General features: G+C 61.2%; 176 protein-coding genes and 5 pseudogenes (1 of these 181 running past the window's edge). 97 read left to right on the top strand and 84 right to left on the bottom strand.

From position 1 onward, the window contains the following. Positions 1-482: 482 nt before the first annotated feature. From GGD57_RS13455 to GGD57_RS13445, 3 genes are all read left to right on the top strand, one after another. A complete protein-coding gene (locus tag GGD57_RS13455; protein ID WP_184470441.1) occupies positions 483-731 on the top strand; it encodes a CopG family ribbon-helix-helix protein in 249 nt (82 codons plus the stop codon). Next, complete coding sequence (locus GGD57_RS13450; protein ID WP_184470413.1) at positions 728-1,018, top strand: type II toxin-antitoxin system RelE/ParE family toxin; 291 nt, start codon at positions 728-730, stop codon at positions 1,016-1,018. The genes GGD57_RS13455 and GGD57_RS13450 overlap by 4 nt, the downstream gene beginning before the upstream one ends. 259 nt (positions 1,019-1,277) lie before the next feature. Beyond that, positions 1,278-2,300, top strand: coding sequence for a DUF808 domain-containing protein (locus GGD57_RS13445; RefSeq protein ID WP_184470411.1), 1,023 nt, complete (start codon positions 1,278-1,280; stop codon positions 2,298-2,300). 105 nt (positions 2,301-2,405) lie between these two features. On the opposite strand, the gene GGD57_RS13440 is transcribed toward GGD57_RS13445, so the two are convergent. Both GGD57_RS13440 and GGD57_RS13435 read right to left on the bottom strand, forming a co-directional pair. Further along, positions 2,406-3,404 (bottom strand): ABC transporter permease, encoded by a 999-nt coding sequence (locus tag GGD57_RS13440; RefSeq protein ID WP_184470409.1) that lies wholly within the window; start codon positions 3,402-3,404, stop codon positions 2,406-2,408. 40 nt (positions 3,405-3,444) lie between these two features. Continuing rightward, the gene (locus GGD57_RS13435; RefSeq protein WP_184470407.1) at positions 3,445-4,185 is read right to left on the bottom strand and encodes an ATP-binding cassette domain-containing protein; all 741 of its coding nucleotides are present in this window, start codon (positions 4,183-4,185) and stop codon (positions 3,445-3,447) included. A 252-nt stretch (positions 4,186-4,437) separates the two neighbouring features. Between GGD57_RS13435 and GGD57_RS13430 the strand changes: the two genes are divergently transcribed. The 3 genes from GGD57_RS13430 to GGD57_RS13420 all read left to right on the top strand — a co-directional run bounded on the left by GGD57_RS13430 (position 4,438) and on the right by GGD57_RS13420 (position 7,432). Then, positions 4,438-5,418 carry an NAD-dependent epimerase/dehydratase family protein gene (locus GGD57_RS13430; RefSeq protein ID WP_184470405.1) on the top strand — a complete coding sequence of 327 codons (981 nt, stop codon included), beginning with the start codon at positions 4,438-4,440 and terminating at the stop codon, positions 5,416-5,418. A gap of 48 nt (positions 5,419-5,466) precedes the next feature. After that, positions 5,467-6,453, top strand: a complete 987-nt coding sequence (locus GGD57_RS13425) for a substrate-binding domain-containing protein (RefSeq protein WP_184470404.1) — start codon at positions 5,467-5,469, stop codon at positions 6,451-6,453. Positions 6,454-6,649: 196 nt separating this feature from the next. Further along, on the top strand, positions 6,650-7,432 hold the full coding sequence (locus GGD57_RS13420; protein WP_184470402.1) for a FadR/GntR family transcriptional regulator: 783 nt from the start codon (positions 6,650-6,652) through the stop codon (positions 7,430-7,432). A 75-nt stretch (positions 7,433-7,507) separates the two neighbouring features. Here the strand turns inward: GGD57_RS13420 and GGD57_RS13415 are convergent, their stop codons facing one another. Both GGD57_RS13415 and GGD57_RS13410 read right to left on the bottom strand, forming a co-directional pair. Next, on the bottom strand, positions 7,508-9,307 hold the full coding sequence (locus GGD57_RS13415; RefSeq protein ID WP_184470400.1) for a tetratricopeptide repeat protein: 1,800 nt from the start codon (positions 9,305-9,307) through the stop codon (positions 7,508-7,510). A gap of 112 nt (positions 9,308-9,419) precedes the next feature. After that, entirely contained in the window at positions 9,420-11,738 is a 2,319-nt protein-coding gene (locus GGD57_RS13410; protein ID WP_184470398.1) for a membrane-bound PQQ-dependent dehydrogenase, glucose/quinate/shikimate family, read from the bottom strand. 255 nt (positions 11,739-11,993) lie between these two features. Between GGD57_RS13410 and GGD57_RS13405 the strand changes: the two genes are divergently transcribed. Together GGD57_RS13405 and GGD57_RS13400 are read left to right on the top strand one after the other, a co-directional pair. Then, positions 11,994-13,097 (top strand): acyltransferase family protein, encoded by a 1,104-nt coding sequence (locus GGD57_RS13405; protein WP_246713642.1) that lies wholly within the window; start codon positions 11,994-11,996, stop codon positions 13,095-13,097. 490 nt (positions 13,098-13,587) lie between these two features. Beyond that, a pseudogene (locus GGD57_RS13400) lies at positions 13,588-13,886 on the top strand (hypothetical protein). A gap of 65 nt (positions 13,887-13,951) precedes the next feature. Here GGD57_RS13400 and GGD57_RS13395 read toward each other — a convergent pair. Then, positions 13,952-14,578 (bottom strand): sugar transferase, encoded by a 627-nt coding sequence (locus GGD57_RS13395; RefSeq protein ID WP_184470394.1) that lies wholly within the window; start codon positions 14,576-14,578, stop codon positions 13,952-13,954. A gap of 452 nt (positions 14,579-15,030) precedes the next feature. Between GGD57_RS13395 and GGD57_RS13390 the strand changes: the two genes are divergently transcribed. Beyond that, on the top strand, positions 15,031-15,783 hold the full coding sequence (locus tag GGD57_RS13390; protein WP_184470391.1) for a Crp/Fnr family transcriptional regulator: 753 nt from the start codon (positions 15,031-15,033) through the stop codon (positions 15,781-15,783). A gap of 61 nt (positions 15,784-15,844) precedes the next feature. On the opposite strand, the gene GGD57_RS13385 is transcribed toward GGD57_RS13390, so the two are convergent. Together GGD57_RS13385 and GGD57_RS13380 are read right to left on the bottom strand one after the other, a co-directional pair. Continuing rightward, on the bottom strand, positions 15,845-16,867 hold the full coding sequence (locus GGD57_RS13385) for a glycosyltransferase family 2 protein (protein ID WP_184470389.1): 1,023 nt from the start codon (positions 16,865-16,867) through the stop codon (positions 15,845-15,847). Positions 16,868-16,997: 130 nt separating this feature from the next. Next, the gene (locus tag GGD57_RS13380) at positions 16,998-17,909 is read right to left on the bottom strand and encodes a glycosyltransferase family 8 protein (protein WP_184470387.1); all 912 of its coding nucleotides are present in this window, start codon (positions 17,907-17,909) and stop codon (positions 16,998-17,000) included. 303 nt (positions 17,910-18,212) lie between these two features. On the opposite strand from GGD57_RS13380, the gene GGD57_RS13375 reads away from it, so the two are divergent. Then, complete coding sequence (locus GGD57_RS13375) at positions 18,213-18,512, top strand: hypothetical protein (protein ID WP_210303859.1); 300 nt, start codon at positions 18,213-18,215, stop codon at positions 18,510-18,512. Positions 18,513-18,700: 188 nt separating this feature from the next. Here the strand turns inward: GGD57_RS13375 and GGD57_RS13370 are convergent, their stop codons facing one another. From GGD57_RS13370 to GGD57_RS13350, 5 genes are all read right to left on the bottom strand, one after another. Beyond that, on the bottom strand, positions 18,701-20,170 hold the full coding sequence (locus GGD57_RS13370) for a hypothetical protein (RefSeq protein WP_184470383.1): 1,470 nt from the start codon (positions 20,168-20,170) through the stop codon (positions 18,701-18,703). Between the two features lie 123 nt (positions 20,171-20,293). Next, positions 20,294-21,673, bottom strand: coding sequence for a polysaccharide biosynthesis/export family protein (locus GGD57_RS13365; RefSeq protein WP_184470381.1), 1,380 nt, complete (start codon positions 21,671-21,673; stop codon positions 20,294-20,296). 4 nt (positions 21,674-21,677) lie between these two features. After that, on the bottom strand, positions 21,678-22,700 hold the full coding sequence (locus GGD57_RS13360) for a glycosyltransferase family 2 protein (RefSeq protein ID WP_184470379.1): 1,023 nt from the start codon (positions 22,698-22,700) through the stop codon (positions 21,678-21,680). Beyond that, entirely contained in the window at positions 22,697-24,454 is a 1,758-nt protein-coding gene (locus GGD57_RS13355) for a GumC family protein (protein ID WP_184470377.1), read from the bottom strand. The genes GGD57_RS13360 and GGD57_RS13355 overlap by 4 nt, the downstream gene beginning before the upstream one ends. A 135-nt stretch (positions 24,455-24,589) precedes the next feature. Then, positions 24,590-25,291, bottom strand: a complete 702-nt coding sequence (locus GGD57_RS13350; protein WP_184470375.1) for a sugar transferase — start codon at positions 25,289-25,291, stop codon at positions 24,590-24,592. A gap of 468 nt (positions 25,292-25,759) precedes the next feature. Here GGD57_RS13350 and GGD57_RS13345 point away from each other — a divergent pair, with 468 nt between their 5' ends. The 5 genes from GGD57_RS13345 (at position 25,760) to GGD57_RS13325 (ending at position 31,552) form a co-directional block, all read left to right on the top strand. After that, on the top strand, positions 25,760-26,497 hold the full coding sequence (locus tag GGD57_RS13345; RefSeq protein WP_184470373.1) for a Crp/Fnr family transcriptional regulator: 738 nt from the start codon (positions 25,760-25,762) through the stop codon (positions 26,495-26,497). Further along, a complete protein-coding gene (locus tag GGD57_RS13340) occupies positions 26,497-27,843 on the top strand; it encodes a glycosyltransferase family 4 protein (protein ID WP_184470371.1) in 1,347 nt (448 codons plus the stop codon). The genes GGD57_RS13345 and GGD57_RS13340 overlap by 1 nt, the downstream gene beginning before the upstream one ends. After that, positions 27,840-29,084 carry a glycosyltransferase family 4 protein gene (locus tag GGD57_RS13335; RefSeq protein ID WP_184470369.1) on the top strand — a complete coding sequence of 415 codons (1,245 nt, stop codon included), beginning with the start codon at positions 27,840-27,842 and terminating at the stop codon, positions 29,082-29,084. Before GGD57_RS13340 ends, GGD57_RS13335 begins: the two co-directional genes overlap by 4 nt. A gap of 65 nt (positions 29,085-29,149) precedes the next feature. Continuing rightward, entirely contained in the window at positions 29,150-30,631 is a 1,482-nt protein-coding gene (locus GGD57_RS13330; RefSeq protein ID WP_184470367.1) for a lipopolysaccharide biosynthesis protein, read from the top strand. 51 nt (positions 30,632-30,682) lie between these two features. After that, a complete protein-coding gene (locus GGD57_RS13325) occupies positions 30,683-31,552 on the top strand; it encodes a glycoside hydrolase family 16 protein (protein ID WP_184470365.1) in 870 nt (289 codons plus the stop codon). Here GGD57_RS13325 and GGD57_RS13320 read toward each other — a convergent pair. The 6 genes from GGD57_RS13320 to GGD57_RS13295 all read right to left on the bottom strand — a co-directional run bounded on the left by GGD57_RS13320 (position 31,530) and on the right by GGD57_RS13295 (position 37,596). Then, on the bottom strand, positions 31,530-32,609 hold the full coding sequence (locus GGD57_RS13320; RefSeq protein WP_184470363.1) for an ABC transporter ATP-binding protein: 1,080 nt from the start codon (positions 32,607-32,609) through the stop codon (positions 31,530-31,532). The two genes, GGD57_RS13325 and GGD57_RS13320, sit on opposite strands and share 23 nt — an antisense overlap. Next, the gene (locus tag GGD57_RS13315) at positions 32,606-33,535 is read right to left on the bottom strand and encodes a PfkB family carbohydrate kinase (RefSeq protein WP_184470361.1); all 930 of its coding nucleotides are present in this window, start codon (positions 33,533-33,535) and stop codon (positions 32,606-32,608) included. Before GGD57_RS13315 ends, GGD57_RS13320 begins: the two co-directional genes overlap by 4 nt. Continuing rightward, entirely contained in the window at positions 33,536-34,558 is a 1,023-nt protein-coding gene (locus tag GGD57_RS13310; RefSeq protein WP_184470359.1) for an SIS domain-containing protein, read from the bottom strand. Continuing rightward, on the bottom strand, positions 34,555-35,400 hold the full coding sequence (locus tag GGD57_RS13305) for a carbohydrate ABC transporter permease (RefSeq protein ID WP_184470357.1): 846 nt from the start codon (positions 35,398-35,400) through the stop codon (positions 34,555-34,557). The genes GGD57_RS13310 and GGD57_RS13305 overlap by 4 nt, the downstream gene beginning before the upstream one ends. Continuing rightward, on the bottom strand, positions 35,400-36,284 hold the full coding sequence (locus tag GGD57_RS13300) for a carbohydrate ABC transporter permease (protein ID WP_184470355.1): 885 nt from the start codon (positions 36,282-36,284) through the stop codon (positions 35,400-35,402). The genes GGD57_RS13305 and GGD57_RS13300 overlap by 1 nt, the downstream gene beginning before the upstream one ends. 73 nt (positions 36,285-36,357) lie before the next feature. After that, the gene (locus GGD57_RS13295) at positions 36,358-37,596 is read right to left on the bottom strand and encodes an extracellular solute-binding protein (protein ID WP_184470353.1); all 1,239 of its coding nucleotides are present in this window, start codon (positions 37,594-37,596) and stop codon (positions 36,358-36,360) included. 223 nt (positions 37,597-37,819) lie between these two features. Between GGD57_RS13295 and GGD57_RS13290 the strand changes: the two genes are divergently transcribed. The 5 genes from GGD57_RS13290 (at position 37,820) to GGD57_RS13270 (ending at position 43,796) form a co-directional block, all read left to right on the top strand. Then, positions 37,820-39,025 (top strand): ROK family transcriptional regulator, encoded by a 1,206-nt coding sequence (locus GGD57_RS13290; protein ID WP_184470351.1) that lies wholly within the window; start codon positions 37,820-37,822, stop codon positions 39,023-39,025. Positions 39,026-39,389: 364 nt separating this feature from the next. After that, complete coding sequence (locus GGD57_RS13285; protein ID WP_184470349.1) at positions 39,390-40,745, top strand: extracellular solute-binding protein; 1,356 nt, start codon at positions 39,390-39,392, stop codon at positions 40,743-40,745. A 122-nt stretch (positions 40,746-40,867) separates the two neighbouring features. Further along, positions 40,868-41,752: a carbohydrate ABC transporter permease gene (locus GGD57_RS13280; RefSeq protein WP_064828319.1), complete on the top strand. Its 885-nt coding sequence runs from the start codon at positions 40,868-40,870 to the stop codon at positions 41,750-41,752. A gap of 10 nt (positions 41,753-41,762) precedes the next feature. Continuing rightward, positions 41,763-42,677: an ABC transporter permease subunit gene (locus GGD57_RS13275; RefSeq protein WP_184470347.1), complete on the top strand. Its 915-nt coding sequence runs from the start codon at positions 41,763-41,765 to the stop codon at positions 42,675-42,677. 12 nt (positions 42,678-42,689) lie between these two features. After that, positions 42,690-43,796 carry a sn-glycerol-3-phosphate ABC transporter ATP-binding protein UgpC gene (locus GGD57_RS13270; protein ID WP_184470345.1) on the top strand — a complete coding sequence of 369 codons (1,107 nt, stop codon included), beginning with the start codon at positions 42,690-42,692 and terminating at the stop codon, positions 43,794-43,796. Positions 43,797-43,802: 6 nt separating this feature from the next. Here the strand turns inward: GGD57_RS13270 and GGD57_RS13265 are convergent, their stop codons facing one another. Then, complete coding sequence (locus tag GGD57_RS13265) at positions 43,803-44,276, bottom strand: cupin domain-containing protein (protein ID WP_184470343.1); 474 nt, start codon at positions 44,274-44,276, stop codon at positions 43,803-43,805. A gap of 91 nt (positions 44,277-44,367) precedes the next feature. On the opposite strand from GGD57_RS13265, the gene GGD57_RS13260 reads away from it, so the two are divergent. After that, the gene (locus GGD57_RS13260) at positions 44,368-44,904 is read left to right on the top strand and encodes a hypothetical protein (protein ID WP_184470341.1); all 537 of its coding nucleotides are present in this window, start codon (positions 44,368-44,370) and stop codon (positions 44,902-44,904) included. Here GGD57_RS13260 and GGD57_RS13255 read toward each other — a convergent pair. Then, a complete protein-coding gene (locus tag GGD57_RS13255) occupies positions 44,901-45,671 on the bottom strand; it encodes a TIM barrel protein (RefSeq protein ID WP_184470339.1) in 771 nt (256 codons plus the stop codon). The two genes, GGD57_RS13260 and GGD57_RS13255, sit on opposite strands and share 4 nt — an antisense overlap. A 140-nt stretch (positions 45,672-45,811) precedes the next feature. Between GGD57_RS13255 and GGD57_RS13250 the strand changes: the two genes are divergently transcribed. Next, positions 45,812-46,600, top strand: coding sequence for an SDR family NAD(P)-dependent oxidoreductase (locus tag GGD57_RS13250; protein WP_184470337.1), 789 nt, complete (start codon positions 45,812-45,814; stop codon positions 46,598-46,600). A 175-nt stretch (positions 46,601-46,775) separates the two neighbouring features. After that, positions 46,776-47,240, top strand: coding sequence for an RrF2 family transcriptional regulator (locus tag GGD57_RS13245; protein WP_184470335.1), 465 nt, complete (start codon positions 46,776-46,778; stop codon positions 47,238-47,240). Between the two features lie 104 nt (positions 47,241-47,344). Here the strand turns inward: GGD57_RS13245 and GGD57_RS13240 are convergent, their stop codons facing one another. Continuing rightward, entirely contained in the window at positions 47,345-48,469 is a 1,125-nt protein-coding gene (locus tag GGD57_RS13240; RefSeq protein ID WP_184470333.1) for an acyl-CoA dehydrogenase family protein, read from the bottom strand. Between the two features lie 163 nt (positions 48,470-48,632). Here GGD57_RS13240 and GGD57_RS13235 point away from each other — a divergent pair, with 163 nt between their 5' ends. After that, positions 48,633-49,409, top strand: a complete 777-nt coding sequence (locus GGD57_RS13235) for a metallophosphoesterase (RefSeq protein WP_184470331.1) — start codon at positions 48,633-48,635, stop codon at positions 49,407-49,409. A 6-nt stretch (positions 49,410-49,415) separates the two neighbouring features. On the opposite strand, the gene GGD57_RS13230 is transcribed toward GGD57_RS13235, so the two are convergent. The 3 genes from GGD57_RS13230 to GGD57_RS13220 all read right to left on the bottom strand — a co-directional run bounded on the left by GGD57_RS13230 (position 49,416) and on the right by GGD57_RS13220 (position 55,579). After that, positions 49,416-52,601 (bottom strand): efflux RND transporter permease subunit, encoded by a 3,186-nt coding sequence (locus tag GGD57_RS13230; RefSeq protein WP_184470329.1) that lies wholly within the window; start codon positions 52,599-52,601, stop codon positions 49,416-49,418. Continuing rightward, positions 52,598-53,776 carry an efflux RND transporter periplasmic adaptor subunit gene (locus GGD57_RS13225; protein ID WP_184470327.1) on the bottom strand — a complete coding sequence of 393 codons (1,179 nt, stop codon included), beginning with the start codon at positions 53,774-53,776 and terminating at the stop codon, positions 52,598-52,600. The genes GGD57_RS13230 and GGD57_RS13225 overlap by 4 nt, the downstream gene beginning before the upstream one ends. A gap of 258 nt (positions 53,777-54,034) precedes the next feature. Beyond that, the gene (locus GGD57_RS13220) at positions 54,035-55,579 is read right to left on the bottom strand and encodes a cation:proton antiporter (RefSeq protein WP_184470325.1); all 1,545 of its coding nucleotides are present in this window, start codon (positions 55,577-55,579) and stop codon (positions 54,035-54,037) included. Between the two features lie 246 nt (positions 55,580-55,825). Between GGD57_RS13220 and GGD57_RS13215 the strand changes: the two genes are divergently transcribed. The 3 genes from GGD57_RS13215 to GGD57_RS13205 are packed head-to-tail and all read left to right on the top strand — an operon-like array spanning position 55,826 to position 59,040. After that, the gene (locus GGD57_RS13215) at positions 55,826-56,290 is read left to right on the top strand and encodes a MarR family winged helix-turn-helix transcriptional regulator (RefSeq protein WP_085738180.1); all 465 of its coding nucleotides are present in this window, start codon (positions 55,826-55,828) and stop codon (positions 56,288-56,290) included. Continuing rightward, positions 56,283-57,506 (top strand): HlyD family secretion protein, encoded by a 1,224-nt coding sequence (locus GGD57_RS13210; protein ID WP_184470323.1) that lies wholly within the window; start codon positions 56,283-56,285, stop codon positions 57,504-57,506. Before GGD57_RS13215 ends, GGD57_RS13210 begins: the two co-directional genes overlap by 8 nt. Continuing rightward, the gene (locus GGD57_RS13205; protein ID WP_184470321.1) at positions 57,499-59,040 is read left to right on the top strand and encodes a DHA2 family efflux MFS transporter permease subunit; all 1,542 of its coding nucleotides are present in this window, start codon (positions 57,499-57,501) and stop codon (positions 59,038-59,040) included. Before GGD57_RS13210 ends, GGD57_RS13205 begins: the two co-directional genes overlap by 8 nt. On the opposite strand, the gene GGD57_RS13200 is transcribed toward GGD57_RS13205, so the two are convergent. The 3 genes from GGD57_RS13200 to GGD57_RS13190 are packed head-to-tail and all read right to left on the bottom strand — an operon-like array spanning position 59,041 to position 60,954. Beyond that, entirely contained in the window at positions 59,041-59,658 is a 618-nt protein-coding gene (locus GGD57_RS13200) for a DNA-3-methyladenine glycosylase (RefSeq protein ID WP_432443356.1), read from the bottom strand. It abuts the gene before it with no gap. 49 nt (positions 59,659-59,707) lie between these two features. Continuing rightward, the gene (locus GGD57_RS13195) at positions 59,708-60,022 is read right to left on the bottom strand and encodes a hypothetical protein (RefSeq protein ID WP_184470319.1); all 315 of its coding nucleotides are present in this window, start codon (positions 60,020-60,022) and stop codon (positions 59,708-59,710) included. Positions 60,023-60,045: 23 nt separating this feature from the next. Further along, positions 60,046-60,954, bottom strand: coding sequence for a LysR family transcriptional regulator (locus tag GGD57_RS13190; protein ID WP_184470317.1), 909 nt, complete (start codon positions 60,952-60,954; stop codon positions 60,046-60,048). Between the two features lie 120 nt (positions 60,955-61,074). Between GGD57_RS13190 and GGD57_RS13185 the strand changes: the two genes are divergently transcribed. Further along, the gene (locus GGD57_RS13185; protein ID WP_184470315.1) at positions 61,075-61,818 is read left to right on the top strand and encodes an SDR family oxidoreductase; all 744 of its coding nucleotides are present in this window, start codon (positions 61,075-61,077) and stop codon (positions 61,816-61,818) included. 357 nt (positions 61,819-62,175) lie between these two features. Here GGD57_RS13185 and GGD57_RS13180 read toward each other — a convergent pair whose 3' ends face one another. Further along, positions 62,176-63,087 (bottom strand): LysR family transcriptional regulator, encoded by a 912-nt coding sequence (locus GGD57_RS13180; protein WP_184470313.1) that lies wholly within the window; start codon positions 63,085-63,087, stop codon positions 62,176-62,178. Between the two features lie 164 nt (positions 63,088-63,251). Here GGD57_RS13180 and GGD57_RS13175 point away from each other — a divergent pair, with 164 nt between their 5' ends. From GGD57_RS13175 to GGD57_RS13150, 6 genes and pseudogenes are all read left to right on the top strand, one after another. Next, a complete protein-coding gene (locus tag GGD57_RS13175) occupies positions 63,252-64,064 on the top strand; it encodes an alpha/beta hydrolase fold domain-containing protein (RefSeq protein WP_184470311.1) in 813 nt (270 codons plus the stop codon). Positions 64,065-64,112: 48 nt separating this feature from the next. Beyond that, entirely contained in the window at positions 64,113-65,303 is a 1,191-nt protein-coding gene (locus GGD57_RS13170) for an efflux RND transporter periplasmic adaptor subunit (protein ID WP_184470309.1), read from the top strand. A gap of 117 nt (positions 65,304-65,420) precedes the next feature. Continuing rightward, a complete protein-coding gene (locus tag GGD57_RS13165) occupies positions 65,421-68,621 on the top strand; it encodes an efflux RND transporter permease subunit (protein ID WP_126908581.1) in 3,201 nt (1,066 codons plus the stop codon). A 167-nt stretch (positions 68,622-68,788) separates the two neighbouring features. Then, positions 68,789-69,700, top strand: a complete 912-nt coding sequence (locus GGD57_RS13160) for an NAD(P)-dependent oxidoreductase (RefSeq protein ID WP_184470307.1) — start codon at positions 68,789-68,791, stop codon at positions 69,698-69,700. After that, positions 69,697-71,481, top strand: coding sequence for a dihydroxy-acid dehydratase (locus GGD57_RS13155; protein ID WP_184470305.1), 1,785 nt, complete (start codon positions 69,697-69,699; stop codon positions 71,479-71,481). The genes GGD57_RS13160 and GGD57_RS13155 overlap by 4 nt, the downstream gene beginning before the upstream one ends. A gap of 118 nt (positions 71,482-71,599) precedes the next feature. Then, positions 71,600-73,428, top strand: a pseudogene (locus GGD57_RS13150) (putative bifunctional diguanylate cyclase/phosphodiesterase). Between the two features lie 15 nt (positions 73,429-73,443). Here GGD57_RS13150 and GGD57_RS13145 read toward each other — a convergent pair. Then, positions 73,444-73,614: a hypothetical protein gene (locus GGD57_RS13145; protein ID WP_184470301.1), complete on the bottom strand. Its 171-nt coding sequence runs from the start codon at positions 73,612-73,614 to the stop codon at positions 73,444-73,446. Positions 73,615-73,723: 109 nt separating this feature from the next. Between GGD57_RS13145 and GGD57_RS13140 the strand changes: the two genes are divergently transcribed. Beyond that, on the top strand, positions 73,724-74,572 hold the full coding sequence (locus GGD57_RS13140) for a GNAT family N-acetyltransferase (RefSeq protein WP_184470299.1): 849 nt from the start codon (positions 73,724-73,726) through the stop codon (positions 74,570-74,572). Between the two features lie 51 nt (positions 74,573-74,623). Here GGD57_RS13140 and GGD57_RS13135 read toward each other — a convergent pair whose 3' ends face one another. Continuing rightward, positions 74,624-75,541, bottom strand: coding sequence for a DMT family transporter (locus GGD57_RS13135; protein ID WP_184470297.1), 918 nt, complete (start codon positions 75,539-75,541; stop codon positions 74,624-74,626). Positions 75,542-75,732: 191 nt separating this feature from the next. Here GGD57_RS13135 and GGD57_RS13130 point away from each other — a divergent pair, with 191 nt between their 5' ends. Both GGD57_RS13130 and GGD57_RS13125 read left to right on the top strand, forming a co-directional pair. Continuing rightward, a complete protein-coding gene (locus GGD57_RS13130; RefSeq protein WP_085738157.1) occupies positions 75,733-77,031 on the top strand; it encodes an adenylosuccinate synthase in 1,299 nt (432 codons plus the stop codon). A gap of 60 nt (positions 77,032-77,091) precedes the next feature. Beyond that, positions 77,092-79,599 carry a hypothetical protein gene (locus GGD57_RS13125; RefSeq protein WP_184470295.1) on the top strand — a complete coding sequence of 836 codons (2,508 nt, stop codon included), beginning with the start codon at positions 77,092-77,094 and terminating at the stop codon, positions 79,597-79,599. A 109-nt stretch (positions 79,600-79,708) separates the two neighbouring features. On the opposite strand, the gene rpoH is transcribed toward GGD57_RS13125, so the two are convergent. Then, complete coding sequence (gene rpoH, locus GGD57_RS13120; protein ID WP_003566040.1) at positions 79,709-80,617, bottom strand: RNA polymerase sigma factor RpoH; 909 nt, start codon at positions 80,615-80,617, stop codon at positions 79,709-79,711. Between the two features lie 180 nt (positions 80,618-80,797). Continuing rightward, positions 80,798-81,823 (bottom strand): RluA family pseudouridine synthase, encoded by a 1,026-nt coding sequence (locus GGD57_RS13115; RefSeq protein ID WP_184470293.1) that lies wholly within the window; start codon positions 81,821-81,823, stop codon positions 80,798-80,800. Positions 81,824-81,866: 43 nt separating this feature from the next. Here GGD57_RS13115 and GGD57_RS13110 point away from each other — a divergent pair, with 43 nt between their 5' ends. After that, entirely contained in the window at positions 81,867-82,253 is a 387-nt protein-coding gene (locus GGD57_RS13110) for a hypothetical protein (protein WP_184470291.1), read from the top strand. A gap of 7 nt (positions 82,254-82,260) precedes the next feature. Continuing rightward, positions 82,261-83,085 carry a TrmH family RNA methyltransferase gene (locus tag GGD57_RS13105; RefSeq protein WP_184470288.1) on the top strand — a complete coding sequence of 275 codons (825 nt, stop codon included), beginning with the start codon at positions 82,261-82,263 and terminating at the stop codon, positions 83,083-83,085. Positions 83,086-83,089: 4 nt separating this feature from the next. Here the strand turns inward: GGD57_RS13105 and GGD57_RS13100 are convergent, their stop codons facing one another. Together GGD57_RS13100 and GGD57_RS13095 are read right to left on the bottom strand one after the other, a co-directional pair. Then, a complete protein-coding gene (locus GGD57_RS13100; protein WP_184470286.1) occupies positions 83,090-84,250 on the bottom strand; it encodes a hypothetical protein in 1,161 nt (386 codons plus the stop codon). A 116-nt stretch (positions 84,251-84,366) separates the two neighbouring features. After that, positions 84,367-84,954 carry a DUF1134 domain-containing protein gene (locus GGD57_RS13095; RefSeq protein WP_184470284.1) on the bottom strand — a complete coding sequence of 196 codons (588 nt, stop codon included), beginning with the start codon at positions 84,952-84,954 and terminating at the stop codon, positions 84,367-84,369. A 195-nt stretch (positions 84,955-85,149) separates the two neighbouring features. Here GGD57_RS13095 and chpT point away from each other — a divergent pair, with 195 nt between their 5' ends. Beyond that, positions 85,150-85,797 carry a histidine phosphotransferase ChpT gene (chpT, locus tag GGD57_RS13090; protein ID WP_126908648.1) on the top strand — a complete coding sequence of 216 codons (648 nt, stop codon included), beginning with the start codon at positions 85,150-85,152 and terminating at the stop codon, positions 85,795-85,797. 121 nt (positions 85,798-85,918) lie between these two features. Continuing rightward, a complete protein-coding gene (locus tag GGD57_RS13085) occupies positions 85,919-86,281 on the top strand; it encodes a response regulator (RefSeq protein ID WP_010069020.1) in 363 nt (120 codons plus the stop codon). A gap of 206 nt (positions 86,282-86,487) precedes the next feature. Here GGD57_RS13085 and ctrA read toward each other — a convergent pair whose 3' ends face one another. Then, complete coding sequence (gene ctrA / locus GGD57_RS13080; protein WP_007533606.1) at positions 86,488-87,189, bottom strand: response regulator transcription factor CtrA; 702 nt, start codon at positions 87,187-87,189, stop codon at positions 86,488-86,490. Between the two features lie 436 nt (positions 87,190-87,625). Between ctrA and GGD57_RS13075 the strand changes: the two genes are divergently transcribed. Beyond that, positions 87,626-87,976 carry a flagellar export protein FliJ gene (locus tag GGD57_RS13075; RefSeq protein ID WP_085738151.1) on the top strand — a complete coding sequence of 117 codons (351 nt, stop codon included), beginning with the start codon at positions 87,626-87,628 and terminating at the stop codon, positions 87,974-87,976. Between the two features lie 152 nt (positions 87,977-88,128). On the opposite strand, the gene GGD57_RS13070 is transcribed toward GGD57_RS13075, so the two are convergent. Further along, positions 88,129-88,407: a GNAT family N-acetyltransferase gene (locus tag GGD57_RS13070; RefSeq protein WP_184470282.1), complete on the bottom strand. Its 279-nt coding sequence runs from the start codon at positions 88,405-88,407 to the stop codon at positions 88,129-88,131. Between the two features lie 135 nt (positions 88,408-88,542). Between GGD57_RS13070 and GGD57_RS13065 the strand changes: the two genes are divergently transcribed. Further along, on the top strand, positions 88,543-89,010 hold the full coding sequence (locus GGD57_RS13065; RefSeq protein WP_210303857.1) for a paraquat-inducible protein A: 468 nt from the start codon (positions 88,543-88,545) through the stop codon (positions 89,008-89,010). Between the two features lie 22 nt (positions 89,011-89,032). On the opposite strand, the gene GGD57_RS13060 is transcribed toward GGD57_RS13065, so the two are convergent. The 3 genes and pseudogenes from GGD57_RS13060 to cysQ form a co-directional block, all read right to left on the bottom strand. Further along, a complete protein-coding gene (locus tag GGD57_RS13060) occupies positions 89,033-89,308 on the bottom strand; it encodes a DUF1153 domain-containing protein (protein ID WP_007533628.1) in 276 nt (91 codons plus the stop codon). Positions 89,309-90,570: 1,262 nt separating this feature from the next. Next, positions 90,571-91,296 (bottom strand): sugar transferase, encoded by a 726-nt coding sequence (locus GGD57_RS13055; RefSeq protein WP_184470278.1) that lies wholly within the window; start codon positions 91,294-91,296, stop codon positions 90,571-90,573. A 620-nt stretch (positions 91,297-91,916) separates the two neighbouring features. After that, a pseudogene (gene cysQ / locus GGD57_RS13050) lies at positions 91,917-92,713 on the bottom strand (3'(2'),5'-bisphosphate nucleotidase CysQ). Positions 92,714-93,252: 539 nt separating this feature from the next. Here cysQ and GGD57_RS13045 point away from each other — a divergent pair. From GGD57_RS13045 to GGD57_RS13020, 6 genes are all read left to right on the top strand, one after another. Continuing rightward, a complete protein-coding gene (locus GGD57_RS13045) occupies positions 93,253-94,155 on the top strand; it encodes a branched-chain amino acid ABC transporter permease (protein ID WP_085738148.1) in 903 nt (300 codons plus the stop codon). A gap of 4 nt (positions 94,156-94,159) precedes the next feature. Beyond that, entirely contained in the window at positions 94,160-95,551 is a 1,392-nt protein-coding gene (gene livM, locus GGD57_RS13040; protein ID WP_184470274.1) for a high-affinity branched-chain amino acid ABC transporter permease LivM, read from the top strand. Beyond that, positions 95,551-96,426 carry an ABC transporter ATP-binding protein gene (locus GGD57_RS13035; protein ID WP_085738146.1) on the top strand — a complete coding sequence of 292 codons (876 nt, stop codon included), beginning with the start codon at positions 95,551-95,553 and terminating at the stop codon, positions 96,424-96,426. Before livM ends, GGD57_RS13035 begins: the two co-directional genes overlap by 1 nt. Further along, entirely contained in the window at positions 96,426-97,169 is a 744-nt protein-coding gene (locus GGD57_RS13030; RefSeq protein WP_184470272.1) for an ABC transporter ATP-binding protein, read from the top strand. The genes GGD57_RS13035 and GGD57_RS13030 overlap by 1 nt, the downstream gene beginning before the upstream one ends. Before the next feature lie 18 nt (positions 97,170-97,187). Next, complete coding sequence (locus GGD57_RS13025) at positions 97,188-97,541, top strand: DUF6867 family protein (protein ID WP_184470270.1); 354 nt, start codon at positions 97,188-97,190, stop codon at positions 97,539-97,541. 120 nt (positions 97,542-97,661) lie between these two features. Then, on the top strand, positions 97,662-98,786 hold the full coding sequence (locus GGD57_RS13020) for a branched-chain amino acid ABC transporter substrate-binding protein (RefSeq protein ID WP_184470268.1): 1,125 nt from the start codon (positions 97,662-97,664) through the stop codon (positions 98,784-98,786). Positions 98,787-98,971: 185 nt separating this feature from the next. Here GGD57_RS13020 and GGD57_RS13015 read toward each other — a convergent pair whose 3' ends face one another. Then, entirely contained in the window at positions 98,972-99,889 is a 918-nt protein-coding gene (locus GGD57_RS13015; RefSeq protein WP_085738143.1) for a response regulator transcription factor, read from the bottom strand. Then, on the bottom strand, positions 99,882-103,268 hold the full coding sequence (locus tag GGD57_RS13010) for a hybrid sensor histidine kinase/response regulator (RefSeq protein ID WP_184470266.1): 3,387 nt from the start codon (positions 103,266-103,268) through the stop codon (positions 99,882-99,884). The genes GGD57_RS13015 and GGD57_RS13010 overlap by 8 nt, the downstream gene beginning before the upstream one ends. Before the next feature lie 178 nt (positions 103,269-103,446). Here GGD57_RS13010 and GGD57_RS13005 point away from each other — a divergent pair, with 178 nt between their 5' ends. From GGD57_RS13005 to ureG, 18 genes are all read left to right on the top strand, one after another. After that, positions 103,447-105,351: an acid phosphatase gene (locus tag GGD57_RS13005; RefSeq protein ID WP_184470264.1), complete on the top strand. Its 1,905-nt coding sequence runs from the start codon at positions 103,447-103,449 to the stop codon at positions 105,349-105,351. A 191-nt stretch (positions 105,352-105,542) separates the two neighbouring features. After that, positions 105,543-106,835: an urea ABC transporter substrate-binding protein gene (urtA, locus tag GGD57_RS13000; RefSeq protein ID WP_126908559.1), complete on the top strand. Its 1,293-nt coding sequence runs from the start codon at positions 105,543-105,545 to the stop codon at positions 106,833-106,835. Between the two features lie 113 nt (positions 106,836-106,948). Continuing rightward, positions 106,949-108,586: an urea ABC transporter permease subunit UrtB gene (gene urtB, locus GGD57_RS12995; RefSeq protein ID WP_184470262.1), complete on the top strand. Its 1,638-nt coding sequence runs from the start codon at positions 106,949-106,951 to the stop codon at positions 108,584-108,586. Next, a complete protein-coding gene (urtC, locus tag GGD57_RS12990; protein ID WP_184470260.1) occupies positions 108,583-109,746 on the top strand; it encodes an urea ABC transporter permease subunit UrtC in 1,164 nt (387 codons plus the stop codon). Before urtB ends, urtC begins: the two co-directional genes overlap by 4 nt. 5 nt (positions 109,747-109,751) lie before the next feature. Then, positions 109,752-110,507, top strand: a complete 756-nt coding sequence (gene urtD / locus GGD57_RS12985) for an urea ABC transporter ATP-binding protein UrtD (RefSeq protein WP_184470437.1) — start codon at positions 109,752-109,754, stop codon at positions 110,505-110,507. Positions 110,508-110,731: 224 nt separating this feature from the next. Continuing rightward, on the top strand, positions 110,732-111,427 hold the full coding sequence (urtE, locus tag GGD57_RS12980; protein ID WP_184470258.1) for an urea ABC transporter ATP-binding subunit UrtE: 696 nt from the start codon (positions 110,732-110,734) through the stop codon (positions 111,425-111,427). Positions 111,428-111,579: 152 nt separating this feature from the next. Continuing rightward, the gene (locus GGD57_RS12975; protein WP_184470435.1) at positions 111,580-112,398 is read left to right on the top strand and encodes an urease accessory protein UreD; all 819 of its coding nucleotides are present in this window, start codon (positions 111,580-111,582) and stop codon (positions 112,396-112,398) included. 28 nt (positions 112,399-112,426) lie between these two features. Then, entirely contained in the window at positions 112,427-112,729 is a 303-nt protein-coding gene (locus tag GGD57_RS12970) for an urease subunit gamma (RefSeq protein ID WP_184470256.1), read from the top strand. A 9-nt stretch (positions 112,730-112,738) separates the two neighbouring features. Further along, positions 112,739-112,990, top strand: a complete 252-nt coding sequence (locus tag GGD57_RS12965; protein ID WP_184470254.1) for a DUF1272 domain-containing protein — start codon at positions 112,739-112,741, stop codon at positions 112,988-112,990. Between the two features lie 10 nt (positions 112,991-113,000). Next, positions 113,001-113,306 carry an urease subunit beta gene (locus GGD57_RS12960; RefSeq protein WP_003542314.1) on the top strand — a complete coding sequence of 102 codons (306 nt, stop codon included), beginning with the start codon at positions 113,001-113,003 and terminating at the stop codon, positions 113,304-113,306. A gap of 12 nt (positions 113,307-113,318) precedes the next feature. Then, the gene (locus tag GGD57_RS12955; RefSeq protein ID WP_184470253.1) at positions 113,319-113,726 is read left to right on the top strand and encodes a lysozyme inhibitor LprI family protein; all 408 of its coding nucleotides are present in this window, start codon (positions 113,319-113,321) and stop codon (positions 113,724-113,726) included. Position 113,727: 1 nt separating this feature from the next. Then, positions 113,728-114,366, top strand: coding sequence for a Urease operon accessory protein (locus GGD57_RS12950; RefSeq protein WP_184470251.1), 639 nt, complete (start codon positions 113,728-113,730; stop codon positions 114,364-114,366). Between the two features lie 3 nt (positions 114,367-114,369). Then, positions 114,370-116,082, top strand: coding sequence for an urease subunit alpha (gene ureC, locus GGD57_RS12945; RefSeq protein WP_184470249.1), 1,713 nt, complete (start codon positions 114,370-114,372; stop codon positions 116,080-116,082). A 31-nt stretch (positions 116,083-116,113) separates the two neighbouring features. After that, positions 116,114-116,785 carry a TIGR02117 family protein gene (locus GGD57_RS12940; RefSeq protein WP_184470246.1) on the top strand — a complete coding sequence of 224 codons (672 nt, stop codon included), beginning with the start codon at positions 116,114-116,116 and terminating at the stop codon, positions 116,783-116,785. A 329-nt stretch (positions 116,786-117,114) separates the two neighbouring features. Then, positions 117,115-117,978 carry a GGDEF domain-containing protein gene (locus GGD57_RS12935; protein ID WP_184470244.1) on the top strand — a complete coding sequence of 288 codons (864 nt, stop codon included), beginning with the start codon at positions 117,115-117,117 and terminating at the stop codon, positions 117,976-117,978. A gap of 87 nt (positions 117,979-118,065) precedes the next feature. Then, complete coding sequence (gene ureE / locus GGD57_RS12930) at positions 118,066-118,644, top strand: urease accessory protein UreE (protein ID WP_184470242.1); 579 nt, start codon at positions 118,066-118,068, stop codon at positions 118,642-118,644. A 6-nt stretch (positions 118,645-118,650) separates the two neighbouring features. Then, positions 118,651-119,322, top strand: a complete 672-nt coding sequence (locus GGD57_RS12925) for an urease accessory protein UreF (RefSeq protein ID WP_184470240.1) — start codon at positions 118,651-118,653, stop codon at positions 119,320-119,322. Between the two features lie 89 nt (positions 119,323-119,411). After that, positions 119,412-120,023 (top strand): urease accessory protein UreG, encoded by a 612-nt coding sequence (ureG, locus tag GGD57_RS12920; RefSeq protein WP_184470238.1) that lies wholly within the window; start codon positions 119,412-119,414, stop codon positions 120,021-120,023. Between the two features lie 317 nt (positions 120,024-120,340). On the opposite strand, the gene GGD57_RS12915 is transcribed toward ureG, so the two are convergent. After that, positions 120,341-121,048 (bottom strand): hemerythrin domain-containing protein, encoded by a 708-nt coding sequence (locus GGD57_RS12915; protein WP_184470236.1) that lies wholly within the window; start codon positions 121,046-121,048, stop codon positions 120,341-120,343. Between the two features lie 209 nt (positions 121,049-121,257). Between GGD57_RS12915 and GGD57_RS12910 the strand changes: the two genes are divergently transcribed. Together GGD57_RS12910 and GGD57_RS12905 are read left to right on the top strand one after the other, a co-directional pair. Next, positions 121,258-121,692, top strand: a complete 435-nt coding sequence (locus GGD57_RS12910; protein WP_246713640.1) for a hypothetical protein — start codon at positions 121,258-121,260, stop codon at positions 121,690-121,692. Continuing rightward, complete coding sequence (locus GGD57_RS12905; RefSeq protein WP_184470232.1) at positions 121,689-123,035, top strand: GAF domain-containing protein; 1,347 nt, start codon at positions 121,689-121,691, stop codon at positions 123,033-123,035. The genes GGD57_RS12910 and GGD57_RS12905 overlap by 4 nt, the downstream gene beginning before the upstream one ends. A 51-nt stretch (positions 123,036-123,086) precedes the next feature. Here GGD57_RS12905 and GGD57_RS29525 read toward each other — a convergent pair. The 7 genes and pseudogenes from GGD57_RS29525 to GGD57_RS12875 all read right to left on the bottom strand — a co-directional run. Beyond that, positions 123,087-123,173 (bottom strand): annotated as a pseudogene (locus tag GGD57_RS29525) (Crp/Fnr family transcriptional regulator); the annotation flags it as partial. Positions 123,174-123,293: 120 nt separating this feature from the next. After that, positions 123,294-126,614: an efflux RND transporter permease subunit gene (locus GGD57_RS12900; RefSeq protein WP_184470230.1), complete on the bottom strand. Its 3,321-nt coding sequence runs from the start codon at positions 126,612-126,614 to the stop codon at positions 123,294-123,296. Between the two features lie 12 nt (positions 126,615-126,626). After that, positions 126,627-127,817, bottom strand: coding sequence for an efflux RND transporter periplasmic adaptor subunit (locus GGD57_RS12895; RefSeq protein WP_184470228.1), 1,191 nt, complete (start codon positions 127,815-127,817; stop codon positions 126,627-126,629). A 390-nt stretch (positions 127,818-128,207) separates the two neighbouring features. Beyond that, positions 128,208-129,179 carry an ABC transporter substrate-binding protein gene (locus tag GGD57_RS12890; RefSeq protein ID WP_184470226.1) on the bottom strand — a complete coding sequence of 324 codons (972 nt, stop codon included), beginning with the start codon at positions 129,177-129,179 and terminating at the stop codon, positions 128,208-128,210. Positions 129,180-129,238: 59 nt separating this feature from the next. Beyond that, on the bottom strand, positions 129,239-130,366 hold the full coding sequence (locus GGD57_RS12885; RefSeq protein WP_184470223.1) for an ABC transporter permease: 1,128 nt from the start codon (positions 130,364-130,366) through the stop codon (positions 129,239-129,241). Next, a complete protein-coding gene (locus GGD57_RS12880) occupies positions 130,363-131,292 on the bottom strand; it encodes an ABC transporter permease (protein WP_184470221.1) in 930 nt (309 codons plus the stop codon). Before GGD57_RS12880 ends, GGD57_RS12885 begins: the two co-directional genes overlap by 4 nt. Before the next feature lie 60 nt (positions 131,293-131,352). Next, positions 131,353-132,138 carry an ABC transporter ATP-binding protein gene (locus GGD57_RS12875; protein ID WP_184470219.1) on the bottom strand — a complete coding sequence of 262 codons (786 nt, stop codon included), beginning with the start codon at positions 132,136-132,138 and terminating at the stop codon, positions 131,353-131,355. A gap of 94 nt (positions 132,139-132,232) precedes the next feature. Here GGD57_RS12875 and GGD57_RS12870 point away from each other — a divergent pair, with 94 nt between their 5' ends. After that, positions 132,233-132,646, top strand: a complete 414-nt coding sequence (locus tag GGD57_RS12870) for a cupin domain-containing protein (protein ID WP_097613715.1) — start codon at positions 132,233-132,235, stop codon at positions 132,644-132,646. 58 nt (positions 132,647-132,704) lie between these two features. Here GGD57_RS12870 and hydA read toward each other — a convergent pair whose 3' ends face one another. The 4 genes from hydA to GGD57_RS12850 all read right to left on the bottom strand — a co-directional run bounded on the left by hydA (position 132,705) and on the right by GGD57_RS12850 (position 136,161). Next, positions 132,705-134,162 carry a dihydropyrimidinase gene (gene hydA / locus GGD57_RS12865; protein WP_184470217.1) on the bottom strand — a complete coding sequence of 486 codons (1,458 nt, stop codon included), beginning with the start codon at positions 134,160-134,162 and terminating at the stop codon, positions 132,705-132,707. Between the two features lie 4 nt (positions 134,163-134,166). After that, positions 134,167-134,625: a hypothetical protein gene (locus tag GGD57_RS12860; RefSeq protein ID WP_184328482.1), complete on the bottom strand. Its 459-nt coding sequence runs from the start codon at positions 134,623-134,625 to the stop codon at positions 134,167-134,169. Beyond that, positions 134,622-135,878, bottom strand: a complete 1,257-nt coding sequence (locus tag GGD57_RS12855) for a Zn-dependent hydrolase (protein ID WP_184470215.1) — start codon at positions 135,876-135,878, stop codon at positions 134,622-134,624. Before GGD57_RS12855 ends, GGD57_RS12860 begins: the two co-directional genes overlap by 4 nt. Positions 135,879-135,954: 76 nt before the next feature. Further along, the gene (locus GGD57_RS12850; protein WP_184470213.1) at positions 135,955-136,161 is read right to left on the bottom strand and encodes a hypothetical protein; all 207 of its coding nucleotides are present in this window, start codon (positions 136,159-136,161) and stop codon (positions 135,955-135,957) included. On the opposite strand from GGD57_RS12850, the gene GGD57_RS12845 reads away from it, so the two are divergent. Further along, on the top strand, positions 136,151-136,828 hold the full coding sequence (locus GGD57_RS12845; RefSeq protein WP_085738118.1) for a TetR family transcriptional regulator C-terminal domain-containing protein: 678 nt from the start codon (positions 136,151-136,153) through the stop codon (positions 136,826-136,828). The genes GGD57_RS12850 and GGD57_RS12845 overlap by 11 nt on opposite strands. Before the next feature lie 3 nt (positions 136,829-136,831). Here GGD57_RS12845 and GGD57_RS12840 read toward each other — a convergent pair whose 3' ends face one another. The 3 genes from GGD57_RS12840 to GGD57_RS12830 all read right to left on the bottom strand — a co-directional run bounded on the left by GGD57_RS12840 (position 136,832) and on the right by GGD57_RS12830 (position 140,503). After that, positions 136,832-139,402, bottom strand: a complete 2,571-nt coding sequence (locus tag GGD57_RS12840) for an HWE histidine kinase domain-containing protein (protein WP_184470211.1) — start codon at positions 139,400-139,402, stop codon at positions 136,832-136,834. Then, positions 139,399-139,935, bottom strand: a complete 537-nt coding sequence (locus tag GGD57_RS12835; protein ID WP_184470209.1) for a biliverdin-producing heme oxygenase — start codon at positions 139,933-139,935, stop codon at positions 139,399-139,401. Before GGD57_RS12835 ends, GGD57_RS12840 begins: the two co-directional genes overlap by 4 nt. A 157-nt stretch (positions 139,936-140,092) precedes the next feature. After that, a complete protein-coding gene (locus GGD57_RS12830; protein WP_184470207.1) occupies positions 140,093-140,503 on the bottom strand; it encodes a rhodanese-like domain-containing protein in 411 nt (136 codons plus the stop codon). A 70-nt stretch (positions 140,504-140,573) separates the two neighbouring features. On the opposite strand from GGD57_RS12830, the gene ftrA reads away from it, so the two are divergent. The 3 genes from ftrA to prfH all read left to right on the top strand — a co-directional run bounded on the left by ftrA (position 140,574) and on the right by prfH (position 143,601). Next, positions 140,574-141,575 (top strand): transcriptional regulator FtrA, encoded by a 1,002-nt coding sequence (gene ftrA, locus GGD57_RS12825; protein WP_184470205.1) that lies wholly within the window; start codon positions 140,574-140,576, stop codon positions 141,573-141,575. 234 nt (positions 141,576-141,809) lie between these two features. After that, on the top strand, positions 141,810-143,000 hold the full coding sequence (locus GGD57_RS12820; protein ID WP_246713639.1) for an RNA ligase RtcB family protein: 1,191 nt from the start codon (positions 141,810-141,812) through the stop codon (positions 142,998-143,000). After that, on the top strand, positions 142,987-143,601 hold the full coding sequence (gene prfH / locus GGD57_RS12815) for a peptide chain release factor H (RefSeq protein WP_184470201.1): 615 nt from the start codon (positions 142,987-142,989) through the stop codon (positions 143,599-143,601). The genes GGD57_RS12820 and prfH overlap by 14 nt, the downstream gene beginning before the upstream one ends. Before the next feature lie 94 nt (positions 143,602-143,695). On the opposite strand, the gene GGD57_RS29185 is transcribed toward prfH, so the two are convergent. The 5 genes from GGD57_RS29185 to GGD57_RS12790 all read right to left on the bottom strand — a co-directional run bounded on the left by GGD57_RS29185 (position 143,696) and on the right by GGD57_RS12790 (position 149,092). Further along, positions 143,696-143,782 (bottom strand): SEC-C metal-binding domain-containing protein, encoded by an 87-nt coding sequence (locus GGD57_RS29185; protein ID WP_237351509.1) that lies wholly within the window; start codon positions 143,780-143,782, stop codon positions 143,696-143,698. Positions 143,783-144,014: 232 nt separating this feature from the next. Beyond that, entirely contained in the window at positions 144,015-145,328 is a 1,314-nt protein-coding gene (gene preA, locus GGD57_RS12805) for an NAD-dependent dihydropyrimidine dehydrogenase subunit PreA (protein ID WP_184470199.1), read from the bottom strand. Positions 145,329-145,343: 15 nt separating this feature from the next. Then, positions 145,344-146,705, bottom strand: coding sequence for an NAD(P)-dependent oxidoreductase (locus GGD57_RS12800; protein ID WP_184470197.1), 1,362 nt, complete (start codon positions 146,703-146,705; stop codon positions 145,344-145,346). Positions 146,706-147,108: 403 nt separating this feature from the next. Then, positions 147,109-148,104, bottom strand: a complete 996-nt coding sequence (locus GGD57_RS12795; RefSeq protein ID WP_184470433.1) for a sensor histidine kinase — start codon at positions 148,102-148,104, stop codon at positions 147,109-147,111. 193 nt (positions 148,105-148,297) lie between these two features. Further along, positions 148,298-149,092 carry a response regulator gene (locus GGD57_RS12790; protein ID WP_003581798.1) on the bottom strand — a complete coding sequence of 265 codons (795 nt, stop codon included), beginning with the start codon at positions 149,090-149,092 and terminating at the stop codon, positions 148,298-148,300. Positions 149,093-149,345: 253 nt separating this feature from the next. Between GGD57_RS12790 and GGD57_RS12785 the strand changes: the two genes are divergently transcribed. Together GGD57_RS12785 and GGD57_RS12780 are read left to right on the top strand one after the other, a co-directional pair. Continuing rightward, a complete protein-coding gene (locus GGD57_RS12785; protein WP_097613823.1) occupies positions 149,346-149,552 on the top strand; it encodes a NepR family anti-sigma factor in 207 nt (68 codons plus the stop codon). Positions 149,553-149,562: 10 nt separating this feature from the next. After that, a complete protein-coding gene (locus tag GGD57_RS12780; protein WP_184470195.1) occupies positions 149,563-150,120 on the top strand; it encodes an RNA polymerase sigma factor in 558 nt (185 codons plus the stop codon). Positions 150,121-150,364: 244 nt separating this feature from the next. Here the strand turns inward: GGD57_RS12780 and GGD57_RS12775 are convergent, their stop codons facing one another. The 7 genes from GGD57_RS12775 to hemP all read right to left on the bottom strand — a co-directional run bounded on the left by GGD57_RS12775 (position 150,365) and on the right by hemP (position 155,377). Beyond that, the gene (locus tag GGD57_RS12775; protein WP_184470193.1) at positions 150,365-150,763 is read right to left on the bottom strand and encodes a hypothetical protein; all 399 of its coding nucleotides are present in this window, start codon (positions 150,761-150,763) and stop codon (positions 150,365-150,367) included. Between the two features lie 9 nt (positions 150,764-150,772). Then, entirely contained in the window at positions 150,773-151,117 is a 345-nt protein-coding gene (locus tag GGD57_RS12770) for a DUF883 family protein (protein WP_184470191.1), read from the bottom strand. 148 nt (positions 151,118-151,265) lie between these two features. Next, positions 151,266-152,060: a heme ABC transporter ATP-binding protein gene (locus GGD57_RS12765; protein ID WP_184470431.1), complete on the bottom strand. Its 795-nt coding sequence runs from the start codon at positions 152,058-152,060 to the stop codon at positions 151,266-151,268. Positions 152,061-152,083: 23 nt separating this feature from the next. After that, positions 152,084-153,193: a FecCD family ABC transporter permease gene (locus GGD57_RS12760; RefSeq protein ID WP_184470189.1), complete on the bottom strand. Its 1,110-nt coding sequence runs from the start codon at positions 153,191-153,193 to the stop codon at positions 152,084-152,086. Positions 153,194-153,195: 2 nt separating this feature from the next. After that, positions 153,196-154,125: a heme/hemin ABC transporter substrate-binding protein gene (locus tag GGD57_RS12755; protein WP_184470187.1), complete on the bottom strand. Its 930-nt coding sequence runs from the start codon at positions 154,123-154,125 to the stop codon at positions 153,196-153,198. Between the two features lie 11 nt (positions 154,126-154,136). Continuing rightward, the gene (locus GGD57_RS12750; RefSeq protein WP_184470185.1) at positions 154,137-155,186 is read right to left on the bottom strand and encodes a hemin-degrading factor; all 1,050 of its coding nucleotides are present in this window, start codon (positions 155,184-155,186) and stop codon (positions 154,137-154,139) included. A gap of 8 nt (positions 155,187-155,194) precedes the next feature. Beyond that, on the bottom strand, positions 155,195-155,377 hold the full coding sequence (gene hemP / locus GGD57_RS12745; RefSeq protein WP_184470183.1) for a hemin uptake protein HemP: 183 nt from the start codon (positions 155,375-155,377) through the stop codon (positions 155,195-155,197). 178 nt (positions 155,378-155,555) lie between these two features. Here hemP and GGD57_RS12740 point away from each other — a divergent pair, with 178 nt between their 5' ends. The 6 genes from GGD57_RS12740 to GGD57_RS12715 all read left to right on the top strand — a co-directional run bounded on the left by GGD57_RS12740 (position 155,556) and on the right by GGD57_RS12715 (position 158,798). Beyond that, a complete protein-coding gene (locus GGD57_RS12740) occupies positions 155,556-155,978 on the top strand; it encodes a hypothetical protein (protein WP_184470181.1) in 423 nt (140 codons plus the stop codon). A 57-nt stretch (positions 155,979-156,035) separates the two neighbouring features. Next, positions 156,036-157,322 (top strand): energy transducer TonB family protein, encoded by a 1,287-nt coding sequence (locus GGD57_RS12735; RefSeq protein ID WP_184470179.1) that lies wholly within the window; start codon positions 156,036-156,038, stop codon positions 157,320-157,322. A gap of 107 nt (positions 157,323-157,429) precedes the next feature. Then, positions 157,430-157,837, top strand: coding sequence for a DUF2325 domain-containing protein (locus GGD57_RS12730; protein WP_184470177.1), 408 nt, complete (start codon positions 157,430-157,432; stop codon positions 157,835-157,837). Then, the gene (locus GGD57_RS12725) at positions 157,834-158,106 is read left to right on the top strand and encodes a hypothetical protein (RefSeq protein WP_184470175.1); all 273 of its coding nucleotides are present in this window, start codon (positions 157,834-157,836) and stop codon (positions 158,104-158,106) included. Before GGD57_RS12730 ends, GGD57_RS12725 begins: the two co-directional genes overlap by 4 nt. A 9-nt stretch (positions 158,107-158,115) precedes the next feature. After that, the gene (locus tag GGD57_RS12720; protein WP_184470173.1) at positions 158,116-158,430 is read left to right on the top strand and encodes an antibiotic biosynthesis monooxygenase family protein; all 315 of its coding nucleotides are present in this window, start codon (positions 158,116-158,118) and stop codon (positions 158,428-158,430) included. After that, positions 158,427-158,798, top strand: coding sequence for a bleomycin resistance protein (locus GGD57_RS12715; RefSeq protein WP_184470171.1), 372 nt, complete (start codon positions 158,427-158,429; stop codon positions 158,796-158,798). The genes GGD57_RS12720 and GGD57_RS12715 overlap by 4 nt, the downstream gene beginning before the upstream one ends. On the opposite strand, the gene GGD57_RS12710 is transcribed toward GGD57_RS12715, so the two are convergent. Together GGD57_RS12710 and GGD57_RS12705 are read right to left on the bottom strand one after the other, a co-directional pair. Beyond that, positions 158,795-159,166 carry a DUF423 domain-containing protein gene (locus GGD57_RS12710; protein ID WP_184470169.1) on the bottom strand — a complete coding sequence of 124 codons (372 nt, stop codon included), beginning with the start codon at positions 159,164-159,166 and terminating at the stop codon, positions 158,795-158,797. The two genes, GGD57_RS12715 and GGD57_RS12710, sit on opposite strands and share 4 nt — an antisense overlap. Before the next feature lie 2 nt (positions 159,167-159,168). Further along, positions 159,169-159,558 carry a group II truncated hemoglobin gene (locus GGD57_RS12705; RefSeq protein ID WP_184470167.1) on the bottom strand — a complete coding sequence of 130 codons (390 nt, stop codon included), beginning with the start codon at positions 159,556-159,558 and terminating at the stop codon, positions 159,169-159,171. 168 nt (positions 159,559-159,726) lie between these two features. Here GGD57_RS12705 and GGD57_RS12700 point away from each other — a divergent pair, with 168 nt between their 5' ends. The 5 genes from GGD57_RS12700 to GGD57_RS12680 all read left to right on the top strand — a co-directional run bounded on the left by GGD57_RS12700 (position 159,727) and on the right by GGD57_RS12680 (position 163,210). Continuing rightward, a complete protein-coding gene (locus GGD57_RS12700; protein ID WP_184470429.1) occupies positions 159,727-160,290 on the top strand; it encodes a TetR/AcrR family transcriptional regulator in 564 nt (187 codons plus the stop codon). A gap of 20 nt (positions 160,291-160,310) precedes the next feature. Continuing rightward, positions 160,311-160,652 carry a DMT family transporter gene (locus GGD57_RS12695; protein WP_085738099.1) on the top strand — a complete coding sequence of 114 codons (342 nt, stop codon included), beginning with the start codon at positions 160,311-160,313 and terminating at the stop codon, positions 160,650-160,652. Between the two features lie 200 nt (positions 160,653-160,852). Then, a complete protein-coding gene (locus tag GGD57_RS12690; RefSeq protein WP_184470165.1) occupies positions 160,853-161,638 on the top strand; it encodes a ThuA domain-containing protein in 786 nt (261 codons plus the stop codon). Positions 161,639-161,647: 9 nt separating this feature from the next. Beyond that, entirely contained in the window at positions 161,648-162,691 is a 1,044-nt protein-coding gene (locus GGD57_RS12685; protein WP_184470163.1) for a Gfo/Idh/MocA family protein, read from the top strand. Between the two features lie 81 nt (positions 162,692-162,772). Continuing rightward, positions 162,773-163,210, top strand: a complete 438-nt coding sequence (locus GGD57_RS12680; protein ID WP_184470161.1) for an EamA family transporter — start codon at positions 162,773-162,775, stop codon at positions 163,208-163,210. A gap of 72 nt (positions 163,211-163,282) precedes the next feature. On the opposite strand, the gene GGD57_RS12675 is transcribed toward GGD57_RS12680, so the two are convergent. The 6 genes from GGD57_RS12675 to GGD57_RS12650 form a co-directional block, all read right to left on the bottom strand. Beyond that, a complete protein-coding gene (locus GGD57_RS12675) occupies positions 163,283-163,678 on the bottom strand; it encodes a DUF1236 domain-containing protein (RefSeq protein ID WP_184470160.1) in 396 nt (131 codons plus the stop codon). Between the two features lie 132 nt (positions 163,679-163,810). After that, positions 163,811-164,923 (bottom strand): ABC transporter permease, encoded by a 1,113-nt coding sequence (locus GGD57_RS12670; RefSeq protein ID WP_184470158.1) that lies wholly within the window; start codon positions 164,921-164,923, stop codon positions 163,811-163,813. Position 164,924: 1 nt separating this feature from the next. Continuing rightward, positions 164,925-166,052 carry an ABC transporter permease gene (locus GGD57_RS12665; RefSeq protein WP_184470156.1) on the bottom strand — a complete coding sequence of 376 codons (1,128 nt, stop codon included), beginning with the start codon at positions 166,050-166,052 and terminating at the stop codon, positions 164,925-164,927. Beyond that, on the bottom strand, positions 166,049-167,806 hold the full coding sequence (locus GGD57_RS12660) for an ATP-binding cassette domain-containing protein (RefSeq protein WP_184470155.1): 1,758 nt from the start codon (positions 167,804-167,806) through the stop codon (positions 166,049-166,051). The genes GGD57_RS12665 and GGD57_RS12660 overlap by 4 nt, the downstream gene beginning before the upstream one ends. After that, on the bottom strand, positions 167,803-168,816 hold the full coding sequence (gene hlyD, locus GGD57_RS12655) for a secretion protein HlyD (protein ID WP_184470153.1): 1,014 nt from the start codon (positions 168,814-168,816) through the stop codon (positions 167,803-167,805). Before hlyD ends, GGD57_RS12660 begins: the two co-directional genes overlap by 4 nt. After that, a complete protein-coding gene (locus GGD57_RS12650) occupies positions 168,813-169,517 on the bottom strand; it encodes a CerR family C-terminal domain-containing protein (protein WP_184470151.1) in 705 nt (234 codons plus the stop codon). The genes hlyD and GGD57_RS12650 overlap by 4 nt, the downstream gene beginning before the upstream one ends. A gap of 274 nt (positions 169,518-169,791) precedes the next feature. Between GGD57_RS12650 and GGD57_RS12645 the strand changes: the two genes are divergently transcribed. Continuing rightward, the gene (locus GGD57_RS12645) at positions 169,792-170,049 is read left to right on the top strand and encodes a hypothetical protein (protein ID WP_184470443.1); all 258 of its coding nucleotides are present in this window, start codon (positions 169,792-169,794) and stop codon (positions 170,047-170,049) included. 267 nt (positions 170,050-170,316) lie between these two features. After that, positions 170,317-170,628 carry a hypothetical protein gene (locus tag GGD57_RS12640; protein ID WP_184470427.1) on the top strand — a complete coding sequence of 104 codons (312 nt, stop codon included), beginning with the start codon at positions 170,317-170,319 and terminating at the stop codon, positions 170,626-170,628. A 37-nt stretch (positions 170,629-170,665) separates the two neighbouring features. Here the strand turns inward: GGD57_RS12640 and GGD57_RS12635 are convergent, their stop codons facing one another. Continuing rightward, positions 170,666-171,682 carry an NAD-dependent epimerase/dehydratase family protein gene (locus tag GGD57_RS12635; protein ID WP_184470149.1) on the bottom strand — a complete coding sequence of 339 codons (1,017 nt, stop codon included), beginning with the start codon at positions 171,680-171,682 and terminating at the stop codon, positions 170,666-170,668. Positions 171,683-171,964: 282 nt separating this feature from the next. On the opposite strand from GGD57_RS12635, the gene GGD57_RS12630 reads away from it, so the two are divergent. Further along, the gene (locus GGD57_RS12630) at positions 171,965-172,921 is read left to right on the top strand and encodes an endonuclease/exonuclease/phosphatase family protein (protein ID WP_184470148.1); all 957 of its coding nucleotides are present in this window, start codon (positions 171,965-171,967) and stop codon (positions 172,919-172,921) included. Between the two features lie 31 nt (positions 172,922-172,952). Here GGD57_RS12630 and GGD57_RS12625 read toward each other — a convergent pair whose 3' ends face one another. From GGD57_RS12625 to GGD57_RS12615, 3 genes and pseudogenes are all read right to left on the bottom strand, one after another. Beyond that, positions 172,953-173,258 carry a hypothetical protein gene (locus GGD57_RS12625; protein WP_184470425.1) on the bottom strand — a complete coding sequence of 102 codons (306 nt, stop codon included), beginning with the start codon at positions 173,256-173,258 and terminating at the stop codon, positions 172,953-172,955. A gap of 135 nt (positions 173,259-173,393) precedes the next feature. After that, positions 173,394-174,821: a mannose-1-phosphate guanylyltransferase/mannose-6-phosphate isomerase gene (locus tag GGD57_RS12620; RefSeq protein ID WP_184470423.1), complete on the bottom strand. Its 1,428-nt coding sequence runs from the start codon at positions 174,819-174,821 to the stop codon at positions 173,394-173,396. 39 nt (positions 174,822-174,860) lie between these two features. Then, positions 174,861-176,282, bottom strand: a pseudogene (locus GGD57_RS12615) (phosphomannomutase); the annotation flags it as partial. Between the two features lie 231 nt (positions 176,283-176,513). Between GGD57_RS12615 and ung the strand changes: the two are divergent. The 3 genes from ung (at position 176,514) to GGD57_RS12600 (ending at position 178,899) form a co-directional block, all read left to right on the top strand. Next, on the top strand, positions 176,514-177,215 hold the full coding sequence (ung, locus tag GGD57_RS12610; protein ID WP_184470146.1) for a uracil-DNA glycosylase: 702 nt from the start codon (positions 176,514-176,516) through the stop codon (positions 177,213-177,215). 134 nt (positions 177,216-177,349) lie between these two features. Beyond that, positions 177,350-178,282, top strand: a complete 933-nt coding sequence (locus GGD57_RS12605) for a VOC family protein (protein WP_184470144.1) — start codon at positions 177,350-177,352, stop codon at positions 178,280-178,282. Positions 178,283-178,293: 11 nt separating this feature from the next. Beyond that, complete coding sequence (locus tag GGD57_RS12600; RefSeq protein WP_184470142.1) at positions 178,294-178,899, top strand: alpha/beta hydrolase; 606 nt, start codon at positions 178,294-178,296, stop codon at positions 178,897-178,899. 99 nt (positions 178,900-178,998) lie between these two features. Here the strand turns inward: GGD57_RS12600 and GGD57_RS12595 are convergent, their stop codons facing one another. Continuing rightward, positions 178,999-179,250, bottom strand: coding sequence for a KTSC domain-containing protein (locus tag GGD57_RS12595; protein WP_010067482.1), 252 nt, complete (start codon positions 179,248-179,250; stop codon positions 178,999-179,001). Positions 179,251-179,883: 633 nt separating this feature from the next. Here GGD57_RS12595 and GGD57_RS12590 point away from each other — a divergent pair. After that, positions 179,884-180,675: a metallophosphoesterase gene (locus GGD57_RS12590; RefSeq protein ID WP_184470140.1), complete on the top strand. Its 792-nt coding sequence runs from the start codon at positions 179,884-179,886 to the stop codon at positions 180,673-180,675. Between the two features lie 113 nt (positions 180,676-180,788). Here GGD57_RS12590 and GGD57_RS12585 read toward each other — a convergent pair whose 3' ends face one another. From GGD57_RS12585 to GGD57_RS29180, 3 genes are all read right to left on the bottom strand, one after another. After that, entirely contained in the window at positions 180,789-182,114 is a 1,326-nt protein-coding gene (locus tag GGD57_RS12585) for a UDP-glucose dehydrogenase family protein (RefSeq protein WP_184470138.1), read from the bottom strand. A 258-nt stretch (positions 182,115-182,372) separates the two neighbouring features. Further along, positions 182,373-182,972, bottom strand: a complete 600-nt coding sequence (locus GGD57_RS12580) for a transglutaminase-like cysteine peptidase (protein ID WP_010067361.1) — start codon at positions 182,970-182,972, stop codon at positions 182,373-182,375. A 233-nt stretch (positions 182,973-183,205) separates the two neighbouring features. Next, positions 183,206-183,463: a hypothetical protein gene (locus tag GGD57_RS29180; protein WP_246713648.1), complete on the bottom strand. Its 258-nt coding sequence runs from the start codon at positions 183,461-183,463 to the stop codon at positions 183,206-183,208. On the opposite strand from GGD57_RS29180, the gene GGD57_RS12575 reads away from it, so the two are divergent. The 3 genes from GGD57_RS12575 to GGD57_RS12565 all read left to right on the top strand — a co-directional run. Then, positions 183,344-184,705, top strand: a complete 1,362-nt coding sequence (locus GGD57_RS12575; RefSeq protein WP_246713646.1) for an O-antigen ligase family protein — start codon at positions 183,344-183,346, stop codon at positions 184,703-184,705. The two genes, GGD57_RS29180 and GGD57_RS12575, sit on opposite strands and share 120 nt — an antisense overlap. A 289-nt stretch (positions 184,706-184,994) precedes the next feature. Then, a complete protein-coding gene (locus GGD57_RS12570) occupies positions 184,995-186,206 on the top strand; it encodes a polysaccharide biosynthesis/export family protein (protein ID WP_097614325.1) in 1,212 nt (403 codons plus the stop codon). A 76-nt stretch (positions 186,207-186,282) separates the two neighbouring features. Then, positions 186,283-186,700, top strand: partial view of a sugar transporter gene (locus tag GGD57_RS12565; RefSeq protein ID WP_184470134.1) — the 5' portion only. It continues 287 nt past the right edge of the window; 418 of the gene's 705 nt are visible here — the first part of the coding sequence; its start codon is at positions 186,283-186,285; its stop codon lies off the right edge, out of view.

The following is a 186,700-nucleotide window of genomic DNA, read 5'->3' as shown; positions in this document are numbered from 1 at the left end:
TGAAGGGTGAGCGGTCGGTCGGGCAAAGCCCGATAAAACAGTCCAGTGGACTGGTTTAAGACCCGAACGGGGCAAATCCTGCCCCCGCAACCAAACAAATAGCCCGCCCCGTGCGGGCTTTTTGTTTGGTAACGGGTCGAGGAATTGGCGCCTAATCAGGGGCCCGCAAGAAGGCGGAGCCGACGCAGTGGGACAGAAAACCCCAAATCCTGCCCCCGAAACCAAACCTTCCACTTCACCATCGCCAAAAGCCCGCCCCGTGCGGGCTTTTGGCGTTTCGGCGCTCCAGGTCTCAGCCCGCCGCCGCGGTGGCGGTCTTTTCCTGGCGGTCCCGTGCGGCGATCATCGCGGCGGCGGCCCCGGTCTTCTCATCGCCGCCCACCTGCACATTCGCCAACTGAAGGTTCTTTCACATGAGTTGAACCTTGACGAACCGCTTTGGCTCACTAACAATCAAAGAGAACCAAAGAAAGTTAGAGGCCATGACCGCTGCATTTACCGTGCGTGTTTCGGATGAAACCGCGGACAAGCTTAGTCAGATCGCGGAAAAGCTGGACCGGTCCCGCGCGTACATGGCTGCCGAGGCTATTGAGGCTTTCGTTGAGCAGCAGGAATGGCAGCTTGCTGAGATTGAGGCCGGGCTGGCTGAGGCCGATCGCGGAGAATTTGCCAGCGATGAAGATGTGGCGAAGGTGATCGGGAAATACGTGAAGTCTGTCCGGCAGTCATGAGCAGCAAACGTATTCGCTGGACGTATCGGGCGTTGCGACGGCTCGATGAAATCGGCGCCTATATCGAAAAGGATAATCCTGACGCAGCGGCCCGCGTGGTGGCGCGGATCGTGACGGCGGTGGATACATTGGTGGAATTGCCCGCCAGCGGGCGGCCGGGCCGCATCAAGGGCACGCGTGAAGTGGTGCTGGCTGATATTCCCTATATCATCCCATACCGGGTCGGGCGGGATGTCGTGATTATTACCGTCATGCATGCACACCAGCGGTGGCCGCTGGAATTGTAGCCCTCATTGGACAAATTCAGACGATGGCGCTTCGCGCGATCGCCGCGATTTTTTAGGTATACACTCTGCCTGGAAATGCCTCAAAAACTCGGAGGGGAGGCCGCGGGCATAACCTCCGATGCCGGCGAATAACTGCATTGCCGTTGTGATCTGTGCGTGGCATCTTCCCGGCGGAGAATGCCACGTCTCGCCTCGAGGTCGTTGGAGGACGGTTTTCCGTTTTTCGTTATGTAAGTCTGTCTTCCCAACGGAGGCTCGAATGAGTGTTGGCCTGATCGCCCTTCTTGATGATATCGCCGCATTGGCCAAGGTGGCTGCGGCCTCGCTTGACGACATTGCCGGCCAAGCAGCCAAAGCCGGTGCGAAAGCGGCAGGGGTGGTCATCGATGATGCGGCAGTCACACCCCGCTATGTCACCGGATTTTCGGCATCACGCGAATTGCCGATCATCGGCAAGATCGCGCTGGGTTCGCTGAAAAACAAGCTTCTGATTCTGCTTCCCGCGGCGCTTATCCTGAACCTTGTCGCACCGCAAGCGATCACACCGCTGCTTATGATTGGCGGACTTTTTCTCTGCTACGAAGGCGTGGAAAAAGTCTATGGGCTGGTGCTGCCGCATGCTGCCCACGCCCATGAATCGGCACTCGAGACCACAAGCCTCGATGCGCAATCGCTCGAAGACCAGAAGGTCGCCGGTGCGATCAAGACGGATTTCATCCTCTCTGCCGAAATCATGGCGATTACGCTTGGCGCGCTCCCGTCAGGCAACATATTCACGCAGGCCTTCATCCTTGCCGTCGTGGGACTGGGGATAACGGTCATGGTCTATGGCGGCGTGGGGCTGATCGTGAAGGCCGATGATCTGGGGCTGATGATGGCGCGTTCTCGGACGGCGCCTCCAATAGGCCCCTTCTTGCGCGGGGTCGGACGAGGGCTTGTCACCGGCATGCCTTATTTTCTGAAAGTGCTCGGTGTCGTCGGAACGGCTGCCATGATCTGGGTCGGTGGCGGCATCATCGTTCATGGCCTCGAAGCCTATGGCGCGGGCGGGCTTGCGCATCTGATCCATGATGCCGGGGAGGCGGTCGCGCATGCCATTCCCGTTCTGACCTCCGTGCTGCGCTGGATCGTCGAAGCCGCAGGCGCCGGCATCGTCGGTATTGTCGTCGGCTTGATCACAATTCCCGTGGTCGGCTACGTTATTTCGCCGATGTGGCGGTACTTCAAATCGCTCCTGCCGCGCCGCCGGCGGAAAGAGGCGCTGGCGGACGGGAAGAAATGAAGGCTCCATCCAGGGAGGCTTTCGGCCTCACAAGCGATTGTTGGCTTGAATGCCGGTCGGTCGTTAAAACGCATGCGCCGGCGCATTTTCGGAGATCGAATTCGCCTATTCGCCCTGTCGCAAGTTGCGAAGTCGGTCAAACAGCACGGCGAGCACAATTGCTCCACCGATAAAGCATCCTTGCCAGAAGGCGTTGATGCCGAGCAGGCCGAGACTGTTGCGGATGACCTCGATGAGGGCGGCTCCGACCAAGGCTCCGAAGGCGGTGCCGACGCCGCCGGCGAGATTGGCGCCGCCGATAACCGCGGCGGCAATGACCTGAAGTTCCATTCCTGCGCCGATATTTGTGGTGACGGCACCGAGCCAGCCGGTCTGAATGATGCCGGCAATCCCCGCCGACAAGGCAGAAATCATATAGACGATAACCTTGATCCGCTGCACGGGAACGCCGGTCAGTGTCGCGGCGTGCTCATTGCCGCCGATAGCAAAAACATAACGGCCGAACTTGGTCCAGCGCAGCACGAAACCGGTGATGAGCGCCAGCACCAGCATATAAAGCACGGGATTGGCGATGCCGAAAACCCAAGCGCCGCCGCCCAGCGCCAGCAGCTTGTCGTGATCGGGACCGAACTGGAAAACGACGGTGTTGTTGGATGCAACCATCGCAAGGCTACGCGCAATCGACAGCATGCCGAGCGTGACGACAAAAGGCGGGAAACCGAGATAGGCAATCAATACGCCGTTGAACGCTCCGATCAGAAGAGCCGTGCCGATCGAGGCGGCGATGCCGACTTCAATACTGTATCCCGCGTGCATGGTGACCGCCAGCACCATGCTGCACAGACAAAGCACCGAGCCGACGGACAAATCGATACCGCCGGTGATAATGACCAGCGTCATGCCGAGTGCGATAATGGCCACGAAAGTGACGTTGCGGGTAATGTTATAGATATTCTTCGCGGTCGCAAAGGAATCGGTCGCCATCGACAGAAAGATGCAGGCGAGAATGACCGCGATCAGCACCCAGAACGTCTGGCCGCTGATGATCGTCGCAAGCCAGCCCCGCTGCCTCTGCCCGATCGTCTGGTCAAGTGTCATTGCCATCGTCGACCTTCTTCTTTCCTGTTGCAACGGAGAGCATCGATCACACCTGTTCGATGGCGCCCGTGATCAGTCCCGTCACTTCCTCCGGCGAACTTGCCGCAATCTGCTTGTCGGCCACTTTTCTGCCCCGCCGCATCACAATCACGCGGTCGGCGACCGAAAAGACGTCGGGCATACGATGGCTGATCAGGACAACGACAATGCCCCGGTCACGCAATTGGCGAATGAGATTGAGAACCTCAGCCACCTGGCGCACTGATATGGCTGCCGTCGGCTCGTCCATCAATACGATTTTCGCTTCCGACAGCATCGTGCGGCCGATCGCCACCGCTTGCCGCTGGCCACCCGACATCTGCTTGACGAGATCGCGGGGCCGCGTCTCGGATTTGAGCTCGCGGAATATCTCGCCGGCGCGCTTGTACATGGCCTTGTAGTCGAGGATGCGAAGAGGCCATATGCCGCGGCGCAATTCCCGCCCGAGGAAGACGTTGGCCGCCGCCGTCAGATTGTCGCAGAGCGCCAAATCCTGATGAACGATCTCGATGCCATGCTGGCGTGCTTCCTTCGGCCGATGAAGCACGAGATCGGCGCCGTCGAGCCGTATGGATCCGTGGCTGGGGCGAAAGTTGCCGGCGATCATCTTGACCAATGTGGACTTGCCGGCACCGTTGTCGCCCATCAGGCCGACAACCTGCCCCGCCTCGAGCGAAAACGAAACATCGTTGACGGCCTGGATGGCGCCGAAATGTTTGGAAATATTGGTGAGCTCAAGAACCGCCACCCGTCTCCCTGCCTCCCAATTTGCAGGCTATCCATCGCAGCCGACTTGCCTTCGGCGCGAGGTTCCAGCGAGTTCGCCTTTCCAATATCCTCCCAGGAAAAGCGATCATGAACATTTACGCAAAAGCCGGCGACAGCGTCAACTCATTGTCCGGGGTATTGGCCCTATTGTCGCAAAAATCTGTTTTGTCAGACAAATATCATTTGACGAGACCGGCGCACGGATATTAGCTATCAGCGGGGGAGATAGAGCATGCTGATCCTTGTGACCGGTGCGACGGGCAAGGTCGGGCGGCGCTTCATAGCTGGGCTGCTTGACGATCCGAGCTTTTCCAAAGCCCGCATCCGCGCGCTTTGTCATAACCGTGTGTGCGATGAGACCGACCGTGTCGAAGTCATCCGCGGCTCGATCGCCGATCGCAATGCCGTCGCAGCGGCTCTCAAAGACGTTACGCATGTCGTGCATCTCGCCACATGCAAAGAAACGCCGGAAGATATCATCGATGTCACGGTCAAAGGTCTCTTCTGGCTGCTCGAGGAGTTCCGTACGAGCGTTACGGCACGCCAGTTCATCCTGATCGGCGGCGATGCGGGCATCGGGCATTTCCACTATCGTCACGATGGCCCGATCACCGAGAAAGCGCCCCATTGTGCTTATCCTGGAAGCTATGCGCTCTCCAAGGTTCTGGAAGAGGTCGTGCTGGAGCAGTTCGGCATTCAATATGGCCTCAATGGCTGTTGCCTGCGTGCGCCCTGGATCATGGAAAAGGACGATTTCAAGTATTCGCTGTCTTTTGGAGACGACGTCTTCGGCGGCCCGGACTGGAAGACGCTCGTCCCGGAAGATGCGGCGCGGCGATATGCGGCCAGAGGGACCGTGCCGCTGCTGCTCGATGCCGACGGACGCCCGTTGAAACGCAATTTCGTGCATGTCGACGACCTCGTATCGGCAATATTGGCAGCGATCGACAATCCCCGGGCGGAGCGGCAGCTCTTCAATATCTGCATGGACCGGCCCGTCGACTATGCTGAAGTCGCCGCCTATCTCCAGCGCACGCGCAATCTCGATTCCGTCGACATACCAAGCCGCTTCCATTCCAATTGGATGGACAACAGCAAGGCGAAGTACCTGCTGGATTGGCGGCCAGCCTACGATCTCGAAGTGCTTATCGACTCGGCATGGCAATACGAGCGTTCGAAGGAGGAGCCTCGCATCGTCTGGTATCCGGGTTGATTTCGTGTGGCGGGCATGCCGTGCCCGTCTGTTTCAAGGGAGGAAACCATGAGGAAGGCATTACTACTGACAGCCGCAGTTCTCGCACTGACCGCCGGGCAGGCCCTGGCCAAGAAGCAACTCGTCATCGTCGTCAAAGGCCTCGACAATCCATTCTTCGAAGCAATCAATCAGGGTTGCCAGAAATGGAACAAGGAAAATCCCACAGCGGAATACGAGTGCTTCTACACCGGCCCGGCATCGACATCCGATGAAGCCGGCGAAGCGCAGATCGTTCAGGATATGCTGGGCAAGGCTGACACGGCCGCCATCGCAATTTCGCCGTCAAATGCAAAACTCATAGCCCAGACCCTGAAAACCGCCAATCCGACGGTTCCGGTGATGACGCTCGATGCCGATCTTGCAGCCGAGGATGCAGCGTTGCGCAAGACCTATCTTGGCACCGACAACTATCTGATGGGCGCCCGCATCGGCGAATATATCAAGAAGGCCAAGCCGAAGGGCGGTAAGATCTGCACGATCGAAGGCAATCCGGGAGCCGACAACATTCTACGCCGCGCACAAGGCATGCGCGACACGCTCACCGGCCAGAAAGGCCTTGCCGCGCTGAAAGGCGAGGGTGGTTGGACCGAGGTCGCCGGCTGCCCGGTGTTCACCAATGACGATGGCGCCAAGGGTGTTCAGGCAATGACCGATATCCTGGCGGCCAATCCCGACCTGGACGCATTCGGCATTATGGGTGGCTGGCCGTTGTTCGGCGCGCCGCAACCCTATCGCGACCTGTTCAAGCCGATGGCCGCCAAGATCGCCAGCAACGATTTCGTCATCGGCGCTGCCGACACGATCGGCGACGAGGTTGCTATCGCGAGCGAAGGCCTGGTGACGGCGCTCGTCGGCCAACGGCCGTTCGAAATGGGCTATAAGGCCCCTTCGGTGATGATGGATCTGATTGCCGGCAAACCGGTTGAAGATCCGGTATTCACCGGGCTCGACGAATGCACGAAGGATACGGTCAATACCTGCATTCAAAAGTAGGTTTGCGGTTCGGCGGCGCCCGGTTCACGGGTGCCGTCGACTGTCCCCTTGAGGCGGATCGGAAGATCCGCGGGGCTTGACGCGCTCTGAATTCCGCGCTCTTTGGCGGGGTCAATCGCAGGCGACTTCCTCGTTATTACGATTGTTTTGATAGTACGCGCAAACAGTCGAAAGAATGCTGAGGCAGTAGACGTAAATGCCTGACAAGAAATCGGGAAAGCCGGCGGCTCCGGTCGAGGTGGTGACGGTTGACCGCTCGGCCACCACAAGGCGCCCCAATTCTCCCCGCATGGCCGGGGCGAGCGTTCATGTGTCTCTGGCGGGCGAGATAGGGCTGCGAATTGTGCGCGGCGACTACCCGCCGGGCACAATCCTGCCGAATGAGGCAAAGTGGTCCGAGGTCTTTGAAGTCAGCCGATCGGCGGTGCGCGAAGCCATCAAGATGTTGATGGCCAAGGGCCTGCTTTCTTCCCGCCCGAAAATCGGCAGTTGGGTCGAACCCAAGGAACGTTGGAACCTGCTCGATCGAGATGTCCTCGGCTGGTATGCCGCATCTCCTGATCGGGAAGCGTTTCTGAGGGCCGTGCAGGAACTCCGTCATATGATCGAGCCGGAAGCGACGGCACTGGCTGCGGAGCGCCGGACCGAGGAGCAAATGCACGCGATCAGCCAGGCCCTGCATGATATGGATCAGGCGACGTCGCTTCAGCAGCGAACGGAATCCGATGCGCGATTCCACATCGCGATCTTGCGCGCCTCCGGCAATGATTTGCTCGTGCCGCTCGGTGTATTGATCGAATCGGCGCTGAACCACCTCTTCGCCCATGTCACGCGAGAGGAGGACAATTTGCGCTACGCGCTGAAACTTCATGAAAATATTGAGAAAAGCATCCGATTGCAGCGACCGGCCATGGCGCGCAACGCCGTCCGCAAGGCACTGGCAAATACCGATCAGCTCATAGCGCGGTGGTCGCGATAGAGGTTGGCAGCCTGTGCGGCCCGCGCGTCGGCCGCGAAGGCCTCCGCAAAACCGGAGTCGGGTGCCCCGGCTTTGTCAAAGAGCGCCAGTGGGATCCAATACCACCAGCCCCGCTTTGCGGAGCCCTTCAACGCGGCGGTCAAAATCTTCCGGGTTGCGGAATGGGAGGACGCGGCGGCGGCGCTCGACGGAGAAATTGGGATTGATCTCCAGCGCCTTCTCCCACGCCCGTCGGCTCTCCTCCGGCCGGCCCAGATGGCCGTAGCATGATGCGAGCAGGGCATAGGCCGTTTCCGATTGGGCGTTTTGCTGAAGCCGCTGCTCGATCGCGACGATCGCCTGCGCATATTCACCGAGAGAAAAGCGCGCATCGGCGAGAAATTGGAAAAGAATTTCCGGATGGTGCGGGTCAAGCCGCATCGATGCATCGAGTGTTTCCAGGGCGCCTTCGGGGTCGCCGGAGAATATCTGGATATGAGCCATCAGCATCAGCAGTGCTGCGGAGTTGGGAGACAGCGCCAGGCCCTGCCGCACTTCCGCCCGCGCCCGGTCCAGTTCGTGGTTCCACATGTAGGCCATGCCCAGTGCGAAGTGGCTGTTGGGCTGGTCCCCGGCCATTTCCACCGTCTGCTGCGCGAGATCCAGTCCGATCTGCAACGACGCTTCCGGATCATTGCTCCAGGCGTTGACGTAGTCGAGCACATGCGTGAAGGAAATGAGCGCCTGGGCCGCGGCATAGCCCGGATCGATGGCGATGGCGTCTGCCGCCAGGCTGCGGGCGGCCATATTTCCGGTTCGGGTATGGGCCGACGCCTGCTCACGGCCGCGCAACAACAACTCATATGCGCCGACGTCGACTGCGCGTCCCTGGGCCAGGCGGTTCTGATCGCCATGCGTGAGGTTCAGCTTGAGGGCTGTCACGATTTCCTGGGTCAGTTCGTCCTGAACCGCAAAAATATCGGTAAGGTCGCGGTCGAAGCGGCTGGCCCAGATATGTCCGCCATTGCTCGCGTCGATCAATTGCGCGGTGACACGCACCCGGTTGCCGGCCTTGCGCACGCTGCCTTCAAGCACATAGCGGACGCCGAGCGCCTTGGCCATCTCGGGCACCGAGGCTGTGACATTCTTGTAGACGAAGGATGAGTTGCGGGCGATCACGTGCAACTCGGACAGTTTCGAGAGATCGGTGATGATGTCCTCGCTGATCCCGTCGGAGAAATATTCCTGTTCGGCGTCGCCGCTCATGTTGTTGAACGCCAGGACGGCGATGGAGGGCTTGTCGGCAACGGCCGCAGCTGAAGGTGGCTTTGACGCGGGCGGCTTTCCCGGCTGCCGTCCCGGGACCGGCGGCGAGACGGTTCCGACCTGGAGTAAATAGGCCTGCATCGGCTCGGCGATATTCTTGAGCTGGATTTGGCCGAGATCGGTCACGGCGAGTTCGAGCCGCGCTCTCACCTGACGGTAGGCATCTTCGGAGAGACAGATGGCGCCGGGCTTGGAAATTCCCTCCAGCCGCGCGGCGATATTGACGCCGTCGCCCATCAAATCGCCGTCATCCTCTTCGACCACATCACCCAGATGGATCCCGACCCGGAACTCGATGCGATGCTCGGCGGGCACGCCGATATTGCGCTCGACCATGGCGGTCTGCACCTCGATGGCGCAGCGCACGGCGTCGACGACGCTGCGAAACTCGATGAGGCTTCCGTCTCCGGTGCGCTTGACGACACGGCCGTTGTGCACGGCAATGGTCGGATCGATCAGATCGCTGCGCAGCGTTCTCAGCCGCGCCAGGATGCGATCCTCATCCGCACCGGCGAGGCGGCTGTAGCCGACCACATCCGCGACCAGGATCGCCGCCAGTTTTCGCGTCACGCCCGTAACCTCAGTTCCTCGTCGGATCCAAAATAGCACAGAGTGGCCCTTGACGCCGCCAAATCCCTGTTGCCTTCGACCGGTTTCTTGAAGCTGAGAGGATGACCGGCAGCTAATCCCCGTTCTTCAGCGAAAACGCCAGGACGTAGTCGCCATCGTCCCTCGAATAGGGGGCTCCACCGACCGATATCAGGACGTATTGCTTGCCGGTTTTCGGCGAGACATAGGTCATGGGCGTGGCGCTCGAGCCGACCGGCAGGGGGTATTTCCAGAGTTCGGTCCCGGTCTCGGCGTCATAGGCTCTTAAATAATAGTCCTGAAAGCCGGCGAAGAAGACGATGCCGCCGGCGGTCGCCGAGGTGCCGGCGTAACTCGGCAGGCCCATCGGCATCGGCAGATTGGTTTTGACCTTGAACGGCCCAAGTTCTTCGGCGGTCCCGGCCGGTACCTGCCATGCGATCTTGCGCGTGGTCAGATCCACGGCGGTAACGGTGCCGAAGGGCGGTTGCGTGCAGGGAACCCGCAGTCTCGAAGTCCACATTTCGGTCGACATGCCGTAAGGCGTGCCGCGCTGCGGGGCGGAGGGGCCGTGTGCCGTGGTCGTGAGGGCAAAATCGACATAGTCCTGGCGCGGAATGAGCGCGAAGAGGCTGGGCACGCGAATATCGTTCATGAAGACGCGGTTGTTGGGCAAATCGACCGATACGCTGCCCCAGTTGAGGCCGCCGAGGTTCCCCGGCTGCTGGATCGCCTGCTGTGTGCCGATCGGGGTGAAATCGCCGTCATAACGCAGCTTCCGAAAGGCGATACGGCAGGCCAACTGATCGAACATCGTCAGGCCCCAGGCCGTCTCTTCTGTCACGCGGTCCGCGCCGATTGTCGGCATGCCGACGGAATAGGGCTGCGTCGGAGACAATTTCTCCTCCGGCGCGCCGCCTTGCTGCGGCACCGGCTTCTCCTGAACCTCGGCAAGCGGTGCGCCGGTCTGACGGTTGAGCAGGAAAAGCTGCCCGCGTTTGGTGGTCTGCAGGAGAGCAGGCACGGTGGCGCCGTTGCCATCAGGCAGATCGATCAGCGCCGGCTGAGCCGGGAGGTCATAGTCCCAGATGTCGTGATGCACGGTCTGGAATTTCCATTTCTCCCGTCCCGTCGTGACATCGAGGGCCACCAGCGTGGCATTGTATTGATCGGCGAAAGCAGGGCGATTGACGCCGTAATAGTCCGGGGTGGCATTGCCGAGCGGTGCATAGATCAGACCAAGCTTGTCGTCGAATGCGGCCGTCGTCCACATGTTGGGCGTGGCCCGCGTATAGGTCTGCCCCTCTGGCGGAAGTTTGGTAATCTCGGGATTGCCGAGATCCCATGCCCATTCGAGCTCGCCGGTGACGACATTGAACGCGCGGATGACGCCCGAGGGTTCGCCAACCTCCTGATTGTCCATGACCCAGCCTCCGACGACGATCAGATTGCGGGCGATCAGCGGCGCCGACGTCTGGAAATAATAGCCGGATTTGACTTCCCCCATCCCCTGGGAAAGCAGCACGGTGCCATCGTCTCCGAAGCCCTTGCAGGGCGTGCCGGTCTTGCTGTCGATCTCCAGGAGGCGGGCATCGATGGTTGTCTGCACCAGACGCTCGTTGCAAAGACCATCGGCGGATTGAGCCTCCTGCGGCAGCTTGTAATAACCGAGGCCGCGGCAACGCTGCCAATAGGGCGCCGACGCCTTGGGGTCGAAGGTCCAGCGGGGGTTACCGGTATCCGCATCCAGTGCTGCAATCACATCTGTCGGTGTGCAGGTGTAGACCGTATCGCCGATCTGCAGCGGCGTGTTCTGATCGGCGCCTTCGCTCTTCCCGGTGCGGTATGTCCAGGCGAGACCGAGTTTGGCAACATTGCTCCGGTTGATCTGATCGAAGGGAGAATAGCGATCTCCTGCCGTGCTGCGGCCATAGGATGTCCAGTCGGAGGGGGCGTTGTCGCCCTTGCCGGTCTTGTAGGCGGGGATATCGGGAGAGGGGCGAATGACGCCGTGGGGCGTGAAAGCCAGGCTAAAACCCGCAATGAACAGGATGGCGGCAAGCAGGGCGCCGCCATGGAAGAGCTTCCGGTTGGCGGTCGGAGAACGCAGTGGTGTAAAGAAAAGTGCAAAGCTCGCCAGTGCAATCGGAGACATCAGGCGGGCAAAGAGCGCCCAGAAATTGCCGCCCGACTCCCAGAGCGCCCAGGGAAGGGTCAAGACGGCGACAAACACGACGAGCAGGCCGCCAGACGTCTTGCGGCGCCACAGCAGTAGTGCGGCTGCCAGATAGGCAAGCCCGACGATCGCATAATAGGGCGAGCCGCCGAGGCTGAGCAGCCACGCGCCGCCTCCTATCAACGCCAATCCGATAAGGGCGAGAACAATACAGAACAGGGTGGCCAGAAATTTCATAGTTTGCTCATCCAATCCGCCGCCCGATCGCCTGGATTTTCACTCCGACCGTCGCATGGCACCTCGGGAAGCACAGGGCCATTGGCTTGATGGTCAGCTATCTCGTCTTCGGGAGAGGGGCTCTCCCCGTTCAATTTTTTCCTGATGTACCTGTGGTCACTGACATGCGGTGCCAATCCGGCAAGGGTATCGCAGCCGCTCCGTGGCCATGGAGCGCCATTCCAAACTGCGTCAATACTTCTGAAAGGGGCACAGATGTTTCTCGGCGAAAAGCTTGACCTAGCGAACGGGCGACCGACAGGATTCGATTACATGCGATTACTGTTAGCTTTTTCAGTGCTTTGGATCCATACGGCCCGCGTCACGTATGGCGATGACCTTTTTCTTTGGGAGTCGTCCTTCCGCCCTCTCATCAAGTCAGTGCTGCCCATGTTCTTTGTCTTGAGCGGCTTCCTGGTGGCCGGCAGTCTTGAACGGTCGAAGACATTGATCTCTTTTCTCGGCAACCGATTCATCCGGATCTACCCTGCTCTTGCGGTGGAGGTATTGCTGGCTGCCTTTATACTCGGAGCGATCTATACGGAGTATGACCTGCGTGACTACTTCACCGATCCTCAGTTCTTCACCTACCTGCTGAATGTCACCGGGCATATTCACTTCAATCTCCCCGGAGTGTTCCTGGATAACCCCGACGCGGCGATGGTGAATGGACAGCTCTGGACCGTGCCCTTCGAGCTCGAGTGCTATATGGTCATCGCCGCCCTCTTCGTGCTCGGCGTGGTCCGGCGGCGGGTGATTGCCCTTATCGTCACGCCGGCCTTGATCATCAGCTTCGGTATCGCAAGGTATTGGAAACACGAAAGCGACTGGGCAACGATGCCCACGACCGCGTCGGGCAATCTGCTCATTTGTGCTTTTCTCGTAGGGGTGACCTTTTACCTCTACAAGGACAAGGTGCTGTGGGATGTAAGAATTTTCCTCGCCTCGGTGGCCGTAATCCTGTGGGCCTATTGGTTCACCTCCTTCGGAGACTTCATTGCCATTCCGGCGATGGGATATGTCACGGTCTTCCTCGGTCTGACCTCGCCCCGCAAGCTTGGCATTCTGCGGGGAGCCGACTACTCCTACGGCGTCTTCCTCTACGGCTATCCCATCCAACAGGCGTTCGTGGCGCTCGGGCCGTGGGCGCATAACTGGTTGCTGAATGGCATCGTCTGCAGCATCGTTGCCACTTGCTTTGCTGCTTTCTCGTGGAGATTCGTCGAAAAGCCGGCACTGAAATTGAGGAAACAAGTCACCTGGCTTGAAAACCTCAGCCTTCAGCGCGGCGCGAAATTGGCCGGGGCGGCTTCGAAATAAGGTTCCGTTCGAGGCCGGCAATTCCCGGTACAGCTTAATCGGCCAGGGATCAGCAGGGTTCGCCATTGTCGCGAACCCTGTTTTTTATTGTGGCGATCGTTACGGGTCAGCAGCCGGCCGTTCGAGCGCAATGCACGCGTCCTAAACCTATGTGCAGCCCCATTTTTTCGCCCATGGACGAATGCTTCCGTTCGATTGGAGAATGCCGCGCCTGCACATCAATAGTTCCTGTATTAAGCTCCCCAATGCCTAAATCTTCTCCGCTGCAATGTCTGCGAATTTCTTGATTTTTTTGGCGTGGAGCGCCTTTGCTGGATGAATAGCCGAATATTCCACGGCATTGGCTCGTTCGACTTGTTGGGCGGTCTTAGCGATATTTTAACGGTAACAGATAAAATACTTTAATCGGACCTCGTTTCGACTTCACGTTTCGTCATGCATTCAGGGCTGACGGCGGCTTGAAGGAGGTGTGAAGAGAGGAGCAGGAATAATGCTGAAAAGCACCCTCATCGTGGTTGCAGTCTCCGTCGCTGCCGGAGCGACAATTCGCGCCTGGGCCTTTGCAATTTTCGCATTTCTGCTGGTCGCGGCCTGGGGCGCCATGATCCTGCTGAGAGGTTCTTCCTTTGCGGAAGCGAGCGTTTACTGCCTCCAGCTGCTTGCTCTGATGGAAATATGTTATCTGGCGGGGCTATTTGCCTTCGCATTATGGGCGCATATCCAAAAGCGCCGGAAGCGGGACTCCATCGCCGATCGACCGCATTGACCGGCAAGCGTCCTCACGGATAAAGCGGCGGCCGGCGCCGGGATAGGACGTCGGCGGTGACTATCTCGGTATGCCTCGTGTAAGAACGTCACAGCTCCTGCCTGGGCAGCAAGGCGTGCCGGGAAAGCAGGGCGAATACTGTTCTTGCCATGATCACGAAATCCCGCGCGAGCGACCATTCGGACAGATAGTCGACGTCGAGGGAAATTTGATAGCTGATGTCGCTGCGCCCACCGCTCTGCCAATGACCAGTCAGGCCTGGACGGACGGACATATAGGCATCGGCATGTTTGCCGTAACGCGGCAGCTCTTCTTTCATAATCGCGTGGGGGCCGACGAGGCTCATATGGCCAAGCAATACGTTGATCAATTGCGGAAGCTTCTCAAGGTTTGAGCGCTGCAATACATCGCCGATCACCGTTAGATGCACGGTCCGAAATTCCAGGCAACCAAACTCCTTTCCTTTATAACCGATCCGACGATGGGAATTGAAAACAGCCCCCCCGTCACTAAACGTGACGATCACGGCCACCGATAAAAGGAGCGGGGACAGAAGTAATAAGAGAGTTGCCGCAATGAGGATATCCAGTGCGCGCTTCAGAATTCTGCTGATCGTGCGGGATTGTGACGAGTTGGAGGGATGCCTGTTCTGTCGGGCTCCGGCGAAATCCCGCCAAGTTTGGGTTGCGTTGATGCTCTGATTTTTTCCCGCCATCCGCGTCCTCGTTAGAACGAATCCCCGAAATCACAGCCAAAGCTTGTTTTAATCCAGGCTCGATGTCTGTGACCAAGGTCATAATCGTGAATAAAATCTTTACACCTTAAAGAAATTCTTGTGAATGCTTAAAATAAGTATTCATTTCGAGCCGAGTGATTTGAGTATTAATTACATTTATTTTTTATTTGCAATTTTTATCCGGAATTTCTTTATTTATTCTTTCGTGTGCTGTTTCTGTCGATTGTATAAAAAATGTCACATGGCTTCTAATTTTTCCCTTGAATAGAATTTAATAGGAATTTTAAGATATTAAAATATGAGTATCAATCAGTTTTATGTATAGTTTTAACACGAAAATTTTATATTATTATTATTTGACTTTCTAATTTGAGACATTACGAATGTTTCCGGCGGCGGTAAATCAATTAGTCTGCGTGGAGTTGCTTGTAATGGACGGGATGATTAACATCCGAGGCGGCAGGACTGAGGAAAGCGCTCCGCGAACGGGTGAAGCGGTTACTTCAGGGCCTGCAGGTCATGAATACGGCCGCCGGGCGGATTTGGATCACGAGTTTCCGTTTTGCCGCACGAGTGTTCGAAAATTTCGCCGCGGTGAGGTTATTGCCGGTGCTGGTGTCCTCATCGATATGTTCGCTCGCGTCCATCGCGGAATGGTGAGGGCAAGCACCCCGCTTGCCGATGGGCGGGAGTTTATCGTGGAGATCATTCCGAAAGGCGGCTTGATCGGCGAGCTGGAGGTGCTGCGCAAGCAATCTCTCAATCTCGAATATCGGGCCTCGTCGGATTGTGAACTGCATTACTTCGACGGCCGTTTGCTGCGGGACCTATGTGCGAACGATCCGCAATTCCAGGTGAAGATCCTGTCGAAGGCGCTGGCGCGTGTTTCTGAACTCGAGCTGAGGATCATTTCCAACGCCGGATCGAATTTGAGGCAGAGATTGGCCTGGACGTTGCTGCGTCTTTCCTCCTTGTATCGAACGGATGCGCAGAACAGCGGCGATGAACTGATCATCTCCCAACATGACCTTGCCGCGACGCTGCCGGCATCGCGTGAAAAGGTCAACCAGTGCCTGCGGCGCTTGCGCGAGAGCAAAGTGGTCGACGGGACGCAAGGCAAAATCCGTATTCTCAATCGAAAAGCGCTTGAAGCTTATGCCGAGGGCGAGACATCCCTCGCCTGAGCTTCGTTCCGTGGAGGGAGCTGCGGAAAACTCCCGCGATCCGCCGCTGCGGCTGCGAGTCTCAGACCTCGCTCTCTGACGCATTCCTCCAGTATTTCCAACCTTCACCCTGGATGAGACCGTGATCGGAGAGGTCTTTCCAGCTTCTGTAGGTGCCCGTATCGTCACAGACGAAGTCGTCCATGTCTTTGCCCGCGGAATATACCTTATATTCCTCCGTGTGCTGTGATCGGTGCTCGGCGTCAGCAACCTTATGCACGAAGGTCGACAGGAACTTGAAATGCAGCAGCGCGCCGGATACGCCGAGCGCTCCGTGCATGTCGCCCAGATTCAGAGAGAGCGGCCAGACCTGGTGTGACGACTTGAGAAAAAGACGTTCCCCCGCCACATAGACGAGAGGTATCTTGTTGAGCGCGGGGCCGTCCCAGAGCCGGTCGTGGAAATAGACGCGCCCGCGAACGCCTCCTTTGATCCATATCGTCCAGTTGCGTTTGTCGAAATGCGCGACGTAGCCGGATCGGTCGAAGAGATTGCAGACCTCAAGCGGATTGCGGCCGGGTTCGCAGATGTTTTCGAGAACGGGATGCGAGCTATACATGTCGATCATCACAGAGCGCAGCGAATGGCCGCCGGTGGAATCGATATAGGCGGTCAATTGATCGATCGGCCGTGTATCGCAATGCGGATAGACCAGGAACTCGTCCGCATCGACATAGAGAACCCATTTCCCGCGGCAGTGCCTGTTGATGACTTCGTTGATCCAGTCGTTTCCGAATCTCGCTGCCTTGTAGGACCCGTGAGCCGAAAGAAGAGAGACATCGTCGAAGCTGGACAGCAGCTCCACCGTGCCGTCTGTCGAGCCGTTATCGATGCAGATGAAATGCTCGAAGCCGAGATCGCGATAATACTGGAGAAAAAATGCCAGCCGGTGCCCCTCGTCACGGATGACGCAGACGACGACGTGACGCGCCTGCTTGAGCCCGCTGCGCAGCAGGTCGTAGCGAAGCTGACGGGCCTTGAGCGACCGGCGCAGGCGGGCTTTGGCGTAATGCGAGATACTGGCGGCGGAAGCCCTATAGCTCATATTCTGTCCTGAACATTATCCATCCTGGAATGAATGGATGAATACTTGTGCTTGCGCCCGCAATCCAAGGCTCGACCGGCGCTGCTGAGATCAGCCACGCGATCTTCATCCCAAGCGAACCAATGATGCTTCATACGGCGTAATCGCCAACCAGCAGGCTTTGGACCCGCGGGTTGGGGCCGCTCCTTTGGATGGCGTGGTTGATCCGGGCTCGCACCGACCGGTACTTATACAGGAACTTACGATCGAAGTTTATTCCGCGATACAGCGCGTTATAAATCGGATGGGCTTTGCGCAAATCGACGTATACTTGGCTTTCTCTGTCGGTCCAGGGAAAGAACGTGCCATGCCACGGCTTCGGATGCGCCATGTAATGGACGATCGACAAGGAGGACATGTTCACCAGATGAAGGAACTGTTTGGGAAAGTTCCAGCGGTTCGAAACGAGGATGAGCGATGAACCGCAAACATAATTCAACGCACCCTGATCATGTTTGCCCTCGCAGGCCTCTGGATTTCTGGCGAAAAGCGCAAGCGCCTCCTGTCCGATCCAGCCGTTGCGATGGAATTTCAGGACCCCCGCATTGAAATAGTGGCTGCTCTTTCCCGTGTCGAGGAAGTCATGGATCGCCGTGTAGTCGCGCGCTGCGAAAAACCTGCCCTCGGGCACAGTGGCACTTTCGAGCTTCCCGAGATCGCTGACGATCTGCGTATCCCCATCGAGGTAGATGATCTGGGTATAGTTGGCAGGCAGGATCTCGCAAAGGACCAGCTTGGCCATGGTGCTGACGCTGATGCGTCCCTGGAAATGCGATCCGTCGAGCTTGCCGAGCGAGTCCTGCAGCGCTTCGGTCGCATCGATCAAGTCGACCCCGCTCGTTGCGAGCAGGGCTTTGAGTTCTTCGAAATTATCGAGATGTTCCGACATGAGCACGCAGACATCGGTTGCGGGGCTGGCGAATTTGCGAGCCTGAAGCGCCGAGAGAATAGTCGGAAATGAATACTCGACATCCGTGACGTAGACGACACATTGATTGTTCATGCCATCACCCTTCCGATTGTGCGCAATACGAATAAACCGGCATCGTCTTTCCGGTCGAGGGAGCGGTTGTGAATTGAGCCCATGGGTCTGTCATATGAAGGCCCCCTTCGGTATATATAGCCGCGACCAGTCTGGTGTGGCTGAAGCGGATCTGGTTGCCGGCGGCTTATGTGTGTTCATTGTTGAGATATTCACCATGAAGAGTGCCTTGCCTGTCAGCAGGCTGTGTTTCGACATCTTGTTTCGCGCTACGGTCGTCGGTGCCGGGATCCCTGTCGGAATGCAGAGGGAAGGGAGATCGCCATGCTGATCACCACAGGTGTGGCAGTCGTGATTTCGATCGCTGCCGGGGCGTCCATCCGTGCCTGGGCTTTCGCAATTTTTGCATTCCTCGTGGCAATCGGCTTCGGCGGCGTGGCTTTTGCCGATGGCTCTTCCGTGATCGCGGCGATCCTCTCCGGTGTCGCCATCCTCGCGTTCATGGAAACCGGCTATCTGGCAGGCGTGTTCGTGTCGGGGTTTTTGCGGCGCAGTGCCAGGGCGCGGGAAAATAATTCCGTCGCAGACAACGTCGCGACCACCCATGAGCGCCCGCAAGGCTGATGTTGACGTAGAGCCCTCAGCATGCCCGACTGCAGGACTGCGTTCGGCCGACGGGCGGCTTCCAGCGGCGATCCTTGAAAGACACGACGGGGAAAAATACGACACGGCCGGCCGGCTCCGACCGAGTGCGGATACGCCGCTGGTTTGATGAGACCAATCCGCGCCGGGGCGGAGTTCGAGCGCTGATATCATCGTGTTGAAAACATCGGCGCTCTCATCAGAGCTGTCGATGTCTCCAGCGAAGGCCGGTTGGTAAGCGATCGAATCGTGCGTCGCGGCGAGATATCGGTGACGGCAAGGCATCCGGTCGCCAGACCCGCCGTGGTGCTGAACAGCAGGCCGAGATCGGTGCCGCTTCCCGATATGGCCGCCGAGGCGACCTGGGCGATTGATGCCATAATTGCGGCGGTTCCGATCGCGTGCGTCTCACCATCGCCCGATATGCGCCGGCCGGACGCTCTTGCAAGGCTGTAGAGGAAGGTGGCGAAGAGAAGAGTGCCGGTCAATCCGACATTGGAAAGCAATGCCGCGATAAAACTCGAGGCTCGGACCGTGCCGAGCCCGGCGCCGAAGGTGGCGGTATCGACAAATGCGATCAATGCCAGCGTATTCCAGGCGGTGCGTTCTTCGCCGGATTGCGATTGGAGCTTGTCAGACAGGGTGGTCGTCGCGAGATCGGCGAGGGAATTCCAGGCATCGGGAACAAGGTTGAGGGCAGCGATGGCGCAAGGGATCAGGAACAGCGTGATCACCAGGAGTGTCACGTGGGGTGTCGTGGCCGGGCCGCCTATCAGCCGTTTCAGGCAGAACAGCACGAACATGGAGACAACGAAGATGCCCGCAATATAGGCGGTGGTCGAGGTGCAAAGGACGATCGTCGGGCCGATGAAAAGTGTTGCAAGTCCCGCCATGCGGCTTTGAACGCGCTCCAGCCAGAGCATCAGCGTGAAGGAAAAATAGGCCAGCGCGACGGCGCCATAAATGCTCGCTTCGGGAAAGCCGCCGACGATGCGTTTGAAGCCGCTGATCGTCTCGGCCGTATGCATGGTATAATTCGCATTCCTGATGACATCGAGCAGGTAGGACTGGCCGGTCAGGAAGGTTCCGATATCAAGCAGCGCCAGAACAAAACATGCGATCGACGCCACGATCAACTGTTGCGCGATGAAACGGGCATAGCCGAGCTGAGCAAGCCCGGCGATGACGGCAAAGCAGGCCAGGTCGCCGAGCAGGTAGACAGACTGGCTGAGATTGGACGAGCCCGGCGACAGCGGGGCGGCCACCGTCGACATCATGCCTGAGGCATCTCGTGCAGAGGAGTAGACGAGGGTCGCGCCTGCAAAGATGCGGGGCAGGAAGAAAGACGATGCCACGGAAAACAGGATGTAGGCGGCAAACCAGAAGCCGGGACCTGGATAGGCAATGCTGGCCAGCATGGCCTGCGTTTGAGCCGGACGCAGCAGCGCCGCCACAACGAGAAAGAGCACCAAAAGATGGCTTGGCTGGATGCTGCTGCCGCCGAGCGCGGGCAATTGTAGAGCCGCTGCGGCGCCCAGCAGCGTCGACAGGCAGAGGATCGTAATTGCAAATCGAGCGCCGTTGACCACGCAGAGCACCCCGAGCAGCAGAACGATGAAACCGATCGGTTCTATCGACATGCTTCAGATCCCGATCCGAAGGGGGAGCAGCCGAGGCCGCTTTTGCCGAAAGCCGGCATCCATCTTCCGGCGTGATGTGCGAGGCGAGATCCGCCCACTGTCGTCGATCATCACAGCCGCCTCCTAATTCGATCCTGTCGGCGATATCCAGCCGGGGGCCGGCCGATTATCTCCGGCCACATCGGACGAGATGGCTGCCGAGCTCTGTTTCTGCGGTGCGGTCTGCGGCGCCGGAGATGGCCCCTGAAGATTCGTGTCTAAACCGACCTCGACGAGATCGTGCGGCAGCAATGCGGTTTGCTCGTCCGCCGCGATGGTGCGGGAAGTTCCGTCGTCATTGCGACGCACGATCCTGTAGTTCTTCTGCGCTTTGCCGAGGCCCGGCGCGTCGGTATTGATCTGGGCCAGTTGAGTGTCGTAGCCGGCCTGTTCGCCCAGAAGCTGGGCCACCTGGATATCGATCGCCGCCCTGCCGATTGCGAGATTGACCTGGTTGAGCAGTTCCTGGTTTTCGCTGTTTTGCCTGTTGACGATGTTGATCTTCGAACGGTCGGCCTCGCTGAGGCCCTGACGGGCCGTGGTCAGTGCGACTTCGAGATCGATCAGCGTGCCCTGTGCATCCGCCACCCAGCGGTCGACCGAAACCTGACGGGAGTTGCTGACCAGGCCCTTGCTCATCAGGTTGTTGACGTTGTCCAGTTCCTTCTGGGCAAGGTCGATCTGCCGTTTTTGCGAACTGATCTTGGCTGTAAGCGACTCGACCTGCTGGCCATAGAGACGGGTGAGGTCGTTTGCCGCTTCGATCTGACTATCGACATCGACGCGCCGTAGCCGCATCAGGTTCAATTCCTGTGCTTTCAGCTTGTCGACATCGGCCGTTCCGGCGAGTTCGGCAGGGATCTCGAAACTCTGCTCGCCGGCGATCTCCGCGCGCAGCCGCGCCTGCCGCATCAAGAGATCGCGCCGGTTGAGAACGGCGGTTCGGTAGGCGCCGGCAGCCTGGATCCGGTCGCGCTCGAAATAGGTATTGTCCTCGCGCTCCCGCAAAAAGCCACCCGCGATGCTGACGGCCTTCATGACAGTCATGTTGGGTTCAAAAGGGTAGCGCCCGGGAGTTTGCACCGTTCCGGTCACGAAGATCGGGGCGTGCTCGGCAATTTCCAGGGCGATATATGGCTTGCCGGGAAGGTTGGCCTTTTCGGCCAGTGCGCCGGCGATGGCATCGGCGAGTTCTTCGGTCGTCTTTCCCGTTGCCTCTACGTGGCCGGCGATCGGAATCGACAGGTCGCCGGTATCGTCGATGGTATAGACGCCGTCCAGAGCTTCCCAGCTGGCATAGCGGGAATCCGATGAGCGCCATTCGACGACGCGCAGTCTTACCTTGTCCTCCGGCACGAGGGTGGTTGTTTGTGCATGGGCGACGCTCCAGCCGGTCAGGCAGGAGAATGCCAGCAAAGCGAGTGCCGCGGAGACAAAGCGATCGGACCAGGATGTAGGCTGCATTGATCTATCTCCGTTTCGTCGCAATCGACGGTGAAGGCATCTCGCGCGGCGACGGATGGCCGAGTTCGAGTATGCGGGACGGCGAGGCGTGGCCGACGAGAAGATCGGCCAGCGCCAGCACATTGCCGTTCAAACGTCCCCACCGGTCCACCAAGCGATCTTTGAACAAGAGGCCCGACGCGTTCGCCAGGATGTTGCGGCCGATCTGTGCGATTGCGCGGCCCTTCGACATCGTGCCCTTGCGGATCAGATAGACGGGATTGGCAACCTGCGAATAACCAAGCCTTCGGCCGGGCTGGCGCCCGGATCGGACGCCCAGATGCACGCCGCGGGCGCCCTCGACACGCACGGACCTGCCGTAACGGGCGAGGGACCGGCTGAAATCGACGTCCTCGAGCCAGCCATAGAGCGGCAGCTGCTCGTCAAAAGTCAGGTCGTGCTCGAGAACAGATGACAGACGAACCGCCATGTTGCATCCGTAAGCGTTGTAGACCTCTGTTACCTTTTCGGCGCCTTCGCCGGCGGCTTTAAGAACTTGCAACGCTTTCGACATGCTGAGGCCGCCGTCGAGGACGCCGTCGGCCAGGACTTCGCCGGTGGCAATCGCCACGTCGGGCTTTGTCGCAAAGACGGCGGCAATCCGCGACAGGAAGCTCGCGGCGGGAATGAAGTCGTCGTCCAGGAAGATCAGAAGATCCGTATCGGCTGCGGCGGCCGCGATGATGCTGTTGCGCTGGGTGGTCAGGCCACGGCTGCCGACGATGACTTCCACGTCGAGGCGGTCGGTGAGCCCGGCTGCGTCGTCGATCACCGGCACGCAGACGATCAGCCGCTCGGCCCGATCCGGCAGGCTCGTGAGATAATCGACCGTTTCCCGCAATATCGAGGGGCGGCCTGCCGAAGCGATCCCGACGGCAATGCGCAATGGGCGGCGCTCGCCCGCGCTCACGGCTTCAGGGCCGCAAGGAACGGACGCCCGCCTCAGCGAACCGTCCTGCCTGGTTGTTTCTGCCGAAGTCGAGGTCATGACTGCATTCTCTTCGGCGCATGGTTGATGATCACGCCGAGGATTTCGGCGCCGACATTGCGCAGCGTGTCGATGACGCGCAGGGTGTCGTCGATCGAGGTGCGTCCGTGCGAAGTGACGACGAGGACGCCGTCCAGCTCCGGCGCGATCGCGTTGGCATCGGGCGAAGCGGAGAATGCGGAAATATCGACGAATATGGCGTCGAACTCTTTTTTCAGGTTGGCGAAACTCAACTGCGTGCGGCGTGAACTCAAGCGAATGGCCGGTGTCACCGCTTCGACCTCGCCGAGGGGAAGGAATTTCAGCGTCGGGGTGAGGGGCAATGCCGCCGTCTGGATCAGTTCGCCATTGTCGAGGACATCGACGAGACCGGTGGAACTATGGGGTGCGATCGATTTGCTGAGCGAGGATTTCTGCGCGGCCGCATCGATCAGCAGCGTCTGAGCCCCTGATGTCGACGACAGCGCGGCAAGTTCACATGCTATGGTCGATGCTCCGCCGCCGGGATTGACGGCGACGATCCCGATGACGACCCGGCGCTTGCGCCGAAGACCGACGACGGTCGCGCTCAGTTCCGCCATGCCAGGAATAACCGGATAGGCGGCTGCGGTGCTGCTGCCTGTGCCGGCGGCGAGGAAAGGCGGGCGATGTCCATCCCGGGTGTTTTTCGATGTCTCGAGCATCGTGACCAAGGGCAGCTCACCGGCTTCCGCGATCTGATGGGGGCGGACGATCCGGCGATCGCCGGCATGCCTTATCATGGCAAGTGCCAGGCCGGCGCCAAGACCGACCGCCGCCGCAAAGGCGATGATGAGCGCGCTGCGTGGTCTGGCTTTGGAAAGAGGCAGCGTGGCCCGCGAGACGATCGTGGCGTCGGATACCGGGTAGGTGATGCGCTGCCTGGCTTCAGTCAGCTGGTTCAAGGTATTTTCATAGAGGGTGCGGCGAGCATCTGTCGCACTCTGCAACTCCGCAAGCTTGAACTGATCGCGCGGATTGCTGGTGAAGCTGGCCAGGGCGCTGGCAGCTTCGGCCAGTCCACGCTGCTGCTCGCTGACGAATTTTTCCAGCCATTCGCTATATTGCCGGGAGGCATCGGCCTTCATCGCGATATTCTTCTGGATATACTGCTTGGCGAGCGTGTCGGCGATGTCGACGGCCTTCTGGGGGGACGACGCCGCAGCCGAAATCTCGATAATCGTCGAACTGCCGATCCGGCGTATTCCCACCATGTTCGCCAGCGTGGCGATCGCCCGGTCGTAGATCCGCTCCTCCTCGGTCTGCGGTCGTCTTTCATTCGTTCCCGCGGCCGCCGTTTCTTGAGATAGATCCGGATCTGAAGAGATCCCCATCAACCAGCTCTTTGCCCTGTCCTGCAGCGAAGGCGTCTGATCGACGAAATCGGCGTCGGTATCGAGGTTAAGCGCCTTTACCGTTCCGCCGACGACATCGCTGGATCTGGCAATTTCCAGCTGCCCCTCTATGAATGCGTCTTCCGCGAAAGCCCTCTGTGCTTCGGAGCCGCTCACCTGGGGGAAAATCACGAGCTGCGTGCTGGCAACGAAACTCGGCTCGGCGGTCAGCAGGTAGCTCCCAGCCACTGCGAGGAAAGCGATCGTCGTTGCCACGATCCATAGCCAGCGCATCCTGAGAAAGAAAAGCATGTCCCGCAATGTCAGCGGCGAATTCCCGCCAGTGGGTGCGGCCGGCAGCGATATCGGAGAAACACCACTGAAGATCGTGCTTGAGGTCATGTTGGGCTCATCCAAAACGGCGATATCGCGGGGTCGTCAGGTACCGGGGGACCAGGTGGTTTCAGCTCGAAAGGGGCGGGGGGAGGAGCGTGCCTTCCGATTTCGGGCATGATCGGCAGCTCTCCGCTTTGATGCTCAGTACGAGCCACGCTGCGTAAACAGAGCGGGAATGGTCTTGGCGATGATGACGAAGTCGCGGCCGAGCGACCAGTTGTCGACGTAGTGAACGTCGAGGGAAACCCGGTGCTCGTAGCTGACATCGTTGCGACCGCTGGTCTGCCAGTGACCCGTGAGTCCAGGTCGAACGGCCATATAGGCCCAGATATGTTCGCCGTAGCGCGGCAATTCCTCGGCGGTAATCGGCCGGGGGCCGACCAGGCTCATTTCACCGCGTAGGACGTTGATCAGCTGGGGAAGCTCGTCGATGCTCGATCTCCTCAGGATCTCGCCGACGGCCGTGATCCTCGGGTCATCCTTCAGCTTGTGCGTCGCTTCCCATTCGCTTCGCGCAGCCGGGTTGTTTTGCAGCAATTCGGCAAGCTGAGCGCTCGCATCGGTCTTCATCGTGCGAAATTTGAGGCATCCGAATGGCGCCCCGCCGAAGCCGATGCGCGTATGGGAATAGAAGATCGGGCCGCGATCGGAGAACTTCACGATCATTGCGACGAGCAGCAGAAGCGGCGAAAGCAGGATCAGGGCGGCGACCGCCATCAGGAGATCGAGCGCGCGTTTGGACGATCTGCCTGCAGCATGAGGCCGGGACGCATGGATGTCGTCGCTTTTCGCAGACCGTCCGACACGCGACCATGACTCGAAACTATGTGCTTCCCATGCCATCGGGGTCTCCAAAACTTTCGGATTAAGAACGGTTAAATTTTGCTGCGCCGCACTCTGGTTGTCTGTTACCAAAGTCATAATCCTTAATAAATTCTTTATGCTACTAAATTTGCAGAATAGAATTTTGATCGTGCTCCTATCAAATTATTATCATTCTAAATCGCGATCTAATCTACATATAGGTGATTAATCATCCGAGATTTATCTGTATTTTTATATCGCTATTTCGGCAGTTGCCGCTTTTTAATGCGTTTGGCTTCTGGGTGGATGCATGAGTAAGCTATTCGAATATTATTTCGAAATTTCCGATTTATGCTTCGGAATACGATGTATTTCTGATTTGTAATTAAGGACAATATTTGAATTTGCGAATTTTATTTGTTTCATTATTTGACTTGCCTGTGAATGTAATATAATCGCTGCAGTGCAGCATTGACTATGATCATTCGAGTATTCGGAGTTATGCTCATGGATGGGGCGACACAGGCATCGGATCGCAGGGCCGGCATCGGCAAGGTGGCGATTTCGGCGAACGGCGGCATTCATCTCGACCGCCGCATCGTGCTCGATGACGAGTTTCTTTCCTGCCGGTCGAGCGTCCGACGCTTCCGGCGCGGCGAGGTCATCGCAGGCGCCGGCGTCCTGATCGATATGTTCGCTCGCGTGCATACGGGGGTGGTCAGCGCAAGTACGATGCTACCCGACGGCAGGGAATTCATCGTCGAGATCATCCCGAAATCAGGCCTGATCGGCGAGCTCGAGGTTCTGCGCAGGCAAACGTTGAGCCTCGAATACCGAGCCGCTTCCAACTGTGAGCTGCATTTCTTCGAAGGCCGGCTGCTGCGCGACATGTATGCCAGCGATCCCAGCTTTCGCGAAAAGGTCTTCTCCAGGGCGCTGGCGCGTATTTCGGAGCTTGAACTGCGGATCATTGCGAATGCTGCGTCGAGCCTGCAGTCGAGGCTGGCCAGCACGCTGCTGCGGCTCTCCGCTGTCTATGGAAAAGACGCGGCAAACAGCGGGGACGAGCTGATCATCTCGCAAAATGATCTGGCCGCAACGCTGCCGGCGTCCCGCGAGAAGGTCAATCAATGCCTGCGGCGCCTGCGCGAAGGCAAGATCATCGACGGGGGGCAGGGCAAGATCCGCATCCTCAACCGAAAGGCGCTGGAAGCCTGTGCCAATGGCGCGGTTTCGGTGAAGTGATGCGCCCGTCGCTTTCCGAGGCCGTCCGATCCGTCGCAAGCGTCGGCCGTTTTCCCGGCCCGGGCAAGACGAAGATCGATCGCGTGGTCATCATCGACGACTACTCGGTGGCCAGAGGCGGTGCGACCGGCCTGGCGGTGCTGTCTGCCAAGCTTTTCCGCGGGCTCGATATCCCGGTGACCTATATTTGCGGAGACGACGCTGCCAATGCGGAACTTGTCGCACTGGGGGTCTCGATGGTCGGGCTGAACAGCCGCGATCTGCTGAGCGCCGAGCGTGCGAAGGCGTTCGTCACCGGCATTCACAACGGCGCTGCTGTCCGCATGGTCGCGAACTGGATTGCTGCAAAGGATAGCGCCAACACCATCTATCATGTACATGGCTGGCACCAGATCCTGTCTCCCGCGATTTTCAGGGCGCTGATGCCGGTCGCCGGACGATGCGTGGTTCACGCGCATGATTTCTTCACGGCCTGCCCCAACGGCGCCTTCTTCGACTACCAGGCGCAGGAAATCTGCCTTCGACGCCCGCTTGGCGGAAGCTGCATTGCAACGGCTTGCGACAAGAGAAGTTATTCGCACAAATTGTGGCGGGTCGCCCGCGGCTCCAATATCCTCCGGCTCTTGAAGGATCAGGCCGATTTCGGCCGGATAATCCTGCTGCACGAGAAGATGGCGAGCTTTCTCGTCGGTGCCGGCTATCGGCCCGAACGGCTGACGACGATCCGCAATCCCGTCGCGCCACTTTCGATCAAACGCATCGAGGCGGAGGCCAATGACGAGTTCGTGTTCATCGGACGGCTGGACGAAGAGAAGGGCGTGGAGGACGCCATAACTGCCACGCGCATGGCCGGCGTCAGGCTCTGCGTGATCGGGGACGGGCCGTTGATGCCGTTGGTCAGAGCGTCAGGAGATCACGTCAGGGCCGTCGGCTGGCAATCGCATGCAGAGATCGGCCCGATCATCCGCAAGGCGCGTGCGCTGTTGATGCCCTCGCGCTATCCCGAGCCGTTCGGCCTCGTCGCGATCGAAGCGGCCAGGAGTGGTCTGCCCGTCATCATGTCGCGCAGCGCCTTTCTCGCCGAGGAAATGGAAAGAGCGGGCATGGCGGTTGCCTGCGATACGGCAGATCACGGCGCTTTTGCCGATACTTTGACGCGATTCAACCAAATGCCAGGGCAAGAGGTCCGCGCCATGAGCGAGCGGGCTTTCCTGATGTCGCCGGACCTCGCCTCGACACACGAGGAATGGCGCGACGCGCTTCTTGCCGAATACCGCAGCCTGATTTCGGCGAATGCGGTTTCCGAGTTGACGGACAGTGCGGCGATACAAGGAGTATTCAGTTGACCCTTAAAGCAACAACCTCTCTTCCCGATGCGAGGGCATTTCTTGGTGATGCGCCGGTCATGGCAAAAAGACGGGTCGCCGAGGCCGGAAGCTCCGGCGAAACCGGGAAACTTCGGGTCGCCATCGTGCATTACTGGCTCGTTTCGATGCGCGGTGGCGAGAAGGTCGTCGAAGAGCTTTGCCGCATGTTTCCGCAGGCAGACATCTTCACCCTCGTCTGCAACCGCGATCGCATCAGCGACTTCCTGAAGACGCGCAACATCCACACGTCCTTCCTGCAGAAGATCCCTGGCGCACAGCGGCATTACACCAAGATGCTGCCGCTGATGCCCTTCGCGCTCGAGCAGTTCGATCTGCAGGACTACGATCTGGTGCTGTCCAGCGAATCCGGGCCGGCCAAGGGCATCATCACCCGCGCCGACGCTCTGCATGTCTGTTACTGCCATTCGCCGATGCGCTATATCTGGGACCAGTTCCATGTCTACCGCCATGGCCTTCCCTGGGTGGGCCGCGCCCTGATGTCGATCACCGCGCCCATGCTGCGCGCGTGGGACGTGACGACGGCCTCGCGGGTGGATACGTTCGTCGCCAACTCCGACTATGTCGCCAGCCGCATCCGCCGCTTCTACGACCGGGATTCCGTCGTTATCCATCCGCCCGTTGCGACCGACGATTTTGCGGTGGGCAAGGGGAAAGGCGAATTCTATCTCTATGCCGGACAGCTGACGACCTACAAACGGCCTGACATCGCTGTGCGCGCTTGCACCGAAGCAGGCCGGAAACTGGTCGTGATCGGCGAGGGCGAACAATTATCCTATCTGAAGTCGATCGCCGGGCCGACGGTTGAATTTCTCGGCCACCAGCCCTTCAACGTGCTGCGCGATCACCTGTCGCGATGCCGCGCGCTGTTGTTTCCGGGCACGGAAGATTTCGGCATTCTGCCGGTGGAAGCCATGGCCTCGGGCCGTCCGGTTCTCGCTTTCGACGCTGGCGGCGCCAGGGAAACCGTGTCGTCGCCGCAGGTCGGCTTCCGTTTTGCCGAACAGACGACGGAAGCCCTGCTGGAGACGATGGCGGCATTCGAGGAGGTCGAGGACGATATCGATCAGCATGCGATCCGCACGCACGCACTGAAATTCTCTTCCGCCGTGTTCCGCGATCGCATGACCAATCTCATCGAGCAACGGCTTTCCAACCATGGCGGCCGATCCGCCGAGGTCTTCGGAAGACGGTCGGGCTGAGGGCAGGGGCCGGAGCTGCCACGACCGCAACCTTCTCAACTCGCCGACGAGGAATATAGCAGATCATGTCAAGCGTATCTCAGAGGACGGCGACGGCAAGCATCTGGACGATCAGTGGAAAATTCCTCGCGCGGCTGCTCGATTTCGTCAGCCTGCTCATTCTGGCGAGGCTTTTGAGCCCGGCGGATTTCGGCCTGGTCGCCATCGCAACCTCGGTTCTCGTCATTGTCGAGACGATTCTGGATCTGCCGCTGACGCAGGCTCTGATGCGTCAGCCATCGCCTTCCCAAGAGATGTTTGCCACCGCCTTCACCCTCAGCCTGCTTCGAGGGACGGCCATTAGCCTGCTGATGATCCTTATCTCCTGGCCGATGGCTGTGATTTACGGTGATCCTCGGCTTTTTTCCCTTGTAGCCGTTCTCTCGATCGCGCCTGCCATGCGCAGCATGATCAGTCCGCGCATGGTGCTCTTCATGCAGCGTTTCGATTTCAAACGCGAGTTCGCGCTCGATCTCATCACCAAGGGATCGACATTGCTGTTCGGCGTGGGTGTGGCGGTGACGACAGGCAGCTATTGGGGGCTGGCGGTCGGCGCCGTGGCAGGCCCGACCGCGGCGATGATCACCTCCTACGTCTTTGCGCCGATGCGGCCGGCGTTCAGCCTTTCGGAATGGAAACATTTCCGGGATATGATCAGCTGGAACACCGTGTCGCAGGTGCTGAATTCGATCAACTGGCAGTTGGACCGGCTGCTGCTGCCGCGTTTTACCGGCCTGTCGACGTTCGGCGCTTTCAGCGTCGCCGACAATATTGCCGGGATTCCCTACCAGACCTTCGTCGGGCCGTTGCTGCGCCCGCTGATGGCGGCATTCTCCACCGTCGAGGACCGCCGCAATCTCGTCGCTGCCTATCTGAAGGCGACGAATGCGATCACCTTCGTCGCCGCACCCGTTCTCATCGCGCTCGCCATGCTCGCTGAGCCGACCGTACGCGTCCTCGTCGGCGAGAAATGGGCATCCGCCGCGCCGATCCTGCAATGGCTGTGCCTCGTCAGCCTGCTCGGCCTTCCCACGAACATCATGCCGGCATTGGCGATGGTTCTCGACAACACCCGTTCGCTCGCTTTCAGGATGTTTGCCGAGTTTGCCGTCAGGGTGCCGGTCACCATCCTGGGTATCGCCTATTTCCAGGTGGAAGGCGCGCTCGGCGCTCGGATCATCGCTGTGCTCGTCGCCTATGCCGCGTCGCTCGTCATCACCCGGCGGCTGATCGGAGCGAGATTGGTCGCGCAGCTGAATTCCTTTTGCCGGCCGCTGGCCGCAAGCTTGCCGATGATCGCTTTCCTGCTCTGGGTGCAGCCGATGCTCGCCCCCATGCCTGTCGGCTTCAATCTGATCGCCAGCCTCGCGCTTTGCGGCGGGACGGCAGCCGCGATCTTCTGGGCCTTCGCGCTGCTGCTGTGGCAGATCCTGGGAAGGCCCGACGGCATCGAGACCATCATCGTTCAAAGGCTGATGCCGCGGCGAAACGGGGTTCTCGTCTCATGATCGAGACAGCTGCAACCCGGCGATTTGGTTTGGTGTTTTCGGAGAAACGGAATGCGTTACGGAATATCTTCTAAGGCTTTGGGCCTGCTCGTCGTTCTCGGTCTGGGGGCGTTGCCGGGCCGGCCGAGCGTCGCCCAGGAACCGCTCAATATCGATGCATACCAGCTGACATTCGAGGAGAATTTCGACAGTCTCGACGTTTCTGCCTGGGGAGAGAAAAGCTCCCGCTGGATCGCTCATACGCCGTGGAACGGCGATTTCGGCGATGCCCGTTTCACCGATCCGGCTCCTGGGTTTCCGTTTACCACCGACCAGGGAATTCTGAAGATCGAAGCGCGCAAGGGGGCCGACGGTACATGGCGTTCGGGCTTGCTGTCGTCGGTGAACCCGAAGGGTGAAGGTTTCTCGCAGCAGTTCGGCTATTTCGAAGCGCGGATGAAACTGCCGCCGGGCAAGGGCGTCTGGCCGGCCTTCTGGCTCATCGGCCTCGACCGGTCGAAATACACTGCCGAGATCGACGTGCTGGAATATTACGGCCGCGCGCCCTATGAATTCAGCATGGGTTTCCATATCTGGCGTCAGAGCCAGGGCGGGCAGAACTCCACCGGCGGCTATTGGAACAAGGTCCAGGATGGAATTTTGAACAGCGATTATCACACCTACGGTGTCGATATCCAACCCGACAAGACGAGCTTCTATTTTGATCGTCAATTCCTTTGGAGCTTCGACACGCCGAAGGAGTTCCACATGCCGTTTTATCCGCTGGTGAATCTGGCGCTCGGCTCGGGCTGGCCGATCGATGAAACGCCGAACCCTTCGATTTTGCTCGTCGACTATATCCATGTTTACAAGCGGAAGCCCGTCGACGCTGCGAATTGCGCAAAGGACGGGTCGTCACCTATCCCTGGCGAACGAGGCTGAGGCCGGTTTGCGGGTCGAAGAGATGCATTGCCTCCTCGTCGAAGAAGAGGGTCAGTTTTTCATTGTCGCGGATCGGCGTGCGCGGCGGCAGGCAAGCCATCAGCCGCTGGTTTCCGGCAAGGCTGGTGACGACGAGTTCCGGGCCAGTCAGCTCGGCGACCTCGAGGGTCGCCTCGATCGACGGGCCGGCGCCATCGGTGCGAAGCGCCTCGGGACGGATGCCGAGGACGACGTCCCTGATATCGCCGGCGGTATCGCGAAAACGGGCGGGCAAGGGCAGGCTGGCATCCGAGCCTGAAAGCGCCAGGCGGTCGTCACGCACCGTCGCCTGCAGCAGGTTCATCGGCGGCGCGCCGACGAAGGTGGCGACATAGAGCGTTGCCGGATGATTGTAGATCTGCTCCGGTGTGCCCAGCTGCTCGATGCGGCCGTCGCGCATGACGGCGATGCGGCTTGCCAACGTCATCGCCTCGATCTGGTCGTGGGTGACAAAGACCACGGTGGTTTTCAGCATCTGGTGCAGCCGCTTGATCTCGGTGCGCATCTCCATGCGCAGCTTGGCATCGAGATTGGAGAGCGGCTCGTCGAAGAGGAACACCTCCGGTTTGCGCACCAGTGCACGGCCGATCGCCACGCGCTGGCGCTGGCCGCCGGAAAGCTGGCTCGGCTTGCGATCGAGGAGGTTTTCGATCTGCAGCAGCTTTGCAGCATCGCGCACCGCTTTGTCGCGCTCGGGCGCCGGAACTTTACGCATTTCCAGGCCGAAGCCGATGTTCCGGTGCACCGTCAGATTGGGATAGAGCGCGTAGGATTGAAAGACCATGGCAATGTCGCGGTCCTTCGGATGAACGCCGAGCACTGAACGCCCTGCGATGCTGATATCGCCGCTGGTCGCCTCGGCGAGGCCGGCGATGATGTTGAGCAATGTGGACTTGCCGCAGCCCGACGAGCCGAGCAGCACGAGGAACTCGCCGCTTTCCAAGGAGATGTCGATGCCTTTCAGCGTCTCGACCTCGCCATAGGTCTTGCGGATGTTCTGGATATCGAGTGCGCTCATCGCACGGGCTCCTGAAGCGATGACGGGATGCTGTAGCTGCGGGGCAGGGTGGAGATGGCGCGCGATGCGACCTCGGTTCCTGACGTGAGGCAGGCGGGCAGAGGCTTGCCGTCCGCGAGCGCGGCGAGGAAGGCGGCGTTGAAGACATCGCCGGCGCCGATCGTGTCGACGACCTTGACGACGGGTGCGGCCACCGACACCGGCAGGCCGTCCGGCCCGATCGCGACGGCGCCGTCCGGGCCGCGCTTGACGACGACGATTGCGCCTTCCGGCATATGCGACCGGATTTCACAGGCGGCCTCAATCGGGTCGGCGACGCCGGCAAGGGTGGTCGTCTCTACCTCGTTCAGCAGTGCGATGCGGCTGCGCGAAAGCCAGGCACGTGTCGCCGCGCAATTTTCTTCCGTCCAGCCGTCGAGCGGCCAGCCGGTGTCGAGCGCGACGGTGATGCCATGGCTGTCGGCCCAGTCGAAGAAGGCGTCATATTCCTTCGCCAGATCGTCGGTCAGGAAGGCGCCGCAGAGAAGCGCATAGCCGCCCCGGAGCCTTTCGCCGTCGAGGACGGCGAAGACATCCGCGAGGCTGAAGCGCGGCAGGTGGCCGGTCGTAGTGAAGAAGGTGCGCTCGCCGTCCGGATGGGTGATGCCGACCGAGAGCGTCGTTCTCTCGGGGCGCACCGGCCATTTCTCGGAGCGGTGGCCGAAGGCTTCGGCGAGCCAGCGGCCGAACTGGTCGCTGCCGATATTGGCGGCGATCTCGAATTCGATGCCGAGCGCCTGCCAGGCGAGCGCGCTGTTGCCGGCGGATCCGCCGACCCTGAGCTCGTCGTGGTCGACGATGATCTCCGTCCCGGCCTTCGGCCAGGGGGCAGCCGGTCCGAGGATCAGGTCGACGTTGACGTTTCCGATGACTGCAAGCGGCCGCATTCATTCGCTCCGGGTAATCTTGGTTGAACGGACCGGTGTTCCGGCATTCTCGACGCGGGCATCGGCAAAGGCGATCATCAGCCGCTGGGCGACGGGCAGTATGGCGAAGATCGCGGCAAGGCCGGTTGCCGGGGCGAAACGGATCGTCACCGCGCCGGCGACCGGTTCCTGCCCGGACGCGTCGAACAGGACGACCGGGGCGCCGGTTTCGACGGCGGAATTCGCCATGACGGTGACGAGACCGGCCGTCTCGTCCAAGCCGCGAAACAGCACGACGCCGATTTCAGGCCCGAGCATCTCCATCGGACCGTGGCGCAACTGGCCGCCTTCGAGCGAAAAGCAGGGGCGGCGCGACAATTCCGTCAATCCGAGCGCCAATGCCTCGGCGACACCCTGCAGCCGGCGGCCCGAGGTGACGACGGTCTCGACGTTTTCGAGTGCGGCGAGCGCGGCTGCGATGTCATGCTCTTCCGGCGCCTTGAGGACGGCAAGTGCGGTCGTGGGATCTTCGCCGAGGGCGGCGAGAATTGCCAGATGCAGGGCGAAGGTCACCGTCAGGCTGCGGGTGGCGGCAAAGGCAAGTTCGGTGCCGCCGCTGCCGACCAGCGAGGGAGCGGTTCTTGCCAGGAAGGAGCTGCTTTCGAGCGTCAGGCCGAAGGTGTCCTCCGTGCCGCCGGTCTCGTCGAACCAGCGCAGAACTTCGGCGCTTTCGCCGGATTGCGAGGTGACGAAGATCGTCCTGCCGGCGATCGGCAGTGGCTGGCCGAGCTGTTCGGAGAGCGGCAGGGCGATGGCATCGATGCCGAGCGCGCGGTAGAGCGGTTCGACGGCGCGGTTGACCGCATGCGAGCCGCCCATGCCGATCAGGAGCAGGCGGCCGGTTTTCTCAAGCGAGGCGGCGGCTCTCGCCGCCATCGGCCCGGCCGTTTCGTAGGAGGCGATCGCATCGGCGTGCTGGCGGGCCATTTCGCTATCGATCGCAGCAAGCCCCGTGGGCCGGTTTCTTTCTGTTGGCATGTTCATCCCTTGACGCCGCCACTGGTAAGCCCCGAAATCAGGGCGCGTTGCATGACGAGACCGATCAGCACCGGGGGCAGGGCGGCGAGCACGCCTGCCGTGGCGATCAGTCCGTAATCGGAAACGCGGCCGCCGGCGAGATCGGCAATGGCGACGGTCAGCGTCTTGGCGCGTTGGTCCGAGGTGAAGAGCAGCGCATAGAAGAATTCGTCCCAGGCAAGCAGGAATGCGAAGAGGCTCGAGGTCGCAACCACCGGGGCGGCGAGCGGCAGCGTGATGATCCGGAGCGTCTGGAACAGTCCGGCGCCGTCGATCATTGCCGCGGATTCGATTTCGCGCGGGATGGAATCGAAGCCGGATTTCATCAGCCAGGTGGTGAAAGGCGCGAGGATCGTGAGATAAACGAGAGCGAGGCCGAAGACATTGTTCAGCATGCCGAGATGGGAGAGGCCCATATAGAGGGGTACTGCGAGCGCCACCGGCGGCAGCATGTAGGTGGCGATCACCATCGACAGCGACCAGCCGACGGAAGGCGTGCGCGACACGGCCCAGCCGGCCGGAATGGCGAGTGCGATGGCGGCGATCGTCGCCATGCCGGCCACCTCGATGCTGTTGCGCAGCGATGAGGTGAAGGCGGCGCCGGCGCTGTTTTCGAGCGTCGACAGCAGCATCTGGTATCGCGAGAAATCGACGGCCTGCGGCCACCAGCGCAGCGGCTTGGCGGCAAGGTCGGCGGCCGGCGAGATGCTCATGATGAAGAGCCACAGGATCGGCGCCAGGATGACGGCGGCAAGCAGCAGCGCCGAGAGGTGAATGAAGACTGAGAAGAGCAGGCTCCGGCGTTCCATCAGGCAGCACTCCCAGCGGTCTTGCGTACCAAAGCGGCGTAGCCGGCGGCAAGCAGCGTCACCAGCAGCGTGACGATCAGGGCGAGCGATGCGCCCGAGCCCGCGCGCTGGAAGGAGAAGGCTTCCTGGTAAACGAGGATAGACAGCGTGCGTGTGCTGTTCGCCGGCCCGCCACGGGTCATGACCCAGATGATGTCGAACACCTTGAAGGCTTCGATGGTGCGCAGCACCAGCGCCACCATCAGTGGGCCGGCGAGATAGGGCAGGATGACGAAGCGGAAGCGGGCGAAAGGACCGGCGCCGTCGACGAGCGAGGCGGCGGTGATGTCGCGCGGCACGGCCTGGAGTGCGGCGAGCGCGATCAGCGCCACCAGCGGGAAGTTCTTCCAGCAGTCGGCGACGATGAGGGCAGCGAGCGCCGTGCCGGGTTCGCCGAGCCAGGACCGATAGGCATCGAGCAGGCCGAACTGCGTCAATGCAGCGTTCAGCGCGCCGTATTCCGGATTGTAGATCAGCCGCCAGAGCGTGGCGTTGACGACGGTCGGCAGCGCCCAGGGCAGGATCATCAGGGCGCGCAGCGCGGTGCGGCCGCGAAATTGCTGGTTCAGCAGCAGGGCGGCGAGGACACCGATCACCATTTCAGCGGCGACCGAGACGATCGCGAACCAGGCGGTGGTGATCAGCGTACGCTGGAAATTCGAGCCGGAGAGCATCTTCACGTAATTGTCGATGCCGACGAAGCTGCCCGCGGTGCCGACGAGCTTGGCATCGGTGAAGGAGAGGCCGACGGTATCGACGAGAGGCCAGCCGATCACCGAGATCATGACCACGAGAAGCGGCAGCATCAGAAGCCACGCGCGGGTTGTCAGCCAAGTACCCGACATCGAGGCGACCCTTTTCATTCATAGGTTCTGGAGACCGGGCGGCGGCGGCCGCCGCCCGGGGTTCATGCCGGGCTCAGAGGCCGCTGTTTTCGGCGGCCGATTTCAGCGCATCCTCGGGAGAGGACTGGCCGAGTAGCGATTCCTGGATCGCCTGCTGCAGCGCGGTCGACAGCTCCTGATATTTCGGCGTCGTCGGGCGCGGATACATGGCGGCGAGGCCGACCTTGGCAGCGGAAATCAGCTCTTCCTGGCCCTTGGTGACAGTGGGGTCCTCATAGGAAGAGGCCCAGATCGGCAGGCTGAGCTTGGCATAGGCGTTTTGCGTTGCCTGCGAGGTCATGAAGCTAATGTATTTCCAGGCCTCGTCGGGATGCTGGCTGGCGGAGGTGATGCCGAGGCCCATCGAGCCGTTGACGGCGGAAGCCTGACTTTTACCGGCAACACCCGGTGCCGGCACGACGCCGACTTTGCCTGCCACCTTGCTGTCTTTCGGGTCGTTGGCCATGTTGTACATGTAGGTCCAGTTCAACGCGAAAGCGGCATCGCCGTTTTCGAAGACCTTGCGGACGTCCTCTTCGAGGAATTCCTTGGAATTCGGATTGGTCAGGCCTGAGGCATAGCTCCCGACCATGTATTTCAGCGCGTCGAGGCCGCCGCCGGTCTGGAAGGCCGGCTTGCCGTCCTTGAGGAAATCGCCGCCATAGGCGCTGACGAGTGTGGTGTAGTCGCAGATCGCGGCTTCCGCCTGCGACCAGCTCCAGGCGATCGGGGTGGCGAGCAGGCCCTTGTCCTTGATCGTCTTTGCCTGCTCGGTCAGTTCGTCCCAGGTCTTCGGTGGCGCCTTGATGCCGGCCTTTTCGAGGATTTCCTTGTTGTAGAACAGGTATTTGGTGTCGAGGATCCACGGCATGCCGTAATATTTGCCGTCGTACTGCACGGTGGTCCAGGCGCCCGGCAGCACGCCCTTCTTCATCTCGTCGGTGACGCGCGAGGAGACGTCGACCAGCACCTTATTGGTGGCGTATTCGGCCGGCCAGATGACGTCGAAGAGGACGACGTCGTAACCGCCGCCGGAACCTTGCGCCAGCACCGTCTTATCGTGCAGGCCTTCATAGGGAACGAATTCGAGATTGACCTTGATATCGGGGTTCGCCTTGGCGAAGGCGTCGGTCATGGCGCGCACATCGGCCTCGCTGTAAGCGGCCTGCGCCATGAAAAGCGCGTTCAGCGTCGTCTCGGCGAAAGCATGCGGCGCAAGCGATGCGCCGATCAAGGCCGCACCCAGAAGCGTCTTGGTAAGGGATTTCAGCATTGCAGCCTCCAGTTTTGTGACATTTACGCATTGCCGAGGGCGGCCCTCCCGCCATCGGTCTTCGAGAAGGCACGTAGGGGAACGTGCCGATTGTCGTCTCGGAGCGTCGTCGGGGCCTTATCCTGCCTCCTGCGTTCCCTGGAACTCTCCGGTCCCTTATTAAGTCAATTGTCTTGACTTATTACTTCTTCAACATTCTAGTGGAGTCAAGAGGCAATTGCACATGAACGACATCAGGCCGATCCGGGCCAAGAGCGGCACCAATCACGAAGGCACCAGCGCGCATAACCGGCGCGTGATGATTGATGCCTTGAGGATGAACGGTGCGCTTTCACGCGCGGATCTGGCGCGGGCGACATGGCTGACCAAGCAGACGGTGTCGAATATCATCGAAGAACTCGAGCGCGACGGTCTCGTCCGTTCGCAGGCAGCGGTGCGCAAGGGCCGCGGCCAGCCCTCTACGCCCTATGGGCTCGTTCCCGAGGGCGCCTTCGCGATCGGCCTGCAGATCGACCGGCATGTGACGCGGGCCGTCGCGGTCGATCTCGTCGGCAGTGTTCTCGTGCGTGATGAGGCGGGCCTGCCCGCAGGAGGCCCGTCGGAAGGGGCGAAGGTCATCCTCGATCTCGTTGCCGGCGTGCGTGCAAAACTTGCCGGAATCGTCCAGCAGTCGGAAAAGCGGCTGGTCGGCCTCGGCATCGCGATGCCCGGCCCCTTCGGCGTCGCCGGCAGCGGTGACGACCCCTGGATGATGGAGGCCTGGCAGAAGTTTCCGCTGTTGGAAACGCTGACCGCCGGCACCGGGCTCGATGTCGGCCTGCAGAACGATGCGGCTGCGGCGGCGACCGCCGAGCGCATGGTGGGAGCCGCCCATGGCCTCGACCATGCCGTCTGTCTCTTCGTCGGTTACGGCATCGGTGCCGGCCTCATTCTGAATGGCGAACTCTACCGCGGCGCCAACGGCAATGCCGGCGAGATCGGCATGGCGCTGTTGTTTGCCGACGGTAAATCGACGCCGCTCGAACATCGTGCCTCGCTCGCCTCGCTCTACCAGTACCTGTCGATCGATCCGGCCGATGCCGATCTGCACGCGCAGATCAGCAACCTTGTCTCCAGGGGCGACCAAAGCATTGAGAGCTGGATCGCAGCGGCGGCGGCGGACCTGCGCTGGAGCATCCATCTCATCGAAACGATCTTCGATCCGCAGACAGTGATCCTCTGCGGCAGCGCCCCGGAGGCCCTGGTGAACCGGTTGATCGCGGCCATCGGCCCTTTGCTGCCCTCGATCGCCGAACGGCGTGGCCGGACGCTGCCGCGCCTGCAGCCCGGCATGGCCGATCCCTGGTCGGTGGCGCTTGGGGCTGCCGCCGGACCGATCAGTCGCGCATTCGATCCGCATTTTGCTGCAATTTTGAAGGATTCCCTCTGATTCAGGGGCTGAAACCGAGCGTTGCACAGCAGTGCAAGAGCTGAAAAATGGCGCTTCTTCGTAAGTGTCAAGCAACGATATCGGCGAATAACGACAGGCTGTCGCAATATAGGCAAATATTGAAAACCCTTGAAAATTATATTTATTCGAATATAAATATGAATGTTCGGCAGTGCGCTGGGGGTGGCTGGTGAGACTTCTCCAAATATAGTCTCGGCCGTGGCAAATAATATCCAAATGAAGGTTTTGTGACGGCACGGTTTCGATCGTTGCATGTCATGTAATATTCATTGGCCGCGGCAATTTGAACCAGTTAATAGGGCGTGCGCTGAAAGTGCGCGTCCTTTTTACGTTCGAGGTTCTCATGCAAGCCAAGCTTCTCGGCGCCGTCGGCGCCCTTCTCGCTACAGCGTTTCTTGCCGGTCCCGCTGCCGCCGCCGATAAGACCAAGATTGACTTCTGGTTCGGCAATTCCGGTGACATCGCAAAGCGTGTCCAGGAACAGTGCGATCGCTTCAATCAGTCGCAGGCCGATTACGAAGTCGTCTGCACCAGCCAGGGCAGCTATGACGCTTCCCTGCAGAACACCATTGCCGCTTTCCGCGCCGGCAAGCAGCCGACCATCGCCCAGGTCTCCGACGCCGGCACGCTCGACATCATGCTTTCCGGCGCCTTCTATCCGGCAAACAAGCTGATGGCCGACATGGGCTACACGGTCGACTGGAAAGATTACTTCTCCGGCATCGCAAACTATTATGCGACGTCCAAGGGCGAGATGTATTCCTTCCCCTTCAACTCGTCGACCGCTCTGCTCTATTGGAACAAGGACGCCTTCGCCAAGATCGGCAAGGACCATGCTCCGGCCACCTGGCAGGAAGCCGGCGAAGACTTCAAGGCTTTGAAGGACGCCGGCTACGCTTGCCCGCTCGCCTTCGACATCTCCAACAACGAAGTCTGGCAGTACATCGAGCAGTTCGAAGCCGTCAACGGCGAAGCGATTGCGACGAAGAAGAACGGCTTTGAAGGCCTCGACGCCGAACTGACGTTCAACAAGAACCCGCTTCTCGTCAGCTACATCAAGGACCTCAAGTCCTGGTACGACAACAAGCTTGCCTTCATCAAGAACAAGGCCGTCGGCCAGACCTTCGTCGAAGCCTTCGCCGCCGGCGATTGCCAGGTCATCCTGACCTCGGTCGGCGACCACGGCAACATCGGCCGCACCGCCAAGCAGGGCATGAACTGGGGCGTTGCGATGCTCCCGACCTATGGCAATGCAACACGTCACAGCTCCTATGTCGGCGGTGCCTCGCTCTGGGTTCTGCAGGGCCACAGCGAAGCCGAATACAAGGCTGCCGCCGCCTTCTTCAACTTCATCGCCAAGCCGGAAGAAGCGCTGACCTGGTCGACCGTGACCGGCTATATCCCGGTTCGTAACTCCGGCTTCGAATATCTGAAGAAGCAGGGCTTCTATGACAAGGCCCCCTATGCCGGCCGTGAACTCGCCATTCAGAGCCTGACCGCATCGCCTGCCGACGATACGGCTCCGCACGGCGTCCGCCTCGGCGGCCTGCTGCAGGTCCGCACCGAAATCGCCAACGGCCTGCAGGCGATCTTCGTCAACAATGCCGATGTCCAGGCTTCGCTCGACGGCGCCGCCGAACGCGGCAACCAGCTGCTGCGCCGCTTCCAGCAGACCTACAAGAACGTTCAGCTTCCCTGATCGGCTGATATGAACCGCACCCGGCCGCCTTGCGCGCGCCGGGTGCGGCTTGTCCACTCATACGGCCGCGGAGGCGAATTCGCCGCCCGCGCCTAACAAAACCAGGCCGAAAACGACCACCCATGGAAAAGCGCGTCACTTTCTCCTCGACGACGATCGGATTGCTCTTCGCGTTTCCGATGCTGCTGCTGATCTTCGTCTTCTTCTATTGGCCGAGTGCGCAGGCGCTCTATTGGGCGTTCACGCTCGAGCAACCATGGGGCGGCGGCAATGCCTGGGTCGGTTTCGACAATTTCAAGCAATTGCTCGGCGATCCGATCTATTGGGAGTCGATCACCCGCAGCATGATCTTCGGCTTCAGCTCGACGGCGATCGCCATGGGGATGGCGCTGATCCTGGCGCTCCTGACGGATCGTGAGCTGCGCGGTCATAAAATCTATCGGTCGGTCTTCATCTGGCCCTACGCGATTGCCGCTCCGGCTCTCGGTCTTGCCTTCCGCTTCATTCTGGCGCCCGAGGCCGGCCTCCTGTCTGTTATCAACCATGTCTGGCCCGGTCTCTGGAACCCGGCGCTCGACGGCAAAGACGCAATGATCGCCGTGATCATCGCCTTTTCTTGGAAATATATCGGCTATAATTTCATCTTCTTCCTGTCGGCGCTTCAGGGCATTCCACGTTCGCTGATCGAGGCCGCCGCCATGGATGGCTCCGGGCCGTTGCGCCGCATGTGGGATCTCCAGCTGCCGCTGTTGACGCCGACATTGTTTTTCCTGCTCGTCATCAACATTACCGAGAGCTTCCAGGATTCCTTCGGCATCGTCGACGTCATGACCCAGGGCGGGCCGGCACGGGCGACGGAGCTCATGGTCTACAAGATCTATTTCGACGGCTTCAGGGGGCTCGATTATTCGGGCGCGGCCGCCCAGTCGATTATCCTCATGGCGCTCGTCGTCCTTCTCACCATCTTCCAGTTCCGCTTCATCGAGCGGCGCGTGCACTACAAGTGAGGTCGCTGATATGATCGAACGCACGCCGATATTCAATTTCATCTGCTATACGCTTCTGGCGCTCGGCATGGTGATCGCGCTTCTGCCTTTCTTCATCGTCATCGTTGCATCGACGCTCGATCTGGAAACGGTCAATCGCGTGCCGCTGCCGTTGACCCCGAGCTCGCATTTCTGGGAAAACGCACAGACCGCCTGGGTTCGCGCCGATCTCGGCAACAAGCTGGTCCATAGCATCATCTTCGCGACGGCGGTCGGCGCCGGCAAGGTCATCCTTTCCGCCATGGCGGCCTTCTCGATCGTCTACTTCCGCTTCCGCGGCCGGCATGTGATCTTCTGGATCATCTTCATCACGCTGATGCTGCCGCTGGAAGTTCGCATCGTGCCGACCTATTCGATTGCCGCCAATGCGCTCCAGCCTTTCCAGGCGATCCTCGATATTACGGGAATTACCGCGCTGGTCGCCTGGGTGTCCGGCATCCAGATCAAGCTCGAATGGGGCTTGCTGAATTCCTATACCGGCCTCGTGGCGCCGCTCGTCGCCACCGCGACCGGCACCTTCCTCTACCGCCAGTTCTACCTGACCGTTCCGGACGAGCTCGCCGAGGCGACGAAGATGGACGGCGCCGGCGCCGTCCGCTTCTTCATCGATATACTGCTGCCGCTGTCGCGATCGAACATGATCGCGCTCTTCACCATCATGTTCGTCTGGGCCTGGAACCAGTATCTCTGGCCGCTGCTCGTCACCACCGATCCGAATTTCGGCATTGCGGTGACGCAGCTCAAGACCCTCATTCCGTCCGAATTCGGCCTGCCCGACTGGAACGTCGCCATGGCCGGTACACTTATCATCATGTCGCCGCCGCTGCTGCTCGTCATCCTGATGCAGCGCTGGTTCGTACGCGGCCTTATCTCTACCGAGAAGTGAAGGAGCAGTCCTGTGGCACCGATCTCAATCCGTGATGTGAAGAAAAGCTACGGCAAACATCCCGTCGTTCACGGCGTCGACCTGGAGATCCAGTCCGGCGAATTCATCGTCATTCTCGGACCGTCCGGCTGCGGCAAGTCCACGCTGCTGCGTATGATCGCCGGCCTCGAGGAAATCAGCGGCGGCGAAATCGCCATCGACGGCCGCGTCGTCAACCGGTTGGAGCCGCGCGAGCGCGGCTGCGCCATGGTGTTCCAGAATTATGCGCTCTATCCGCATATGACGGTCGCCGAGAATATCGGCTATGCCTTGAAGGTGGCAGGCGTTGCGAAGGCGGAGCGCAATCGGCGCATTGCCGAGGTCGCCAAGGCGCTCAGCCTCGAACCTTTCCTCGACCGCCGCCCGGCCGCTCTTTCCGGCGGCCAGCGTCAGCGCGTCGCCATGGGCCGTGCGATGATCCGCGAGCCGAAGGTGTTCCTCTTCGACGAGCCGCTGTCCAACCTCGACGCCAAGCTGCGCATCGCCATGCGCGCCGAAATTCGCCGCTTGCACCGGCGCCTCGGCGCCACCTCGATCTTCGTCACGCATGACCAGACGGAGGCGATGACGCTGGCCGACCGGCTGGTGGTGATGAACGGCGGCAGGGTGGAGCAGGTCGGCACGCCGGAAGAGGTCTATCATCATCCGGTGTCGCGTTTCGTCGCCGGCTTCGTCGGCACGCCGGCGATGAACCTGCTCGAAGGCACGATCAACGATGAAGGCGTCTTCGTTTACGATCAGAGCCGCAAGATCGCGCTGCCGCGCGAACGCGCTGCAGCGCTGAAGGGCAAACGCGTCGTGCTCGGCATGCGCGCCGAGGCCGCCCGGTTGGTGGCCCCGGATGCGCCCGGCGCATTGGTGGCGACAGCCGATTTCATCGAAGAGCTCGGCGCAAGCCGCGTCGTTCATGCCGATTTCGACGGGCTGCCCTTTGCCGTGGCGCTGACCGAGGCCGTGATGGTGAAGTCGGGTGATCCGATCGGCATCGCGATCGATCACAACGCAATCCACCTCTATGCTGCCGATACCGGCCGGATCATCGAGAACACGGCTGTGAACAGCGCCGCCGTTCACGCCTGAGCGGCGTCAGCGGTGGATGGGGTCGATCCAGGGGACGTCTTCCGGTTTCTCGACCGGCTCGATATCGAGGTTGACCACGACCGGTTCCTGGCCTGAGCGGACGAGCACGCATTCCAGCGTCTCGTCGCGGCTGGCATTGATCTCCTGGTGCGGCACATAGGGCGGAACATAGATGAAGTCGCCGGGGCCGGCCTCGGCGGTATATTCCAGATGCTCGCCCCAGCGCATGCGGGCCTTGCCCTTGACCACATAGATAATGCTTTCGAGATCGCCGTGATGGTGGGCGCCGGTCTTGGCATTGGCATGGATCGTCACCGTGCCTGCCCAGATCTTCTCGGCGCCGGCGCGCGCATTGTTGATTGCAGTGGCGCGGTTCATGCCCGGCGTCTGCGCGGTGTTCGGATCGAGCGAATTGCCGGGAATGACCTTGACGCCGTGTTCCCGCCAGTCGATGTGAGAATGATCGTGGTCGCCGCTCATGCCTAGCCTCCGCATTGATCGGATCAGTCTAGGCGGGAGTATCGCGACGGCCAAGCGGATTTACCTCGATGCAGCAGAAAGAGCGGACCGGATGAGCCACCTCCCTCAGATCGATTATGATACCGCTTCGCCGGAAGTTCGGGCGGCGCATGACGAGGAAGTCAGGCTGCGCGGGCGCATGACCAACATGAAGCGCACATTGCTGCATTCGCCGGTCGCCCACCGCATCTATGCCGAATGGTTCACGCTACGGGCCGAGCTCGATCCTGCCGTCAGCGACCGGGAGATCTGGATTTTCTCGCTTGCGATCTCGAAGGCGGCGAAATCGAAGATCGCCATTACCTTCTTTCGCCGGGCGCTGATCAACAAGGGTTTCGATCCCGACGCGCTGGAGCTGTCCGAGGCGGAGGTGCTGCTTGCCGTCTTCGGCAAGGCGATCGTTGCCGATTCCAACGCCGTTCCGGCCGAACTCTGGGCGAAGCTGAAACAGCGCTACGAGACCAAGGTGCTCGTCGATCTCGTGGCCTTTGCCGGCATCATGCTGGCCACCGCCGTTTTCAACAATGTCGTGGAGGTCGAGTTCGACCCCGAGCTTGAAGCCTTTGCCGAAGACGCCGGTTCAGCTTAGCCGCCGAGCGAAGCGATCGCGGTCCTGACGGCGTCCGCGCCGGATCTCGTCGGCCGGTATTCCAGGCCGACGGCGCCGTCGTAACCATTGGCGAAGATCCAGTTGAGGCGGTGGGCAAGGTCGATGCGGCCGGAGCCCGGCTCATTGCGGCCGGGGTGATCGGCGACATGCACATGGAAGACACGGTCGAGACGGCCGTCCAGCACCTCTTCGGTGCGTTCGTCCATCACGGCGGAATGGTAGATGTCGTAGACGATGCCGATCTCCGGGCGGGCGACGTCGTCGACGATGTCGAGACCTTCGCGGGTCGAGTCGAGGAAATAGCCGATATGGTCGATGCGGATGTTGAGCGGCTCGACGCCGAGACGGACACCGCTGCCTGCAAGAATATCGGCGCCGGCTCTCAACGTTTCGGTAAGTGCCAGGCGCTGTTCTGCGCGGCTCAAGCCCGCAAGGTCGTTGCCGGCCTGGGCGATCAGTACCGGCGCGCCGAGGCGCTTGGCGACGGCAATGGAATCGGCAAGACCCGCCAGCCAGGCCTGCCGGTTGCCGGCGTCGGTCAGTGCGATCATCGGTTCGGCGACGAGGCTGGTGACGGCAAGGCCGGTTTCCTTCAGCGCCGCTTCGATCGCGTCCAGATCCTTGTCGGTCCAGCGCCAGAATTCGACAGCGGTCAGGCCGCCGGCCTCAGCGCGGCGGATGCGATCGGGAAAGCTGTCGCCGTCTTCGGCAAATAGCCACTCTATGCAGGCGGAATAACGGCGCATGCAAACTCCTCCTTCGTGTTGATACAGGCTGCGACAGATCGGAGGCTGTCGCAATAGGGGTTCGGACGCTTGACGCCGGAATTCATTGGCGAAACACTCGGCCTATCGGGCCGGACCACCGGCTGCCAGCGGAGGAAGACATGGATCTCGGATTGAAGGGAAAGATCGCCGTCATAACAGGTGCGTCGGTCGGCATTGGGCTGGCAATCGCCGAGGGGCTGGCGGCTGAGGGCGCCAATCTTGTGTTGGCGGCACGCGGCGGCGAACGGCTGGAAGCAGAGGCTGCCCGTATCGCCGAGAAATATGGGGTCAGTGCCGCCGCTGTCGCCGCCGATGTGGCGACCGTTGCCGGAACCGAGGCGATCATTGCTGCGGCGGCTGAAAGAGGCGGCGCCGATATCCTCATCAACAATGCCGGCACCGGCTCGAACGAGACGGTGATGGAGGCCCCAGACGAGAAGTGGCAGGCCTATTGGGAGCTGCATGTGATGGCCGCCGTACGGCTGGCGCGCGGCATCGCACCGCAGATGAAGCAACGCGGCGGCGGCGTGATCCTGCACAATGCCTCGATCTGCGCGGTCCAGCCGCTCTGGTACGAGCCGATCTACAATGTCAGCAAGTCGGCGCTGATGATGTTTTCGAAGACGCTCTCGACCGAGCTCATCAGGGACAATATCCGCGTCAACTGCGTCAATGCCGGCCTGATCCTGACGCCCGACTGGATCAAGACCGCCAAGCAATTGACGGCCGAAACCGGCGGCAACTGGGAGGGCTACCTGCAGAGCGTCGCCAACGAGCACGCCGCTTCCAAACGCTTCGGTACGCCGGAGGAGCTGGCAAACGTCTTCGTCTTCCTGAGTTCGGAGCGCGCGAGTTATTGCATCGGCTCGACCTATTTCGTCGACGGCGGCATGCTGAAGACGATCTGAGCGAGATTGCCGTCAAAGGGCGCGGCAGGCTGATCCTTCTCAAGGCTGCCGCAGTCCTGTGGACGTTGCCGAGATAAGCTATAAATAATAGCTATTTTGTTGTATGTTCACGCTTTTGACGCTATTTGCCTGCTATTGGCAGGGTAAATACTGCGATTTCTACAAGGCGACGACGATGCTGACGAAAAAGGGAAAATACGGGCTGAAGGCGCTGGTCGATCTGGCGCGGCTGGCGCCTGGCGAGACCGCCTTCATCAACGACATCGCGAGCCGCAACAATATCCCGAAAAAATTCCTCGATACGATCCTGCTCGAACTGCGCAATGTCGGCATCCTGCGCTCGAAGAAGGGGCCGGGCGGCGGCTATTCGCTGTCGCGGCCGGCCTCGGAAATCCGCATCGGTCACGTCATCCGCACATTGGACGGTCCGTTGGCACCGATCCGCTGCGCCAGCCGTACGGCTTACGAGGCCTGCGACGACTGTGCCGATCCGGAAACCTGTCAGGTGCGGCGCTCGATGACCGATGTCCGGGATGCGATCGCCGCCATTCTCGACAATATGAGCCTCGAACAATTCGTTTCCGATGGCGGCCGCATCGACGGCGACAAGGAAGAATTCCCGGTCTCCGCCGCCAGCTGAATTAGAGCATGTCGCGCAAAAGTGTGCGGCGGTTTTGCGATAACGACAAGCGTAAAACAAACACCTAAAGCGAGAGGAGCGAATCCGAAAGATCGCGACGCGCTTTAGGCGCCGCCGAGTTTCGAGCTATATTCGCCTGCGGCGCGCAACAGCCTATCCCGCGGTAGCGAGAGCGCGTGAATACGAGCGTTGCGCCAATGCCGGTCGAGATTGAGCCCGATCCCGGCCGATGTTACCCCCGCCAGTTCGAACAGTGCGTTTGCCGTGTCGAGCGCCGTTTCCCCGGCCAGAATGGCGGCCGCCGAGGCGGAGAAATGCGCGTCCGCCATCGCGGCCTCCACAGGATTGACCTGGGCGATATCGAGTTTGCGGCCTGCCCGTTCCAAGGCCGCTGCTGCCGTTTCGATACGAAGGGCGCGTTCTCCCAGCCGGGGAAGGATGTCGGCGCTGTCGCCGACCGCAGCCGTAAGGTCGGTCCAGGCGGCCCGCGCAATGCCCAGGCTGACACCGGCCTTCAGCAGCAGGCCCAGCGAGATGCCGGTCGAAGATCCGGAGGAGGGGGCGGGCGCAACGGTGTCGGCATTCACATGAAGCGTGCCGACGATCGCCGTCGCCGATCCATTGGTGCGCTGACCGAAGCCATCCCAATCGTCGACCACCTGTACGCCTTCGCCGCCGCTTGCGAGGTAGAGCGTCACCGAACGGCTGGGCGGCACGGTGGCGGCAGCGGCGATCCAGTCGGCGAAGAGAAGGCCGGGCGCCTGCCGCGTGCGCCCGCTCAGGCGATAGCCCGGGCCTTCGGCCGTCAGTTCGGTGCCGTCGGCGAAAATGGCGCCCGCGAAACGGTCGCCTTGCAGCACGCGGGCAAACAGCGATGCCTGCAGATCCTCGGTCGCCTGGGTGCGCAGCGTCTCCAGTACGCAAAAATGGCTTTCCAGCGCTTCGCCGATCGAGGCGTCGCCCTCGGCAATGATTGCAACGATTTCGGCGAGCAGGGCATTCGACATATCGAGCCCGTCATAGTCGGGCGGAACGGTGATCGCCGTCAGCCCCGATATCGACAGCGCGTCCAGCTCGGCATGCGGCAGGATGCGGTTGATATCGCGTTCGCTCGCCTGATGCCGGAATGCGGCGGCGAGGTTGCGGGCCGTGGATATCGCCTCTTCTTCGCTTTCGATGCGGTGCGCGGGAGGCCTGAGGTTATCTTGAAACTGCGATACCGTTCCCATCGGTCACTCTTCCTCGATGGCTACAGGAGTGAGGGATTCCCCCACGCATGATAAGGCCGGTTTTTCTACAAAAACCGAATGGTTTGAATTTTCCTACCAGCTTGATCGCCTTGTCCGCCGCGCTATTTACGGTCAGCTGGGGCTTTCTTGATCGAGAAACATGATGAGCGACTCCCTTGCGCGCAAAAGCGAGGTTTGGAAAATGGCACGCCAGCAGAGACCACGTCTGACGCTGGATATTGCCGCAATTCCCACCTACGCGATCGGCGACATTCACGGCCGCTACGACCTGCTTGTGAAAGCCGAGGAGGCGATCCTGCGCGATGGCGCGCGGCTGCCGGGGCGCAAGCTGATCGTGACGCTCGGCGACTATATCGACCGCGGCCCACAATCTGCGCAGGTCATCGGCCACCTGATGGAGCCGCTGCCTGATGGTTTCGACCGCATCTGTCTGGCCGGCAATCATGAGATCGCCATGCTCGACTATATCGATGGCTGGGCGTCCTATGACGACTGGATGCGGATGGGGTCGGTGCCGTCGCTTAAATCCTACGGCCTCGATCCGGAGCATCTGCCGCTGGTCTTTCCTTCCGGCGTCCAGCTCGATGCCTTCATCCGTCATTCTCTGCCGCACACGCATGTCGATTTCATGCGGACGATGCCCGTCATGCTGGATACGCCGAGCGTATTGTTCGTGCATGCCGGCATCGATCCGGCACGGCCGCTTGCGGAGCAGGCCGACGAGGATCTGGTGCTCATCCGCCACCGTTTCCTGGAAAGCCGGGTGCCGCTGCCGAAACTCGTCGTGCATGGTCATACTCCGAACGACGCGCCGGACATTCGGCCCCGGCGTCTCAATCTCGACACACGCGCTTTTCGCAGCGGCAAACTCACCGTCGCCCGTCTGTGGCAGGGTCAGGTGCATCTGTTTTCCACCTGACCCGTCTTAAACCGTTTCTCTCTCGACTGGTGCAGCCTCGACCGTCTTTTCAACCGGCTGCTTGCGGCGCCAGCCGCGCAGCACGACGTAGAACACCGGCGTCAGGAACAGGCCGAAGATCGTCACACCGAGCATGCCCGAAAACACAGCGGTGCCGAGCGATTGACGCATTTCGGCGCCGGGGCCGGTGGCGATGGCGAGCGGCAGAACACCGAAGATGAAGGCGAATGCCGTCATCAGGATCGGGCGCAGGCGAAGGTGGCTGGCCTCGATGGCGGCCTCCACCGGCGACTTGCCTTCCTCTTCCGCCTGTCTGGCGAACTCGACGATCAGGATGGCGTTTTTGGCCGCAAGACCGATCAGGACGATCAGACCGATCTGCGTCAGGACGTTGTTGTCCATGCCTCTCAGCGAGACCCCGATCAGTGCGGCGAGCACGGCAAGCGGGACGATGAGAATGATCGCCAGCGGCAGAACCCAGCTTTCATATTGGGCCGCCAGCGCCAGGAAGACGAAAATGACGGACAGGGCGAAGATGTAGACGGCGGTGTTGCCGGTATGGGTCTCCTGGTAGGCGAGTTCCGTCCATTCGAAGGTTGTCCCCGGCGGCAGGATCTTGGCCGCCAGCGCTTCCATCTTCTTGATGGCGTCGCCCGTTGATGTCCCCGGGGTCGGATTGCCCTGAAGCGGCACCGAGACATACATGTTGTAGCGCTGAACAAGGGCCGGGCCGCTGGAATCCTGAATGTCCATCAGAGTGCCGAGAGGCACCAGCGCCCCGGTCGCCGAGCGTACCTTCAGCGCAAGGATGTCCTCCCTGTCCATGCGGTATTGCCGGTCGGCCTGGGCGCGAACCTGGTAAACGCGGCCGAACGCGTTGAAATCGTTCACGTAGGCGACGCCGAGATTGATCGAAAGTGCATTGAAGATATTGGGGATCGGCACGTTCAGGAAGCGTGCCTTGTCGCGGTCGATCGACAGGAAATATTGCGGGCTGGCATCGGAGAATGTCGTAAAGACGCCGGTCAGCCCTTCGGTCGTTGCCGCCGCTCCCATCATCTGGCGGGCAAGGCCGAGCACGCGTGTCATATCGGGGTTTTCAAGGTCGGAGATCTGCATCTTGAAGCCGCCGGAATTGCCCACGCCGCGCACGGAGGGCGGCGGGATGGCGATGATGAAGGCTTCCTGAATACTCTGCAGCTTGCCGAAGAGCTCGCCGATGATCTTGTTGGCGTTTTCTCCGCCTTCCTCGCGTTCGGCGAAGGATTTGAACGGAACGAAGACGACGCCCGCATTCGAGGCATTGGTGAAGGTCGCCCCGCTGAAACCGGCAAACTGCACGGCGTTGCCGACACCGGGCACGGTTCGGGCGATGTCGCCCACCTGTTTGACGACGGCATCGGTCCGCGCAAGCGAGGCGCCGTCGGGAAGCTGCACCACGACGATCGCGTAACCCTGGTCCATGGTCGGGATGAAACCCGAGGGAACCCTGGTGCTCATGTACCAGGTTGCGCCGAGAAGGGCGGCAAAGGCGAGCATCGAGCAGGTCAGGCCCACCCAACTTCTGACAAGGTGCCGGACAACCCAGGAATAGCCCGAGCTCATCCGGTCGAAGCCGCGGTTGAAGCCGTTTGCGAGGCCTGACCCCAGGCGTGAGGCGATGCTCTTGCGCTTGGTCTCGTGATCGTGGGGTTTCAGCAATATGCCTGCAAGTGCCGGCGAAAGTGTCAGAGAGTTCAATGCCGAGATCGCTGTCGTGACGGAGATCGTCACCGCGAACTGCCTGTAGAACTGGCCCGAGATGCCGGGGATGAAGGCCGTCGGTACGAAGACCGCGATCAGCACCAGCGAGATCGCCACCACGGCGGTGCCGACTTCATCCATCGTCACGTGGGAGGCCTGCTTCGGCGACATGCCGCGCGCCAGATTGCGCTCGACGTTTTCCACCACCACGATCGCGTCGTCGACAACGATGCCGATGGCAAGCACCAGGCCGAACAGGGTGAGCATATTGAGCGAGAAACCGAAGGCGAGCAGGATGGCGAAAGTACCGATCAGCGAGACGGGGATGGCGACGATCGGGATGATCGCGGTCCGCCAGGATTGCAGGAAGACAAGAACGACGATCGCCACCAGGATGGCCGCTTCGGCGATGGTTCTGTAGACCTCGTCGATCGAATCCGAGATGAATTCGGTCGTGTCGTAGACGATGCGATACTCCAGACCCTCGGGGAAACTCTGGGAGATATCCTTCATCAGCGTCTGGACCTGATGGGCCGTATCGAGAGCGTTGGTTCCCGGCCGGGCGAAAATGCCGAGAGCGACTGCAGGGTCGTTGTTGAGGTAACTGTTGGTGACGTAGTCCTGCGCGCCGAGTTCGATGCGGGCGACATCCTGCAACTGTACCAGCCGGCCCGCTCCCGTCGATTTGACGATGACATAGCGGAATTCGCGCGCATCGGAGAAGCGCCCGTCCGTTCGCACCGTATATTCGAAGGCGTTCCTGCCGGTCACCGGCGGCGCGCCGATCTTGCCGCCCGAGACCTGGACATTCTGGTCTCTCAGGGCGGAGACGACGTCATCCGAGGTCATGCCGTAGGCGGAGAGTTTTTCCGGATCCAGCCAGATGCGCATCGAATACTGCCGCTCGCCGAAGATCTGCACGTCGCCGACGCCATCGAGGCGCACGAGCACGTCGCGGATGCGGTTGCGGGCATAGTTCGAGACATAAAGCTGGTCATAGCGGTGCGACGGCGACAGGAGGTGCACCACCATCATCAGGTCGGGCGAGCTCTTGTCGGTGGTGACGCCGAGCCGCTGAACCTCCTCGGGAAGACGGGGAAGGGCGATGGAAACGCGGTTCTGGACCAGCACCTGCACCTTGTCGAGATCGGTGCCGAGCTTGAAGGTGATCGTCAGCGACATGGCGCCGTCGGCACTGGAATAGGACGACATATAAAGCATGTCTTCGACGCCGTTGATCTGCTGTTCGAGCGGGGTCGAAACGGTGTCGGCGATGGTCTGCGGGTCGGCGCCCGGATAGGAGGTGCGCACGACGATGGTCGGCGGCGCGATCTCCGGATATTGCGAGACCGGCAGCTGCGTATAGGCGATGCCGCCGACGACGAGAAAGAGGATCGAGATGACGGCCGCAAAGATCGGCCGGTCCACGAAAAAGTGAGCGAATCTCATTGTCCGCTCTCCGCGTTTGCGGATTCGGGCGGGGTGTCCTGCCGCTCCTGCGGCAGTTCGCTCATTTGAGGCGTGATGGTCGAACCCGGTCGTGCCCGCATCAGGCCGTTGACGATGATCGTTTCGCTGCCGTCGAGGCCTTCACGGATGACGCGATAGCCGTAGAGCCGCGGTCCGGGTCGCACCGGCTTGGTCGAAACCTTGCCTTGCGCATCGACGACATAAACGACGCGTTCGTTCTGGTCCGAGCCGATCGCCTCGTCCGGGACGAGAATGGCCTTGTAAGTATTGGAAGCTGCGACCTGCACACGGCCGAACAGGCCCGGCTGCAGCACGAGATCGGGATTTGCAAGTCGGGCACGGATGCGGATGGTGCCGCTCTCATTGTCGACCCGGTTCTCGGCGAAATCGAGTTTTCCCATGAAAGGTTTGGCGGTGGGGTCGGAAATCGTGACGGATACATCGACGCCACCGCCGCCGAGCTGCAGGTCCTTGCCCTGCTTGCGCGCGGTGTCGGCGAAATTCAGCAGGCGGCGCTCGTCGACGTCGAAATAGAAATCGATCGGATCGAGGGAGACGATCGTGGTGAGCACCGTCTGGTCGGCCTGCACGAGATTGCCGGTCGAGAGCAGGCGGCGGTCGATACGGCCGCTGAGCGGTGCCTTGATCTCGGTATATTCGAGGTCTAGAGCGGCGCGATCGGCGGCGGCCTGAGCGCCGCGGACATTGGCCTGGGCGGAATCGAATTCGCGGCGGCGATCGTCGAGCGTCTGCGCGGATTGGCTGCCGCTCGAAGCGAGCGACTGGGCGCGCTTGTACTGAGCATCGGCGAAGACAAGGGTGGACTGCGAGGCTTCGAGCGTGGCCTTTGCCTGGTTGAGCGCGGTGATGAACGGCCGCTGGTCGATGACGAAGAGCAGGTCGCCCTGTTTGACCAGGGCGCCGTCCTCGAAATGAACTTCCTGCAGATATCCGCCGACGCGCGAGCGGACGGAGACTTCGTCGACCGGTTGGAACCGGCCGATGAATTCGTCGTTATCGACGACATCGCGCACCACCGGTTTTGCGACGGTGACGGGAGGAGGGGCGGACGGCGCGCCCTGCGCCATCGCGGCCAGAGGCATGAACGTGGCGATGCAGCCAAGCGCCAACATCTGTCGAAGCACGTAAGTCATACCGGCCCTCCAATCTCGACGGCCGATCAACTGCCGACGAAGCTAAGATGAAGTGATGCTATTCAGGTCGTTGCTTTGAACGAAGGCCTCGGCCCCCGCGATTTCCCCCGGTGTCCAATCCTTGGAAAGGAAGGCCGGCACGCAATGCACATCGGAAAAATCGTAACGCTATGGAACTGGATATAAACGGCAGCGGCGAAAAATAGCAAATGCCAATTGGCTGCGGTTGCAGAATCCGTTCAAACTTCATGGGGCACGTCAGCTCTCGACGATCTCGTCGCGGCCGGGCGGCAGGACGGCAAGCTCGGCCCAATCGAGCTCCTGTTCCAGCATGTGAAAAACATCGTCGTCGATCTCGCCGGCATGGCGCATGGCTGCCAGTTTACGGCGTTTGGCGGCGATGACGCTGCGGCGCTGCCTGTCGAGCCTGCTGACTTCGCGCGGGTGTTTCCCGTCGGCGGCGATCTCGCGCTCGGAGGTATAGACCTCGCGCAGGATGCGGGTGGATTTGTCCTCGCCGCCGGCGAGTTCTGCCAGTGCTGCGTCGATCAAGGCGACTCGGGTCCTGGTGAGATCGCGCTCCAGGGAGGTGTCGGGGTCGAATTTCAGGAAACGAATCAGCGGCCCGAGCGTGAGACCCTGGACAATGAGCGTGCCGAGAACAACGGCAAGGGCGCTGAGCAGGATGATGTCGCGATCGGGGAAGTCGATCGGCAGGGCGAGCGCGGTCGCCAGCGTGACAAGGCCGCGCATGCCGCACCAGCCGGCGAGCAGGCTGGTCGCAAAGGTGGGAACGGCCTGCTTGGTATAGCCGCGCTCGGCGAGAAAGGTGATCACACGGTTATAGAAGAGCACCCAGGCCAGGCGGGTGACGACGACGGTGACGAAGACCGCGGTCGCCAAAGTGATTGCGTAGTTCAGCCGGCCGGGGTCGAGCTCGATGACGATCTGGCGGACCTGCAGGCCCATCAGCAGGAAGGCGAGCACGTTGAGCAGGAAAACCGCGGCCTCCCAGACTGAATAGGAATGGATGCGGTGGCGGGCGGTTTGCCGCTCGGGCATGTAACGGGCGATCACCATGGCGTAGACGACGATGGCGAGAATGGCCGAAAGATGAAGCCGCTCGGCGATGATCCAGGTGCCGAAGGTGGCTACGAATTCAAGCAGGGTGCCGCCGAGCGTGCCGGCGAGCTTTACGCCGACGACCATGTAGAGGCGGCCGAGGAGATAACCGAGGATGAGGCCGCCCGGCACCGCAAGGGCAAGCTGTGCCAGGGCGCCGCTGAAGAAGGCCGGGCTCGATGCGGCCGCCACAGCGGCGCTGAAGATCAGCAGCGCGACGGCATCATTGAGAAGGCTTTCGCCCTTCAGGATCACATAGGTCTGGCGCGGTAGATTGAACCGGTCGAGCATGACGGTCGCTGCCGCTGCATCCGGCGGCGCGACGATGGCGCCGAGCGCCACGGCGACTGCAAGCGGCAGGCCGGCCATGGTCATGCCGACGGCGGCGACGGCTGCGGCGGTCAGTACCACGGCGATGGCGGCGAGCGAGAAGAGCGGCAGCCAGTTCCGTCGCAAAGTCCGCGGCGGAAGATCATAGGCGGCGTCGAACAGCACCGGAGCGATCAGCAGTGCCAGCGCCAGCTGAGGATCGATCGCGACCTCCGGCGCCCAGGGTACGGCTGCCACGATGATGCCGGCGATCGCCAGCATGGTGGGATAAGGGATGCGGAATTTCCTGGAGAACTGCAGGAAGACGATCGCCACCAAGAGCAACGTCAGCATGCTTTCGAAGAACGCCATCAAGCCCCTCCTGCGCACCTCCGGCGGAGGCGATCTCTACCCGAATTAGGGCCGAAGCCGGGCTGCGACCACTGGACGGAAGTCTTGCATCCCGGAGAGAGACGACGATTGCGAGCCTCCCGGCCGCAGCTGCGGCATTTTGGCTGCGCCTTCGAAATCCTGCGGTCACGCCCTTGCGCGGTCGGCATGCTCAATATATCTACCGATATCATAAGTATGCTTATAAATTAACGATCGCAGGTCTCCATGAGCGCCACGCCAACCCTCGGCTTCCTTCTCCACGACGTCGCACGGCTGCTGCGCAAGCGGTTCGAGCAACGCGCGAAGTGTCTGGGGCTGACCCGGTCGCAATGGCAGACGCTGGCCTATCTCTCGAACAATGAGGGCATCCACCAGAGCGGGCTTGCGGAAATCCTCGAAGTCGAGCCGATCACGCTGGTGCGCATCCTCGACAAGCTCGCTGAGCGCGGCTTGATCGAGCGCCGCCAGCACCCGACCGACCGGCGCATCTGGCTGCTCTACATGCGCGACGAGGCGCATCCGCTACTGGCCGAAATGCGCGAACTCGGCGACACCACCCGCGCGGAGGCGTTGCAAAGCGTGTCGGCCGAGCAGCGTGAGCAGCTTTACCAAATCCTGTCCGTAATGAAGACGAACCTGGTGCAGGCTTGCCGAACACCGGTCGAAGAAAATGAGATGAACGATGGCTGATAAACCCTCCCTCCGCGTCGTTGCCGACGCCGATGCCAAGACATCTGTCGAAGAAAATGACGTCAAACAGCAGGAAACGGTAGCCGAAGCGCCTTCATCCAATTCAGCGCCGGCTACTGCCGTGGCTGCGCCTAGCGGCAACAAGGTCCGCCGCCGGCGCAGTCTCACGCGGCCGATCCTGTTTGCCCTGCTTCCGGTGGCGCTGGTCGTCGGCGGCTACTATTACGTCAATGGCGGCCAGGTGATGTCGACCGACAATGCCTATATCCAGGCCGACATGGTCGGGCTCACCACCGATGTTTCAGGCATCGTCGAGCGGATCGACGTACATGAGAACGAGGCGGTCAAGGCGGGGCAGGTGCTCTTCAGCCTGAAGGCCGATTCCTTCAAGATCGCGCTCGATGGCGCCACGGCGCAGCTTGGCGCACAGCGCAACCAGATCATGAACCTCAAGGCGAGCTATCAGCAGTCGCTCGCCGAGATCACGCAGGCCCAAGCCGACATTCCCTACTACCAGGATCAGTTCGACCGGCAGCAGAACCTCGTCAACAATGGCAGCGCGACGCAATCGGCCTATGACGAGGCCAAGCACAATCTCGAGGCCGCGCAGCAGAAGGTTGCGGTCGCCAAGGCGGAAGCGGCAACGACGCTCGCCCAGCTCGGCGGCAGCGCCGACCAGCCGGTCGAGGAAAATCCGCTCTATCTGCAGGCCAAATCGCAGGTCGACAACGCCCAGCGCGAACTCGACCACAGCGTCGTCAAGGCGCCGTTTGACGGCATCGTCACCAATGTCAACGCGCTGCAGGTCGGCTCCTACCTGCAGGCTTCGCAGCAGGCCTTTTCGCTTGTCGCCACCGATCATCTGTGGATCGCCGCCAGCCCGAAGGAAACCGAGCTGACCTATGTCAAAGCAGGCCAGACCGCCGAGATCTATGTCGACACCTATCCCGGTATGACGTGGAAGGGCAAGGTCGAGAGCATCAGCCCGGCCTCCGGCTCCAGCTTCTCGCTGCTGCCGGCGCAGAACACCACCGGCAACTGGGTGAAGGTCGTCCAGCGTATTCCGATGCGCGTCAGCATCGAGGATGCCGAAGGCAAGCCGCCGCTGCGCGTCGGCATGAGCACGGTCGTCGATGTCGATACCGGCCATATCAGAGGCCTGCCCGACTTCGTCAACAAGCTTCTGGGCCGGCCTCAGGGCAAGGACCATGAGTAACACTGCCGCCTCTCCGGCAAGCCCGGTCGCCAATCGCGGCGCGATCACGGCCTGCGTCATCCTCGCCGTTATCATGCAGGCGCTGGATACGACGATCGCCAACGTGGCGCTGCCCTATATTCAGGGCAGCGTGTCGGCGTCCGCCGACCAGATCAACTGGGTTCTGACATCCTATATCGTCGCGGCGGCGATCATGACGCCGCCCTCGGGATTCCTCGCCGCCAAGTTCGGCCGCAAGCGCGTCCTGCTCGTCGCCATCGCCGGTTTCGTGGTTGCTTCGGTGCTCTGCGGCCTGGCGCAATCGCTGAACCAGATTGTCGCCTTCCGCCTGCTGCAGGGCCTGTTCGGCGCATCGCTGGTGCCGCTTTCCCAGGGCATCCTTCTCGACATCTATACTGTCGAGGAACGCGGCTCTGCCATGGCGCTTTTCGGCGTCTCGGTCATGGTCGGGCCGGTCCTCGGGCCGGTCATCGGCGGCTGGCTGACCGACAATATCAGCTGGCGCTGGGTGTTCTACATCAACGTGCCGATCGGCGCGCTTGCTTTCGCCGGTATCGTCATCTTCGTTTCGGAAACGAAGAGGGACGCGCTCGCCAAACTCGACTGGTTCGGCTTCGGGATGATGAGCCTGTTCATCGCCGCGCTGCAACTCTTCCTCGACCGCGGCGAGCAGCTCGACTGGTTCTCCTCCGGCGAGATCATGCTCGAAGCGATTGTCTGCGCTGCCGCCTTCTATCTGCTGCTGGTGCATACGCTGACGGCAGAGAAATCCTTCGTCAATCCGAAGCTGTTTCTCGACCAGAACTTCACGGTCAGCATGATCTTCATCTTCGTGGTCGGCGTTACCTATCTCGCCTCGCTGGCGCTGATGACCCCCTATCTGCAGACGCTGATGGGCTATCCCGTCATCACCGCCGGTATCGTCATGGGGCCGCGCGGGCTCGGCACCATGCTCTGCATGTTCATTGTCGGGCGGCTGATCGGCAAGGTCGATACGCGCGTGCTGCTGGTGCTCGGTCTCGGCCTGACCGCCTGGGCGATGTACGACATGACGGGCTGGACGCCCGATGTTTCGCAATGGACGATCGTCTCGGTCGGCTTCATCCAGGGCGCCGGCCTGGGCTTTCTATTCGTGCCGCTGACGACGATCGCTTTCGCGACGCTGCCCGCCCATATGCGCGGCGACGGCACCGGCCTCTACAATCTGTCGCGCAACATCGGCTCGGCGGTCGGTATCTCGATCGTCTCGGCCCTGATCGTCGAAAATACGCAGAGCAATCATGAGTCGATCGCGGCCTATGTGACGCCGTTCAACCATGCCTTCAACGCCGTGGCGGCACAGGGGCTCAGTCCGATGACAGCAGCCGGACGCGCTTCGCTCAACGAGCTCATTACGCTGCAAGCGACGATCATCGCCTATATGGACGATTTCAAGCTCTTGATGCTGATGTCGCTCGCGGTCATCCCGCTGGCGCTGCTGCTGCGCAAGCCGAAGGCCGCGCCCGCCGTCGACCACAGCGCCGTGATGGAATGATCAGCGAAAAGGCTTGCTGAGATATCGCGACCCCTGAATGCCGAAGCGCCATGGTGCTTCGGCATTTCTGGTGATGCCGATGCGTTTTCCCGAGACGACAGGCACCCCCGCGGACGGCGTGAGCGCGTAAGGTGCGCGATCAAGCAGCCTGTCGTTGATTTCGATATCGATGCCGAGCGCCTGGCAGAGCTTGCCGGGGCCGCTGCAGAGCGCGGTCAGCATATCGGTGCCGCGTCGCTCTGCCATGGCGGGGATTCCCGTTTCCGGCTCCAGCGCACGGATCAGCACAGCCGAGCCCGGATGGCAGACGAAATTCAGGCACCAGTACATGCCATAGATGCGATAGATGTAGACATTGCCGGGCCGGCCGAACATGGCGCCGTTGCGCCTGGTCGGGCCACGGAAACTGTGCGAGGCCTCGTCATCGGGGAAATAGGCTTCCGTCTCGGTGATCCGGCCGCCGGCGCCATCGACGGTGAGATGGCAGCCGAGCAGATTGCGGGCGACAGTGATTGCGTCGCGCTCGAAAAACGCCTTCAGGCTTTCACCGGCAAGCGCGCCGGCGCCGATCGCGCCCTTTGTCATTCCACCTTCGGTCATGGCCGTGGCAGATACCATTCGCCGCCGCCGCCGTCATCCCAAAACCGTTTCATGCATCAGGCCTGCCTCATCGGCCTGCGTTCGGATCGCGCATCGGGATCGAGGATGAGGTGACCGAGACCGGGTCGCTCGCCGGGAAGGAATCTTCCAGGCCCTCCTCCAGTTCCTCTTCGAGAAGCGCAGGGTCCTTGCTCCGCGCGCCGTCACCGTGGGCCGGTGCGATTGCCGCCGCAAGCAGGGCCTTGGCGCGGGCGACGGCGTTTTCCGAGGTCAGTTCGGGCGTGCTTCGCAGCGTCACGGCAATGCTGCCTTCGCCTTCGCCGCCAAATTCGACGACGAAGCCGTCTTCCGTCTGGTAGACGGTGATATCGTTGAGTGCCATGGCTCTCCCCTCAAGCGCTTATATTAGGAAAGCGCGTTTTCCGTATTTTGTCGAGCGAAGACCTTTACGAGCCAGTCGATGAAGACCCGCACGCGCGGCGAAAGCTGACGGTTGCGGGGATAGAGCAGGGAGACAGGGGTCGGGGTCGGCGGGAAATCCTTGAGCAAGTGGATCAGTGTTCCCTCGGCAAGATCTCTTTCGGCGTGATAGCGCGGGATCTGGATCAGGCCGAGGCCCAATTTCGCTGCCGAAACATAGCTTTCGGCGGCGTTGACGGCGATGGTGGCGGGAATGACGATCTCACGCACCACGCCGTCGACGATGAATTCGAGCGGCAGCAGCCTACCGGTGCCGCTGGAGTGGAAGCCGACCATGCGATGGCTGGCAAGCCGGTCCGGATGCGGCGGCAGGCCATGGGCGGCGAGATAGGCAGGAGAGGCGAGTGTGACCTCCTCGAGCATGGCGACGCGCCTGATGACCATGTCGCTGTCTTCGGGCGTGCCGACGCGCAGCACGCAATCGATGCCTTCGCGCACCAGATCGACCAGCCGGTCGCCTTCGCTCATGTAAAATTCGATCTCGGGATAGGTCTGCAGGAAGGATGGCAGGCTCGGCAGCACGAAATGGCGGGCGAGCGTGCCGTGCACGTCGACGCGCAGCAGGCCCTTCGGCCTGGCGCCGGCGAAGGCGCCCTCGGCATCCTCGATATCGCCAAGGATCGACAGGCAACGCTGGAAATAGGCTTCGCCATCCAGCGTCGGGCTGACATGGCGCGTTGTGCGCTGGAGCAGACGCACGCCGAGGCGGGCTTCGAGCTGCTTGACCGCATCGGTAACGGTCGAGCGCGGCAGGCCGGTATCCTCGGCGGCAAGGGTGAAGCTGCGGCGGTCCACGACCCGGCAAAACACCCGCATGGCATCGAATCTGTCCATCTGTTTGTTCGTCAATTCCGGATAGTGATGCCGGGGAATGCCTGATTATCCGCAAAAGGAAAGAGCGCATCTTTCTTCTCATGGAAAACGCGCTGCAGCGCAGGATGAAGGAGAAAGACAATGGCTTCCAAAGAAAACGGCAGGGTGGCACTGGTCACCGGGGCTTCCCGCGGCATCGGCGCAGCGATCGCCAAACGTCTCGCCGCCGACGGGTTCACCCTGGTCGTCAACTATTCCGGCAATGCTGCTGCGGCGGCGGACGTGGCTCACGAGATCGAGAAGGCGGGCGGCAAGGCGCTGACTGCGAAGGCCGATGTCAGCGATGCGAACGCCGTCCGCCGCATGTTCGATGCCGCGGAAACTGCTTTCGGCGGTGTCGACGTTCTCGTCAACAATGCCGGCATCATGATGCTTTCCTCGCTTGTTGAGGCCGACGACGCCCATTTCGACCGTCAGATCGGCGTCAACCTCAAGGGCACGTTCAACACACTGAGGGAAGCGGCCAAGCGACTGCGCGACGGTGGCCGGATCGTTAACTTCTCGACCTCGGTCGTCGGGCTGAAGCTCGAAACCTACGGCGTCTACGCCGCCACCAAGGCTGCTGTGGAAACGCTGACGGCGATCATGGCGAAGGAGATGCGCGGCCGCAATATCACCATCAACGCCATCGCACCCGGTCCTGTCGCGACCGATCTTTTCCTCAACGGCAAATCGGAGGAGCTTGTCGCCCGCATGGCGAAGATGAACCCACTGGAGCGTCTCGGCACGCCTGAAGACATCGCCGCAGCGGTGGCCTTCCTCGCCGGCCCGGGCGGCGGCTGGATCAACGGCCAGACGCTGCGCGCCAATGGCGGGATGGTCTGACAAATCCGACGGCGGTTTCCTAAAGCGCGTCGCGATCTTTCGGATTCGCTCCTCGCGCTTCAGGTCGCAGTTTTTACGCATTTCGTTATCGCAAAACCGCCCGCACACTTTTGCGCGACATGCTCTAGCGCCGTCATCGCGATTATGTGAACGGGGTTGCGGAATTTCCCCTTACAATCCTGCGGGGAGTGCGTATATTTGTTCTATCGCAAGAGAGTGGAATTCCCTGCCGCTCTCTTCCGGCCTCCAGAGCCTGCCGCGCCCCTTCCTGCGGTGCGACAGGCTTGATGTTCAAAGTTGCACATTCCGGCCCGTTGAAGGTTTCCCCTGCCTTCCGGGCCGTATTTGTTTTGGCGCTCAGCCGTCGTTCAGTCTCGCCTCCACCAGAAGTTTTACCAGCCAGTCGACAAAGACGCGGACTTTGTTGCTGAGGTGGCGGTTTGGGGGGTAGACGACATAGAGCGGCAGCGGCTCGCGGCGCCAATCTGGGAGCACGCGGACGAGTTCACCTCTCGCTATCGGTTCGCGCGCCATGAAAATCGGCACCTGCGCGATACCGAGACCCGTCAGCGCAGCCGTCAGATAGGTGCGGCTATCGTTGACCGAAGCGATGTAGCGCGGGCTGCTCTCGATCACTTCGTCGTGCCGGCGGAATTCGAAGGGCAGCGTCCGATTGTTCTGGGCGCGGAAATAATTGACCGAGTAATGATCGGCCTCCAGATCCTCCGGCCGCTCGGGCATGCCGAATTTCTGGATGTAGCTTGACGAAGCGCAGGTGATCATTTCGACTTCGGAGACCCGGCGGGCAATCAGCGACTGGTCGGCCGGCGTGCCGGCCCGCAGTGCACAGTCGACGTTTTCCGCGAGGTAATCGACCGTGCGATCGCCGACACCGAGGTCGATGCGGATATCGGGATAACGCTGATAAAAGTCGCAGAGTGCGGGAACGACGATCCAATCGGCAAAAGCGCCGGCCATCTCGACGCGCAGCCGCCCGCTCGGCAGGCTCTGGGAATTGGAGAGGCTGCCGTCGAGTTCCTCCAGCTCGGAAATGATCTGGGCGGCGCGTTCGTAATAAAGCGCGCCGTCGGTGGTTACCATGACCCGGCGCGTGGTACGGTTGAGAAGCTTGGTGCGCAGATGCGCCTCCAGGCCCTGGATGAGATTGGTTACCGTCGCCTTGGGCATGGCGAGCATGTCGGCGGCACGGGTGAAATTGCCCGTCTCCACCACGCGGATGAAGACGCGCATTGCCGAAAGCTGATCCATCGGTTTCAAGTCCGCAGTTTGCGTTGCACTATTATTCGAGAATTGGAACAGTGTAATCGCGATATCGCTTCTTATTCCCTGTTCTGAATAACAATATCTTTTTTGTACAAAATGCAAGCGGCAGGCGTTGTCTGTTGTCGCGATGTGAAAAGAGACCGGAACCGATGACGGTGGAATGGAAAGATATGATGCTGGACAAGGTGGCCATCGGCCCCGTTTCCGCGCGTGTCTACCAGGGCGCCGATTACGGCAAGGGTCCGCCGATCGTGCTTTATCTGCATGGCGGCGCGTTTCTCGACAGCGAAACGAACATCGATCGGCCGGTGGCGATGAGTCTCGCCAAATCAGGCGCCATCGTCGCCGCCGTCGATTACAGCAGCCTGTCCGGCAACCTGTTTCCGCAAGCGCTCGAAGTTTCCTTTTCCGTTCTCACCTATCTCGCCAACAAGCGCGCCGGTCTCGGCGACCGCAAATCGCTGCTCTTCGTCGCCGGTGAAGAAGCGGGCGGCAATGTCGCCGCCGGCGTGGCGCTCAAGGCGCGCGACCAGATGCCGGATGCGCTCGACGGCCAGGTGCTGATTTCGCCGTTGCTCGATCCGTTCATGGGCACCTCCTCGATCCGCAAGGCAGAAGCCATCGGCATGCGGCAGCGCTGGACGGACGGCTGGAGCCATTATCTGAGCGGCGGCGGTTGCCACCCTTACGCGGCGCCCTGCCTCTGTTCGCGTCTTTCAGGCGTCGCGCCGGCGCTGATATTCACCGCCGAAGACGATCCTCTGCATGACGAAACGCTTGGTTACGGCGCCCGCCTGAAAAAGGCCGGTGTCGGTGTGCGCCAGCATGTCCTTCCCGCCGGGACGGGCTGGCCCTCGATTTATGGTGGGAAATCCGAGGGAATACCGGACTGGCAGGAGCACGTCAGCCGCCATTTCGGAAGCTTCCTTCGGGATGTAAGCGTCCAACCGCAATTGCATTGAAGAAGACCTGATATTTCGGCGGCCTTGGGGGCCGCAAGGAGAGCACTGATGACGTCCAGAAGTAAACGCTGGGCCCTGGTGGGCGCCGGCTTAGGCCTTGTTGCGTCCGTTTCCGGCGCCGCATTGTTTTTCGAATTGCCGATGAGCACGACAGCCACGGCTGCTTCCGCCCCTGCGCAGGCTCCCGCCGTGCCGGTCACGGTTGCCGTCGTCGCGGCGCGCGACGTGACGGCCTGGGAAAATTTCTCCGGCCGTCTCGAAGCGGTCGACCGAGTGCAGGTGCGTTCGCGCGTTGCCGGCGCCATCCTGGCGGTGGCTTTCCGCGAAGGGGCGCTGGTGAAGCAGGGCGACCTGCTCTTTACCATCGACCCGGCTCCCTATCAGGCGAGCGTGGCGCAGGCGCAAGGTCAGGTGGCTTCGGCCGAAGCCAAGGTCAGCCTGGCGCAGACCGAACTTGACCGCGGCCGCCGGCTTTCCGACAATCGCACCATCTCCCAGAGCGATCTCGACCAGCGGCAGAGCTCGCTGGCCGAGGCCCAGGCGGGGCTGCGTTCGGCGCAGGCCGCACTGCAGTCGGCCCAGCTCGATCTCGATTATACGCAAGTGCGGGCTCCGGTGTCCGGCCGCATCGGCAAGATCGAGGTGACCGCCGGCAACCTCGTCGCCGCCGGCTCGGCCTCGCCTGAGCTGACGACGCTTGTTTCGGTCGATCCGATCTATGCGAGCTTCAATGCCAGCGAAGAGATGGTGACGCGCGCACTTGCCCAGCTTCCGCAGACAGACGGCGCCCTGCCTGCCGTCGAAGAGATCCCGGTCGAGGTCGGCACGCTCGCCGACGAAGGCACGCCGATCAAGGGCAAGCTGCAGCTGATCGACAACGAGGTCGATGCATCAAGCGGCACGATCGCCGTACGCGCCGTGTTTGACAATCCTGGCGGGCGTCTCATCCCCGGCCAGTTCGTGCGGGTGCGCATGGGCCAGCCGAAGGCCGAGAACAAGATCGTCATCAGCGACCGCGCCGTCGGCACCGACCAGGACAAGAAATTCGTCTTCGTCGTCGACGGTGAGAACAAGGTTGCCTACCGGCAGGTTCAGCTCGGGACGCTGGCCGACGGTCAGCGGGTGGTCGAAAGCGGCCTGACTGCCGGCGAAAAGATCGTCGTCAACGGCCTGCAACGCATCCGTCCGGGCGCCGTCGTCGTCCCGCAGATGGAAGAGAAGGTCGCGACCGCGCAGTAAGGACTTACTCTTCCCCAGCGGGGAGGGCTGATACCCGAAATGATATGACCCGCCGGCGGCTCCCAGGCCGCCGGAAAGGGATTTTGCATCCATGTTCACCCCGGAGAGGGCTTTGATATGAACATCTCCAGATTCTTTGTCGACCGCCCGGTTTTTGCCGGCGTTCTATCCGTCCTCATCGTGGTTGCCGGCCTGATCGGCCTGCGGGCGCTGCCGATTTCCGAATATCCGGAAGTCGTGCCGCCATCGATCGTCGTGCGCGCCACCTATCCCGGCGCCAACCCGTCCGTCATCGCCGAAACGGTGGCGACACCGCTCGAAGAGCAGATCAACGGCGTCGAGGGCATGCTCTACATGTCCAGCCAGGCAACATCCGACGGCGTGCTCAACGTGACCGTCACCTTCAAGCTCGGCACCGACGCCGACAAGGCACAACAGCTCGTGCAGAACCGGGTCAGCCAGGCCGAACCTCGGCTGCCGGCGGAAGTCCGTGCACTCGGGATTACCACGGTCAAGAGCTCGCCCGACTTCATCATGGTCGTCAACCTCGTCTCCGATGGCGACAATCACGACATTACCTACCTTCGCAATTACGCGACGCTGAATATCAAGGATCGGCTCGCCCGCATCGCCGGCGTCGGTCAGGTGCAGGTCTTCGGCGCCGGCGACTATTCGATGCGTGTCTGGATCGACCCGCAGAAGGCTGCCGAGCATGATCTCGCCGCCAGCGACATCAGCAATGCCATCAGCTCCCAGAACGTTCAGGCCGCCGCCGGCATCATCGGCGCATCGCCAAGCCAGCCGGGTGTGGATCTGCAGCTCAACGTCAATGCCCAGGGCCGTCTGCGCACGCCCGAGGAGTTCGGCAGCATCATTGTCAAGACGGGCGCCAATGGCGAGATCACCCGCCTTCGCGATGTCGCCCGCATCGAGCTCGGCGCTGCCGACTATACGCTGCGCTCGCTGCTCGACGGCAAGCCGGCCGTCGCCGTCGCCGTACTTCAGGCGCCCGGATCGAATGCGATCGAGATCGCCGACAATGTGCGCGCGACCATGGATCAGCTGCAGCTCGCCATGCCCGAGGGTGTCAAATACGAGATCGTCTACGATACGACGAAATTCGTGCGGGCCTCGATCGAGAAGGTCATCGACACGCTGCTCGAGGCCATCGCGCTCGTCGTGCTCGTCGTCATCCTGTTCCTGCAGACATGGCGCGCCTCGATCATCCCGCTGATCGCGGTTCCGGTCTCGATCATCGGCACCTTCGCGGTCATGTATGTCTTCGGCTTCTCGATCAACGCGCTTAGCCTGTTCGGGCTGGTGCTGGCGATCGGTATCGTCGTCGATGACGCGATCGTGGTGGTCGAAAATGTCGAGCGCAATATCGAGCACGGGCTGTCGCCACGGGCTGCCACCTACAAGGCGATGAAGGAAGTCTCCGGTCCGATCGTCGCGATCGCGCTGGTCCTCGTTGCGGTCTTCGTGCCGCTCGCCTTCATCTCCGGCCTGTCGGGACAATTCTATCGCCAGTTCGCCCTGACGATCGCAATCTCGACCGTCATCTCGGCCTTCAACTCGCTCACCCTGTCTCCGGCGCTTGCCGCCCTTCTGCTGAAGGGCCACCACGCGCCGAAAGACTGGTTGACGCGGTTCATGGATGCGATCTTCGGCTGGTTCTTCCGCGGCTTCAACCGTGTCTTCGGCGCGGGCTCGAATGCCTATGGCAAGGGTGTCGGCGGTCTGCTGTCGCGCAAGAGCATCGTCATGGTGATCTATCTGGCGCTGGTCGGCGCGACCTACAGCCTGTTCACGACGGTTCCTGGCGGCTTCGTGCCCTCTCAGGACAAGCAGTATCTGATCGGCTTCGCCCAATTGCCGGACGCCGCAAGCCTCGACCGGACGGAAGACGTCATCAAGCGCATGACCGACATCGCGCTCGCCCAGCCGGGTGTCGCCAATGCGATCGCCTTCCCGGGCCTGTCGATCAACGGCTTCACCAATTCTTCGAATGCCGGCATCGTCTTCGTGACGCTGAAGGACTTCGAGGAGCGCAAGACGCCGGATCTTTCCGGCGGGGCCATTGCCATGGCGCTGAACCAGAAATTCGGCGCCATTCAGGATGCCTTCATCGCCATGTTCCCGCCGCCGCCGGTCAACGGCCTCGGCACGACGGGCGGCTTCAAACTGCAGATCGAGGATCGCGCCGGCCTCGGCAATCAGGCGCTCGACGAGGCGACCAAGGCGGTACTCGGCAAGGCCTATCAGACGCCTGAGCTTGCCGGCCTGTTCTCCAGCTTCCAGATCAACGTGCCGCAGCTCTATGCCGATCTCGACCGCGCCAAGGCCGAGCAGCTCGGAGTTTCTGTCACCGACGTCTTCCAGACGCTGCAGATCTATCTCGGTTCGCTTTACGTCAACGACTTCAACGCCTTCGGCCGCACATACAGCGTCCGGGTGCAGGCCGATGCGAAATTCCGCGCCCAGCCGGAAGATATCGGCCAGTTGAAGGTCCGTTCGGCATCGGGTGAGATGATCCCGCTGTCGGCCCTTTTGAAGGTGGAGCCGAGCACCGGTCCGGAGCGCGCGAACCGTTATAACGGCTTCCTCGCCGCCGATATCAACGGCGGTCCGGCCCCGGGCTTCTCGTCCGGCCAGGCGCAGGCGGCAATCGAGAAGATCCTGCACGAAACGCTGCCCGCAGGCATCGACTTCGAATGGACGGATCTGACCTACCAGCAGATCCTCGCCGGTAATTCGAGCGTCGTCGTCTTCCCTCTGGCCTTGCTGCTCGTCTTCCTGGTGCTGGCTGCCCAGTATGAAAGTCTGACCTTGCCGTTGGCGATCATCATGATTGTGCCGATGGGTGTGCTGGCCGCGCTGACGGGCGTCTGGCTCACCGGTGGAGACAACAATATCTTCACCCAGATCGGTCTTGTGGTGCTTGTCGGTCTATCGGCGAAGAACGCGATCCTGATCGTGGAATTCGCCCGCGAACTGGAGTTCGAGGGCAGGACGCCGCGGGAGGCCGCGATCGAGGCCAGCCGCCTTCGTCTTCGCCCGATCCTGATGACCTCGCTCGCCTTCATCATGGGTGTCGTGCCGCTCGTCGTCTCCACCGGCGCCGGCGCCGAAATGCGCGCGGCCATGGGTGTCGCGGTCTTCTCGGGCATGATCGGGGTGACCTTCTTCGGCATCTTCATGACGCCTGTCTTCTACGTGCTGCTGCGGCGGCTGACGGGCAATCGTCCGCTCGTCCAGCACAAGCCGGACGAACACAAGGAAGAAGAGGCCGAGGTCATCCGGCTCGCGGCGGAATAACGGAATTCAACCTTCCTTTGTCGAGTAAATCGGGCGGGAACTTCGGTTCTCGCCCGTATCGTTTTGCGCATGCTTCGGCATCCGACAAAATGCGCTCCGCCGATTAAAACGATTTGCATCGGTGGGCGAGGGGACTATCAAAGACGGACAACAGTTGGGAGGACTGAATGACAGGTTCGAGCAGAGATCATGACGGCAGGCGGATCGCCTTTCTCGGCACCGGCCTGATGGGTGCGCCGATGGCCCGCCAGCTGCTGGGTGCGGGCTTTGCCGTCACCGTCTGGAATCGCGATCCCGGCAAGGCCAAGGCGCTGGCAGCGAACGGCGCGGTCCTTGCGGAAACGCCCGTGGATGCCGTTTCGGGCACTGATGTCGTCATCACCATGCTGACCAACGCCGAGGCCGTCGGAAACGTTTTATTCGACCGCGGGGTGGCCGATGCGGTGGCGTCCGGCGCTATCGTTATCGACATGAGTTCAATCGCCCCGCATTTTGCCCGTGACCATGCGGCGCGGCTGGCTGAGCGCGGCATCGCTCATGTCGATGCGCCGGTTTCCGGCGGCGTCGTCGGAGCGGAGGCCGGTACGCTGGCGATCATGGCGGGCGGCGACGAGACGGTGATCGAAAAGCTTCAGGACGTCTTTGCGCCGATGGGGCGTGTCACCCGTGTCGGCCCCAGCGGATCGGGCCAGCTTGCCAAGCTTGCCAACCAGCAGATCGTCGCAGTGACGATCGGCGCCGTTGCCGAAGCGATGATGCTGATTACGGCCGGCGGCGGTTCGCCGGCGGCCTTCCGCGACGCCATTCGCGGCGGCTTTGCCGAGAGCCGCATCCTCGAGCTCCACGGCAAGCGCATGGTCGAGCGGCAGTTTACTCCAGGCGGTTCGTCCAGCAACCAGCTGAAGGATCTGAACGCCGCCATGGAGACGGCGAAGTCCCTGTCTTTGACCCTGCCGCTGACGGCAGCCGTGCACGCCGAATTCGGTGAATTCGTCGCCAACGGCAACGGCGAGAAGGACCACAGCGGCCTGCTCCTCCATCTCGAAGAGAAGAATGCCCGGCCGGGAGGAAAACAGTGACGGACAGCCATTCGCCGAAGCGGCGCCTGCGTTCGCAAGACTGGTTCGACAATCCCGACCACATCGACATGGCGGCGCTCTATCTCGAGCGTTTCATGAACTACGGCATCACGCCCGAAGAGCTGCGCTCGGGCAAGCCGATCATCGGGATTGCCCAGAGCGGCAGTGATCTGACACCTTGCAACAGGGTGCATGTCGAGCTTGCCAAGCGCGTGCGCGACGGTATTCGCGATGCCGGCGGCATTCCGATCGAATTTCCCACCCATCCGATCTTCGAGAACTGCAAGCGCCCGACGGCCGCCCTCGACCGCAATCTCGCCTATCTCGGCCTCGTCGAAATCCTCTACGGTTATCCGCTCGACGGGGTGGTGCTGACCACCGGCTGCGACAAGACCACGCCTTCGGCGATCATGGCGGCTTCGACCGTCGATATTCCGGCGATCGTGCTCTCCGGCGGCCCGATGCTCGACGGCTGGCACGAAGGGGAGCTTGCGGGCTCCGGCACGGTGATCTGGCGGATGCGGCGGAAATATGCGGCTGGCGAGATCGACCGGGAAGAATTCCTGCAGGCAGCGCTCGATTCGGCTCCATCCGTCGGTCATTGCAATACGATGGGCACGGCTTCGACGATGAACGCCCTTGCCGAAGCGCTCGGCCTGTCGCTGACCGGCTGCAGCGCCATTCCGGCTGCCTACCGCGAGCGCGGCCAAATGGCCTATCGCACCGGACGGCGCGCCGTCGAAATCGTCTTCGAGGATCTGAAGCCGTCGGATATTCTGACGCGTGCGGCATTCCTCAATGCCATCCGCACCAATTCGGCGATCGGCGGCTCGACCAATGCGCAACCGCATCTGGCTGCGATGGCCAGGCACGCCGGCGTCGAACTTCATCCCGACGACTGGCAGGTGCATGGCTTCGATATCCCGCTGCTGGCCAATGTCCAGCCGGCGGGCGCCTATCTGGGCGAGCGCTTTCATCGCGCCGGCGGCACGCCGGCGGTCATGTGGGAATTGCTGCAGGCCGGCAAGCTCGACGGCGACTGTCGCACCGTGACGGGCCGGACGATGGCCGAGAACCTGGAGGGCAAGGAAGCGCGCGACCGCGAGGTCATCCGGCCGTTCGGCGAGCCGTTGAAGGAGCGAGCCGGCTTCCTTGTTCTCAAGGGTAATCTTTTCGATTTCGCCATCATGAAAATGAGCGTCGTCTCGGAGGATTTCCGCCGGCGCTATCTCCAGGAGCCGGGGCGCGAAGGCGTCTTCGAGGGCCGGGCGGTGGTCTTTGACGGGTCGGAGGATTATCATCGGCGCGTCAATGATCCTGAACTCGGCATTGACGAAAATACCATCCTCGTCATTCGCGGCGCCGGGCCGCTCGGCTGGCCGGGTTCGGCTGAAGTCGTCAACATGCAGCCGCCGGATCACCTGCTGAAGCGCGGCATAAGCAGCCTGCCGACGATCGGCGATGGCCGCCAATCGGGCACGGCCGACAGCCCCTCGATCCTCAACGCTTCGCCCGAAAGTGCTGCCGGCGGCGGCCTCGCCTGGCTTCGCACCGGCGATGTCATCCGCATCGACTTCAATCAGGGGCGCTGCAACATGCTGGTCGAGGAGACCGAGATCGAGCGGCGTAAGGGCGAAGGTATTCCGCCGGTGCCGGCCGATGCGACGCCGTGGCAGCAGATCTACCGCCGCTCGGTCACGCAATTGTCGGACGGTGCGGTGCTGGAGGGGGCGACGGATTTTCGCCGGATCGCGAAAAACCCGCCGCGGCACAACCATTGATCGTGTGGCGCTGAAGACTGCAAGTTCTTTGATCCAAAAGAGGAAGCCGTAACGAACAGTTCACCTCGTCACGAGTTCGGTCACTGGAACAAGGCTTCATTAATGCCGGCTTGAGACCATATTACAGTTATGCAAAGCAGCTAAGGCTGAAACCGCGTGCCAGAGAACAAAGCCACACGATCCGAACGAGAGTTTCAGGATCTTCTGCGTCGGCTCGAACTTGCTCTCGATGCCTCCCAGATCGGTGTCTGGGAGCACAGTATCGAGCAGGACGGGATCTTGTGGGATGCGCAGATGCATCGTCTTTATGAGACTGGGGAGACCTTCCGTCTGGTGCCGGCATCGCTTTGGTCGAACGCGATCCATCCCGACGATCGCGAGCAGGCCGAACGCGACTTCGATGAGGCGATTGCAACACGGGGCGCCTATAATTCACAATTTCGGATCGTGCTGCCGAGCGGCGAAATTCGCCATCTGCGCTCACGCGCGCATTTCTACGTGGATGCGGAGGGGCTGCCCTCCTTCATCGGCGCCGAATGGGATGTGACCGCCGACGTACTTCTCAATGCGGAACTGGCGCGGCAGAAGGTGGTGGCAGAGGCGAGGGCGTTGGCGCTCGAGGAGAGCAATGCCCGTATCGAGCACGTCGCCGATCACGATTATCTCACCGGCTTGCCGAACCGGCGCCTTCTCGACAAGCGGCTGACGGAGCTGCCGGCCGACAAAAGCATTGCGACGCTCGGCGTCCTGCATCTCGACCTCGACCAATTCAAGCAGATCAACGACAGCCACGGTCATGCGGCCGGCGACGCCGTGCTCAAGGCCGCAGCCCTTCGCATCACCGCCGCCATTCCTGCAAACGGCATGGTCGCCCGCGTCGGCGGCGACGAATTCGTCATCGTGCTGATCAATTTCAGCGATCTCGCTGAGCTGAAGCTGATTACCGAGGACGTTCAGCGCCGGCTGCGGAAAAAGATCCGCTTCGGTCAGGAGATGCTGCAATCCGGCGCCTCGATCGGCGTTTCCTGGAGCGGCGATCGGCGGGCGCGCAACCTGCTTGCCGAATCCGATCTGGCGCTCTACCAGGCCAAGAAGCTCGGCCGCAACCGCGTCGAATTCTTCACGCGACAGCTGCAGGAGGATCTGCGCGCCCAGCGTCGCCTCGTCGAAGAGCTGAAGCTCGGGCTGGAGCGTGGCGAGATCGTTCCTTATTATCAGGTGCAACTCGACGCCCGGACGCGGGAAGTCATCGGCTTCGAGGCGCTGGCGCGCTGGAAACATCCCGAGAAGGGTGTGCTCGCCCCGGGAGTATTCCTCAAGATCGCCGACGAGCACGGGCTGGCGGCGGAGATCGACGCGGCGATCCTCAAAAGCGTTCTGGAAGACCGGTTGTTCTGGATGCTGCGCGGCCTTGCGGTTCCGCGCATCGCCGTCAATATCTCGGCGTCCCGCCTTGCCGACCCGACATTGCTCGGCAAGTTGAGGAAACTCGATATCCCGCCCGGCGTGATCGTCTTCGAACTGGTCGAAACGATTTTCCTCGACGACAGCGACGAAAAGCTGCTCGATCATATCGACGACATCAAACAGATGGGCATCGACATCGAGATCGACGATTTCGGATCCGGCCACGCCTCGCTCATCGGTCTCGTCAAGCTGCGGCCGAAGCGGCTGAAGATCGACCGGCAGCTCATCGCCGAGGTGGTCAGTTCCGCCGAACAGCGGCGCGTGGTGGGTTCGATCGTGGAGATCGCCAAGGCACTCGATGTCGAGGTGATCGCCGAAGGCATCGAGACGGAAGCCCATGCCGTCGTGATGGCTGAACTCGGCTGTGATGGCTTGCAGGGTTATGCGTTCGGTTATCCCGCCCCGGCGGCCGAGATGGACCGGCTTTTTTCATCGACGAGGCGCGGAAACCAAAAGCAAAAGGCCGTGATTGGCGGTTAAGATATTTCCCCACTTTTAAAGACGGGCGGGCGATATCTCTTCGGTGCGGCGTTTTGCTCCCATCGGGTGGAAGATAATCGGCGCGCAAGTAATTTTCTTGAGCTTGCAACGGTCCTGTTTCATGGTAATGCGGAAACGAAGCTTTTGCATTGCATCGAAAATGACTTTACGCGTCGCCAAGACCATGAGCGCGGGTTCTTCATCATTTTCGGCTGCAATCGGGGAGCCGGGGACCTGGCAATTGCTTTGCCGTTGCCGGGATGGACTTGCGGGACATTCAATCTGGGAAGGTCGCATGAATTCGGAATTTGCCGTTCGTTCGATGCGGCCCGGCGAACTGGAACTCGTGCTCGAATGGGCGCGCCAAGAGGGCTGGAATCCGGGTCTCGACGATTCGCTTGCATTCCTCGAGGCCGATCCGTCCGGATTCTTTGTCGGCGCCATGGGTGAAGTCCCGGTCGGTTCGATCTCGGTCGTCAAATATGGCGAGAGTTTCGCTTTCCTCGGCCTCTACATCGTCCATCCCGATTTCCGCGGTAAAGGTTATGGCAAGGCGATCTGGGAGGCGGGCATTGCCAGCGCGCAAGACCGTACGATCGGCCTCGACGGTGTGGCAGCACAGCAGGACAACTACCGCAAGGCCGGCTTCGAACCCGCCTATTCCACCATTCGCTACGGCGGCGTCGCCACCTCCTTGCCGGTTTCGACGCTTGTTGCGCAGCCGGTGCTGGATTCGCGCCTCGAGGGTCTGCAGCGTTATGATTCGGCGATCTTTCCGCAGCCGCGGGATGCTTTCCTCGCTGCCTGGTGCACCGGCCGCAAGGGCCGTCGCTCGGCAGTGGTGCGCAAAAGCGGCAAGATCCGCGGTTACGGCACGATCCGCCGCTGCTATGAGGGCTACAAGATCGGCCCGCTTTTTGCCAACGACGCCGACAGCGCCGCAGCACTTCTTGCCGAATTGATCCCCGAGGCGAAGGGGGCTGCAATCTTCATCGATATCCCCGCGGAGAACCAGGAGGCGGTCGCGCTTGCCGAAGGCCTCGGCCTGCAACCGGTGTTCGAGACGATGCGCATGTATCGCGGGCCGGCGCCGGCCATTCCAATGAAGCATGTCTTCGGGGTGACGACGCTGGAACTCGGTTAATCCAGAGCAATTCCGGACGCGAAACTGCGGCACATTTTTGCTGGAATTGTTCTAATCCACCGGCGAGGCCGGCACGGTCGGGGCGGACGCTTTCGGCCGGCCCTTTTCTGCAATCGCGATGCCGCCGAGCGTCAGCGCCAGCGCGATTGCGTGAAAGGACTGAAGCGTCTCGCCGATCAGGGCGACAGATAGCAGCGTGCCGAACACCGGCACCAGATTGATGAAGAGGCCGGCCCGGTTGGCGCCGATCGCCTCGACACCCTTGATATAGAAGATCTGCGCCAGCAGCGACGGGAATATCGCCGTGTAGAGGGTGATGCCCCAGCCAGCCTGGTCCGGCCATTGCGCCGCACCTCGGCCAAGCTCCCAGAGGAGCAGCGGCACCGACGTCAGCATGGCGGCGAAGGCCGGGAAGGCCATCAGCGTGCGCCAGTCGACCGGCGGTTTCCAGCGCAGGAAGATCGTGTAGAACGAATAGGCAGCGATGGCGACCAGCATCAATCCGTCGCCGCGGTTGAGCTGCAACTGCCACAGCGTGGCGAGGTCGCCATGGGCTGCCGTCAGCGCCACGCCGACCAGCGTCATGCCGAATCCGAGGCATTGCGCCAGCGAGATGCCGGTGCGGAAAAAGAAGAAATTCAGCAGGAAGATCAGCATCGGAATGCCGGCCTGCTCGATGGCGACGTTGATGGCCGTCGTATATTGCACAGCCGAGTAAAGCATGGCGTTGAAGAGGGTATAGCCGATGGCGCCGTAGCAAAGGAGCAGCGGCAGGTTCTTCCGGGCCACCGGCCAGTCCTTCTTCAGCTGGGGCACCGAGATCAGGGCGATCAGCGCGACGGCGAGGAACCAGCGCAGGAAGGTCAGCATCATCGGGCTGACATGCCCGATTGCAAGCTTTCCGGCGACGGAGTTGCCGCCCCAGCAGAGGGTGGCGACGACGAGGCAGATATAGGCGGTGGCTTGCAAGAGCGTTCTTCCGGTCTTTTCGCGCTCGCCGAGCGACGTTTTACCACGGGCAATAGCCTGTCGGCTGCTGATTTGTCACGTAAAAAGCCCAATCTACTGTGACAACAGGGTCGCTTTCCCAAAAACAAAGCTTTATAGATGCGCGGGTTTGAGCAGGTGCGCGGTTCTGCGCCGGTAACAGGAAGAGTTGGATGACGAACGTAGTCGTGGTCGGTTCGCAATGGGGTGACGAAGGCAAGGGCAAGATTGTCGACTGGCTTTCGGAGCGCGCGGATATCGTTGTGCGCTATCAGGGCGGACACAATGCCGGCCATACGCTTGTCATCGACGGCACGAGCTATAAGCTGTCGCTCCTGCCTTCCGGTGTCGTGCGTCCGGGCAAGATGGCCGTCATCGGCAACGGCGTCGTCGTCGATCCGCATGCGCTGATCGCCGAGATCGGCCGGCTGGAGGCGCAGGGCGTGACGGTTACGCCTGACAATCTGCGCATCGCCGACAATGCGACGCTCATTCTTTCCCTGCACCGCGAACTCGACGCGATGCGTGAAGATGCTGCGTCGAACAGCGGCACCAAGATCGGCACGACACGCCGCGGCATCGGTCCGGCCTATGAAGACAAGGTCGGCCGCCGCGCTATCCGGGTCATGGATCTTGCCGATCTCGACAGCCTTTCCGGCAAGGTCGACCGTATCCTGACGCACCACAATGCGCTTCGCCGCGGCCTCGGTGTCGCCGAGGTCAGCCACCAGACGATCATGGACGAACTGACGTCGATTGCCGACCGGGTGCTGCCGTTCCGCGACACCGTCTGGCTCTTCCTCGACAAGGAGCGCCGCAAGGGTTCCCGCATCCTCTTCGAAGGTGCGCAGGGCAGCCTGCTCGATATCGATCACGGCACCTATCCTTTCGTGACCTCGTCGAACACCGTGGCCGGCCAGGCCGCGGCCGGTTCCGGCATGGGCCCGGGTTCGCTCGGCTACATCCTCGGCATCACCAAGGCCTATACGACGCGCGTCGGCGAAGGCCCGTTCCCGACCGAGCTGAAGGACGCGATCGGTGAGTTCCTTGGCGAAAAAGGTCATGAGTTCGGCGTGGTGACCGGGCGCAAGCGGCGCTGCGGCTGGTTCGATGCCGCGCTCGTGCGCCAATCGATCGCCACCAACGGCATCACCGGCATCGCGCTGACCAAGCTTGACGTGCTCGATGGTCTCGAGGAGTTGAAGATCTGCGTCGGCTATATGCTCGACGGCGAACAGATTGATCATCTTCCCGCAAGCCAGGGAGCGCAAGCTAGGGTCGAACCGATCTACATCACGCTGGAGGGCTGGAAGGAATCGACCGTCGGCGCCCGCAGTTGGGCGGACTTGCCGGCGCAGGCGATCAAATATGTTCGCCAGGTCGAAGAGCTGATCGGGGCGCCTGTCGCGCTCCTTTCCACCAGCCCGGAGCGGGATGACACGATACTTGTGACCGATCCGTTTGAGGACTAAGCTCACGGGTCACTGTGGAGGATAGTTCGGTAGCGTGCCGGACTTCTTGAGAAAGTACTGATGGCGGATTTTATTGCAGTTATTCGGCGGGCTGTTGACGGCCTGGCTGAAAATACCCCCGAAATGCGGGTGAAAGTCTACGAACGTGCCCGCGGCGCAGTGCAGCGGCAGCTCGAGAACATGAAGCCGCGCCCGCCGGAAGCCATGCTGCAACGCCAGCTCGAAAAGCTCGAGGCCGCCATCCGCGAAGTGGAAGGCGAACATTCCGAAGCGCTGCCGCTCGATGCGTCGGCTGCCGCCGTCGCCGCGCCGGAATCTTCGGAAGAACAAACGGTTCACGACGAAGGCGCGCCTGCGCCTGAGACGGCCGCCGAGGAGCCTGCCTACGAAGCCGATGCGGAACCGCAGGCGGCTGAAACTGGCGATGAGAGCGATCACGTCGAAGCCGCTGCGCCTGAGCAGGCTGAGGAAGAGGTCGCCGCCGAGGAGCCTCTTGCCCGGGAAACACTCGTTTCCCCGGAAACACCTGTTTCTGCCGAGACAGAGGTTTCGCCGGAGGCATCCGCTCCCGCCGAGACATACTGGCATCCCTCGCATGAGGAGGAAGCGCCGGCCGAGGAATGGCATGCCGGCGAGGCGCGCGACGTTGCCGCCGAAGAGGTCACCTCCGAGCATGTCGGCTGGGCGCCGCCTGCCGGGCATTCTTATGAGGAAGCCGACGAACATCACGCTGACGAGCAGCATCCCGCTGAAGCCGAAGAGACCGTTGCCGAACCGGCGGCGGTGGACGGCGAGAAGCCGGAGGCCGAAGAGGCTTATGAGCCCGTCGAGCCGCTTCAGCCGATCACACGTGGCATAGACCATGCAGCCAACCGGCTGGTGGAGCCGGTCGCCAATTTCGATCGTCCGCGGGAATTCGTCGAGCACAGCCGCGAGGAGCCGCTGCAGGCTGACGCGGCTGCGCATTTCGATCCCGTCTGGACCGAGCCCGCCGCCGAAGCGCCGGCGCCAGCGCCGAAGGATGCGGAGACCGAATGGGCGGAGGAGGAACTCCGGCAATATTCACAGACGGCGCCGACCACCCCGGATACCTCGGCGCGTGCCTTCGAAGAGGTAATATCGAGCCTCGAAAATGCGGCGCCTGCGGCCGTCATGCCGGCAGCCAAGGAAAGTTTCTCCTGGGAGACCGCTGCCTTCGACGATCTGCCGCCGATCGAGGCCAGCAGCAATAAGAAGACGCCGGTCGCCTCGCATTTCGACGATGTCGATATCTTTGCGGAAGTCCACAACGGCAAGCCGGCGGCTGCAAGCAGCGCGCCGAGCGATGATTGGCGCGAGGCCAAGGCGTTGCGCGGCTACGACCGCCGCGGCTCGGTCGCCGCTGACGATGATGACGCCAATCCGGGAATGGATATCGATCAGATCGTCGCTTCCAAGCTGCAGGGCAAGAGTTTCCGGATGGAGCCGAAGCGCCGTCGCTTCGGCATCGGCACGGTGATCACGCTCGTCTTCGCCCTCATCCTGATCGGCGGCGGCGCCTATGCCGGCTGGATGAACAGAGAGGCGCTGGTGGCGATGGTCGACGGGCTCGTCAGTTCGGCGCCGTCGCAGGCAACCAAGAACGAGACGCCGCCGCCGGCAGGCTCCGCCACGCCTGCCCAGCCGGACGCGGCGACACCGGCCGAGCCGACCACGCCGGGAGCGCAGAATACGCCCGCGGCGCCGGCGCAGCCGAACCCGAACCCGCAAGTAGGGTCAGTGAACAATGACGGCGCCGCGGCCAATTCGAAATTCACCCAGCGACTGCTGACGGATGGGACCGAGGTCGACAGTGGACCGGCGACGGTGCCGGGAACGCTGACCGCGGAAGGAAAATCGGTTGCCGAACAGAATGTCGCGGCCGCCGATGCGCCGCCGCCTGCGAGCGCGCAGGGCGATACGGCACCGGCCGAAACGCTGACGCCGAATGGCCCGGCGGCTTCCCCGCAGCAGACCGCTCCCGTCGGCTCGTCGCAAAAGATGTTCCTCTATGAGGAGCGCATCGGCCAAAGCTCGCCGACGGCGATCGAGGGATCGGTCGTCTGGAGCGTGCAGCACGAGGCTGGCCAGGGCGGTCGGCAGGAGGCGACGGTGCAGGGCAACGTCACCGTGCCGGAGCGCAATCTTTCGGCTCTCGTCACCTTCAAACGCAATTCCGACCCATCGCTGCCGGCAAGCCATCTCGTCGAGATCGTCTTCTCGGTGCCGCCGAATTTCGAAGGCGGCAGCATCGACAGCGTCCAGCGCATTTCGATGAAGCGGACCGAGCAGGACCGCGGTGACGCGCTGATCGCGGTTCCGGCCAAGATCACCGACGATTTCCACATGATCGCCCTCAACGACTATCCCGATGCGCGCAAGGCCAATCTCGACCTGATGTCGACTCGCAGTTGGATCGATATTCCGGTCACCTACCGCAACGGCCGCCGCGCGCTGCTGACGATGGAAAAGGGCGACACGGGAACCGAGGCCTTCAATACCGCGATCAAGGAATGGGCTGCACTCGGGGATGTTTCTACGAGCCAGTGAGCCGGCTGCACGGTACGCCCTCGACCGCCCTGCTTGCTTGCGTCACCGACGAAAACAAAAACGCCACCTCCCATCGGGAGGTGGCGTTTCCAATTCTCAAGTTGAGCAATCAGGCCGTAGCTTCGACGACGCGGACGGCTTTGGCGCGTTCCTGGGCTTCTTTGCGGACAGCGTCCTGAACCTTTTCGAAGGCGCGGACCTCGATCTGGCGGACGCGTTCGCGGCTGATGTCGAATTCCGTCGACAGGTCTTCCAGGGTCACCGGATCCTCGGCGAGGCGGCGAGCCTCGAAGATGCGGCGTTCGCGTTCGTTCAGCACGCTCATCGCTTTCGCCAGCATACGCCGACGGGTATCGAGCTCGTCCTGTTCGATCAGCACGTCTTCCTGGCTGTCATGGTCGTCCACCAGCCAATCCTGCCACTGGCCGCTATCACCTTCGGCCGCCTTGATCGGCGCGTTCAGCGAGGCGTCGCCGGACAGGCGGCGGTTCATCGAAATGACCTCCTCCTCCGAGACTTTCAGCTTGGTGGCGATTTCGGAGACGTGCTCCGGCTTCAGGTCGCCGTCATCGATCGCCTGGATGCGGCCTTTCAGCCGGCGCAGGTTGAAAAACAGGCGCTTCTGGTTGGCCGTCGTGCCCATCTTCACCAGCGACCACGAACGCAGGATATATTCCTGGATCGAGGCCTTGATCCACCACATGGCATAGGTGGCGAGGCGGAAGCCGCGCTCGGCGTCGAACTTCTTGACGGCCTGCATCAGACCGACATTGCCCTCGGAAACGACTTCGCCGATCGGCAGGCCATAGCCGCGATAACCCATGGCGATCTTCGCGACGAGGCGAAGATGGCTGGTGACCAGCTTGTGGGCGGCATCGCGATCGCCATGCTCGGCATAACGCTTGGCGAGCATGTATTCCTGCTGCGGCTCGAGCATCGGAAATTTGCGGATTTCGTCGAGATAACGATTGAGACCGGCTTCGCCGGCGGTAATGGACGGCAAGGTATTTCGGGCCATAGTGCACCCTCCTAAAGTGGATTCCGGTTCCCGTTGGAAACGCGTGTTTGCGTTAAAAAAGGCAAACCGGGACGTGCGGCTGTTATTCCGAGCCCGCACTAAGTCAATATACAGATAAGTGTGGCGAAACGGCGGTTCAAGGTGCCGCTCACGCGAGTGTGAGAGGGGGCGGAGACGCCTCTATCCCCGCAATGCCTCGACCAGTTCCACCATATCATCCGGCAGAGGCACTTCGAAATGCATGATTTCGCCGGTGCGGGGATGCTCGAACTGCAGCATGAAGGCATGCAGCGCCTGGCGGCCGAAACCGTTGACGACCTTGCGGATGTCGTCGGGCAGTCGATTGGCCTTGGTCTTGAAGCCGGCGCCGTAAACCGTATCGCCGAGCAGTGGATGGCCGATATGGGCCATATGGACACGGATCTGGTGGGTGCGGCCGGTTTCGAGATGGCACTCGACCAGCGAGGCAAGCGCGGTTGCATCCGGCTTCTCCTGGAAGCGCTCGATCACCTCGTAATGAGTGATCGCCTCATCGGCGTCATGGCTGTCGGGGCGCTTGACCGCGCGGCGCGTGCGATCGCCGGTGGCGCGGCCGAGCGGCGCGTCGACCGTGCCCGTCAGCGCACGGGGCCGGCCCCAGACGACTGCCTGATAGGCTCGCTCCAGCGGCATGGTGCGGCCATGGTCGGCAAATTGCAGCGAGAGGTGGCGATGGGCAATATCGTTCTTGGCGACGACCATGACCCCTGTCGTGTCCTTGTCGAGACGGTGGACGATGCCGGGGCGACGCACGCCGCCGATACCGGAGAGCGTATCGCCGCAATGATGGATCAGCGCGTTGACCAGCGTCCCCGTCCAGTTGCCGGCGCCGGGATGGACGACGAGACCGGAAGGTTTGGAGATGACGATGACGTCTTCGTCCTCATGGAGGATATCGAGTGGGATGTCCTCGCCGAGCGGTGTCGGGTCTTCCGGTTCGGGCAGCGTGATCTCGAAACTGTCGCCGTTGCGCACCTTGCGCTGCGGGTCGGTGACGGGTTCGCCGCGCAGAAAAACCTGGCCGTCCTTGATCAGCGCCTTGATGCGGCTGCGCGAAAATTCCTCGCCGACCTGCGCCGTCAGCCAGGCATCGAGCCGGCCTTCGGCAGTTTCATCGGCGGTCAGGACTTTTCTATTGCCGGCTGCTTGTTTAAAGGGGTCGCTCAAGACGCTTCTTCTCCGACGTATTTTTTTAGAACGGGACGCACAGATGACAGCAATCGAGCCAGACGAGCAGGAAGAAAAGCCCCTTGATCCGGCGATGGAAAGTGTCCGGCGCAAGATGGTCCGCCTGCAGATCGTTTCCGGCGCCATCATGTTCGTGAGCCTTATGGCGGTCTTCGGCGCGGTTGTCTACAAGGTGACGCACAGCGAACCGAAGGAAACGGCGGCCACCGCTGCCGCCTCCGGTGTGCCCTCGGATGCACCGCTTGCGGCGACCGTTTCTTTGCCATCCGGCTTCAAGGTGCAGTCCACCTCGTTTTCGTCAGGGCAGATCCTGTTCTACGGCGAAACGGCCGAGGGTAAGGACAAGGCGTTGGTCTTCGACCTCAGGACCGGCCGCACCGTCGCCGACGTCACCGTCGCGAGCAATTGAGGCCGGCATGGCCGCCGTTCCGATCGCCATCGACAGCGCCGACGATCCGCGCATCGCTGAATTCCGCGATATCAGAGAGCGCGACCTGACGGGGCGGGAGAACCGGTTCATCGCCGAGGGCACCGTCGTGCTGCGCATGCTCGCCGAGGCGCATGCGCAAGACCGCGGCTTTTCTGCCGAGAAGATCCTGCTGCTGCGCAACCGCGTCGATGGCGTCCTGCCGATCCTGGAGCGGTTGCCGGCCGATGTGCCGGTCTATGTCGCCGAGGCCGATGTTCTCAACGGCGTCGTCGGTTTCCATCTGCATCGCGGCGTTCTCGCGCTCGGTCGACGGGAGGATCGGGGCGAGACGGCGCTGCTCGACGCGCTGCCGGAACGGGCGCTGGTGCTCGTCGGCTGCGGCATTTCCAATCATGACAATGCCGGCTCGATGTTCCGCAATGCGGCGGCCTTCCGGACGGATGCGGTGCTGCTCGACGAAACCTGCTGTGACCCGCTCTACCGCAAGGCGCTGCGTGTCTCGGTCGGTTCGGTGCTGAGCGTTCCCTACCGGCGCGGAGGCAATGCGCTGGACGTGCTGCTGGCGCTTGCCGAACGAGGTTTTGCCATCTGGACGCTTTCGCCGCACGGCAAGACCGATATCCGTGCCATTCCGGCTTCAGCGCGCATGGCGCTCGTCGTCGGCACGGAGGGCGAGGGATTGCCGGAGGCGCTGTTGGCGCGCTTCCAGAGCGCGCGCATTCCACAGTCGGAAGAACTCGACAGCCTCAACGCTGCGACCGCGACGGGGATCGCGCTGTTTTCCATGGCTTCCGCGATGAAGCTTTTTTAAGATCTCAGTGCTGGGGATCGGCAATGATCGACGCTGCCCGGTCGGCGAGGCTGACACGATCGCCAGAGGTCTTTTCCGCCGCATCCGGCAACAGCGAGCGGATCGGCGACGATGGACCTTCGTTGAGCGCGGTCAGCGCCACCATGCTGGCGGCGATCGAGGCGATTTCTTCGCGGATCGCGCCGTCGCGTCCGGTGACGGTCTTTGCCTTCTGAAGGCGATCGGCAAGAGCGGCGCTGCGGCTGCGGACATCCTCGCCCATCTCTGCCGTCAGGGCGGCGGTATCGAGCGAGGATGCGGTCGTGTCTTCGGCCACATCCTCGGCCGGCACTTCCGCGGCCATTTTGGCAAGGCCTGCGTCGCGCAGCACCCGGTTGACTTTGCGGATCTCGGCGTTGGCGGCCTTCACCTGCTCCTTCAATTTGGCGATCTCCTGCTGGCGGCGGGCGAGCAGGGTTTCCTTCTCGGCAGCCGAAGCGCTGTCGCGGGCGGCCTTGTCCTCGAGACGGATGACCATGTGCTGCTGCTGCGTCAATTTCTGTTCGGCATCCTTTGCGCGTTTCTGCAACAGGTTGACGTCCTGGCGCAGCGTGTCCCGTTCGTCGCGCAGCGCGTTGGCGCGGAATTTCAGGCTCTCCGCCTCGGTTTCGCGTGCGGCGAGGTCGATCCTCAGGCCATCGGTCTGTTCGCCGAGCTTGCTCAGCCGCGTCCTCATCTGCGCCAGTTCGCTCTCCTTGTTGGCAACGGACTGTTCGGCGATATGCAGATTGGTCTTCAACTGGCTGATATAATTCTCGTCCTTGCGCAGGTGCGAGCGCTGCTCGGCGGCCTCGACATGCATCTCGCCGATCTGCGACTGCAAATCGCTGATCTCGGCGGCGAGCCTGCCGGCATCGACGGCAAGCGCGTCGTGGCGGAGCTGGAGCGACAGGGATTTTTCGCGCTCACGCAGAAGGTCCTGGGTGGTCCGGGCATTTTCAGCGGCATAGAGCGCGCGCACCATATCCTTCTGGGCGCGAACCTCCTGCGGGCTCAGCGGCATGGTCGCCTTCAAGCGGTTCTCGGTGTACCAGACGATGCGCCGGTGCACGGCGGGCGAGACCAGAAAGACGAGGAAGGCCGCGGTCAGGAAGCCCAATCCGAACAAGAGAGCATATTCGATCACGGCGCGGCCATCGATTCGAAGGTTAATACGGAGTCAACCGCGATGATTAAGCACGCATGGCACGCATGGCAAGGCCGCCGATGCGGTCGGCGGCCAATTCGCGTTGCTTTGCGGCCTCAGAAGGGGTTCCAGGTCGGCGCCTGAGTGATCTTGAGATAGCCGACATTGATGCCGAGACGGGCGCCGACGCCGGTGCGGATCGGCACGACAAGCACGTCGTTATTCTTGAGCAAGGTCATGCCGAAGCCGGCGATCACGTAGGCCGAGCCGCTGACTCCGCCGAAGCGGGCATAGATGCCGTTAACGGTGGGCAGGTCGTAGACCAACATCATCACGCGCGAGCCCTGGCCGCCGTAATCGAGGCCGAGCGAGGGGCCCTGCCAGTAGAGATTATGTTCGCCGGCGTTCTTGGTGTTCAGCTGGCCTTCGCCGTAGGTCAGGCCGGCGATGAAGGCGCCGCCGCCTTCTTGTCCAAGGATGTAGCCGTTCGGCAGGCCGTATTTCTGGAAGGCACTCTCGACGACTTTGGCAAGCCCGCCGCTGGCGGAGCCGAAGAAGGAATGGCCGGCATCGACGATTTCCTGCATCGTATACTGGCCGTTGTCCTGGGCGGAGGCGGGGCCGGCAACCATCAGCGAGGAAAAAACGAGGGCCGAAAGCAGCCTGCAGAAGCCGATGAATCGGTGCGGAAATCGAGGGCGCATGGTGTCATCCGTTCGTCGTTTGGCTGGGAGCGGGCAACCGCTCGCGGCGATTGGTGCATTTTGCGCCGATGATCTTAACAATCGGTTTACCAAATATGGTGTCATTATGGCACCGAATACGATCGCAAACTTCGCGCAATTTTGATGAAGCATATTCCCGGGCGCGATGAAGTTGCCGCCCCTCAGGAGACGATGATGTCCAAGAACCCCAATCTCACCTTGTCCGGCCCGGATCTGGCCGCGCTTCTTTGCAGCCGCGTTTGCCACGATGTCATCTCACCGGTCGGTGCGATCAATAATGGGCTGGAACTCCTCGATGAGGGTGGTGCCGATGCCGATGCGATGGACCTGATCCGCACCAGCGCGCTCAACGCTTCCGTCCGCCTGAAATTTGCGCGCCTCGCCTTCGGCGCTTCGGGCTCCGTCGGCGCCTCGATCGATACCGGCGAGGCCGAGCGGGCCGCCAAGGATTTCGCCATCGCCGAGAAGAAGACCGAGGTGATCTGGAACGGGCCGCGCGCCATCGTTGCCAAGAACCGCGTCAAGCTGCTGCTCAACCTCTTCCTCGTCGCCTATTCCGCCATCCCGCGCGGCGGCGTGCTCGAAGTGACGCTTGAGAATCCCGAGTTCGATGCCAGGTTCAAGCTCACGGCCAAAGGCAAACTGATGCGCTTGCCGCCGAAATTCGTCGAGATATCGACCGGCGCGATCGAAGAGGCGATCGACGCTCATTCGATCCAGCCCTACTATACCGTTCTGCTGGCGCAGGAGTGCGGAATGACGCTCGATCACAGCGCCAGCGCCGAAGAGCTGGTGTTCACGGCGGTGGCCGCCGCCGCCTGATTTTGGAGCGCGGGCGGGCGTCTGCTTCCAGACGGTAACGATTCCTTAGCCAGATGGACCTATCCTCCAGGGTTGTAAGAGGCCTCTCGCTGCGACGAATGCGAGGGGCAAAGGAGCGCCCATGCAAAGGTTCATGATCACCGATAATTCGGATATCGTCCGCAAGGTCGGCAAGCGCATTCTCTCCGAACTCGATTTTCTCGTCAGCGAGGCCTCCAATGCCGGCGAGGCGCTGCAGCGCTGCCAGGCGGAGCTGCCGGAATATCTGATCGTCGATTCCGGTATGGAAGGCGCTCTCGACCTGATCGCCGCCATCCGCGCCATGGACGGCGGCAAAGAGGTCAAGATCTACTACTGCGTCGTCGAGGCGGATCTGAAGAAGCTGATGGCCGGCAAGCGTGCCGGTGCCACCGATTTCCTGCTGAAGCCGTTCGATCGCAAGATCCTGACCGCCGTCTTCGGAAACCGCGCGATCGCTGCCTGACGGCAGCTCTCTTCCCCCGCAGCATGAGGCCGAAAGTGCAGGCGCTTTCGGCCGCCGATATTCTGTTTCCTTGATCGAGATGGAGAGGATTTTGAACCGATCCAGCCGGATGTCATCATCTCGGAGCCACTTCACCTATGGCCGGGCAACGAAAAATCCCGCCGGAAGGGCGGGATCTTCGTTATCCGATAAGGGGGATCGGAAAATCAGGCGGTTTCGGCGTATTCGGTGCCATCCGGCTCGCGCAGAACATAGCCGCGGCCCCAGACGGTCTCGATGTAGTTGGCGCCGCCGGCGGCGTTGGCGAGCTTCTTGCGCAGCTTGCAGATGAAGACGTCGATGATCTTCAGTTCCGGTTCGTCCATGCCGCCGTAAAGGTGGTTGAGGAACATTTCCTTGGTGAGGGTGGTGCCCTTGCGGAGCGAAAGCAGCTCCAGCATCTGATATTCCTTGCCCGTCAGGTGGACACGCTGGCCGCCGACTTCGACGGTCTTGGCATCGAGGTTGACGATCAGTTCGCCGGTCATGATGACCGACTGGGCGTGGCCCTTGGAGCGGCGGACGATGGCGTGGATACGGGCGACGAGCTCATCCTTGTGGAACGGCTTGGTCATGTAGTCGTCGGCGCCGAAACCGAGGCCGCGAACCTTGTCTTCGATGCCGGCCATGCCCGACAGAATGAGGATCGGTGTCTTGACCTTGGACAGCCGGAGCGTGCGAAGCACTTCATATCCGGACATGTCGGGCAGGTTCAGATCGAGAAGGATGATATCATAATCATACAGCTTGCCCAGATCGACGCCTTCTTCACCGAGATCGGTGGTATAAACATTAAAACTTTCTGATTTCAGCATCAACTCGATGCTCTGCGCCGTAGCGCTATCATCCTCGATGAGAAGTACCCGCATAATTATCCCCTTTACCGCCGCCGAAAGGTGGTCTGGCCCCCTACACGATACCGAACACGCTACGTGATTTGGAAGCTGCCACGAAATGGTTAACAAATTCTAATTCACTCTGGCAAGGAGTATCGAATTTATTAAATAATTTTTCCATTTCTCTGTTTTCCAATAGGAATCTCAAAAAGGCTTTCCTAAACTTTAACATTAGGAAAAGGCGCTAAGTGATTCATCCGACTCGCCAATGAAAAGGTTCGAACTTCATGCCGCGGCATTTACCGACCCTTAAATCATCGGGCCTATCATTAACGATGCCCGTAAACGAAAGGTTACCAGCGGTAGGTATTTGTTAATATCGCCGGAAATTTTTTAGCAAACCGTGTCAAAGCGGCGCGCAGGGCGGTTTCAAGTTGAGCCGGGGTCTCGCATCACGGGAGTAATGCGTATGAAGTCGCGAGAGAGTCTCGTTCGCCTGAAGGAATTTCAGGTGAACGAAAAACGACGTCAATTGCAGCAGTTGCAGATGATGATGTCCGAGTTTGAACGGATGACGAAGGATCTGGAGAGCCAGATCGTCGTCGAGGAAAAGAAGTCCGGAATATCAGACCCGAATCACTTTGCTTATCCGACCTTCGCCAAGGCTGCGCGTCAGCGGGCCGACAACCTGCAGGTTTCGATCAAGGAACTGAAGATGCAGGAAGAGACGCTGGAAATGGCGCTCGAAGAAATGCAGGCGGAATATGCAAGGGCAACGGCGCTGGAAGAGCGTGATACCAGCGCCCGCGCACGGGCATAAGAAAAACGCCGGGCGCCGGCTTCGGCGCCGCGGGGATCGCCTCAGAGAAGCCATGTATGACGGGCGTGCTGTCCTTCATACATGGCTTTTGGTGTTTAATTTTTGCGTTTGGATGTCACCATCCCGAAGCCGCGACGCTTCAGCGAGGCGGATCAGTTCACGACATCGTGCCATTCCGGATGGCGCTGCGCCTGCGCTTTGAAGAACGGGCAGAGCGGAATGATCTTCCAACCGCCTGCGCGGGCCGATTCCACAGCGTGAAGCGCCAATGCCTGGCCGACGCCCTTGCCGCGCAGGGCATCGGGAACCGCCGTATGATCGATGATGACGAGCTTCGGCGAGGTGCGCGAATAGGTCATCTCCGCCTCGTGCCCCTCGACTTCTGCGGCATAACGGCCGCCGGAGGCGCCTTCCTCATTTCGAATGTCCATTGTTTTTCCCAGTGCACAGATATTTATCACAGCCGACGGTGACATGTCGGCGGCGTCGTGCCAAGCCGATGGAACAATTCCCGGGGGAGACGCAGTGTTCATGAAAAATGCCGGATCGGCGCGAGGTTCGCAGCAATGAGCGCGTTTTCGATCATCCGCCCCGCTCTTCTCGTGGCAGCGCCCTTCCTCCTGGCGCTCGGCCTCATCTTGCCGCTGGTCCGTTTCGAGACGCTGTATTTTTTCGATCAGACCCCGTCGCTCATCGAAATTGTCGCCTCCCTCTGGAAGGGCGGCGATGGACTGCTGGCGGCGATCGTCGCGCTGGTCTCGATCGTGCTGCCGTTTCTGAAGATGATCGGGATTGCCGCAGAAGCGACGGCTGCCGGCGGCGGTGCCGGCAGCCTGTTTTATCGTCGCGTCGTGCCGCATCTGTCCAAGTGGTCAATGATGGACGTGCTGCTGGTCGCGATCGTCATTGCGGCGGCAAAGACGACAGGGCTGGCGAATGCCTTCACGCAGCCCGGCCTCTGGTGCTACGCGGCCTCGTCAATAATTTCGGGCCTTCTGCACTCCCTGATGGGAGATGCGTCCGGCCCGAAATAAATTGCATCGATGCTGGGTGCGATCAGTGGCGATATTGCTGGATGCGCGTGGTGCGCAGGCCGGCAAGCCCATGGCTGTTGATTGACGACTGCCAGGAGAGGAATTCTTCGACCGTGAGCGTGTAACGCTCGCAGGCCTCTTCCAAGCTCAACAGGCCACCGCGAACCGCCGCGACAACCTCTGCCTTCCGGCGAATCACCCAGCGCCGCGTATTGGGCGGCGGAAGGTCCGCGATCGTCAGGGGGCTGCCATCGGGGCCGATGACATATTTCACTCGGGGACGTATCATTTCGGTCATTGGACTCTCTACACAACGCAAGACCACGGACGTCACTCTAGCCTGCCACATTTAAAATTTGCCTAAACCCATCGTAAGACTTTGATAACAAATTTAGCCGCCCTTTCGGCCCGGGATCTGGGGTAGTCGGTTGCCGCCACGTGCATCTGCAGCGGCTGCAGTGGAGCGATGCGGGGTCAATAATACCCGTTTTGCGGGGATATTTTCCAAGCGCTCCATTATTAAGAGCGAGCGCAAACTTCGTCCCTGTTCTCCCGCCGTTTCAATCCAGTTCGTGCCCTGGTGCTTCGTGTCGGTGGGATAGGGTAGCCGTTTTTCCGCATGCTTCGGCGCGAGTCTCTCGTCGACGGCAGCGGGCAGGCCGACCCGAGAATATGAGGCTGCGAAGATAAAAACGTGAGCGGTCGGTCGATGATGGCGCTGAGAATGCTGCATTTTTGCCTTCGCAGACCGAAGGTTTCGGATTTCGATCAACGACGCTAAGGAGCGGCTCGGCGAGATGGCGATGCGTGCTGGCTTCGATATCTATCTGCTCACGGCTTTCCCGCGGAGCGCGACCGCACGGCTCTTAACGTGTCGCGTTGATCGACAACTGTCCGCGGGGTCTCGTTGAGTACGCCGCCGCCGATCTCTTCTGTTGCGGCAAGCTGATAATGCGATGAAGTAGAGGATCGTGCCGATCTTCGGTGACGAGCGGTCAATTGCAGGCGTCGCCGCCAATCGGCAAAGCCGTCACTTGAAGACGCTTTTCGGAGGCACGGGCTGAAGAATGCCGTTGCACGACTCTGACCTGAAACAATACATTTTCGTCTTTTTGACAATTTTACCGTGCAATAGCAGGAAGTGATGTGCTTTGCGGCTGTAGAAAGCTTCCAGGCGATGTCTGGCGCAACGCCGGCCCTGAAGAGGGGTGTTGGAGAGCTGAGCCACCGCGAAATCGAATGCTTGCGATGGTCGGCAGAGCAGCGACGTAATCGCGATCGTTCTCGATTTTTGCCACGTTTGGGGGCGGCGCTATCTGAAGCGCGGGCTTCGTAAGCGTGATTCGGTCAGCCGTCGCAGGCGGCCGCCAGGGCATTCCGGTACGGCTGCTTTGGCTCTTTGTCTTCGTGCCTGTCGCTTTTCCGAAACCGCTGGACACTTCCGGGCGTGCATTCAAGCGCGTCACTGCGCGCTTCAGCTTCAGCTTGAACGCATGTAGGCCAAAACTGATGCACAGTTTTGGCCTACATGCGTAAAGGCAGTTGGTCTTCTCGGAAGGCTTAGAAGCCTTTTCCGCGGGTCAGTTCCGACACGACGGTGCCGAAAATGATGCGGATATCCATCACGATCGAAAAATTGCCGACGTAATAGAGATCGCTGGCGATGCGGGCGCGCGCCTTGGCCGGACGATCGGTCGGACCGCGCAGGCCGCGCATCTGGGCAAGACCGGTCATGCCCGGGCGCATGGAGTGGCGCTGATGATATTCCGGCACGAGCTCTTCGTAGAGCATGCCGCCGGCACGCATACCGATCGCATGGCAGCGCGGACCGACGACGGACATGTCGCCCATCAGCACGTTCAGCAGCTGCGGAAGCTCATCGACGTTCGTACGGCGAAGAATGGCGCCGATACGGGTGATGCGCGGGTCGTTCTTTACCGTCTGGGCAATACCCGAGACATCGCAGAGATCGGTGCGCATGGAGCGGAACTTGTAGACCTTGATGGCCTTGCAGTTCTTGCCCCAGCGGGTCTGCTTGAAGAGCACCGGTCCCGGGCTGTCGAGCTTGATCAGCAGCGCGACCAAAAGAAGGAAGGGGGCAAGGACGAGGAGGGCGCTCAACGACGAAACGATGTCGAACGCCCGCTTCAGGGCAATGTCCATCAGCGGCGCCTGCGGCGCATCGCTATGGATCACAGGAGTCTGAACCTTCAGGGTCGGCTGCTGGCGGCGGCTCGGCCGGAAGGAGTCAGTCGAAATGCTGTTGTTTAGTTCCGTGATGCTCAAGGATCGTACTCTGTTGTCTTCGAGGGGCGCGGCGGCAATAGGCGATCAATGGTTAACCCTGTCACCAGGGCTGCACTCAGGTGTTGGTAACCCTACTAAAACGGAAAAATGCGACAATTGTGTAATGGTGTCCAGAGAAATATCGCATCGCAACAAATCTTTCGCATTTGCGTTAAGTTGAGGCAACCTCATGATATTCCGTTAATAATTGGAATTTCGTCAAGGTTTCTAGGCCTTTGGCGAGACCTTCCAGGGGTGGTCCGACGTGCGGTTTCGGCACGCGACCGATACTCGTTAACCGATATTTTTAACCGGATCCTAAGCGAAATTTTTGGGGCGAGGATGCCCGGCTGCCTCCAAACTGTGTCACAATATGACAAAATCAAGGCGGATCGGCAGCATTCGGTCCGGAAGATTCGGCGAATCGGATTCGCGCCCGGAATCGCTTGTCCATCCTGGCGTTGCAAATCACACTCTTTAGCTGTCCGCGTTCCCAACGGTGCAGACAGCGGCCTTAAGGAGAGGACGGAGCCATGTGAGACCGGCCGCGACGCGGCACGAAGCATCGCTCGGCGCGAGGGCTTTATCCGTTGTGTGCCGTCAGCGCCTGCAGCGCAAGATTACGCCGGTTCGAGGACGTGTTTTTGCCGCCCCAGGAGATGAAGTTCGGGTTGGCGAAGTCGAAATCGGCCGCCGCTCCCGTCTTGCCGTAGGTCAACGGTGCTCCGTCGAGGGTGACAGTCGAACCGCCGGCGGCGCGCAGCACCGCATCGCCGGCCGCCGTGTCCCATTCCATCGTGCGGGTGAAACGCGGATAGACGTCGGCCTTGCCTTCTGCCAGCAGGCAGAATTTCAGCGAGGAGCCGATATTGGTGCATTTGGAGATCGCATGGTGGGCGAGGAAACTTCCGGTCTCAGGGCTGTTGTGGCGAAGGCTGGCGAGCGCCAGCCTGTCGTCCGGCTGTTCGCGCACGGTGATCGCGCTGCGCGCGCCGACCGTGAAATCCTCCGTGACGACGAGCCTCTCGGCGTGGCCGCACTCTCCCGAGAAGGCGAGCCCGAGCGCCGGCGCGTAGACGATGCCGGCCATCGGGGCGCCGTTCTCTATATAGGCGATGTTGACGGTGAATTCCTGCCGCCCGTCGACGAATTCGCGCGTGCCGTCGAGAGGATCGACCAGGAAGAAGCCTCGGCCGGCGATGTCGGGGACTTTTCCGGCGGCGACGGATTCCTCCGCCACGACCGGTATTTCGGGATAATCCCTGGCGAGATGAGCGAGGATGATGCGTTCGGCCTCCTCGTCGGCGACGGTGACCGGGCTTGCATCGGCTTTCATGGCGACCGGGAAGCCTTCGCGCAAAACCGTGATAATGGCCCTGCCGGCTTCGAGTGCCGCTCTTTCAAATGTCCTCAGCATTGTCCTTTTGCCGTTTCGCCGCGCGGGCGAGCGCCCCACTGTCGCTCATCCGCAAACCATCCCTGTCACCATACACATTTGATATGGTGTTTCCCGTTGCGCTCCGCATCCCCGATAACGCAGCATCACGATGCTACCATAAGCCTTCAGCCTTGTCAGACGAAGATGGGTATCTGCTAATGAAATGGTATTCGTAAAAGCGGCCGGCTTCAGGTCTGAATTTGCGCCATCTTCCAATTCTGTGGAATAGCTTACGCGGCAGACGGTGCAGGAAATCGCCGACAACATTGCCGAATGTTTAACCCGGCCGCGTTTTCTGGCTAAAAATCCGCCTTTCGGTGCCGATTTTCTGTGGATTTTGGTTCAAAACGAACCATTTAGGCCTATTTCGGCAAGAATCTGCCGGAGTAAATCCTTTTTGTCTTCACATTTCCAACGAAACCGCTATGCATTCGGCTTATGAGGTTCCCTGAAACGGGGGACTGAAGAACCAAAAAGAGATGCAGCATCTTCGGCTCGCATCCAGGGGAAAACGACATATGGAGTATTTCGTCCAGCAGCTCTTCAATGGGCTGACTCTCGGATCCATCTATGGCCTTGTGGCTATTGGCTATACGATGGTTTACGGCATTATCGGCATGATCAACTTCGCCCATGGCGACATTTTCATGCTCGGTGGTTTCGCCGCTCTCATCGTCTTCCTCGTTCTCACGTCCATCTTCGCAGGTCTCCCGGTGGCAATTCTGCTGCTGGCGATGCTTGTCGTTGCGATGCTGATGACGAGTTTGTGGAATTGGACGATCGAGCGCGTCGCCTACCGTCCGCTGCGCGGTTCCTTCCGCTTGGCGCCGCTGATCACTGCGATCGGCATGTCGATCGTACTGTCCAACTTCATCCAGGTGACGCAGGGTCCGCGCAACAAGCCGATCCCGCCGATGGTGAGCACGGTCTACCAGTTCGGCAACATCTCGGTGTCGCTGAAGCAGATCATCATCATCGTCATCACGGCGGTGCTGCTGACGATCTTCTGGTACATCGTCAACCACACCGCGCTCGGCCGCGCCCAGCGCGCCACGGAGCAGGACCGCAAGATGGCGGCGTTGCTCGGCGTCAATGTCGACCAGACGATCTCCATCACCTTCGTCATGGGTGCGGCACTCGCTGCCGTCGCCGGGACGATGTATCTGATGTATTATGGCGTCGCTTCGTTCGCCGATGGTTTCACGCCGGGTGTGAAGGCATTTACCGCAGCCGTTCTCGGCGGCATCGGCTCGCTGCCGGGCGCCGTCCTCGGCGGGCTGATGATCGGCCTGATCGAATCGTTGTGGTCGGCCTATTTCACCATCGCGTACAAGGATGTCGCGACCTTCGCCATCCTCGCTTTCGTGCTGATCTTCAAGCCGACGGGTATTCTCGGGCGGCCGGAAGTCGAGAAGGTATAACGTCATGGCAAACATTGAGAATTCTGCAGGCAAGTCCGATGCCGGACTTGTCCGCAAAGGCCTTACCGAAGCCCTTTTCGCCGCCGTCCTGTCGTTCGGCATGTTCGTTCTCTATGTCGGTCTCAAGACCGATCAGAACATCAACAACGAGCTGATCATCGTCCAGCGCTGGGGATTGCTTGCGATCTTCGTCGCCGTCGCCGCGATCGGCCGTTTCCTCATGGTCGTTTTCATCAAGCCGAATATCGACCGCCGCAAGCTCAGCAAGGCGCGAGAGGGCGATCTCGACATCTCGACGGAAAAGAACTTTTTCCATCGGCATTTCCTGAAGATCGCGCTGATTGCGCTGCTGCTCTATCCCATGGTGATCGTGGCGCTTGTCGGCGCGCAGGGCTCGCTGAAGTGGGTCGACAATTTCGGCATCCAGATTCTGATCTATGTGATGCTCGCCTGGGGACTGAACATCGTCGTCGGCCTCGCCGGCCTGCTCGATCTCGGTTATGTCGCCTTCTATGCGGTCGGCGCTTACTCCTACGCGCTGCTGTCGAGCTATTTCGGTCTGTCCTTCTGGGTGCTGCTGCCGCTTTCCGGCATCTTCGCGGCCTTGTGGGGTGTGATTCTCGGCTTCCCGGTGCTGCGCCTGCGCGGCGACTATCTCGCCATCGTGACGCTTGCCTTCGGTGAAATCATCCGTCTCGTCCTCATCAACTGGACTGACGTGACCAAGGGAACCTTCGGCATCTCGAGCATTCCGAAGGCGACGCTGTTCGGCATTCCTTTCGATGCCTCGGCCGGCGGCTTCGCCAAGCTTTTCCACCTGCCGATGTCCTCCGCCTACTACAAGATCTTCCTCTTCTATCTCATCCTGGCGCTCTGCATGCTGACGGCTTACGTCACCATCCGGCTGCGCCGCATGCCGATCGGGCGTGCCTGGGAAGCGCTGCGCGAAGACGAGATCGCCTGCCGTTCGCTCGGCATCAATACGGTAACGACCAAGCTCACCGCCTTTGCGACAGGCGCCATGTTCGGCGGCTTCGCCGGCTCGTTCTTCGCAGCGCGCCAGGGCTTCGTTTCGCCGGAATCCTTCATCTTCCTGGAATCGGCTGTCGTTCTTGCCATCGTCGTTCTCGGCGGCATGGGCTCGCTGACCGGCATCGCGGTCGCCGCGATCGTCATGGTCGGCGGTACCGAAGCGTTGCGCGAAATGGACTTCCTGAAAGTGGTCTTCGGGCCAGACTTCACGCCGGAACTCTACCGCATGCTGCTCTTCGGCCTCGCCATGGTCGTAGTCATGCTGTTCAAGCCGCGCGGTTTCGTCGGTTCGCGTGAACCAACGGCCTTCCTCAAGGAACGCAAGGCAATATCCGGAAGCTTCACCAAGGAGGGCCACGGTTGATGAGCCCCGTTACCAATACGATGTCGAGCGATACGCTTCTCAAAGTCGAGCACCTGTCGATGAAGTTCGGCGGCCTGATGGCCATCAACGACTTCTCCTTCGAAGCCAAGCGCGGCGATATTACCGCGCTGATCGGGCCGAACGGCGCCGGCAAGACCACCGTCTTCAACTGCATCACCGGCTTCTACAAGCCGACGATGGGGATGATTACGCTCAATCAGAAGAGCGGCAAGCAGTACCTGCTCGAGCGTCTGCCGGACTTCCGCATCACCAAGGAAGCCAAGGTGGCGCGCACCTTCCAGAACATCCGGCTGTTCTCCGGCCTGACCGTTCTCGAGAACCTGCTGGTCGCCCAGCACAACAAGCTGATGCAGGCATCGGGTTATACGATCCTCGGCCTCCTCGGCATTGGGCCTTACAGACGGGAGGCGGCCGCTGCGGTCGAGCTTGCACGTCACTGGCTTGAAAAGGCCGATCTGATCGACCGTGCCGACGACCCGGCGGGCGATCTGCCCTACGGCGCCCAGCGGCGCCTTGAGATTGCGCGGGCCATGTGCACCGGTCCCGAGCTGCTTTGCCTCGACGAACCGGCAGCAGGTCTGAACCCCCGGGAATCGGCAACGCTCAACGAACTGCTGCAGAGCATCCGTGCCGAAACCGGAACGTCGATATTGCTCATCGAGCACGACATGTCCGTCGTCATGGAAATCTCCGACCACGTCGTCGTCCTCGAATACGGCCAGAAGATTTCCGATGGCACACCGGATCACGTGAAGAACGATCCGAAGGTCATCGCGGCCTATCTCGGCGTCGAGGATGAAGAAGTGGAAGAGGTGATCGCAACCGTCGAGCAGCTCGAAGGAGGCGCAAACTGATGGGCGCTGAAGTAATGACCAGTCAAACGCTCCTTCAGGTGAACGGCGTCGAAACCTATTACGGCAATATCCGTGCATTGGCCGGCATCGATGTCCATGTCAACAAGGGCGAGATCGTCAGCCTGATCGGCGCCAACGGCGCCGGCAAGTCGACGCTGATGATGACGATCTGCGGCAGCCCACAGGCCCGTACCGGCTCTGTGGTCTTCGAGGGCCGCGATATCACCAAGCTGCCGACCCACGAAATCGCTCGCCTGCGCATCGCGCAGTCGCCGGAAGGCCGCCGCATCTTCCCGCGCATGACGGTTCTGGAAAACCTCCAGATGGGCGCCGGCCTGGATAATCTCAAATATTTCGCCGAGGACGTCGAGAAGATCTTCACGCTTTTCCCGCGTCTCAAGGAGCGCCACGCCCAGCGCGGCGGCACGCTTTCGGGCGGCGAGCAACAGATGCTGTCGATCGGCCGCGCGCTGATGGCGCGCCCGAAGCTCCTGCTTCTCGACGAACCATCGCTCGGCCTTGCGCCTCTGATCGTCAAGGGCATCTTCGAGGCGATCAAGAAGCTCAACGAACAGGAAGGGCTGACGGTTTTCCTCGTCGAGCAGAATGCATTCGCCGCCTTGAAGCTTTCGCACCGCGCTTACGTGATGGTGAACGGCAAGGTAACGATGAGCGGCTCCGGCAGGGAACTGCTCGCCAATCCCGAGGTCCGCGCCGCCTATCTCGAAGGCGGAAGACACTAGTCGAAGGGAGAGTTTAACATGCAGGGACTTTTCTTCGAAAGCGATGCCGGTGTCCGAGTTGTCATTCGCGGCCTCGTCGTGCTGATCGGCTTCTGGACAGCCTGGCGAGCCGGTAAGGCAGTTGCGGACGGCTGGAACAATTATCCGTTAGCGGTGGTCTACACCTTCCTGCTCGCCTGGGCGATGCAGTTTCTGCACCACGCCTTGTTCGACGGGCCGATGCTCGACGCCTTCTACTACGGTATCGATTTCGTCACGCTGCTGGTCTTTGCAACGGCCGGCTTCCGCTTTCGCCGCACCAACCAGATGGTCAACAACTATTACTGGCTGTACGAAAAAACTTCCGCGTTTTCGTGGAAGGACAAACATTGACAGTCCGTTGAAACTAGGCATGAATTGCCTTCAGAGTGGAACAGCTTTCCTGGCGCAGTCAATGGTGGGTAATGCGCCGGGCCTTGGACCGGAACCCGCCCAAAAATTGGGAGTAACAATATGAAGAAGTCTCTTCTGTCGGCAGTGGCTCTGACGGCGATGGTCGCCTTCAGCGGCAACGCTTGGGCCGACGTCCTCATCGCTGTCGCTGGTCCGCTGACCGGCCCGAACGCCGCATTCGGCGCTCAGCTCCAGAAGGGCGCCGAGCAGGCGGCCGCCGACATCAACGCTGCTGGCGGCATCAACGGCGAGCAGATCAAGATCGAGCTCGGCGACGACGTCTCCGACCCGAAGCAGGGCATCTCGGTCGCCAACAAGTTCGTTGCTGACGGCGTCAAGTTCGTCATCGGCCACTTCAACTCGGGCGTTTCGATCCCGGCTTCGGAAGTCTATGCCGAAAATGGCATCCTCGAAATCACCCCGGCTGCTACGAACCCGAAGTTCACGGAACGGGGCCTCTGGAACACGTTCCGCACCTGCGGCCGTGACGACCAGCAGGGCGCGATCGCCGGCAAGTATCTCGCCGACCACTTCAAGGACGCCAAGATCGCCGTCGTTCATGACAAGACGCCTTACGGTCAGGGTCTTGCCGACGAAACCAAGAAGGCGATGAATGCTGCCGGTCTGACGGAAGTCATGTACGAAGGCATCAACGTCGGCGACAAGGACTTCTCGGCCCTCATCGCCAAGATGAAGGAAGCCGGTGTCTCGATCATCTATTGGGGCGGTCTGCACACTGAAGCCGGTCTCATCATCCGCCAGGCCGCCGACCAGGGCCTGAAGGCAACGCTGGTTTCGGGCGACGGTATCGTTTCGAACGAACTGGCCTCGATCGCTGGCGACGCCGTTGCCGGTACGCTCAACACCTTCGGCCCTGATCCGACGCTGAACCCGGCCAACAAGGAACTCGTCGAAAAGTTCAAGGCCGCCGGCTTCAACCCGGAAGCCTACACGCTCTACTCCTACGCTGCGATGCAGGCGATCGTCGGAGCCGCCAAGGCTGCCGGTTCGGTGGATCCTGAAGCCGTTGCCACGGCCATGAAGGAAAAGGGTCCGTTCCCGACGGTGCTCGGCGACATTTCGTTTGACGAAAAGGGCGACCCGAAGATTCCTGGTTACATCATGTACGAATGGAAGAAGGGCGCGGACGGCAAGTACACCTACGTCCCGCAGGGCACGAAGTAAGCTTAGCTTGCTTATTCGCACCATGATCTGATCGAAGCCCGGTTTCGGCCGGGCTTCTGTCGTTATGTGGAGAACTGAATTTCCGTCCGTCTCCGTGCGGCTTATCTGGCGCCGACGATTTCCGTCAATTGCCGGCCGTCATGAAGGTCCTCGGCAATCCCGGCGGCGATGCCGCTCAATATCCCTCACATCTCGTGCAGCACATGCGTCGCCTTGACGGCGGCCGATGCCCGGTTCTCGACGCCGAGCTTCACATAGATCTGTTCGAGGTGTTTGTTCACCGTGCGCGCCGACAGTCCCAATATTTCGCCGATGTCGCGGTTGGCTTTGCCCTTGGCGATCCAGAGCAGCACTTCGGATTCTCGCTGGGTGAGCGAGAAGCGCTGGCGCAGCATCTCGTCGTCGCTGCGCTGATTGGCGGCGGTGAGGCGGAAGAGATATTCGTCGGGGCCGATCGCGCCAAGGAAGGCGAGCTGCAGCGCCGCCTGGCCGGCATGGGCGATCGAGATGATGCCGTCGCGCACCGCGGCGACGCGGTTGCGCATCCAGCCGGCGATATGGCGAACGACGATTTCCATGCCGTCGTCGCTGCCCATGGCGGCATTGACCAGCCGTGTCGCCTGCGGCGTCGACCAATGGATCGCGCCATCGCCCTTGACGGCCAGCAGATGACGGCCGGCGGCGTCGAGCGCGACGCGGGCGCTTTGGGCCGAGCGAGCGTTGCGCAGGTGGACCCGGATGCGGGCGCGCAATTCGTCGATGTTGATCGGTTTGCTGAGGTAATCGACACCGCCGGATTCCAGCGCATGCACGACGTGCTCGGTCTCGGTCAGGCCGGTCATGAAGATGACGGGCACCTGGGCGACAGCGGCATTCGCTTTCAGCCTGCGGCAGGTCTCAAAACCATCCATGGCGGGCATGACGGCGTCAAGCAGGATGAGATCGGGTGTGATGCGCTCGACGATGCCAAGTGCGGCCGTGCCCGATGTGGCGATCAGCACGGAGAAGCCGGATTGTTCGAGCGCGTCGGTCAGGAAGCCGAGCGCTTCGGGCGAGTCGTCGACGAGCAGAACGATGTCGCGGGGCAGGGCCGGCTCAGCCAATGGATTCCACCTTTTTGTCGAAGTCGTGCAGGAAGGTCATGAAGCCGGCGAGATCGAAGGCGGCGACATAGGCACGGAGTTTCTCGGTGAATGGCTGATTTGCCTCCACCTTGGCAAGGTCCGAAAGCTTGGCTTCGATGCCTCTGATATAGCCGATTTCGCCGAGCCGCAGCAATTCCTGCACATGGGCGGCACCGGGGCTGCGCATCGGCGCTTCGGTCTTGACGGGAACGGCGGGCGCGGCGTCGGCATAGACCCACGTCAGGCCAAGATGCAAAGCGAGCTTGTCGCGCAGTTGACGGATGTCGACCGGTTTGCCGATCGCATCATTGTGGCTGTCGTCACTGTCGCCGAGAACCGCTGCATCACCGATATTGGCCGAAAGCATCAGCACCGGCGCCGCCTGGCCCGCCTCGCGCAGACGCGAGACGAGCTGCCAGCCGCTCATGCCGGGCATCAGGATATCGACAAGGAAGAGGTCCGGTATAATTCCCTCGATCAGCGTCAGGCATTCGGCGCCGCCTGCCGCCGTCAGCACGATGAAATCGAGCGGGGCCAGGATTTCACGCATCATCTCGCGATGGTCTTCGTTATCGTCGACGACAACGATCGTGCGGCGCGGACCGTTGTAGCCGACGATGCGTTTCTCCTGCGGTGCGGCGGCCATGGCGCGCATGACGGCCGACAGCATCAGGCGGACACGGAAGGTCGAACCTTCGTCCTTGATGCTCGAAACCGAAATCTCGCCGCCGAGCGTATTGGTCAGAAGCCGGGTGATGGTGAGGCCGAGGCCGAGGCCGGGCATCGGCCGCACGCTTTCGGCTTCGCCACGCTGGAACGGTTCGTAAATGCGGCTCAGATCCCTCTCGGTGATACCGCGGCCGGTATCGGTGACGGTGAAGGTCGCGACTTGGCTGCGATAGCCGACATCGAAGGTAACGCTGCCTTCATCGGTGAATTTGATGGCATTGGAGAGCAGGTTGACGAGGATCTGACGCAGCCGCTTTTCGTCGGTACGGACGAATTGCGGCACGGCCGGTGAGCGCTGATGGACGAAGGCGAGCCCTTTCGCCTGCGCCTGCGGGCGGAACATATCGACGATCTGGTCGAGGAAATCCTGGATGTTGATTTCGTTGGAATAGACCTGCAGGCGGCCGGCCTCGATCTTGGAAATATCGAGCAGGCCGTCGATCAGTCCGGAGAGGTGTTCGGCGCTGCGGCGGATGACTTTGATCGAGGATTGGCGCGGCGCCGGAATGGTCTCGTCGCGTTCGAGGATCTGAGCATAACCGAGCACGGCGTTGAGCGGCGTGCGCAGCTCGTGGCTGAGGCCGACGACGTAGCGGCTCTTGGCGCGGTTGGCGGCCTCGGCCGTCTCCTTGGCGTTCTGCAGGGCAGTGTCGGTCTTCTTGTGGGCGGCGATTTCCTTGAGCAGCAGGGTGTTCTGGCGCGAGGATTCCTCTTCGGCCACGACACGGCTGTCATGGGCGAGCACATAGAACCAGCAGACGACGCCTGAAATCACCGAGAAGACGAAGAAGACGATGAGGATCGTGCGGTTGACGACCTCGGCCGTCTCGGGCGAGGCGGCGGCAACCTGATGGGCGATCATCGCCAGGATTGCGCCGATGGCGGTCAGTGCCAGCACGACGGCGATGCCGTAGCGGCCGAGGCGCGTCGTCAGCTTTCCCAGAACGGTTTCCGGCAGCAGTGCCTTGGCGACAGTGCCGACCTGGGCGTTGAAACGGGCGGCCGGCTTGCACATGTCGTGGCAGCGGCTGTCCAGCGAGCAGCAGAGCGAGCAGATCGGCGCGGCATAGGCCGGGCACCACGCCATGTCCTCCGGCTCGAATGGGTGCTCGCAGACCGAGCAGGTGATGTTCGTCAGGGTCTTCCAGCTCTGGCGCGGCTTGCGGGCGAGATAGAACCTGCCTTTCGTCGCCCAGGCGAGCACGGGTGAGGCGACCAGCGCGATGACGAGGGTGATATAGGGAGCAAGCGAGGCGGCGATTTCGCCGAAGGCGCCGAAATGGGCGATCAGCGATACCGTCGCTGACAGCGTCATCGCGCCGAGGCCGACCGGATTGACGTCATAAAGATGGGCGCGCTTGAACTCGATGCCGGGGGGCGCCAGCCCCAGCGGCTTGTTGATGAAGAGATCGGCGGAGATCGTGCAGAGCCAGGCCATGGCGACGATCGAGAAGATGCCGAGCGTCTCCTCCAGCAGGCGGTAGATGCCGAGCTCCATCAAAAGCAGGGCGATTGCGACGTTGAAGACCAGCCAGATGACGCGGCCGGGGTGGCTGTGGGTCAGCCGCGAGAAGAAGTTCGACCAGGCGAGCGAGCCGGCATAGGCATTCATCACGTTGATTTTCAGCTGCGAGATGACGACGAAGGCGGCCATCAACAGCAGCGCCGCATTGTGCCAGGGGATCATGTAGCCGAAAGCGGTCAGATACATCTGCGCCGGGTCGGCGGCGCGGTCGAGCGGCACGCCCGAGGCGAAGGTCAGCACGACGAGGAAGGAGCCGGCAAGCAGTTTCGGTGCGCCGATAATGACCCATCCGGGTCCGGCGAGAAAAACGGCGAGGCGATGGCGCCATTTGCGCCGCGGCTCCGGTGGCAGGAAGCGCAGGAAGTCGGCCTGTTCGCCGATTTGCGACATCAGTGCCAGGATGACGGCGGAGGCTGCGCCGAACTCGACCAGATCGAAATCGGCGACGGTGCCGGGCGGCCCCGAAGCATGATGAATGCCGGCAAAGGCGCGCCACAGATCAAACTTTTCCCAGTCCAAACAGGCGATGAAAATGAAGGGCAGAATATTCAGCACGATCCAGAAGGGCTGGGTCATCAGCTGGAATTTGCTGATCAGCCGCACGCCGTGCGTCACCAGCGGGATGACCATGACTGCGCTGAGGATATAGCCGATCCACAGCGGGATGCCGAGGGTGAGCTCCAGCGCGCCGGACATGATCGAGGCCTCGATCGCAAACAGCATGAAGGTGAAGCTCGCATAGATCAGCGAGGTGATGGTCGAGCCGATATAGCCGAAGCCGGCGCCGCGCGTCAGAAGGTCGATGTCGACGCCGTGGCGGATGGCGTAGCGGCTGATCGGCAGGCCGATCGCCAGCATGGCGATCGACGCGACGATAATGGCATAAAAAGCATTGGTGGTGCCGTAGGAGAGGGTGATCGCGCCGCCGATCGCTTCGAGCGCCAGGAAGGAGATCGCGCCGATCGCCGTCTGCGAAATGCGCTGCGAAGAGAAATGGCGGGCGCTCTTTGCGGTGAAGCGCAGCGCGTAATCTTCGAGCGTCTGGTTGGCGACCCAGCGATTATATTCGCGTCTTACCGGAATGATGCGTTGGCGCGCTGCCATGTCTTCCTTTCGGCATTCCGGTTGGGTTCATCGTCTTCCAGCCAGTTTTGGCGGGATGGCGGGGAAAGGCAAGAGGCGGGCACCGGCCGGTTTACAGAATGGCAATATTTTTGCAATTGATCTGTCACATAAGCGCTCTAACTGTCCCGGCGTTCGTTCAACGATTTCGGGTATCACCATGTCTGCTTTAAGCCTTTGCCGCCTGAGCACCGCCCTCGTCTGCCTTCTGTCCATCGTGCCATCACTTGCCAGCGCCGAGCAGGCCACCGCGGCAAAAGCGCCTTATGCGGAGGCCGGAAATACCAACAAGCGCGGTGATGCCTGCTTCTCGACGGTGGACACCAATGCCGCCGTTCACCTTCTCTCCGGCTTCCTCGAAATCTGGACCCCGCGCACGCCTTTCGTCGATGCGGGTGTCGAAGCCCCGGCCAAGGACAATTGCCCGGCGGTCGCCAAGACGGATTGGGATGGCATTCCCGCCAGCAAGACCGACGGCCAGATCGTCAATCAGGCGGTGCATGACGCTAACATCGCTTATGTCGTCAAGGCGACACGGGCGCGGACCGTCGATCAGGCTGTTGCCGCCTATCTCGACGACCGGCGCGGCAAGAATGCCAGCATTGTCGACGGCCTCGGTCCACTGACGGCTGCCTGGAAGGCCGGCTCCAAGCAGACCACCACGATCACCGAGGTGGCGGCCGACGCAACGACCGTCAAATATGACGACAAGGGTAACAATCGCGGCGCCGGCAGCAAGCCGGACACGGAAAACAAGACCGATGCCAACCCCGACATGGGCCTCGCGATCGATTTCATCAACGCTGCAAGCGGTGACGGCTCGACGGAGCCTGCCAAGCGCTATTTCAAATATGGCCGTCCCTATCGCTGGAGCCAGGACGTGTCGGTCGTTCCGACGCTGGAGCCCGCCAAGAGCGGCAAGCCGGTGGAGGATGGCGGGTTCCCGAGCGGCCATACGGCGGAAGCCTGGCGCGATGCGCTCGCCATGGCCTATCTCGTGCCGCAGCGCTTCCAGGAAATGATCACGCGCGCCAGTGAACTGGGTGAGGATCGCATCCTTGCCGGCATGCACTCTCCTCTCGACGTGATGGGCGGCCGCATGCTCGGCACCGCGACGGTGGTCTACAATCTGAACAAGGCCGACAACGCGGCGCTGAAGAGCGATGCCTACGCTCAGGCGCAGTCTTGGCTCATCGCCAAGTCGGGCGTTGCGGATGCGGGTGCGCTCGAAGTCGCCGCGCATGCGGCACCGCTCGCCGCAGACCGTTTCGCCGATCATGAGGCCAATCGCGCCTACGTGCTGCAGCGCCTGAGCTACGGCCTGCCGACGATCCATGCGACCGACCAGCCGGCGCGCGTGCCGCAGGGCGCCGAAGCGCTTCTCGAAACCCGTCTGCCCTATCTCGACGGCGCGCAGCGCCGCGACGTGCTTGGCACAACGGAGATCGCGTCCGGTTATCCGCTCATCGACGACGCGGAAGGTTACGGCCGTCTCAACCTGTTTGCCGCCGCCGACGGCTACGGTGCTTTCGAGCAGGATGTAACCGTGACGATGGACGCGGCAAAGGGCGGCTTCAATGCGCTCGATAGCTGGCGCAATGACATCGGCGGCAAGGGCAAACTGGTGAAGCGGGGCAGCGGCATCCTCGGCCTATCCGGCGCCAACAGCTATGCCGGCGGCACCGTGCTGGAAGAGGGCGCGCTGGTTGCCGGATCGGCCTCCGCCTTCGGCACCGGCGGGCTGACGATCAATGGCGGTTCGCTCGTTGTGGCGGCCGGCAAGCCTTTGGCCGTGGGCGGCGATTATCAACAGTCCGCCCATGCGGCGGCGAAGCTGGCGCTCGGCGCGAACGGCGCAGGCACGCTTGTTGTCGAAGGCAAGGCGGCGCTGGCCGGCGATCTCGACGTGACGCTTGCCGATGGCTATGCTCCGGCGCCCGGGACGAAGATCGAGATTCTGAAGGCGAGTGCTGTTTCCGGTGCCTTCGGCAAGGTCACCGTTTCCGGCCACAAGGCCAGCCTTTCCTACGGCCCGACGGTCGTGACCTTGACGATCGACGGCTAATTCCCCGTCTTCGAATCAGGAGGGCATCCCCGGCTGCGGGATGCCCTTTGCTTTCCAGCCGGCCCGTTTGACCCCTGCACCTACGTCATTTTGCGTATGTGTTTTTGCGTTGCAGCACCCGATAGTCCCCCTCGGCAACGGTCAAATTCCTTTTCCGGCCTGTTGCGGAACAAGAAGAGGGGCTCAAACAGATGAATTTCAGATCCACGATCACCGGTGCGGCACTCGGTGCCGTCATGGCGGCATCGGCCGCGTTCCATGGCGCGCTGGCCGCCGACGACACGATCAAGGTCGGCGTATTGCATTCGCTTTCAGGCACGATGGCGATTTCCGAAACCACGCTGAAAGACGCCATGCTGATGCTCATCGATGAGCAGAACAAGAAGGGCGGTCTCCTCGGCAAGAAGCTTGAGGCCGTCGTCGTCGATCCGGCTTCCGACTGGCCGCTGTTTGCCGAAAAGGCACGCGAACTGATCGAAAAGGACAAGGTCGCCGCCGTCTTCGGCTGCTGGACCTCGTCCTCGCGCAAATCCGTCCTGCCTGTTTTCGAAGAGCTCAATTCGCTGCTCTTCTATCCGGTGCAGTATGAAGGCGAGGAATCCTCGCGCAACATCTTCTACACCGGTGCGGCTCCGAACCAGCAGGCAATTCCGGCCGTCGACTACCTGATGGAAAAAGAAGGCGTCAAACGCTTCGTGCTCGAAGGGACCGACTATGTCTATCCGCGCACGACCAACAAGATTCTCGAGGCATACCTGATTTCGAAGGGTATTCCGAAAGAAGACATCATGACCAACTACACGCCGTTCGGCTTCTCCGACTGGCAGACCGAAGTTTCCAAGATCAAGGAATTCGGTTCGGCCGGCAAGAAGACCGCCGTCGTCTCGACGATCAACGGCGATGCCAACGTTCCGTTCTACAAGGAACTCGGCAACAAGGGCATCAAGGCAACCGACATCCCCGTCGTCGCCTTCTCGGTCGGTGAAGAAGAGCTTGCCGGTCTCGACACCAAGCCGCTCGTAGGCCATCTCGCTGCCTGGAACTACTTCGAATCCGTGGAAAGCCCGGCCAACAAGAAGTTCATCAAGGACTGGCACGCATTCACCAAGAACGACAAGCGCGTGACCAACGACCCGATGGAAGCTGCCTATATCGGCTTCAACGCATGGGTTAAGGCCGTCCAGGCTGCCGGCACGACCGATACCGACAAGGTTCTCGACTCCATCATCGGCGTCAGCGTTCCGAACCTCTCCGGCGGCTACGCCACCGTCATGCCGAACCACCATATCACCAAGCCGGTGCTGATCGGTGAAATCCAGGCCGACGGCCAGTTCGAAATCGTCCAGCAGACGCCTGCCGTCGTCGGCGACGAGTGGTCGGATTACCTTCCGGACTCCAAGGATCTGATCTCCGATTGGCGCAAGCCGATGTCCTGCGGCAACTTCAACGTTGCAACCGGCAAATGCGGCGGCAAGGGCTCCTGATAGACCTTCGAACGATCGATGCCGAGTTGCTTCCGTCCGGGTCTGACCCCGGGCGGAAGCTCCGTCCCAGCGATTGCGCCGCAACGCCAACGATATCAAGGGCGAGAAAGCCGATGTATCGCGCCATAAAGATTTTCCTCATCACGCTTTGTCTAGTGTTTTCGGGCCTGTCATTTTCATGTCTGTCATTTTCGGGTGAAGTCCGGGCCGAGGGCGATATCCATGTCCTCATCGACGCACTCGGCGTCGGCGACTTCTCGGACCGCGAAGCGGCGATCAAGGCGCTGGTCGCCTCCAAGGACCCGCATGTCAGCCAGATCCTGCAGCAGTTGAGCGACGGCCTTTTCTACGTCAATTCCGACGGCGGCCCGGTTCTCCTCCAGGGCGGCACCGATGACGAGCCGACCTATTCCGATCCGATCACCGGCGAAGCCGCTGACGATGTCGATCCGGATCTGATGACCAAGGTCAAGATCAACAACGCCCTTCGCGGCGTCATCAGCGCCGCCAACAGCCAGCTGACGCTGATGAGCCCGGATCGTTCCGCGCGGCTTGCCGCGGCACAGGGACTGCTGAAAGATGCTGATCCCGCCAATCTCGAGCTGCTGAATGCGGCGCTTGCGGCCGAGAAGGACGCGGAGATCAGGAATACGATGGAAGCGGCGCGCGCCGTGCTGCTCTTGAAGACCGATGCGAGCGTCGAGGACAAGAAGGCTGCAATCGATACGATCGCGGCGCGCGGCAATCGCGATGCGCTGACCATTCTCACGACGACGCTCGAAACCGCGCCCGATGATTTGAAGCCGGCAATCCAGTCGAACATCAGCTCTATCAATCGCGACCTGGCGCTATGGGACGTCGCCCAGAATGTCTGGTATGGCCTGTCCCTCGGTTCGGTGCTGCTGCTGGCGGCGATCGGCCTTGCGATCACCTTCGGCGTCATGGGCGTCATCAACATGGCGCATGGCGAAATGGTGATGATCGGCGCATACACGACCTATGTCGTGCAGGAATACGTGGTTACCGCCTTTCCAGAATTGGCCGATTATTCCCTGGCCTTTGCGGTGCCCGCCGCCTTCGTCTTTACCGGCTTCGTCGGTCTGGTCATCGAGCGCGCCGTCATCCGCTATCTCTATGGCCGGCCGCTCGAAACACTGCTCGCCACCTGGGGCGTATCGCTGATCCTGCAGCAGGCGGTGCGCAGCATCTTCGGCCCGACCAATCGCGAGGTTCGCAATCCGAGCTGGATGTCGGGCGCCTTCGATCTCGGCGGGCTCGCCATCACCTGGAACCGGCTCTGGATCATCATTTTCTCGACGGTCGTGTTCCTGACGCTGCTCATGCTGTTGAAACGCTCCGCCTTCGGCCTGCAGATGCGCGCCGTCACGCAGAACCGGCGCATGGCCTCGTCGATGGGGATCCGCACCGGCTGGGTCGATGCCTTCACCTTTGCGCTCGGTTCGGGCATTGCCGGTATTGCCGGCGTGGCGCTCAGCCAGATCGACAACGTCTCGCCGAACCTCGGCCAGTCCTACATCATCGACAGCTTCATGGTCGTCGTCTTCGGCGGTGTCGGCAATCTGTGGGGCACGCTGGTCGGAGCGCTGTCGCTCGGTGTCGTCAACAAGTTCCTTGAGCCTTTCGCCGGCGCCGTGCTCGGCAAGATCCTGGTGCTCGTTCTCATCATTCTCTTCATCCAGAAGCGTCCGCGCGGGCTCTTCGCACTCAAAGGAAGGGCGGTGGAAGCATGATAACGGCCTTCCTTCTCCGGTCTCTCGATCGCAAGATCGTCATTGCCATCGCCCTCTTGCTGCTGGTCGCCATTCTCGTTCCCGTCCTGAACCTGATGACGGGCCTGGCCAACCCGCTGCATATCCCGACTTATGTCATGGCGCTGTTCGGCAAGTATCTGACCTATGCGCTGCTGGCGCTTGCTCTTGATCTCGTCTGGGGCTTCTGCGGCATCCTCTCGCTCGGCCACGGCGCCTTCTTCGCGCTCGGCGGCTATGCGATGGGTATGTATCTGATGCGCCAGATCGGCACCCGCGGCAGCTACGGCGACCCAATCCTGCCCGACTTCATGGTGTTCCTGAACTGGAAGGATCTGCCCTGGTTCTGGTACGGCTTCAACCATTTCTGGTTTGCGGCGCTGATGGTTCTTGTCGTGCCCGGCCTGCTTGCCTTCGTTTTCGGCTGGTTCGCCTTCCGCTCACGCGTCAACGGCGTCTATCTCTCGATCATCACCCAGGCGATGACCTATGCGCTGCTGCTCGCCTTCTTCCGCAACGACATGGGTTTCGGCGGCAACAACGGCCTGACCGATTTCAAGGACATTCTCGGCTTCAACGTCCAGGCCGACGGCACACGTGCCGCCCTGTTTGCGGCAACCGCGATCTTGCTCGCGCTGTCGCTGCTGCTTGCCTCGGCGATCGTTCGTTCGAAGTTCGGCAAGGTGCTGGTCGGGGTACGTGATGCCGAAAGTCGCACGCGCTTCCTCGGCTACCGCGTCGAGCATTTCAAGCTCTTCACCTTCGTCGTCTCGGCGATGATGGCAGGCATTGCCGGTGCGCTCTACGTGCCGCAGGTCGGCATCATCAACCCCGGCGAATTCGCGCCGGCCAACTCGATCGAAGTCGTCATCTGGACGGCGGTCGGCGGGCGGGCGACGCTGATCGGGCCGATCATCGGCGCAATCCTCGTCAACGGCGGCAAGACGATCTTCACCGGTCTCTTCCCCGAGTTCTGGCTCTTTGCGCTCGGCGGCCTCTTCGTTGCCGTCACCCTGTTCCTGCCGAAGGGCGTCGTCGGCACCGTCGCGCAATATCTCGGCAAACGCAAAGCCGTTTCCGCTGCCGTCCCGCCCGCGGTGCAGGAAGACGGCATCGAACCGAAAATCCAGGCAGCGGAGTGAGCACCGTGATTCCCGACGTCAAACCCACTAGCGTGCTTTATCTCAGCGGCGTCTCGGTTTCCTTCGACGGCTTCAAGGCGTTGAATTCGCTCTCGATCGTCATCGAACCCGGCGAGCTTCGCGCCATCATCGGCCCGAACGGCGCCGGCAAGACAACGATGATGGATATCATCACCGGCAAGACAAGGCCCGACGAGGGCGAGGTTTTCTTCAACGGCACCGTCGATCTCACCCGGAAGGACGAGGCCGACATTGCCCAGCTCGGCATCGGCCGCAAATTCCAGAAGCCGACGGTCTTCGAAAGTCATACGGTCTGGGACAATCTGGAACTGGCGCTGAACCGTCGCCGCGGCGTGTTCTCGACGCTGTTCTATCGGCTTTCGGGCGAGGACAAGGCTCGCATCGAGGAGATCCTCGAAACGGTGCGGCTGACGCATCGACGTGACGAACTGGCGGCCAACCTCTCGCACGGGCAGAAGCAGTGGCTGGAGATCGGCATGCTGCTCGCGCAGGAGCCGAAGCTTCTGCTCGTCGACGAACCGGTGGCCGGTATGACGGATGCCGAGACGGCGGAAACGGCGATCCTGCTCAAGGATATCGCCAGGACCCGCTCGGTGGTGGTCGTCGAGCACGATATGGGCTTCATCCGCGACCTTGGCGTCAAGGTGACGTGCCTTGCGGAAGGCTCGGTGCTGGCTGAGGGATCGATCGATTTCGTCAGCTCCGATCCGAAGGTGATCGAGAACTATCTGGGGCGGTGAGGGATTATGCGTCGATTGAATGTTGGTGGTTGTGTCACCCCTCCCCAACCCCTCCCCACAAGGGGGAGGGGCTTAACCTGGGCGCTTGCTCATCGCTACGATTGCCAGCTTTCTTATGATCTCCTGGAAAGTGGGACGGTCGCTCCGAGTTTGTCCCTCCCCCTTGTGGGGAGGGGTTGGGGAGGGGTCTTTTTTGGACCCACAAAGATTCAGGAGACGGCATCATGCTGACAGTCGAAAACGCAAATCTGCATTATGGCGCCGCCCAGGCGCTGCGCGGCATCTCCATCAAGGCGGAGATGGGCAAGATCACCTGCGTGCTGGGGCGCAACGGCGTCGGCAAGAGTTCGCTTCTGCGTGCCGTGACCGGCCAGCATCCGCTGTCGGCCGGCACCGTCACCTTCAACGATACCAGGCTGAATGGCCTGCCGCCCTTTGCCCGGGCGAAGCACGGTATCGGCTATGTGCCGCAGGGCCGTGAAATCTTCCCGCTGCTTACCGTCAAGGAAAATCTCGAAACCGGCTTTGCCCCGCTTGGGCGCCGCGACCGCAATATTCCCGACGACATCTTCAGTCTCTTCCCGGTGCTGAAGTCGATGTTGTCGCGTCGGGGTGGCGATCTTTCCGGCGGGCAGCAACAACAGTTGGCGATCGGGCGCGCGATGGTGACTCGGCCGAAGATCCTCGTGCTCGACGAGCCGACCGAGGGCATCCAGCCGTCGATCATCAAGGATATCGGCCGGGCGATCCGCTATCTCCGCGATTCCACCGGCATGGCGATCCTGCTCGTCGAACAATATCTGGATTTCTGCCGGGAGCTTGCCGATTACGTCTACATCATGGATCGCGGCGAGATCGTTCATGAAGGACTGGCAGAGACGTTGGATACCCCGGAGGCTCGCCGTCATCTGACCGTTTGACAGGCAAATGCCGCGTTTTTCGGCAGGAAATGCAGCAATTCGCAAATCTCCTGCGTCCGCTAAAGGCATCTCTGGACGGCATGGGAATTGCTTGCTTTCAGCCATCCGCGCGCTTGAGTAAAAGCCGGGGCGCGAACAAAAGGGACGTGGAGATGATAGCGGCGGCCAGCACGAGACCGCAAAGAGCGGAAGGACGCGGGCATCTGGTGGCAAGGCTGCTCGACGACCGCACGCGCCTGCGTGAACTCTATCAGGAGGGCGCGGCGAAGATCCGCCTGCCTGATACGTTCGATGCCTCGATGGAAGCCGTCATCATCAATACCGCGGGCGGGCTGACCGGCGGCGATCGGATGGACTGGAGCGTCGTTGCCGGCGTCGGCACGAAGATCGACGTCACCACCCAGGCCTGCGAGAAGATCTACAAGGCATCGGCCGGCACCGCCGAGGTGACGACCCGCATCGAGGTCGGCGCGGGAGCGCGCGTCGACTGGCTGCCGCAGGAAACGATCCTCTTCGACCGGGCTTCACTTTTCCGCCGGCTCGATGTCGATCTCGACGAAAGTGCCGAATTCCTGGCCGTCGAGGCGGTGCTGCTCGGCCGCAAGGCGATGGGCGAGGCGGTGGAGACGGGGCTTTTCCGCGACCGCTGGCGCATCCGCCGTTCGGGTAGGTTGATCCATGCCGAGGAACTGAAGCTTTCGGAAGGTATTTCGGCGCTGGCGGCGCGTCAGGCCGTGCTCGGCGGACAGGTGGCCTTCGCGACACTGTTTTACGCCGGGCCGCTGGCGGAAGCCTATCTCGGCAAGGTCCGGCCGCTCGTCGAAGGGTCGATGGGCGGCGCCAGTGCCTGGAGCGACAAGCTCGTCGTGCGCCTTGCGGCAGCCGACGGCTTCTCGCTCAGAAAAATCCTGATCCCGGTCATTTCCACCTTGCGCAACGGTGCGCCTGTGCCGAAAGTCTGGAATCTATGAATTTAAGCACGAAGCAGATGGGTACGTAATGAACCTCACTCCGAGAGAAAAAGACAAGCTGCTGATATCGATGGCGGCGATAGTGGCGCGGCGGCGGCTGGAGCGCGGCGTCAAGCTGAACTATCCCGAGGCGATCGCGCTGATCAGCGATTTCGTCGTCGAAGGCGCCCGCGACGGCCGTCCGGTCGCCGAGCTGATGGAGGCCGGCGCCCATGTGATCGGCCGCGACCAGGTGATGGAGGGCATTGCCGAGATGATCCACGACGTGCAGGTGGAGGCGACATTCCCGGATGGAACCAAGCTCGTCACCGTGCACGAACCGATCCGGTGAGGAGAGAGCATGCTGGAGCTCAGACCCAATTGCGAATGCTGCGATAGGGATTTGCCGCCGGAGAGTGCGGACGCGCGGATCTGCACCTATGAATGCACCTTCTGCGCCGATTGCGTCGACGGTGTGTTGAAGGGTGCCTGCCCGAACTGCGGCGGCAATCTCGTTGCCAGACCCATTCGGCCGGCTGATAGGCTCGCCAAAAATCCGGCGTCGACAAAACGTGTGCTGAAGGCCGAGGGCTGCGCGCCCAAGGCGGCTTAAGGAGAACGAGATGATTCCGGGCGAAATCATTGCCGCCAGCGGCGACATCGAACTGAATGCCGGCGCGCCGACGGTGACGCTGGAGGTTTCCAATACCGGCGACCGGCCGGTGCAGGTCGGCAGCCACTATCATTTCGCCGAAACCAATGCCGGGCTTTCCTTCGATCGCGCAGCGGCGCATGGCAAGCGTCTCGATATTCCGGCGGGAACGGCGGTGCGCTTCGAGCCGGGGCAGACGCGTTCGGTGACGCTGATCCCGCTTTCCGGCAAGCGTGAGGTCTATGGCTTCCGTCAGCTGGTGATGGGCAAGCTTTAACGGGAGGAACGCATGCGTTTGACGATCTGCCTCTTCGGGACCGCGATGCTGCTGGCTTCAGGGGCGGCCTGCGCCCAGGATATCGATTGCCAGAATCCGAAGACGCAGTCGGACATGACGTCCTGTGAGGTCGCGCGCCATGAGACCGCCGACAAGGCGCTGAACGAGCAATACAAGAAGATGCGCGCCGCCATGGTGGCGATCGACAAGGATCTCGACGGCGACATGAAGGGCGCGGAAAAGGCGCTGGTCAAAGCGCAGCGCGCCTGGATCGATTATCGCGACGCCCAATGCGATGCCTTCGGCTTTCAGGCCCGCGGCGGCACGATGGAGCCGATGCTGGTTGCCGGATGCCTGGCCGAAGAGACGGATAAACGCACGAAAGAGCTGAAAGAGCTCGCAGACACGATGGGCAACTAAGGTGATCAAAAAGATCGTAATCGTCGGCAATGGCGAGGTCGGGGAAGGGCAGGCAGGCATCATCGATGCCGCCGATTTCGTCATCCGCTTCAACGATTGCCGCTCCTACGGCGCCGGCGGCAATCGCACGGATGCCGTTGCGGTCTGCAATACCGGCCGGCCGGCCAAGGCGATGCTCGGCTCTCAGGAATGGCGGGATCATCCCGGCATCGTCGCGGCGCGTGAAATCTGGAGCGTGCGCGACCCGGAAAAATTTGCCGCGATACGGGCGCCGCTTGCCGTTTCGCATCCCGATCTCGACGATTTCTGCGACGATTATACGGACGCGTTCGCTGCCTTCTGCGCCGAGACCGGCAAGACGCATGTCGTCATCGGCAAGGTGGTCCACGAGGCCGTCGACGCCTCGCTTTCGGCCTTTGCGCCGACGCCCTATGTGGTGCCGAGCAGCGGCATGATCGTCATCGCCGAAGTATTGAATAAATTTGCCGATGCCGAGGTGATGCTGGCCGGCTTCGGTCATGCCGGCTGGGAATGGCACCCGTTTGCGGCCGAACGGCAGCTTGTCGATACCTATGTTGCCGCCGGCCGTCTCTCGCGGCTTGGCGGAAAAATGCTTTTCTCTTCCTCCCATGGAGCCTGATGGATGCCCTATAAGATCTCCCGCGCCGCCTATGCCGGCATGTTCGGACCGACGACCGGCGACAAGGTGCGCCTTGCCGATACGGAGCTCTTCATCGAGATCGAAAAGGATTTCACCACCTACGGCGAGGAGGTGAAATTCGGCGGCGGCAAGGTGATCCGTGACGGCATGGGCCAGAGCCAGGTGACGCGGGCCGACGGCGCGGTCGATACGGTCATCACCAATGCGGTGATCGTCGATCATTCGGGCATCTACAAGGCCGATATCGGGTTGAAGAACGGCCGCATCGTCGCGATCGGCAAGGCCGGCAATCCGGATATGCAGCCGGGCGTCAACATCATCGTCGGCCCGGGCACGGAGGCGATCGCCGCCGAAGGCAAGATCGTGACCGCAGGCGGCATGGACAGCCATATCCACTTCATTGCGCCGCAGCAGATCGAAGAAGCGCTGATGTCAGGCATGACCTGCATGCTCGGCGGCGGCACGGGGCCGGCGCACGGCACGCTGGCCACCACCTGCACGCCAGGCCCCTGGCATCTTGCGCGCATGATCGAGGCGGCGGATGCCTTCCCGATGAACCTTGCCTTTGCCGGCAAGGGCAATGCCTCGCTGCCGGGAGCATTGACCGAAATGGTGCTGGCCGGCGCCACCTCGCTGAAACTGCACGAGGACTGGGGCACGACGCCTGGCGCCATCGATTGCTGCCTGTCGGTCGCTGACGAATACGACGTGCAGGTGATGATCCACACCGATACGCTGAACGAAAGCGGCTTCGTCGAGGATACGATCGGCGCCATCAAGGGCCGCACCATCCATGCCTTCCACACGGAAGGGGCGGGCGGCGGGCATGCGCCCGACATCATCAAGATCTGCGGCCAGCCGAACGTCATCCCGTCGTCCACCAATCCGACGCGGCCCTATACGGTCAATACCATCGCCGAGCATCTCGACATGCTGATGGTCTGCCATCACCTGTCGCCGTCGATCCCCGAGGATATTGCCTTTGCCGAAAGCCGGATCCGCAAGGAGACGATCGCGGCTGAAGACATCCTGCACGATATCGGCGCCTTCTCGATCATCTCGTCGGACAGCCAGGCCATGGGTCGCGTCGGCGAGGTGGCGATCCGCACCTGGCAGACGGCCGACAAGATGAAGCGCCAGCGCGGCCGGCTGAAGGAGGAAAAGGGCGACAACGACAATTTCCGCGTTCGCCGCTATATCGCCAAATACACGATCAATCCGGCGATCGCCCACGGTCTCAGCCATGAGATCGGTTCGGTCGAGATCGGCAAGCGCGCAGACCTCGTGCTCTGGAACCCGGCCTTCTTCGGCGTGAAGCCCGATATGGTGCTGCTCGGCGGATCGATCGCCGCCGCCCCGATGGGCGATCCGAACGCCTCGATCCCGACGCCGCAGCCGGTGCACTACCGGCCGATGTTCGCATCCTATGGCAAGAGCCTCACCAATTCCTCCGTCACTTTCGTCAGCCAGGCCTCGCTCGATGCCGGGCTGAAGGGCCGGCTCGGGGTGGCAAAGGACCTCGTCGCGGTCAAGAATACGCGCGGCGGCATCTCCAAGGCGTCGATGATCCACAATGATCTGACGCCGGAGATCGAGGTCGATCCGGAGACCTACGAAGTCAGGGCGAACGGCGAATTGCTGACCTGCGAACCGGCGACGGTGCTGCCGATGGCGCAGCGCTATTTCCTGTTTTAGGCGCACGTCCAATGTGCGACTGGTGGTTTCGATGAGGACAGGCATCCGCTGGTTGCTGCGGATCGTGTTCCTGATCGTGTTTTTGGCGGCCTGCGGAACCTTCATTCCCCGGCCGCTGATTGCCCCGGTCGAGGCGTCGTCCGCGGCGGCTACGCACCGGGTGCTCCTGCTGTCGGGGCCGATCCATACCGATATTGCCATTCCGCTCGACGAGGAGACGCGGGCGGCCTTTTCCTTCCTCGACGGTCCTGATTTTCCGCTCGGCCATCCAAATGCGGAATGGCTTATCATCGGCTGGGGCGGCCGTGCCTTCTATCTGGAAACCCCGACCTGGGGGGAGCTGAAGCCGCTGCCGGTTCTGCGGGCGCTGACGATCGACCGTTCGGTGCTGCATGTCGACCTTGCCGGTCACATCACCGAGCCGCAGCCCACCATCGCGGCATTCGATATCGGCGACGATCAAATGGCGCGGCTGCGCAAATTCATCTCCGACAGCTTCGTTCGCGAAGCGGGCGTGGTGGTGCCGATCCCGGACGCCGGTTACGGCGAGATCGATCGGTTCTTCGAGGCCAAGGGATATTTCAACGCGCTCTTCGGCTGCAACACCTGGACGGCGGCTGCACTCCGCTCGGCCGGGCTTCGAACCGGCTTATGGAATCCGCTTCCACAATCATTGCGATTGTCTCTCGGTGTCTACAATTGAAGCAGCCACCGGCCTGTCCGCTGGTAAAGTGAATTGTGGGCGCAGCTCTCCATTTGGTTGTAAAATTCAATGGGAGAACCGGTATTTCCCCAAGTAGATCATTCTGGAACAGCCTGACCGGGCAATCTGACAAAGCTGTTTTAAATCAAATGCCTAAGTGTCTCCCTGCACTGTCCGATTCAGGGATTGGGAGACTGCATCTCCTGCTAGAAAAAATCTGTCCACCGAATCGTCCGAAACCGTTCGAATTTTAACGGTTCGATTAAGACACCCGCAGCAATTGGCCTCTTATCAATGCCGTGCAACGCCGGACAGGAAGGTTGATTCTCATGAAAAACTGGATGTCGCTGCAGGCCGATTTTGGCAATTTTCAACATCGCAGGAACGTCTATTTCTTCGCTTTGAAGATGAGCTTTCTTGCCGTCATTCTCTCCGGCGTCATCATGTCGCTGACGATACCGCCGCTCGGCTTTTTCGGGCTGTTGCCGGTGACGCTCTCGCATGCGCTCGGATTCGGCACGATTTTTTCCTGGCTCGTCGGCGGGACGGTTTCCGGCATGCTGTCGCTGGCGGCTGGTTTTGCCCTGCATGAGTTAACGCTGTCGCGTGCGGAGTTCGAAAAGCTCAGCCGCACGGACACGCTCTCCGGCCTCCTGAACCGGCGTGCCTTTACCGAGGCGCTTGAGAACACCGAGAGCAATGCCTCGCTCGTCATATTCGATGTCGACCGCTTCAAGGCGATCAACGATCGTTTCGGCCATGCCTGCGGCGATGCCGTCATCACGGCTGTCTCGGCCGTTCTGACCTCGGCTTTCGACGAATTGTCCGTCGTCGCGCGCCTCGGCGGCGAGGAATTCGGCGTCATCGTCTCCGGCGAACCGCTGGAGGCGCGGCTGGAGCGGATCCAGGCAGTGCGGGCAAGGATCGCGGGTGGACCGATCGTGACAGAGGGGCACAATATCGGCATCACCATTTCCGGCGGCGTGGCCGATCTCGTCGCCGGGCGCAGCAAGCAGCAGGTCTATGCCTCCGCCGACCGGGCGCTCTACCTGGCCAAGGCCCTCGGGCGCAATCGCGTCGTGCATGAACGGGAGGGGCTGCACCATGCCTGGCACGGGCTTTCCGAAAATAGCCCCGATGCCGAGAGCAGAGGGCTGGGGGGCGACAACGTGATGCAGGCCTACGGAATATAAAAGCCGGCTCCCGAGCAAAAGGCCATTGGTGCTTGCATCGGGAGGGGCTATTTTGCATGGTCGTCGTCTCATCAAAACGGACATATCATGCAGCGCGTTATCTCCTATCTTCCAGCCGGAACCCCGTCCTCCCATCCGACCGCCCAGGTCAAGCTGCCGCATGATCTGCGCCATCTGCGCCGCAAGCTGCTGCATCTGGAAAATGGCGAGATGGTCATGCTCGATCTCAAGGACCCGGTGCTTTTTGCCAATGGCGACCTGCTGGTGCGCGACGATGGCGAACTGATCGAGATCCTCGCCGCCAATGAGAAGCTCTTCGAAGTCCGCGGCCGCGACCGCACACATCTGGTCGAGCTTGCCTGGCATCTCGGCAACCGCCATCTCGCAGCCCAGATCGAGGAAGACCGCATCGTCATCCTGCGCGATCATGTCATCCGCACCATGCTGCAGGGGCTGGGCGCCACCGTCCTCGATATCGACGAGCCCTTCCAACCGGCACGCGGCGCCTATCATGCCCATGGCGGCCACTCGCACGATCACGGACATGCGGTTCACGACCACGGGCATGACCACAAACATGATCATGGCCACGACCATGTGCATGGACCGGGATGCAATCATGACCATGACCACGACCACGGGCATCACGGCCACAAGCACGACTGAAGCTCGATGACGGGGAACTCTGAACTGCAGGCATTGCTGCGTCTGACGGCATGGCTCTCGCCGGCTTTCCCGATCGGCAGTTTTGCCTATTCGGGCGGTCTGGAGCGGGCGGTGGCCGATGGGCTCGTCACCGATGCGGCCTCGCTTGCGGCTTGGATCTGCACGCTGTTCGGCCATGGCTCCGTCTGGAACGATGCCGTGCTTCTGGCTGAGAGCCACAGGCGCCAGGCGGAACCCGCGCACCTTGCCGAAGTCGCCGCACTTGCCGAGGCCCTTGCCGGATCGCGCGAGCGCCATCAGGAAACGATGCTGCTCGGCGAGGCCTTTCTGGCGGCAGCGCGGGCCTGGCCGGACGAGGTTTTCGACAGACTGCCCGGCAAGGCCGCCTATCCCATCGCGGTCGGCGCGGTTGCGGGCGCGCATGGCATAAGGCCTGAGGAGGTGCTCGCGGTCTTCCTGCACGCCTATGCTTCGCAGGCGGTTTCATCGGGCATTCGCCTCGGCGTCGCCGGTCAGAAGGACGGCGTTGCCGTGCTTGCCGGCCTTGAAGCGCAAATTGCGAAGGTCGCCCGGCGGGCGGCAAGCTCGACGCTCGACGATCTCGGCTCGGCGACGGTTCAGGCCGATATCGCCAGCCTGCGCCACGAAACGCAGGCGACGCGGCTTTTCCGGTCCTAAAGAACCAAATTATCCGTGCGACTGCGTCATTTGACGGTGGCGCGCGCCGGCGGCGTGGCTATCATCGCGATACCATTGGAGTACGACACATGAAATCAAGAAACGGACCTCTGCGCGTCGGCATCGGCGGGCCGGTTGGCTCGGGCAAGACGGCGCTGACCGAAAAGCTCTGCAAGGCGATGCGTGACGACTATTCCGTCGCCGTCGTCACCAACGATATCTACACGACCGAGGATGCCGAAGCGTTGGTGCGCATGCAGGCACTGCCTTCCGACCGCATCGTCGGTGTGGAGACAGGCGGCTGCCCGCATACCGCCATTCGCGAAGACGCGACGATCAATCTTCAGGCGATCGCCGGCCTCAATGAGCGCATCCCCGATCTCGACGTCGTCTTTATCGAATCCGGCGGCGACAATCTGGCGGCGACCTTTTCGCCCGACCTGGCCGACATCACCATCTATGTCATCTCGGTCTGCCAGGGCGAGGAAATCCCGCGCAAGGGCGGGCCCGGCATCACCCGCTCCGACCTGCTCGTCATCAACAAGAAGGATCTGGCGCCGCATGTCGGCGCCGATCTCGATGTGATGGACCGGGATGCGACGCGCATGCGCGCAAGCCGCCCCTTCGTTTTTTCCGACATGAGGCGCGGCGACGGCGTCAGCTCGATCGTCAGTTTCCTGAGAGAGCAGGGTGGGCTCTAGATTTGTATGATCTTGGCCGGACTTGACCTTGTGCGAGCTAATTTTTCGGTCGGATCGGATTCCCCGATTTGAGGCACGTCTCCACCAAGACCGGCGCGGGCTGCGGACGTATTTCCTTAACGAGCGCGTCATGACGTGAGGCGCTTCCCTCCTCCGCCATGGCGGAAAGCAGCATGGGGCAGCCGCGACAATCGCCGCGGCGCGGACACGCGGCCGAAATGCCGGTCTTGCCGTTCGGTTTGCACATTGGTTCTTCTCCGGAAATGCATCGGCGATGCCGCGGGCGGAGCCTCGATCCTCCGCCCGCAGCAACCTTTTCAGGCGGCCAGCTTCAGCGCGTCGGCAAGCTTGGCGAAGTCGCCGGCCGAAAGTCCGGGACGGACGGCGAAGTCAATGACGGCTTGAAAGATTTCCTGCGGCGCATTCTTCTTCATGCCGCCCAAGAGTGTCGCACGCTCCGCCGGATTGATCGCCGGAATCATGATGCGCATGAAAGCCATGCTCTTTTCCGGCGGCAGGGAGCCGATGATGTTCATCTCGATGCCGAGTATTTCCTCGTCGTTGAAGTAGCGCCACAGAACAGGGCCGGTCACCGCCTCCTCCTCGTGCATATGTGCGAAATCGTCGGCGATGTAGGCGGCAAAGGCGAGATAGAGCTTGCGGCCGCAGGCGGACTTGTGCAGCGGCCAGGCCTTTTCCCAGGCCACGATCAGTTCTTCCAGTTCGCGGAAGGCGGTGCGGTGGTCGTCGTGCTGCTCGTCCAGCGTGATGGTCGAGACGCCTTTGGCGGCGAGCGCCACGTGGATGTGGTCATCCTCGTGACTGACGTGGGAGGCGGCAAGCATCAGATAATGGCGCAGGTCGCCGATCAGGAAGACCGTCTCCTCGACATTCTGGAAATCGGCCGTGCCGAGGCGTCCGAGCAAGTCACAGCCGGCCTTGCGCAGACCCTTGTGTATTGCGCCGTAAATGTCGTAACGGCCGTTGAGATCGGGGATGCTGGTAAGCGAGAATTCATGGCTCATGATGGTTTTCCTCTCGTTGGCCGGCGCCTCTCTATGTGCGCCGGGCTGATAGCCGTGAGATAACCGAGGCCTCTGTGAAGCGCTTCCTAAAACCATCCTAAGCACTTGGAACGATTGCTAAGAATATCCTAACTAACTATCATCGCCTGACATCGGGGGGACAAGCATTGCTGGGGCCGGAACTTGCGGAATTTATAGAGAGTCCCGTCATGATCCTGTTCGCGACGCGCGACGAGGCCGGCCGGCCGATGATCGGCCGCGGCTCGGGAGTGTGCGTCGACCGGCAGAGCGGGCATTTGCACTTTCTGGCCTCCCGCAGCCAATGGCCTGATGCCGTGGGCGAGGCGCTGGTGGGCCGGCCGATTGCCATGACCTATGTGCGGGCCGCCGATTACAAAGCCTGCCAGATCAAGGGCCGGATCCTCGCGACGGGGCTGGCGGATGAGGCCCACCGGGCACGGGGCAAGGCCTATGTCGCAGAACAGCTCGCGCGCATGATGGCGCTTGGTGTCACCCGCATGCAGCTCTCCAGCACACTGTCGGACCGGGAACTCGTCTGCCTGACGATCGAGCCGCAGGCGATCTTCGAGCAGACGCCGGGGCCGGGCGCGGGGCGCAGGCTGACGCCGGAAACTGCAGCATGATCCCGCTCGAAGGGCTGCGCGACAGTTTCGAGGGAGTCATTCCCTCCATCATCGCCACCGCCGATGCAGACGGAATGCCCAATATTTCCTATCTCTCGCACGTGCATTACGTCGACGAGAAGCATGTCGCGCTATCCGACCAGTTCTTCTCCAAGACCGCTGTCAATGTGGCGCGCAACGGGCTTGCGACCGTGATGGTGGTCGACGGCTATAGCGGCCAGCAGCACGTGCTCGACCTGGTATTCCTGCGTTCCGAGACGGAGGGCGAGATATTCGAGCGTGTGGCGGTCCATCTGGCAATCCTGGAAAGCCGGCTGAGCGGGATTATGAAGTTGCGCGCCGTCGACATCTACCGGGTGGAGGACTGCCGGGCCGTGCCGGCCGCCAATCCGCTGGTCGAGCCGGAGCCGCTCTTTCTGCCCGACCTGATGGGCAAGGTGGCAAGGCTGACGACACGGATGTCGGACTGCAGCGATCCGGAAACGCTGCTTGACGTGACGCTTGAGGGTCTCGGCAAGCTCTTCGGCTATAACCATTCCATGGTGCTGGTGCCGGACGGAGAACGCGGCGGGCTGACGACGATCGCCAGCCGCGGCTACGACCAGTTCGGCTTCGGCGCCGAGGTTCCGGCCGGATGCGGCATTATCGGGCTTGCGGCCGAGCGGCGGCGCAATATGCGAATCACCGACTTGAGTCGCGGCCAGCGCTACATCCAGGCGGTGCGGGCCATGGCGGGCGTCGAGGATGCGGCGCCGATCCCCCTTCCGATGCTCGACAAGCCGCTCAGCCAGATTGCGCTGCCGCTCGTCGCGCGGGGAAGGCTCGTCGGCGTGCTGTTTTCGGAATCGACAGAGCGGTTCACCTTCCGCCATCGCGACGAGGAGGCGCTGATCGCCATCGCAGCGCATCTGGCGACCGCGCTCTCCTTCCTTTCGGAGGAACGCGAGCGGGCGGAGACAAACGGGCGCGAAAAGGCTGATGCGCACGCTGGCCAGGCCGGCAGCGTGCCCGCCGGCCGGCGCATCGCTGTGCGCTTCTATCCGCGCGACGGCTCGCTCTTCGTCGATGACGACTATCTCATCCGCGGCGTGCCGGGGCGGCTGCTCCTGCATTTCCTCGAGGACTATGTGCGTAGCGGCAAGCAGGATTTTCTCAACCGCGAGATCCGCCGCGACCGGCGCCTGCAACTGCCGGATTTCAAGGACAATCTGGAGACTCGGCTGATCTTGCTGCGCCGACGACTGGAGGAAAAGGCGGGCCCGATCATGCTCGAGCGCGCCGACCGCGGCCGCCTGCGGCTCATCCTTGCCGGCCGTCCCGAGATTGAAGTGGTGGAAGACTGACCACGGCAGGCTTCCCCTCCGCTCACAGTTTTCGGCATCATGCTCTGTGGGTCAGACCTGCCGCAGCACATCGACGTTGCTGATTGCGATGCCCCCGCCGCGCACGGTGACCCCCGCCGTCTTCAATGTCGAAAAGGCCGCCGGCTAAGACAGGGGAAAGAGAAAGCGGCGGGATTGATTTCGGTCAAATGCGGAGATGATCGATAAAACGAAGCGGGCCGGGAGATCGTCTCGACCCGTTCGTTTACTCGGCTTTGCTCACTCCGCCGCAAAGGGCGGCAGGCGCAGCACGTTGGTGTCGTTGGCGCTCTTGCGCTTGCTTTCCGGCTTTTCGATCGCGGTCAGGCGCTCGTCCAGCGAGTCGATATCGCTGCGGTTCTCGCGGGTCACGCGGGTGAGATCCTCGCGTGACAGCGGCAGCTCCTCCTCGTCCTTCCTGCCGACGAGGCGCCCGAACATCCAGCCGAGCAGGCGGGAGAGATCGTCCATGATCAGGAAGAAGGAGGGCACGACGACCAGCGACAGGACGGTCGAGACGATGATGCCGCCGATCACGGCGATCGCCATCGGCGCACGGAACGAGCCGCCTTCGCCGACACCAAGTGCTGATGGCAGCATGCCGGCGGACATGGCGATCGAGGTCATGATGATCGGCCGGGCGCGTTTGCGGCCGGCTTCGACCATGGCCTCGACGCGGGCCATGCCCTGATGGCGCATCTCGATTGCGAAATCGACGAGCAGGATGGCGTTCTTGGTGACGATCCCCATCAGCATCAGAATACCGATCATGACAGGCATCGACAGCGGGTTGCTGGTGACGATCAGACCGGCCGCGACGCCGCCGATGGCCAGCGGCAGCGAGAACAGGATGGTGAAGGGCTGGATCACGTCCTTGAAGAGCAGGATCAGCACCGTCAGCACCAGCAGCAGGCCCATCAGCATGGCGTTGACGAAGCTCTGCTGCATCTCGCTCTGCACCTTGGTATCGCCGCTTTCGGCAAGGTGCACCGAGGCCGGAATATTGGCATCCTTGACGATTTCGCGGAAACGGGCCGATGCCGTGTCGAGCGCCACGCCCTGCGGCAGGTCGGAACCGATCGAGACGACGCGGTAGCGGTTGTTGCGCTTGATCGAGCTTACGCCTTCCGAATAGTCGATATTGGCGACGCTTGCCAGCGGAACCGTGCCGCCGCTGGCGGTGCGGATCTTCAGCGCCCGGATGGCCGCGAGATCGCGGCGCATATCGAGCGAGGCCTGGACGCGGATCGGGATCTGGCGATCGTCGAGCGAGATCTTGGCAAGGGCCGCATCGACATCGCCGATGGTGGCGACGCGGATCGTCTCGGAGATCTGCTGCGGCGTGATGCCGAGGCGGGCGGCCTCGTCCTTGCGCGGATAGACCTGCAGTTCCGGACGGGGCAGGGCGCCGTCGGCGCTGACATTGGCGAGCAGCGGATCGGCGCGAAGCTTCGATTCCAGAATGCCGACAGCCTCGTTCAGGTCCTTCTCGTTCTTGGAGAGAAAGTTGAAGGAGAGGTCGCGCTCGCCGCGGTCGTTGAGCTTCAGGATATGAACGTCGGGAATATCGCGCAGTTTGGCGAAGACTTCCTTCTCGATATTCCATTGCGGACGTTCACGGCCATGGACCTCCACCTTCGGCAGCATCGGGCCGATGACCGGGATATGGCCGATCACGTCGTTGACCAACTTCTTGACCAGCGACTGGTCGAGCTTGTCGAGCGCCAGCGTGATGGTCGCGCGGCGCAGTTCGAGCTCTCCCTTCGGCGATGCGCCGCCGAGGACGAAGACGCTTTCGACGCCATTGATGTCCTTGACCCTGTCATAGATCGCATCGGTCGTCTTCTCGGTGTCGTCGAGCCGCGCATTGGGCGGCAGTTCGACGGAGAGAACGATGCGCGAGGCATCCTCCGGCGGCAGGAAGCTGCCGGGAACCTTCAGCAGCAGGAAGACGGAGCCAACCAGGAAGAGGAGCGCCACAATCAGGGTCGCGTAGCGGGTGTACCAGCGCCCGGTCGTGCCGCGTATCAGCCGTGTATAGCCCTTCATCAGCAGGCTGTCATTGTCGTGATGGTCCTCCATGCCGTCTTCGGCGCGCATGAGATAGGCGGCCATCATCGGGGTGATGAGGCGCGCTACCATCAGCGAGAAGAATACGGAAAAGGCGACGGTCAGGCCGAATTGGATGAAGTACTGGCCCGGAATGCCCGGCATGAAGGAAACCGGCACGAAGACGGCGATGATCGTGAAGGTGGTGGCGATGACGGCGAGGCCGATTTCATCCGCCGCCTCGATCGCCGCCCGATAGGGCGTCTTGCCCATCTTGATATGGCGGGCGATGTTCTCGATTTCCACGATCGCATCGTCGACCAGGATGCCGGTCGCCAGTGTCAAGGCAAGGAAGCTGACGAGGTTCAGCGAGAAGCCCATCATGTCCATGACCCAGAAGGTCGGGATCGCCGACAGCGGCAGGGCGATGGCGGAAATCAAGGTTGCCCGCCAATTCCGGAGGAACAGCAGAACGACGATGACGGCGAGCAGCGCGCCTTCGAGCAGCGTATGAATGGCGGCTTCGTAGTTGCCGTAGGTGAAATAGACCGAATCGTCGATCTTCTCGATCTTCACATTCGGGTTTTCGCTTCCGACCTTGTCGAGGCTCTGCGCCACGGTTTCGGCGACGCTGACTTCGCTGGCGCCCTTCGAGCGGAAGACGCCGAAGGTGACAACAGGCGTATCGTTGAAGCGCGAGAAGGATTTCGGCTCCTCATAGGTGTCCTTGATGACGCCGAGATCGGACAGCTTGACGAAGCGGCCGCTCGGCAGCGCGATCGTCGTGTCGGCAAGTTCGGCGACGTTGCGGGCATCGCCGAGAACGCGGATCGCCTGTTCGCTGCCCGCCACCTGGCCGCGGCCGGAGCCGAGATCGACATTGGTGCCGCGCAACTGCTCATTCACGCTTGCAGCGGTGATGCCGTAGGCGTCGAGCTTTCCGGGGGTGAGCTCGATGCGTACTTCGCGCTCCGCGCCGCCGTAACGGTCGACGCGGCCGATGCCGGCCTGGCCCTGCAGGGCGCGCTTGATCGTGTCGTCGACGAACCAGGAGAGTTCTTCCAGCGACATGTCGGGCGAGGAAACGGCGAAGGTCTGGATTGCCTGGCCCTCGACATCGACCTTGGTGACGATAGGTGCTTCGGCCGTTGCCGGCAGATCGCTGCGAATGCGGTCGATCGCATCCTTCACGTCCTGCACGGCCTGTTCCGTCGGCACTTCCATCCGGAACATGACGTTGGTCTGCGAGCTGCCGTCGGTCACCGTCGACTGGATTTCGTCGATGCCGGTGATGGAGGCGATCGCATCTTCGATCTCCTTCGTCACTTGCATTTCGAGCTCGGCCGGCGAAGCCCCGCTCTGCGTCACGCTGATCGAGACGAGCGGCACGTCGATGTTCGGGAAGCGCGTGATCGGCAGCTTGTTGAAGGACTGAATGCCGATGAAGATCAGCAGGCAGAAGGCCAGCAGCGGCGCGATGGGATTTCGAATGGACCAGGCTGAAAAATTCATCGGATGGTCTCTTTAGTTGGAAGCGGAGGGCTGTTCACGCACCGGCGTGATGTGGTCGCCGTCACGGACATAGGCGCCCGCCTTGGCCACGACCTCATCGCCGCTCTTCAATCCCTTGACGATCTCGACATAGGCGCCGTCCTGGATGCCGGTCTCGATCTTGGCAAATTTCACCACGCCATCCTCGACCTTGCGGGCAGAGGAGCCTTCGTTGCCGGTCAGCACCGCCGTCAGGGGAAGCGATACGCCGTCCGTCTCGCGCACGATGATCTCGGCGCTGCCATACATGCCGGAACGCGCCTTGCTGTCATCGTCGATCGAGATATGCACCAGGCCGAGGCGGGTGCTGGCATCGACGGTCGGCGAAACCAGGCGCACGGCGCCTGAAAGTTTCTCGCGGCTGCCGGAAAGTGAAATCGTCGCCTTCTGACCGGCCATGATCCTGACGATGTCGCTTTCGGCGACCTCGGCCACGAGCTCGATATCGCCGTCGCGGATGATCGTGAACAGAGGATCGCCGTTGCCGGCGGCAATGGCCCCGACCTTGGCGTTCTTTGCCGCGATCGTGCCGGCGACCGGGGTCTTCACATCGGTGCGGGCAAGTTTCAGATCGGCATCGGCGATCTGGCTGTCGAAGACCTTGAGATCGGCTTCGGCGACCTCGATCGCCTGTTCGGCGGAGACGACGCGGGCATTGGCGGCGGCGGCTGTCGCATCGGCCTGTTCGACCTGGGCGGTGGAAACGGTGCCCTTCTTGCCCATTTCCTGGGAGCGGGCCTGCTGCTGCCTTGCCTGTTCGGCATTGGCCTGGGCTTCGATGAGCTGGGCGCGCAGCTGGGCGAGGCTTGCCTCGCCCTTGGCTTTCGTCGCCATCATCTGGCTCTTCTCCAGGACCAGCGCGTCATCGTTGAGCGTCGCCAGCGTGCTTTCCGCCTGAACCTTGTCGCCGATATCGGCTTTCAGCGTGCGGATCGACAGGCCTTCGACCTGCGGCTGGATATAGACTTCCTCGACGGGTTTGACCGTTCCCGTGCCGATGACACGGTCGACGAGAGTGCGATTGACAGCCGTGGTGACGACGATCGCCGGCAGGTTCTGCTGCGGTTTTACAACAGGCGCTTCCTGCGACAATGCTGTTGATGCAGCCAGCAGCGCTGCAAAAAGGGTGGATGCGCCTAGAATTCCAATCGGCTTGCGTGCCATGCGTCTTCGTCCAATCTTGTAACAAGCTTAGCCGAACTCGCGCGTCTGTCCTTCAGCTCGCGACCAGGCCACTGCCTTTGCTGCATTCTCAAGGGTATCCACACATCATTTGCCGTCATCCCTCGCCGGCAAATCGGCTTCTAGTTGGTATCGATTTGCTCGATATGCAAGCCCGGCAGAAAACAATTCCCCATGAGCCGATAATAATTACCATCAGAACCTGAATCAATCACCGCAAGGTTATGCGAACATGACGATGATTGATCGCGCTTCTACCCCAATGACGTTTGACGCCCGACAAATGCGACAGTTGCAAGGCATTTTTTTCGACTTGAAAAAAGAAACGCGCGGAAAATCTCCCGCGCGTTTCGGTTTGGCGTATCGCGGTGATTACTTGGCCGCTGCGTCGGTAACGTCGTGCGTCCAGGCGCCCGAGGGCTCTTTGCTGATGATCTTCTGGTCGAGCAGCGCCTTCGCCGTGCGGGCATAAAGCGCCTCGTCCAGCTTGCCGGAGCCGTCGCCGACGAGCTTGGCGACTTCGCCCATCATGCGCTTCTGATGGTTCTCGTCCTGGCCGCCATTGTCCATGACGATCTCGGCGGCCTCATCCGGATTTTCGGTCGCATATTTCCAGCCTTTCATCGAGGCGCGGACGAACTTGACCATCTTCTCCTTGAAGGCCGGGTCCTTCAGCTTGTCTTCCATCGCATAGAGGCCGTCTTCGAGAAGGTCGTTGCCCATTTGCGTGTAGTTGAAGACCGTCAGTTCCTCCGGCTTGAAGCCGGCATCGATCGCCTGCCAGTATTCATTATAGGTCATCACCGAGATGCAGTCGGCCTGCTTCTGGACGAGCGGCTGCACGTCGAAGCTTTGCTTCAAGACTGTGACGCCGTTCGCACCGCCTTCTGTGGACAGGCCGAGCTTGTTCATCCAGGCGAAGAAGGGATATTCGTTGCCGAAGAACCAGACGCCGAGCGTGTGGCCCTTGAAGTCGGCTTCGGTCTTGACCGGGCCATCCTTGCGGCAGATCATTTCCAGGCCGGACTTCTGGTAGGGCTGGGCGATGTTGACGAGCGGAACGCCCTTTTCGCGGGCAACCAGCGCCCCGCCCATCCAGTCGACGATGACATCGGCGCCGCCGCCGGCAATCACCTGCTCGGGGGCGATGTCGGGGCCGCCCGGCTTGATGTCGACGTCGAGGCCCTCTTCCTTGTAGAAACCCTTGTCCTTGGCGACATAATATCCGCCGAACTGGCTCTGCGTGACCCATTTCAGCTGCAGCACGACCTTGTCGGCGGCCATCGCATGGGCTGCTGCAAGCGACATTGCGCTCGCCATCATTGCAACCATCAACTTTTTCATTTTTTTGTCCTTACCCTCTGAAGTTATGCCCGGACCCCATTTGCGAAGCCCGTGCGCGCCTAGCCACCACGGATAGACGGATGCCAGAACGTCACCGCCCGTTCGGTCAGGGCGATGATGCCATAAAAGATCGAGCCGGCCAGCGCTGCGACAGCGATTTCCGCCCAGACCATGTCGACATTCATGCGGCCGATCTCGGTGGAGATACGGAAGCCCATGCCGACGATCGGCGTTCCGAAGAATTCGGCAACGATGGCACCAATCAGCGCCAGCGTCGAGTTGATCTTCAGTGCGTTGAAAATGAAGGGCATGGCCGCCGGCAGCTTGAGCTTGAGCAGCGTCTGCCAATCGCTCGAGGCATAGGTGCGCATCAGGTCGCGCTCCATGCTGCCGGAGGCGGCAAGGCCGGCGACGGTGTTCACCAGCATCGGGAAGAAGGTCATGATGATGACGACGGCGGCCTTCGACGGCCAGTCGAAGCCGAACCACATGACCATGACCGGGGCGACGCCGATGATCGGCAGGGCCGACACCATGTTGCCGATCGGCAGCAGGCCGCGGCGCAGGAAAGCGATACGGTCGGCCAGCACCGCGACGGCGAAGCCGGCGAGGCAGCCGACGATATAACCGATCAGTACCGCCTTGAAGATCGTCTGCCTGACGTCTGCGCCGAGGATCGGCAGCGAGGCCATGATGCGCTGGCCGATGGCGCTCGGCGGCGGCAGGATGATGAAGGGAATGCCGCCGCCGCGCGTGACCGCTTCCCAGAGGATGAGGATCCAGGCGCCGAAGATCGCCGGGATCAGCAGTTGAAGTGTCGATTTGCCGAACGCGGTGAGGGGCTGCAGTTTCGACAGCTCGGTGACGCATCGCCAGGCCAGCAGCCAGCAGGAAAAAAGCAGCAGGAAGAAGGCCCGCGTCGCCGTTCCCTCATTGCCGGAAAGAGCCGACAGCAGCATCCAGGCGGCGCCATGTGCGCCGATGAACAGCACGGTGGCGCGGTAGGCCGGTGGCTGCGGAGCAAAAGACAGGAGAGCGGCCGCGGCGATGATGATGAAGACGAGGCCCGTCGTGCCGTCGCTCAAGGGGCGTGCGGCACCCTCGGCGAAAAGCGGAAGGCTCGCCAGCGCCGCGATGCAGAGGAGGAGGGCGACGACAGCCTGCCACGAGAAGTTCAGATGTCTCATGCCGGCCTCCCGCCCATGGCGCGGTCGACGATCTTTGCGGCAATGCCGACGATCGCAACAAGAATGCCCGCCAGCAGCGATCCGGCGACGAGCGCTGCCCAGATATCGATGGTCTGGCTGTAATAGGAGCCGGCGAGCAGCTTGGAGCCGATGCCGGCAACGGCGCCTGTCGGCAGTTCACCGACGATGGCGCCGACGAGACTGGCGGCGATCGCGACCTTCATCGAGGTGAAAAGGAAGGGGATCGAGGCCGGAACACGCAGCTTCCAGAAAGTCTGCGTCGGGCTGGCGTAATAGGTGCGCATCAGGTCGAGATGCATGATCTCAGGCGAACGCAATCCCTTCACCATGCCGACGGCAACGGGGAAAAAGGAGAGGTAGGTGGAGATCAATGCCTTGGAGACAAGACGGGAGGCGTCGGAATCGAGATTCAGAAGATGGGCAATTGCGTTGTCGCCGGTCAGCACATTGTAGGAGATGATGACGATCATCGGCGCGATGGCGAGGATCGGTATGGTCTGGCTGGCCACCAGCCAGGGCATCAGCGAGCGATCCATGGCGCGGTTGTGGACGATCAGCACCGCAAGAAGGATGCCGAGCAGCATGCCGAAGCCGAAGCCGAGCAGGGTGGAGGAGAGCGTCACCCAGCTGTGATAGACGAGGCTGCGATTGCTCGAAAGGCTGCGCAGGAAAGTGTTCTCGTAAACGTTCTGCGCCACCTGATGCGGCGCCGGCAGGATCGGCTTCGGCTGCGCAAGCGTCTTGCCGATGAATTCCATCGTGGTGGGCGTGGCGCCGGCGCGGCTGTCCATGTCGCGCTGGAACGGCGCGTTCATCAGGACTGCGGCGACATACCAGATGGCGACGAGGGCGAGCAGGATGGTGGTGACGGGGACGATCTTGTTTTTGACGGTGTCTGGTTTCAAAGGGATCGCTCCCATGTGAGGTCGATCGTGAAGATACCCCTGGCCCCGGAACGCAATGGCCTAAATCTCATGACTATGCCCCGTCCTCAGCCCCTCGCGGACGCGATGGGCGATTTCCAGGAATTCCGGGGTGTCGCGGATGTCGAGCGGGCGTTCGGCCGGCAGGGGCGAGTCGATCACGTCGGTGACGCGGCCCGGGCGCGGCGACATCACGACGATCTTGGTCGAGAGGTAGACGGCTTCGGGGATGGAATGGGTGACGAAGCAGATCGTCTTGTTGGTGCGCGCCCAGAGTTTCAGCAGCTCTTCGTTCAGGTGGTCCCGGACGATTTCGTCGAGTGCGCCGAAGGGTTCGTCCATCAACAGCAGGTCGGCATCGAAGGCGAGTGCGCGGGCGATCGAGGCGCGCTGCTGCATGCCGCCGGAGAGTTGCCAGGGGAATTTCTTTTCGAAGCCCGACAGGCTGACGAGATCGAGGGCTTCGGCGATGCGTCTCGTCCGGTCGGCGCCGCCATAACCCATGATTTCCAGCGGCAGGGCGATGTTGTTTTCGATGGTGCGCCAGGGATAGAGCGCCGGGGCCTGGAAGACATAGCCGTAGGCGCGGGCCTTACGGGCCTCCTCCGGCGTCATGCCGTTGATCAGAATCTCGCCCGAAGTGCTCTTTTCGAGATCGGCGATGACGCGCAGGAAGGTCGTCTTGCCGCAGCCGGACGGGCCAATGAAAGAGACGAAATCGCCCTTGCGAACATCGAGATTGACATCGCTCAGTGCACGCACCGGGGCGTCATTCGCCTGGTAGGTGAGACAGAGATCCTTGGCGGATACGACGGAGGGTGCTTGCATCAATGCGACCGTTCTTGTTTTCGCCGCGGGGCTGCGGTTTGCGTGTTACCATCGCCGCAGGCCCTGCCGGCGGCACATTTCATGGAGGAAGAGCATGGACGCGACATCAAAGCCCACCTGCCACATCGTTCGCCCCAACCACGCCTATGACGGCAAGCAGGGGCTTAGCTATTTCGAAGGGATAGCGGCCGAGTCGGTCGGCGCCAAGGGCATCTGCATGCACCTTTTGACGATCCCGCCCGGCGTGCGCGCCAAGGCGCATCTGCACGAGGCGCATGAGACGGCAATCTACATGCTCTCCGGCGAGGCGCATACGTGGTACGGAGACCGGCTGGAGCAGCACGTCGTCGTCCATGCCGGCGAGCTTTTCTATATCCCGGCCGGCGTGCCGCACCTGCCGGCAAACCTCAGCAGCACGCCGTGCACGGCGATCATCGCGCGCACCGATCCGAACGAGCAGGAAAGCGTCGTGCTGCTGCCGGAATTGGATGCGCTGGTGCCTGCGTGAGGTCATTGGCATCAAGGCAGCCGTCCCCGATTGATGGCCATGTCGTCATGGACCATCGTCAAACGCCGGTCGCCGGAATGCCGCTGCGCGTCACCTTGCGCGGGGCAGTGATCTCTTTCCAGGTGGAGAGTGCCTTGCTGACGGCCGTCACCGGTTCGCGCCTGACGAATTCACCATGGCCCTCGCGGGTCTTGACCGTGCTTTCCTCGATCGCAACGACGCCACGTGTCAGCGTGTAGCGCGGCAGGCCGGTCACTTCCTTGCCTTCGAAGACGTTGTAGTCGATCGCCGACTGCTGAGCCTTGGACGAGATGGTCTTGGAACGCTTCGGATCCCAGACGACGATATCGGCATCGGCGCCGACCAGGATCGCGCCCTTTTTCGGATAGATGTTGAGGATCTTGGCGATGTTGGTCGAGGTGACGGCGACGAATTCGTTCATCGTCAGCCGGCCGGTATTGACGCCGTTCGTCCAGAGCATCGGCATGCGGTCTTCCAGGCCGCCGGTGCCGTTCGGGATCTTGGTGAAGTCGCCGACGCCGAAACGCTTCTGCGCTGTCGTGAAGGCGCAATGGTCGGTCGCGACCACCTGCAGCGAGCCGGACGCAAGACCGGCCCAGAGACTGTCCTGATGCTGCTTATTGCGGAAGGGGGGCGACATGACGCGGCGGGCGGCATGATCCCAGTCGGGATTGGAATATTCGCTCTCGTCGAGCGTCAGGTGCTGGATCAGCGGTTCGCCGTAAACGCGCATGCCCTTGGCGCGGGCGCGGCGGATCGCCTCGTGCGCCTGTTCGCAGGAAGTGTGGACGATATAAACCGGGCAGCCGGCCATGTCGGCGATCATGATGGCGCGGTTGGTGGCCTCGCCCTCGACTTCGGCCGGGCGGGAATAGGCATGCGCCTCGGGGCCGTTATTGCCCTCGGCCAGCAGCTTTGCCGACATCGAGGCGACGACGTCGCCGTTTTCGGCATGCACCAGCGGCAGCGCGCCGAGTTCGGCGCAGCGCTGGAAGGATGCGAACATCTCGTCGTCGTCGACCATCAGCGCGCCCTTGTAGGCCATGAAGTGCTTGAAGGTGTTGATGCCCTTGTCGCGGACGATGGTCTCCATCTCCTTGAAGACCTGCTCACTCCACCAGGTGACCGCCATATGGAAGGAATAGTCGCAATTGGCGCGGGTCGATTTGTTGTCCCACATGGTCAGCGCCTCGAGCAGCGACTGGCCAGGGGCGGGAAGGGCGAAATCGACGACCATGGTCGTGCCGCCGGAAAGGGCCGCGCGCGTGCCGCTCTCGAAATCGTCGGAGGAATAGGTGCCCATGAAAGGCATTTCGAGGTGGGTATGAGGATCGATGCCGCCGGGCATGATGTAACAGCCCGTGGCGTCCAGGGTTTCATCGCCGGAGAGGTTCGGACCGATCTCGACGATCTTGCTGCCGTCGATCTTGACATCAGCCTTGTAGGTGAGGTCGGCCGTGACGATGGTGCCGTTCTTGATGACTGTGGTACTCATAATCCTAGTCCTTCCTAAAGTCGAAATCTGGTTGACCATCAGGACGCTTAATGATGTGAAGGCCTCTCAGTGTTATACCTTTGACTTTCCACGTTTGTAACGTGCGACAATCCCGGTTCAGGCTTTCGATAATGAACAAGTTCAATTTCTGAACGGCGTCCCTCGTGTTCCATACGTCGCTATTGTCCTGAAGAATAACTGTAACAGAGTCGCCTTCACGCGTGATTGTGGCTGGTGTCAATGATCTTGAGTCCGGCAACACCGGGTTGGCTATCATCAGCTCCAATGTTTGGTTACGTGTACAAAAGTCAGCTGGCGTAATGTGAACTTCCTGATTTTCTTCCACATTACTAAGCTGTCTTACATCCGCATCATTGTTCGTTGCGCCAAAGACGTCAGGTGCACCCACTAATGCAGTCCAAGCGAAGACTGCATAAGCGAGATACGGCGGCCGAAGGTTCATTCGGTGACAATCTCCGCCGTCTCGACCACCGCATGGAACAGCACATCGGCGCCAGCCGTCGCCCATTCTTTGGAGATCTCTTCCGCCTCATTGTGGCTAAGCCCGCCGACGCAGGGGCACATGACCATCGTTGCAGGCGCCACCTTGGCGGCCCAGCAGGCGTCGTGGCCGGCGCCGGAGATGAGGTTCATGTGGCTGTAGCCGAGCCGTTCGGCGGCGGAGCGAACCGAGGAGACGAGCTTTTCGTCGAAGGTGACGGGCGCGAAATGGCCGATCGCCTCGATGGAACAGCCGACACCCAGCGCGTCGCAGATGCCAGGAGCCTCGGTCTCGATCTTCGCCCGCATGCGGTCGAGCTTGGCCTTGTCGGGCGAGCGGATGTCGACGGTGAAGACCACTTTGCCGGGCAGGACGTTGCGGGAATTCGGCGAGAAGAAGACCTGGCCGACGCCGCCGACGGCGCCCGGCTGCTCGCCCATCGCGACAGTCTGAACCATTTCCAGGATGCGCGACATGGCAAGGCCGGCATTGACGCGCATGTTCATCGGCGTCGAGCCGGTATGGGCTTCCTTGCCGGTGAGCGTGAATTCCAGCCACCACAGGCCCTGACAGTGGGTGACGACGCCGATCTGCTTGTTCTCGGCTTCGAGGATCGGGCCCTGCTCGATGTGATATTCGAAATAGGCGTGCATCTTGCGGGCGCCGACTTCTTCGTCGCCGACCCAGCCGATGCGCTTCAGCTCGTCGCCGAACAGGTTTCCCTCGGGATCCTTGCGGTTATAGGCGAAGTCGAGGCTGTGCACCCCGGCAAAGACGCCCGACGCCAGCATGGCGGGGGCAAAACGCGCGCCTTCCTCGTTCGTCCAGTTGGTGACGACAATCGGATGCTTGGTCCTGATGCCGAGATCGTTCATGGTGCGCACGACTTCGAGCGCCGAAAGCACGCCGAGCACGCCGTCATATTTGCCGCCGGTCGGTTGCGTATCGAGGTGCGAGCCGACATAGACGGGCAGGGCATCGGGATCGGTGCCGGGGCGGGTGGCGAACATCGTGCCCATTTGGTCGATGCCCATCGTCAAGCCGGCTTCGTCGCACCATGTCTTGAAAAGGCTGCGGCCTTCGGCATCCGAATCCGTCAGCGTCTGGCGATTGTTGCCGCCGGCAACGCCGGGGCCGATTTTCGCCATGTCCATGAGACTGTCCCAGAGACGGTCGCCATTGACGCGCATGTTCTCGCCTGGTGCTGCCACCATTTTTATGCCCTCACCTGTTTGCGGCAGTCATGCAAGGGGCATGCCCGCCTGTTCCCGTGGTCCATTCCCGCGCCTCTTATTGGTTTTGTCGAGCGCCGGAAAATCGCCAGTTGCCTTTGTTTTTCATCTGGCGGATATTTGACCGATTGGTAAACATTACAACTTCCACCGCCGGGCTCAAGACGAAAATCACGAAAATTGCCGATAAAAATGCGGGCAGTTGCTCAGGAAAACGGCAGGGATCGTCCCCTGCTAAAACTTGAGCGAAGAAGTTGAATTTCAAGGGGAAACGACAGCCTGTGACCATACCGAGAGCAGCGAAAACCTTGAGGCGGACGCGGATCCAGGAGGAGAAGGAAGAGCAGATCCTGGAGGCGGCGCTCGACGTGTTTTCGGCAAGCGGCTTCCGCGGCTCGACCATCGACCAGATCGCCGAGGTCGCCGGCATGTCGAAACCCAATCTGCTCTATTATTTCCGCACGAAGGAAGCCATGCACCGGGCGCTGATCGACCGGGTGCTCTACACTTGGCTGGAGCCGCTGCGCGCCTTCGATGCCGAGGGCAATCCGGAGGAGGAAATCCGCAGCTACATCAGACGCAAGCTGGAGATGGCGCGCGATTTTCCGCGTGAGAGCCGGCTCTTCGCCAATGAGGTGCTGCAGGGGGCGCCGCATATCGAGGACGAGCTGAAGGGGCCGTTGAAAGAACTGGTCGACGAGAAGGCGGAGGTCATCCGCGCCTGGGCGAAATCGGGCAAGATCGTCAAATGCGACCCTTACCATTTGATCTTTTCCATCTGGTCGACGACGCAGCATTACGCGGATTTCGACGTTCAGGTGCGGGCCGTGCTCGGACAGGAGCATGCCGGCGAAGGGCGCTTCGAGGATGCGGCTCGGTTTCTGGAGCAGCTCTTCATCGGCGGGCTGCGGCCGGATCGATCCGAGACCTGAGATCTATTGCCCCTGGGGGAACGGCATGTGGCCCAGTATGTCCGTCACGCCCTCCATCGTATAGGGCTTCTGCAACACCGGTGCGCCAGAATGGCTGTTCGCCTGGGCGATGCCTTCCCCATAACCTGTGGCAAATACGAAAGGCACGCCTTCGGCTGCCAGCCGGTCGGCAATGCCGAAGCTGGTCTCGTCGCCGAGATTGACATCGAGCAGCGCCAGATCGAAAGACCGATCGGCCAAGATTTCCATCGCCTCGGCGACACTTGGCGCCGTTGCCACTTCGGCGCCCAGCCGGCGGAGAATCTCTTCGCCGTCCATGGCGATGATCAGGTTGTTTTCGACCAGCAGCACATTCAGGCCGAGGAGCGGCTGATGATTGTGGGGAGCCGTATTGCGCTCAGTCGATCCGACCGGAATTGGATCTGACCGTTCGCTCGTCGAGCCGACGACATAGCGCGCCGGAATGTTGAAATCGGCCTCTAGCCCGTCCCTGACGTAGCGGACCTCCGCCTTGCCGCCGAGATCATAGGGGATGGAGCGGCGGATGATCGTCGAGCCGAAGCCTTGGCGTGTGGGCTCGATGACGGGCGGACCATTCTTTTCGCGCCAGCCGATGGACAGATTGCCCTCATCGTCACGATGCCAACCGAGTTCGACGGTGCCGCTGCCGGTACCCGAAAGGCTGCCATATTTGGCGCTGTTGGTCATCAGCTCGTGGAACACAAGGGCGGCGGTGGAAAAGGCTTGCGGTTCCAACAGTACGTCGTCGCCATGCATCTGGATGCGTTGCGCATTTTTGCCGAGATAGGCAGCGGTCTCGGCCAGCAGCAATTGCCGCAACGAAGCAGGCGCCCAATGATCCCTGGTGATCTGGTCATGGGCGCGGGCGAGCGACTGGACGCGGCCTTCGATCTGGCGAATGTAGTCGCCAACGCTGACCGAGGTCGCCTGCGATTGCCGGATGATCCCGGTGATGAGGCTCAATATGTTGCGCACACGGTGGTTCAGCTCGGCGATCAGCAGCTCCTGGCGCTCGTTTGCCGTCTGGCGCGCCATGCTGACCTCGTCGGTGAGGCGCAAGACCACCTCGATCAGCGTGATCCGGATCGTTTCGGCGACGCGCCGCTCGGCCTCGGTGAAAGGCAGCGAGCGGCCGCGCACCAGTTCCGACCAGGCCTCGAAACTCTTGCGCGGCGTCAACCGCGGGCCGTTCGGACCATATTCCGCCGGCTTGTGCGGGTCGCCGGCCCAGCGGACGGTGCGTACCTGCTCCTGGCGGAAAAGCACGACACAATCGCGTGGCGAACGCGAGATCGGGATGGCGAGCATGCCTGCGACGGCATCGTCGACGGCAAGATCCGGATATGTTTCCGTAAGCCTGTCGACGGCATAGATGCGACCGGCGGCGTTGCGGTTGAGATGGCGGACGAGAGTTGCGAAAGCTCTCTCATCCGGCACGATGCCGGCAAGAGCCAGCCGGCCGTTGATCCAGACGCCGATGCCGTCGGCAGGGATGGCGTCGGCGAGCGCCTCGATCAGCCAGGCCGGATCGTCGAGCAGGCTGGCATTGTCCACCACGGAGGTGAGAAGCCGGTCGGCGATGCGGCGGGCCTTGGTCTCATAGTCAAGAGCCAGCCGCCGTTCGCGGCTTTCGAGGCGCGACGCAAACATCTGGCCGAAGAGTTCGGCGGTGGAGCGGCTTTGGGCCGAAGGCAGGCGCGGGCCGTAGTGATGACAGGCAAAGAGGCCCCAGAGCTTGCCGTCGACGACGATCGATATGGAGAGCGACGCGCCGACGCCCATGTTTTTCAGATATTCGATGTGGATCGGCGAGACCGAACGCAAAACCGACATGGAAAGATCGAGCGGCTGACCGTTCTCGTCGAGCGCAGGCAAGATCGGCACAGGAATGGCGTCGATATCGGCAATGATACGAAACAGATTGCGCAGATAAAGCGCCCGGGCCTGTACCGGAATGTCGGAGGCGGGATAATGCAGCCCCAGGAATGAACCAATGCCGGCGCGGGCGGCTTCCGCTACCACTTCCCCGGAACCGCTGTCGTCGAAGCGATAGACCATCACCCGGTCGAAGCCGGTCAGGGCGCGCGCCTGCCTTGCGCCCTCGCGGAAGAAGGCCTCCATCGTTTCGGTATGGTCGAGGCGGGACATCATGCTGCGCATGGAGAGGGAAGGGGAGTCGCGCCTGTCTTCCTGCCCAGGCTCGCCTTCGATGATGACCTGACCTTCGTTCAGATGCACGGCGACGTCGAACCTGTCCTCACCTGATGTCAGTGCAATGCCGAAAATGCGCTCGACGACGTCGGAACCGCGTAGCGTGGTCAGCTTGTTGCGGATTGTGTGGAGCGCTTCGGGCGTGATGATCGAAGTAATCGGGCGGCCGAGGGCGTCCGCCTGCGCAATACCGAGGAACTCCCCCAGATTTGCCGAGGCGCGCGTGACGATCCAGTCCGAGGATATTGCCAGCAGAAAGCCGAAAGGCTGAACTGCGCCGAGCTGATGGATCGGCTCGCGGTCGCAATTGGTGAGATCGACGGGTTCAGGCATGCCGCTCATGGGACGGCCTCCAGTTCGAGTTGCCCGGCTTCGAGGAAAAGATCGAAGACGCTGCGGGCTGCCGAGATGGCAACCGCGGGATCGTCTGAATCGCTCGCATCGAGGCGATCCATGAAGGCCCGCATGGCGCCCTTCGGGGCTTGCGGCGTCAGATATCGGCTCGGCAGATGATCGGGCACGGACTTGGCGAGCATGGCGCCGCCAAGCTTGGAGCCTTCAAGGACATAGAGCGCTCCCCAAAGCGCCGGCTGGGATTGCAATGCCGGCGGCGCCAGGCACGGGGGTAATCGCTCCCCGAGTTCCCTAAGGTCGGCAAGCAGCAGATGGGCGCGCCTTCGCTCCGGCCAGTCGGGCAGCAGGCGGGCGATGCCGGCTTCTTCAAGCGCATTTTCTGTCGCCGGCACGACCCGGGCATGGGCGCGCAGGAACGTCTTATACTGCTCTCTATCGGAAAGGTCGAAAGTGCCGAAAAGCTTGTCGACTTCGGCGTGGCAATCTGCTGTTTGTGCGCGAAGCACGCTGCGAAAGGACATGCGGACCGTGTTCTGAGGAAGATGGCATAGGATGCCGTTCATCTGCGGATGAACTAGCGATATATTGCAGCATCCTGGTATTTCCAGGGAAACCCATAGAAAAACATGGGCTTCCCTCAATTTATGCAGCGCCCTGCGAGGAACCGGCGTCGCCTTCCTATTCGGCGGCCACGACCGCGTTTTCGAAAGCCAAGCCCTCATCGGCCCAGCCGGTCATGCCGCCGATCATCAGCTTGGCCGTGAGGCCGAGCTTGGCCAGGCGCAGGGCGGCCTTGTCGGCGCCGTTGCAGTGGGGACCGGCGCAATAGACGACGAAAAGGGTGTCCTTTGCCCATTCCGACATACGGTGAGCGGTCATCTTGCCGTGCGGCAGGTTGATCGCGCCCGGCACGTGGGATTGCGCAAACAGCGCCGGCGTGCGCACGTCGAGGAGAATGAAATCGACCTTGGCGCCGGCAAAGGCGGCATGGACATCCGAGCAGTCGGTTTCGAAGGCGAGCTTGGCGGCATAATGAGCGGCGGCGATATCGGGCGCGGCAGCAGGGATTTCGGCGACGGGGCTTGGCATCGGTCTTTCCTTTCATGTTGCAATTGCCGCCTGGTATCGCCGATGCTACAGCTTTGCGAAATTGGCCATCATGACCGACAGCGTAAAGATCATGCCAAATGTATTCCCACAGCAGACGAAAGGGCCGCTGGTTGCGGTGCTTGCCTATGACGGGCTATGCACCTTCGAGTTCGGCATCGCCTATGAGGTTTTCGGCCTGCCGCGCCCGGAGATGGGCGAAGGCTGGTATCGCTTCTCGGTCTGCGGCATCGAGCCGGGGCCGCTTCGCGCCGCCGGCGGGTTGACGGTCGCGGTCGACAAGGGACTGGAGATCCTTGATGAAGCGGATCTGATCGTCGTGCCCGGCTGGCGGTCGATCGATGCACCGGTGCCCGAGCCGCTCGCCGAGGCGCTGCGGGCAGCCCATCAGCGCGGCGCGCGCATCATGTCGCTTTGTTCCGGCGTTGCGGTTCTGGCCGGATCCGGGCTGCTTACCAACCGCAGGGCGACGACACATTGGCGCTATGTCGCCTCGATCGCCGCTCGTTATCCCGATATCGCGCTCGATGCCGGCGTTCTCTACATCGACGAGGGCAGCCTGCTGACGGCGGCCGGTAGTGCCGCCGGCATTGATCTCTGCCTGCACGTGGTGCGCGGCGATTTCGGCTCGGGGGCCGCAAACAGTGTCGCCCGCCGCCTCGTCGTGCCGCCGCACCGCGAGGGCGGGCAGGCGCAGTTCATCAGCGCCCCGGTTCCTGAAGAGCGCGAAGGCATCCGTCTCGGCCCATTGATCGAATGGATGCGCGAAAGCCTTTCGCAGGAGCAGCCGATCAGCCTGCTTGCGAAAAGAGCGGGCATGAGCATGCGCACTTTCCAGCGCCGCTTCGAAGCGACGACGGGTCTCAGCGTCGGCGAATGGCTGCTGAAGGAGCGGCTGCGCCATGCCCGCGACCTTCTCGAAAAGGAGCTTGCCGTCTCGCTCGACGACATCGCAGTATCAAGCGGCTTCGGCACTCTGGCGACGATGCGCCACCATTTCCGCAGCCGGCTGGGCACGAGCCCGAGCGCTTACAGGCGATCGTTCGGCAGCTAAGGCACCTCACGCTTGCATTTATGTCCCACTTCGCCTAAACGGGCGCTCTCTATTGTTCTGGATAAAGGGAGCGCCACGATGACGACTATCTCCGCACGCCCCGAGAGGGTTTCGGCTTAAGTCAGCCAATGGCTGATGCATGCCGGTTGAACATCGCCATTTCCGGCGATGAAAGACCACTCATATCCAGAGTTCATTATCATGGGCAATTCTATCGGGAGCGGAAGCTCCCCGATGACGTCGGCGTCGAATCCGGCGGTCATCAAACGTTTCTTTTCCGGTTCCGCCTGGATCGAAGGCGCTGCGTTGGACCAGCTCGACGAAATGTCGCGGCTGCCGGGTGTCCTGGAAATCGCCGCCTTTCCGGATCTGCACCCCGGCAAATATGGTGCGACCGGTGTCGCGCTTCTGTCGTCCCGGCTGCACCCGCTGCTGATCGGCAACGATATCGGCTGCGGCATGTCACTCTTCGGTCTCGATCTGGCGATGCGCAAACTGAAGATCGATAAGGCGGCGGAGCGGCTGCGCCGGCTTGAAACGCAGGCAATCGGAGAGGCACGCGAATGGCTGGCCGAAATGGGTCTGCCAACCGATCTCGCGCCCGATGCCTTGGGCACGATCGGCGGCGGCAACCATTTCTGCGAGCTGCAGGCGGTGGAAGATGTTGCCGAGGGCGGGCACGCCGCCGGTCTTGACGATCAGGGGCTTTACCTGCTCGTTCATTCCGGCTCACGATCCCTTGGCGCGACGGTCTTCTCGCAGACCCTGGCCGCTCATTCGGGACTTGCCGCCGGCCTCGATCCCGGTTCGGAGGTGGGGGCTGCCTGGCTTGCGAGCCATGATCGCTGTGTCGCCTGGGCATCGCTGAACCGGCGACTGATCGCAGCGCGGGCCGCTGCGGCGCTTCGTGCCGATCTGCGCCTGATCGCCGATATACCGCACAATCTCGTTCGTCGTTCAGATCGCGGGTTTGTGCATTATAAGGGTGCTGCGGCCGTCGCACCCGGCGAACTTGCGCCGATTGCCGGATCTCGCGCCAGCCTTAGCCATATGGTTGTCGCGAGCGCTGAGGTCGGTCGTTCGCTCGGCGGCATCTCTCATGGGGCCGGTCGCAAATATGATCGCGCCACCATGCACGGACGGGTCGGCCGTAACCGGTCCGAACGCGAACTGCTGCTGCGCAATTCCTGGGGCGGCATCGCCATCTGCGACGATCGCGCTCTCGTCATCGAAGAAGCGGCGTCGGCCTACAAGGATGCCGGGCAGGTGGTGAGCGATCTGGAAAAGGCGGGACTGGTCCGCGGGCTTGCCAGCTTGCGGCCACTCGTCACCTTCAAGAAGGCGGCTGACGGGGCGGAGGTGGAGCAGCGTCGGCGAAAGCCTGAATATCGCAGACAAGGAGGGCGCGGCCATGAGCGCTATTGATCTTCTCGTGACGTCGGGCAACGGTCCAGTGGAGTGCCGCATGGCGCTCACAGCTCTTCTTGGCATTCTCGAACGCGAGGCGCTCGGGCTTGGCTGTTCTTTCGAGGCCAGCCTCGGCCCGATGCCGGATCGGCACGGTGCGAAGTCCGCGGTCGTCAGCCTCGATGGTCTTGAGGCGGAGCGGATTGCCAACGCCTATTGCGGCACGATCAGGTTCACCTTCAAGAGCCCGGCGCGTCCCGGTCACAAACGGCAGAACTGGTACGTTGCGGTTCAACGCATCGATGCCGGGACTGAGGGCTGCGAAGTGACGATCGATCCCGCCGACCTGCGTTTCGAGACTTTGCGGGCTGGCGGGCCCGGCGGGCAACACCAGAATACGACCGACAGCGCGGTGCGCATCCTGCATCGGCCGACCGGTCTCATGGTGACGGCGCGCGACGAACGCTCGCAGCACCGCAACAAAGCTCTGGCGCTCCGGCGTCTTGAAGCAATGTTGCGCCATGTCGAGGCGGAAAAGCAGGAGGCGGCGAAATCCGGACGTTTCGTTGCCAACCGGACCATCGAGCGAGGCAATGAGGTCAAGACTTTCAAGCTGTGACTGTTGGTGCCACCGCAATAAACGGCGCCCTCCGACGAAGGGCGCCGCCACTTTCAGTCGCGGTCTCTAAAAATAGTGATCCCGTTCGATCCCGTCATAGCGGCCGGATTGCAGGCAGCAGTTCTTGAAACCGCCTCCTGGAACCGCAGGGGCAGGGATCGTTACGGCCGAGTTTTTCGATCAGTTCGACATCACCGTGAACGGTTTGCGAACCGGTCTTGACCCGGGTTTCGGACGGGAAGGATTTACGCCGTTTCGACGTGACCTCAAAAGCTGAGATCGGTGAGGTGTTTGCGAGCCATGGCTGCCTCCTCTTCGTTACACGCTGCGATCGTGCAGCATGGTGGCCATAGAATTATTGCCTGTTCAGCGCAACGCCGCGGAGCGATCTTCTCCGCGGCGTTGCAAACCGGTCACTCCGCCGCCTGGCGGGCCATCGGGTTGTTCGGGTGCGTCGTCCAATTGGCGTAGTTCGGGTCGACGGTGCGGCCGGTGCGTTTGTCCAGGGTGCCGGCGGCAAGCGGTTCCATGGTGATGCAGTTCTCGACCGGGCAGACGTTGACGCAGAGATTGCAGCCGACGCATTCTTCTTCGATCACCTCGAAATGACGCAGGCCGTTGACGACGTTGGTGATCGCCTGGTGCGAGGTGTCTTCGCAGGCGATGTGGCAGCGGCCGCATTTGATGCAGGCGTCCTGGTCGATCTTGGCCTTGGCGATATAGTTGAGGTTCAGATACTGCCAGTCGGTGACGTTGGGCACGGCGCGGCCGGTGATGTCGTCGAGGCTGCGGTGGCCCTTTTCGTCCATCCAGTCGGAGAGGCCCGTGATCATCTCCTGCACGATCTTGAAGCCGTAAGTCATCGCCGCGGTGCAGACCTGGACGTTGCCGGCGCCGAGAACGAGGAATTCGGCGGCGTCCCGCCAGGTGGTGATGCCGCCGATGCCGGAGATCGGCAGGCCGTAGGTTTCGGGATCGCGGGCGATCTCGGCCACCATGTTGAGCGCGATCGGCTTGACCGCCGGGCCGCAATAGCCGCCATGGCTGCCCTTGCCGCCGACCGTCGGGTTGGGGGCGAAGTTGTCGAGATCGACGGATACGATCGAGTTGATCGTGTTTATCAGCGAGACGGCATCGGTGCCGCCGGCCTTGGCGGCGCGGGCGGGACGGCGAACGTCGGTGATGTTGGGCGTCAACTTGGTGATGATGGGCATGCGGGTGTATTGCTTGCACCAGCGCACGACCATTTCGATATATTCCGGTACCTGGCCGACGGCCGAGCCCATGCCACGCTCCGACATGCCGTGCGGACAGCCGAAATTGAGCTCGATGCCATCGGCGTTGGTCTCTTCGACGAGCGGCAGGATCGCCTTCCAGGCCTGTTCCTCACAGGGCACCATGATCGAGGCGATCAGCGCCCGATCCGGCCAGTTCATCTTGACCTGCTTCATCTCACGCAGGTTTGTGTAGAGGTCGCGGTCGGTGATGAGTTCGATATTGTTGAGGCCCAGCAGGCGGCGGTCGGCGCCGAAAATCGCGCCGTAGCGCGGGCCGTTGACGTTGACGACGGGTGGGCCTTCCTCGCCGAGCGTCTTCCAGACCACGCCGCCCCAGCCGGCCTTGAAGGCGCGCTCTACGTTGTAGGCCTTGTCGGTCGGCGGCGCCGACGCCAGCCAGAACGGGTTCGGGGATTTGATGCCGACGAAATTATTGCGGAGATCAGCCATTGTTCTCTCTCCCCTTCAGGCAACTGCGACAGCCGGAGCGGCTGCTGCAGACAGGGTGCGATGGATGGATTCAGCCGCGTCGCGGCCGTGGGCGACGGCGGAAACCGTGAGATCGTCGCCGCCGAAGACGCAGTCGCCGCCGGCCCAGATGCCATCGAGCGAGGTATGGCCTTCAGTGTCGACAGCGATGCGGCCGGACTCCATGCGCAGCGAACCGAGGCCCGAGGCATCGAAGGTCTGGCCGATCGCCTTGAAGATCTGATCGGCGGCGATCACGCCCGTCTCGCCGGTGCCGACAAGGCGGCCGTCAACAAGCTTGGTATATTCCACTTCGATCGCCGCGACCTTGCCGTCCTGCGACAGAATCGATTTCGGCGCCAGCCAGTGGCGGATGATCACGCCCTTGGAGCTTGCGAGATCCTGTTCGTATTCGGAGGCGTTCATGTGCTCCTTGCCGCGGCGGTAACAGATCGTCACTTCCTCGGCGCCGAGCAGTTTAGCCTGCACGGCAGCGTCGATCGCCGTCATGCCGCCGCCAAGGACGACGACGCGCCGCCCGATGGCGATGTCGCCCTTGTCTTCGGCCTGGCGAAGCGCGGCGATGAAATCGACGGCGTCGTCGACGCCGGCAAGGTTCTCGCCTTCGATGCGCAGCGCGTTGACGCCGGCGAGGCCGATGCCGAGGAAGACGGCGTCATATTGCGCCTGCAGATCGGAAAGCGAAAAATCGCGGCCGAGAAGGGCGCCGTGCTTAACCTCGATGCCGCCGATCGACATGACGTAATCGACTTCCTTCTGAGCAAAATCGTCGACCGCCTTATAGGTGGCGATCCCGTATTCGTTGAGGCCGCCGGATTTTTCCCGGGCGTCGTAGACGGTGACGGAATGACCCTTCACTGCCAGGCGATGGGCGGCGGCAAGGCCAGCCGGGCCGGCGCCGACGACGGCGATGTTCTTTCCTGTCGCCTCGGACCTGACATAAAACTGTTTGCCAGCCTGCATGGCGGCGTCGGTCGCGTAACGCTGCAGGCGGCCGATTTCGACGGGCCGCTCTTCGGCCGTGTTGCGCACGCAGGCCTGCTCGCAGAGATCTTCGGTCGGACAGACGCGGGCGCACATGCCGCCGAGAATGTTCTGATCGAAGATCGTCTTTGCCGAGCCGAGCGGATTGCCGGTCGAGATCTGGCGAATGAAGAGCGGAATGTCGATCGAGGTGGGACAGGCCGTCATGCACGGCGCGTCATAGCAGAAATAACAGCGGTCGGCGGCGACCAGCGCCTCGTGATTGTCGAGGCGCGGATGAAGATCGGAAAAATTAGCCTCATACTCGGCGGGCGAAAGCCGGCCGGCATGAATCCCGGTTTCCAGTCGTTCCATTGAAGTTCCCTCATTATTGGTAAACGGCCTGTGAGGGAAAGCGTAACTCAGGTTTAAAAATTTATCAAACGGTAAAATTTTGATGGTTCGTTCTGGAATTGATTTATGCAAGTCACTGTTTTTGCATGCTTAATTTCTTCTGCTTGATTGGGGGATTCATCCGAGCGCGCGGGAGGGAAAGAGCATCCGAAAAAAGATTGAAAAAAGTCGAATTTTTTTCATTCGGCCGGGAACCAATGTCCGATGTCGTCGTTATTGCGATATCCGGATGGTGATCGCATCGACCCAACATGCGCGCCCCCAACCCACTATCCGGACGTACTCACGGTCCCCTCCCGGTGAGTGAAGACAGCCGGTGCGCCGCCCTCGCACCGGCTGTTTTTCTGTTTGGGTTTCGGGGCTTTCACACACGTTTGAAGATTTCGAATTCGGTTTCCGGAATGGTCAGACGATATTCGATGCGGCCGGGAACGAGGCTCAACTCCGCCTTGCCGTTGACGGAGGAGGGCACGACACGCTCCAGCACGGTGCGGCCGAAGCTGTTGTCGCTGAATTCGTGGATTTCCGATTGATCTTGCAGCACCTCTGCCCAGGCGACCTCGATCGCCTTCCTCTCGCCGATCATGGCTTCCCGGCAATTCAGCGTGATCGAGGCGCCGCCGCTTGATATGGCGCCGTAGGAGGCGGAGTTGACGATGAGTTCGTGGAGGGCGAGCCCGACATGCACAGCAGCATTCGGGGTCAGATGGGCATTGATGCCATAGATCGGCATCGAGCCTGATGTTTCCGGCCAGTAGGGGGCGAACTGTTTTTCGGCGAGTTCGAAGAGATAGGCGCCGCGCCAACTCGAATCCGTGATCAAATCCTGCGAGTTGGAAAGCGATTGCAACCGCCCGCGAAACTTGACGAGGAAGCTGTCGAGAGAAAGCGTGTTGCGCGCCGTCTGCGTGGCGATGCCCTGGATGATGGCGAGAAGGTTTTTCGAGCGGTGCGAAAGTTCGCGCAACAGCGATTTCAGCACCTTTTCGCGATGCCGGCTTTCGGTGACCTCGGCCATGACGGACAGAAGTCCGTATGTGCCGCGCTCACCGGTCCGCTGGATTTTCAATTCATAGCTGCGCGTTTCACCGTCGACGGCGATCTCGATCTCGGCATTGTTCGGGATGCCGGTTTCCAATACCTTGTGTTTCAGCGCTGTCAGATATTGCCCATGGGCATCGCCGAAAAGAGCGGCGTCGCTGCCGCCGGGCATAAAGAGTGCCGCGAAATGCGGCGGCAGATTTTCGGCGTAGAAGATCGAAAGCCGGGCGTCCTGGCAGAGGATCGAAATCCCGGCGCTGCCGAGCGCGCGTTCCATCATTGCGGCTTTGCCTTCGAAGGTAAAAGGCACGCCGGACAATGGTTCAGTCCTATTCACTCGGCCGCCTTTCCTTGTGACATCTTGGACTTCGCTGAAAGCGAGCGCCCTCAAGGCCTCGCCTGTCAACTCTAGAACAAAGCGCTGCAAAAAACCGTTAAAGCCACCGGAGCGTCCCGGTAGCACCGGAACGCCTGTTTTCGCGATTTGGTTCCGAAGGCCGAAGAATTGCGTCTCAGGCGGCCACTCTGGTCGATTCGTTGAAGAAAAGCGCTTGGCTGATCAGTGCCTTGACCATGTCTGGATTGAAGGGCTTGGTGACAAGGAAAGTCGGTTCGGGGCGCTCGCCGGTCAGAAGCCTTTCCGGGAAAGCGGTGATGAAGATCACCGGCACGCTCGATGTCTTGAGGATGTCGTTGACCGCGTCGATCCCGGAACTGCCGTCGGCAAGCTGGATGTCGGCCAGCACCATGCTCGGCTTCGTCTTGTTGTAGAGCGCGACCGCTTCGGCATGCGTGCGGGCAATGCCGGTGACGCGATGGCCGAGGCTTTCCACCATTTGCTCGATATCCATGGCGATCAGGGGTTCGTCCTCGATGATCATGATATCGGTTGCAACCTGACGGGAAATCTCCTGCGAGGCCATGTCGAGCAGGCGCATGACGTCCTGTTCGTCGAGTTCCAGGATTTCGCCGATCTCGGCAACGCGGAAATTCTCGACGGAGGCGAGCAGGAAGGCCTGACGGGCGCCCGGTGAAACCTTCGAAAGGTTGAGCGTGGCACGCTGTTCCCAGGCATAGGGCGATGTCGGCTCTGGAATCTGGACTGCGGTGGAACCAAACAATTGCGTAAACAGTTTGTAGAGTGCCACCCGGTCATTCGCCGTATCCGGGAAAATCGTGAGATCGGCGATGATGGCTTCAAGAACGGCGGCGACATAGGCGTCGCCCGAAGTCTGAGTGCCGGTAAGGGCGCGGGAATAGCGGCGCAGATAAGGAAGGTGCGGCGCAATTCGAGTGGAAAGTGTCATTCAGGGCTCCCGTATGCAGGCCGGTCTTGGTTTCAATGAGCGGTTAACGTCGCCTTGCTAAAAAAGTTCCGGAACCGCAGGAACTTTTTTTGTCGCGCAGCATTATTCCAGCCGACGAAGAAAGGGCGTAGCGTTTTGACCCATGAAACAAGAAATGCCAGCGACATCGACAATCGAAGGCTCGGCTTCGATGGTTGAAATCATGATTGATCCTATGCACGCCCCAATAGACAACCGGCGAGAAGACGAATTGATGACTACACGCAAGAAAGAAGCAGCCGATCAGCGGAAGCTGGAGCTGCGGGCAAGCGATATCCTGGACCCGAACAATCAGATCGGCGTCAGGCTGCGGTCGCTGTATGCCTCCGCGCAGGAGGAGGCGATTCCCGATCGTTTTCTCGATCTTCTCGAAAAGCTTGACCATGCTGAAATGATGGCTTCTGCCAAGCTGGCCGAATAGGATCATCGGCATGGAAGATAAAACGCAACCCAGCTTCAAGCGGGAACTGCTGGCGGCCCTCCCAAGTCTCCGTGCTTTTGCCATTTCGCTGATCGGGCGGCACGACCGGGCCGACGATCTGGTGCAGGATACCATCATGAAGGCCTGGGCCAAGCAGGATCATTTCGAGATGGGCACCAATATGAAGGCCTGGCTCTTTACCATCTTGCGCAACGAACTCTACAGCCAGATGCGCAAGAGCGGCCGCGAGGTCCAGGACAGCGACGGGCTGTTCACGGAATCGATGGCAATGCATCCTTCACAATACGGCGCGCTCGATCTGCAGGACTTCAAGAAGGCGCTCGACCAGCTGCCTCCGGACCAGCGCGAGGCGATCATCCTCGTCGGGGCCTCGGGCTTTTCCTATGAGGAAGCCGCCGAAATCTGCGGCTGCGCCGTCGGCACCATCAAAAGCCGCGTCAACCGCGCCCGTCAACGGCTGCAGGAATTGCTGCAGATTTCAGGCGAGGCCGATTTCGGGCCGGATGCGACATCCGCGCCGCTGACGTCCAAGGCTTTTGCGTTTTGAAAGAATTTTATTCGGGATGAAGGTCGGTTGCTCTTCAGGGCGCCGGCTTTCTCCGTTTGACGGGTGCGTGAAGAACGGCCACTGATGGACGGTAATTTGAGGCACAGCCTCTTCTTCCTCATTCCTGTGACGGAGCACAGCTGAGGGAGGGTGGGGGTAGTGTCCTGTCCTGATTTTGCGCCGGCAAGTGAAGGGAATCCCTGCTCCTCATTCCGTGGCAAACGAGGAGGAGCGAATGAGCCCCTCAATCCTCATGCTTGGACCCCACCAGATTGGCCGCAACGAAGGCCGCCAGGATGCCCGCTGTGAGCAGCGGCTGGGCGCGGACAAGGCCGAGGCCCACTGCCGCCATCGATTCCAGCGCCGCGCGGCGTTCGCGGGCGCGACGCTTGTCGCGGGCATTCATGACCGCCATCACCACCAGTGCGATGATGGCGATCACCAGCGCGCCCGCGGCCAGGAACAGAACGGCGGCGAACGCGCCGTAAATGCCGGCGAGCCAGATGGCGCCAGCGGTGACGGCCAGTGCGTAGGCGGTGAGGAGAAAAAGCGCGGCAAGTGCGATGAAGATGCTATTGCGCTTGGCGCGCGCAACGGTCCGGTGCACGCTTGCGCCCGTCAGCAGGCTGAGGATCGAGAGCATCGCGCATCCTCAGCGCCGAGCGAGGAAGGCGATGGCCAGGCCGAAAGCGGCAGCGGCGCCGATCGTTGCCAGCGGATGCTTGCGTACGGTCGCGCGCATTTCCGTCGTGCCGCGCTCATAGCCGTGCTGCAATTCGCGCAGCAGATCTTCGCTGCGGCCGAGCAGTTCCTCATAACCGGCGCCGGCCTGACTGCGGATCTTGTCGCCTTGGTGGCGCGAGTTCTTGCCGACGAGGCGGGTCAATTCCGCGAGTTCGTCGCGCAACGCCTCGATCTGCTCCTCGATGCCGGATTCCAGATTGTGGAAGGTACCATTGCGGCGGCTGCGGCCGGACTGGAAGATAGAATAGCTCATGGCTGTCTCCATTGGCTGGGGGCGCGCGCAAGCCCGCCTGGTTCGCACGTGGGTCACCACCGTCCGTTGCATGAATGATATCGCCCGGCATTGACCCAGATCACTGCCAAAAACGTGCCGGACGCTCAAAAGTTCCGACGGGCGGTGGTCAGGAGCGGGAAACGGCGCTGTGGGCGAGCACGAAGGGGGTGCCGTCGGCAGGCACCTGGTTGATGCGCAGGGCGCAGCCGAACACCGACAGCATGATCTCGTCGGTCAGCACTTCACCGATACTGCCGGCGGCGGCGAGGCGGCCGGATTTCATCAATACGATGCGGTCGGCAAAGAGCGCCGTCAGGTTGAGATCGTGCATGACGGCGATGACGCCGCCGCCGCGTTGGCAGAAATTGCGGGCAAGCGTCATGATCGTCAGCTGGTGGCTGATGTCGAGGCTCGAGACCGGCTCGTCGAGCAGCAGCCAGCAGGGCTTGCCGTCGACGACGGGTTCGGCGATCTGGCAGAGCACGCGGGCAAGCTGCACGCGCTGCTGCTCGCCACCGGAGAGTTCCTGGTAGAAGCGGCCTTCGAAGCCGGAAAGATCGACGGAGGCAAGGGCTGCGGCAGCCGTCTGCTCGGCCTTGTCGGGATTGGGGTCGAGGCCCGATGTCAGGCCCATGCGGACGATCTCGCGCACGGTGAAGGGAAAGGAAATGGTGCTTGCCTGCGGCAGCACGCCGCGAATAGCGGCAAGCTGCCAGGGCTTCAGCCCTTTGACCTCGTTGCCGCCGATGCGCACCGAGCCGTCATAGGCGAGTTCGCCTGATATGGCTTTCATCGTCGTCGTCTTGCCGGAACCGTTCGGTCCGGCGATCGCCGTCAGTTCACCCGATTTTGCTGTGAAGGCGACGTCGCTGATGATGGCCTTGCCGGAAAGGCGCACGGAGAGGCCGGACACTTCGATCATCTGCACGTCACTCACAAGGTTGCTCAGAGGGCCAGGCGCGAACGCTGCTTCAGCAGGATCCATAGAAAGAACGGGCCGCCGACCGCCGCGGTGATGATGCCGATCGGCAGCTCGGCAGGGGCGACCAGGGTGCGGGCGAGCACATCGGCGAAGATCAGCAGCGAGCCGCCGAGCAGCGCTGCGGCCGGCAGCAGGAAGCGGTGGTCCGGGCCGATTGCCATGCGCAGGATATGCGGCACGACGATGCCGACGAAACCGATGCCGCCGCTGACGGCGACGGAGGCGCCGGTCGCAGCCGCGACGCCTGTTATCGCGACGTTCTTCAGGCGCTGCACCGGCACGCCCATATGAAAGGCAGCGGCCTCGCCGAGCGTGATGGCATTAAGGCCGCGGGCCATGAAGGGCAGGGTCGCGAAGGACAACAGGATGATCGGGGCGGCGGCGGCGATCTTCGTCCATGTGGCGCCGGCCAGCGAACCCATGCTCCAGAAGGTCAGATCGCGCAGCTGCTGGTCGTTGGCCATGTAGATCAAGAGGCCGGTGAGCGCCAGCGCCAGCGCGCCGAGCGCAATGCCGGCAAGCAGCATCGTCGCCACCGAGGTCTGGCCGTGCCGGGTGGCGATTCTGTAGAGCAGCAGCGTCGTGACGAGACCGCCGCCGAAGGCGGCGGCCGGCAGGGCGTAGATGCCGAGAAGCGCTGCGAGCGGGGCCGCAAGGCCACCACCGAGCACGAATATGGTGACTGCGCCGAGGCTTGCGCCGGAGGAGACGCCGACGAGGCCGGGATCGGCAAGCGGGTTGCGAAACAGGCCTTGCATGACCGTGCCCGAGACGGCCAGTGAGGCGCCGATCAGAAAGCCGAGGATCGCGCGGGGCAGGCGGATATCGAAGATGATGATCCGGTCGCGCGTGCTGAGCGCCGTCTCGGAGCCCGCCATATTGCCGATGACGTCGAGGACAGAGGCATCCGAGGCGCCCATCGTCACCGAAAACAGCATCGCGAAGATCGAGCCAGCGAAGAGCAGCGCGATCGCCAGCAAGGCGAGCCGGGTTCTGTCGCCTGCCTGCCGGCTTGCGCGGATGTCTGCCATCGGGACGTGTCGCCCTCGTTGCATGGCTTGCGGCAGGGCCATGATCAGCCCCCGTAGATCGCCGTGTTGAGGTCACGCGCGGCCGCGGCCGTGCGCGGACCGAAGCCGAGCAGGTAGACGCCGTCCATGCGGATGATCGCGTTCTTCTCGCCGGCCGGCGTCAACGCGATCGCGGGCTGAGCCAGCAGGTCCTCGTTCTTGGTGCCGGCGCCATCGCCGCGGTTCATCATCAGGATGATGTCGGGCTTGGCCTCGATGATCGCCTCGTCGGTCAGCGGCTTGTAGCCCGGGAATGCGCCGACAGCATTGACGGCGCCGGCGAGCTTGACGATGCCATCGGCGGCCGTGCCGGTGCCCGAGGCCATGATCCGGCCGTTCTGGGCGCTGAGGATGAAGAGAACGCGCTTGCGCTCCGCTTCCGGGCGCTTTTCGGCATCGGCGATTGCCGCATCGAGATCGGCCGCGACCTTTTCTTCGAGCGCCTTCGCCTTGTCGGGCACGCCAAGCAGCGTGCCGACACGATCGATCTTGGCGATGATGCCGTCTGGGGTAAAGGCGTTCGGCACCATCTCGAAGGGCACTCTGGCATTTTTGAGTACGGTGAGCGCCTCCGGCGGCCCTGAACCCTCGACGGCGATGATTGCGGTCGGGTTCATGGCAAGGATGCCTTCCGGGGACAGCGCGCGCATGTAACCGACATTCGGCAGCTTCAACGCCGCCTCCGGATAGAGGCTCGTCGTGTCGCGGGCGATCAGCCGGCCTTCCTCGCCGAGCGCATAGACGATCTCGGTGACGTCGCCGCCGACGGAAACCAGGCGCGAGGTATCGAGCTTCTTCTCCTCGGCATGGGCGGCGCTAGAGAAGGCGAAGCCTTTGACCGCCGGCGCCGTCGGGATCAGCGGCAATGCCATGACGGCTGCCGTCAGGACCAATTCCCAAATGCGGATCCGGCGCAGATTGTTACGCATCGTCATCGCTATGATCCTTATGCGGCGACACTTGCTGCCCGCGGCAGGTTTTCGATGATCTCGCGCCATTCGGCACGTTCGCCGACACCCTCCTGCCGCTTGCCGAAGAACTGGATGATCATCTCGCCTTGGGCATTGTAAGCTTCCAGCGAGGTGACGTGGCCGTCCTTGGTCGGCTTGCGCACGGCCCAGGTCTCGGCGATGTGATCCTGGCGCAGATGCAGGTGGAAGGTCGGGTCCATGATGTTGATCCACGGGCCCATCGACTGGACGTTGAAGATCGGGCCGGAATGGATCTGGACGATGCCGTCATTGGCGACGAAGCACATGATCGGCAGCCCCGATTTCACCGAGGTATGCATCATCTCGGCCGTCGCGGTGTCGTCGAGCTTCCAGGCATAGTCGTCGCCGACGCTGCGGATGGCAGCCTGACGGCCGATCTTCAGGCGCTTCAGCATACCGAAGAATTCGTGGGTATCGGTGAGCTTGCTCCAATTGTCGCGTAGCTCGTCGCGGCTGACATCGGCGGTTTCGTCGGCGGCATTCGAGACCTCGGCCTCGGCGAATTCCTGCGACTGGTCTTCGAGTTTCAGCTCGGCGACGATCGCATGATAGGCTTCGACATTCGAATTCGGGCGCAGATGCACCTTGTGCACGGCGGTGCCCGCCTTGTCGAAATATTGCAGGCTGAGGCGCACCTGGTCGCCATCCTTCTTGGAGACGGCGAACCCATGTTCCCAGCGGCTCGGGAAGATACGCAGGTCGATATTCTCGCCGAGAACGATTGCGGCCTGCACGCCCGACTTGATGTTTTCGAAGACGCCGATCTTTTCGTGCACGGCGCTTTCGTTGCGCGACAGCGCCATGACTTCGCCAAGGCCGGCCACACGTTCGAGAAACTTCAGCGCGCTGCCGTCGATGCGGGTGACGCTGATGCCGGTTTCGGCGGCGACGAGGGCTGCCTCGGAGATCTTCAGCCGGGCGGCGATATCGCGCTCGCGCATCTTTGGGTTTTCGGCGCGAAACGCACGGATTTCTGATGGCGCCGGTCTTGTCTGTTCGGTCATGTCTTACCCTACTTATTGAGAATGAGCTTGCCCTGACGGGTGATCTTCAGCCGATAGACCAAGCCGTCGTGTCTGATCATGATCTCGTTCGAGCCGCGGAAAAGATCCGCGCTTTCGACGATCGGGTGCTGCGCCGCAGGCTCGCTCTGCAGCGGCACGTGCTTAAAGTTATCTGGCTTTTCAACCATCATTTCGGTTTGGCAATTCCGTGGGGCCGGGGGATCGGAGGTCCCCGGTTGTGATGACAATTAACTTGACTTTCTTACTCATAGTTTTTTAAAGACGCAATAGGAGACTAATGTAGTCAAGTTTTTGAGATTGCTGATTTGAGGCCGCCTGAAGGCGGTCCGCACAATAGCGGAGAAGATTATGACGGTCAGGTTTGCGGCTGTTGCGGCCGGCATGATGATGGCGATTTCAGGCGTAGCCCAAGCGCAGGATGCGGCGAGCGCCAAGCTGGATGTCGAACTCAACGCTCTGGCGCCATCGCAAAAGGGCTGCATGATGACCTTCGTCGCCGAGAACAATCTTCAGGCGCCGATCAACAAGATCTCCTTCGAGCTTGCCTTCTTCAACGACAAGAATGCCGTCGACCGTATCACCGTGCTCGACTTCCGCGACCTGCCGCAGGGCAAGAAACGCGTGCGCCAGTTCGACATGCCGAATGTCAAATGCGAGAGCGTGACGCGTGTCCTCATCAACGACACGCCGGTCTGCGACGGGCCGGCGGCCGGCGAATGCATGAAGGGTCTCGTCACCCGCTCGCAGATCGCTGTTCCCTTCGAGGGATGAGAAAACGCCGGGGATGAACCCCGGCGGACATGTTTCCGGCTGTCCGAGGCGTAAAGAATGGCGATTTCAGCGAAATCCAGATCGAGACAGGTGCTCATCGGGGAGGAGAGCGCCGACACCAGCCTGAACGACAACATGCCCGGTATGCACCCCGGCCACGAGCTTCCCGAACTGCGAAATGCGCAGCGGCAGCCGGCCGGCGAGACGGTGATCCACTACACGCGTTTTGCGCAGATCTCTTCCTTTCCCGACCATCCGGAAGCCGAACCGGCCGCTCCCGCTGCTGCGCCGCCGATGGATGCGGCGGTGGAGAAGCAGGAAGACGAGCAGAAGCCAGTGCGGCGGCGGGTGGCGCTGACGTGTGTCGGTTCGTTCCTTTTTCATGTCGCGCTGGCCGCAGTGCTGATCGTTGCCTTCCCGTACGTCCCGGAAGAAGCAATCGAGGAGGCGGGCGAAGCCGTCAGCGTCGCCATGTATGGTAATGCCGACGTCGACCAGACCGCTGCCGGCGAGACCGATGTGACAGTACAGGAAGAAATCATTCCAGAGGCGGTAGAGCCGGAGACAATCCAGCCGACCGAAGTCTCGCCCGCAGAAACTCAGGATCCGATCCAGCAAGCCCCGTCTCCAGAGGTAACGCGCGTTTCGCCGGAGACTGCGGCAGCGGTCGAGCCGGAGGTTTTCGTTTCGGAAACTCCAGCGGAAACTGCTGTCGTACAGCCAATGTCGACGGTCGTTCCCGAGGAGCAGAAGCCTGCTGACGAGATGCCCCCGGAAGTTCAACCATCTGAGACGCTTCCTGTCGCCGCAGTCGAACCCGAGGAGGTCAAGCCCGTTGAGACGGCCGAACTGCAGCCGGAGCCGGACGTGCCGCAGGAAGTCGTGACGCCGAAGCCCAAACCGAAAGTGGTGACGCAGGAAAAGCCGAAGCCGGTGGAGAAAAAGCGTCCGCCGAAAAAGACCTCGGGTTCGCAAGGCGAGGCCCAGCAGGATTCCGAGCGGGGCGTTATCGAGGGCGATCGGTCGGTTCAATCCGATCGTAATTCACCCGCCGCCGGCAACAACAATGGAATCGGAACTGCGGCCTTGGCCAATTATGACGGGAAGGTCCGCAGTCGCATTCGACGTGCGATCAGAAGCCCCGGTGGGGCCAAGGGAACTGTGGTCGTCAATTTTTCCGTGAATGGCAGCGGCGGCCTGACTTCCGTTCGCGTCGTAGGCGGATCCGGCATTGCTGAAATCGATCAGCTTGCCGTCAATGCTATCAGACGCGCCGCACCATTTGGCCCAACGCCCGGTGGGAATGGAAGGAATTTCAACTCGGTTGCGATCGAGGTTCAATAATATGATAATAACAATCAACTTTATACTTTACTCCAAAAATCAAGTTTAATAAGGTCCGTCCGCACACGCAGGAATCGTGTGACGATCAACCAGCGAACGGGTGGCATATGGCTCGCAAGGGCAAGAAGGGATCGAACCGGGAGGTCCGCGACAGCGCGGGCGAGGAGGCCAGCCAGGCATCCAACGGACGATCCAAACTGGGTGGCCGCAGTTTTCTTTATGTCGGCGGGCGTGACTGCCAGGTGGCGCATCTTCGCCAGATCTGCAGCAATTTCGGCGCCGAGCTCATTCATCACGATGGCGGCCTGCGTGAGGCGGTTTCCCGCATCGACACGCTGCTTCCCTCTGTCGACTGCGTGTTCTGCCCCATCGACTGTATCAGCCACGATGCCTGCCTGCGGGTGAAGACCGGCTGCAAGAAGTTCAGCAAGGCCTTCATCCCGCTTCGCAATGGCAGCAAGTCCAGCCTGGAACGTGCGCTGCAGACGATGAACGAACGAGACAATTCCCGATGAACGAACAGCGTCCCGACGGCTTCACCATGATCGGCCTGCACAAGCTCGCTGCACAGAGCGGCGACGGCCTTGTGCCCGAACTCTACGAACTGTTCCAGCAGCATGCCGAACGCCAGCAGATCTGCCAGAATATGACGCTGTTCCCGACCTGGGAGGCGCGCATGCCTGGGGAGGCGGCCACAAGACCGCTTGGCGCGGCGGCGGCAAACGGCGATAATATTCTCGCCTTTCCCTCGCCTGCGGTAAGGGCGGCGAAGAGGAAGGCGTAAGGAGATTTCATGTATATCGCAATGAACCGCTTCAAGGTCGTAACCGGGACCGAGGGCGATTTCGAGACGGTCTGGCGCAATCGCGATTCCAGCCTGGCCGAAGTGCCCGGTTTCGTCGAATTCCGCCTGCTGCGCGGCAAGGCCAACGAAGAAGAGGGCTACACGCTCTATTCCTCGCACACGGTCTGGAAGAGCGAAGCGGATTTTCAGAACTGGACGAAGTCCGAGAACTTTCGCGCCGCGCACCGCAATGCCGGAGACCGCAAGGCGATGTACAAGGGGCCGCCGGTTTTTGAGGGTTTTAACGTGGTCGAGGGCATATGAACGAAGGCCCCGACCGCATCGAGGTTCTGCCGGTCCTGCCGTCACTCGATATCGCCGAGACGCTCTCCTTCTATCGCGATAAACTCGGCTTTGCCAATGTCGTCTACGAGGCGCCGGATTATCTCATCCTGCGGCGCGACGATATGGAACTGCATTTCTGGCGTGCCGAGGATGTTAGTCTCTGCGAGAAGACCTCCGTCTATCTCCGCGGCGGCGGCATCGGCGCGCTTCATGCGGAATATCGCGAAAGGGGCGTGGAGCGCCTGACCGAAATGGAAGTGCGGCCGTGGAACATGGAGGAATTCTACATCCATGATCCGCACGGAAATCTCCTGCGCTTCGGCCGCATACCGCAGTCGCGCGGTTAGGTTCTGACGCGGAAGGCCGCACCTGCCGCCACGGCCAGCCAGCCGAGCATCATTGCCCAACCGCCGGTCGGTGCGGCGTAGGGGAAGAGGCCGGAGCCGGAGAAGCGGAGCGTGACGAGATCGCCGGCAAAGAGCAGTGTTCCCACGATCATCAGGAAACCGGCCAGCCAGGCGGTTTTGAGTTTCGCAGTGCCGAGCGCTAGGGCCAACAGGGCGGGGGCGTGGGCAAGGCACATGGCGGAGGCGGACGCCGCAAGGTTGGCCTGGCCGCCGCCGTGGGCGGCAAGGGCGGCGAGCGCCACGCCGGCTGCGCCGAACAGGCCGGCAAAGAGATAAAGCACCGGCTCCAGGCGCGCGTTCAGGCTCATGACTATTCCTTGTTCTGCATGTGATGGGCGAGGCGTTCGACCGGCGCCCAGATGAGATCGCGCAGCGCCTGGCTCGCGATCGTCTCGTCGAGCGCGCGGCGGAAGCAGAGCAGCCATTCGTCGCGCTCGACCGGGCCGATCTCGGCGACGAAATGGCGGCTGCGCAGGCGCGGATGGCCGCGCTTATCGGTATAAAGCGGCGGGCCGCCGAGATAGCCGGTCATGTATTCGTAGAATTTCTCTTCGCTGCCTTCGAGGCTCGGCGGATGCACGGCGCGCACGTTGCTTGCCTCGGGCAGCGTATCCATCAGCGCATAGAAGCGATGCGTCAGCGCCCGCACGGCGGGATCGCCGCCGATCGCTTCATATAGAGTGGCGACTTTCTCCGTCACAAAACCATCCCCGATATCATCCCCATTCCCCGGCCTCTTCATGCACCTGATGGAAAATGATCGCAACTGTCATCAAGGTGCCGCGGCATTTCGCGCATAATGCATGCTGGGCAGGGGCTCTAGCGATTCTTCTTGACAAAACCGTCCGGACGGTATCTTTTGTTCGACATGTCAAACGCTCATCATCGCAAGAAACAACCGGCTCTCGTGCGCCAGCAATTGCTGGAGGTCGCCGCGCGCCTTGCCGCCAGCGAAGGCATGGCGGCCGTGACGCTCGATGCTGTCTCCGCCGCCTCCAGCGTCAGCAAGGGCGGCTTGCTGCATCACTTCCCGACGAAGAATGCGCTGCTCGATGCCCTGTTCGAGAGCCTGATGGAAAAATTCGACGCCGATATCGAGGAACTGATGCGCGGCGATCCTCTGCCACAGGGCCGCTTCACCCGCGCCTATGTCAGGGCAGTAGCCGGTCTCAAGGATCGTCCCGACGATTCCAGGAGCTGGACGCAGGTGACGATCGCGCTCCTTGCCGAACCCCGGCTACGCCTTCGCTGGCGCCAATGGGTGCAGGCGCGGGCCGAGGAATATGTCGGCACCGATTCCTCGCTCGATGCGCAGATCGTGCGTTTTGCCGCCGACGGGCTGTGGTTCGCAGACACGCTGGAGAGCCATGATATCGCCGATGCTCTCAGGCGGAGCCTCATCGACCGCCTCGTCGAATTGACCGGAAAGTAAGTAAACTAGGGAATACAGTCATGAGCCAGGCCGCCATCTACGGACTGTTGTTTACAGCTATCGTGCTCGAGGTCATCGGCACGACCGCGCTGCAATTGTCGCAGCAGTTCACCCGCATCGGGCCGACGGCGCTTGTCGTCGCCTGCTATGCGGCGGCCTTCTATTGCCTGTCGCTGACGCTGAAGAGCATTCCTGTCGGCATCGCCTATGCGATTTGGAGCGCTTTGGGAATCGTGCTGATTTCTTCGGTCGGCCTGATCTTCTTCAAGCAGCGCCTCGATCCGCCGGCGATCATCGGCCTCGGGCTGATCATATCCGGAGTCGTCGTGGTCAATCTGTTCTCGAAATCCGTTTCGCATTGAATCCATTGTGATATTTTAAATCGTTCTTCGGAAGCACGCGGGAGAAATTTTCCCCTTTGTCAAAATCCTGACAAAGGGCTATGTATTGCTTGGACGTGGAGGAGGCTGAGGCGCAGCCAGCGCCATCTTCCAAAGCGCTTTGAATCCTTCTTTCTGCTTTCCCGCCTATCGATACCTTTCAGCTTCCACAGGAGCACATCATGGCCATACGCACCGTCGTCTGGGGAGAGAATATCCACGAGACTACCAATGAGATCGTCCGGGGCATCTATCCCGAAGGCATGCACACGACGATCGCCAACGCGCTGAACACCGATCCCGCCATCTCCGCGACCACGGCGACGCTGCAGGAGCCGGAGCACGGCTTGAGCGAGGCCCGCCTGGCCGAAACCGACGTTTTGACCTGGTGGGGCCACAAGGATCACGGCGCGGTCTCTGATGTCGTCGTCGAGCGCGTCGCCAAACGCGTCTGGGAGGGCATGGGCCTTCTCGTTCTGCATTCCGGCCATTTCTCGAAGATCTTCAAGCGGCTGATGGGCACACCCTGTGCGCTGAAATGGCGCGAGGCGGGCGAGCGCGAGCGGCTGTGGACGATCAACCCGCGCCATCCGATCGCCGCCGGCATCGGCGAACATTTCGAACTCGAGAACGAGGAAATGTATGGCGAGCAGTTCTCGGTGCCCGAGCCGCTCGAAACGGTGTTCATCTCCTGGTTCCAGGGCGGGGAAGTGTTCCGTTCGGGCCTGACCTGGCGGCGCGGCGCCGGCAACATTTTCTATTTCCGCCCCGGCCACGAGACCTATCCGACCTATCATGATGCCACGGTGCAGAAGGTGCTGATCAACGGCGTCAAGTGGGCCTATAGCCCGCAAGGCGCGTTGACTGGTATTACCGACGCTCCAAATGTGCCGGTAGAAAAAGCACTGGAGCCGATTGTCGAGCGCGGCCCGAAACTGCACCAGGCCGGCGAAGCCGGTTACCGCTGAGGAGCATCCATGCGACTACTCGTTCTTGGCACGGGAGTGATGGCGAAAAACCAGCTCGCCCGCTTCTCCCTCATCGACGGCGTGACAGTGGTCGGTGCCGTCGACACCGATCCCGAGCGGCTTTCGGCCTTCGCCGACAAGTTCAACATCGAAAAGCGGTTTCTTTCGCTGGAAGAGGCGATCGCCTGGGGTGAATTCGATGCGGCGACGAACGTCACGCCCGACCGCATCCATCACCCGACGACGATGGCATTGATTGCCGCGGGCAAGCATGTGTTCTGCGAAAAACCGTTGGCGGAGAATTACGCGAAGGCGCTTGAGATGACGGAGGCGGCCGAAAAGGCCGGCGTCATCAATATGGTCAACCTGACCTATCGCAATGTCGCACCGCTGCAGCGCGCTCGCGAGATGGTGCTATCAGGCGAACTCGGCACGATCAGGCACGTGGAAGCCTCCTATCTCCAGAGCTGGCTGGTGTCGCGTGCCTGGGGCGATTGGCGCACGGAATCGACCTGGCTGTGGCGGCTTTCCACCGGCCACGGCTCGAACGGTGTGCTCGGCGACGTCGGTATCCATATCCTCGATTTCGCCGCCTACGGTGCGGCGACCGACATTGACCACGTCTTTGCGCGGTTGAAGACCTTCAATAAGGCGCCCGGCGGCCAGATCGGCGAATATCTGCTCGATGCCAATGACAGCTTCACCATGTCTGTCGATTTCGCCAATGGCGCGCTCGGCGTCATCCACGCCAGCCGCTGGGCGACAGGGCACCTGAACGAGCTGAAGCTGCGCATTTATGGCGAAAGGGGCAGCCTTGAGGTGATCCACCGTCCCAACGGTTCCGAGCTGCATGGCTGCCTCGGTGAGGGTGTCGAAACTGCCACCTGGACTGAGATCGAGGTTGAACCGGTGGCGACCAATTACGAGCGTTTTGCCGAGGCCGTGGCAAGCGGCATTCAGCCGGACCCGAACTTCCGCCACGCCGCCAACCTGCAGAAAGTGCTCGATCTCGCCATGGTGACCGAGCGCGAGCGGCGCGAGCTGAAGGTCTGATTGAGATCTCGAGCCGCTCACGATACGAATGTCGTGAGCGGTTTCCTTCGCCACGCCGATAGGCATAACAGGGCAAGCTGCATGAAAAGCCTTCTGACGAGTTGGCCGCTTTGGGCGCTTCTTTCCGCCGGTTTTGCTGCGCTCACGGCGATTTTTGCCAAAGTCGGCGTCGAGAACGTGAATTCCGACTTCGCCACCTTCATTCGCACCATCGTCATCCTGCTGGCAGCGGCAGTGATGGTCTCTATCTCGGGCAACTGGCAGGAGCCGTCCTCGGTGTCGAGCCGGAGCTGGCTCTTCCTCGTGCTCTCCGGCCTGGCGACCGGCGCATCCTGGATTTGTTATTTCCGGGCCCTGAAACTTGGTGATGCCGCCCGCGTCGCGCCGATCGACAAGCTATCCGTCGTCTTCGTGTCGGTCTTTGCGGTGCTGTTCCTCGGCGAGCGCCTGACGCTTCCGAACTGGCTTGGCGTCGTTATGATTGCGGGAGGCGCCGTGCTCGTCGCCTACAGGGCCTGACCGGCGCAAAAAAGGCCCCGCCGAGGCGGGGCCGAGGGAGTCGAGCCGCAACAGGCGGTCTCGACCTTTCGATTATTCTATGACCTGCACCACGCGATGGGTCCGGGGCTCGACGATCACATGGCGATTGTTGATAACGGTATAGGCGTATTTCGGATTGTCGGGCACCGGGGTGACGACGACATCAGCCGGAAGCGGCTTGCCGACGACGATCGGCTGCTCGACCACAACGCCGCTGGTCGGGGCGGGCTGCTGCTGGACATAGGTCACGACCTCGCGCGGCGGCGGATCGACGACGGCGCCGGCAACACCGCCGGCCACACCGCCAATGGCTGCACCCACGGGACCACCGACGATCGCGCCGGTGATGGCGCCACCGGCGGCACCGGTCACGGCTCCATCAGCCAGAGCATTGGTGGCGAGCGACGACAGCGCAAGGGCGCTGGAGACAAGTAGAATCTTGTACATTTTGCTTCTCCTTTGCTGGGGTTGCGTTTGGGTAACGACCACGCCAAATCGATGTTCCCGCAGCAAAGAGTCACGCTTTGGAAGCCCGGTTCACAATCTGTGAGGCCGCAGAAAGCATGCGTGGGGCTGGGATTATTCCAGGCGCCGGCGGAAGAGCCAGGCGGCAGCACTGAGGGTGACGGCGGCGATCAGCACCAGTGGAATCGTCTGGTTCACCACCTCGCTCAACGGGATATCCTTGAGGAAAACACCTTTGACGATCACCAGGAAATAGCGCAGCGGATTGATGAAGGTGATCGGCTGCAGCCATCCCGGCATGTTCTCGATCGGTGTGGCGAAGCCCGACAGCAGCATGGCCGGGACCATGAACAGGAAGGCGCCGAGGATCGCCTGCTGCTGGGTCATCGACAGCGCCGAGATGAACAGGCCGAGGCCGGCGACCGAGCCGAGATAGAAGATGGCGCTGCCATAAAGCAGGAAAAGCGAGCCGCGCAGCGGCACGTCGAACAGGAAGACGGCGGCGAGGATATAGACGGTGATGTGGAAGAGGCCGATCATCATCGGCGGAATCAGCTTGCCGATCAGGATCTCGTGCATGCGCAGCGGCGAGACCATCAGCTGATCGAAGGTGCCGAGCTCGCGCTCGCGGGCGATCGACAAGGCCGTGACGATCAGCCCGATCAGCAGGGCGATGCTGGCGATCAGGTTCGGCACCATTAACCATTGATAGGTGAGGTTCGGGTTGAACCAGTTGCGCGGCACGGTCGAAACCATTTCGGCGCCGGCGCGCCGGCCTGCCGGCGTCTCGGCGGCAAGAGCCGCACCGATCTGCGAGAGGTAGCCCGCGACGATCTGCGAGGCGTTGGAGCGGCGGCCATCGAGCACCACCTGCAGGTCGGCCGGGGTTCCCGCCTCGATGTTGCGCGAGAAATCCGGGCCGATCTCGACGGCGGCAATGACCGTCTGATTGTCGATCGCCACCTGGACCTGCGCCTGGCTGGCGGCGAATTCGATGTTGCGAAAGGTCGGCGAACCGTCGATGCGTTCGATCAGCTCCTGTCCCCAATGACCGCTGTCACGGTTGAGGATCATGACGTCGACATTGCGGACTTCGAGTGTCGCGGCATAGGAAAAGACGAGAAGCTGGACGATCGGCGGGCCGATCAGGATGGCGCGCCCCTTGGGATCGCGCAGCACGGCGAGCAATTCCTTGACGATCAGGGCGTAAAGCCTTGTCCATCCCATCTCAGCCGATCCTCTTTCTGGTGCTGCGGGCGGCCAGCACGAACATGATGCCGCCGATCGTCAGCATGACGGAGATTGCCTTTGCGAACATCGGCCAGATGTCGCCGGCGAGGAACACGGTCTGCAGGCTGGGGATCAGATAGCGTGCCGGCACGATGAAGGTGATCCACTGGATGACCGCAGGCATGGAATTGATCTCGAACAGGAAGCCCGACAGCAGGAAGGCCGGCAGGAAGGCTGATATGAGAGCCAGTTGCGAGGCAAGGAACTGGTTCTTCGTCGCCGTCGAGATCAGCAGGCCCTGGCCGAGCGCCGGGATCAGGAAGGCGGCCGACAAGGCGTAGAGGGCGGCGACGGAGCCGCGGAACGGCACGCCGAAGAGAAAGACCGCCAGCAGCACGCAGAGGGTCATCGAGGTGAGGCCGAGCAGGAAATAGGGCAGGATCTTGCCGGCGAGCAGTTCGACCGCCGTCACCGGCGTCGCCATCATCGCCTCCATCGTGCCGCGCTCCCACTCGCGGGCGACGACGAGCGAGGTGAGCAGCGTGCCGACAAGCGTCATGACGATGGCGATCGAGCCCGGCACCAGGAAATTGCGGCTGGTCAGTTCGGGATTGAACCAGAAGCGCTGCTCGACTGTAATGGAGGGGCTGTGCGAGGCGACATCCGCCTGCCTTTGCTGCTCCCAGTTGGCAACGGCGCCCTGCGCATAATTCTGCACGAAATTTGCCGTGTTCGGGTCGGAGCCGTCGACGATCACCTGGAGAGTGGGACGGTTGCCGGCGGTGTAGCGCGTGGTGAAATCGGCCGGGATGATGACGATGCCGCGCACCTTGCCGATCACCAGATCGTCCTCGAACAGGCGCCGGTCACGGCCGATCGTCACATCGAAATAGCGCGAGGCCTGGAAACTCGCCGACAGGTCCTGCGTCAGCGGCGTCATCTCCTCGGTCACCAGGCCGATGCGGGTGCGGCTGGTATCGAGCGAGACGCCGTAGCCGAACAGAAAGAGCAGGATGAGCGGCAGCACGAAGGCGATGAGGATGCTGCTCGGATCGCGGACCGCCTGGAAGCTTTCCTTGCGCACGAGGGCAAACAAACGCCGTAACCGGCCTGATGAGGCGCTCATGCCGCATCCTCCGCTTCCGACTGCTGCACCAGCGCGATGAAGGCATCCTCCATCGTCGGGTCCGGCTGCTCCCTGGTCGCGACCCGGGCCTTCAGTTCGTCGGGCGAACCGAGCGCAATCGAGCGGCCGCGATAGATCAGCGAGATGCGGTCGCAATATTCCGCCTCGTCCATGAAATGGGTGGTGACGAGCACGGTGACGCCTTTTTCCACCAGCGCGTTGATATGCGTCCAGAATTCGCGCCGGGTGATCGGATCGACGCCTGATGTCGGCTCGTCCAGGAAGAGGGCGCGCGGCTCGTGCATGACGGCGCAGGCAAGCGCCAGGCGCTGTTTGAGGCCGAGCGGCAGGTCCTTGGCGGCCTCGTTGGCATGGCGGCCGAAATCGAAGATCTCGGCCATCAGCTCGATGCGCTTGCGCTTATGCTGCCCGCGAAGGCCATAGACGCCGGCGAAGAATTCGAGGTTCTGCATGACGGTGAGGTCGCCATAAAGCGAGAATTTCTGCGCCATATAGCCGAGCTGGTTGCGGGCTTCGGCGGCATCGCGGCGGAGATCGAAACCGGCGACGCGGCCCTCGCCGCCGGTTGGCTTCAACAGGCCGCAGAGCATCTTGAAGGTGGTGGATTTGCCGGCGCCATTCGGGCCGAGCAGGCCGAAGATCTCGCCGCGGCGGATATCGAAGCTGATATCGTCGGCGGCGGTGAAATCGCCGAAGCGCTTGGTCAGGCCCTTGGCCTCGATCACCGGGCGGTCGCCTTCGGCTTTCAGCGGCTCTTGCGCCTCCGCAAGCCTGGAGCGGCCGCCGGGGCCGCCGCCGAGCATGTCGACGAAGGCATCCTCAAAACGGGGCGGGGCAGGGGAAAGCGATGCGCGGTCGCCGGCCTTGCCGATATCGGGCGTCTTGCCGCTGGCAGCGACCAGGCGGATCGCCTCGCCCTGGATCACGCCGTCGATAACACCATCGGCCTGCAGGAGTTCGGCGAGAACCTGCCGGCGGCGGCCGGTGACGTCGGAGACCCGGAAGACCCGGTCGTTGACGCGCTCGGTCATCTCCTCCGGTTTTCCCGAGAAGAGCAGTTTTCCCTGGTTCAGCAGCAGCACATGATCGCAGGCCTCGGCCTCGTCGAGATAGGCGGTCGACCAGAGCACGCCGATGCCTTCCCTGGTCAGGTTCTCGACCATCTTCCAGAGGTCGCGGCGCGAGATCGGGTCGACGCCGACGCCCGGCTCGTCGAGCAGCAGCAGGCGCGGCTTCTTCAGCAGCGCACAGGCAAGGCCGAGCTTCTGCTTCATGCCGCCGGAAAGCTTGCCGGCCAGCCGGCCGGTGAAACGTTTGAGGTCGGTGAAGGTGAGCAGCTCGTCGAAGGCGCCGGCGCGTTCGCTCTTCGGCAGGCCGCGCAGATCGGCATAGAGATCGAGGTTCTCTTGCACGGAGAGGTCCTCGTAGAGGCCGAAGCGCTGCGGCATGTAGCCGATCGCCGCCTGGATGCCGGCGGCATTTTTTCGGGTGTCGAAGCCGAGGACTTCCACTGTTCCCGTATCCGGCAGCATCAGGCCGGTCATCAGTCGGATCAGCGTCGTCTTGCCGGCGCCGTCGGGGCCGACGAGGCCGGTGATCGCGCCGCCGCCGATCGCGCCGGAGACCGCGTCGAGGGCCGGAGGCGCGTCGCCGAAGCGCTTGGTGACGCCGTCGATCCGGACGAGCGGCTTGTCGTCCCAACCTGTCCGGCGGGCGGTGTCGGCGGCGGTCATTGTCCGTCTGCCGCGAGCGGGGAAAGCCGCACGGTGACCGGCATGCCCTGGCGCAGATCAGGGCCGGGCTTGTCGATGACGATCCTCAGGCGATAGACGAGATCGGTCCTGAGCTCCGGCGTCTCCACCGATTTCGGGGTAAATTCGGCGACCGGCGAGATGAAGCCGATCGTGCCTTCATAGGGCTTGTCGGGCGCCGTATCGGAGGCGACTAATACCTTCATGCCAGGATGGATGCGGCCGAGATCGGGTTCGGCGACATAGCTGCGCACCCAGACGGGCTCAGTCAGGGACAAGACGAAGACGGTATCGGCCGGCGAGACGATGGCGCCGGTTTCCCGCACGCGAGAAAGAATGACGCCGTCATTCGCCGCACGCAATTCGGTATCTTCAAGCGACGTGCGGGCAGAGGCGAGCGTTGCCTCCGCGGCCTTCACCTGCGCGTCGGCGGCGGCGATATCCTCGGCCCGCGAGCCCTCCTGCAGTAGTTTCAGGGCCTCGTTGGCGGAAGCGGAGCGGGCGGCGGCCATCGCTTTTGCGGCGGTTGCCTGATCGAGGTTCGCTTCTGAAATCGTGCCCTGCGGGCGAAGCTGGCGGGCGCGCTCATAGGCGAGGTTGGCGTTTTCGAGATCGGCGAGGCTTTCGTCATAAGCGGCGCGTGCCTGGGCGATCTCGGTCGGCCGTGGCCCCGCCTTCAGCTTATCCAATGTTGCCCGAAGTGCGGCGACATTGGCCTCGCCGGAGCGGACGGCGAATTCGTAGGGCGCGGCGTCGAGCTTTGCCAGAACAGTTCCGCTCTTGACGACGTCGCCCTCATCGACGCGCAGTTCGGAGAGGCGGCCGCTGACGCGGAAGCCGAGCGAGACCTGGCGGATATCGACGTTGCCGTAAAGAACGAATTCGCGGCCGGCCTGGGGCAACCAGCCGAGCCTTTCGGGCAGTCCGTACCACCAGCCGGCCGCACCCGCTGCAAGCAGGAGCAGGATGGCGATGGGAAGCTTGCGTTTCATTCTGCACCTCCTTTCGGCGGGCCGAGGAGATCGACCAGTTCGGCGGCAAGGCCGCGCAAGGTTTTCACCTGTTCGGGGCCGACGGCGTCCCATTCCATCTGGGCAAGGACGGCCGCGTGGGTAACGCGAAAGACCAGAATGCTGCCGAGAAGGTTGAAGGTGCGCAGGCGTACATGTTCCGAGGCGGGATCCTCACCCAGGATCGCGCCGATCAGCCGCCGGCCCATCTCGATCATCGGCCGCATGATGCCTTGATAGACCCGCGTGAAGGCCTCGGTCGGCTCCATCTGCTCGCGGATCAGGAAGCGCGCCCAGGATTCGGATTCCTTGCCGACGAAAAGCGTCACCATCGTCTGGAGAATTTCCGTGAGAAAGCGCCGGGCCTCAGCTTCGGCGAGCCGTTCGCCGGCGACCTCAAGCGTCAGCAGATGCGCGCCGATGCGCGTCCTCATGTCGCCGACATGCGTGTCGATACGGGCCATCAGAAATTCGGCAGTGGCGATATAGAGGCCTTCCTTGCTGCCGAAATAATAGGGGATGGCCTGCAGGTTGACGCCGGCGGCTTCGGTCAGCTGGCGCGTCGAGGCGCCGTCGAAGCCGTAGCGCCCGAAGACGTCGAGAGCGGCGGTCAGCATCTTCTGGCGCGCGATCTCGGCACGGGCGGAAGTTGGTGGAGGTTCGGAGTCGTGTTCCTGGTTCATGATCATTATATAACGCGGATCACAAAATAAGTCAATCGATTGATATATTTCTACGAAGGATCCGTTCAAACTCGGATGTGCATAGATTCAGAATAGGCGATAAACCGAGATCGTTGTGCCGCTCAATTCGGCTGCCCGCGGGAAATGTCGGCGACAAAAGGCAAAGAGGCCCGTGACGAACGGGCCTCTCAGGGTTCTCAGGTGGCAGAAACCAAGCCTCGGGGTTGGCTGCTAACAGTAGCGATGCACCATCGCTAATTTTCGCGACACTAATGTGTCCGGCGCCCATATTGCGGCGCAAAAAAGCCCGATGTTTTTTCTATTTCCGCGGTCATTTTTTGACACAAAACGGCCTTGCTCTTTCCGTATCGCCGATGTGATGCGTATCCAGATTTATATCATCGCGCTCCTGCTCAGCGCCATCATGTGGTCGATCTCGTTCGATGCGGCGCGGGAATCCTATCATGCTGCGCAAAGCGCGGGAGTGATGCCGAATCTGCACATCAACAAGAAGCTGGATCGCATTCTGTAGACGGCAGTGCGGCGCTCGGATTATCGGCACGTTTCGCCGACGCTGCATTCGTGGCCCGCCTGGCCGGCCAACCCATTTTTCCCGTGGATCCCGAGCCTTTTGCGAGAAAATCAAATTTCGTAAAATTTGACCGATCCACTTAAAAGCCCTGAAAATACTGAGGTGTAGAGTGGTCTCATGAAAACGGCCGATGCGTGGACAGATGCATCGACCGTTTGGAGCCGGGCCAAGCAAAGGTCCGCCGATCCGCAAAACGGGGACTTCGATATGCACAAGACGCTCGCCGCCATCGCCTTGACTCTGACCATCACCGTCGCCGCCGGGCCGGCATTCGCCATCGGTCCCGCCAGCATGGCACGCGACCTGATGTACACCTCCGCCATCGGTCATTCGCCCGAGGTTCCCTTGACGACACGCGCCGGTTTCGTGCGCCCAGCCATGCCTTTCGTTCTGCGCAGCCCTGTCGAAGTCGAGGGGCAGGGCTATCAGCTCAAGACCTATCTCTCAGGTCGGGCAATCGTCGATTACGTGTTCTCGCAGGCGGTTAACGCGGTGCATGCGGTGACGTTTCTCCGCTGACGCTCCGGATCAACGGGCAATAATCCCGCTCGGCGTTTCAGGCGCCGAGTTCGCCGCGCACGTCGAGATACCATTCGACGAAAGCCTTGACGCCGACATCCAAAGTCGTATCCGGCTTGTATCCCGTCAGGGCCACGAGCAGGTCAGGGGCTGCGAATGTGCGCGGCACGTCACCCTTCTGCATTGCCAGCATCTTGCGAATGGCAGGACGGCCGAGCGCCTTTTCCACCGTTTCGACGAAATCCATCAGGCTGACCGGCTGGCCCCCGCCAATATTGACGACGCGAAAGGGCGCCTGGCGCGAAAGCGTTTCAATAGCCACATTGTCGAGACGGTTGTCCTCGCTCGGGGCGATTGCCGATAGCCTGACGATCGCTTCGATCAGATCGTCGATATAGGTGAAGTCACGGCTCATATTGCCTTCGCCGTAGATCTCGATCGGCTGGTCTTCGAGCATGTTCTTGGTGAATTTGAACAACGCCATGTCGGGCCGGCCCCATGGGCCGTAGACCGTGAAGAAACGAAAGGCCGTGGTCGGAATCTTGTGAAGATGGGCGTAGCTATGCGCCATCAGTTCCATCGATTTCTTCGTCGCCGCATAGATGGTCAGCGGTTCGTCAGCGCGATCGGTCTCATGAAAAGGAACGGTCGCATTGGCGCCGTAGATCGACGATGTCGAGGCCAGCATCAGGTGGCGGATTTCGGCGCGCCGGGCGATTTCCATGATGTTCCACGAGCCTTCGACATTCGAACGAAGATAGGCCTCGGGATTCTCCAGGCTGTAGCGCACCCCGGCCTGGGCGGCGAGATGGATCAGGATGTCGGGCTTGGCCGCCAGAACAGCGGCTTCCAGCGCCGGTCGGTCCTCAAGCATCGATATGACGGGTGTGAAGGCTGGAAACTGGGAGAGTGCTGCATGGCGCATCTCCTTGAGCTTGACATTGTAATAGGGAGTGAGGCCATCGAAACCTGTGACGTCATGCCCTTCCTGCAGCAGGCGCCTGGCCAGATGAAAGCCGATAAAGCCGGCAGTGCCTGTAATGAAGTAGCGCATTCCCACCTTTTCTCGACTCCTTGCCGACGGCAAAGAGCCGACTCCGTATGAATTGGCCCCCACTTACAAGATAAGAAGAGGCCGAGTCGATAGGTCTTTGAAAGAGAGACGGCGCCATCGTGACAGTAGTCTTAGGCGTATCCGCCCGCTGGCCTGCTGGATGACGGAGCGGCCGTCAGTATCGCCGGAGGGCCAACCGCGGCCATCGGCTGTTATGCTGCATTGCGGCATGGCTGCCTGCATGTTATGGCCGGCGGATCGTCTGCAAGCAGGTCAGGATCGATGAGAGAGATAATTTATTGGATTCTCTGTGCGTTTCTGACCGTTGCCATCGCGATCGTGTCTTTGCGCTATGTCACGAACTTCTGGCTGCTGTCCTTCCTCTACAGCTTCCAGGTTCATTTCGGCGTCCTCTTTGTTGCCGCCAGCCTGATCATTCTGGTTGTCAGGCGACAGATTTACGGCTTCGTCCTCCTGTTTGCCTCGCTTCTTCTGATTGCTCACGGCGTCATCATGCTGCGCGAGTTTTCAGAGAACGGCAAAGACACGGACAGGTCGCCGCTTTTCCGTCTGATGTCTTTCAACATCGCGATCGACAACTGGAAAAACTCGACTGCAATCACCGACATGGTGATCGCTTCGAATGCCGATGTCGTCAATCTGCTCGAAGCCAAGCCGCTGACCTTCCATCTGCAGCAGCTGTTCAAGGCCTATCCCTATCATATCGGCTGCGACGACGGGAAGGATAGCTGCGATACGCTGCTGCTGTCCAAACGCCCGTTCGTCAGCCGGCAGGTCGCAAGCATGGGCAGTCTGCGAAAAAACAGGCTGGTTATATCGAGCGTCGAGTTCGGCGGCGAAACCATCAATCTGGTCTCGGCGCACCTGACCAAACCCTATTTCGATGATTTCCAGATGGCTGAATTGGAGGACCTCGCCAAAACGCTTGGTTCGATCGACGGCCCTCTGGTGCTGGCGGGTGATTTCAATTCCTCGGTGATCGCCCCAAGCATCCAGGATTTCCTGCGCGAGCAGAAGCTGAAAGCGATCGCGCCGGAACCGGCAACATGGCCGGCCGGCGCGGGCATGCTCGGGATCGCCATCGATCACATATTTGCGCGCGCCCCGCTTCGTCTGACATCGCTGAAACGTCTCGATGACAATCTCGGCTCGAACCATTCAGGCCTGATCGCCGAATTCGTTCTCGACAGGAACGGTCAAACTTCACCGGCAAGATGAGGCCAGGCAAGATAATTTGCCTGGAGGAAAGTCAGAATTTCGTTCTGCCGCCTTTTTTGTCGATCATCTGAAATTTCTCGCCGTCGGTCTTCACGCTGACGCAGTCGGTCGACTTGTTGGGAAAGCGGACGCACACCTGGCCATTGGTTATTTTATAGCCGTTGGCGTTGCCCTTGCGATATTCGTAACCGTTGCTGCTTTCTTTCAGTTCCGACGTGCCCGGCAGGTGCTCGCGAATTTCGGCCTCGCTTGCCGTCCGCATCTTTGCGTTTTCGGCAGACGCCATTCCCGGCCCCATGATGGCGAGAAGTCCGGCGAGGGCGGGCAGGATGCGCATCAGGGGAATATCTCCGGTCATGTCTTTCGGTACGTCCATTCTACGAGAATTCCCATAGCGACTTCAACAGCGATGGTGATTGCGCCGAAAACGGCGGCGCATTGTTCGATCCAGACCCGTGGTCCGGCTGCGACGTCAGGTTCTTCCGAACTCATCGACGATGCGGATGATGTCGTCCTCGCCGAGATAGGAGCCTGTCTGCACCTCGATCAGCTCGAGGAGAATCTTGCCGGGATTGGCGAGACGATGGACTTCGCCGAGCGGGATATAGACGCTTTCGTTCTCACGCAGCATCCGCACGTTGTCGCCGACCGTGACCTCGGCCGTTCCCTTGACGACGATCCAGTGTTCGGAGCGATGGTGGTGCTTCTGCAGCGACAGCTTCTTGCCCGGCGTGACGAAGATGCGCTTCACCTGGAAACGATCGCCGTTGAAGATCGAGGTGTAACCACCCCAGGGGCGGTAGGATGTCGGGTGGGTTTCGGTGAATTTCGCCGTGCCGGAGGAGGAGGCCAGCATCTTGACCAATTGCCCGACATTCTGGCTGTCCTTGAGCGGCCCGACATAGACGGCGTCCTCGCTGGCGATGACGGCGACGTCCTCCATGCCCTGGACCGCAAGATGGACGCCATGCGTCATGACGAGCGAATTGCGGGTATTGACGACGGTGGTGTTTGCGGCGGCGACATTGCCGTTGCTGTCGCGGGTGCCCGATTTCCAAACGGCATCCCAGCTTCCCATGTCGGACCATTTGAACGGCGAGGGGACGACGGCGGCCTTCGAGGTCTTTTCCATGATCGCATAGTCGATCGAGATATCGGGGCTCTTGGCGAAATGGTCGGCGTCAAGGCGGGTAAAGTCGAGGTCGCGGCTGGCCTTGGAAACGGCCTTGCTTGCCGCCTTCAGCACATCGGGCGCATGTTCCTGCAATTCGGCGATGAGTTCCGTCACCGGGAACATGAAGATGCCGGAGTTCCAGTAGAAGCCGCCGTCGGCGAGCATCCGCTCGGCCTTTTCCAATGCCGGCTTCTCCACGAAGCGAACGACCTTGTGAGCGCCGTTTTTAAGCGCATCGCCGATCTCGATATAGCCGTAGCCGGTTGCCGGCTCGGTCGGGCTGATGCCGAAGGTGACGAGCTTGCCGTCGGCTGCAGCGTCGCGGGCGATGCGGATGCAATCGAAATAGCTCTTGTCGGCAATGATTTCGTGATCCGAGGCGAGCATCTGGATGATGGTGTTCTTGCCGAAAAGGTCGGCGGCAAGTGTTGCGGCGGCGGCCACCGCTGCGGCGGTGTTGCGGGCGACCGGTTCGAGCAGCACGGCGGCGAGCGGGACGGCCAGCGCGCGGGCCTGTTCGGCGACCAGGAAGCGGAATTCCTCATTGGTGACGACGATCGGGGCTTCGTAGATCTCCGGATTGGAAACGCGTTCGAGGGTCGCCTGAAACAGCGTCTTGTCGCCGACGAACTGGATGAACTGTTTCGGTGCGGTGGCACGGGAAAGCGGCCAGAGCCGCGTGCCTTTGCCGCCGGCCATGATCACGGGAACGATTTTCTGCGTCATAGGCGGGTTCCTTGAAAAAAGCTGGTTCGTGGCATGTTGGCGGGCGTCTGCCCAGTTCGTTATTTCCCTGAGTCCGGTCTTCAGCAGATCCAGGGCTGCGGTTTCGCTTCCGGCTTCCACGTAGCAGCGCATCTCAGGCGCATTGCCGGAGGGCCGAAAATGAATGATCCTGCCGTCCTTCAGCGTCACGCGAAGTCCGTCGATGTCGGATTTCGTCGCGGGCTCCCCGACCGGCTCCAGGAAAGCGACAAGATTTTCATTGGAGGCGCGAAGATATTCCATCAGCGCTGCGCTCGTCTCCACCGGAAAATTCTCCAGGCGATCGGCGGCGGCAAAGGGCAGGCGATAGGAGGCGGCAACGGCAGAAAGCGGCTGCTTGCGATTGGCGGCGAGCGACAGGATCGCAAGTATCGGGATAAAACAATCGCGCGTCGGCAAGGCGCGCACGGCTCTGCCGTTGATATCGAAAGCGGTTGCGGTCAGCATCCCGCCATTGGCTTCAAAGCCCATGACATGGTCCGCGCCGGCCGCCACGGCCTCTTCCATGCCTGCGATGACGAAGGGCGAGCCGACGCGGGTGCGCTTGACGGCGAAGGAGCCCGCAGCCTCGATGCCGGAATTGGAGGTCACCGGTGTCACCACCGTGCCGGCGCCGAGAAAATTGGCTGCGACAAGGCCGAGAAGATCACCGCGCAACGGTGTGCCGGTTTCGTCTGCGACCAGCGGGCGGTCGCCGTCGCCGTCGGTCGAGACGATCGCATCGAATTTGTGATCGGACGTCCAGCGCTTCATCTGCGCGATCGTCTCGTCGGAAACCGCCTCGGTATCGACGGGAATGAAACTCTCCGAACGTCCGAGAGGGGTGATCTCGGCGCCGTAATGGGCGAGAACGTCGACCAGCAGGTCGCGGGCGACGGTGCTGTGCTGGTAGACGCCGATTTTCAGGCCGGAGAGCGCGCCTTGCGGAAGCAGGGCGGTATTGCGTTCAAAAAAGAGCTGCCGGCAGATCGCCTCATGATTTTCGGTCTTGGCCGGCGTCTCTGCGACGGCCTCGCCTGTTCGTTCGATCTCGGCCGCCCATGCGGTGATATCAGCCTCGTCCGATTTGTCGATTTCGCCATCCGGGCGATAGAATTTGATGCCGTTGCGGTCTGCCGGAATATGCGAGCCCGTCACCATCAGGCATGCGGCGTTGATGGCGAGGCCATAAAGGGCAAGCGCCGGCGTCGGCACATTGCCGCAGTCGAAGACCCGGAAGCCGAGCGCGACGAGTGCGCCGGCGCAATTACCCGAGATATCCGGGCTCGAATCGCGAAAATCGCGGCCGATCAGAACGGTATCTCCGACCTCGGCCTTGCCGGTCTGCAGCAGATATTTGCCGAACGCCGTCGCATAAAGCGCAGAGGCTCGTCCCTTGAGATCCACTGAAAGTCCGCGAAGGCCGCTCGTGCCGAATTTCATTTGAAGAGATGTCTCCGGTTTACGATCAAGGTTCTACTCAGGCCGCCTGCCGGCGTAAATACCGAAGCCGTCATATAGTTAAACACGAACAACGATGCCTCGGACAGCCTCTCGCAGTCTTCTGCCGCCGATTCTAAAGGCGTAGACCCATTGCCGACGGGCATTGCAGCCTAGATCGATTTTGTTAGAACCGTGTGTCCGTTGTTTCGTCATATGCGAAGGGTTTGCTGGATGAGCGATACATCAGTCAGTCTCGAAGAGAGCTGGAAGGCCGCCTTGGCGGCGGAATTCTCCAGTCCCTATATGCAGCAACTTAAATCCTTTCTTGTCGCGCAGAAGCAGGTCGGTAAGCGGATTTTCCCGCGGGGCAGCGAATATTTCCGCGCTCTCGACCTGACCCCGATCACCAGCGTCAAGGTCGTCATTCTCGGCCAGGACCCCTATCACGGGCTGGGGCAAGCCCACGGGCTGTGTTTCAGCGTGCGGCCGGGCGTGCGCATACCGCCTTCGCTGGTCAATATCTATAAGGAGATGGAGACCGATCTTGGCATCGCGCCGGCGCGCCACGGCTTTCTCGAACATTGGGCGAAGCAAGGCGTGCTGCTGCTGAACAGCGTGCTGACCGTCGAGGAAGGGCAGGCGGCGGCCCATCAGGGCAAGGGGTGGGAAAAATTCACCGACGCCGTCATCCGCAAGGTCAACGACGAATGCGAATCCGTCGTTTTCATGCTCTGGGGCTCCTATGCCCAGCGAAAGGCCGCCTTCGTCGATACCGCGCGTCATCTGGTGCTGAAGGCGCCGCATCCCTCGCCGCTTTCGGCCCATAACGGTTTCTTCGGCTGCGCGCATTTTTCGAAGGCGAATGCCTTCCTGCAGTCACGCGGGCGCACGCCGATCGACTGGCAATTGCCGGTCGATCCTAACGCTTCTTAGTGAACGCAGATCGACCTTCGTTCACTAAAAAGAGACAATGCGTTTTGGTCGGCGGGTCTTTCCGCGGGAGCTGCGAGCGCGCATTTATGATCCATCGAAAAGCCCGCAAGCGGCGGGCAAGAAAGGGGTCTCACATGCTCGATCAGATCAAGGGTTTGCACCACGTCACGTCGATGGCGGAGGACGCCCGCACCAACAACCAGTTTTTCACCCATGCGCTCGGCCTACGCCGCGTCAAGAAGACGGTGAATTTCGACGCGCCCGACGTCTATCACCTTTATTATGGTGATGAGACCGGTGCGCCCGGCACTGTAATGACCTATTTCCCGTTCCCGAAGATGGCGCAGGGCCGTCCGGGTACCGGCGAGGTCGGCACGACGGTGTTTTCCGTTCCGCAAGGCTCGCTCGGTTTCTGGAGCGATCGCTTTGCCGCGCTCAATATCGGCGGCCTGAAGGCAGAGGAAAGCTTCGGCGAGAAGCGCCTGAACTTCTCCGGCCCGGATGGCGACGGCTTCGCGCTGGTCGAGGTCCGGGACGATGTCCGCCAGCCCTGGACGCATGGCGGCATCAGCGAGGACCACGCCATTCGCGGCTTCCACTCCGTCGCCATGCGGCTGCGGGACGAGGGCGCTACCGCCGAACTCCTGAAGTTCATGGGCTATGAGGTCGAAGAGGAAAGGGACGGCATCAAGCGGCTGATCAAGCCTGACGGCAATGGCGCGCATCTCATCGATCTCGAGACCATGCCGAACATTGCCCGTGCACTCCCCGGCGCCGGCTCCGTGCATCACGTCGCCTTCGCCGTCGAGAACCGCGCAAAGCAGCTCGAAGTGCGCAAGGCGCTGATGGACACCGGCTATCAGGTCACGCCGGTGATCGACCGCGATTATTTCTGGGCGATCTATTTCCGCACGCCGGGTGGCGTGTTGTTCGAGGTCGCGACCAATGAGCCAGGCTTTGACCGGGACGAGGATACGGCCCATCTCGGCGAAGCCCTGAAGCTGCCGCAGCAGCACGCCCATCTTCGCTCGCTGCTCGAGCAGCACCTGCAGCCGCTCGAAGCGTAAGGAGGGGCGATATGACCGAAGCTGGATATGTGCACCGGCTGCATGCCGGTGCACCTGGTAAGCCGATCCTGCTGGTGCTGCACGGCACCGGCGGCGACGAGAATCAGTTCTTCGATTTCGGCCGGCGCCTGTTGCCCGAAGCAACGATTGTCTCGCCGCGCGGCGACGTTTCCGAATATGGCGCGGCGCGGTTCTTCCGGCGCACCGGAGAGGGGGTCTACGACATGGCCGACCTTTCACGGGCGACGGAAAAGATGGCCGCCTATGTCAAGGCCTTGGCCGACGAACACCAGGCTTCCGAGATTCTCGGCCTGGGCTTTTCGAACGGCGCAAACATTCTTGCCAATGTGCTGATCGAGAAAGGGATATTCGATGCCGCGGTTTTGATGCACCCGCTCATTCCGTTTCAGCCGGAAGCCCAGGCAACGCTTGCGGGGAGAAAGGTGCTGTTGACGGCCGGCCAGCGGGATCCGATCGCTCCTGTTCCGATGACCGAGGCGCTATCGGAGCATCTGAAGAGCCGCGGGGCGGAGGTGAGGATGGTCTGGCATCCTGGTGGCCATGAGATTGCTCCGCTCGAGATCGATGCGGTCCGCAATTTCTTCGGCGGCGATTGAGGATGCGCCGCAGCCGGCTGGAAACCGATTTGCGGGACCGGCATATGCCGGTCCCGCAGTTTTTGAACCGATGTCTTATCGTCGTTGATGGACAGGAGATCAGGGGCGGGGAGGATATTTGCCCCTGATTGCCTTCATGTAAAAATTCCCCGGGGATTCGGCCATCGTCAAGCCGACGACCACTCCTTTGGGAACGCCTTCATATTCTCGCCTCTGACCGTTTGTCAGGTAGACCCGCAGATGCCGGCTGTCTTCGTCGTAGGTGATCGCCTCGATAAGTTTCGAATCAACCGCAGTTTCCACTTTGCACCCCGCAGTTTTGGATCTGAGATTTCTGGTGACGAATGTCATTCACGCTCGCAATGCGCCTATCATCATGCGGCGCCGCAGTAGCGTCAAGCACGATAAGCTTAAACGTTCATTTTTTTCAGAGGCATATAGCTATAGTTGCTTTTTGCAGCTTTTTAGAAAGTCTCGCCTGTGGAAATCCAATGGCCGGAAATTCTCCAGTTCGGAGAACTGGCGGCGGACACAGCCGCTGATGGAACGAACATTACCGTTTAACGCCGAATTAACCGTCCTATACCAAAATAAAGTGCAATATTGATGGTGCTGCCTGCGCAAAATGACCGAATACAAATTACCGTTTCTCACAATAGTCATTTCGCTGTTGCGTGAGTGGCAGGATGATCTGCCTCCGAAGGTTGATCTGTATGTCCAAATTTCCTGAAGGTGACGATGTGAAAATTGGGTGATTCGATGCGAGGGGCGCCGTGCCTCGTAGGAAGACCGTTCCGTTGCTTCGCAACTGGTGCAGCAAATAAGGAAGAGGATTATATCGTTCTGAATGCGGCAAGCGGTCGCGGCAATTCGATGAGGCCGTGATCAGGCCAAGTTCTTTTGGACACTAAGCCTCATGCCCGTTCAGGGATGAGTCGGAAATGGAGTTCGTCCGACAAGCTCGCGTGCTGTCGGATCTCATAAATGGGTTACATGTTCAACAATCTCGGGCCGTGGCGACAACAGATATCGATATTGGCCGGCAGCCGCAAAGGACGCGCTCGGCTGACCTTTGCCGAAGGCGAATTCGCTGCGGTCTACGCGATGAGCGATGTCCACGGATGTTACAAGGAACTCATCGAAGCACATCGCCGCATCGAGGAGGATGCCGCGCGCATTCCGGGGCCGAAACTTATCGTCATGCTCGGCGACTATGTCGATCGCGGGCCTGACTCGAGCTCTGTGCTGGAGTTCCTGAGCAAGACCCCGCCGCCGGGATTTCAGCGTTTTTCTCTGTGCGGCAACCACGATGCGGAGCTTGTGAAGCTCTATCGCAAACCGGCGCAGATTCTTGAATGGCTCGGCTTTGCCGGAACGGAAACGCTGCACTCATACGGCATCGACATCGAGCATCTGCTGCAATCGGCGGCAGGGAGCGACATGATCGCCCGCGTCATTCGCAACATGATCCCCGAGCGGCATATCCAGTTCCTGGAATCGCTGCCGATCATGCTGCGGATGGGAAGGGTGGTCTTTGTCCATGCCGGCATCAAACCGGGCATCGACCTGAAGAAGCAGAAAGACAGCGACCTGATGTGGATCCGCCAACCCTTCCTGGATGAAGGGCCGCAGCTTCCCGTCCTGGTGATCCATGGGCATACCCCGGCACGAACCCCGACATTCGGTCCGCAGCGGATCGGTATCGACACGGCGGTTTCGGCGACGGGCCGGTTGACGGTGCTGACGATAAAAGGAACGCGGGTCGGGATCCTTTGAATGAGTGCATGTCGCTGAAAGCGTTTCCGCTTTTCGGCGCCGTGCTCCAAAATCAAACGCCGCGGGCTTTGTGCTCCGCGGCGTCAGGATGATGACCGGTGTACCGGAACCTGTCAGGTGTTCGATTCCTGATAGAGGTTGGTGCCGATGCCGGTATAGGTAAAGCCGTGTTTGCGGACCTCGTCGCTGCGGTAGATATTGCGCAGGTCGACCAGGACCGGGCTGTGCATCGACTGCTTCAGACGATTGAAATCGAGCGCACGGAACTGGTTCCATTCGGTGACGATGACAAGCGCATCCGCACCGGCGGCCGCTTCATAGGGGCCGCTCGCATATTCGATGTTCTCGATCACCTTGCGGGCGTTCTCCATGCCTTCGGGATCGTAACCGACCACCTTGGCGCCGGCGTCCTGCAGGGTCTGGATAACGGCAATCGCCGGGCTGTCGCGCATGTCGTCGGTGTTCGGCTTGAAGGTCAGGCCGAGAATCGCGATCTTCTTGCCGCGAATGTCTCCGCCGACCGCGGCGATCACTTTGCGCCCCATCGCCCGTTTGCGGTTGTCGTTGATCGAGATCGTCGTCTCGATCAGGCGGACCGGCGCATCGTAATCCTGCGCGGTCTTGGCAAGGGCAAGCGTGTCCTTGGGGAAGCAGGAGCCGCCGTAACCGGGACCGGCATGCAGGAACTTGGCGCCGATACGGCCATCGAGGCCGATGCCGCGCGAAACGTCCTGGACGTTTGCATCGACTCGCTCGCAAAGATCGGCGATCTCGTTGATGAAGGTGATCTTCATCGCGAGGAAGGCATTGGCCGCATATTTGATCAGTTCCGAGGTGCGGCGGGTGGTGAAGACCAGCGGTGCCTGGTTAAGATAAAGCGGGCGGTAGACCTCGGTCATGGTTTCGCGCGCCCGGTCGTCATTCAGGCCGACGACGATACGGTCGGGACGCTTGAAGTCTTCGATCGCCGCACCTTCGCGCAGGAATTCCGGATTGGAAACGACGGCGACATCCGCCGCAGGATTGGTTTCGCGCATGATGCGCTCGACTTCGTCGCCGGTGCCGACCGGTACCGTCGACTTGGTGACGATGACGGTGAAGCCTTCCACGTAGGTGGCAATCTCGCGCGCCGCCGCATAGACATAGGAGAGGTCTGCGTGGCCGTCGCCGCGCCGGGACGGCGTACCGACCGCGATGAACACGACGTCGGCGCTACGGACGCTTTCGCCGACATCCGTCGAAAACGACAGCCGGCCGGTGCTGGTATTTTCCGCGACCAGTTGCTCCAGGCCCGGCTCGTAGATCGGAATACGGCCTTCGCGAAGGGCTTCGATCTTACTCAGATCCTTGTCGACGCAGATGACGTCGTGGCCGAAATCCGCGAAGCAAACGCCTGAAACGAGGCCGACATAGCCTGATCCAATCATCGTGATGCGCATATTTCCCTCAAATCATTGGAGTAGAACGTCATGCTGCGTCGCAGCATGACGTTGGTCATACTGAATCTGGGCGAAAAGACAATATCGAAGATCGCTTGATACCCACATCGAAAATCGAAAGAGGGGCACGACAATTCGTTGCCGGCACCCCTTCGACAGCAAGAAACATAGGTTTGTGTGGGCAATGTGACAAGTCGAGCCGCTCGTCAGAGCCGGCTCGACTTTCAATTCCAGACGGTTCTTTCGCAGCCCGAACTTCTATAGCCGGTACCAGACATAGGGGTCCGTCCCCGATTGGATCTTGTCCCAGCGCAGATCGGTGTCCCGCCAGTTCTTGATGCTGCTTTTCCTGTTGTCGAGCACGAGGTCGCCCTTGTCGGTTCTGACCACGAGAACCGCATGTCCTTCACCGGAAGGTGTATATGCCGTCGCGATTCGCAAAGCGCGCGACGACCAGCCCATCGCGATCAGCCGGCTGCGCTTGGTCAAGGCGAAGTCTTCGCAGTCGCCGCTGCGAACATTCACCTTCCAGACATCGCCGTTCAATTCGCTGCTGGAGTCGTTGCGGCCGATCATCGTGCGATTGACGGTGTTGTTCACGGTCTTCAGCTGCTGCATCTGCTCGTCGGTGAGCGCAACGACCGATAGACCATTGTTGTCACGGCATTCGGCCGGGTTCTGGGCACAGAACAACACCTGGGCGAAGGGTGGGATGATCTTGCCTTTTTCAGAGATATAGCTGACCGCCGAACTGCCGTTCAGGCCGCGGGCAAAACCTGCGGGACCGGCGGCAAATGCCGAGCAGGCATTGCCTGCCGTAAAGGCCAGCGCCAGAAGTGTAACGAACGTTTTCTTCATCTCTTTAATCCCCGTTCAGGGCAACCGATTGAGATCAGGCTTGCCTTTTTTCTCGGTCAATGGCATGGCGATCTGACGATCAGCCAAGTATTGGACGCAGAATAACTGTCCCGTTTCTGCTGCTTGGAAGGAGCATAGACGGGCCTTGTCTCGATTGGCTTAAACCTTTCGCGACAATTTTAAACGATGTGGAATTCTGTTACACTTTAGCACGCAAGTGCTTGATGTTCAACTTATGTTAGTACGAGTAAATTAATCTCTTCGGTTGCAATGGCTTTGTCGCCGCCTGCTCTGGTAAACGAATTCGAATGTTCTCCAACCTCATCAACAGACCAGTCTTGCGGGAGGTTCTTCTCTTTGCGTTTATTGGCCTGGTTATACTGACGCTCATTCCGTTCGGAAGCGTCACGCCCTTTCCTTTCGCCTTCGCCGCGATCGGGATGTTTGCGCTTGCCGTCATTTCGGCGCTGCTCTTCGGAGAGCCTGGACAAAGCAGGTGGGTTTTCAGCATCTCTTTGTTTCTGCTCATCGTGGTGACGGGCTGGATATACGTGCAGACCATCGAGCTGCCTGCCAACTGGCTGGCAAATCCCGCCTGGGGTGCTGCGCGTGACCTGGCAGGTGTTCAGTACGCGGCAATCTCGGTCGAACCGGCCGATACCCTCGCGTCGATCCTCTGGGTCGCGCTGCCTTTCATCACCTTCCTGACCGGGCTTCTCCTCTGCGATACTGATCAGCGGGCGAGGAAAGTGCTCGCCGGCCTCGGGCTATCTGCGGGCGCCATCGCGGTTTTCGGCCTGCTGCAATTTTCGCTATTTCCCAACATCTTGCTCGTCGTCGAGAAACGCGCCTACCTCGACAGCCTGACCGCGGTCTTCGTCAACCGCAATACCGCCGCGACCTTCCTCGGGCTTGGGACGCTGCTGATGCTGACCCTGGTCAGGGACATCGCCCGTTCCTTATCAAAATATCCGTCCGGCGAGCCGGGCCGAAACGCTCTTCTCTTGAGATCGTGGATCTACATCCTGCTCTTATGCGCCTGCTTCACGGCGCTGATGCTGAGCCGTTCGCGCGCCGGAATATTTTCGACCTTCGTTGGCGCTCTCATCTATTTTCCATGGCTCGTTCTCAATTGGAACGGCTCCGGCAGAAAGCCGAAGCCGGCGCCGAAATGGCGTTCCACGGTGAAGTTCGTCTCGGCGATCGGTTTCGTCATCTTGTTGGTGGCGATGTTCGCAGGCCAGGCGATCCTGCGTGCGCAAGAGCGGCATCTCGAGGATGATGATCGGTTCTGCATCCTGCCGGGCATCTGGCGTGCCATTTCGGATCATTGGCTGACCGGGACCGGCCTTGGCACTTTCCGCACCGTGTTTTCTGCCTACCGCGATCCGGCCTGCGGGATTTTCGGGATCTTCGACCGGGCGCATAATTTCTATCTCGAAGGATTCTTGGGTCTCGGAATATTGTTTCCGATTGCGGCGGTCCTTGCCTTCACGGTGCTCGCCAGCGTGTTCCGGCGCGGGCTCGCGCAAAGACGACGCCTGAGACACTATGTCCTTCTTGGCCTGGCCGGAACGGTTTTGGTCGCCCTGCATGCGGCGGTGGATTTCTCTTTGCAGATACCGGGTTTTGCGGTGTTTTACGCCGCCTTCCTCAGTGCGGTTGTCGCGATCAGTCTTGGGCGCAGCAACGGCGAAGCGGACAGGGTATATGAGCGGTCGCTAACTAGCTGAAAATTAAGTGGGTGAATTTTATGAAGGTTTTTCAAAAGTAGTGATTGTGCAGGTGCGAACTGTTGACTCTCAAACGCAAGAAATTTTATAGCAGGTGCAGCCTTCGGATTGTTGCGGCCCCAAAAAAAGTCGGGCCAGCGTCATTTTCGCTTCCTAAGAGGCCTGGCGTTGCCGGCCTGCCACAGTTAGGGGAATGTTAATCGGCTTTCAGTGTTATTGATTGGGGATTGTCTTGTATTTGGTCAGATTGCGGGGCAGTAGCTTCAGGGGCGTCAACACAGGTTATTCTATGGGTTGTTCTCGTATCGTTAGTACACGCGTCGCCATTGTTGTAGCGCTAACCACTATATTGGCAAGCTGCACCTCGTTGCCAAGATCCGGCCCCGATCACAAAGATGTTGATCGAGATGCCGCGGTAAAAGTGACAACGAAGGAGCGTCGCGTCGGCATCGACTACGCCCTCGTCGATCTCAGCAAGAACGTTCTTCCCTATTTTACCTCTGCCCAGCCAACCTCCTTCAAGGGCTTTGGCGGTGGTCGAGGCGGCGCCCCCGAAATTCCGCTTGGTTACGGCGACGTCGTTCAGGTCGCCATCTTCGAAGCTCAGTCCGGCGGTCTCTTCATTCCGTCCGATGCCGGCAGCCGACCCGGCAATTACATCTCGCTGCCGACGCAGACCATCGATAGAAACGGCACGATCACAATTCCTTATGCGGGCCGCGTTCCGGCCGCCGGTCGCCTCAAGGAGACGGTGGAACAGGACGTCGAAGATCGCCTGGCGAGCCGCGCGATCGAGCCGCAGGTGGTTATCACGACGACGACAAACCGCTCCAGCCAGGTCGCGGTTCTCGGCGACGTCAATAATCCGCAGCGTGTCGAGATCAGCCCGGCCGGTGAGCGTGTTCTCGACGTCATTTCCGCCGCCGGCGGTTTGACGACCAACAATATCGAAACGAACGTGACGCTGCAGCGCCGCGGCAAGACGGCAACTGTTGCCTACAATACGCTGCTGAAAAACCCGGCGGAAAATATCTATGTCGCGCCGGATGATACGATCTCGGTCGATCACGAGCGCCGCACCTATCTTGCGCTCGGCGCCGCGGGCGTCAGCGGTCGTTTCGATTTCGAAGAGTCTGATTTGACCCTTGGCGAGGCAATTGCAAAGGCAGGCGGCCTGCGCGACGACCGCGCCGATCCGGCTCAGGTTCTGCTCTATCGCCAGGTTCCCAAGAAAACGCTTCAAGCGATGCGCGTGGACACGACGAGATTTGCAGGGGATGCGGTTCCGGTGATCATTCGCGCCAACCTGCGTGATCCCGCTACCTTGTTTGCCACCCAGCAATTCAAGATGGAAGACAAGGATATTATCTATATTTCCAATTCCGACTCTGTCGAACTGGTCAAGTTCCTTGACATCGTCAACTCGGTATCGTCCACTGTTTCCGGCGTGACCGACGACGCGCGGGATACCCGCAATGCGGTCCAGGATCTCGGAAATTGATTGAAATAGGCGCCGGCATCGATCGCTGATCGACGCCGGCGGCCTATATATAGCGGATTTGATGAAGGACTAGGTTATGGCAAGGTCAGCTGTTTATCGTAAGCTTGCGTATAGCGGAATTGTCGTCGCGATGTTTGCCGGCATGACTTCGAACGCTTTTGCGGCCGCCTGCCTCGGGCCGGCAAATCTGACTTCGGTCGACGTCAGCGGATTTACGACCAATCCCGCCGCTCTGCTCGATATGTCCGATCCGTTGGTTTTGTCATCCCGTGTTCGGGCACTGGTCGGCAGCAGCAATGACACGCTTGCGCCGGTGATCGAGCAGGCCAAAAAGGCCAATGCCGCGCAGATGGCGGCGATCGGTTCCGGTCTTGGACGGGCGGCGAACAGCTGCCAGGTCTCGGATCCGCAGTTCAAGCTGGCAATCGAAAAGGCTGTTGCCGAGGCGGCGAGTGCCGATCCCAATCTGGCGCCGCTGCTTGCCGCCTTTGCGA

Origin of the sequence: Rhizobium esperanzae (assembly GCF_014197615.1) — a bacterium.
Taxonomy (GTDB): Bacteria; Pseudomonadota; Alphaproteobacteria; order Rhizobiales; family Rhizobiaceae; genus Rhizobium; species Rhizobium esperanzae_A.
The sequence above is the reverse complement of the archived record's forward strand: the minus strand, read 5'-3'. Positions and strand labels throughout refer to the sequence as shown.

Excerpts from the sequence above, each read along its gene's own strand:
- GGD57_RS13455 (WP_184470441.1), top strand. The coding sequence starts at position 483 with ATGACCGCTGCATTTACCGTGCGTGTTTCGGATGAAACCGCGGACAAG.
- GGD57_RS13450 (WP_184470413.1), top strand. The coding sequence starts at position 728 with ATGAGCAGCAAACGTATTCGCTGGACGTATCGGGCGTTGCGACGGCTC.
- GGD57_RS13445 (WP_184470411.1), top strand. The coding sequence starts at position 1,278 with ATGAGTGTTGGCCTGATCGCCCTTCTTGATGATATCGCCGCATTGGCC.
- GGD57_RS13440 (WP_184470409.1), bottom strand. The coding sequence starts at position 3,404 with ATGGCAATGACACTTGACCAGACGATCGGGCAGAGGCAGCGGGGCTGG.
- GGD57_RS13430 (WP_184470405.1), top strand. The coding sequence starts at position 4,438 with ATGCTGATCCTTGTGACCGGTGCGACGGGCAAGGTCGGGCGGCGCTTC.
- GGD57_RS13425 (WP_184470404.1), top strand. The coding sequence starts at position 5,467 with ATGAGGAAGGCATTACTACTGACAGCCGCAGTTCTCGCACTGACCGCC.
- GGD57_RS13420 (WP_184470402.1), top strand. The coding sequence starts at position 6,650 with ATGCCTGACAAGAAATCGGGAAAGCCGGCGGCTCCGGTCGAGGTGGTG.
- GGD57_RS13410 (WP_184470398.1), bottom strand. The coding sequence starts at position 11,738 with ATGAAATTTCTGGCCACCCTGTTCTGTATTGTTCTCGCCCTTATCGGA.
- GGD57_RS13405 (WP_246713642.1), top strand. The coding sequence starts at position 11,994 with ATGTTTCTCGGCGAAAAGCTTGACCTAGCGAACGGGCGACCGACAGGA.
- GGD57_RS13395 (WP_184470394.1), bottom strand. The coding sequence starts at position 14,578 with ATGGCGGGAAAAAATCAGAGCATCAACGCAACCCAAACTTGGCGGGAT.
- GGD57_RS13390 (WP_184470391.1), top strand. The coding sequence starts at position 15,031 with ATGGACGGGATGATTAACATCCGAGGCGGCAGGACTGAGGAAAGCGCT.
- GGD57_RS13385 (WP_184470389.1), bottom strand. The coding sequence starts at position 16,867 with ATGAGCTATAGGGCTTCCGCCGCCAGTATCTCGCATTACGCCAAAGCC.
- GGD57_RS13380 (WP_184470387.1), bottom strand. The coding sequence starts at position 17,909 with ATGAACAATCAATGTGTCGTCTACGTCACGGATGTCGAGTATTCATTT.
- GGD57_RS13375 (WP_210303859.1), top strand. The coding sequence starts at position 18,213 with ATGCTGATCACCACAGGTGTGGCAGTCGTGATTTCGATCGCTGCCGGG.
- GGD57_RS13370 (WP_184470383.1), bottom strand. The coding sequence starts at position 20,170 with ATGTCGATAGAACCGATCGGTTTCATCGTTCTGCTGCTCGGGGTGCTC.
- GGD57_RS13365 (WP_184470381.1), bottom strand. The coding sequence starts at position 21,673 with ATGCAGCCTACATCCTGGTCCGATCGCTTTGTCTCCGCGGCACTCGCT.
- GGD57_RS13360 (WP_184470379.1), bottom strand. The coding sequence starts at position 22,700 with ATGACCTCGACTTCGGCAGAAACAACCAGGCAGGACGGTTCGCTGAGG.
- GGD57_RS13355 (WP_184470377.1), bottom strand. The coding sequence starts at position 24,454 with ATGACCTCAAGCACGATCTTCAGTGGTGTTTCTCCGATATCGCTGCCG.
- GGD57_RS13350 (WP_184470375.1), bottom strand. The coding sequence starts at position 25,291 with ATGGCATGGGAAGCACATAGTTTCGAGTCATGGTCGCGTGTCGGACGG.
- GGD57_RS13345 (WP_184470373.1), top strand. The coding sequence starts at position 25,760 with ATGGATGGGGCGACACAGGCATCGGATCGCAGGGCCGGCATCGGCAAG.
- GGD57_RS13340 (WP_184470371.1), top strand. The coding sequence starts at position 26,497 with ATGCGCCCGTCGCTTTCCGAGGCCGTCCGATCCGTCGCAAGCGTCGGC.
- GGD57_RS13330 (WP_184470367.1), top strand. The coding sequence starts at position 29,150 with ATGTCAAGCGTATCTCAGAGGACGGCGACGGCAAGCATCTGGACGATC.
- GGD57_RS13325 (WP_184470365.1), top strand. The coding sequence starts at position 30,683 with ATGCGTTACGGAATATCTTCTAAGGCTTTGGGCCTGCTCGTCGTTCTC.
- GGD57_RS13320 (WP_184470363.1), bottom strand. The coding sequence starts at position 32,609 with ATGAGCGCACTCGATATCCAGAACATCCGCAAGACCTATGGCGAGGTC.
- GGD57_RS13315 (WP_184470361.1), bottom strand. The coding sequence starts at position 33,535 with ATGCGGCCGCTTGCAGTCATCGGAAACGTCAACGTCGACCTGATCCTC.
- GGD57_RS13310 (WP_184470359.1), bottom strand. The coding sequence starts at position 34,558 with ATGAACATGCCAACAGAAAGAAACCGGCCCACGGGGCTTGCTGCGATC.
- GGD57_RS13305 (WP_184470357.1), bottom strand. The coding sequence starts at position 35,400 with ATGGAACGCCGGAGCCTGCTCTTCTCAGTCTTCATTCACCTCTCGGCG.
- GGD57_RS13300 (WP_184470355.1), bottom strand. The coding sequence starts at position 36,284 with ATGTCGGGTACTTGGCTGACAACCCGCGCGTGGCTTCTGATGCTGCCG.
- GGD57_RS13295 (WP_184470353.1), bottom strand. The coding sequence starts at position 37,596 with ATGCTGAAATCCCTTACCAAGACGCTTCTGGGTGCGGCCTTGATCGGC.
- GGD57_RS13290 (WP_184470351.1), top strand. The coding sequence starts at position 37,820 with ATGAACGACATCAGGCCGATCCGGGCCAAGAGCGGCACCAATCACGAA.
- GGD57_RS13285 (WP_184470349.1), top strand. The coding sequence starts at position 39,390 with ATGCAAGCCAAGCTTCTCGGCGCCGTCGGCGCCCTTCTCGCTACAGCG.
- GGD57_RS13280 (WP_064828319.1), top strand. The coding sequence starts at position 40,868 with ATGGAAAAGCGCGTCACTTTCTCCTCGACGACGATCGGATTGCTCTTC.
- GGD57_RS13275 (WP_184470347.1), top strand. The coding sequence starts at position 41,763 with ATGATCGAACGCACGCCGATATTCAATTTCATCTGCTATACGCTTCTG.
- GGD57_RS13265 (WP_184470343.1), bottom strand. The coding sequence starts at position 44,276 with ATGAGCGGCGACCACGATCATTCTCACATCGACTGGCGGGAACACGGC.
- GGD57_RS13260 (WP_184470341.1), top strand. The coding sequence starts at position 44,368 with ATGAGCCACCTCCCTCAGATCGATTATGATACCGCTTCGCCGGAAGTT.
- GGD57_RS13255 (WP_184470339.1), bottom strand. The coding sequence starts at position 45,671 with ATGCGCCGTTATTCCGCCTGCATAGAGTGGCTATTTGCCGAAGACGGC.
- GGD57_RS13250 (WP_184470337.1), top strand. The coding sequence starts at position 45,812 with ATGGATCTCGGATTGAAGGGAAAGATCGCCGTCATAACAGGTGCGTCG.
- GGD57_RS13245 (WP_184470335.1), top strand. The coding sequence starts at position 46,776 with ATGCTGACGAAAAAGGGAAAATACGGGCTGAAGGCGCTGGTCGATCTG.
- GGD57_RS13240 (WP_184470333.1), bottom strand. The coding sequence starts at position 48,469 with ATGGGAACGGTATCGCAGTTTCAAGATAACCTCAGGCCTCCCGCGCAC.
- GGD57_RS13235 (WP_184470331.1), top strand. The coding sequence starts at position 48,633 with ATGAGCGACTCCCTTGCGCGCAAAAGCGAGGTTTGGAAAATGGCACGC.
- GGD57_RS13230 (WP_184470329.1), bottom strand. The coding sequence starts at position 52,601 with ATGAGATTCGCTCACTTTTTCGTGGACCGGCCGATCTTTGCGGCCGTC.
- GGD57_RS13225 (WP_184470327.1), bottom strand. The coding sequence starts at position 53,776 with ATGACTTACGTGCTTCGACAGATGTTGGCGCTTGGCTGCATCGCCACG.
- GGD57_RS13220 (WP_184470325.1), bottom strand. The coding sequence starts at position 55,579 with ATGGCGTTCTTCGAAAGCATGCTGACGTTGCTCTTGGTGGCGATCGTC.
- GGD57_RS13215 (WP_085738180.1), top strand. The coding sequence starts at position 55,826 with ATGAGCGCCACGCCAACCCTCGGCTTCCTTCTCCACGACGTCGCACGG.
- GGD57_RS13210 (WP_184470323.1), top strand. The coding sequence starts at position 56,283 with ATGGCTGATAAACCCTCCCTCCGCGTCGTTGCCGACGCCGATGCCAAG.
- GGD57_RS13205 (WP_184470321.1), top strand. The coding sequence starts at position 57,499 with ATGAGTAACACTGCCGCCTCTCCGGCAAGCCCGGTCGCCAATCGCGGC.
- GGD57_RS13200 (WP_432443356.1), bottom strand. The coding sequence starts at position 59,658 with ATGGTATCTGCCACGGCCATGACCGAAGGTGGAATGACAAAGGGCGCG.
- GGD57_RS13195 (WP_184470319.1), bottom strand. The coding sequence starts at position 60,022 with ATGGCACTCAACGATATCACCGTCTACCAGACGGAAGACGGCTTCGTC.
- GGD57_RS13190 (WP_184470317.1), bottom strand. The coding sequence starts at position 60,954 with ATGGACAGATTCGATGCCATGCGGGTGTTTTGCCGGGTCGTGGACCGC.
- GGD57_RS13185 (WP_184470315.1), top strand. The coding sequence starts at position 61,075 with ATGGCTTCCAAAGAAAACGGCAGGGTGGCACTGGTCACCGGGGCTTCC.
- GGD57_RS13180 (WP_184470313.1), bottom strand. The coding sequence starts at position 63,087 with ATGGATCAGCTTTCGGCAATGCGCGTCTTCATCCGCGTGGTGGAGACG.
- GGD57_RS13175 (WP_184470311.1), top strand. The coding sequence starts at position 63,252 with ATGACGGTGGAATGGAAAGATATGATGCTGGACAAGGTGGCCATCGGC.
- GGD57_RS13170 (WP_184470309.1), top strand. The coding sequence starts at position 64,113 with ATGACGTCCAGAAGTAAACGCTGGGCCCTGGTGGGCGCCGGCTTAGGC.
- GGD57_RS13165 (WP_126908581.1), top strand. The coding sequence starts at position 65,421 with ATGAACATCTCCAGATTCTTTGTCGACCGCCCGGTTTTTGCCGGCGTT.
- GGD57_RS13160 (WP_184470307.1), top strand. The coding sequence starts at position 68,789 with ATGACAGGTTCGAGCAGAGATCATGACGGCAGGCGGATCGCCTTTCTC.
- GGD57_RS13145 (WP_184470301.1), bottom strand. The coding sequence starts at position 73,614 with ATGGTCTTGGCGACGCGTAAAGTCATTTTCGATGCAATGCAAAAGCTT.
- GGD57_RS13140 (WP_184470299.1), top strand. The coding sequence starts at position 73,724 with ATGAATTCGGAATTTGCCGTTCGTTCGATGCGGCCCGGCGAACTGGAA.
- GGD57_RS13130 (WP_085738157.1), top strand. The coding sequence starts at position 75,733 with ATGACGAACGTAGTCGTGGTCGGTTCGCAATGGGGTGACGAAGGCAAG.
- GGD57_RS13125 (WP_184470295.1), top strand. The coding sequence starts at position 77,092 with ATGGCGGATTTTATTGCAGTTATTCGGCGGGCTGTTGACGGCCTGGCT.
- rpoH (WP_003566040.1), bottom strand. The coding sequence starts at position 80,617 with ATGGCCCGAAATACCTTGCCGTCCATTACCGCCGGCGAAGCCGGTCTC.
- GGD57_RS13110 (WP_184470291.1), top strand. The coding sequence starts at position 81,867 with ATGACAGCAATCGAGCCAGACGAGCAGGAAGAAAAGCCCCTTGATCCG.
- GGD57_RS13105 (WP_184470288.1), top strand. The coding sequence starts at position 82,261 with ATGGCCGCCGTTCCGATCGCCATCGACAGCGCCGACGATCCGCGCATC.
- GGD57_RS13095 (WP_184470284.1), bottom strand. The coding sequence starts at position 84,954 with ATGCGCCCTCGATTTCCGCACCGATTCATCGGCTTCTGCAGGCTGCTT.
- chpT (WP_126908648.1), top strand. The coding sequence starts at position 85,150 with ATGTCCAAGAACCCCAATCTCACCTTGTCCGGCCCGGATCTGGCCGCG.
- GGD57_RS13085 (WP_010069020.1), top strand. The coding sequence starts at position 85,919 with ATGCAAAGGTTCATGATCACCGATAATTCGGATATCGTCCGCAAGGTC.
- ctrA (WP_007533606.1), bottom strand. The coding sequence starts at position 87,189 with ATGCGGGTACTTCTCATCGAGGATGATAGCGCTACGGCGCAGAGCATC.
- GGD57_RS13075 (WP_085738151.1), top strand. The coding sequence starts at position 87,626 with ATGAAGTCGCGAGAGAGTCTCGTTCGCCTGAAGGAATTTCAGGTGAAC.
- GGD57_RS13070 (WP_184470282.1), bottom strand. The coding sequence starts at position 88,407 with ATGGACATTCGAAATGAGGAAGGCGCCTCCGGCGGCCGTTATGCCGCA.
- GGD57_RS13065 (WP_210303857.1), top strand. The coding sequence starts at position 88,543 with ATGAGCGCGTTTTCGATCATCCGCCCCGCTCTTCTCGTGGCAGCGCCC.
- GGD57_RS13060 (WP_007533628.1), bottom strand. The coding sequence starts at position 89,308 with ATGACCGAAATGATACGTCCCCGAGTGAAATATGTCATCGGCCCCGAT.
- GGD57_RS13045 (WP_085738148.1), top strand. The coding sequence starts at position 93,253 with ATGGAGTATTTCGTCCAGCAGCTCTTCAATGGGCTGACTCTCGGATCC.
- livM (WP_184470274.1), top strand. The coding sequence starts at position 94,160 with ATGGCAAACATTGAGAATTCTGCAGGCAAGTCCGATGCCGGACTTGTC.
- GGD57_RS13035 (WP_085738146.1), top strand. The coding sequence starts at position 95,551 with ATGAGCCCCGTTACCAATACGATGTCGAGCGATACGCTTCTCAAAGTC.
- GGD57_RS13030 (WP_184470272.1), top strand. The coding sequence starts at position 96,426 with ATGGGCGCTGAAGTAATGACCAGTCAAACGCTCCTTCAGGTGAACGGC.
- GGD57_RS13025 (WP_184470270.1), top strand. The coding sequence starts at position 97,188 with ATGCAGGGACTTTTCTTCGAAAGCGATGCCGGTGTCCGAGTTGTCATT.
- GGD57_RS13020 (WP_184470268.1), top strand. The coding sequence starts at position 97,662 with ATGAAGAAGTCTCTTCTGTCGGCAGTGGCTCTGACGGCGATGGTCGCC.
- GGD57_RS13010 (WP_184470266.1), bottom strand. The coding sequence starts at position 103,268 with ATGGCAGCGCGCCAACGCATCATTCCGGTAAGACGCGAATATAATCGC.
- GGD57_RS13005 (WP_184470264.1), top strand. The coding sequence starts at position 103,447 with ATGTCTGCTTTAAGCCTTTGCCGCCTGAGCACCGCCCTCGTCTGCCTT.
- urtA (WP_126908559.1), top strand. The coding sequence starts at position 105,543 with ATGAATTTCAGATCCACGATCACCGGTGCGGCACTCGGTGCCGTCATG.
- urtB (WP_184470262.1), top strand. The coding sequence starts at position 106,949 with ATGTATCGCGCCATAAAGATTTTCCTCATCACGCTTTGTCTAGTGTTT.
- urtC (WP_184470260.1), top strand. The coding sequence starts at position 108,583 with ATGATAACGGCCTTCCTTCTCCGGTCTCTCGATCGCAAGATCGTCATT.
- urtE (WP_184470258.1), top strand. The coding sequence starts at position 110,732 with ATGCTGACAGTCGAAAACGCAAATCTGCATTATGGCGCCGCCCAGGCG.
- GGD57_RS12975 (WP_184470435.1), top strand. The coding sequence starts at position 111,580 with ATGATAGCGGCGGCCAGCACGAGACCGCAAAGAGCGGAAGGACGCGGG.
- GGD57_RS12970 (WP_184470256.1), top strand. The coding sequence starts at position 112,427 with ATGAACCTCACTCCGAGAGAAAAAGACAAGCTGCTGATATCGATGGCG.
- GGD57_RS12965 (WP_184470254.1), top strand. The coding sequence starts at position 112,739 with ATGCTGGAGCTCAGACCCAATTGCGAATGCTGCGATAGGGATTTGCCG.
- GGD57_RS12960 (WP_003542314.1), top strand. The coding sequence starts at position 113,001 with ATGATTCCGGGCGAAATCATTGCCGCCAGCGGCGACATCGAACTGAAT.
- GGD57_RS12955 (WP_184470253.1), top strand. The coding sequence starts at position 113,319 with ATGCGTTTGACGATCTGCCTCTTCGGGACCGCGATGCTGCTGGCTTCA.
- ureC (WP_184470249.1), top strand. The coding sequence starts at position 114,370 with ATGCCCTATAAGATCTCCCGCGCCGCCTATGCCGGCATGTTCGGACCG.
- GGD57_RS12940 (WP_184470246.1), top strand. The coding sequence starts at position 116,114 with ATGAGGACAGGCATCCGCTGGTTGCTGCGGATCGTGTTCCTGATCGTG.
- GGD57_RS12935 (WP_184470244.1), top strand. The coding sequence starts at position 117,115 with ATGAAAAACTGGATGTCGCTGCAGGCCGATTTTGGCAATTTTCAACAT.
- ureE (WP_184470242.1), top strand. The coding sequence starts at position 118,066 with ATGCAGCGCGTTATCTCCTATCTTCCAGCCGGAACCCCGTCCTCCCAT.
- GGD57_RS12925 (WP_184470240.1), top strand. The coding sequence starts at position 118,651 with ATGACGGGGAACTCTGAACTGCAGGCATTGCTGCGTCTGACGGCATGG.
- ureG (WP_184470238.1), top strand. The coding sequence starts at position 119,412 with ATGAAATCAAGAAACGGACCTCTGCGCGTCGGCATCGGCGGGCCGGTT.
- GGD57_RS12915 (WP_184470236.1), bottom strand. The coding sequence starts at position 121,048 with ATGAGCCATGAATTCTCGCTTACCAGCATCCCCGATCTCAACGGCCGT.
- GGD57_RS12910 (WP_246713640.1), top strand. The coding sequence starts at position 121,258 with ATGATCCTGTTCGCGACGCGCGACGAGGCCGGCCGGCCGATGATCGGC.
- GGD57_RS12905 (WP_184470232.1), top strand. The coding sequence starts at position 121,689 with ATGATCCCGCTCGAAGGGCTGCGCGACAGTTTCGAGGGAGTCATTCCC.
- GGD57_RS12900 (WP_184470230.1), bottom strand. The coding sequence starts at position 126,614 with ATGAATTTTTCAGCCTGGTCCATTCGAAATCCCATCGCGCCGCTGCTG.
- GGD57_RS12895 (WP_184470228.1), bottom strand. The coding sequence starts at position 127,817 with ATGGCACGCAAGCCGATTGGAATTCTAGGCGCATCCACCCTTTTTGCA.
- GGD57_RS12890 (WP_184470226.1), bottom strand. The coding sequence starts at position 129,179 with ATGAAAAAGTTGATGGTTGCAATGATGGCGAGCGCAATGTCGCTTGCA.
- GGD57_RS12885 (WP_184470223.1), bottom strand. The coding sequence starts at position 130,366 with ATGAGACATCTGAACTTCTCGTGGCAGGCTGTCGTCGCCCTCCTCCTC.
- GGD57_RS12875 (WP_184470219.1), bottom strand. The coding sequence starts at position 132,138 with ATGCAAGCACCCTCCGTCGTATCCGCCAAGGATCTCTGTCTCACCTAC.
- GGD57_RS12870 (WP_097613715.1), top strand. The coding sequence starts at position 132,233 with ATGGACGCGACATCAAAGCCCACCTGCCACATCGTTCGCCCCAACCAC.
- hydA (WP_184470217.1), bottom strand. The coding sequence starts at position 134,162 with ATGAGTACCACAGTCATCAAGAACGGCACCATCGTCACGGCCGACCTC.
- GGD57_RS12860 (WP_184328482.1), bottom strand. The coding sequence starts at position 134,625 with ATGAACCTTCGGCCGCCGTATCTCGCTTATGCAGTCTTCGCTTGGACT.
- GGD57_RS12855 (WP_184470215.1), bottom strand. The coding sequence starts at position 135,878 with ATGGTGGCAGCACCAGGCGAGAACATGCGCGTCAATGGCGACCGTCTC.
- GGD57_RS12840 (WP_184470211.1), bottom strand. The coding sequence starts at position 139,402 with ATGAGCGGCATGCCTGAACCCGTCGATCTCACCAATTGCGACCGCGAG.
- GGD57_RS12835 (WP_184470209.1), bottom strand. The coding sequence starts at position 139,935 with ATGTCCTTTCGCAGCGTGCTTCGCGCACAAACAGCAGATTGCCACGCC.
- GGD57_RS12830 (WP_184470207.1), bottom strand. The coding sequence starts at position 140,503 with ATGCCAAGCCCCGTCGCCGAAATCCCTGCTGCCGCGCCCGATATCGCC.
- ftrA (WP_184470205.1), top strand. The coding sequence starts at position 140,574 with ATGACCGACAGCGTAAAGATCATGCCAAATGTATTCCCACAGCAGACG.
- GGD57_RS12820 (WP_246713639.1), top strand. The coding sequence starts at position 141,810 with ATGACGTCGGCGTCGAATCCGGCGGTCATCAAACGTTTCTTTTCCGGT.
- prfH (WP_184470201.1), top strand. The coding sequence starts at position 142,987 with ATGAGCGCTATTGATCTTCTCGTGACGTCGGGCAACGGTCCAGTGGAG.
- preA (WP_184470199.1), bottom strand. The coding sequence starts at position 145,328 with ATGGCTGATCTCCGCAATAATTTCGTCGGCATCAAATCCCCGAACCCG.
- GGD57_RS12800 (WP_184470197.1), bottom strand. The coding sequence starts at position 146,705 with ATGGAACGACTGGAAACCGGGATTCATGCCGGCCGGCTTTCGCCCGCC.
- GGD57_RS12790 (WP_003581798.1), bottom strand. The coding sequence starts at position 149,092 with ATGACACTTTCCACTCGAATTGCGCCGCACCTTCCTTATCTGCGCCGC.
- GGD57_RS12785 (WP_097613823.1), top strand. The coding sequence starts at position 149,346 with ATGACTACACGCAAGAAAGAAGCAGCCGATCAGCGGAAGCTGGAGCTG.
- GGD57_RS12780 (WP_184470195.1), top strand. The coding sequence starts at position 149,563 with ATGGAAGATAAAACGCAACCCAGCTTCAAGCGGGAACTGCTGGCGGCC.
- GGD57_RS12775 (WP_184470193.1), bottom strand. The coding sequence starts at position 150,763 with ATGCTCTCGATCCTCAGCCTGCTGACGGGCGCAAGCGTGCACCGGACC.
- GGD57_RS12770 (WP_184470191.1), bottom strand. The coding sequence starts at position 151,117 with ATGAGCTATTCTATCTTCCAGTCCGGCCGCAGCCGCCGCAATGGTACC.
- GGD57_RS12765 (WP_184470431.1), bottom strand. The coding sequence starts at position 152,060 with ATGATCGAAGTGTCCGGCCTCTCCGTGCGCCTTTCCGGCAAGGCCATC.
- GGD57_RS12760 (WP_184470189.1), bottom strand. The coding sequence starts at position 153,193 with ATGGCCCTGCCGCAAGCCATGCAACGAGGGCGACACGTCCCGATGGCA.
- GGD57_RS12755 (WP_184470187.1), bottom strand. The coding sequence starts at position 154,125 with ATGACGATGCGTAACAATCTGCGCCGGATCCGCATTTGGGAATTGGTC.
- GGD57_RS12750 (WP_184470185.1), bottom strand. The coding sequence starts at position 155,186 with ATGACCGAACAGACAAGACCGGCGCCATCAGAAATCCGTGCGTTTCGC.
- hemP (WP_184470183.1), bottom strand. The coding sequence starts at position 155,377 with ATGATGGTTGAAAAGCCAGATAACTTTAAGCACGTGCCGCTGCAGAGC.
- GGD57_RS12740 (WP_184470181.1), top strand. The coding sequence starts at position 155,556 with ATGACGGTCAGGTTTGCGGCTGTTGCGGCCGGCATGATGATGGCGATT.
- GGD57_RS12735 (WP_184470179.1), top strand. The coding sequence starts at position 156,036 with ATGGCGATTTCAGCGAAATCCAGATCGAGACAGGTGCTCATCGGGGAG.
- GGD57_RS12730 (WP_184470177.1), top strand. The coding sequence starts at position 157,430 with ATGGCTCGCAAGGGCAAGAAGGGATCGAACCGGGAGGTCCGCGACAGC.
- GGD57_RS12725 (WP_184470175.1), top strand. The coding sequence starts at position 157,834 with ATGAACGAACAGCGTCCCGACGGCTTCACCATGATCGGCCTGCACAAG.
- GGD57_RS12720 (WP_184470173.1), top strand. The coding sequence starts at position 158,116 with ATGTATATCGCAATGAACCGCTTCAAGGTCGTAACCGGGACCGAGGGC.
- GGD57_RS12715 (WP_184470171.1), top strand. The coding sequence starts at position 158,427 with ATGAACGAAGGCCCCGACCGCATCGAGGTTCTGCCGGTCCTGCCGTCA.
- GGD57_RS12710 (WP_184470169.1), bottom strand. The coding sequence starts at position 159,166 with ATGAGCCTGAACGCGCGCCTGGAGCCGGTGCTTTATCTCTTTGCCGGC.
- GGD57_RS12700 (WP_184470429.1), top strand. The coding sequence starts at position 159,727 with ATGTCAAACGCTCATCATCGCAAGAAACAACCGGCTCTCGTGCGCCAG.
- GGD57_RS12695 (WP_085738099.1), top strand. The coding sequence starts at position 160,311 with ATGAGCCAGGCCGCCATCTACGGACTGTTGTTTACAGCTATCGTGCTC.
- GGD57_RS12690 (WP_184470165.1), top strand. The coding sequence starts at position 160,853 with ATGGCCATACGCACCGTCGTCTGGGGAGAGAATATCCACGAGACTACC.
- GGD57_RS12685 (WP_184470163.1), top strand. The coding sequence starts at position 161,648 with ATGCGACTACTCGTTCTTGGCACGGGAGTGATGGCGAAAAACCAGCTC.
- GGD57_RS12680 (WP_184470161.1), top strand. The coding sequence starts at position 162,773 with ATGAAAAGCCTTCTGACGAGTTGGCCGCTTTGGGCGCTTCTTTCCGCC.
- GGD57_RS12675 (WP_184470160.1), bottom strand. The coding sequence starts at position 163,678 with ATGTACAAGATTCTACTTGTCTCCAGCGCCCTTGCGCTGTCGTCGCTC.
- GGD57_RS12670 (WP_184470158.1), bottom strand. The coding sequence starts at position 164,923 with ATGGGATGGACAAGGCTTTACGCCCTGATCGTCAAGGAATTGCTCGCC.
- GGD57_RS12665 (WP_184470156.1), bottom strand. The coding sequence starts at position 166,052 with ATGAGCGCCTCATCAGGCCGGTTACGGCGTTTGTTTGCCCTCGTGCGC.
- GGD57_RS12660 (WP_184470155.1), bottom strand. The coding sequence starts at position 167,806 with ATGACCGCCGCCGACACCGCCCGCCGGACAGGTTGGGACGACAAGCCG.
- hlyD (WP_184470153.1), bottom strand. The coding sequence starts at position 168,816 with ATGAAACGCAAGCTTCCCATCGCCATCCTGCTCCTGCTTGCAGCGGGT.
- GGD57_RS12650 (WP_184470151.1), bottom strand. The coding sequence starts at position 169,517 with ATGAACCAGGAACACGACTCCGAACCTCCACCAACTTCCGCCCGTGCC.
- GGD57_RS12640 (WP_184470427.1), top strand. The coding sequence starts at position 170,317 with ATGCACAAGACGCTCGCCGCCATCGCCTTGACTCTGACCATCACCGTC.
- GGD57_RS12635 (WP_184470149.1), bottom strand. The coding sequence starts at position 171,682 with ATGCGCTACTTCATTACAGGCACTGCCGGCTTTATCGGCTTTCATCTG.
- GGD57_RS12630 (WP_184470148.1), top strand. The coding sequence starts at position 171,965 with ATGAGAGAGATAATTTATTGGATTCTCTGTGCGTTTCTGACCGTTGCC.
- GGD57_RS12625 (WP_184470425.1), bottom strand. The coding sequence starts at position 173,258 with ATGCGCATCCTGCCCGCCCTCGCCGGACTTCTCGCCATCATGGGGCCG.
- GGD57_RS12620 (WP_184470423.1), bottom strand. The coding sequence starts at position 174,821 with ATGACGCAGAAAATCGTTCCCGTGATCATGGCCGGCGGCAAAGGCACG.
- ung (WP_184470146.1), top strand. The coding sequence starts at position 176,514 with ATGAGCGATACATCAGTCAGTCTCGAAGAGAGCTGGAAGGCCGCCTTG.
- GGD57_RS12605 (WP_184470144.1), top strand. The coding sequence starts at position 177,350 with ATGCTCGATCAGATCAAGGGTTTGCACCACGTCACGTCGATGGCGGAG.
- GGD57_RS12600 (WP_184470142.1), top strand. The coding sequence starts at position 178,294 with ATGACCGAAGCTGGATATGTGCACCGGCTGCATGCCGGTGCACCTGGT.
- GGD57_RS12595 (WP_010067482.1), bottom strand. The coding sequence starts at position 179,250 with ATGACATTCGTCACCAGAAATCTCAGATCCAAAACTGCGGGGTGCAAA.
- GGD57_RS12590 (WP_184470140.1), top strand. The coding sequence starts at position 179,884 with ATGGGTTACATGTTCAACAATCTCGGGCCGTGGCGACAACAGATATCG.
- GGD57_RS12585 (WP_184470138.1), bottom strand. The coding sequence starts at position 182,114 with ATGCGCATCACGATGATTGGATCAGGCTATGTCGGCCTCGTTTCAGGC.
- GGD57_RS12580 (WP_010067361.1), bottom strand. The coding sequence starts at position 182,972 with ATGAAGAAAACGTTCGTTACACTTCTGGCGCTGGCCTTTACGGCAGGC.
- GGD57_RS12570 (WP_097614325.1), top strand. The coding sequence starts at position 184,995 with ATGGGTTGTTCTCGTATCGTTAGTACACGCGTCGCCATTGTTGTAGCG.